Consider the following 226,849-nt stretch of genomic DNA (forward strand, 5'->3'; position numbering starts at 1 on the left):
GCCGGACGTGAAGGCCGCCCGGGAAGCGTGGTTTGAGAGCCAGCCCGATCTCGACCCGGACCGGCTGGTGTTCCTCGACGAGACGTGGACCGCCACCAACATGGCCCGCACCCGCGGGCGCTGTCCCCGCGGCCAGCGGCTGCGCTCCCCCGTCCCGCACGGTCATTGGAAGACCACGACCCTGGTGGCGGGCCTGCGCCTGTCCGGGATCGCCGCGCCGTTCGTGCTCGACGGGCCGATCAACCGCGACGCCTTCCAAGTCTACGTCGATCAGGTCCTGGTGCCCGAACTCGCACCCGGGGACATCGTGATCATGGACAATCTCGGCAGCCACAAAGGCCCGGCCGTGCGCGCGGCGATCGAGGCGGCAGGCGCGCGGCTCCTGTTCCTTCCGCCCTACTCGCCGGACTTCAATCCGATCGAGATGGCGTTCTCGAAGTTGAAGGCGGGGCTGCGCAAGGCCGCCGAGCGCACGCGCGAAGGGCTCTGGACTACAATCGGGCGGCTCGTCGATGCCGTCACGCCCGACGAGGCTGCAAACTTCTTCGTCGCGGCAGGATACGACCCCGATTAAACCGAAACTGCTCTAGAGCCGTTCCCGAACGGGGCAGGTGCGGACGGGGACGCTCGCCTAGCCGCCGCTGTTCGTTACGCGGGTCCGTTGCCTCTGTGGCGGAGGCCACACGTCTCTGCGGCCCGACCGGGGAACCCGGTCATCCGGACCGTCGCGACACCTCCGGGGTCGGCACCGGCGACGGCCGGGCATCCCGGGCAGTCAAGTCCGGATCGGCGAGGGACTTGTCTCGGATTGGCCGGTGGTTGCGCCGGTCGGCGGATCGCCGGACGGGTCGGCGATCAGCGGTACGGCGGCGCCGAAGCCGAGAGCCGCCTCGACGAGGATATCGTCGAGCGCGTCCGCGACCCACACGGCGCCGTCGAGGACGGATGTCAGGATTCGAGTCATCTGCACCTCCCTCCCGCATCCCGGGTCGCCGCCGCCGGACGGCGGCGACCCGGGATGCGGTCTTCAACCGGTTCGCACCCGCCGTCTCAGACGAAGTGCATCGGGAGGGCACGGTCCAGGATCTCGACGTAGGTCCCGGCGAGAACCGCGACGGTGGCGGCGGCGACGGCCGTGGCGAGGGCGAAGCGGGCAACGAGGGTCATGGAAGTCTCCATCAGGTCCGCGACTGTGTTCGCGGTGTAACCCTGATGTAAGCTCAAGCTTTCCCCGCCGAGGTGCTGCGGCACACCCCGGCGATGAACTGGCCGGAGCGGCCTATATCGCCGGGCTCCTCAGTCGGCGCGTCAGGCGGCGCGCACGGTCGCGAGGAACCGACCGACCTCGGCGGACAGGTGCTCGGACTGGCGTGACAGCTCCGAGGCCGCGCCGAGAACCTGGCTCGCCGCCGCGCCGGTCTCCTCCGCGGCGCCGGCCACGCCGGCGATGTTGCTGGTCACCTCGCCGGTGCCCTGCGCGGCCTGGGTGACGTTGCGGACGATCTCCTGCGTCGCCGCGCCCTGCTCCTCGACGGCGGCCGCGATCGAGGTGGCGACGCTGTTGATCTCGCGGATGCGCCCGGTGATCGTCCCGATGGCGGAGACCGCCTGACCGGTCACGCCCTGGATCCGGCCGATCTGACTGGAGATCTCCCCGGTCGCGCGGGCGGTCTGTTCCGCCAGCGCCTTCACCTCGGAGGCGACGACCGCGAAGCCGCGGCCCGCCGCGCCCGCGCGGGCGGCCTCGATCGTGGCGTTCAGCGCCAGGAGGTTGGTCTGACCGGCGATCGAGGAGATCAGGCCCACCACGTCGCCGATCTTGGCGACGGCGCCGCTGAGTTCCTGCACGAGGGCGCCGGTCTCGTCCGCCTCGCCGGCGGCGGAGCGGGCCAGCTCGGCCGAACCCTGGACCTGGCGCCCGATCTCCTGGACGGAGGCGCCGAGTTCCTCGGCGGCGGCCGCGACGGTGCTGACGTTCGAGGCAGCCTCCTCGGCGGCGGCCGCGACCGCCCCCGACTGCGCCGAGGTCTGGCCTGCCATGGCCGACATGGAGCCGGCGGTGGCCTGCAGCTCGGTCGCGGAGGCCGAGACCTGCCCGACGATGCCGCCGACCGCCGCCTCGAAGCTGTCGGCCATCTGGCGCATGCCGATCCGGCGCTGCTCCTCGGCGGCGAGGCGCGCCTGCGCGGTCTCGGCCTCCAGCGCCTTCATCTGGATAAGGCCCTGCTTGAACACCGCGACGGCCGACGCGATGGTGCCAATCTCGGTCTTCTCGCCCTGATGCGGGATCTCGGCCGACAGGTCGCCGGCGATCAGCGCCTGCATCGGCCGCACCACAGCGGCGATGCCGCGGGTGACGCCGAGGACGATGATCACGCCCGACAGAACGGAGACCGCCACGGCGAGAGCGATCGCGACGAGGCTCACCGTCCAGGTCTCGTTGAAGACAGCGGTGCCCTGGGCCTGCGCGGCATCGGCGCCGGCGTTGTTAATGGCGATCAGCTTCTCGAGGGCCTTGGAGGCGGCGCGGCGCGGGATGAGGCCCTTCGTCTCGTAGAGCTGATAGGCCTCGGTCTTCTTCCCGGCCCGCGACAGGTCGACGACGTCGTTGCGCACCGCCTTGAAGGTCTGAGATTCGTGGTTGAACGCGTCGAAGAGCGACCGCTCTTCGGGTGAGCTGAGCAGGCCCTTGTAGACCGCGACCCGGTCGGCCAGCTTCCTGTCGAAGCTGTCCATATCCTTCTCGATGCTGGCGAGCAGCGCCGGATCGGTCGCCTGCGTGTGCCGCAGGAGAAGGCCGCTGCTGCGGGCGGTCAGCGTGTCGATCTCGCCCAGCGCCCGGATGCTCGGCAGCCAGTTCGTATCGATCTCAACCGCCTGCTCGCGCAATTTGCGCGTACTCACGAGCCCGAGCACGCCGAGCCCGATCACGAAAACGGTCAGGACCGAGAAGGCCACGACCAGCTTTGTACGAATGGAGACACTCTGTAGCGACACGGCGGCCTCGACGGAGCCGAATAGAACAATTCTGCGGCTGCACGACGCACGATTAGCGAAATGTATTTAATATCCGCTAATCAGACCTTCCCCTGACTCGCGGGCTGTCGCTCGCCGTCTCACGGAGGGATGCCGGTTTCGCGGCTTGGATCTCCGCGGCGGCGCCCGCGCGGACGCGGGGCGGCACCCGACGGGCTCGCCCGCGCCCGAGGCGCCTGCCGGTGTGCCTATCTGGCCGCCGGTTGGGGCATCTTCACGATCTTGCCGTCGGGCAGGATGATGTCGCCCGGGCTCTGTCCGGCCGCGCAGGGACCGATGTAGGTGGCGTCGATCACCATCTGGCGTCGCACGGGCTCCTTGGCGTTCGGCATGCCGGTCAGCGTCGTATCCACCTCCATGTGGATCTTGCTGTTGAAGTCGCCGCTGATCTCGGTCGTGCCCGCGGCCGAGATCGGGCCGAGCTTGCACTCGGTCTCGCCCTTGTAGCCGGTGCTCGTCTTGACGATGGTGCGCTTCGCGCAGTTCTGGCCGCCCCCGAACGCGGCCTGCGCGATCTGATCGGTCTTCTCGTCGATGCATTGACGCGCGGTCGTGTTGCCGTCGGGCGACGTGGTCTTGCTCTCCCACAGGCCGGCCTTGCGTGCCGGCAACGTCTCGGCGGAGGCCACACTGGTCATCGCGGACAGAATCGCCGCAATCCCGATACCGACGGTACGTGCTCGCATGGATGATCCCTGGCTCTGACGCGACTCAGGCGCCGCAACGGGGCGTGGCTAACCGATGCGATACAGGCGAACAAGTCGATCCTGGACCAGCGTTCGCTCCGGAACACTGGAGGGGATCGGCACTTCGGCCGCGGATACCCGGCTTGAGCGGTCCGAATGCCGGGATGACCGAGGGGAGGTTTCGCCCGGGTTTGACCGGATGATGATCCGACTCACACCGCCCGCTTCAGGCCGACCGCACCGGCGCCGAGACGCGCCTCGATCACCTGCACGATGTACTCGGCGTCGCGGCCGACCGCGCCGAAGCGGCCCGAGCCCCACGTGTTCAGCCAGGGCAGGCCGATGAAGGAGATGCCCGCCTCGGCCGTGACGCCGCGCCTGTGCTTCGGCTGGCCGGCGCCGTTGAACACGGACGCGTCGAGCCACCGGAAATCCGGCGCGAAGCCGATGCACCAGACCACGCTGGCGATGCCGGACCCTTCGAGGGGGAGCGCGGTGACCGGCTCGCCCGGCTCCCAGACCGGCGCGTAGCGCGCCTGGACCGGCGCCGCGATGCCGGCCGCGTCGATATGGGCATCGATGGCCGCGTTGATGCCGTTGTAGGTCCGGTCGGCCTGGTCGAGCGCGGGCCGGAGGTTGTCCCGGAAGCGGAGCGCGCCCGCCGCGTAGTCCTCGAGGACGCCGTAGAGCGCCATGCCCTCCAGGGCGAAGCGGCGCAGGTCGATATCCCGGCCGCCGTCGCGACCGGTCACGTAGTGGTTGGTGTTGTCCCGGACACCGTCGCGCAGCGGGTGATCGTCGACGGTCTTCTCGTAGTAGCCCATGTCGGCGAGCCACGCGACGACGTCGCGGCCGCGGTAGAAGCGGGCGCAGCGGGGTGCGTCGCCCACGGCGAGATGTACCTGCCGTCCGGCGAGATGCAGGTCCTCGGCGATCTGCGCGCCGGACTGCCCCGAGCCGACGACCAGGACCGCGCCGTCGGGCAGCTGCGCCGGGTTCCGGTACTGATTCGAGTGGATCTGGGTGATCGCGGGCGGCAGCTTCTCGGCCATGCGCGGGACGATCGGCGTGTGGTAGCCGCCGGAGGCCACCACGATCTCGTCCGCGGTGTAGTCGCCCTCCGAGGTCCGGACCGCGAACACGCCGTCGTCGCGCCGCGCCACGCGCGTGACCGCCACGCCCTCGCGGAGCGGCGGCCTCACCTTGGCGACGAAGGCCTTCAGGTAGGCGACGATCTCGTCCTTCCTCATAAACCCGTCCGGGTCCGGCCCGTCGTAGGGGTGGCCCGGCAGGTCGCACTGCCAGTTCGGGGTGACGAGGCAGAACGTGTCCCAGCGCTGCGTCGCCCAGGTGTGCGCGGCCGTGTGCTTCTCGAAGACGAGGTGCGCGATGCCGCGCTGCTTCAGGTGGTAGCTGACCGAGAGGCCGGCCTGGCCGCCGCCGACGACGGCGACGGGAACGTGACGGGTCGTTGTCGTCATGGCTGCAACTCCGTGAAGGCTGCCGCGCCGCGGGCGCAGGCGGCGTAGGCGTCGCGGTGACGCGTCGCGCAGGCGCGCCAGGAATGGGCGGCCGCGCGCTCCAGCCCCGCCGCCCGCAGGCGGGCGCGGGTCCGCGGTTCCAGCGCCGCCGCCATGGCGGCGGCGATGCTGGCGGGGTCGGCGGGGTCGACGAACAGCGCGTCGGCCGGCGTCAGGTACTCGGTGAAGGGCGGCCGGTCGGAGACGATCGCCGGCGTTCCGCAGGCCATGGCCTCCAGCACGCAGAGGCCGAACCCCTCGGTCCAGGACGGGAAGGCCAGCAGGTCCGCGGCCCGGTAGAGCGCCGGCATGTCGGCCTGCGCGACGGGCCCCGTCTCGATGACGGCCGCGCCGCGGCCCACCTCCAGACCCGCGGCGACGAGGGCCGCGCGGCAGCGTTCGCGGTAGCCGGCGTGGTCGAGGAGCGAGGCTCCGCCCGCGACGACGAGCTGGGCATGCGGGTGGCGCGTCCGCAGGCGCGCGAACCCCGCGATGATGCCGAGGCTGTTCTTGCGCTCCTCGAGGCCGCCGACGCTGAGGACGATCGGCCCCGCGCCGAGCCCCCAGCGCGCCCGCAGAGCCGCGTCGCCCTCCGCGGCCGCGGGGCGATAGACCGACAGGTCGACCCCGTTGCCGACGATCCCGGCCTCGGCGCCGATCGCGTCCCGAATCCAGTCGGCCCACAAGCGGCTGACGCAGAGCAGCCGGCCCGCCTCGCGGATCGCGCGGTCCTGCCAGCCCGCGAGGACGGGGTCGGCGAAGCTGTCGACGTGGTGGACGGTCCGGACGAAGCCCGGGATCAGGCGCCGGTGCTTCAGGGTCGCGAGGGCGTTGCCGCCGATGCCGTCATGGGCGTGGAACACGTCGAAATCGCGGGCCGCCGGGCTCGCGAAGTGGCGCAGGTAGTCGTGGATGCGGGTTCGTACGAGGTCGGTCGTCCCGCCCGCGACCGGCTCGGCGGCGACCGCCACGGTCGCGCAGGACGCGTCTCGGAAGAACCCGCGGACGGACGGGTCGGGCGCGTGGACCACCGCCGCGTGACCGAGTTCGCACAGGGCCTCGGCGAGGGCGAGGCAGTGGGCGACGCCGCCGCGCGGGTTGGTGGAGTGGGTCAGGAGGGCGACGCGCAGCGGCTTCACGGCGTCGCCCCCAGGCCGTCCCTGCCGCAGCCGATCAGTGGGCCGGCGGCGAAGTCCCACACGATGGCCTCGGCGCCCGAGGCGTCCCGCACCCGGACGGCCCGGCCGGCGTCGAGGCTCCCGATCCGGGCCGCCGCGATGCCGCGCTCGGCGAAGCGCGCGGTGACGGCCGCCGTGCGGTCGGGGCGGACGCTGACGAGGTAGCCGAAGCTCGGGAACGCCGTCAGCCAGCGCGTGAGCGGGACGTGGTCGGGCCGCGGGATCGCGTCGAGGTCGATGACGCCGCCGACGGCGGAGCATTCGAGCAGCATCAGGGCCGTACCGACGACCCCCGCCATGCTGATGTCCTTGGCGGCGCCGGCCAGGCCGTCCTCGGCGAGGCCCGGCAGCAGGGCGAGATCGCCGCGCAGCCGCGCGCCCGGCGCGCCGGTGGAGGCGTCCCAGTAGGGGTGCGGGTCGCGGAAACGCCCGCGCAGGTCGATGGCGGCGACGAGGTCGTCGCCGGGCGAGGCGTCGAAGCTCGTCAGCAGGCGCGGTCCCGCACGGCCGAGCACCGCGACCGCGAGGTTGCCGGCGGCCGCGCGGGTGTTGGTGTGGCCGCCGACCACCGGGACGCCGTAGAGCGCGGCGGCGTCGGACAGGCCGGCCAGGATCGGGTCGGCGGTCCCGGCCTCCCGGGCCCAGAGGGCGTCGACGACGGCGAGCGGGCGCCCGCCCATGGCGGCGACGTCGCTCAGGTTGACCATGATCCCGCAATAGCCCGCGAAGTACGGATCGTCGGCCACGAAGCTGTCGAGGAAGCCCTCGATGGCCAGCAGCAGGTGCCCGTCGCCGTCGGGGATCGCCGCGCAATCGTCGCCGACCGGCACGGCCGCGTGCCGGCTCCCGAGCCCGAGCCGCCGCACCACCGCGTCGATGTCGCGCTTGTGGCCGACCCCGCGGGCCTCGCGGATCTGGCGGGCCAGCGCCCGGACGTCGATCCCGGCGGTCACGCGGCCCTGCGGAAGGTGAGGAGGCCCTGCTCGGGATCGTGCATCGGCGGGTAGGCCGCGAGGTCCGCCTCCATCAGGCGGTGGGGCCGCCCGTGCAGGTCCAGCGCGTCGAGGCTCTCCCAGTGCAGGGCCTCGAACAGCGCGACGTTGCCCTCCTGGACGTGCGCGAGGAAGCGGGTGCAGCCCCGCGCGTGGGCCGAGGACACCGCGACCCGGATCAGGCCGGTGCCGAGGGCGGCGGCGCTGCGGAACGGTTTGGCGACGGCGAGGCGCGAGCCCCACCACGTTCCCGGGCGCGCGCCGTCTTCGTGGATCCGCACGGTGCCGACGACGGCGTCCGCGTCGCCGCCGAGCGTCGAGAGGGCGCAGACCGGGATGGCGTGCGCGTCGATCGCGTCGCGATCGTCCGCACTGAAGATCCCCTGCTCCGCGCAGAAGACCTGCCGCCGCAGGGCCGCGCAGGCGCGCCGCTCCCAGGGCGCGACCGCGAACTTCACCCGGAAGTGGCTGGGCCGGTACGGCGGAACGGGGTCGAACATCAGGCCGCCTCCCCCGCGCGCTCGTAGGTGGAGAGCGCCGAGCAGGCGCCGCACCGGCCGCAGCCGGCCTTGATGTCGGTGGAGCGCAGGTTCGCCCGCCCCAGCATCTCCGCGAGCGGCTTCAGGACGGCGTGCATGAAGTCGTGCCCGGGGGCCGGATGGCTCTCCAGCGGCGTGCCGGAGATCGGCACGAAGGGCACCACGAACGGGTAGACGCCCATCCCGATCAGCCGGTCGGCCATCGCGAGGATCGCCTCCGGCGCGTCGCCGAGGCCGGCGAGGATGTAGGTGGAGACCTGGCCGCGCCCGAAGACCGGGACAGCGGCCGCGAAGGCGTCGTAGTACCGCTCCAGCGGCACGCCCGCCTTGCCGGGCATGATCCGCGCCCGCACCTCGGGCGTGACGGCCTCGAGATGCATGCCCAGCGCGTCGATGCCTGAGGCCTTCATCCGCTCGAACCAGCGGTCGTCGTCGGGCGGCTCGCACTGGGCCTGGATCGGCAGGTCGACGGCCGCCTTCACCGCGAAGGCGCTCTCGCACAGGATCGCGGCGCCGCGGTCGGTGGCGTTCGGCGTGCCGGTGGTCATGACCATGTGCTTCACGCCGTCGAGCAGCACGGCGGCGCGGGCGACCTCGGCGAGCTGCTCGGGCGTCTTGCGGGCCACCGTGCGGCCGGCCGCCAGAGACTGGCCGATCGAGCAGAACTGGCAGGTCTTCGCGCGGCTCTGGTAGCGGATGCAGGTCTGCAGCACCGTGGTGGCCAGCACGTCGCGCCCGTGCAGGACGGCGATCTTCGCGTAGGGCACGCCGTCGAAGGTGGAGAGGGCGTAGAAGCGCGGGCGGCCCGGGAAGGTGACGTGGCCGACCACGACGCCCGCGTGCTCGATCACCGCGATCCCGTCCGCGTCCGGCGGGCGCACGAGGAAGGGCGAGTCGAAGGCGGCCTCGGTGTGGACCGGCACCATCACGGTGCGGCCCGCGATGGTCATCGCCTTGTGGTCCGAGGGGCCGGCGCCGCCGCGGCGGCTCGGCGCGCCGGCGCGGCTGTCGGCGAGCCTAACGCCGCAGGATTGCAACGCGTTGATCAGGCGCTCCGTCGGCATCCCGATCAGGCCCGTCGGGGCCGGCGGGGATATGGGACGGCGCGTCGGAAGCGGGCTGCTGCTCATGGTCGGGGCTCCGGGGGGCGGTCTGCGAACGGGCCGGCCGCTGCACGAAGGCGGCCGGGCGGTCGTCGTGGAGCAGGCTGAGGAGTTCCGGCCGCGCGTAGTGGCCGACCGAGTCCATCATCCGCTTGCGCTTGGTCACCAGCGCGAGATCCATGTCGGCGATCAGGATGCCCTCGCCCGGTCCCAGGGGATCGGCGAGGTGCTTGCCCTCGGGCGACACGATGGCGGTGCAGTTCCCGCCGCGGCAGGCGCCGCGCAGGCGCTCGTCCGGGCAGACCTGCGCGACCTGCGCGTCGGTGAGCCAGCCGGTGGCGTTGACCACGAAGCAGGCCGCCTCCAGGGCGTGGTGGCGGATCGTCACCTCCATCTGGTCGGCGAAGATCTGGCCGACGAGGGAGCCCGGGAACTGCGCGGCGTGGATCTCCTCGTGGCCCACCATCAGGGCGTAGCGGGCGAGCGGGTTGTAGTGCTCCCAGCAGGCGAGCGCCCCAACGCGGCCGACCGCCGTCTCCACCACGGCGAGGCCGGCGCCGTCGCCCTGCCCCCAGATCATGCGCTCGTGGTAGGTCGGCGTGATCTTCCGGCGCTTGAGCTTCAGGGCGCCGTCCGCGTCGAAGATCAGCTGCGCGTTGTAGAGCGATCCGTGGTCGCGCTCGTTGACCCCGACCACGATCACGGCCCCGTGGCGCCGCGCGGCCGCGGAGACCGCCTGCGTCGCCGGACCCGGCACGGCGACCGCGCGCTCGTAGAGGCGCAGGTGCTCGGGCCCCTGGAGCGCGGGCGGGAGAACGAACGAGAAGTACGGATAGTAGGGCACGAAGGTCTCGGGGAAGACCATGAAGCGCGCGCCCTTGGCGGCGGCCTCGTCGACGGCGTTGAGCACGCGCTCCAGGGTGCCGTCCGGGCGGTCGAGGTCCGGCGCGATCTGGATCGCGGCAGCCCGCACGATCCGGGTCTCTGACATGGGTGGTCCTCCGGCTGAGCCAGCGGCTGCGCGCGTCGCGCGCGGCCGCCGGGGGCGTTGGCGCGGCCGTCAGACGGTCCAGGTGTCGATGATCACCGCGTTGTCGCGCTTGTGCAGGAGGATGCAGTCGAGCACGTCGAGGGGGTTGATCATACGAATACCCTCGATGAAGGCCGCCTCGCTGTGCCCGTACAGCGCCTGTGTCGAGAAGCGGCAGGCGTAGACCTTGCCGCCCTCGGCCATGAACTTCTCGAGCTGGTTGTTGAAGTTGAGATGGCCCGGGAACGCCTCGTCGCCGAGCCGGGGGAACCCGCGCTGGACCCCGAGGGTGATGCCGGGGCCGTAGAGCAGGATCGAGGTCTCGAAGCCCTTGCGCTGCAGGCGGGTGGCCTGGAGCAGGTTGACGAGGCCGATCGAGCCCTCGAACGCCACGGTGTGGAAGGTGACGAGGGCCTTCTGGCCGGGTTCGGCCTTCACGTCCTCGAAGACCTTCTCCTCGTAGTCGACCAGGACGTCGCCCTTCTTGTGCGGCTCGCGGTTCACGGCAGGCATTGCTCACGCTCCTCGATGGTCTGACCGGCGGCAGGGGGGGCTGCGCACGTTCAGACAGTCGGATGGCAAGCCATGTGCCAGATCGGAGCCGTCAGGAATGCATTCAATAACGCGCCCTGCGATGCATACAATGATACGATCAATTGAGCGAAGTCGATCCGCTCGGTTCTACTCGACGACGCACAATTCATCATCAGGATTTGCGCACGTCGTCGCCAGATGACGCGCGCTTCGGCGACGAGTATTGTACGCATTGCACGCATCGGTCGCGCCGTGATAGGCCGTCACGCGCCCGGTACGGCGCTTGCAAGCCATACAATCGATCATTGATCGGTTTTCAGGTCGCGGGTGCTGGACGGATGAAGGCTGGCGGGCGGGGAGGACGGTCGGTCGACCGGGGCGACGCGGCCGGTATCTGGACGCCGGACCTCAGGCGCTGGGGCAAGCCCCATTACCTAGCCATCGCGGACGCGCTGGCGGACGACATCCGGACCGGCCACCTGCTTCCGGGCACGCGCCTGCCGACCCAGCGCGCGCTCGCCGCCACGCTCGACCTCAACTTCACGACCGTGTCCCGCGGCTACGTCGAGGCCCACAGGCGCGGCCTGATCGAGGGCCGGGTCGGTCGGGGCACCTTCGTGGTCGACCCGGCGGACGCCGCCCGCACCGCTGGGCCAGCCCTTCCCCGGCGGCCGGGACCGGTCGACTTCACCATGAACCTGCCCCCGGAACCCGACCTGCCCGGCCTGCGGGCCCGCATGCGGTCGTCCTTCGCGGAGCTCTCGGGCGATCTCGCCGACCTCCTGCGCTACCAGGGCTTCGGCGGGACGGAGGCGGACAAGGAGGCCGCGCTGCGCTGGCTCGCGGGTCGCGGGATCGCGGCGGCGCGCGAGCGCCTGCTGATCTGCCCCGGCGCGCACAGCGCCCTGTCCAGCATCCTGGGACAGGTCGCGCAGGCGGGCGACACGATCTGCGCCGAGCGAATCACCTATCCGGGTATCCGGACCCTCGCGGCGCACCGGGGCCTGCGCCTCGTCGGCCTCCCGATGGACCGCCACGGGCTCGACCCCGACGCCTTCGCGGCCGCCTGCACGCGGGGAGCGCCGAAGGCCCTCTACCTCAATCCGCTGCTGCAGAACCCGACCACCGCGACCCTGTCCCGTGCCCGGCGCGAAGCCGTCATCGCGACGGCCCGCCGCTACGCGGTCACCATCATCGAGGACGACGCCTACGCGCGCATCTGCCCGGCACCGCCGCCGAGCTTCGCCGAACTGGCGCCCGAGATCACCTACTACGTGGCGGGCGTCGCGAAGTGCCTGGGCGCCGGCCTTCGCCTCGCCTTCCTGATTGCCCCGAACGCGCGGGCCGCCCTGCCCCTCGGCGACGCCCTGCGCGCTGCCACCGTGATGGCGTCGCCGATCTCGACCGCGCTGACGACGCGCTGGATCACGGACGGGACGGCGGACGCCATCGTGGATTTCGTCCGCGCCGAGTCGGCCGCGCGCCAGAGCCTCGCGGCCGCGCTGCTGCCCTCCGAGGCCTACGTCGCGGACCCGCACGCCTTCCATGTCTGGATCACCCTGCCGGCGGGATGGACGCGCTCGGCCTTCGCCAGCCATGGCCGCGCGGCGGGTCTCGGGGTGGTCGGCAGCGACCCCTTCTGCGTCGCGGGGACGCCGCCCGAGGCCGTCCGCCTCTGCCTCGGCGGCCCTTCGACCCGGCAGCAGATCGCCCACGGGCTGGAGAGGCTGGCCCACGCCCTGGACGGCTCGCCGGCGCTGGCCTCGACCTACATCTGACGGAGCCGGCCGCGTCCCTTCGACCGGGCGTTAGGTCGGTCGAATCGTGTCGTTGCGTGGCATCCAGCCGCATCGCGCCGCGGCGCGCCGATCCGGCGGCGAAGACCAGAAATCCTATTCTCCGTAAGCATATGAACTTCCGTGCAACCTGAGATCATGACGGCGCCGGATCTCGGTGTCGAAATCCGTACCCTCGATTGTATTTTCCACGAGCACTGAGATCGAAGATTGCGTAAAAATTTACTGCTCTGGTAGTTTTGAACTATCCCAGACCTTCTAAATCTCGAACTATTGTGCCGTTCAGATTTAAGTCATCGTTCACGATTGTGCGCAATCATTATGCGAGGCCGTCATGCCGTGACAGTAAATCAGCGGCAGATCCCAAGCAGAACCGCGTGTTTGCACTCGGGATCCCGGCAATGACAAGAAGGGATGGGATCATGCTCGGCGCCCTGCGCGGTCGTGAAGGTCTGGCGGAGAAATTCGATGCCCTCGACCGCTCACAGGCCGTCATCGAGTTCGAGCCGGACGGCACCATCATCACGGCCAACGCCAATTTCCTGACGATGATGGGCTACGCCCTGCCCGACATCCGGGGCCAGCGTCACGCCCTGTTCGTGGAGGCGGCGCATCGGGAGACACCCGCGTACCACGCCTTCTGGGACGCCCTGCGGCAGGGCACCTGCCAAGTGGCCGAGTTCAAGCGGATCGCCCAGGGCGGCCGCCACGTTTGGGTGCAGGCGAGCTACAACCCGGTGCTCGACCGCGCGGGCCGCGTCGTGAAGGTCGTCAAGTTCGCGTCCGACATCACGGCGCAGAAGCTGCTGATGCTCGACTACGCCGGTCAGATCGCGGCGCTGCACCGGTCGCAGGCGGTGATCGCCTTCGATCCGGCCGGCACGATCCTAGACGCCAACGGCAACTTCCTCGAGACGATGGGCTATCGCCTGGAGGAGATCCGGGGCCAGCACCACGGCGTGTTCGTGGACCCGGCCGAGCGGTCGTCCGCCGGCTACCGCGCGTTTTGGGAGGGCCTGGGCCGGGGCGAGTTCAAGGGCGGCGAGTTCCGCCGCATCGCCAAGGGCGGCCGCGACGTCTGGATCCAGGCGACCTACAACCCGATCCTCGATGCCAGCGGATGCGTCCTGAAGGTGGTCAAGTTCGCCGCCGACATCACCGCGCAGGTCCAGGAGCGCCACCGGCGCGTCGCGGCGCAGCGGGCGATCGGCGTCGACCTCGACGCGATCGGCACCGCCGTCGAGGGCGCCAGCCGCCGGACCGCGGAGGCCGTCGACCTCGCCGGGCGGGTTTCCGGCGACATCCAGAGCGTGGCCTCCGGCGCCGAGGAACTGTCGGCCTCGGTGGGCGAGATCAGCCAGCAGGTCAGCCACGCGGCGCGGATGGCCGGCGAGGCCGTCGAGCAGGCCCGGCACACCAGCACGATCGTCGAGGGCCTGAGCGGGCAGGCGGCGCAGATCGGCGACGTCGTGACCATGATCCAGGGCATCGCGGCCCAGACCAACCTGCTCGCGCTCAACGCCACGATCGAGGCGGCCCGGGCGGGCCTCGCCGGCAAGGGCTTCGCGGTCGTGGCCTCGGAGGTGAAGGCGCTCGCCGAGCAGACCGCCAAGGCCACGGATCAGATCCGCGACCAGATCACCACGACGCAGGCCACCACGCGCGAGGCGGTGTCGGCGATCGGCTCGATCCAGGGCACGATCCGGGCGCTCGACGAGATCTCGGCGGCGATCGCGGCGGCCGTCGAGGAGCAGTCGGCGGTGACCCAGGAGATCTCCGGCAGCATGCACACGGCCTCCCGCGGGGTCGGGACCATCGCGGGCGGCATGGCGGCGATCGCGCGGGCCAACGAGCAGGTCGACGCGGCCACCCGCCAGGTCCGGGAAGCCGCGCGCGCCGTCGGCTGAGGTCGCCCGCCCCGGTTCCGGGCGCGCACCGGCGCTCGCGGGTCGCCGCGACCGGTTTCAGACGGGCGGAATCGCCAGCCGGCCGCTTTGGCCCGGACAGGCCGCCCATGATAGCGAGGGCGCGGCTCCGATGCCGGCCCGGGTCGGCGGCGCGACGCGCGGGAAACGACCTTGGCGGCGATTTGGCTGACGGCCCTGATCCGGGCGCTGACCTCAGGGACCGTGGTGGTGCTCGCCTCCGTCCTGGCCGAATGGCTGGGACCGGTCTGGGGCGCGCTCGTCGTCAGCCTGCCGGTCTCCGCGGGGCCGGCCTACGTGTTCATGGCGATGGAGCACGACGCCGCCTTCGTGGCCGGGGCGGCCCTGAACGGCTTCGCGGCGAACGCCGCGACGGGCCTGTTCCTGATCGTCTACGCCCACCGGGCTGCCGGCCGGGACATGACCGCCACCCTCGGGCCGGCGATCCTCGCGTGGCTCGCGGCGGCCCTGCCGGTCTCGGCACTCACCTGGACGCCGACGACGGCGTTCCTGCTGAACGCCCTGGTCTACGGGGCCGGCGCGCTCTCGACCCGGCACGTCGTGCGCGCGACCCTCGTGCGGAGCACCGTCGTCGCGCGGCCGCGCCCGCTGGATCTGCTGATCCGCGCGAGCGCCGTCGCGCTGTTCGTCGCGGCCCTCCTGGCGCTGAGTACGGCGCTGGGCCCCGCCAGGACCGGGGTCATCGCCGCCTTCCCGGTCACGATGACGAGCGCCTTCGTCATCCTCCATCGCCGCATCGGCGGGGCGGCGATGGCGCGGCTGGCGAGCGTCGCGATCCGCGGGGTGTTCGGCTTCGGCCTGACCTTGCTGACACTCCACCTGATGATCCAGCCCTACGGTGCCGCGCTCGCGCTGACGGTCGCGCTCCTCGTCTCGCTGATCTACTCGGCGGGTCTCCTCGTGGTGCAGCCCCGTCCCGGTCGGCAGGAGCCCGGCATCGTCACGCGCTGAGGCGCGCCGTCCGACCGCGACCTCGTCGCCAGGGCGCAGCCAACGAAGCGCCTCAGAAGCCATCGTCCTCCCGCTGCAGGGCCCGCTTGCGCCAGGCCGTGAGCAGGCTGGCGAGCGCGTCGGGATCCAGCCCGTAGCTGTCCGGCAGACCCGCGTTGCGCCCGATCAGGTGCCGGTTCATCGCCCCGAGGCGCGTCGCGCCGGCGTTCGCGTCATCGAAGGTCACGAGGCGTTGTCCCGAACCCGGCATGGAGACCGGCTCGAACACGCTCACGTCACGCCACCGGACGTGCCGCGCGCGGCCCAGCTGCACGACGGTGAAGCCCGTCTCGTCGAGGTGCAGCGCCGAGCCGCGGATCGCCGTCAGGATGAGGAAGGGGACGCCGCCGAGGAAGAGCGCGACGCCCGGCCAGAGCAGCAGTTGCATCGCCGTGGAGGGCGCCTCGTGCAGCACCATCCAGAGCGTGACGCCGCCGAAGCCGGCGGCCATCAGGGCCAAGAACAGGAGTTTCCGCACCGAGGCGCGCAGGATCACGGGGCCGGGGAACTGCGCCGCCAGCGACCCCGCCGACCGGCTCTCGGATTCGAGCAGGTCCGGCCGCAGCTGCCACACGGCGACGGCCGCGCACACGCCGAAGAACACCGTCGTCGTGACGCCGCCATCCGCGCCGGTGGCGATCATCCCGAGGCCGGCGGCGACGAAGAGGAGGCTGATGCCGAGCAGCAGGACGTTCCGGCCACGGTCGCCGCGCGCGAGTTTCAACACGATCGCCCCGCCCTCCCGCGACGCCGATGGCCGGTGTGGCCACCCGCTTCCGAGACGCGACCATACAGGCCGCGCCGCGAGGCGGCGATCACGCGCGCCGCGCCGTGTGGCCGCTCTCGCCCAGCATCGCCAGCACCTGCGCGGCCCCCTCCTCCGGCGCGATGCGGGACGTGTCGAGGAGCGGCACCCGCAACTCCTCCGCGAGCGCCCGATAGCCGGCGATCCGGGCCTCGGTCATGTGCTCCGACGGGTTCGGGACGCCGCGCGCGACCATGCGGGCGATGGTGGTGGGACGGTCGGCCCAGCACATGACGGTGAACGGGCGCGGCTCCCAGCCCGGACGAAAGGCCGGCGAGAGGAGCTGCGAGGCGGTGAACCAGTGCCGGTCGAACACGACCGGTCCCGGCGGGGCGTTGGCGATCGCCGCCGCCACGGCCGCGTGCGCCACGTCGTCGGCCAGCACGTGCTGCCCCGTCCGGGCGAGGTGGACCAGGATGGCGCCGACCGGACCGCTGAACGGGTTGAGCACCGTGGCGCCGAGCGCCTCGGCGACGTGCCGCGCGATACTCGACTTGCCGGAGCCGTCGAGCCCGTCGACCGCGAGCGCGATCCGCGAGGCCTGGGCGGCCTTCTGCTGGGCCCGCGTCAGGTTCGAGGGGTAGATGCGGCCCTCGCGACGGCCGTGCTCGAGGTAGTGCAGCTGCCCCTGCCACGCGTGCTCGAACAGCGCCGCGAGGTCGGCGTGCAGCCGGATATAGCCGAGGGCGTCGAAATCCTCCGGCAGGGGCCCGTCCCGGCTCGCGAGGTCGGCGAGGCGCAGCGCGGTCTCGCGCGGCGGGCCGGACGGGCGCACCGCATCGGTCCGGCCCGCCCGCAGCGCGATCGCCTCCGCGACGACGGCGAGCAGACCGTCCGCGTAGGTGTCCCAGTCGAGCGCCCGGATCCGCGCCCGTCCCGCCTCGGCCCGGGACGCGGCGCCGGCCGGATCGGTCGCGATCCTGTCCACGGCCTCCGCGATGGCCGCGCCCAGCGCCGCGTCCGGACCGTCCGGCACCACCAGGGCCGTGACGCCGTCCTCGGCGAAAGCCAGCGTGCCGTGCACGGTCGAGACGAGCGGCGTGCCGCAGGCCATCGCTTCCGCAGCCGGGTTGCACCAGCCGGCATGCGCCTCCGCGCTGCAGAACGCGTCGAGCCCGTGATACCACGCGGGCAGGTCGGACTCGGGCAGCGGCCCGTGCACGACGAGGCGGCCCGACGCCACCAGATCGGCGCGCGCGCCCACCAGCCCCCAGTCCGGCCGTCCGAACCAGTGCAGGGCCCACGCGTCACCGAGCTTGTCGAGCGCCGCGAGCTGCGCGGCGGGGCGCTTGTTGGCGATGCCGCCGAGCCGGCGCCGCGCGCCGCGCGCGGGCGGCGAGACGGGCGGCGCGAACAGCCCGCTATCGACCGCACCGACGAGGCGCCGCCACGGCAGGCCGAGGGCCTGGAGGGCGGCGTCGTCCCAGTGGTCGTTGTTCGCCACGACGAGGTCGGGCGCGAGGGTCCGCGTGACGCGCGCGTAGGCGTCGCGCCGCACCGGCGCGTTGAGGAGGTGCTGGATCCGGGCGCCGAAGTTCGGGGCCCGGAGGTCCACGAATCCCTCGATCGTGGCATCCGGGAAGCCGCCGCCGGGCACCATGACGGCGTCCCAGCTCGCGCGCGCGGCGTCCTCGCGGTGCAGGACTGGCAGCCGCGTCTCGAACCCGTCCTCGCCGGTGCCCAGAGTCAGGTACGCGAACGCGTGACCGCGACGCGCGAGCACCCGCCCGACCCGCTCGAACCGGAGCAGGCCGCCCGTCAGCGCCAGGTGGTCACAGGCGACGAGCAGCCGCATCACGGGGTTCCTCTGATGAGACGCAGGAGGCGAAGGGACAGGCCGCTGCCGTCACCGGCTGAAGCGCGGCGGGCGTCGAGGGTGTCCTGGAGGTGGTCGCGCGCGCGGTGCATCTCGGCCGCGTAGGCGATCACGCGGTCGGTGCGGCGGACGCTTTCGCGCGCGGCGGCCTCGTGCGCGGCGGCGTCGGCGGCGCGCGCGGCGCGCAGGGCCGCGTTCTCCTCGAGCAGCCGCGCGATCTCCGCGGAGGCCTCCGCGAGCGCAGCGCGCGGATCCGCGTCGATCCGGGTCTCTTCGCCGACCGGCAGGCGCGTCGCCGCCGCCCAGTCCAGGCCGCGCTCCGTCACCCGGTCGCTGACGATCGTCTGGAAACGGCTTTCCCGGGCCAGCCGGTCGGCGAGCTGCGCATCGTCCAGAGCCAGCCCGAGTCGCGGCAGCAGGGCGCGCAGGGCATCCAGAAGGGTCAGCGTGGACAGCCCGCCGGGACGCCAGTCTCGCGCATCGGTCAGCGCGTTGACCAAGCCCCGCACGGCGAGGTGGCCAGCGTCCAGAGGGACCCCGAGCTCCCATTCCAGGTCTATGAACGTGCCGTCGGCGCCCGAGACGAGATTCTTCGGGATGGCGTCGAGGGCCGGTCCCGGGAGGATCGTCTGGGTCTCGAGCAACGCTCCCGCCGCGAAGCGGCGCGAGACGGCTTGAAGCCACGTTCCGGCCCAGGCGGCGACGGCGTCCGGGCACCAGCCTTCCCGCGCCAGCCGCGCCTCGAGAACTTCAGACCAGAGGGAGCCCGGCACGTAGGTCTCCGACGGCAACAGGTTCGTGACGCCTCGAACCGCGGCGGGAAGGTCGGGATACGCGCGCGCGCGGCGCACCGCGATCTGCGACCCGGCCTCCGCGAAGGTCACCAGCCGCTCGAATTCCGGCCGGCGGCGCAAACCCGCGTGGATCGCCAGCCGGTCGTCCGGCGGCAGCGGCTCCGCCGATGCCGCGATCACGAAGGCGGGCGCCAGATCGCCGATGAGCCCCTGCTCCGCCACCGTCGCCCAGGCGCGCCGCGGCGAGAACAGCGCGCCCGCGCGGGCTGCCGGATCCGGCCCGGCCGCGCCGATCGCGAGCAGTCCGGGATCGAACCCGCCCGGCCGCGCGAGGCCCCGCTCGGCGATGAAGCTCACGGGCTCCTCCCGCCCCGGGAACGGGAACCACCATTCCTGATAGGCCAGGCCGCGGGCCTGCAGGGACCGTTTCAGGCCTGCCCGCGTGGGCAGCCGGAGGCCGTCCGACCTGAGGCGTCCCTCGAGGCTCGGGAAGCCGCGCTGCCCCACCGTCTCGGAGCCCGCAGCGAGTCCGTGGAGCGAGAGGGCGTTGTCGATGACGAGGATCAGCCGCCCGCCGGGCCGCAGCCGTTCCTGGGCCCAGGCGATCGTCGCGTCGAGCGCGTCCCGGCCCCCGTCGTCGCGACACGACAGCAGCCCCGTCAGCACGACGCCATCGAAGAGGGTGGAAGCCGGCAGGTCGGCGCCATCCGCCGTGGTGACGAGGGTGGCGTCGGAAGCCCAGCGCGCGCGGCTCCCCGCGTCGGGCTTCGGGCCCAGCAGCAGGAGCGTGCCGGTCAACCACGGCAGGAAGGGGCGCAACGCCTCGGCGCAGGGCTCGCGCGGCGGGTGCGGCGCGCCTATTGCCACTTCATCCCGTGCCATACTTCCTGATTGCCAACATTAAATTGCCCGGAATTACCCAATCGCCAAGTGGTTGGGGGAAATTAATCGACGAAATGGACATGCGACAGTTGCGTGTCTACTTACAATTGGCATTAACCTGCAATTAAAACTGGCCCGTCTCGCCGAGGTCACGAGGGATGAATTTCGTCAGCGCGATCTCGTTGGCCGGGCCGCACGTCCTGGTCACGAGCACCTTCCCCGATGCGCTCAACAGGAATCCCGGGATCCGGAGCGATCTGGCAGAGGGCTTCGCCGAACTGCTCGGCGCCGAGCGCGTCAGACACACCCCTCTGGAACTGGCGGTCGCGGCGGTTCGGGCGACCCGGCCGGATGTCGTGATCGCGGTCGGAAGTCTCGTGCCTGACCTGGCGGATCTGCGCGCGCTTCGGCGGGCCGCGGACGCCGTGGGTGCCGTCCTGATCTTCTGGCTGACGGACGACCCGTACGAGTTCGACTACGCCTTCAAGGCGGAACTCTACGCCGACATCGTTGTGAGCAACGATTCCTGGGCGGCGCAGCACTACCGGCACCCCGACGTCCACCACCTGCCGCTGGCCGCGGCGCCCGACCGGCATTTCCGGCCGATCGCCCCGGTGGCGGAGCGGGAGACAGTCCTGTTCTTCTGCGGCGTCGCCTACCCGAACCGCGTCGCCCTGATGCGCCGGATCGACGATCTCCTGTGCCGGCACGTCGTGGAGATCCTGGGCGCCGAGTGGCCGGACACGCTCCAATGCGCGGTGAACCGCCGCCTCACGCCGGCGCAGATGGCCGACTACGCCGCGGCGGCGCGGCTGACGCTCAACATCGGCCGCGACCTCGACGTGGCCAATCGCCGGCTGTCGCTCCCGCAGGCGACGCCGGGACCGCGCACCTTCGAGGTCGCCCTGTCGGGCTCGGCGCAGCTGTTCTTCGTCACCGGCCTGGAAATCTGCGCGCATTTCGAGCCGGACACGGAGATCCTGCTGGTGGACGGCGCGGCCGATATCGCGCGCGCCATCGAGCGGTCGCTCGACGAGCCCGGCGCGATCGAGGCGATCGCGCGCCGGGCGCAGGCGCGGGCGCTCCGCGAGCACACCTACCGGCATCGCGCGGCGCGCCTGCTCGACCTGAGCCGCCTGACGGTCCCGGCCTGATCACGCCGCCGCTGAGACGGACGAGACCGCGCATGTCCGACCTGTCGATCCTGCTGCTCGACACCGAGCCGCAGACCCACAACCGCTACCTCGTGCTCGCCATCGCGGACGCGCTGCGCCGGCATCCCGCGGTCGGCCGGGTCCATGTCGGCGGGCACGGCGATGCCCTGGCCGCCTTCGTCGAGCAGGGTCTCGACACGCTGATCGCTTTCGGCGGCGCGCGGGCGCACGCGCCCCTGGTCGGTCGGCTCGCGGGGCTCGCTCGGACCAGCGTGCTCTGGACCACGGAGGATCCGTACGAGCGCGAAGCGAACGTGCGCGGGTCGGGGGTCTTCGATCTGGTCTTCACGAACGACCTTGCCACGGTCCCGGCCTACGGAGGCCGGGCACACCACCTCGCCCTCGGCGCCTCCTCGCTCTTCCACGATCTCCCGGTGCTCGAGGACGACGCGCGCTACCGCTACGACCTCCTCTTCATCGGAACGGCGTGGCCGAACAGGGTCGCGACCCTGAACGCGCTCTCGGCCAAGCTGCCGCGGGACGTGAAGTTCAAGCTGGCGCTGCCGTGGAACGCGCATATCGGTCCGCCGGAGCTGGAGGACGAGGCGCTCGTCACGGACTGGCGCTGCGGCAACCGCGACTTCGCCCTCCTGGCGAACCGCAGTCGCGTCGTGCTCACCCTGCCCCGGATCTTCTCGGCGGCGCGCGCCGATCAGGCGACCGGTTCGACGCCGCCGCCGCGGCTGTTCGAGACGGCGCTGGCCGGCGGCTACCAGGTCGTGGTCTCGCCCGAGCCGGAGACGGCCGCCTACTACACGCCGGGCGCCGAGATCGCGCTCTGCGACGACGAGGCCGGTGCGGTCGAGGCGATCCTGACGGCCCTGACCGAACCGGAGGCCCGCATCGCGCGCGCGCGCGCCGCGCAGGCGCGGACCCGCGCCGAGCACCTCTACGACCATCGCGTGGCGACGATCCTGGACGCGGTGATCGACCGGCGCCGGACGCAGACGCGCCGGCCCCCCCTCGAACCGTCAGCGCCCCGCACGGTCCTGATGCTCACCCACAACCGGATGGGGCATCGTCCCGGCGGCGGGGTCGAGGTCTATCAGGAACTGCTGACCGAGCTCGGCGAGCCGTACCGCGTCCTGTTCCTCTTCTCCGTCTTCGGCGACGGGCGCTGGTCGCTCCGGCTCGAGGGCCCGGGGATCGCGGAGAGCTTCGCCTGCGGTCCCGTCACGCCGCCGCTCTCGACGGACCCGTTCGTGGAGGGGATCTTCCAGAGACTGCTGTTCGAGCATCAGGTCGACCTCGTCCACATCCATCACCTGATGCACGTCCCGCTGTCGCTGCCGCTGATCGCGCGGGCCTGCGGCATACCCACCGTCTACCACCTGCACGACCATTTCCTGATCTGCGAGCGCTGGCTGCTGCTCGATCACACCGGCCGGTTCTGCGACGTCGTCAATCGCGGGGCGGACCAGTGCGACGCGTGCCTGGTCTCGGGAAACCAGTATCCGCCCGGCTCCAAGGCGCGCCGCGACGGCATGATGACCCTGGTGACCGACGCGATCGACGCCTTCGTCACGAGCACGCCCGCCACGGCGGAGTACCTCCGGCGCTACTTCCCCGGCATCCCCGCCGACCGGATCGTCGAGATCCCGATGGTGGCGCCGAACACCGCGCCGGCCGGGGCGCGGCCGGTGTCCAGGCGCAGGCGCGACGGCGATCGGCTGACCGTGGCGATCCTGGGCAATCTCGCGGCCCACAAGGGCGGCCAGCAGGCGATCAACCTGATCCGGAGCTGCGAGGCCTATCCCATCCATTTCAAGGTGATCGGCCGCATCGACGACCCGTACCGCGAGGCGGTCGCGGGCCTCGGACCGGATCAGGTCACCGTGACCGGCGCATACGAGCAGCACGCGATCGGCGGCCTGCTGGCCGGCTGCGATGTCTCGCTGCACCTCTCGACCTGGCCCGAGACGTTCGTCATCGCGCTGACGGAGGCGTGGCAGGCGGGCCTGGTCCCGATCGTCGCCGATATCGGGGCCCTGGCCGAGCGCGTCGAGGACGGGATCGACGGGTTCAAGGTCCCGCCGGACGATGCCGGCGCCGTCCGCGCGCGCCTCATCGCGCTACACTACGATCGCGCCCGCCTCGCCCGGATGCAGGCCTCCATCGGCCGGAAATCCTTCCCCGACACCGACGGCCACCTCGGGTCGGTCCGCGCCCTCTACGAGCGCCTGATCGAGGCGCGGCCGCTGCGCCACGGACGGGTTCCCAGCCACCTGCGGCACGGTTTCGACCTGCGGCTCGAGACCCTGGGATACCGGACGAACGCCGCCTCCTGGACCAGCGCGGCGATCGCGTGGGATGAGGCGGCCCGAGCGCCGGAGGCGTCGCCCACCGTGATGGCGGCGGCGCGCGCGCGCCCGGTTCCGGAGATGCCCGACGCGTTCCGGCGTCTAACGCTGAGGCCGGTCCGGCGCAGCGAGTGCGGCTGGAGCCTCGACGTGCTGCGCACGGACGAGCGCCTTAACCGGAGCCTGGATCTCTCGTCGGTCGTCGCGCGGGCTTCCGTGTTCCTGCGCGGCTGGCTGCACGTCTCGGGGCCGGCGCCGAAGGCGATCTACCTGCGGCTGACGGGTCGCACCGGGACATCGTGGGTCGCCCTGCAGAGCGATCTCCGTCCGGACGTGGCCAAGTGGTACGGTGAACCCGCCGCCGCGACGTCCGGCTTCACCGGCCAGATCGACGTCGCGGGGATGTCCTTCGGACGCTACGCGCTCGCGATCGTCCAGATCGCCGACGGTAGCCTGCGCATCCTCGAAGACGTCGCTTCGATCTTCATCGCCCCCGACACCGAGCCGCCGGCGCGCTTCGTTCCGGAGCCGCGCCATCTCGTCAGCGGGCCGCCGCACGTCCCGGATCTGCACCACAGCCTGCCGGATGCCGGCGACGCGCTCCGCGTGTCGCCGGGGCAGCTCTGGGCCGCGGAAGTCGCGTTCCCCGGGACCGCGCCCCGGCTCGGCAAGGACACGCTGGCGGTGTTTCGCGGCACCAACGGTCAGACGTGGCGGGCGCCCGTCCTCAAGATCGACGAGCGGACGGTGCGCATCACCGCCTCCGTCCCGAACATCGATCCGGGCGCCTACACGGTGTCCCTGGCCGAGCCGCACAACAGGACGTTGCGGACCCTCGCGACGCTGTTCCGCACCCAGGTGGCGCGTTCGGAGTGACGGGAATCACCGGCAAGCCCGGTCTCGATCCCCCGAGCCGACCCCGGACGTGGGCCTACCACGCCTCGACCCGTTCACCGCCGAAGATGCGCGAAGTCGGCAGCTCGAAGATGAAGTAGGGATTGAGTTGCGGCGGAGCCGCGGCCTCATCCAGGCGGGACTGCTGCTCGGGCGTCAGGACGACCTCGAGGGCGGCGATGTTCTGCGCCAGCTGCTCCGGGCGGCTCGCCCCGACCAGGACCGAGGCGACGCCGGGGCGCCGCGCGACCCAGGCCAGCGCCACCTGCGCCATCGGTCGGCCGACGTCCGCGGCGACCGCCCGCAGCACGTCCACCACCGCGAAGTTCGCCTCGGTGAACAGCATGCCGCCGAAGGGGTTGTCGCCGTTGAGCCGGCCGTCGCTGCCGCCCTCGGCCGCGTCGCCGGCCCGGTCCGGGAGCGAGCCTGCCGGACCGGCCTGAGCGAGCTTCTCGCGGCCGTACTTGCCGGTCAGCAGGCCGGCCGCCAGCGGGCTCCAGGGCACCAGCCCGAGCCCGAGGGCGCGGCCCGCGGGCAGCACATCGAGTTCCACGCCCCGGTCGAGCAGCGAGTAGGCGTATTGCAGGCCGATGGGTTCCGGGAGGCCGTGGGCACGGGCCAGCGCGGCGATCTGCGCGGCGTACCAAGCGGGCGCGTTCGAGAATCCGTAATACAGGATGTCGCCGCGCGCGACGGCGTCGGTCAGCGCCCGGAGGACTTCCTCCGGCGGCGTGGTCCGGTCCCAGACATGGGTCCAGTACAGGTCGATCCAGCCGGTCCTGAGACGGCGCAGGGAGCTCTCGAGACCGGAGCGGATGTTCCGCGCGCTGTTGCCTCCGGCGAGCGGCGTGCCCTGCGCGCGCGGGAAGCCGGACTTCGTCGCGACGACCAGGCGGTCGCGCAGACCGCGCGCCGCGATCAGGTCGCCGAGCATCGTCTCGCTCGCACCGCCCGCGTAGACGTCGGCCGTATCGAGGAAGTTGCCGCCCGCTTCGACGTAACGGTCGAAGATGGCCGCCGAGACCGTCGCGTCGCTGCCCCAGCGGGCGGCGCCGAAGGTCATGGTCCCGAGCGCAAGGGGGCTCACGGCCAGACCCGAGCGTCCCAGGGTTCGATAGTGCCTCAGATCCATCGCCGCACCTCACTGTTGAGGGCTTGGTCGTAGTCCGGCGTCGGGATCGGGATTAGCCGTGGTATTCCGCATGCACCTGTGAGCACAGTTCAGGAATGCGGCGCGGCACCCTCGAAGATCTGGCGGCTTTCGCGGCGGTGGCGCGCCATCGCAGCTTCACGCGGGCGGCCGCGGAGATGGGGCTGTCGCCCTCCGCGCTCAGCCACACGATGCGGGCTCTGGAGGCGCGTCACGGCGTGCGCCTGCTGGCCCGCACCACCCGCAGCGTCGCGCTCACTCCGGCCGGCGAGCGGCTGCTGCGGTCGGTCGGCCCCGCGCTCGAGGACGTCGCGCGCGGGCTCGACGCGCTGGCCGAGTGGCGCGGCGCGCCGTCGGGGCGGCTGCGGCTGACGACCTTCGCGTACGCCGCGCGGGCGATCCTCGAACCCAGACTGCCCAACTTCCTGATCGACCACCCGGCCGTCTCGGTGGAGGTGATCGTGGACGACCCCCTGACCGACATCGTCGCCGCCGGCTTCGACGCCGGGATCCGCTTCGGCGAGACGGTCGAGCGCGACATGGTGGCGGTCCGGGTCGGACCCGACCTGCGCACGGTGGTCGTCGCGACCCCGGACTACTTCGCCCGTCACCCGCGCCCGGAGAGCCCGGCTGACCTGGAAGCGCATTGCTGCGTGAACTACCGGCTCGTCGGCGGCGGTGGGTTGCTGCCCTGGGAGTTCGCCCGCGACGGCCGCGAGATCCGGGTGCGCGCGGCCGGCCAGCTCGTCGTGAACGATGGCCGGCTCGCGGCCGCCGCGATCCGGGCCGGTGCCGGGCTCGGCTACATGCTGGAAGACGAGGCGGCCGACGACCTAGCCGCGGGACATCTCGTCCAGGCGCTGGAGGCGTGGTGTCCGTCGTTTCCCGGCTGCCACCTCTACTACCCCGACCGGCAGGTCACGCCCGCCCTGCGCAGCCTGATCGACGCGCTGCGGTGGCGGGAGGCGCCGTCGCCTCCCTGCCCGTGAGACCGTGCCCGCGTGACAATGCCTGCGAGACCGTACCCGCGGGGCCTCCCCGCTCAGGCGCCCCGCCAGTCGCGGGCGACCTCGCCCGCGAAGTCGCGGTAGCTGCGCGGCCTGCGGCCGAGGAGCCTCGCGAAGTCCGCAACCTCGGCCTCGGTCGCGACGGCGCCATCCTCCTGGTAGCGGCGCATCATCACCCGCAGGTCATAGGCGAGCCAGGCGGGGGCGAAGCTCCGGAGCCGCTGCTCCAGCGCGTCGAGATCGTCGCCTCCGTAGCGGACCGCGCGCCCGAGGGCCTCGGACCAGATCTCCGCCAGGGCGTCGCCCGTCAGGGCGTCCGGCCCGACGACGTCGTAGGTCTCGGCCGGAAGACGGTCGGCCGCGCGCTCGCGGCGCAGCAGCGCGTTGGCCGCCGCCTCGGCGATATCGCGCACGTCGACCATCGAGACGCCGGCCTGCCCGAGGGGCACGGCATACAGGCCGGCCCCAAGAAGCGGCTCCTTCTGGGCGAGGTCGTTCTGCATGAAGTAGGAGGGCCGCAGCACCGTGGCGGGCAGGTCGAGGGCCGCGATCATCCGCTCGACGGCGTGCTTGCCGGTGAAGTGCGGGGCATCGACGAAGGCCTCGCTCTTGAAGACCGAGAGATAGACGATGCCGCGCACGCCCGCGTCGCGGGCGAGGCTGAGCGTCGTGATCGCCTGGGTCAGCTCGTCCGGCGCGTTGGCGACGAGCAGGAACAGGGTGTCGACCCCGACCAGCGCCGCGCGCATCGCGTCGATGTCGGCGGGATCGCCGCGGGCGGCCTCGACGCCGGAGGGGAATCGCGCCTTCTCGGGCGAGCGGGTCAGAGCGCGCACGGCGGCCCCCGCGGCGACGAGATGATCGATGACGGCGGAGCCGATGCGGCCCGTGGAACCGGTGACGAGGATGGTCATGGCGGATCTCCTGGATGCGGGGCGGCCCCGAGCGGGCCGCCGATGATCCGAAGATGCGCCGTTCCTTTTCTGAGCCATAGTCGGCAAGATCGGGACTGGGTGTCCCGGATCTGGAACAGCACATGGACCTCGCGGCGCTCGCCGACTTCAATCTCGTCGCCGGCCACGGCGGCTTCGGCCGCGCCGCCCGGGCGAGCGGGCGGCCGAAGGCGACGCTGTCGCGGCGCGTCGCCGAGCTCGAGGCGAGCCTCGGGACGCGGCTGATCGAGCGGGGCGAGCGCAGCCTGCGCCTGACAGAGGCGGGGGCGCTCCTCCACGCCCGGACGGGGCCGCTGCTCAGCGAGATCGCGGAGGCCGGCGCCGTCGTCGGTGGCGGCCTCGACCGACCCCGTGGGCGGCTCCGGGTGAGTGCGCCGCTGCTCCTGTCCGACACGCAGCTCGGCCGCGTCGCCGCGGACTTCGCCCGCGCCTATCCCGAGGTCGAGCTGGAGATCTCCGCCGAGGACCGGTTCGTCGACCCGATCGAGGAGGGTTTCGACGTGATCATCCGGGTCAATCCGAAGCCGGACGAGCGCCTCGTCGGGCGCTGTGTCCTGCGGGACGAGCTCTGGCTGGTGGCGCCGCCCGAGGTCCCGCGTCCCGAACAGTCGGCCGGGACCGACGCGGCGACCGTGCCGGCGGCGGTGCGCTGGACGCCGCGTCAGGACGAGACGTGGCAGGTCCATGACGGCCGGACGCGCCGGACCTACGCGCCCGTGCCGGTCCTGCGCCTGTCCTCGCTGCCGATGCTGCGCGACGCCGTGGTGGCGGGCGCCGGCGCGGCGCTGCTCCCGCGCTCGCTTGTCGGGGGCGACGTGGCGGCCGGACGCCTCGCCTGCTGGGGCTGGCTGGAGGGGCCGCCGACGGAGCTGTGGGCGCTCCACACGTCCCGGCGCTTGGTCAGTCCCAAGGTGAACGCCTTCGTCGCCCATCTGGCAGCCGCGCTGTCGACGGATCGACCCGCCCGGCGGTAGATCGAGCGTTCGAACCGAGGGGCGCCGAGCGCGGCGCGCGCGCGGGACGGTGCCCTATCCGCATTCTGCCGCACCGCCCCGACGCGGCGCCTCGGGCGAGCCCGGCGGACCCGCCATCGTCCGGCCGAGCCAGTCCACGAAGGCCGCCGCCGGCCCTGCGGGTGGCAGGGCACGCACGAGAACGAAGTACCGGAGCCCGTTCATGAGGGCCGCGTCGCAGGCGGGCACGAGGCGCCCGTCGGCGCGATAGGGCGCGACGATCAGCGATCGCCCCAGGGCGATGCCCGAGCCGCCGAGCGAGGCGCGCAGCGCCAGTTGCGCGAGGTTGAAGTAGAGATTCTGGACGCGGCCGCCCCAGGGCGCCCCATGGACGCCTATCCAGCGATCCCACTCCTCCGAGACGCTCGCGGCCGCCTCCCACGGCGTCGCGTCGTGGAGCAGCACGACGGCCCCGCCGGGATCCGCCGCATCCCGGTAGGCCGGGGCGCAGACCGGGTAGACCGGCTCGGGATGGTCGAAGACGACCGTCGCACTGGGAGGCGGCGCCGGGCCGTAGCGGATCGCGACGTCGATACCGGACTGCGCCATGCGTCCCGGATCCAGGTCGTGGGTCTCCCCGAAGACGGCGACGTCGATGTCGGGATGCGTGTCGCTGAAGGCTTTCAGCCTTGGCGCGAGCCATTCCGAGGCCAGGGAGGGGACGCAACTGATCCGCAGCGTCGCCCGGCCCTCGCGCCGTTCCCCCCGGAGCAGGGCCTCGCCCATCCCGTCGAAGCCGCTCCGCGCCGCGGCGAACAGGTGGTGACCCGCGGCAGTCAGCCGGATCTCGCGGGTGCCCCGCTCGAGCAGCGGGTAACCGAGGCGCCGCTCCAGCCGCTGGATCCGCTGCGTGACCGCGCTCTGCGTGACGGCGAGGCGGTCGCCCGCACGGGCGAAGCCGCCCGCCTCGACCAGGACGCGGAAGAAGAACAGGTCGCCGGCCAGGCGCGCGTCGAGCCTGACGGGCATGCCCGATCATAAGCGGGCCTAATAGACCGCACCAGAGAATATAATTGGCCGCATGAGCGCCGCTCGCGCAGGGTCGGCGCGGACAAACCGGGCAGGATCGGGAGCGCCATGGCAGCCGTCGACGGGATGCAGACTCAACCGCCGTGCGACCGGATCCCGGAGGCGGTCAGGCGCGCCAGCCCCACGGTCTGGATGAACCCGGCGCTGGACGCCACCGCGTCCGTCCTGCCCGGACTCGCGACCGGCCGTGCCGACGTGGACGCGGCCGTGGCGCGCTGGCAGCGGTTCGCGCCGCTCTTGGCGCGCCTCTTCCCCGAAGAGGGCGCCGGCCGGATCGACTCGCCGCTCGTCCCGCTGGAAGAGCGCCTGTCCCGTGACGTCCTGGACGGCGCCGACGGGCGCGTGCTGGTGAAGGCCGACCACGCGCTGCCGGTGACCGGCTGCATCAAGGCGCGCGGCGGCGTCTACGAGGTCCTGGCCTATGCCGAGGACCTGGCCGCGCGGGCCGGGCTGCTCACCGAGGGGCGATCCTACGCGGCCTTCGCCGACCCGGAATTCCGCGCCCTGTTCGCCCGCCACGTGATCGCGGTCGGCAGCACCGGCAATCTCGGCTTCAGCGTCGGCCTGATGGGGCGCTCGCTCGGCTTCGCGGTCGAGGTCCACATGTCCCACGACGCCAAGGCGTGGAAGAAGCAGCGCCTGCGCGAACTCGGCGCCCGCGTCGTCGAGCATCGCGGCGATTACGGGGCGGCGGTCGCGGCGGCCCGCGGCGCGTTCGCCGGCCGCGCGGACGCCCATTTCGTCGACGACGAGGATTCCGTCGACCTGTTTCTCGGCTACGCGGCCGCGGCCCTCGACCTTCAGCGCCAGCTCGCGGAGTCCGGGATCGCGGTGGGCCCGGCGCAACCCCTGTTCGTCTATCTGCCCTGCGGCGTGGGCGGCGCGCCGGGCGGCGTCGCCTTCGGCCTGAAGCTCTTGTTCGGTGACGCCGTGCACCCGGTCTTCGTCGAGCCGGTCGCGTCCCCGTGCATGCTGGTCCAGCTCGCGGCCGGTCTCGAGCGCACGGTCAGCGTCTACGATGTCGGCCTCGACAACCGCACCGCGGCGGACGGGTTGGCCTGCGCCTCCGCGTCGATGCTGGTGGCCCGGACGCTCGAGAAGCTGGTGGCCGCCGTGGTCACGGTGCCCGACGACGCGCTGTACCGCTGGCTCAGGGTGATGTGGACCGAGGCGGGCCTGCGCCTGGAGCCCTCGGCGGCGGCGGGCTTCGCGGCGGCCGGGCGCTTCGCCGCCACGCTGCCCGCGGCGGTCGGCGCCGCGGCCACCCACGTGATCTGGACGACCGGCGGCGCGCACCTCCCGGCCGAGGAATTCGAGGCGGCCCTCGCCCGCGGTTGAGGCGCGCTGGACGTCGGATCAAAAACCGAGACCGCGCGGCCGCGGCTCCTGGATCGTGCCCGATCGCCAGGCGATCCGCGGCCGATTCAAAGTGAGGGCCAGACCCGGCCGTCGCTCACTCCATCAGGTCGGTCAGGGCCCCGATCTCGTCGGCGTTCTTCCAGACCGTCTCGCAGCCGATCACCGTGTCGGTGGCGTCGATCGTAAGCGTGAACGCGGGGGGCACCCGCTCGGTCCCGACGAGCCGGAGGCGAACACCCCACCGCGACATGTCGTGCACCACGCAGGGGATGGCGGGATGGCCGGCCACCGAGATGCATCCGCTCAGGTTGACGGAGACGCGTCGGGCGTTGCGCTGGTTGTCCATAAGTACTCCGCGCTAGAGCGCCGGAGGATAAGCGGCGACCGATCAAGGGCCGGTTTACGAACTGAACTCAATTGCGCCTAAAATTCGCGTCGAGGTGGCTAATACCGAAGTCTCGACCTACCGATTGGGAAGCCACCGGGAGACGAAGGTCAGCGGACGCGACGTGCCGGCCCGGCCGTCGGCATCCGCACGCGCGTCCTCGTCCGGCAGCAGCGACCCGATCAGGCGGAGCAGCTTCTCCCGCTCCTCCCCGGTGAACAGCACGAGGAAGGAACCGAGATCCAGTTGGACCTCCGGCGCGTCATCGCCCGGGGAGTGAGAGACGTAGGGCTGTCCGGTCTGGAGGTCGCGCATCAGGGCCCAGCGGTCGCCGCCGACGCCGACATGGAATTCGCGCGCTATCCGTGGGCCCTGTTCAATCATTGCTCATCCCGCACGCCGTCAACGTGCAATTTTCAACGGGATAGAGCGCGCAAACGCCTTGCGATATAACCTGGCTCAAGAATTCACAGGTATCGTCGACTGCAGCCCCACCGGCGCGAGCCGCCGGTGACGGGATGTCGGCGCGGTCTCGGGCTGGAGGTTGGTGCACTTGCGGCGCAGGATCGCGGACGATCCGACGCCGGACTGACATGCCCCATCTCCGCGCGGCAAAGGGCGCGTTTTCGGACCGAGAAGGGCGAGCGCTCCGCTCTCGCCCGGTCGGCGCCGGCCCTAGCGATACGCGTGGGGGCGTGAGCGCTCGAAGGCGGCCGCGCAGGCCGTGTCGAAGAGCTTGCAGGGCGGCGGGGCGTCGCCCGGTTCGACGAGCATCGGCTGTCCGCGGATGTCTCCGGTGGCGTGAGCCTGCGAGTACCGTGACCGCGGGTCGAAGTAAGGATCCGAAGTGTAACTGCTCATGAAGGCGCCTCCTGCCGGCATCTCGCTCTCGGACAGCGCCACGCCGGTCTGCAGCGACAGTGAGAGCACCGAGACCAAGATCAGCAGACATCGTCTGGTCATAGGCCTGCTCCTCCTTGAGCGCACGAGATCGGCAGCGCGGAAGCCGCGCTCCGGATGTCCTGGATGTGTCCGACGAGACCGCCGCGGGCGTCAGCGGCCGGTCTCTGCGAGCAGGCCCGCCACAACGCGTGCGCGCTTCGGAACAGCCGCCCGACGGGATCACAGCGTGGCCGCGACGCACTGCCTTCAGCGACGTTGGCGGGTCAGCCCATCTCGACATTCGGAAGATGGCGCAAGCCGAGCACGCACTGCAATAAAATAGGCTTTTCAGCAGTGAAAACGAAATTGATTTGAGAAATTTTCTTTAAAATTCGATGCGCGCCCGTCCGGCCGCGGCCTGGGTCGGAGACAGTTCAAGCATCGGTTTCGCGACGCACTTTAGAGATCCGCTGCCGCTTTAAGTTTCTTAAACGCGCTTTATTTTGTCGTGCCGAATTCATTCGAAGAGTGTCTTTGCCAGGACTATAACTTCGGCGTGCCGGGCATTCGCCCTGCCTTCTCTTCGCACACGAGGCTTGATCGGCTCCCAGTTCACGCGGGCATCCCGCGGGAATGGGAGCCGGGTCACGGCGGGACACCCGACTGATCACATGGAACTCGTCCGGTTCGCTCTGAAGTTTCGCAAGAGCTTCTATGTTCTTGCCGTCCTCATGTTCCTCGCGGGGCTCGGCTCGATCACCGTCGCGCCGAAGGACGTGCTGCCCGCCGTCGATATCCCGGTGGTGGTGGTGGTGTGGACCTATAACGGTCTCGACGCGACCGACATGGTCCAGCGCATCACGAACTACAGCGAGTTCTCGCTGTCGAGCAACGTGAACAACATCCGCCGAATCGAGTCGACGTCGATCCAGGGCACGGTGACCGAGCGGATCTACTTCGATTCCGCGGTCAGCATCGATCTGGCGATGACCCAGGTCGACTCGGCGATGAACGCGATCCGCTCGCGCATGCCGCCGGGCGTGCAGCCTCCCGTCATCATGCGCTTCTCCGCCTCGTCGGTGCCCGTCATTCAGATGGCGCTGTCGTCCTCGAAGCTGCCGCTCACCAAGGTCTTCGACTACGCGCAGTACCGGACCCGTCGCCGGCTCGCCGAGGTGCCGGGCTCGACCCTGCCCTCGCCCTACGGCGGCGCGCCGCGTCAGGTCATGGTCGATCTCGACCCCGGCAAGCTGCGCGCGATCGGCATGACGCCGCTCGATGTCCTGAACGCGGTCCTCAAGCAGAACCTCGTCGTGCCCTCGGGCCTCGCGAAGATCGGGACGCAGCAATACACGGTGCGGCTGAACTCGAGCCCGCAGCTGGTCGATCAGCTCAACCGCATTCCGATCAAGGTCGAGAACAACCAGCCGGTCCTGCTGCGCGACGTCGCCCATGTCCGGGACGGCTCGCCCCCGCAGATCAACATCGTCCGCGCCGACGGCCACCACTCCGTCCTGTTGCAGGTCCTCAAGAACGGCGCGGCCTCGACCCTGGACGTCGTGAACGCCGTCAAGGCCGCCCTGCCGGACATCCACGCGGCCGCGCCGAAGGGCATGACCATCACGCCGCTGTTCGATCAGTCAGTCTTCGTCTCGGACGCCATCTCCGACGTGGTGCGCGAGGCGGTGATCGCTGCGGGGCTCACCGGTCTCGCCATCCTGCTGTTCCTCGGCTCCTGGCGCTCGACCATCGTGGTGCTGGTCTCCATCCCGCTCTGCATCCTGACCTCCCTGTCGATCCTGGTTGCTCTGGGCCAGACCGTCAACGTGATGACCCTGGGCGGCCTCGCCTTGGCCGTCGGCATCCTCGTGGACGACGCGACGGTCGCGATCGAGAACACCTACCGGATGTTCGAGGAAGGCTTCTCCTTCCGGCGCTCGGTGGTCGAGGGCGTGGCCGGCATCGCCAAGCCGGCCCTGATCTCCACGCTGGCGATCTGCTCGGCCTTCTCGGCGGTCTTCTTCCTCACGGACGCGCCCCGCTACCTCTTCGTCCCGCAGGCCGAGGCGGTGGTCTTCGCGATGCTGACCTCCTACCTCCTGTCGCGGACGCTGGTGGCGATCCTCATCGACGTCCTGGTCGCCCCGGAATACGCCCGGCATCACGGCCCGGCCGCCGAGGTCGATGGGGCGTCACCACCCCGCCGCCGCTCCGTCCTCAGCCGGATTCTCCGTGCGCCGACACGGCCCCTCGCTTGGCTGCTTCAATATCCGCTGCGCGGCGCCCTCGCCTTCCGCAACGCGTTCGAGCGCGGGTTCGCGCGCTTCCACGCGGGCTATGTCGGCCTCCTGTCCGCGGTGCTCGGGCACCCGGCCCGCGCGCTGTCCGGCGCGCTCGCCGTCGTCGCGGTGACAGCCGCGATCTTCCCCTTCGTCGGTCAGGACTACTTCCCGCAGATCGAATCCAGCCAGATGACCCTGCATATCCGCACCCGGCCGGGCGAGCGGATCGAGCAGGCGGAGAAGACCTTCGCGCAGGTCGAGGACGTCGTCCGGCAGGTCGTCCCGAAGGACGAGCTCGGGCTCATCCTGGACAATATCGGCCTCCCCGCCTCGAACTACAACTTCGCCTTCATGGATGCGTCGTTCGTCGCCTACAATGACGGGCAGATGCTCATCAACCTGAAGGGTGAGCATAAGCCGATCTCCTTCTACGAGAAGCGGCTGCGCCAGGTCCTGCACCAGGCCTTCCCCGACGACACCTTCTACTTCCAGCCGTCCGACATCATCACGCAGATCCTGAATTTCGGGACCGTCGCGCAGATCGACGTGCAGGTCTCCGGGCGGCACGATGCCGAGGACCTCGCCGTGGCGCAGGACCTCGTCCGCCGCATCGCGGCGGTCCGCGGCGCCGTCGACGTCCACCTGCACCAGATCGTCGACGCCCCGCAGATGTACGTGAACGTCGACCGCAGGCTGGCCTCCGAGATGGGCGTCAGCGAGCAGTCCATCGCGCAGAACCTGAACGTCTCGCTCTCCGGCTCCTTCCAGGTCAGCCCGAACTTCTGGGCCGATCCCAAGTCCGGCATGCCGTATCAGCTCTGGGTCCAGACGCCGGAGTGGCGCAACGCCGACATCACGCAGCTGATGAACACGCCGGTCTCGGTGCACACGGACGCGGGTGACAGGCCCGGCATCCCGATCCTGCTGTCGAACATCGCCACGATGCAGCGGCAGCCTGAGCAGACCGTGATCAACCACGTCAACCAGCAGCCGACCTTCGACATCCTCGCCAACGTCCAGAACGCGGATCTCGGCAGTGTCCGAAACGCCGTGGACCGGATCGTCGCCGAGGAGCAGGTCAAGCTCCCGGCCCCGGACAAGATCCTCGTCCGCGGCCAGATCGAGAGCATGGAGAGCGCCTTCTCGCGCATCGAGCTCGGGCTCGGGATCGCGCTGGTGGCGGTCTACCTGCTGCTCGTCCTGAACTACCAGACGTGGGTCGACCCCTTCGTGGTCATCGCCGCCCTGCCGCTGGCCTTCTGCGGCATCGTGATGAGCCTGTTCATCACCAGCACGGCGTTCTCGATCCCCGCCCTGTTCGGCGCGATCATGTCGGTCGGCGTGGCGAGCGCGAACTCGATCCTGCTCGTCACATTCGCCAAAGAGCACCGCGAGGCCACCGGCTGCTCTGCCCGCGAGGCCGCCCTGATGGCCGGCCATACCCGCCTCCGGCCGGTGCTCATGACCGCCTCCGCGATGTTCCTGGGCCTGATCCCGATGGCGATCGGGTCCGGCGAAGGCGCCGAGCAGAACGCCGCCCTTGCCCGCGCGGTGATGGGCGGGATCGGGATGGGCACCGTCTCGACCCTGCTCTTCGTCCCCCTTCTCTACACCCTGCTCCGCCGCAACCCGATCAAGCCCCTCGAGGATTATTGATGACCCGTTTCAACGACGCCCCCGGGAGCGGCGCCGAGGCTGCCGCGCGGGCGCACCAGCACGCGGTCGAGATCGACCCGCTGCGGCAGGACGGGGCCGGCGAGGCCCTCGTCCACGCGGTGCCGCCGCCGCCGCGCAAGCGCCCGTTCCTCGTGGCGTTCCTCGCGCTCGGCAGCGCCCTCGGGCTCGGCGCCTGGCACCATTGGGAAACCTACCAGGCCTCCCTGGAGACCAAGGCCGAGGCCGTGAACTTCGTTCCGACGGTCCGCACCGGGCCGGCGCAGGTGGATGACGGGCCCATGACGCTGACCCTGCCGGGCCAGACCGAGGCCTTCGACCATGCCGACATCTTCGCCCGCGCCACCGGCTACATCGCCGAGCGCCGGGTCGACATCGGGTCGCGGGTCAAGAAGGGCGACCTGCTGGTCCGGATCGCCGCGCCCGACCTCGACCAGCAGGCCCGGCAGGCCGAGGCCCAACTCGGCCAGTTCAAGGCGCAGCTCGCCGTCGCGCAGGCGGATGTGGAGCAGGCCAAGGCCAGCGTGACGCTCGCGAACGTGACCGACGCCCGCACCGCGACCCTGGCCGGACAAGGCTGGGCCTCGAAGCAGAACGCCGACCAGACCCGCGCGGGGATGCTGACCGCCACCGCGACCCTCGCCGCCGCGCAGGCGAAGGTGAAGGTCGCGGAAGCCAACATCACCGCCCAGCAGGCGACCGTCGACCGGCTCCGCACGCTGACCACCTTCGAGAACGTCGTCGCGCCGTTCGACGGCATCGTGACCGCCCGCAAGGTCGATGTCGGCGACCTCGTCCACGGCGATGCCGGCTCCGGGACGCCGCTCTTCACGGTCGACAGCACCGATGTCCTGCGCGTCGCGGTGCAGGTGCCGCAATCGGCCGCCGTGGGCATCCGCGACGGGGTGAAGGCGCGCGTCCAGGTCGCGCAGATCCCGGACCGGACCTTCGACGGCACGGTCTCGCGCAGCTCGGTGGCTCTCCAATCCTCGGTGCGGACGCTGGACACGGAGGTCGACGTCGCCAATCCCGACGGAATCCTGCGGCCGGGCCTCTACGTCGCCGTCACTTTCGCGGTGCCGCGCACGCATCCGCGGGTGATCGTGCCGTCCGAGGCGCTCATCTTCGACGCGGAGGGGACGCGCGTGGCCGTGGTCGGGGCGGACGACACCGTCCGGCTCCGGCCGATCACGATCGCGCGCGATCTCGGCACGCGCCTCGAGCTGCGCAGCGGCCTCGACAGCGGCGAGACCGTCGTCCTCAACCCGCCCGCCGGCCTTCAGGACGGCAGCCGCGTCGTCCCCCGCGGCTCCGTCGCCTCTCAGGTCCCGACAGCCAAGCTCTCCGAGCAGGCGAGCGCGGAGTGAGGCGCATGGTCCAGATCCCTCGCTCCCTTGTAAGCTTCGCCGGCGGGATGACGCAGGTCGGCCGCCGCGACCGAACCGCATTTGACTCCGGCTCCGAAGAGGATAATTCCACCTCTCCCTCCGAGCCGCAGGAGACCAGACAGGGCCGGCGAATACAAAATAAGAAGGAAAAACGAATGGCCAGCGTATTGGTAGTCGAGGACGACCGGCGGGTCGCCGCGGAGATCGGTTCGGCCCTCGCGGAATACGGATTTCAGGTCGACGAAGCCCCCAGTGGCAGCATCGGACTACGCAAGGCCCTGGACGGTAACTTTGACGTGATCGTGCTCGACCGGATGCTCCCGGAGATCGACGGCCTGTCGCTGCTGACCGAGCTGCGCGCCGCGAAGGTCTCGACGCCAGTCCTGATCCTCAGCGCCCTGTCGGCCGTCAACGAGCGTGTCGACGGGCTGCGCGCCGGCGGAGACGACTACTTGGCCAAGCCATTCGAGTTCATCGAGCTGACCGCCCGCGTCGACGCGCTGGCGCGGCGCAAGATGGCCGCGGAGGCGGTGAACGAACTCGTCGTCGGCGACCTGCGCCTCGACCTGATCGAGCGCGTCCTCCACTGCGGGAACCGGGAAATTGAGCTCCTGCCCAAGGAATTCGCGATCATCGAGTTCCTGATGCAGAACGCCGGCACGCTGGTGAGCCGGAAGATGATCTTCGAATCCGTCTGGGGCTACAGCTTCAATCACCAGTCCAGCGTCATTGACGTCCACATCGGCAAGATCCGCAAGAAGCTCGATCCCGACGGGCTGAACCCGCGGATCCACACGGTGCGCAACACGGGCTTCATCCTCCGTGCGCCTTCTTGAGGTCCGGCGCACCAGCGGATTCCGCGTCGCGTGCCTGTTCTTCGCGACCTTCGGGACCGCCTCGCTGGCGCTCTCGGGCTTCCTCTACGTCGACACGCGCAGCTACGGCCGCAAGGCCGCGTTCGAGTGGGTCGAGTGGGAATCGAAGCACCTCCTGAACCTGTCGCCGCGCGCGCTGCGCGAGCGGATCGACGCGTCCGAGGATTTCGCCGAGGGCGGCCGCCCGCTCGTCCTGTTCGGGCCCGACCACGTTCGCCGGGCCGGCGCGCCGATCGCCTTCCCCGACAGGGCGCCGATCGGGAAGCCGTTCATCCTGGCGCAGCCGCTGGATCACCGCAGCCGCACGCTCTTCAGCCAGCTCACCGAGCTTCCGAGCGGCGAGTACGTGCTGGTCAGCCGCTCGGCCCAGGATCTCCAGTCCCTCGAGAAGGCGCTGGTCGAGACCTTTGTCTGGGGCATGGCCGCCACCATCGTGATCGGCCTGATCGGTGCCGTCGTGTTCGGCGCCGGCTCGCTGCGGCAGAACGATGCGATCACCAAGGCGGTCGAGCGCATCATGCGCGGCGACCTGAGCGAGCGCCTGCCGACGCGCGGCGTCTCGGCCGACCTCGCTCACCTCACGCGCGTCGTGAACGACATGCTCGACCAGCTCGAGCGGCTGATGCTGGAGATCAAGGGCGTCAACGAGAACATCGCCCACGACCTGCGCACCCCGCTGACCCGGGTGGTCGGCACGCTGGAGCGGTCGCTGCGCAAGGCCGACAGCGTCGCGGCCTTCCGCGCCTTCAACGAGGACGTCCTGGCCGAGGTCAAGAGCATCGTCGTCCGGTTCTCGGCCCTGCTGCGCATCTCCGAGATGGAGGACCGCCTGCGCCGATCTGGCTTCACCCAGGTCGATCTCGGCCGGCTGCTCGAGGATGCGGTGGAGTACTACGAGCCCCTGGCGATCGAGCGCGACATCCGACTTCTCTGGGACCGGCCGGACGGCCCGTGCGCGATCGAGGGCGACCGCAGCCTGATCTTCGAGGCGGTGAGCAACCTGATCGACAACGCCCTGAAGTTCACGCCGGCCGGCGGGCAGGTGACGGTCGCGCTGCTCCGGAATCCGACGGGGATCCAGGTCACCGATACGGGCTGCGGCATCCCCGCGGAGGAGCTGAGCGCCGTGCGCGCCCGGTACCGCCGCGGCGCGCTGAAGACCGACAAGAGCGGGTTCGGGATCGGCCTGAGCCTGGTCGATTCCATCGCGCGGCTGCACAGCGCCACCTTCGACATCGCCTCCGACGGGAGCGGCTGCCGCGTGACCCTCAGCTGGACCCACAGCGTCGCGGGGCACCCGTCGATCGACCTCCTGCCGGCCGCATCCCTCTGACGCCGTCGTCACGCCGTCGCGCCCGGCCGGTCCCGCATCGCGGGGCGTGCCGGGCGCGGGGCCGAACCGGGTGGGCGCTCAGTAGGCGGGCTGGCCGCGGCGGCGCTCGCGGCTGTTGAGATGGCTCCACTGGCGATTGGCCGGGACGGTCTCGACCGCGCTGGGCCGCTGGATCGCGGCGCTGTAGCCGGTCGCTCCCTCCCACATGCCGCCCGCCTTGTCGTTGCCCTCGGAGGCGGACCACGCGTCGAGGCCGCTGCCGTTGGTCCGGACGATGAGGCTGGGATCGATGGTCGCGCCACCGTCCTGAGCGAGAGCAGGTCCCGCGATCAGCATCGCGCCCATCGAGCAGGCGAGGACGATGTTCTTCATGATGATCTCCCGTTACACAAACTGTCGCTCACCGGCGACGTGGTAGTAAGATGCTGCAATACCCATTTAAACTCTATATTTTATTGCGGAATAATTCTTTCGCTCTTTGGACGGGCTTCAATCTTGAAACGATTTTTGAATTTCTCGTGGAGGATGGCCTCAGGTCGGCCACATCCCGGTCACCGGGATCGGGGCTTGTGTCGCCCAGGCCTGACGGACAATCCTGCCCGGCTTGCGCCGGCAGCGAGCACGAAAAAGCCGACCGGTTGCCCGGTCGGCGAAGTCGTATGGGTCTGAAGCTCTGGGTCAGACCGGCCCTGCCCTGGTACCCGGGCCAGCCGCTCTGAAACCATAGCATCCGCTCGGTCGGCGGCGAAGCAAGCCGCTGAAGAGCTGACTTTCTTGTAGATGATTTTGCGACGATCGCAAGCAAAAGATCTTTTATTTGTCGAATATGGCCCAATTTACGAGATAACTTACTTGGCGTTCCAAATAGAGAAGCCCGGCCTTGCGGCCGGGCTCGAGACTGGACGTTGCGCCCGCGAAGGCGCGTCGGATCGGTTCAGAAATCCCGCTGCACGCGGAACCGGAATTGGGCCGCATCCTGCGAATTGACGTAGCGCAGCGCGTTCTTCGAGATGTCCGGCGTGACGCCGCTGTTGAGCGCCGTGCGGATGTACTCGCCCTCGACGCCGATATCGAGATCCTTCACGGGGGTCCAGATCAGGCTGGCGCCGGTGATCATCTGGTTGTTGCCCCGCAGGATGGGACTCGTGGCGAAGGCCAGGGCATTCGACGCACTGGCGCCGGCCGGGGCGAAGCCGAAGCCGAGGAGGCCCAGCGCGTTGCGCCCCTTGGAGCTGTAGTCGATCTGCGCGTAGCTGCCGAAGAAGGCCGAGCGCCAGGCGGGCGACCAGTAATGGAGCAGGGAGGCGACAGCGGAGAACGAGGTCGACAGTTCGAGGCGGCCGGTCGCGGGGTTGAGCACCGCGTCCGCGTAGTATTGCGCGAACGAGCCGCCGCCGACCGGCGCCGCGCCGAGGGCGTCGTACGGCGCCGTGTAGTTGGAGATGCCCGTATAGGCGATGGCACCCTGCCCGTAGGCGCCCTGGAGGTAGAGCGTGTCGCCCGTCGCGATGAACGGCAGGTTGACCTTCAGGCCGCCCTGGACCGCCCAGCCGTAGGCGTTCGAGGCGCGTCCCGTCGGCGAAATGCCCAGGCCGGTCGTGGCGGTGGTGATGCCCGCGACCGTGCTGCCGGCGTCGCCGGCATTGATCTCGTGGACGGCGGCCGAGAGCTGCGCCGAGCCCCAGGCCTGGTCGATGCGGGCCGCGCCGACGAAGTCCGGCATGCGGCTCTTCTGGGTGACGTCGACGAAGGCGACATTGCCGGGACCGACGACGATCGGCGCCAGCCAGGTCGAGGGGGTGAACGGGTTGAAGGCGTTGCTGTAGCCCGCGAAGCCGCCACCGGCCGTGAAGGCCCCGACGGCCGAGCCTGTGCCGAAGATCGGGAAGCGCCGGTAGGTCGGATCTTCCATCGAGGCGGTCAGCGTGATGCCGTTCCCGAGGATCGCCGAATAGGCGAGCAGGTTCGTGCTGAACGTATCGGAGCCGGCCGTGCCGCCGATCAGCTCGAAGTCGTGCGCGTAGAAGTCGAAGAAGGAGGACGCGCGGCCCGCGGTGAGCCCGGCGAACTGAATGAAGGCCTTATCGGCGTTGACGTAGGTCTGCGTGCGCCCGAAGGCGTCGGCGCCGAGGCCCGCGATGGCCAAGCTCTCGCGCTGCCGGGATCCCGAGGTCAGGAACGGGCCGCTGCGGTTGGCGACATCGATGCGCAGGAAGGCGCGCAGGGTTCCGTAATCGGTCTGGGTCCGCGAATCGAGGTTCAGACGCATCAGGCCGAGATAGCCGGTGAGGTCGCCGCCGCCGCCCGTGCGAACCTTGCTGGTCTGATACAGAAAGTCATACCGCGCCCGTCCGGACAGACGAATGCAGGTATCGGTCCCGGGGATGTAGAAGAAGCCGGCGCCGTAGGCGTTGCAAACGCGTACGAACTCGACCGGCGCAGCCTTAAACGTCGGGAGATCGGCAGCGTACGCACCGCCGATCGGGATCATCAGGGCCGAGGAGCCCAGTAACAGCGCCTTGATTCTGGTCATCATATCCCCGCATCCGACGCCGCGGTCGTGCCACTGCCAGCGTCAACCCAATGATCCGCGTTCACGCACGTGTACGGGTCCCGACACGGTGCGACGTCGCAGTATTTTTTGAGAATTGGCCGCTCTATCGCTCGGCAGCTTGACCGTATCTGTCAAGATTTGATTTTACAAATAAATTGCGATTGCGTTTTTCAACCGAAATTGACTTCCTGAAATTTGTTTTTGTATCTGAATTGATCACGGAAATGGGAGCGCGCGGGTGAGGCGAGCTGCGGATCGCGGCCGCGTCGGCTCAGCGAGGCTGGTTGATGGCGCGGTCCATCGCGTGGACTCCGCCGACCGAGACCTTGAGTTCTGCGCCGTGGATGTCGCTAGCAGCGATGAAGAGGCATCTGCCGCCCTATCAGGCCTGCTCCCTGAGATCCGGCGACAGATCCCGTGCCGGCGCTAGGAGACCCTGTCTTCGAGCATTCTTGACTGAGCGCTCTGTCATGACAGGTGGCTGAGGTGCCGCTCTGAGGCCGTACCCTGTCGGCCGCGTCCGCCTCTCGTCGACGCGCGACCCGAAACAGTTTGCGCCGCGGCGGGGCGGAGCCGCCTTCCCGGCTGACCGACCGAGCCGAGACCGCCGTTAAGCATATCGATCAAGAGTTATAGATTGCAAAGCTCGGCTATATCCCGCGGCCGGCATCATGATTTACAAAGTTCTAACGTAGCGCGTCCAATTTGCGGCGACGGTGCGGAGGATCGAATGTCGGAACCGCTGACCCTCGCGCCGCATCCGCCCGGCGGAGCCGAGACCGCCCCCGGGTGGCGTAGTACAGCCGCCGCGCAGGTCGACCGGCATCCCCGTTCCGATTTCGGGACCATCGTGATTCACTGGGTGGTCGCCATCGCTATGGTGGCGAGCCTGCTCACGGGCCTGCGCATCTCGGCCGACGCGCCCGTGGCGCGGACCGCCAAGTTCCTGGCGCCCCTGCTTCCGCAAGGTGAAGTCTGGACCGTCCACTTCGTGGCCGGCCTGACCCTGTTCTTCGGAGTCACCGCCTATCTGGTCTACCTCGTGCGCGGGCGTCTCACGGATCGCAACGGCCTGTCGCGGCTCCGCGCCCTCCGTGTCAGCGGGCGAAGCAAGGCCGCCCGGAAGGCACGGTGGGGCGGCATCAACGTCGCGCTGCACTGGCTGATCTACGCCGTCACGCTCGTCCTGACAGGCACCGGGGTCGCGCTCTACCTCGGCTATGGCGGCTGGGTGGTCTGGCTGCACGCCACCTGCGCGCTGGTCGCCCTGGCCTACATCGCGGTCCATACCCTCGCGCACTTCATGTACGGCGGCCTGTGGCAGCTCCTTCGGTTGTTCCGTCCGGCGGCCCTGGCGGACGATGCGGCGCGGCGGCGGCGACCGCTCCTGGCCGCCGCCATCATCGGCCTCCCCGTCGTCGGCGGCCTCGCCTTCGCGGACGTGAAGGGCCGCTCCACGCTGGTGATCGACAAGGTGTCGGCCGGGCCCGACCTGTCGAAGCTCCTCGAAGACCCGGTCTGGCGCACCGCGCGCCCGGTCTCGGTCCGGACGATGCAGGGGGCCAATTTCGGCGGGACCGGTGAGACCACCGTCGAGATCCGCGCCGTGCGCGACGCGACGAACGTGTATTTCGCCTTCCGCTGGTGGGACCCGTCGCGCTCGCTCAAGCGCGTCCCGATGATCAAGAAGGCGGACGGCTGGCACCTCCTCGACGCGGACGCGGCGCGCGCGGACGTGACCGCCTACTACGAGGACAAGCTGGCGGTGATCTTCTCGCGATCCGACGCGTTCGGCAGCGGCGGGTCGACCCATCTCGGCGCCCGGCCGCTGCCCGACGCCCCCGCCCCGCTCAATGGCCGCGGCTACCACTACACCACCGACGGCAGCTACATCGACATGTGGCAGTGGAAGGCGGCCCGCGGCGGCATGCTCGGCGTCGTCGAGGACATGCATATCGGTCCGCCCACCGACCCCACCGCCGCCGAGCGGGCCGTGAAGGGCCGCTACCAAGCCGGCTACTGGGGCGATCCCGGCACCAGCGCGTACCGCTACAACTTCAAGTTCGAGGGTCCGGGCGGCTACGCGGGGGCGGTCGAGCCGCTGCGGCTTCCCAAGGACTGGCAGGCGACGGTGGCCAGGCTCGGCACCGTGGATCTGGACTTCGATGCCAGCACGTCGCCGGGCTCGGCGTGGTGGATGGTCGAGAAGACCGAGACGGTGCCGTACTCGGCGGCCGCCGACGCGGAGATCCCGGTCGGCACCGTGATGCCGGGCGTGCTCATGACCGACGGCTATACAGGGGACCGCGCCGGGATCTCGGCGGCCGCCGACTGGGCCGACGACCACTGGACCCTCGTCGCCGCGCGCAAGATCGCGACCGGCAGCAAGTACGACGTCGATTTCCTGCCGGGAAACACCTTCTACCTGTATGTCTCGGCCTTCGATCACACGCAAACGCGGCACACGCGGCACATGCGGCCGGTCGAAGTCTTTCTGCGCTGAGCCGGGAGCGCGCCGTGGCCGAACGCGTCACCCTCGTCATCAACGGAAGGCGGGTCAGCGCCAGCGCCGGCCAGACCCTGCTCGACGCGGGTCTGGCGGCCGGCCAGGCGATCCCGCACGACTGCGCCACCGGGCAGTGCGACACCTGCCGCGTCCGGATCCATGCGGGCGCGGTCGACGATGCGGGGACGCGCATCGGCGAGACCGTGCAGGCCTGCCGGGCTCGCCTGACCACCGACGCGGTCATCGAATTCGACGAGGTTCCGGAAGCCGTCCGGCGGGCCGGCACCGTGGACCGCGTCGTCGATCTCACCGCCGAGATCGTCGAGGTGACGGTCGCGCTGCGCAAGCGGCTGACCTACCTGCCCGGCCAGTATGTCCGGGTCTCCTTCGCCGGGCTGCCCGCGCGGGACTACAGCCCGACCCTGCGCGCGGACGGCTCGGGCGAACTGAACGAATTGATCTTCCAGATCCGCCGCCAGCCCGACGGCGCGGTCTCGCCGCTGCTCGGCGGCAGGATCGGACCGGGAACCGCGGTGAAGGTCGAGGGCCCGTTCGGGACCGCCTTCCACCGGCTCGGGCGCGGCCGTCTCGTGATCGTCTCATCGGGCGTCGGCTGGGCGCCCGCCTGGGCGGTCGCCCGCGCGAGCCGGATGCGTGAGCCGGAGCGCGACCTGCTCGTCGTGGCCGGCGCGCGGCACCCGCAGAATCTCTACATGCGCCCGGCGCTCGACTGGCTGCGCGCGCGGGGGGCGACGACGGTCCTGACCTGCAGTGGCGGCAACCCGCCTCCGGATGCCCGGCCCGGGCGGCCCACGCTCCACATGCCGATGCTCACGCGCGACGACACCGTCCTCGCGGCGGGCGCCCCCGAGATGGTCGCGGCTGTCCAGTTCCTCGCCGCGGCGACCGGGGCGACCTGCTACGCCGATCCCTTCTACGCGGCCGCGCGCGGCGCCGACGGGAGGCCGCCATCCGACACGAACTTCCTGCAGCGCTTCCTCCAGCGCGTCGCGGGTCATCGGACCGCTAAAACGGAGCCTGTCGCCTAGCAGATCGTCAACCACACCTTCGGTGTACGGTATCCGGTGACCTCGGGTTAAACACTCGAGGCGCATTCTCGGGTTATGGCACTGTTATTCACGTCTCTTCGGCGCATCATCGCGGGCGGAATCATCCTCCTGGCCCTGCCGGCCGCCGCGCGCGCGGACGACCTCGCGGTCGTCGGCACGGGCGACGGGATCGAGATGCTCCAGGCCGTGGCGGCCGCCTACAATGCCGAGAGCGGCGACGCGCGCGTGTCGGTGCCGCCGAGCATCGGTTCCGGCGGCGCCGTCGCGGCCGTAGGCGGCGAGCGCCAGAGGCTCGGGCGGGTCGCGCGCCCGCTGACCGAGGCCGAGAAGGCCCAGGGACTCGTGGAGGTGCCGCTCGCCCGCATCCCCTCGGCGATCTTCGTCCATCAGGGCGTCGGCGTCACCAACCTGACCAGCGCGCAGACCGCCGCGATCTTCGCCGGCACGGTCGACAATTGGAGCGCCCTCGGCGGTCCCGATCTGAAGATCCGCGTCGTCCGGCGCGAGGACACGGACAGCACGCTCACGGTCCTGCGGGCCACCATGCCGGGCTGGCGCGACCTCGTCCTGACCAGCCGCTCGAAGACCGCGACCACGACCCAGGACGCGATCGCCACGGTGCGGGAGACGCCCGGCGCGATCGGCTTCGGACCGTACTCGCCGGCGCTCGCGGGCGATCTCGCGGTCCTGACGATCGACGGCCGGGCCCCGCGCGATCCGACCTATCCGAGCGCCGTGACCCTCGCGCTGATCTACAAGGCCGCCACGCGCGACGCCGCGGCGTCGGCGTTCCTCGCCTTCGCGACCTCCGACCGCGCGGGACAGGTCATGGCGGAGCGGGGCGGCGCCCCGCTCAGGCCGTGACGGGCACCGTCTTCTCGCGTTCCCTGCGCGCGCGCCTCGTCGGCGCCACGCTCTCGACGGCCGCGATCGCGCTGGCGGCGTTGGTTTTCCTCGTGGTTCTGCGCTCCGGCCAGACGCTCCGCGAGCAGGCGCAGGAGGTCTCGACCTGGTCCGAGGCCCAGCTCTCCGACCGCCTGCTCAGCGACGCCAAGCTCGCCGCGGCGCGGCTGCAGATGCAGCGCGAGGACGTCGAGCGGCGCTTCGCCACCATGTCCAAGCGCTGGGACGTCGCGAAGGCGGTCTTCTCCGGCAACACGGTGGCGGCCTCGGAGCTTCTGCGGCCGGCTCTCGCCCTCGCCGATCTCGACGGCGCCATCGCCTTCGACCTCAATCTCCGCGCCCTGACCGCCGACCGCGTCGAGGCGGACCTCCTCGCCGCCAACGCGGCGTTCCGGACGTCGCCCGTCGCGGCGTCCCTGCGGGCCGTGCTCGCCCGCAACGATCGGGAGCACGCGGACGGGTTCGTGCTGTCGCTGCGCTGGGACGACGCGCTCGCGCGGGCGCTCGCCGCCACCGAGAGCGGCACGGTCGCCGACATCTTCGGCGAGCCGCTGTTCGACGATTTCGGCGAGGTGATCGGCGGCCTCGTCGGGTACCGGGTCCTGCGCGCGCACGAGCCGACCCTGACGGCGTTCGCGTCCCTCAGCAACCGCGACGTCCTGATCCTCGCCGACCAGAACCTCCTCTCCTCGGCGGGCTCGGAGGTCTCCAACGCCCAGCTCGGACCCGCGTCGGGCGCTGAGCTGCACGCCGTGCTCGGCGCCGAGAAGGTCGCGCGCTGCATCCCGCAGCCGCCCGACATACGCCTCTGCGTCGCGGCGCCGCTGCGGGAGCTGCAGCAACTCACCGGCAAGGTCGTGGGCATCGGCGAGGAGAGCTCGCGCGCGCTGCTGCGGACGCTCAGCGTCGTCGCCGGTCTCACGCTGTGCCTCGTCGCCGTCGTCATGCTCTTCCTGTCGAGCCGGATCACCCGTCCCCTGGTGCGCATCACCCAGACCGTCTCCGAGGTCGCGCGCGGCAACTGGCACGTCAGCGTGCCCGATATCGACCGTGCCGACGAGGTCGGCGATATCGCGCGGGCCGTCGTCGTGCTCGAGCATTCCCTCTCGGAGCGCGATCAGCTGCGCGACGACGTGTTCCGGCAGAACACGGTCCTGACGGAGCGCGAGCGGCAGCTGCAGGAGCAGAACGAGCGCTTCGACGCCGCCCTGAACAACATGTCCCAGGGCCTGTGCATGTTCGGCGTCCACGGCCGGCTCAAGGTCTACAATTCCCAGTTCTGCCGGATCTACGGGATCGCTCCGGGCGTGCTGGATCTCGACCCGACACAGGATGAGGTTCACCGGCTCGCTGGTCTCACGGACTGGTCGGCCGCGGAGAGCGGGCCGATCCGCCGGACCCTCACCCGGACGCTGGCCGACGGCCGCTGCATCGAGATCACGGTCGAGCCGATGGCCGATGGCGGCTGGGTGGAGACCCACGAGGACGTCACCGCGAGCGTCACCGCGCAGGCGCGGATCGCGCATCTCGCGACCCACGACGCGCTGACCGGCCTCTCGAATCGAGCGCTCCTGGCCGACCGTCTGGCCGCCGCCTTCGCGGACCATGCGGTCGGCGGCCGGGCGGTGACCGTCATCTGTCTCGACCTCGACGACTTCAAGGGCATCAACGACACCCTCGGACATCCGGCCGGCGACGAGCTCCTCCGACAGGTCGGCCGCCGCCTCACCGGACTGTGCCCGTCCGGCGGCACGGTGGCGCGCCTCGGCGGCGACGAGTTCGCGATGGTCCTCTTCGAGGCAGACCTGCCGGACGGCGTCCTCGCCCTGGCGGAGCAGATCCTGATCCAGCTCAGGCGGCCATTCTTCCTCGCCGGCCAGTTCGTGTCCGTCGACGGGAGTCTCGGTATCGCCGTCTCCGGCACGGAGGATGCCGACGGCGACGATCTCCTGCGCCGCGCCGACGTCGCCCTCTACGCCGCGAAGGCCGACGGCGGTCGGCGCGTCCGCGTCTTCGAGCAGGAGATGGAGGAGCGTCAGAACCAGCGGCGCTGGCTGGAACGCGAGCTGCGGCTGGCGATCGGCACCGCGCAGATCGAGCTGCACTATCAGCCGCTGTTCGACCTGGCGACGAACGCGGTGACGAGCTTCGAGGCCCTCGCGCGGTGGCACCACCCGGAACGCGGGATGATCTCGCCCGGCGAGTTCATCCCGGTCGCCGAGGCGACGGGGCTGATCGACGCCCTCGGCGCCTACGTGCTCGAACGGGCCTGCGCCGATGCCATGACGTGGCCCGGCTCCCTGCGGGTCGCCGTCAACATCTCGCCGATCCAGTTCCGCGAAGGCAATCTCGACCGTTTCGTCGAGGAGGTCCTGCTGAAGACCGAGCTGCCGAGCCACCGTCTCGAGCTGGAGATCACCGAGTCGGTGATCCTGAGCCAGGATCAGGCGAGCTTCGAGATGCTGAGCCGCCTGCGCTCCTTAGGCGTGCGGTTCTCGATGGACGATTTCGGGACCGGTTACTCGTCTCTCTCCTCCCTGAACACCTTCCGATTCGACAAGATCAAGCTGGACCAGTCCTTCGTCCGGAACCTCCTGGAGAAGGACGAGGCGGCAGCGATCGTCCACGTCGTCGCTGAACTCGGCCGCAGCCTGAAGATCACGACGACGGCCGAGGGCGTCGAGACCCCGGAGCAGCTGGCCCGGCTGCGGGCGAGCGGGTTCTCGGAGGTCCAGGGCTACCTGCTGAGCAGGCCGATCCCGGCCGCTGGCGTAGCGGCCTTCATCAACGCGCAGGAGCATATCCACGTCGCGGCCTGACCGAGCCCCGCAAAGGCCCGTTGGGCGGCTCGGTGGCTCGCGCTCAATCGGCGACGCGCTCTACGCGGGACAGGAGGCACCCGGGCCGCGCCGTGTGGATGTTGACGAAGCGGGTGCGCGGATCGTCGAGGGCGCGGCGGAGCGGAACCTCGGCCTCGCTCTCGGGACAGACCTGCCCGAGATCGTAGAGGCAGAGATGGTCCGCGTCGTAGGCACGGACCGAGACCAGCGTGTTCGCGCGGACGATCGGCGCGAGGCCGTCGGCCGCCTCGGCGCGCTTACACTCGTCCACATGCAGGAAGATCGGACTGGGTGTCCAGTAGATCCCGCGCGGCTCGGGCAGATCGTAGGATCCGAGCAGCATGGTCTCGCCGGGCCGGCCGAGCTGCAGGCAGTGTCGGCAGGGAAAGCCGCCATCCGCCGTCGCGACGACCCGACGAACCGGGTTGTCCCGGTCGTCAAGGCCGGTGGTACGGAAGCGATCGGCGGTCTCCGTCGGGATCGGAACGCAGCGATAACGGGTCATGGTGCACCTCCGGGACGGGGCCCTAAGCTCCGTCCCGGCGCGCCGCATCCCGCTTCTTGCTGCGCAATCCGGAACGCTCCGCGGCCGCCGCGGGCGTCTCAGGCCGGGGTCGCGTCGCCGGCCGCGAGGGCGTGGCAGTACACGTCGACCGCGCCCTTGCCCTTCAGCGTCACCGGGCCGATCGGCCGGACGTCGCGCGGGTCCGGCAGGCGCGCGAAGGCCTCGCGCGACAGGTGCAGCGCGCACCCGTCGCCGAGGCCCGCGAGCCGGGCGGCGACGTTCACGGTGTCGCCCCACAGGTCGAAGGTGAACTTCGTCCGGCCGACGATGCCGCCGACGACCGGCCCGATATGGATGCCGCCGCGGATCCGCCAGCCCGGCTCGCCCTCGGCCGCGATCGCCACCATGTCGGCGGCGCAGCGGATGGCGGCGGAGACCGGGTCGTCGTGCGGCCGCAGCAGGTTGGCCGTGGCCATGAAGGCGTCGCCGATCGTCTTGATGTTCTCCAGGCCGCGCGCCTGCGCGACCACCTCGAAGGCCTCCGCGAGTCGCTGGATCTCCGCGACGACGACGTCCGGGCTCTGATCGTGGCACCACGTGGTGAAGCCGACGAGGTCGATGAACAGGACGCCGACGTCGCCGAACAGCCGCGGCTTGACCTGCCCGGTCTCCATCAGCTCCGCCACGGCCGAGACCGGCAGGATGGCGTGCAGGAGCTCGTCGGCGCGCTTGCGCTCGCGCTCGATGGTCCGCAGATGCGCGACCTCGCGGTCGTGCGCCCGCTTCCGCTCCAGGCAGGACCGGATGCGCGCCTCCAGGATCACGGGCTCGAAGGGCTTCGGCAGGTAGTCGAAGGCGCCGAGCTCGATGCACCGGACGATGCTGCCGATCTCCATGAGGGCGGAGATCATCACGACGGGCGTGTGGCGCCACGCCTCGTGGGCCTTCATCCGCTCGAGCACGGCGTAGCCGTCCAGGGCCGGCATCATCACGTCGAGGAGCACGAGGTCGAACGGCTCCTCGCTCAGCCGATCGAGGGCCGCCCGCCCGTTCGCCGCCCGCACGCTGGCGTGGCCGAGGAGCTCCAGCTCCTGCTCCAGCAGGTCGAGGTTGAAGGGCTCATCGTCGACGATCAGGATGCGGGCTGGCTCCACGGGTCCTCCCTTCCTGGCGTGAGACGGCCGCGCTCAGCCGAGCCAGTGCTGCAGCTTCGCGAAGAGCAGGTCCTCGTCGACGGGCTTGGTCATGAAGTCGTCGCAGCCGGCGGCCCGCGCGCGGTCCTCGTCGCCGGTCATCGCGTTGGCGGTGATCGCCATCACGGGGATGGCGGCGGTCGTCGCGTCGGCCTTGATGCGGCGCGTCGCCTCCCAGCCGTCGACGAGCGGCAGCGACAGGTCCATGAGGATGAGATCCGGCCGGTGCGCGATCGCCATGTCCACGCCGGCGGCCCCGTCGACGGCGATCAGGATCTCGTACTCGTCCTCGAGCAACTGGGTCAGCAGATCGCGGTTGAGCGCGACGTCCTCGACGATGAGAATCCGCTTCATGGGCCGGTCCCGGGCGTCGCGGGCCGCCAGGAACGGGTCGTGTCCGACCTCATCGGTCACCGTCGGCGGTCTCGGTCTCCAGGACCGGCAGCACGCGGCGGACCTCCCGGACCAGGGCGGCGCGATCGAGTCCGCCCTTGTCGATCAGTCCGAGCACGCGCTCGCGGAGCATGCCGCGCTCGGCGGAGTCGAGGGACGCGGCGGTCAGGACCACGACGGGGATCGACCGGGCGGAGGGATCCGCCTGCAGGGCATCCAGGAAGGCGAGGCCGTCCATCCGCGGCATGAGCAGGTCGAGGAGGATGACGCTCGGGCGGGCCTGCGCGATGCGCTCCAGTCCGGCCGCCCCGTCGGCCACCCAGTCGACGGTGCAGTTTTCCGAGTCGAGGAGCTGGCGCACGAGGTCGGGCACGTTGGGATCGTCGTCGATCACGAGGACGCGCTCGTTGTCGGGGGCGATCCGAGCAAGGGCGCCGATCAGGGCCTCCCGCTCGAACGGCTTCACGATGTAGTCGGTCGCGCCGAGCCGGAAGCCGAGCTCCTTCTGGTCGACGATGGAGATCAAGACGACCGGGATGTCCCGGGTCAGCGGATCGGTCTTCAGCGCGTGGAGGACCTGCCAGCCGTCGGTGCCGGGCATCATGATGTCGAGGGTGATGGCCCGCGGCTGCAGCTCCCGGGCCTTGACCAGCCCTTCCTGGCCGCTCGCCGCCCCGACGACCGTGTAGCCGGCATCGGCGAGGTTCTCCTTCAGCAGGTAGACGACGTTGGGATCGTCGTCGATCGCCAGCACGACCTTGGCGCCCGAGCGCGGCGCGGTGACGGCGGCGGGTGCCGGCTTCGGGGGCGGCGGCACCTCGGCGCCGCCGGCGATCCGCGGCGGGATGGTGAGCGTGAAGGTCGAGCCCTCGCCCTCGCGGCTCTCGACGCCGATCCGGCCGCCGAGCAGGCGCGCGAGCCGGTGGCTGATCGCGAGCCCGAGCCCGGTGCCGCTGTGGGACCGGGTCGCGCTGTTGTCGACCTGATGGAACTCCTCGAAGATCGCGCTCAGGGCGCCCGCCGGGATGCCGATGCCGGTATCCATCACGGCGAACTCGATGCCCTCATCGACCGAGCGGACGCGGAGCGTGACCGATCCGGCCTCGGTAAACTTGATGGCGTTGCTGAGCAGGTTGATCAGGATCTGACGTAGCTTCTCCTCGTCCGTGCGCAGCATCGGGGACGGGTCCCGGACGTCCCGGACGAGGCGCACGCCCTCGTTCTTGACGAGGGGCTCGACGGTGCGGAGGCACAGGTCGAGGACCGGCTCCAGGGCGAAGTCCGAGGGTTTCACCTCCATGCGCCCCGCCTCGACCTTGGCGAGGTCGAGGATGCTGTTGATCAGCGAGAGCAGGTGCTCGGAACTCGCCAGGATCTTCTCGAGATTCTCGAACTGCTTGACCGGCAGGACATCCTTCGCCCGCCGCATCACCAGCCGGGTGAAGCCGATGATCGCGTTGAGCGGGGTCCGCAATTCGTGGCTCATGTTGGCGAGGAAGCTGCTCTTGGCGCGGCTCGCCTCCTCGGCCGCCTCCTTCGCCTGACGCAGGCTCTCCTCGGCCTGCTTGCGCTCGATCACGCGGCCGAGCTGCGCGCCGATATTGCTCATGACCCGGAGCAACGAGGCGTCCGGCGGGGACGCGTCACGGGCGAAGAACTCCAGTACCGCGACGACGTCGCGCCCGACCGTCACCGGAAAGGCGAACCCCGCCCGGATGCCGTGCTCGACCGCCGCCGGCGCGCGCGGGTCCGCGGCCATCGACGGGTCCCCGACGCTCCATTCCGGCGCGCCCGAGACCAGAACGCGGCCGGCCAGGCCCGATCCGGCGGCCAGCGACGTGGCGGCCGTGGCAGCCTGGAATCGCGCGACATCCGCGCCGGGGTCGCAGTGCCAGATGCCGGTCGGGAGCAGCGTCCGCGTCCCGTCCCGGGCCAGGATATGGGCGTGACCGACGGGCCAGCCGGCGTGCTGCGCGACGCGCTCGAGGCAGAAGCGCAGGGCGTCCTCGACCGTCGGGGCCTCGTTGGCGGCCGCGGCGGCGGCCTGGAGCAGCTCGACGAAGGCGGTCTGCTTCTGCAGCGCCAGCTCGGCCTCCTTGCGCTCGGTGATGTCGCTCCAGGACTCGACCACCTCGACGGGCTGGCCCGTCGCGTCCCGCAGGAGGCGCTGCTCGTCCCGGACCCAGCGATAGGTGCCGTTCGCGTGCCGGAACCGGTACTCGATGACGTTGTGCCCGTCCGCGAGCAGATTCGGGAACTCGGCGAGAACGCGGTCGCGGTCGTCGGGATGGAGCCGCTCCAGCCAGAATTCCGGCCCCGACAGGTAGTCGCCCGGCTCGTAGCCGAGGAGATCGCGCACGTTCTCGCTGATGAAGGTCGGCGCGTTGCGGCCCCCCACCTCGAAGCTGCAGATCATCGACGGGGACGCGGTGAGCAGGTAGGTCAGCCGCCCCTGCGTCGCCTGGAGCACCTGCTCGGCGCGCTTGATCTCGGTCACGTCGGTGTAGACCGCGACGACGCCGCCGTCGTTGGTCTTGCGCTCGTTGACTTGGACCCAGCGGCCGTCGACGCGCTGCTGCAGAAGCGGACCGCGCGGCGCGCGGTAATGGGCGATGCGCTCGGCGACCCAGGCCTCGACGCTCATCCCGTCCGGCCGTACAACGCAGGACTCCGCGACGGCGTTGGCGATGGCTTCGAAGGTCACGCCGGGCACGATGATGGCCGACAGGCCGGGATGGAAATCCTGGAAGTGCCCGTTGCACAGGACGAGGCGATCGTCCGGGTCGAACAGCGCGAAGCCCTCCGAGCTGCTCTCGATCGCCTCGACGAGCTTCTGCTTGGCGACCCCGGCCTCATCGAGAGGCCCGGCGCTCCGGCTAGGGCCGGCGTCGGCGGCCCGACCTGTCTCGCTGGGTGATCCGGCCGGCGCGTGGGACATACCTCGAACCACTCCGACACCGACGCGCCAGTGGTGACGCCTTGCCCTGCCAAGCCTGATCTGCGCGATGCCCGCGGGCGCGCAATTCATTATTCGGCACCGTCGCATGGTCTATTTTGCGGATCAAGCTGTACGGGAATCGCTGTCCCGCCCCAGTCACGGGCTCGCCGTTCGTCGCCCGGTTCGTCGCCCGTCTGCCGGCTTCTCGCTTCCAATCCCGTCCGGAACGCATCGGTGCCATGTCTCGGCGCGGCGTGGCGGCACGCCGAGAAGGTGTATCTTCCGTGAAAACGGAGGAAACGATGGCTTACAAGATCACTTTTCGCCGCGGAAAACGCGAGAGCTTCACCAAGCTGTGGCCGTGCGACCTCGAGGCGGCGACGGCCTACGCGCTCGCGCAGCTCCCCCTGCAGCAGCGCGAGAACGGGGCGACCTCTGTCACCGTGGTCTGCGAGCGGACCGGCGAGGTCGTGTTCAACTCGACCGAGCAGCCCGAGGCCGCGACGGTCTAGGGCGTCGCCCGGCCGCGGACCGGACGCTCCCGGAGGGGCTGCGTCGTGCAACCAGATCCCCTCCGTGCGCCCGAGCCCGTCCCCGCATCGCCGGGTCGGGCCGACCCGGGATCCGGCGCCCACGTCTCACCGCCCCGCGTCCTGCACGCGCTCGATCCGCGCTTTCTCGGGCTGACGGGCGCGCTGGCCCCCCATCCTGATGACATCCCTATGCCGGACGCCCCGCGCGCGTCTTGGTCCCTCACGGCCGATGCCGACGTGGTCGCGCCATCGGGCATCAGCCCGGATGGAGCCTCCGCATGCCGATCGTCCGTTACATCCTCGCCGAGTGCAGGGCCGACCGCGTCTTCGCGCTGATGGTCGTCGCGCTCGGCGGGTGGTCCGCCGTGTCCCTCGCGCTGCTCGCGCTGAACGTCTTCGAACCCCTGCGAGTCCAGTGAGCGCCGGAGCCGCGTCGCCGTCCGGCACGGCACCCCCGGGGTTATCCATCCAGCCGCTTGCGGGCCGCTGCCGCGTCTGCGGCCTCGCCTACGGCGGCATCCTCGGCCGCGAGGCGGGGGTGATCCGGCTCGATCGCGCCCGGTGGCGCCGTCTCTGCCCGGGCGCGGCGTGGCTGACCGTGCCGGCCGCCTGCGCGGGTCTTCGGGCCAGCTTCGGCGCGGACGCCGGATCCTAACGCGGCCCTTATAAACTCCCGCCCGGTCCCCGCTCGAACCCTAACGCGGTTCCCGGCGACACTGCCGGTCGGCCAAGGCCGGCCGCGGAGCCTCCGCGGCCGGTCCGCCGAACCGGACCCGACCACCATGCTCGACATCGTCTTCCTCGCAGCGGGCCTCGCCTTCTTCGCCGCGGCGGCCGGCTACGCGGCCGCCTGCGACCGGCTCTGAGAGAGGCCGCCATGACCCTCGATCTCGCCCTCGGCGCCTGCGTGACCGCCGGCCTCCTCGTCTACCTCACCTACGCCCTCGTCCGCCCCGAGCGGTTCTGAGCGGCCCTGACGGATTCTCCCCATGACCCTCAACGGCTGGATCCAGATCGCGCTGTACGGCGCGATCGTTCTGGCGCTCGTGAAGCCCCTTGGGTCGTACATGACCCGCGTCTTCACCGGAGAGCGCACCCTCCTCTCGCCCGTTCTCGGACCGATCGAGCGCGGGCTCTACCGCGTGTCCGGCATCGATGACCGCCAGGAGCAGCACTGGCTGGCCTATACGGGCGCGGTCATCCTGTTCCACGTGCTGGGCTTCGCGGTGCTCTACGCGATCCTGCGCCTGCAGGCGGTACTGCCGCTGAACCCGGCCGATCAGAGCGCGGTGGCGCCGGATCTCGCGTTCAACACGTCGACCAGCTTCATCACCAACACCAACTGGCAGTCCTACGGCGGCGAGACCACGCTGTCGTACCTGTCCCAGATGCTGGGCCTGACGCACCAGAACTTCCTGTCGGCGGCGACCGGCATCGCGGTCGCGGTGGCGCTGATCCGCGGGTTCGCCCGCGCCTCCAGCGGCACGATCGGCTCGTTCTGGGTCGATGTGACCCGCGCGACCCTCTACGTGCTGCTGCCGATCTGCATCCCCTACACGCTGTTCCTGGTCTGGCAGGGCATGCCGCAGACGCTCAGCGCCTACGCGGACGCCACGACGCTGGAGGGCGCCAAGCAGACCATCGCGCTGGGCCCGGTCGCGAGCCAAGTGGCGATCAAGATGCTCGGCACCAACGGCGGCGGCTTCTTCAACGCCAACGCCGCGCACCCCTTCGAGAACCCCACCGCCCTGTCGAACTTCGTCCAGATGGTCTCGATCTTCGCGATCGGCGCCGCGCTGACCAACGTCTTCGGCCGCATGGTCGGTGACGAGCGTCAGGGTTGGGCGATCCTCGGCGCCATGGGAATCCTGTTCCTGGCCGGCGTCGCCGTCACCTACTGGGCCGAGGCCAACGGCAGCTCGGTGCTCAGCAGCTTCGGGCTCACCGGCGGCAACATGGAGGGCAAGGAGGTCCGCTTCGGGATCAGCGCCTCGGCGCTGTTCGCGGTGATCACCACCGCGGCCTCCTGCGGCGCGGTGAACGCGATGCACGACTCGTTCACGGCGCTCGGCGGCCTGATCCCGCTGCTCAACATGCAGCTCGGCGAGGTCATCATCGGCGGCGTCGGCGCCGGCCTCTACGGCATGCTGATCTTCGTCATCGTGGCGATCTTCGTGGCGGGCCTGATGGTCGGCCGCACCCCCGAATACCTCGGCAAGAAGATCGAGGCGAAGGAGGTGAAGATGGCCATGCTCGGCATCCTCTGCCTGCCGCTGATGATGCTGGGCTTCACCGCCCTGGCGACAGTGGTGCCGGCGGGCCTCGCCGGCCCGGCCAATGCCGGCCCGCACGGCTTCTCGGAGATCCTCTACGCCTACACGTCGGCGGCGGCCAACAACGGCTCGGCCTTCGGCGGGCTGACGGCCAACACGCTGTTCTACAACAGCACGCTCGCTGTCGGCATGCTGGTCGGCCGGTTCTTCGTGAAGATCCCGGTGCTCGCCATCGCGGGCTCGCTGGCGGCCAAGAAGACGGTCCCGGCCTCCGCGGGCACGTTCCCGACCCACGGCGGCCTGTTCGTCGGGCTGCTGGTCGGCGTCGTGCTCATCATGGGCGGCCTGACCTTCTTCCCGTCGCTCGCGCTCGGCCCGATCGTGGAGCACTTCGCGGGCGCGGCCGGCCAGACCTTCGCGACAGGGGGCTGAGATGCCGCGCGCTTTCCCCGCCCGGCGCGTCCCGCGCCACCACCTCGCGCTGCGCCGCTCTCCACTGCGGCACGACCGCGGCGGCGCTCAGCCCCTGCGGACCTCCGACCTCATCCTGGCGCTCCTCGGCGTCGTGATGCTCGGCGGCTTCGCCCTGCTGGCCGCCTACGCGCTCACCCTCGGCGCCGTGGGCTGAGCCTCCGCAACCGTGATCGCGCGCGCAGCGAAGCGCGGCCCTGGGCTGCTTCGCTGCGCTCGCAAGGACGGCAGCCTCACTTCAATCTCCCTTCCGGACATCTCCCATGTCGCGTCAGACATCATCCCTGTTCAGCGCCGCCCTGATCGGGCCGGCCCTCCTCGGCTCGGTACGAAAACTCGATCCGCGGGCCATGATCCGAAACCCGGTCATGTTCGTGGTCGAGGTCGTGGCGCTCCTCACCACCGTGCTGTTCGTCCGCGACCTCGTCACCGGCGGCAGCGACCTGCTCTTCTCGGGCCAGATCATCCTCTGGCTGTGGTTCACCCTGATCTTCGCCAACTTCGCCGAGGCCCTCGCGGAGGGTCGCGGCAAGGCCCAGGCCGACAGCCTGCGGCGCACCCGCACCGAGATGACCGCCAAGCGCCTGACCGGCCAGGGCCGGGCCTTCGAGACGGTGCCGGGCACCTCGCTCAAGGTCGGCGACGTCGTCCTGGTCGAGGCCGGAGACCTGATCCCGTCGGACGGCGAGGTGCTCGAGGGGGTCGCCTCCGTGAACGAGGCGGCGATCACGGGCGAATCCGCCCCGGTGATCCGCGAATCCGGCGGCGACCGCTCGGCGGTGACCGGCGGCACGCAGGTCCTTTCGGACGAGATCAAGGTCCGCATCACGGCCGCGGCCGGCTCGACCTTCGTCGACCGGATGATCGCGCTCGTGGAGGGCGCCTCGCGGCAGAAGACGCCGAACGAGATCGCCCTGAACATCCTGCTCGCCGGCCTCACCCTCGTGTTCGTCTTCGCGGTGGCGTCGATCCCGAGCTTCGCGAGCTACGCGGGCGGGTCGATCCCCGTGATCGTTCTGGTCGCCCTGTTCGTCACGCTGATCCCGACGACCATCGGCGCGCTGCTCTCGGCGATCGGCATCGCCGGCATGGACCGGCTGGTCCGCTTCAACGTGCTCGCCATGTCGGGCCGCGCCGTGGAGGCGGCGGGCGACGTCGACACGCTGCTCCTCGACAAGACCGGCACGATCACCCTCGGCAACCGTCAGGCGACCGAGTTCCGCCCCGTCCGCGGCGTCACAGCGCAGGATCTCGCCGACGCCGCGCAGCTCGCCTCGCTCGCCGACGAGACGCCGGAGGGCCGCTCGATCGTGGTCCTGGCCAAGGAGAAGTACGGCATCCGCGCGCGGGACATGGGTGGCCTCAACGCCACCTTCGTGCCGTTCACCGCGCAGTCGCGGATGTCGGGCGTGGACCTTCAGGGCACGTCGATCCGCAAGGGCGCGGTCGACGCCGTCATCGCCTCGGTCTCGGGCCAGCCCATCGCCTCGCGCGGCTCCAACGTCGCCCTGGCCGTCCGCCCCGAGGCCGAGACCGGCGTCGTGACCGAGATCCGCGCCATCGCGGAGGAGATCGCCAAGGCCGGCGGCACGCCGCTCGCCGTGGCCAAGGACGGCCGCCTGCTGGGCGTGGTCTACCTCAAGGACATTGTGAAGGGCGGCATCCGCGAGCGCTTCGCCGAGCTGCGCCAGATGGGCATCCGCACGGTGATGATCACCGGCGACAACCCGATGACCGCGGCGGCGATCGCCGCTGAGGCCGGCGTCGACGACTTCCTCGCCCAGGCGACGCCGGAGGACAAGCTCGCGCTGATCCGCAAGGAGCAGGCGGACGGCAAGCTCGTCGCCATGTGCGGTGACGGCACCAACGACGCCCCGGCGCTGGCCCAGGCCGATGTCGGCGTCGCCATGAACACCGGCACCGTCGCGGCCCGCGAGGCGGGCAACATGGTCGACCTCGACAGCGACCCGACCAAGCTCATCGAGATCGTCGGCATCGGCAAGCAGCTGCTGATGACCCGCGGCGCGCTGACGACCTTCTCGATCGCGAACGACGTGGCCAAGTACTTCGCCATCATCCCGGCGATGTTCCTCACGCTCTACCCGCAGCTCCAGGCGCTGAACGTCATGGGCCTCGCCTCACCGCAGAGCGCGATCCTGTCGGCGATCATCTTCAACGCCCTGATCATCGTGGCGCTGATCCCGCTGGCCCTGCGCGGCGTCACCTACCGGGCCGTCGGCGCGGCCGCGCTGCTGCGCCGGAACCTCCTGATCTACGGCCTCGGCGGCGTCCTGGTGCCCTTCGTCGGCATCAAGGCCATCGACCTCGCCGTCAGCGCCCTCCACCTCGCCTGAACCGGTCCCCCGGAGACCCGCCATGCTCAACCAGCTTCGCCCCGCCCTGGTCCTGCTCACCGCCCTGACGGCGATCACCGGCCTCGCCTACCCCCTCGCGATGACGGGCCTCGCCGGCGCCATCTTCCCCGCCAAGGCCGCCGGCAGCCTGATCGCGCGCGACGGCACGGTCGTCGGCTCCAGCCTGATCGGCCAGAACTTCACGGGTGCCGGCTACTTCCACGGCCGGCCCTCGGCGACGACGGCGCCGGACCCGTCCGACGTCTCGAAGACGGTGCCGGCGCCCTACAACGCGGCGAACTCCTCGGGCTCGAATCTCGGGCCGACCAGCGCCGCCCTGGCCGAGCGGGTGAAGGCCGATCTCGACGCGCTCAGGGCCGAGAACCCGGATGCGCCCGTTCCGGTCGACCTCGTCACGACCAGCGGCTCGGGCCTCGACCCGGAAATCTCGCCCGAGGCCGCCTACTTCCAGGTTCCCCGCGTCGCCAGGGCCCGCAAGATCCCGGCGGACAAGCTGCGCGCGCTGGTGTCGTCCCGCATCGAGGCGCGCACCCTCGGCCTCCTGGGTGAGCCGCGCGTCAACGTGCTGGCGCTGAACCTCGCGGTCGACGCTCTCGCCCGTCGCTGAGGCGCGCCCGACAGCAGGGGGGACCCCGAAGCTGCGCTGCGGATCCCGCTTCGTCTTTGCGAGCGAAGCGAAGCAATCCAGCCGCGCCACGTCCACCGGCGTCCCGCTGCTCTGGGTTGCTTCGCTCCGCTCGCAATGACGCGACGATTCCGCGCTGGCCGCGGCGTTTTGCTAAGATGGCGATCATGCCCGAGACCGGCCGCGACCCGACCCGCCCCTCCCCCGACGCCCTGCTCGAAGCGGCGCGCCGGGAGGAGCGGACGCGTGGCCGACTGAAGGTGTTCCTCGGCGCCGCACCCGGGGTCGGCAAGACCTACGAGATGCTGACCGTCGGGCGGGCGCGGCTGAAGGCAGGCCTCGACGTCGTGGTCGGCGTCGTCGAGACGCACGGCCGCGCCGAGACCGAGGCCCTGCTCGACGGGTTCGAGACGATCCCCCGCCGTTCCGTTCCGTATCACGGCACCGTCCTGCAGGAGATGGACCTCGACGCCCTGCTGGCGCGCCGGCCGGCCCTCGCCTTGGTCGACGAGCTCGCCCACACCAACGCCCCGGGCTCGCGCCACCCGAAGCGCTACCAGGATGTCGAGGAGCTGCTCGATGCCGGCATCGACGTCCTGACGACGCTCAACATCCAGCACGTCGAGAGCCTCAACGACGTGGTGGCGTCGATCACCCGCATCCGGGTGCGCGAGACGGTGCCGGACGGCGTCCTCGACCGGGCGGACGACATCGAGGTCGTGGACCTCAACCCCGACGACCTGATCCAGCGCCTGAAGGACGGCAAGGTCTACGTTCCGACGCACGCCGAGCGCGCGCTCAAGCACTACTTCTCGCGCGGCAACCTCACGGCGCTCCGCGAGCTGGCGCTCCGGCGCACCGCCGACCGGGTCGACGACGAGCTGCTCGGTCACATGCGGGCCAACGCGATCGCCGGTCCCTGGGCGGCGGGCGAGCGCGTGCTGGTCTGCGTGAACGAGGATCCCCGCTCCGCCGGCCTCGTGCGCCACGCCAAGCGTCTGGCCGACCGCCTGCACGCCCCCTGGACGGCGCTCTCCATCGAGGGCGCGCGGGCGGCGGCCCTGAGCGAGGCCGAGCGCGACCGCATCGCCGAGGCCCTGCGGCTCGCCGACCGCCTCGGCGGCGACGCCGTCACCCTGCCGGGCGGGCGCCGGATCGCCGACGACGTGCTCGACTACGCGCGCTCGGCCAACGTGAACCACATCGTCGTCGGCAAGGCGAACCGCTCGTGGCTCTTCGAGCTGGTCAACGGCTCGGTGGTGTACGACCTCGTGCGGCACAGCGGCGCCATCAGCGTGCACGTCGTCCCCGGCGAGGCCGTCCCGGACGAGAAGCCGGCGCGCCGCGCCGTGGCGGTGACCGCGCCGCGCCCGGGGCGCGACGCGCGGCCCTACGCGATCGCGCTGGCGGCGATCGCCGCGGGCCTCGGCGCGGCCATCGTCGCGGAACCCTACGCGGGCGTCGAGAACGCCGACCTGTTCCTGCTGACCGCGGTCGTGGCCGTGGCGGTGCGCTGGGGCCTCGGGCCGTCCCTCGTCTCGGTGGTGGCGGGCTCGCTCGCCTACAACTTTTTCTTCCTGCCGCCGGTCTACACGCTCACCATCGCCGATCCGACCAACGTCGCGGCCTTCCTGCTCTTCACCCTGGTGGCCGTCTTGGTCTCGAACCTCGCCTCCCGCGCGCGTCGCGTCGCGGTGGTCAGCCAGGGCCGGGCGCGGGCCACGGAACGGCTGTTCGGCTTCTCGCGGAAGCTCGCCGCCTGCGGCACCCTCGACGACGTGCTCTGGGCCACCTGCGCCCAGGTCGCCGCGATGCTGAAGGTGCGCGTCGTCCTCCTGCTGCCGGACGGCCAGGCCGTCACGGTGCGGGCGGGCTACCCGCCCGAGGACATGTTGGACGAGGCCGATCTCGCGGCCGCGCAGTGGGCCTTCGACAACGATCGGCCCGCGGGCCGGGGCGCCGACACGCTGCCGGGCGCCAAGCGCCTGTTCCTGCCGATGCGGACCGGGCGCGGGACGATCGGGGTGATCGGCCTCGATTCCGACGGCGCCGGGCCGATCCTGTCGCCGGAGGGCCGCCGCCTCCTCGACGCCCTGGCCGACATGGGCGCCCTCGCCATCGAGCGGGTCCGGCTCGTGGAGGATCTCGACCGGGCCGAGCGCGCGGCCGAGACCGACCGCCTGCGCCAGGCGCTGCTCACCTCGATCAGCCACGACCTGCGCACGCCGCTCGCCTCGGTGCTGGGCGCGGCCAGCACCCTGCGCGACCTCGAGGCGGCGCTGCCCGCGGACGCCAAGGCGGAGTTGCTGGCCACGATCATCGAGGAATCGGAGCGGCTCAACCGCTTCATCGCGAACCTCCTCGACATGACCCGGCTGGAGGCCGGCGCGGTGGCGCCGAACCTCTCCGCGCAGGACGTGGCCGAGACGGTCGACACCGCCCTGCGCCGCACCCAGAAGATCCTCGCCGAACACCGCGTCGCCGTGGAGGTCGAGGCCGACCTGCCGCCGCTGGCGCTCGACCCGGTCCTGTTCGAGCAGGTCCTGGTCAACCTCCTCGACAACGCCGCCAAGTACGCGCCCGAGGGCTCGACCGTGACGGTGCGTGCGCGCCGCGCGGGCGACCGGGTCCGCATCGCCGTGCTGGACGAGGGGGACGGCCTGCCCGAGGCGGATGTCGAGCGGGTCTTCGACAAGTTCTACCGCGTCCGGAAGGGCGACCGTGTCCGGGCCGGAACGGGGCTGGGCCTCGCCATCTCCCGGGGCTTCGTCGAGGCGATGGGCGGCACCGTCACGGCCGAGAACCGCCCCGACCGCGGCGGCGCCTGCTTCACCGTCAGCCTGCCGGTTCCGGCCCGGAGCGCGCCCAGGGACATCGCCGCATGAGCCCCACGATCCTCGTCGTCGACGACGAGCCGCCGATCCGCAAGCTCCTGCGCATGGGTTTGGCCACGCAGGGCTACGCGATCCTGGAGGCGCCCGATGCCCGGACCGCCCTGGCGCTGCTCGGCCGGGAGGGCGTCGATCTCGTGATCCTCGATCTCGGCCTGCCCGACATGCGCGGCCACGACCTGCTGCGGTCGGTTCGATCGAGCCATCCCGACCTCCCCGTCGTCGTGCTTTCGAGCCGCGACGACGAGAGCGGCAAGGTCGAGGCGCTCGATCTCGGCGCCAACGACTACGTGACCAAGCCGTTCGGCATGGCTGAGCTGCTGGCGCGCCTGCGCGCCGCCATGCGCCACCAGCTCGCCGCGCGGGGCGAGCGGCCGATCTTCCGCGTCGACACCCTGTCCGTCGACCTGGTCCGCCGGATCGTGAAGGTCGACGAGGCCGAGGTGAAGCTGACGCCGCGCGAGTACGACTTCCTGCGCGTCCTGGTCCTGCATGCCGGCAAGGTGCTGACCCACGCGCAGCTGATGCGCTCCGTGCCGTCCTCGTCCGATCCGCAATACCTGCGCGTCTACGTGCGCCAGCTCCGCCAGAAGCTGGAGGCGGATCCCGAGCGCCCGCGGATCTTGCTGACCGAGACCGGTGTAGGTTACCGCCTGCGCGCGCCCGACGACGAGCCGGCCCCGCCGCACCGCGGCGCCGGCGGCGCGACCGCCCACTGATCCCGAGGACGACCCGATGTGTCCCAGCGCCCGCGATCCCGCGCGATGAGTGTGGACCGGATCCTCGCGCCCTCCGACGCGCTCGTCGGCCTGCGCGCCGCCGGCAAGGGGGCGCTGCTCGAGGAGCTGGCGCGCCGCGCCGCCGGCGTCCTCGGCCTCGCCGCGGAGACGATCCTCCCCGCGCTGATCCGGCGCGAATCCCTGGGTTCGACCGGGGTCGGCGACGGCATCGCCCTGCCGCACGCGCGGCTCGAGGGCATCGCGCGCCCCTACGGGATCCTGGCCCGGCTCCGCGACCCGATCGATTTCGACGCGGTCGATGATCGGCCGGTGGACCTCGTCGTCCTGCTGCTGCTCCCGGCCGTCGCCGAGGGCGAGACGCTGAACGCGCTGGCCTGCGTGGCGCGGCGCCTGCGCGACCCCGGGGCCGCCGCGGCGATGCGCGCCGCGCGGGACGCGGCGGCGCTCTACGCGGCCGCGACGGGCCGGTAAGGGCGCCGCGCGGCCGTCAGTGCGCGCCGCCGGTCTCGACGAACTTGAACAGGAAGACCGCCGCGATCACCCAGACGATCGGCTTCACCTCCCGGGCGCGGCCCGCCAGCAGCTTCAGCGCCGCGTAGGTGATGAACCCGCAGGAGACGCCGGTGGCGATCGAGTAGGTGAACGGCATCAGCAGGGCCGTGACGCAGGCCGGCACGACCTCGGTGATATCGTCCCAGTCGAGCTCGACCAGCTCGCGCAGCATCAGGCAGGCGACGTAGAACAGCGCCGGCGCCGTGGCGTAGGCGGGCACCGCGCCCGCGAGCGGCGCGAAGAACAGGCAGGCGAGGAACAGCACCGCCACGGTGGCGGCCGTGAGCCCGGTGCGGCCGCCCTCCTCGACGCCGGAGGCGCTCTCCAGGTACGCCGTCGTGCTCGACGTGCCGAGGAGCGAGCCCGCGAAGACCGAGACGGAATCGGCCATCAGCGCCCGGTCGAGGCGGCGCATCTTCCCGTCGGTCAGGAGCCCGGCCCGGCTCGCCACGCCCATCAGCGTGCCCGTGGCGTCGAACAGCTCCACCAGGAACAGGACCAGGATGACGTGGAGCAGGCCCGCCGAGAGGGCACCCGGGATGTCGAGGGCGAACAGGGTCGGGGCGATCGACGGCGGCAGGGAGACGATTCCCTGGAAGGTGTTGCCCGCGAAGACGAAGCTCAGCGCCGTGACGGTGAGGATGCTCGACAGCAGCGCCGCCCGCACCTTCCGGGCGGAGAGGACGGCCACCATCAGGAAGCCCAGCACCGCCAGGATCGCCTCGGGCTTGTGCAGGTCGCCGAGGGTGACGAAGGTCGCCGGGCTCGCCGCGACGAGGCCGGCGTTCTTGAGCGCGATGATCGCCAGGAACAGGCCGATCCCGACCGTGATGGCGATCCGCATGGAGCGCGGGATCCCCTCGACGATCAGCGCGCGCAGGCCTGTCAGCGTGACGATCAGGAAGCACACGCCCGAGATGAACACCGCGCCGAGGGCGGCCTGCCAGCTGAAGCCGAGCTGCTGGACCACCACGTAGGTGAAGTAGGCGTTGAGCCCCATGCCGGGCGCGAGGGCGATCGGGTAATTGGCCCAGAGCGCCATGATCAGCGAGCCGAGCGCCGCCACGAGGCAGGTCGCCACGAAAACCGCGCCCCGCGGCATGCCGGCATCCCCCAGGATGCTCGGGTTGATGAAGACGATGTAGGCCATCGTCAGGAAGGTGGTCAGCCCCGCGAGCACCTCCGTGCGCACGCTGGTGCCGTGCTCGGCGAGGCGGAAGGTGCGTTCCAGGAGGCCGGGCCTCGCCGCCGGCACCGAGTCCCGCGGGCGGTCCATCACGCGAGCCCGGCCCGGCCGGCCGCGACGGCCCGGTAGATCCTGTCGGGCGCGAAGGGGGTCGCGGTCAGGCGAGCCCCAGTCGCGTCCCGGATGGCGTTGCCGAGCGCCGCCGCCACCGGGTTGAACGGCGACTCGCTCATCGACTTGGCGCCGAGGGGGCCGACGCTGTCGTGCGTGTCGGCGAACAGGACCTCGGTGTCGGGCACGTCGGCGCAGGCGGGGATGTGGTAGTCGCGGAACGTCTGGGTGACGAGGCTCCCGTCCGCGGCGACTTGGACGTCCTCGTAGAGCGCCGCGCCGAGCGCCTGCGCGATGCCGCCCTCGACCTGACCGCGGCACTGCATCGGATTGATCACCCGCCCGGCATCGGCGGCGTGAATGCTTCTCAGGATCCGCACCGCGCCGCTCACCGGGTCAACCGCCACCCGGAAGGCGTGGACGTTGAACGCCACCGAGCGCGGGCTGCCGTCGGCCCGGCCGGTCGCGTCCAGAGGGCCGATCGCCGCCAGCGTGACCGGTCCGGCCGGCGTCTCCACCTGCTCCCCGTCGAAGCGGCAGGATTCCGGGGTCGCGCCCGCGATCTCGGCGGCCCGCGCGCGGATCCGGAGCGCGAGCGCCTCGGCGGCGCGCAGCGTCGCCAGGCCCGCCACCACCGTGCCGGTGCTCCCGTAGGCGCCGGTGTCGTGCCCGACGATATCCGTGTCCGCGCCCGCGACGCGGACACGCTCCGGCGCGGCGCCGAGCGCCGAGGCCGCGATCTGCCGATGCACCGTGCTGGTGCCGTTGCCGAACTCGGCCGTCCCGACGCGCACGGTGAAGTGCCCGTCGGCGTCCAGGCTGACCCGCGCGTCGGCGTGGTGGCCGCGCGGCGGGATCGTGTCGATCATCGCCATCGCCATGCCGGTCCCGGCGCGCCAGCCGGGTTCCGGCTCGGGCCCCGGATCGGACCGCAGCGCCTCCTCGACCAGGGTGAGGCACTGGTCGAGCCCGTAGCTGCCGAAGATCACGTCGTGCGGTTCCAGGCTGTTCGACACCATGGCGTCGCCCGGCTTGACGGCGTTGCGCCGCCGCAGGGCGAACGGGTCCAGGCCGAGTTCGCGGGCGACCTCGTCCAGCGCGGATTCCAGCGCGAAGATCGTCTGGCTCAACCCGTAGCCGCGGAAGGCGCCCGCCGGCACCGTGTGCGTGTAGACGGCGCGGCCGCTCACCTGCTTGTTCGGGCAGACATAGGCGGCCAGCACCTCGTGGCAGGCGTGGTGGATCACGCCGCCCGCGTGGTTCCCGTAGGCGCCGGTGTCGGACAGGACGTCGAGGCTCAGCGCCGTGAGGGTGCCGTCGCGGCGGGCGCCGACTTTCACGTCCATCCGCATCGGGTGGCGCGTCGTCGTCCCGACGAACTGCTCCCGGCGGGTCAGCTCCCAGCGCACCGGCCGGCCGGTGTGCAGGACCGCCAGGGCGACGAGATCCTCGGTCAGCATCTCCTGCTTTCCGCCGAAGCCGCCCCCCACCCGCGCGCAGACGACGCGCACCGCGTCCTTCTCGAGCCCGAACAGGTCCGCCAGCGCGTCCCGGGTCAGGAACGGCACCTGGGTGCTGGTGCGCAGCGTCAGGCGGCCGTCCTCGGCGTGCCAGCCGATGCAGCCGTGGGTCTCCATGGCGGCGTGCTGGACGCGCTGCGACCGGAACGTCCCGGCGTAGACGAAATCGGCCCCGGCGAGGCCCGCCGCCACGTCGCCGACCGCGCCGTGCACCTCGCCGGCGAGATTGGGATGGCTCTCCAGGGGCGGTGCGTCCTCGCCCGGGCAATCACGGGGATCGTGGACGCGGGGTGCGTCGGAGTCGAGGGCGCGCTCCGGATCGAGGAGCGCCGGGCGCACCTCGTAGGTCACCCGCAGGGCGCGGCAGCCGGCCTCGGCGGCGGCTTCCGTCTCCGCCACCACGGCGGCGACGCGCTGCCCGACGTACCGCAGGATCGAGTCGAGGACCCGCGTGTCGGAGGCGTCGTCGCGCGGATCCTCGTGGCGGGCGGTCGAGAAGCGGCGCGTCGGCGCGTCGGCGTGGGTCAGCACGGCCACGACGCCCGGGATGGCGCGGGCGGCCGTCGCGTCGATCGCGACGATCCGGGCATGCGCGTGGGGCGAGCGCAGCACCTTGAGGTGGAGCGTGTCGCCGAGCGGCGCGTCCATCGTGAAGCGGGCGCGGCCGGACACGACCAGCGGCGCGGCCGGTGCCGCGAGGTTGCGGCCCACAGGATCGCCGCAGCCGCCGCTCTCGACCGAGCGCGCGCTGCCGGCGATGGCCTCGCGCACGGCGCGGTAGCCGGTGCAGCGGCAGAGATTGCCCTTGAGGGCGGTGCCGAGATCCTGCTTCTGGCCCTGGTCGAGGCGCGCCGCGGTCATGATCATGCCGGGCGTGCAGAAGCCGCACTGGAAGCCCTGGGCCGCCAGGAAGGCTTCCTGCATCGGGTGGAACGCCGCCGGCTCGGCCGCGTCGGCGCGGCAGGGACCGGCCAGCCCTTCGATCGTGATCACGCTCCGTCCATCGGCGCGGAAGGCCGGTACCAGGCAGCTGTGCACGGGCTCGCCGTCGAGATGGACCGTGCAGGCGCCGCAATCGCCGGCGTCGCAGCCCTTCTTCACGCCGAACCAGCCGGCCTCGCGCAAATAGGTCCGGAGGCACTGCCCGGCTCTCGGCGCGCCCTCGTGCGCGGACCCGTTGATCGTGAGCTTCATGACGCGGCTCCCGGCGACGGCGCCGCGTCGAGCGACCCGCGGATCTCCTCGGCGAAGTGCCGGGTCATGTGGCGGCGCCAGTCGGGCCGCCCGTGGACATCGTCGTGGTAGAGCGCGTCCGGGATCGCCTCGTCCAGCGCCCGCATCAGCGCGGCCGGATCCGGCAGACCGTCGAAGGCGAGGCGGAGCGGTCGTTTGACGGAGGCCGTGACCGTGAGCGCGAAGGCGCCGTCCGCGCCGCGCGTCCCGATCAGCAGCGCACCGGAGCGCCCGTTCGGGCTGAGGCTGATGCGGCGGAAGGCCGTGCGGCGCGCGAGCGCCGCGGTCGGCATCGACAGGCTCCGCAGGATCTCGCCCGGTGCCAGGGCGTTCCGCTGCGGCGCGAGGACGAAGTCGAGGATCGGGAGCTCCCGCTCGGCCGCGTCGGCGGACCAGATCGTGCAGGTCGCGTCGAGGGCCGTCGCGAGGGCGATCATCGGGCCGGCCGGGAGTGCGAGACAGACGTTGCCGCCGACCGTGGCCACGTTCCAGATCTTGAAGGAGCCGAGCAGCGCGCGGCAGCACTGGCCCACCAGCGGCGCCGCGTTCCAGCCCGGCGGCAGTTCCAGCCGGTCGAGCTGGGCGATGGTGCAGGTCGCCGCGAGGGTCAGGCCCTCCGCGTCGACCGCGTGCGGTGGCCATCCGAGCGCCGCGAGGTCGACGAGGCGCCGCATCCCGACCTGCGGCTCGGAGAACAGCCACGTCCCGCCTCCCAGACAGGCATCGCCGTCCGCCCAGGCGGGAAGCTCGGTCCGACTCCGCGGCCGGACGACGGTCTCGATCGTGTTGAGGTCCATGCCCGCTCGCCGGTCCGAGGCCGGTTCGGCCCGGCCCGACACTATGCCGGTTCTAATCGGCCCCCGGTCAAGCCGCGCCGGCAACTTCGAACCTTGGCGCCCCCACGCACGTCGGCCTAGGATGAATCAGATTTGCGTGAGATGGCCGGCGGCGGTCCGGATCGGAGATCCCCATGGCCCTGAGGGCGTCGCGGTACGGCAAGGAACGGGTTCGCGTGCTGCGCCTCGCCCGCGACGGCGATCACCACACGCCGCGCGAGCTGACGCTGTCGGTCATGTTGACCGGGCGCTTCGAGGCGGCCTGGACAGAGGGTGACAACCGCGCCTCCATCGCCACCGACAGCATCCGGAACATCGTCAACGTGACGGCGGCGCGGCATCTCGGGCTCGACGCCGAGGGGTTCGTCGCCGCGGTCGCGCGGGTGCTGCTCGAGACCTACCCGCAGGTCGAGACCGTCACGATCGACGCGGAGGAAGTTCGCTGGCTCCGCCACGCGATCGCCGACGCGCCGCACGGCCACACCTTCACGCGCGACGGGAACGGCGCCGGCTACGTGGGGCTCACCGCCGACCGGACTGGGTCGACCCTGCGCTCCGGATTGCGCGGCTACACCTTCATGAAGACCACGCAATCGGGCTGGACGGGCTTCGTGGAGGACCAGTACCGGACCCTGCCCGACACGACCGACCGCATCGCCGCGACCAGCATGGACGCGACCTGGACCTGGGCCTCGGCGCCGCACGATCACGCCGGAACCAACGCTCGCATTCTCGCGACGCTGTTGACCGTCTTCGGCACCACCTACAGCCGCGGGATCCAGGACAGCATGTACCGGATGGGCGAGGCCGCCCTGGCCGCCGTCCCGGAACTGGCCGAGATCGGCTTCGTCATGCCCAACAAGCACTACCTGCCGATCGACCTGACACCGTTCGGCCTCGACAACCCGGGCGTTGTCTTCCTGCCGACCGACGAGCCCTACGGCCGGATCGAGGCGACGATCGGCCGGACAGGCTGATCGGCCCGCGCCGCGACGCCCTTCCCAGATTCCCCACGCATCATCGCGCGCCGCGTCGATCGTGGGCTGTGGATCAGCGGTGCAATCCTACAACCGCAGGCTGGCAAGCGGCGGGCGAACGCGGGCGACGCACAACGCAAGATAGTCTCGCCCTTGATCTATGCTGTCCCATGCCTTTTCATTAAGTGGGACTGTGCATTTAGCGGCTCACCGCGAATATCTTGAGCAAAGCGAACCATTTTAACCGCCGCGCAACGGCATCCCATTATCGAAGCCCGCGCTAGAGCCGGGCATCGACAGGTTTATGGTGTCGCCCGGCGCAATAAAAATTTATCTCGATCAAGAAATTCTTGATCCGACCGGCTCGGTGCGCGCTTCGGCCGCACCCTCATCTCAGGATGCGGAGACATCGATGTTCGAGGGCGTTCTGGCTGGGAGGGATCACGCGGCCAAACTCGCGGCGTTGAGCCGGTCCCTCGCCACCATCGAGTTCGCGCTGGACGGCACGATCCTCGACGCCAATCCGAACTTCCTGGAAGCCATGGGCTACGCGCTCGAGGAGATCCGCGGCCGGCATCACAGCCTGTTCGTCCCGCCAGCCGAGCGGGAGAGCGAGGCCTATCGGGAATTCTGGGACAAGCTGCGGCGCGGCACCTTCGCCAGCGCCGAGTACAAACGGCTCGCCAAAGGCGGGCGGGAGGTCTGGATCCAGGCCTCCTACAACCCGGTGCTCGACGCGCGCGGCGGACCGGTCAAGATCGTCAAGTTCGCCACCGACATCACCGCCCCGAAGCTCCGCGCCCTCGATCTGGAAGGGCAGATCAGCGCGCTGCACCGCTCGCAGGCGGTGATCGCCTTCGCGCTCGACGGCACGATTCTCACCGCCAATGCGAACTTCCTCGACGCGGTGGGCTATCGGCTCGACGAGATCGTGGGGCGGCATCACAGCCTGTTCGTCGGCGAGGCGGAGCGCGCCAGCGAGGCTTACCGGCTGTTCTGGGCCGCCCTGGCACGCGGGGAGTATCAGTCCGGCGTGTTCAGCCGCACCGGCAAGGGCGGGCGGGAAGTCTGGATCCAGGCGACCTACAATCCGATCACGGACGCGGATGGACGGCCCGTCCGGGTCGTCAAGTTCGCCACCGACATCACCGCCCAGGTCCACGAGCGGCAGCAGCGCGCCGCCGCGCAGAGCGCCATCGGCGCCGAGCTGGACGCCATCGGCGACGCTGTGGCGGATGTGACGCGCCAGGCCGACGCGGCGGTCACGCGGGTGGACCGCGTGTCCGGCGACATCCGCTCGGTGGCCACCGGCGCGGAGCAGCTGTCGGCTTCGGTGGATGAGATCAGCCAGCAGGTGAGCCACGCCGCCGAGATGGCCGGGCAGGCCGTGGAGCAGGCACAGCGCACCGGCCGGATCGTGACCGGCCTCAGCGACCAGGCCGCGCAGATCGGCGCGGTGCTGAGCCTCATCGCCGGCATCGCCGCGCAGACCAACCTGCTCGCGCTCAACGCCACCATCGAGGCGGCCCGTGCCGGCGAGGCCGGTCGCGGCTTCGCGGTGGTGGCGTCGGAGGTGAAGACCCTGGCCGCGCAGACGGGGCGCGCGACGGAACAGATCCGCCAGCAGATCGCCTCGACGCAGGCGGCGACCCGGGAGGCCGTCGACGCCATCGACACGATCCAAAGCACGATCCGGGCCCTGGACGCGGCCTCGTCGACCATCGCGGCGGCCGTGGAGGAGCAATCCGCGGTGATGCGCGAGATGTCGGGCACCATGCAGACCGCCGCACAGGACGTCTCCGCGATCTCCGGCGGGATGACCACGATCGCGCGGGCGAGCGGCCGTGCCGACCGCGCGACGCGGCAGGTCCGGGAGACCGCGCGGACTTTCGGCTGAGGCGATCCGGGCGGTCGCCGCCGGGTCAGCCCGGATCGCCGCCTTCGTCCGCGCGCTCGTCCTCGACCAAGCGCCCGATCCGGGGAATCAGCGGGCAGGTGACCGTGCAGCGCAGGCCGTCGGGCTCGAAGGCGAGCGCGACGGTTGCCCGCAGCTCGTAGCTCAGCATCTCGGTGAGCACCTGCATGCCGAAGCCGCGCCGGCTCGGCTGCGCGACGCCCGCACCCCCCGATTCTTTCCAGACGAGCGTCAGGTCGCCCGGCGGGCTCGCCCCGGCGCCGGCGACGACCCAGGTGACGTCAACGCCGCCCTTCGAGAGACCGAAGGCGCCGTGCTCGATCGCGTTGCTGCAGAGTTCGTGGACCGCGAGGGCCATCAGCTGCGCGGCCTTCGGCCGGAGGCGCACGGTCGGCCCCGCCAGCGTCGCCTGTTCGCCTTCGCGGATCAGGTGGATCATCAGCTCGTCGGAGATGAGCGTGTGCAGGCTCACCTCGCCGAACGTGTCGGCCGCGACCCGCACGCGCGCGATGGCGTCCAGCCGACCTTCGAGATGCGTCGCGTAGCCGTCGACGGTCTCGGCGGTCTCGGCCGAGAGACGCAGGACCGCCCGCAGCATCGCCAACGTGTCGCGCAAGCCGTGACGCAGACCATCCGGTGTCCCGGACTCGTCCAGGAGGCGGCGAAGACGGGCGTTGTCCGCTTCGAGGTGCGCGACGCGCGCGGCCATTGCTTGGGGCTCTGCCATGTTCGCTCTCTCAGCGCCGAAAGCCGGGAGGTTCCGTTCAGCTCACATAACGTATCGCGGACCTGCGCCAGCATCACAGACCGGAGATTTTCGCTGAACCGGGCGGGAAGTGCCGGCTCGTGCCCGTCTGACCTGAACACGCCCCGCCGCGGAGCGATCATCGAGCTCCGAGATGCTGTCAGCCAATACCGGCGATCATTCGTCCAGGTTTCAGGCTGCGTTCTGACCAGAGGCCGATCTTCGACGAAGCACCTCCGAGCCGCACGCGAAGCTTCGGCCTTGATCACCCCGAGCGACAATCCGGCCGCGTCGACGTTCGCGATCATCCCGAGCCGGCCGAATGCCGGATGGCGGTTTCGGCAGGATCCGAGCGTCGTCGGGCCCGGTTCGACCTGCACCATCCGCCGGCGATCCGGAAAACGCCAGCGGTAGGGCGGCGGACGCGCCCGCCCAGGGGGCCTCGCATACGCCCCACGCCGGGCCGGAGTCCGACCCTTGTTTCGGTTCGGCTAACCATCCCTGCCCCGGTCGCCTACCCGTGGCCGCACTTCGTTGTGTGGGAGACGGATGCGTGGCGGGACAAAGCTTGCGGAAGGCAGGACGGCTGAAGCGGCTCTGGCCCGGGCGCGCGGCTGCCCTTCCGCCGGCACCGCGTTCGCCGGGACTGGCCGACCTGCCTGAACCGCCGCCGCCGCGCGGTCTCACGGCCTCCGAGCTGATCGCCATGGCGCGCCAAGCCCGGGCCATGTCCGATCAGAGGGATCCGGCAAAAACCACGAGCGTTTCCTGAGGTCCGCCGCACGCTGTCGGGAGGTCGTCATGGGGCTGGTCGCCTTCATCGTCTTCGTCTGTCCCTGGATGGGCATCGCCGGCCTGCTGTGGATGCGGGCACAGCAGGCCAAGCCGCTCTGATCGAGCCTCCGTCGCCGCGTCGCCCGGCGATCGTCTCGGCTGCGATATGCCCTCCGAGCAGCCCGCCCGGAGGCACGCCATGGCCCGCGCGTCGGCCTGTATCGAGCCGGTCCTGAAGCTCACTGACGAGCGCGGCCGCGAGACTCTCCGGCAGCGACAGAATCGGACGCCTAGCAGCTTCCCCTACAATAATGCATCGCCCTCTCGCTCGCCATTCCGATATTTGTCTTATATAGTTTGATTGTGTAAATTATAAGTCTGCCGATATAAGCCTATGATCCAGCTTAACCGAGGGTCGAAGCGAAATTTCAAAAATTTTGACGCATTTGTTGGCCCACTGAAGGCAATTGATTTTTCCCGGTAGGTAAAATAGATGCACCATGGTGATCCTTCCTAGGGTCAGGATTGTGGTGCCATTCATTATTCGAACAACCCATCGCTGCACCCTGCGTTTCAGAACGATCCTGATCGTCTTCGCAGGATCGATGACCTCGCTCACATTTGTAATTGTCTACGTCCTGCTATTGCAGGTCGGAGCGATCGACGCTGCCAGCCGCACTCTGGCTCAGGAGATCGGGGCTGCCCGGGCTCTCGGCACCATGAAGCAGCGGACACAGGAGCTCGGTGTGTCGGAACGTCTCGCGCGCGCCGTATCGACCGAGGCCGACCCTCGAGAGGACATCGACCGGACAATTGAGCCGCACGAGGCATTCCTGAAGGCCTGGACCGCCTATGTGTCGACGATCAGGACGGCGGACGAGCGGGAGCGCGCTCGAGGTCTGTGGGACGCGTGGCAGCATTTCCTCGCCGTGGAGGCGGAAGCGGCCGCCCTCGACAGGGCTGGGGAACGTGATCTCGCCGACAGGGTGCGGGCGACGGCGCTTCAGGCCGACGCGGCAGCCGTCGCACGGGATGTCGACGCGCTGCTGACCGACCGCGACGCCGCGGTCGCCGAGCAACTCGGAGCTGTCGACGCCGCCGGCTCGACCTTGCGCCCGAGCCTCGTGGCCGGCTTGTCCGCCGCTGCGCTGGCTGCCCTGGTCCTGGTGCAGGCCATCCTGCGCGGCGTCGCGCAGCCGATGACAGCGCTCGCCTGCGCCATGCAGCGACTGGCCGACCACGATCTCACCGTCGCGGTCCCGGCGGCAGCGGTCTGCACCGAACTCGGCGTCATGGCGGCCGCGACGAGAGCTGTTCAGGAAACGCTGCGGCAGGCCGTGTTGCGGGACGCGGAGGCCGATCGGTCGCGCGCTCAGAGCGAGCAGCGCCGCGCCGTGATCGAGTACGCGACCGAGCGGGTCGAGACCATGATCGGCGGCATGGTCGAGGCAGTGTCTTCGACCGCCGCGGCACTGCGCGTCACCGCCGACGACGTGGGCCAAGCGATCCGCGATGGGGCGGTTCGAACGACCACGTTAGGCGCCGCGCTCGCGCAGACGCGATCGAAGGTCCGGCAGATCACCGTCTCTGCCGACACGTTCGGCGCGGCGGTCGAAGAGGTTGGGGCGCAGGCCGAGGCCACCGCGGCCCTGGCCGGAAGCGCCGCGGCGGACGCGGCCCGGACGACCACCCGCGTTCAGGCGCTGAGCAGCGCCGTCGACCGGATCGGCGACGCGGTCCGCCTCATCGCCAAGATCGCCGCACAGACGAACCTGCTGGCCCTCAACGCCACGATCGAGGCCGCCCGGGCCGGCGACGCGGGCCGCGGCTTCGCGGTGGTCGCCTCCGAAGTGAAGGCCCTGGCCGCGCAGACCAGGGAGGCCACCGAGATCATCGGCCAGCACGTCTCCGAGATCCGAGGCTCGACCGACGCGGCGGTGTCGGCGATCGCGGGCATCACGGCGCGGGTCGAGGACATGAGCCGCGCGGCGAACGTTATCGTCGAGTCCGTGGAGCGGCCGGGTGCGACCGCGCGGGAGATCGTGACGGCCATCGCGGAGGCGACCGACGGCACCGAGGAGTTCGACGCGGAGGGCGCGGGCGTCACCGAGATCCCCGAGGCGGCCGAGCCGACGACGGCCGTGTTGACCGCGGCCGACGGCCTGACCCAGGACGCCGCCCGTCTCGGCGAGGCGCTCGCTGGCCTCCTGGAGAGCCTCCGTGCGGCGTGAGGCGGGCCCGCTGAGAGCGGGACGGAACTGGCCGCATGAACTGGATTGAGTGGGCACGCGGCCGCTCGATCGGCGGGTCGCTCCGGAGGGGATCCCTCGTCCTCGCTCTCGCGGCTTGGGCGCTGCCGGCCTCGGCCACCACCATCGCGTTCCTGACACCGGTAGGCGTCGCCCGGCGCCTGCACGACGGCCTCGACGAGCAGGCACGCGCGCGGGGCGTCGCGACTCGCTTCGCCTACGCGCCCGACGGTGCGGGCGACGAGCAGATCGCGCAGGCGCGGCGGCTGATCGCCGAGAGAGCCGACGCTCTCGTGGTCGTGCCGGTCGACTCCGCGGCGCGCGAGGAGATCACCCGGCTGGCCCTGGAAGCCGACGTACCACTCGTCCTCATCGGCCACGGCGCACGGACCGACTGGTTCGCCGGACGCGTCACCCAGGTCATGCCGAGCGATCTCGTTGCCGGGCGGCTGCAGATGCGCAAGCTCGCCCAGATGTCGGGTGGGGCCGGACGCGTCGCGATCCTCGCGGGCAGCGCCACCGATCCCGTCTCGGCGCTCCGCAGCAGGGGTGCCAGGGAGGTGCTGGCGGAGAGCCCGCGCCTCCGCCTCGTCGCGGAGGCCGCGACGGATGCGAGTCGCGCGACGGCGCGGGCCACCGTCGCCGGGTGGCTCGCCCGAGGCATCGGCATCGACGCGATCGCCGCGACCAGCGACGAGATGGCGCTCGGCGCCGCCGAGGCGGTCGAGGCTGCCAGGATTCCGGCGGGCCGGATCCGCATCGGCGGGTTGGATGCCACCGCCGAGGGCATGCAGGCGATGCAGGACCTGCGCCTCGCCGTGACGATCTTCCAGGACGCGGGCGTCCAGGGCCGGCGCGCGGTCGACGACGCCCTGGCGCTGATCCGACGCGAGCTGGTTCCGCCCAGCGACTGGGTCCCGTCCGAGCTGATCACGGACCGCATGTCGACCACGCACTTCTCGCGCTAGACCGCGCCGGCGGGCAAACGCCAGTCGTCCCGGCGCCGGTTCGGCCCGTCAGTGCGCCATGAGGCAGCAGAGGGTGCTCGCCTGCAGGATGTCGCGGGTGGCGCGGGCGAGGGCCTTGATCCAGCGCAATCGCGCCGACGCCCTCAGATTCACGGCACCGGCCTTGAGCTGAATCAACGCGTCGCGATCCGTGCCACGGCAGAGCTGCCGCGTTCGTCCCCTGGAGACCGCGATGTCCGCCCTCGAACTGCCGAGTGCAGTCAATCTCGCGCGAGCCCAATTCGCGCTCACCGTCGTCTGGCACTTCCTGTTCCCGGCCTTCACCATCGGGCTCGCGAGCTACCTCGCCGTGCTCGAAGGCTTCTGGCTGCGCACCGGGAAGGCCGTCTATCTGGACACCTACCGCTACTGGCTCCGCATCTTCGCGGTTGCCTTCGCGATGGGCGTCGTGTCCGGCCTGGTCATGAGCTACCAGTTCGGCACGAACTGGTCGGTCTTCGCCGACCGGACGGCGCCGGTGCTCGGGCCGCTTCTCGGCTACGAGGTGCTCACGGCCTTCTTCCTGGAGGCGGGCTTCCTCGGCGTCATGCTGTTCGGCCTGGAGCGGGTCGGCAAGGGGCTCCACTTCCTGGCGACCTGCCTCGTCGCCGTCGGCACCCTGACCTCCGCGTTCTGGATCCTCTCGGCCAATTCCTGGATGCAGACACCCACCGGCCACGTCGTCGCGCCGGACGGCCGCTTCAACCCGGCCGACTGGTGGGCGATCGTCTTCAACCCGTCCTTCCCCTACCGCTTCGCCCACACGGTCACCGGCGCCTACCTCACCACCGCGATGATCGTCGGCGCCGTGGGCGCGTGGCACCTGCTGCGGGACCGGGCCAATCCCCGGGCCCGGCTGATGTTCTCGATGGCCATGTGGATGGCCGCCGCTGTGGCTCCGACCCAGCTGGTGATCGGCGACCTGCACGGCGGCAATTCCTACGCGCACCAGCCCGCCAAGGTCGCCGCCATGGAGGGTCATTTCCAGACGGAGCGCCGGGCCCCCGCGATCCTGTTCGGGTGGCCGGACGCGGAGGCGGGCGCGGTGCGGGGCCGGATCGAGATTCCCGGCCTCGCCAGCCTCTACCTGACCCACGATCTCGACGGTGAGGTCCGCGGGCTCAACGACATGCCGCGCGACCTCTGGCCGACCAACCTCCCCCTGGTGTTCTGGTCGTTCCGGATCATGGTCGGCCTCGGCCTGCTGATGATCGCCCTCGGTCTCGCCGCGCTCTGGCTGCGCCACCGCGGGCGGCTCTACGACACGCCCTGGCTGCACCGCTTCGCGGTCGGCATGGGGCCGTCCGGCCTGATCGCGGTCACGGCCGGCTGGACGGTGACCGAGGCGGGGCGTCAGCCCTTCACCGTCTACGGCGCGCTGCGCACCGTCGACAGCGTGTCACCGGTGGCGGCCCCGGCCGTCGCCGCCTCGCTGGCGGCCTTCGCGGCGGTCTACCTCGCGGTGTTCGGCGCGGGCATCTGGTACCTCCTGCACCTGTTCAATCAGGCGCCGCACGCCCACGAGCCCGGCCCGCCGCCCGGACAGCCGATCCGCACCGCCGGCATCACGCCCGCCCCCGCCCTCGTCGCCGGCGCTCCGACTGCCGGCCGCCCCCTCGCGCAGCCCGCGGAGTAGCCCGATGCCCCTCGATCTCACGCTCATCTGGGCGCTTCTCATCGCCACGGCGGTCTTCCTCTACGTGGTGATGGACGGCTTCGACCTCGGGGTCGGCATCCTGTTCCCGGCGGTGCGCGGCAAGGCGGACCGGGACGTCATGGTCAACACCGTGGCGCCGGTCTGGGACGGGAACGAGACCTGGCTCATCCTCGGCGGCGGCGGGCTGTTCGCGGTGTTCCCGCTGGCCTACGCCACGATCCTGCCGGCGCTCTACATGCCGCTGATCCTGATGCTCCTCGCGCTGGTCTTCCGCGGCGTCGCCTTCGAGATGCGGTTCCGCGCGGCCTCGCCCGCGAGCCAGCGGACCTGGGACCGGTCCTTCTCGTGGGGCAGCTACGTGGCGACTTTCTGCCAGGGCATCTGCCTCGGGGCCCTGGTCCAGGGCATCCGGGTCGAGGGTCGCGCCTACACGGGCGGCTGGTGGGACTGGCTGACGCCGTTCTCGGTGCTGACCGGGGCCGCCCTGGTCGCCGGCTACGGTCTGCTCGGCGCCTGCTGGCTGATCTGGAAGACGGAGGGCGAGCTCCAGCTCCGGGCCTACCGGCTCGCGCGCCGGCTCGGCCTCGTCACGCTGGCGGCCATCGTGGTCGTCTCGGCGGCGATGCCGATCCTCAGCGACGCGTTCCGCGCGCGGTGGTTGTCCTGGCCGAATCTCGCCCTGGCCGCGCCGGTGCCGGCGCTCGTCGCGCTGCTGGCGTGGCGCTTCTTCGTCGCGCTCGATCGGCGGGCCGAAGTGAAGCCGTTCCTCTGCGCCCTGGGCCTGTTCCTCATGTCGTATGTCGGGCTCGGCATCAGCCTGTGGCCGATGATCGTCCCGCCGGTGGTCACGATCTGGGACGCGGCGACCCACCCGAGCAGCCAGGCGTTCCTTCTGGCCGGCGCGGTGATCCTGGTCCCGATGATCCTGGCCTACACCGGCTACGTCTACTGGCTGTTCCGCGGCAAGGTCGCGGCGGGCGCGCCGGGCTATCACTGAGACCCGCGGCCCGTCGAATGGGGACGCAGGGATCGGCGCGCCGCGCCGGTCCCTGCCCTCGCGCGCTCGGCCTCACGGGCCGGCACGGGCGCCCTTAACGAAACGCGCGACGTCGTCCGCGACCGAGTACCGGAGACTGAACGGGAAGCTCATCGCGTGGACGATCTGCCCGTGCCCGAGACCCGGGTAGATCTTAATCGTCTCCCTGCCGTCGAAGCCGCGCAGCGCCCGGTCGAGCGACAGGGTTCCGGCGGGGTTGACGTCGAGATCCGCCGCGCCGGTGGCCAGCAGCATCGCCGGATGGGGATCGGCGGCGTGGTTGATCGGCTGCAGGGCCGGATCGCTGCCCGCGAACACCTGGCGATCCAGCGGATCGGTCAGCGCCGAAGTCGCGTAGGGTCCGGCCAGCCCGACGATCCCGGCGAGCTTGGCGGGACTGGAGCCGGCCCGCTGGAGCCAAGTCGCGTCGAGGCCCAGCATCGCGGCGGCCCAGGCCCCCGAGGAATGCCCCACGACGGTGACGCGGGCGGGATCGCCGCCGTACTCGGCCGCGTGCGCGAGGGTCCAGGCGACGGCGGCGGCGTTGTCCGCGAGGATGTCCTGGAGGCTCGCCGCCGGCACGTGGCGGTACTCGGGGATGACCGCGACGACGCCCCGCCGCGCGAAGGCCGCGCCCACGTAGGCAACCTCGTCCTTCGATCCGGTCCGCCACCCGCCGCCGTACAGGAACACGGCGACCGGACGCGGCTTCCCGGCGGCTGGCCGGTAGATGTCGGCGCGGTGCGCGCTCCCGTCGGCATAGGGGACGCCCTTGTCCACGTGGACTTCGAGCGGCGCCAGCGCGTTCAGGACCGCGAGGGTCAGGCCGACGATCGTGTCACCCAGGTAGCTCAGCATGGATCAGGCCTCCGCGAGAATCGGAGATCGGGCGCGTCACGGAACGACTCCGTCGGCGGCGACCCTAGGTGAGCTCGACGACGCCGAGGCGGTCCGTGACCGGGACCGGCACCCGCCTGTCCGCGGGAAGCTCCACCACGCTCACGGCGCCGTCGTCGTCGAAGCGATGGAGGCGCACCCGCCGGGGCTGCCGTGACAGCCGGAGCTCGGCGGTCTGCGCCGGCAAGTCCGGCCGGGGTGCCCGGCTACGCCGGTCCCAGCCGTCGAGGCCGAGCCAGATCGGGACGAGCGTCGCCCCGTCCCGCCGCGCGAACCGTGCGGTGATGAGATCGGGAACGGGGCTGCCGAGCGTGACGTCGCGATCGGCCGGAACGGCGGCGATCTCCCCGGCGGGGGCGCCGAACAGCCGGACGAGGTTGCGCACCGCCGCGAAGGCGGGTGTGGGGCGACCGTCGTGGGCGAGAAGGCCGAAGCGGCTCTCGGGATCGGCGTCGCCGCGGTCGAAGCTGGAGATCAGCTCGTACAGGTAGGTCCGCCGCACGCTCTGGAGGTAGCTCCAGAGCAGCATCCGCGGGAGGTAGCGGGCGCGCAGTCCCGGCGAGATCGGCAGGTGGGCGCTGCCGGTGGCGAGCGCCGTGTGGTAGCCGTTCTCGGTCGCGATCACGGGCGCGTCGCCGAAGACCGGGCGCGCGGCCGCGACGAAGCGCGCGAGGCTGCCGCCGCCGTCGGTTTCCGGGTGCTCGGCCCCGGGATAGGCGTGGATGTTGGCGAGGTCGACGACCGCCGCGAGGTTCTGCGCCGCCGCGACGTTACCCTGGATGTAGCTCGGTCCGGCCACACGCACGGCCTCGGCCCGCGTGTCCGCCCGCACCGCGCGGAACAGGGCCGCCTGATGATCGGCCGAGAGCCGCGCGAGGCCCGGCCGCGCCGCGACCGGCGGCTCGTTGCCGCCCTCCGCCACGATGAGCCCGTCGCCGGCCCAGCCGGCGATCTCGGCGAAGCGCTCCGGCGGCACCCGCGGCCCCGGCGTGAGCCCGTCGTAGAAGATCAGGCTGAAACGGTAGCCCCGGTCGGCCAGATCGGCGATGCGCTCGAACTGCCCGGCCGGCTCGTCGCCGACGAGCACGATGTCGTCGCGCAGGTGCCGGATCCCGAGTTCGTCGAGCGCCTGGGCGCAGGCGGCGAAGCGGTCGACGTAGGGGGTGCCGCGATGGCCGAGATGCACGTTGACGCCGATCGAGTCGATCAGCGCCTCGCAGCGGTGCAGCGGCTCGGCCGCGGCGGCCCGCCCGGCCGCGAAGACGCCCGCCGCCAGGGCGAGGGCCGACCGGCGCGTGAGACGGGTCACGTCCGGCCCGCCAGGGTGAGACCGCTTCCCGGCGCGGCGGCCTTCGCCGCGACGGTGCGCGTCGCGTGGGCGCGGCGGACGGCGCGCAGGAGGTCCTGCAGCGCCTCCGCGACCCGGGCCTGGGCCTGGCGGGAACCGAAATTGTGGTCCACGCCCGGTACCACCGTCACGGGCGCTCCGACACGGCGGTCGGCCGGTCCGGGCGAGCGTCCCAGATGGCGGCGGACGGCCGCGAGGCCCGGATCGCCCGCGCTGAAGAGCAGGCGGATCTCCGCGCCCCGCCGACGGAGGGCCGCGACCCGCCGGGCGGGCGAGCCCCCGAGCGGACCGGGGCGGAGAGCCCGGCGCAGGCGGCGGATCCCGGCCTCGATGCCGCGCCGGGCGAGGACCGAGGCGATGGCGGCGATCCGGATCTCGCCGCGGATCAGCCGGCGCCAGGTCGCGCCCCGCTTGAGCAGGGCCGCGTAGGTGGACGCGCTTCCGAAGGTCTGCCGGATGACCTGTTCGAGGTCCTGATCCGGGTCCCAGTCGAAGCAGTAGAGGTTGAGCAGGAGCGCGCCGTCGATCCGGCGGTCCCGGCAGAGCGCGTGGAAGGCCGCGTAGGCGCCGCTGCACCCGCCCACCAGCAGGATCGGGCCGCCCGCGCCGGCGATCAGGTCGACCGCCGCCGCGACGTCGGCGAAGCCGTCCCCGGCGAAGAGGGGCTTGCGGCCGTCCGGCCGCTCGTCGCTGTCGCCGATGCCGCGCAGGTCGAACCGGACCGACGCGATCCCCTCCGCGGCGAGGCGCCGGGCGAGATCCGTGGTCTGGCGCCCCCATCCGGAATGCACGCTCATGCCCGTCGAGACGAACAGGATCGTCGGCGCCGCGCTTTCCGCCCGGTCGGGCCGGCAGCGGATGCCGATCAGGCCGCGCCCGAAGCGGACCGGCGCCTCCGCCCAGCCCGGTCCGGTCAGCCCGTTCCGGCGCCCGTCGATGGCGATGCCGCCGGGTCGCGGCCCGGCGGCCGCCATCCCGTCGGTCGCGAAGCCGATGACGCGGGCGAAATCCGCGGTCGGGACATCCGAGAAGATCGGATCGGCGACGAGCGCCGCGAGACCCGGGAACGCTCCCGTCGCCACGTCGCAGCCGAGAGCGCCGAGGTTCGCGGCCAGCGCCTTGGTCTCGGGTGCGAGGAGCAACGCGTGGCGGGCCGGCGCCCGCGCGAGCCGCGCGAGGTTCAGGTCGGCGAGATCGGTGAGGAACGCCGCCTCCATCCGGAAGCCGCCCACGGTGAGGCTGTCCGGCTCCTGCGCCGGGGCGGACCCGTCCGGCAGGCGGCCGATCGTCTGCGCCCGCAGCCGCATCTCGCGCAGATACGCGCGCCCGGTCGTGACCGGCGCCAGCAGGACGAGGCGGTCGACGGCCTCCGCCTCGCCGGCCAGAGCCGCGAAGGTCGCGCCGAGCCGCAGGCCGACGACGACGATCTCCGCGACGCCGGTCGTCGCGCGCAGGTACGCGATGGCCCCACGCACCGCAGCGACGCAGCCAGCGACCCGCGCCTCGTCCAGATCGGCCGAGTCGCCCTCGCCCGGATAGTCGAAGCGCAGCGTCGGGCAGCCCGCCGCGGCGAGGCCCTCGGCCAGGGAGCGCCAGGGCCGATGCGCGGCCATCTGCTCGAAGCCGTAGGCCCCACAGAGGACGACGCCCCGCGTCCCGGCCGCCGGATGAAGCCACCCGAACAGCCCGTCGAAGGTCACCGGCACCGACACCGCGGCCTCGGACCCGACTTCACCCGTCATGACCGAATTCCACGATCTCGTCGCTGTTGATGGCCCGCACGCGCCCGCGCGGGAGCCGGGCGGCCTCCGCGAAGGAGATGATCCGGCTCGACCTCGGGGCGAGGTGGAAGCCGCTGTCGGCCGGCCGTGCCCCCGGGGCCAGCACCTGGACGCCGCGGGCGAAGCGCTCGGTGCTGATCCGCAGACCCGGCCCCGCCTCGGTCGCGACAGCTTCGGCCCGGAGGCCGACGGTCGACCGGTCGAGCGGCCCCGCGCTCAGGACGTGGAAGCTGTCGGCGATCACGCGCCCGTCGGCGTCGGTCAGCCGCGCGTGCGCGAGATCGTGGATCCGGGGCCCGAAGCGGTAGCTGTCGGTGGCGTCGAAGAAGCGCCCGAGAAGGGTCGCGGAGGTGAACGTGAGCGCCGCCCGCGGGCCAACCACGAGATCGCGCTCGGCGCGCGCCGCGACGCGGCCCGCCACATCGCAGAAGATCAGGGACAGCGTCAGCGCCCGGGCCGTCGCCGTCTCGTTGAGGACGTGGACATGGAGGCCGTCGAGGCCCTCATCGGTCAGGAGGACTTGGACCGGGCGGAAGGCGCGCCTCAGCGCGTACCAGGCCGATTTCGGGCGCTGCGTCCAGTCGATCACGCCCCAGCCGGCTCCGGGCGCGAGGTCGCGCATCATCAGGACGAGGCCGCCGGCCGTCGGCGAGCGCGGCCGGCGCCACTCGGAGAAAGTCGCCTCCATGACCTCGGCCACCGCGGCGCGGCCGAGCTCGAGGTAGCGGTCCGGGTCCTCGGCGCGCAGGGACGCCGGATCGACGCCGTAGAGCGCGCCGACGTAGTGGTCGCGCACCGTCTCGAAGTCCCAATCGGTGCCGCGGTCCTGCGGGATGCCGGCCTGCCAGAGCGGGTCGGCCGGTCCGGTCGGGCCCAGCGTGCCGGGTTCGGGCGGGTTGGCGAAGGCGAGGCACTCGCTGGCGAACCCGACCTCGGCCCGGCGGGCATCTTCCAGGGGCCGTCGATAGGCGCCGACGCCGAAATAGTGCGTGCAACCCCCGCGCGGCGAGAACGGCAGGTCGCCGCCGGAGGGCGAGTTCGGCACGACGACGAGATCGGGCCGCCGCGCTGCCACCCGCTCCGCCAGCGTCTCCGCGCAGTAGGCGTCGGCCCAGACGGCGCGCGGCGCCCCGAGCATCGCCGCCTGCTGCCAGACCTCGCTGCCGCCGCAGACCACGCAGAGCGACGGCGCGGTCTGCGTGCGGTCGAGGAATCCGGTCAACTCGCGGTCGAGCGCGGCCGCGAAGGCCGGTTCGACGTGCGGGTAGTCGAAGTTGGCGAGCATCAGGTCCTGCCAGACCAGGATGCCGAGCTCGTCGCAGAGATCGTAGAAGTCCGGGGCCGGATAGAGCGTCGTCCCGGGCACGCGCAGCATGTTCATGCCGGCCTCGCGCGCCAGCTCGAGCGAGGCGCGGGTGCCGTCCGAGCCCAGCCCGACGAGGTCCGGCGGCGTCCAGACGGCGCCTCGGCAGAAGAGCGGCACGCCGTTCACGGCCAGCGCGAGCCCCTCCGCGAACGGTCGCGTGAGCGACAGGGTCCGGAAGCCGACGCGGCCCAGGTCGATTTGCGCCCCGTCGACGCGGACTTCGACCGGGTGGAGGTTCGGTGCGCCGTGGGTATGCGGCCACCAGGGCGCGATGCCGGGCAGCGCCAGCGCGCCCGCGAACAGGCCCGGCTCGACCTCCGCGAGCGGGGCTTCGCCGCCGCCGCATCGGAGGAGGACGATGCCGACCGGACCGTCGACCCGCAGGCGCACGGCCACCCGGCCGACGTCGCCGTCGAGGGTCGTACGCACATCCGCGGCGCTCGCGCGGGGGCGGACCGGCTCGACGGTTATCGGGCGGTAGGGCCCGACGAGGTCGATCTCGGGACACCAGCCCGGCATGAAGCCGAGGACGCTGGTGCGCACATGGCGCAGCGACCCGGGCGTGATCATCCGCGGCCGCCAGCGCCCGCGCTTGGCCGGGCGGTCGAGTTCCGCGCGGAGCGCGCGGAAGCACAGCGCGAGGTCGGAGGCGCCGCCGAGGTCCACGTCGACGACGTGCTCCTCGAACATTGCGCGGGCGCACAGGACTGGGACACCGTCGAGCCAGACCTCGGCGAGGGTGGCGAGGCCCCTGAAACGCAGCCGGGCCGGGCCAGAACCGGAGATGCGTGTCCGATACCAGACGTCGCGGTCGTGGATCGGCTCCGGCGCCGCCTCGCTCCAGCGTCCGGCGGCTCGAAGGGCGTCGGCGGCGGTGCCCGGAACCTCGGCAGCGATCCAGCCGGTGACCTCATCAAGATTGCCGGGACCCGCGCAGGCGCCCGCCGGCGTCGCGGCGAGTCGCCAGGGTCCGAACCGGACCTCCGGCGCGCGGTCGTCGACGCTGCGGATGCGGGCCACGACGCCTCTCAGCGGTCCAGCGCGCGGTCGAGATCCGCGAAGACGCGGTCGTAGGTCGCCGCGAGGCGGTCGAGGCGCGGCGCCAGGCCCTCGGCCGAGCGGCGATGGAACGCGCGGGCGAGCTGGAACTGGAAGGCCTTGGCCTCGCGGCTCAGGTCCGCGGCGGCCGCGGCGGCTGGCCCGAATCCGTCGGCCTCCCGGTCCTCGAGCCACGTGAGATGGCTGGCGAGCATCTCGAAGTTGCCGCCAAGCTGGCGCGTCGTGTTGAAGGCATAGGCGTGGAACACGCTGAGCGGCCGGACGACCAGCTCCGCGGCCGTCGCCGCGAGGGTGTCGCGGAACGCCAGGACGGGGTTGCGCCGGGGCGCCCGGGCGCGATGCCGGACGAGCAGTTCGCGCGCGACCGCCGGCAGATCCGCCGCGCCGAGCGACGGTGCGACGGTCTTCACGAACTCGGCGTAGGGCGGCAGCGTCGCCGGCCCAAAGATCCCGGCGTAATCCTTCCCGGCGAGGCGGAAGCGACCCGCATTGTGCAGGTAATCGAGCTCCTGCGCGGCCGGATCGAGGGCCAAGATCCCGATCGTGGTCTTGCCGTGCTCGCGTCCGTAGGTGGTCCCCTGGGTGTCCGGCAGGTAGATCGCGTCGACCTCGACCAGCACCGGCCGGCCGGCCGCGGCCTGGATCACGGCGTGGTTCTCGAGGCCGCCGTAGACCGCGAGTTCCAGCACCTCCAGACCGTAGAGGCGCTCGATATCACCGGTCGGCGGTTTGAAGAAGGTGAACTGGTCGCCCTCGAAATCCTGCCGCAGGGTGAAGCCCAGCATCGCCTCCGGCACGAGGCCGCGTCCGTGCAGGAGCTCGATCCAGAGGTCGACGTAGCAGTTCGTCTCCGGCCAGTCGCGGCCGGAATCGTGGAGCGGGTGCGGGACGTAGGGTCCCGCGGCTCTGAGACCCTCCGGCAGGCGCAGCGCGGCGGTCACCGCCTCAGCCCCACAGCTCGGCGCGCACGGCGGCCGGCCACGCGGCGAGATCGAGCCCGTGGTGGCGCAGGAGCGCCAGCGTGATCCGCTCCAGGCCGAAACCGACGCAGGCCGTGTGGGCGACCTCGCCGTCGGCCTGGCGCAGCTCCCAGGTGCTGCCGAAATGGTCCTGGTGATAGTTGAAGCTGAGGCAGGCCGTCGGCTTGTCGACGCTGTTGACCGGGACGTTCAGCTCGAACTTCAGTCCCTGCGCCCGCTGGTTGTTGGCGAGCATCCGGCCGGCGCGGCCGAAGAACGGGTCGTTGGCCGCGTCGATCGCGAGCGGGAGACCGAGGGCGCGGATCATGGCCGTGCCGCGCTCGAGCCAGGCTTCGCGGAAGGCCAGGACCTGCTCGGGGCTGCCCATGCGCACGTATTCGCGCATCCGGAACAGCTGCATCCGGGTCGGCTCGAGCGAGGGCTCGCGCCGGAAGCAGTAGGATTGCAGGTCGAACAGGCGGCCTTCGGCCGGCAGCGCGCCCCGCGCGGCGGCGACCGGGTAGACCGGGTAGCAGGCCGCGGGCGTCAGCACGATGTCGGTGGCCTCCTGCTGCCCGGTCCAGTCGGTCCCGGCTTCGAGGCAGGCGAGGATCTCGGCGTGGCCGCGCGCGTCGCCGCAGAAGCTGTGTACGGTGCCGGCGAGGTTCGGGAAGCCCTTCAGGTAGCCGCTGCGCTCGAAGGCCGGGCGGCTCATGGCCGGCGGGAAGCGCAGCACTTCGGCCTCCTCGGCGGCTCCGAGTCGCGTGATCATCCGGTCGAGGGCGTCGACGACGCTCTCGAATCCGCCGCTGCGGCCGTAGAGGCCGTCGACGCCGGTTCGGACGAGCAGGCCGTGGTCGAACAGGCGGTCGAGGAAGGTGGGACCGCCGGCCGGCTCGTCCTCGAGCACGACGTCGCCGGGGGGAGAGGAGATCGATTCCATCACGCGCTCATGAGCTGGCCGCTGCCCTTCTGCACGAGCAGGAGCTTGGCGGTGTTGGCGAGGATGCGGTCATTGCCGATCATCAGCGGCGCGGAGAGGACGTCGCGCAGCGGCCGGCCCAGGCTGAAGGGCGTGTCGTTGCGGTAGCCGGCGAGGCCGACGATCGCGAGCGCCCGCCGGACGATGTCGACCGCCATGTCGGAGACGGTGATCTTCAGGTTGTTGAGCATCACGCAGAAGCCGACGGAGCCGATCGTGTCGGCGTCGCCGTGCGCGTCCTCGAAGCGGCGCAGGGCCGACACGATGGTGCCGCGCATGGCCTGATGCGCGCTGGAGACCTCACCGAGGCGCGTCGCGGTCGGCGGCACCTGCCCGGGCCGGCGCCGCGCCTCGGCCTGCACGAAGGCGCGGGCGCGGTCGACCGCGTAGGTCGCGATCCCGTACCAGACGCTGCTCCACAGGAGGTGCGATGAGGCCAGCATCGACTGGGCGGCGATCTCCGCGAACGGCTTCGGGAGGATCTGCTCGACCGGGACATTCCGCGCCTCCAGGCGGAAGCCGTCGCTGCAGGTCCCGCGCATCCCGAGCGTGTCCCAGTCGCCCGTTCGCGCGAGGGAGATCTGGTCGGCCATCAGCGCGACGAGGACCTGATCGGACGTCGCGGCGTCCGGATGGCGCCGGGCTGTGGCGAGAATCAGGTCGGCGTGGGCGCCGTAGGAGATCACCGACGCGTCCTTGCCGAGGGCGAAGACCTCGCCGGTCGTCTCCACGGCGCAGAGGCTGTTGCGCAGGTCCCCGCCGATGCCCGCCTCCGTGGTCGAGGAGGCGACCAGCAGCTGCTCGCGCGCGATGCGCTCCATCAGGCGCCCGTGCCACGGGCTGTCGATGCCGTGGGTCACGAGGCTGGAGACCTTGATGTGGTGCATCGCGAAGACCATCGCGGCCGCGCTGCAGGCCTGCCCGAGCGTGCTGCACAGCTCGGCGATCTGCGTCAGCCCCGCCCCCTCCCCGCCGAACTGGCCCGGGATCTGGAGGCCGAGCAGCCGCTCGGACCTCATCGCGGCCACGGCCTCCTCGGGAAAGCGGCCTTCGCGGTCGACGGCGTCGGCGTGGTGCGCCGCCACCGCCGCGGCCCGCTCGGCGCGCGCGGCGAGCGTGCTCATGCGGCTTCCTGCTGGATGAGGGTGGAGACGGCCTCGCGGATCGCGCGGATCGACGAGAACGACTTGCGGTTCAGGAGCTCGTCGGGGAACTCGATGCTGAAGCGCTCCTCGAGGCCCAGCATCAGCTGGACGGAACCGAACGAGTCCAGCCCGAGATCGAACAGGCTGTCATCCTCGGAGAGCTGGTCGGCCTTCCCGGCGAAGGCTTCGTTCGCCCCGAGAATCTCACGGATGTCTTGAGCGATGTTCAAGGCGGAACTCCTTATTCCAGTTATCACGACGCTATTGAACGGATCGGCTCGGCGTCAAATTATCTATTGATTAATAGTAAATAGCGGTCCGTAGAGGGCGACACAGGGTTGCGCGCCGTGCAAACAGGAACCGGATGTGGCCGGCGGCTTACATTCGGCGGCGCGACCTTTACGATCACTTTCCAGCTCTTGCTTTCGTGATCGTCCGTCCAGAGATTTCGCGGATTTAGCAACTCATGCGTGTAAATGCCCCGCCTGATCTTAAATTCGAGACCCGGGCCATTTAGGACGTTTCCGGACTCGTCGTGACGCGGCGGGGCCATCTCGGCCATAAGGGCGCGACGTCGCCCTTCCCGGGCGGGCCCAGCGATCAGCCGGCGCGCGATGATCTACAACCTCCAAATCCTGCGCGCCGTCGCCTCGTACCTCGTCTTCCTCACGCATTTCGGCCTCTACATCGGCCCCGTGCTGCCGAGACCGGATCTGCTCGCCTTCGGCGCGAGCGGGGTCGACGTGTTCTTCGTGCTCTCCGGGTTCATCATGTTCGTGAGCACGAGCGGGCGCCGCGAGAGCCCGGGCGAGTTCCTGCTCCGCCGCGCGTCGCGCGTTGTCCCGGTCTACTGGCTCGTCACGCTCGCCCTGGCGCTCATCGCGCTGACGGGCCTGAAGCCCATCGGGATCGTGGAGATCCGGCCAGATTACGTCGTCCAGTCCCTGCTGTTCCTGCCGTTCTCCCGCGGCGGCTTCGTCGAGCCGCTCAACTCCGTGGGCTGGACACTCAATTACGAGATGTTCTTCTACGTGGTCTTCGCGGCGCTGCTCATGGTGCCGAGACCCGCCTTCCGGGCGTTCGGTGCGGCCGCGATCTTCCCGGCGCTGATCCTGCTCGGATTGCTGCCCGCGTCGAATCTCTACTGGGCGTACTACACGAAGCCGATCCTGATCGAGTTCGCCGCCGGCATCGGGCTGGGATACGCCTACCTGCGGCTCCGGGCGCCGGCCGCGGGCTTCCCGGTCCGGCGCGTGGCGTGCGCGGCCGTCGCGGCCGCTCTTGTGCTCATCCTCGGCGGCCAGATCGTGGCCGACGCGCTCGGCGTCAGCCCCGAGCTGTCCGGCTTCGCGCGCCCGCTGATCTGGGGGTCAGCGGCCGTCCTGATCGTCGGTGCGATGCTGCTGCTGGAGCGGGGCGGCATCGCCCTGAAGTCGCGCTGGCTGCTGTCGCAGGGCAATGCCAGCTATTCCTTCTACCTGGTCCACAACCTGCTGCTGCACAGCGCCGCCAAGATCGCGGCGCTCGTCGTCGCGCCCGGCTTCGCGCGCGCCGCCCTGATCTTCGCGATCGCGTTCCCGGCGGCGGTCGCCGCCGGCGAGTTGCTGTTCCGGTATGTCGAGACGCCGGTGATCGCGGCCCTGCGGCGCCGGCTCGACCGGCGGCCCTCGCCCGATCCCCTGCCCGTTCCGGCCGCTTCGTAGGCCGCGCAGCCGGGCCCCCGCCGCCGGTGTGCCGACCCGGCGCAGCGGGCACCCACGGGGAGTCATGCCGAAGATTGCAGGTCTGAGAACACCCTTCGCTTAACGTTAATTATTGGCAAAAATTAAGTTTACACGCCGCGTCTCTCGTCTAAACAGGCGCTATTTTCGACTGTTGCTGCGGCGGTGACCCCTTTTTTACAGATCACGCTGCTATTACCCTCTCGTGTGTGCCTTGGCCCGCTGTCACCGGCGGGACCGGCAGGACGTAATGCATGGTCCAGCGTCCGGCGCACCGACGAGGAAGCTGTGATGCGTGTCGCGATCGTTCACGACTGGTTGTACATCGTCGGTGGCGCCGAGCGTGTCCTCGAGCAGCTGCTGCGGATCTATCCGGACGCGGATGTCTTCGCGCTCTTCGACTTCCTGCCTGAAGCAGACCGGGCGCGGCTGGGCTACACCCAGGCGCATACGAGCTTCATCCAGCGCATGCCCTTCGCGCGGACGCGGCACCGCAACTACCTGCCGCTGATGCCGCTCGCGATCGAGCAGTTCGACCTGTCGGCCTACGATCTCGTCATCTCGAGCAGCTACGCGGTGGCGAAGGGCGTCCTCACCGGGCCCGACCAGCTCCACGTCTCCTACATCCACTCGCCCATGCGCTACGCCTGGGACATGCAGCACACCTACCTGCGGGAGAGCGGCTGCGACGCGGGCATGAAGAGCGTGCTCGCCCGGCTGATCCTGCACCGGATGCGCGTCTGGGATTTTCGCACGGCGGCCGGTCCCAACGCGATCGTGGCCAACTCCGCTTTCGTCGCCCGCCGCATCCACAAGGTCTACGGCCGCACCGCCGAGGTCATCCACCCGCCGATCACGCTGCCGATCCAGCAGTATGACGGGCCGCGCGGCAACCACTTCCTCGTGGCCAGCCGGCTCGTGCCGTACAAGAACGTCGAGGCGGTGATCCGCGCGTTCGCGCTGCTCCCCGACCTCGAACTCGTGGTGGCGGGCACCGGGCCCGATGCCGCGCGGCTGCGCGAGATCGCGGGGCCGAACGTGTCGTTCTCCGGCTTCGTGCCCGACGCGGAGCTGCGCCACCTCATGGCCACGGCCCGCGCCTTCATCTTCGCGGCCGAGGAGGATTTCGGGATCATCGTGGTCGAGGCCACGTCGGAGGGCACGCCGGTCCTCGCGTTGGGCCGCGGGGGCGCCCGCGAGACGGTCCAGACCCGCGGCCCGCAGCGCACCGGGATGTTCTTCGACACGCCCGAGCCCGTGGCGATCGCCGAGTGCGTCCAGCGCTTCCTGCTGCAGGAGAGCCACTTCACCCGCGAGGCCTGCTGGGCGCAGGCCGAGCTGTTCTCGGCCGAGCTGTTCCGCAGCCGGTTCTCGACCTTCGTCGACGACCAGATGGCGATGCACCGGGCCGCCTGCGAGACGCGCCCGCGGATCCTGCCGCGCCTCGAAGCCGTCGGCTGAGGACGCGCCGCATGTCCTTCCTGACTGTCGATCTGGCCGACCGGACGCCGGTTCGCGCCCTCGCCCAGGAGCCGGCGCGCGGCGGTCCGCTGGCCGCGGCCCTCGCCCGGATCTGGCATCGCCGCTACCTGTTCGCGGCGGTGTTCGCCACCGTCCTCGGCCTCGCCGTGACCGCCCTGCTGATGATCCAGCGGCAATACGTGGCGAGCGGCTCGGTCATCGTGGCCGAGGCGGAACCGGGCGCCAATAACGCCTCGATGGCCTGGATCCAGAAGATCGGCGACCCGGCCGACATCGAGAGCCAGATCCTGGTGATCCGCTCGCCGCGGCTCCTGCGCCTCGCGATCGACGACAACCTGGTCGCCGCGGTGCTGGCCGAGTGCCGCTACGCGGCCACAGGGGGGCATCCCGACCGGATCAGCGAGAAGAAGGACGCCGCCTGCACGAAGCTCACGACCGACCGCAACGCGCTCGTCGACTACCTGCAGAAGCGCTACACGGTCCTGAGCTCCGGTCGCTCGCGCATCATCACCATCGGCTACAAGTCGCCGCTGCCCGAGACGGCGCAGACGATGGCCAACGGCCTGATCAACGCCTTCTTGGATGACCAGCGCGAGGCGCAGGCCTCGAGCCGCAAGGCGGCGGCCGACTGGCTGCACACCGAGATCAGCCAGCTGGACGCCTCGATCCGGGCCGACGAGACCCGCATCCAGACCTTCCGGCGCCGCAAGGGCCTGCTGAAGGGCTCGCTCGCCCCGATCAGCGCGGAGCGGCTCACCAGCATCAGCCAGCAGCTCGCCGCGGCCGAGACCGCCAAGGCGGACGCGGCCGCGCGGCTCTCCGAGATCGAGGCCAAGGGTGCCCGCGGCGCCGACAGCGCCCCGGCCGTCCTGGCAAGCCCGACCATCGTCTCGCTGAAGCAGCAGCTCAGCGGCGTCAGCGCGCAGCTCGCCAACCAGAGCACCCTGCTGGGCGCGAACCACCCGGTGATCCGGGCGCTCGAGACCGAGCAGGCGAGCCTGCGCGCTCGGATCGAGCAGGAGATCGGCAACGTCGCCAAGGGCCTGCGCAAGTCCTACGAGGCTTCGAACGCCCTGGCCAAGTCGCTGCGCGCCCAGCTCGAGACGGCGAAGACCGACGCCGCCGCCGCCATGGACGACGAGGCGTCGATCGAGGGCATGGTGCGCAACGCCGAGATCAAGCGCACCCGCTACGCCGATCTGGTCAAGCGGGCGGGCGAGCTGGAGACCGAGCGGCGCATACTCACCGGCAGCACGCGGCTCGTCAGCCTCGCCGAGCTGCCGCAGGAGCCGTTCTCGCCCAAGGCCGTGCCGTTCCTGGCGGGCGGCATCGTGCTGGCGGGCGTGCTCGCGGCCGCCGCCGCGCTGCTGCGCGACTACACCGACCGGCGCGTGCGCACCTCGGCGCAGCTCATGGCCGGCACCGGCGCCCCGGTCTTCGCGCAGCTGCCGAGCCTGGAGCCCGCCGGCCTCGTCGGCCGCTTCTCCGAGCGGCAGCGCGAGCTCGACCTCGCGGAGGCCCTGGCGCGGGCGCGGGTCGACCCGGTGATGCAGAACGTCCTGCGCAACCTGCACGCCCATCTCGTGCTGGCGGGCGCCTGCAAGTCCCGCGTCATCCTGGTGACTTCGGCGAAGCCGCGGGAGGGCAAGTCGTTCACGGCCTTCGCGCTGGCCGGCATCGGCGCCGCGAGCGGCCGCCGGGTGCTGGTGGTCGAGTGCGACCTGCGGCGGCCGAACTTCGAGGCCTCCCTAGGACTCGGCCGCGGCCCCGGCCTCGGCGGCGTGCTCCGCGGCGAGATCGACCCGGCCGACGTGGTGGTCCAGGCCGGACGCTTCGACGTCATCCCCGCGGGAACGCCGACGGCCGACTCGACCGAGCTCCTGATGGGCGACCGGATGGCCGACTTCCTCAAGTGGAGCCGCCGCTACGACCTCGTCCTCTTGGACACCCCGCCGACCAGCCTCCTGATGGATGCGGCGATGCTGGCCCGCCACGTCGACGGCGTGCTCTGCTGCGCCCGCTACGGGCGCTCGCAGCTCTCCGATACGGTCGAGACCGTGGCGAACCTGCGCCGCGCCGGCGGACACGTCCTCGGGATCGCCATGACGATGGTCCGCCCGGGCATCCAGTCGACCTACGACGTGATGCCGCTGCCCGATCCCCGCACGGCCGCGAGCGCGCGATGACCGAAGTGCTCCCCGCCGACGCGCTCGCGAAGCGCGGCCTCCTGGACCGGGCGCAGGCCGCGCGGTCCGTCGTCGCCGCGCGGCCGCGGGTCCTGTTCGTAAGCCATACCGGAACGATGTCCGGTGCCGAGCTGGTGCTCCGCGACGCAGTCCGGCCTTGGGCGGGCTCCAGCGCCTTCCTGTTCGAGGACGGCGCGCTGACCGCGGCCCTCCGCGACGCGGGTCTGGAGATCCGTCTCGCGCGTCGCCAGTCCGCCCTGGCGGGCCTCCGGCGGGACGTGTCACCGCTGAGCGCGCTCCCGGTCCTGGGCCAGCTCGGCGCCCTGGCGCTGGAGATCGCCCGATCGGCCCGGTCCTGCGACGTGGTCTACGCCAACTCGCAGAAGGCCTTCCTGCTCTCGTCTCTGGCCGCGCGCGCCGCCGGGCGCCCCCTGATCTGGCACCTCCACGACATCCTCGACGGGGCGCATTTCGGCCGGGCGCAGCGCATCCTGCAGATCCGGCTCGCCAATCTCTGCGCCGCCCGGGTGATCGTTCCCTCCGAGGCCGCCGCGCGGGCCTTCGTCCAGGCCGGCGGGCGCCGGTCGCTGATCCGCGTCGTGCCGAACGGCCTCGACGTCGATCCGGCACCCTGCTCCGCCGCCGTTCTGCGCGCGGAACTCGGCCTGCCGGACGGCCCCCTCGTCGGCGTCTTCAGCCGCCTCGCGCCCTGGAAGGGGCAGGACGTTCTGATCGAGGCGCTGGCGACCCTGTCCGGCCTCCGCTGCGTCGTGGTCGGGGCGCCGCTATTCGGCGAGGATGCCTACGCGGCGCACCTGCGCGACCTCGCGGCGCGGCGCGGCCTCTCGGACCGGGTGCTGTTCCTCGGACAGCGCGACGACGTCCCCCGGCTGATGCAGGCGGTCGACGCGGTCGTGCACCCCTCGGTCGATCCCGAACCGTTCGGCCGCACCCTGGTCGAGGCGATGCTGGTCGGCGTGCCGGTGATCGCCACCGACGCCGGCGCGTCCACTGAGATCCTCGACGGCGGCGCGGCCGGGACGCTGGTGCCGCCGCGTCGGTCGGATCGCCTCGCGGCGGCCCTGTCGGCGCTGTTCGCCGATCCCGACGCCTTCAGGGCGCGCGCCGCGCTCGCGCGCGAGCGGGCGCTGTCCCGCTACGGCGCGGAGAGCATGCAGCGCGATCTCGCCGACATCATCCTCCAGGTCGCCGGCCGGGCCTGACGGGCCGGCGATCCCCCTTCCCGTTCGGAGCCGCCAGACCCGCCATGCCGCGCGTCCTCGTCAACATGCCGAGCCAGCATGCCGGTCGGCCGTCGGGCGTCGCGCTCGTCGCCTTCCGGGTGATCGCCGGCCTGGTCGCGCGCGGCACCTTCGCGGTGGTGCTCCGCTCCCCGTGGCGCCGCGACCAGCTGCCGGCGTCGATCCGCGACCGCGTCGAGGTCGTGACGGTGCCGCGGCCGCGGATCATGCTGCTCGACGTCCTGCGCCAGTGCCTCGCCGTCCCGCGGCTGTGCCGCGCCCGCGCCATCGACGTCGTGCTGAACATCGACCCGTACGGGGCGGCCTTCGGCGGCCGCGTCCGCGTCAGCGTGGTGCACGACCTGTATTTCCGCACGCTGCCCGAGCGCGTCCGCTCCCGCGAGGCCCTGACCACCGACCCGATCTTCCGCCTGGTCCTCGGCAACAGCGCCCGGGTAATCGCCGTCTCGGACGCGACACGGCGCGATCTGGAGTACCATTACCCGCGGCTCCGCGGCCGGACGCGCACCGTGCCGTCCGCGGCCATGCTGGACCCATCAGTGGCTTGTTCCGTCGCCGAAGTCCCGGCGGGGCCGTACGTGCTGGCCGTCGGCAACGCCCTCTACAACAAGAACTTCGCGACCCTTGCGCGCGCCGTGGTCGCGCTCGGGAGGCCGGGGATCGGGATCGTCCACGTCGGCGAGGATTCCGACGAGGCCGTCGCCGCCGCAATCGGCGACGCGCCGATCCCCCTGACCCGCCTGTCGGGCATCGGCGACGACAGGCTGGCGGCCCTCTATCGCGGCGCGCTGTGCCTGTGCGTCCCGTCCTTCGCCGAGGGATTCTGCCTGCCCGTTCTGGAGGCGCAGGCCCTTGACTGTCCCGTGATCTGCTCGGACCGCTCCGCGACGCCCGAGATCGCGGGAGCCGGCGCCCTCACCTTCGATCCCGCCGACGCGGCGGCGCTGACCGAGTGCCTGCGCCGCCTGCTGGACGAGCCCAATCTCAGGGACACGCTGATCGCCCGCGGCCGCGACAATGTCCGGCGCTACGACTGGGCCGAGACCGCCCGCCGCTACGAGACACTGCTGCTCGACGCGCTTCAAGACGGCGCGGCGGCGCGTTCCGCCCGGGAGGTGCCGCATGCGCATCCTGCACCTTAGCTCCCTCTACGCACCCGAGCAGGTCGGCGGCGCCGAACTGATGGTCGAGACGCTCGCCCGGACCCAGGCGGATCTCGGCCACAGCGTCGCCGTTGCCTGCGCGGCGCGGACCGAGGGCGGACCGGTCCTGCAGGACGGCGTCACGGTTTACCGGATCGGCTACGGGACGCCGTTCCACATCCTCGATTGGCCGCAGCGCGGGCGGGTCGAGCGCCTCCGCTACAAGGTCGCGGCGCAGTGGAACCGCCACGCCGTCGACCGGATGGAGCGGGCGGTCCGGGACTACGCCCCCGACCTCGTGAACACGCATTCCATCTCCGAGCTACCGCCGGCGCTCTGGCCGATGCTCCGGCGGCTCCGGGTGCCGGTCGTGCACACGCTGCACGACTTCACCAGCCTCTGCACCAACGGCGCGATGGTGCGCCACGGGCGTCCCTGCGCCCGGCAGCATCTCAAGTGCCGCCTCTACGCCGCGCCGCACCGGCGCTGCCAGCGCGCCGTGACGGCAGTCGCCGCCGTGGGCTCGGACATCCTCGACCGCCACCTCGCCGCCGGCCTCTTCGCTCATGTGCCGCCGTCGCTGCGCCGGGTGATCTGGAACCCCATCCCGCCCGGCTCGCCGGTGACGCGGGCGAAGCGGGCGCCCGGCGCGCCGGTCCGGTTCGGCTATCTGGGCCGGATCGAGGGCGCAAAGGGCCTCGACGTCCTCCTCGAGGCCTGCCGGCGCCTGCCGGAAACCGGCTGGCACCTCGCCGTCGCGGGCCGTGCCGTGGACGGGCTGGACCGCTACCGTGCCCTGGCCGAGGGCCTGCCCGTCACCTTCCCGGGCTACGCGGAGCGCGACGCCTTCCTCGACGATCTCGACTGCCTCGTGGTCCCGCCGATCTGGCCCGAGCCCTTCGGCCGGACGGTGGCAGAGGCCTACGGGCGCGGCGTCCCGGTGATCGGCACCGCGACCGGCGGCATCGGCGAGCAGGTCGGGTCCGGCCCCTGGCTGGTCCCGCCCGGCGACGCGCCGGCGCTCGCCGCCGCGATGGCCCGGATCATCGCGGAGCCGGCCCGTCTCGCCGAGGGGCTCGCCCGCGCCGCACGCATCCGCGCCGGCACCGATCCGGTCGCTGTGGCGACCGCCTATCTCGATCTCTACGCCGCGACCCGCGACGCGGCCTCCATCGAACCGCTTCCCGAGCCTTCCGCCCGCGCGGAGCGCCCGCACCTCAGCGAGTGCCGTTCATGATGACCCCCACCCTGTCGTCGAGCTACGCCCGGGTCCTCTCGGAGGAACCCCGCGCCCAGGACCGGGACCGCCCGAGGGATCAGGCGGCCGCGCGCGCGGTGACCGGCCCCCTGCGGATCCTGCATCTCAGCGCCCTCTACCCGCCCTACATCGTGGGCGGCGCCGAGCGCTCGGTGGAGCACCTCGCCGAGGAACTCGTCGCGGCCGGCCACACGGTGGCGGCGGCCTGCATCGCCCGGGAGCCCGAGCCCAAGAGCGTGCGGGGCGGCGTCACCGTCTACCGCATGGCCCACCACAACGATTTCTGGCTCGAGGACTGGCCCCAGGCGAGCCGCTTCGGCCGCGCCTGGGCGAAGCTCAAGCAGCAGTGGAATTTCGCCGTCGCGGCCGAGTTCGGCCGCGTCCTCGACGATTTCCGGCCCGACATCGTGAACACGCACTCGCTGCTCGACGTCTCGACTCTCGTCTGGCGCGAGGCGGCCAAGCGCGGGATCCCGATCGTCCACACGGTCTGCGAGTACGACCTGATCTGCGGCAACGCCGCGATGTTCAGGGACGGCAAGCCGTGCGACCGCTGGCACCTGGGCTGCAAGGTGGTCAACGCCGCCAAGCAGATCACGAACCGGTCGGTGGACGCGGTCGTCAGCGTCGGGACCGAGATCCTCAAGACCCATGTCGGCCACGGGTTGTTCGCGCATCTCGCGCCCGAGCGGCGCCGGGTGATCTTCTATTCCTGCACCGTCCCAGAGGGCGACCCGGAGGCCAGGCGCCGGATCGACCGGACCGGCCAGCCGATGACCTTCGGCTATCTCGGCCGGATCAACAACGAGAAGGGGGTCGGCACGATGATCGACGCCTTCCGGCGGATCGGTCCCGGCGATTGGCGCTGCCTCGTCGCCGGCCACGCGATGGACGACTCGATCGAGCGGTTCAAGGCGCAGGCCGAGGGCCTGCCCATCGACTTCGTCGGCTGGGCGAAACCCGCCGAGTTCCTCAGCGCGATCGACGTGCTCATCGTCCCGTCGTTCTGGGCCGAGCCGTCGCCGCGGACGATCTACGAGGCCTACACGATGGGCGTTCCGGTGATCGGGGCGGGCTCGGGCGGCATCCCCGAGCTGATCGGCGAGGACAATGCCGACTGGCTGTTCACGCCGGGCGACGACGCCGACCTCGCCGCACGGCTGCGGACCGTGATCGCCCGCGGCCGCGGTGACCTGCCGGACGAGCGCGCCTTCCAGCACGTCATCCGCGAATCGACCTCGGAGCGCGTCGCCGAGAAGTACCTCGATCTCTACGCCGAACTCGTTGCCGAGCGTCGGGCGAGCCGCCCGTGAGCGCCGCCGCGCCGGTCCTGTCGGAGGCGGCCGCCGCCGAGGAGGAGCCGGGGCTCGCCTCCGGCGCCGCGGTGACGCGGCGCTCGTTCGACGCCGCGCGCTGGGTGGCGGTGGCCTCGGTCGGCAACGTGGTCCTCAGCTTCGGGGTGTTCCTCGTGCTCGCCCGCCTCATCGGGCCCGCCGAGTTCGGGATGGTGGCGATCGCCGCGGTCTTCATCGACATCCTGCAGATCGTCGCGCGCTGCGGCCTGCCCGACGCGGTGGTCCAGCGCGCCGACCTCGACGAGGACTTCGCCGCCACCGCCTTCTGGGTGATGCTCGCCACGGGTGTCCTGTGCGCCGTGGGCCTCGTGGCCCTGGCCGGCCCGATCGCCTGGATCTTCGACCTGCCAGCGCTGCGGCCGGTCCTGTGCGCGCTCTCCGCCTGTTTCGTCATCACCGCAGCGGGTGCGATCCACGAAGCGCGGCTCCAGCGGAGCTTCGGGTTCCGCAAGCTCGCCCTGCGGGCGCTCGGCGCCAACGTGCTCGGCGGCGCCGCGGCCCTCGTGCTGGCCCTCGACGGCTACGGCGTCTGGAGCCTGGTGGTGCAGCGGCTCGTCGCCGCGACCGCGACCACGCTCCTGACCTGGGCGGCGGCCCGCTGGATTCCGCCGCTGCGGCTGCATCTCGCCTCCGTGCGCGAGCAGATCGCGTTCGGCTCGCGGCTGTTCTGCACCTATCTGCTGCTCGTCGCCTCGATCCGGAGCCAGGAAGTCATCGCGGCCTACTTCCTGTCCGCCACCGATGTCGGCTACCTGCGCCTCGCGTGGCGCTGCATCGACCTCGTGAGCCAGGTCGCGGTCATCCCGCTGACCACGGTCGGGCTGACCACCTACGCGCGCCTCCAGGACCGTCCGGGCGAGCTGGCCGCGGCCTTCCACGGATTCACCGAGGCCTCGGCCTTCCTGGCCGTGCCCGCCTTCTTCGGCATGGCGGCCGTCGCCCCGACCCTCATCCCGTTCCTGTTCGGCGACCAGTGGCACGACGCGGCGCCGGTGCTGCGGACGCTCGCGCTCCTCGCCCCGGAATTCGTCGCCACCTCGATGCTGTGGATGATCTTCACGGCCCTGGGCCGCAACGGCACGGCCCTGCGGCTCGCCGGCGCGCAGTTCGGCCTCGGCGCCGCGGCGGCCCTCGTCACCGCGCCCTTCGGCCTCGCCGCACTGGTCGCCGGGCACGTGGTGCGGGCCTACCTGTTCACGCCCGCGATCGTCGCCAGCGTCGGGCGCGTCGTCCCGGTCACGAACGGGCGGCTCGTGCGGCTCCTCGCGCCGATCACGCTCTGCGCCGGCGCGATGGCCGGGCTGGTGCTGCTCGTCCAGGGGCCGATCCACGCCGCCCTCGGGGACCGGGTCGGCCTGTTCGCGGCGGTCGGAATCGGGATCGCGGCCTATCTGGGCCTCGCCTGGATCTTCATGCGCGGCACGCTCCGCACGGCCGTCGGCCTGGTCCTGAGACGCCCCGCCTGATCTGCACCCTCCGCCAACCTTTGTGGGCGACACTGCCCGCTAGAGGCCGCGGCCGGCGGAGCGTTCATCGGCGGCCGATGCGCGGGGACGGTGCAGGGTGATGGCGGGACAGGCGTTGCCGATCGAGACGCGTGCGCCGGCCGCGTCCCTCCTCGCGGACCGCGTCGCCGTGTTCCTGCTCGGCGCCGCCCTGAACTTCAACGTCCTGACCTCGACCTTCGGGCTGCCGTTCCAGCGCCTGTCCGACCTGCTGCCGTTCCTGCTCATCCCCTGGCTCGGGTTGCGCCGCGCCGTCGTCGCGGAGGCACTGCGGCAGGCCGCGCCCCTCGCCGGCATCCTGGCGCTGATCGCGGCCTCGTTGGTGCTGAAGGCCCACAAGCAGGCGGGCGACGTCTACCTGACCCTCGTCCTGCTGCTCTACGTGGTCCAGGCGTTCATCCTGCTGGTGATGTTCCGCGACCGGCGCGTCGAGGACGCATTCTGCGTCGGCCTGCTCGCCGGAATGCTCGCCTCCCTCGCGGTCCTGCTGCTCGCCGCCTCCGGCATGCCGCTCGACCGGTTCGGACTCGCCGTTCCCACGGACGGGCTCGACGAGGAGCTGAAGCTGTTCGTGCAGGACAAGCAGGGCGGCCTCTGGGCCTCCGGCAACGAGACCGGCCACGTCTTCGCCCTGGCCGGGGCCGCGGCCCTGCTGCTCAGCCTGCGCTATCGCCTGAAGATCGTCTATCTCGCCTACTTCGCGGCCCTCCTGGCGAGCTTCCCGTTCACCAACAACCGCGCCGGCCTGTTCATGCCGATCCTGTTCCTCGGCCTGCTGATGCGGCGGAACCTCAAGGCGCCCGCGGTGCTGGCCGCGCTCGGCGTCCTGGGCGTCCTGCTCGTGGCCTGGGCGGTGACGGGGGAGATCCCGCTGCCGGGGACGCTGTCCCAGGCGATCGAGCGGCGCTTCGCCGAGGACCACAACGTCACGGGCAATTTCGACGAGCGGTTCCTGTCCGGCGTGACCGCGCTCCAGCTGGTCCTCGAGTACCCGTTCGGCGTCGGCGAGGTCGCCCGCCGGGAGGAGCTGCAGGCCCTGACCGGGCTCGTGACACCACACAACGGCTTCGTGTCGCTGGCACTCCAGAGCGGCATCGCCGCGGCGCTGCTGCTCGTCGCCGGCCTCGGGCGGATCCTGCTGGCGCCCGCCGCCTTCGGGCCGTTCCTGACCTACAGCGCGGTGTTCCTGATCCCGTCGCTCATGTTCGAGGAACTGTCGGTCAACCAGTACTTCCTCTTCTTCATGGGCTTCGTCCTGGCATCCCTCGCGCTGCCACCGGACCGCGCCCAATCGACCCCGGATTAGGGACCGCGCCGCCACGGATCGCGGCGCGGCCCGCGGGCTCAGCGCATGACGAAGGGGTTCTCCGGGGCGTCGCGGCTCGTGGAGATCCAGACGCTCTTGGTCTCCAGGTACTCGCGGATCGACTCGATGCCGCTCTCGCGGCCGATGCCCGAGCGCTTCATGCCGCCGAACGGCATCATGTAGCTCACCGCCCGGTAAGTGTTCACCCAGACGGTGCCGGCCCGCAGACCCTTCGACATGCGCATCGCGCGGCCGATATCCTGGGTCCAGACACCCGCCGCGAGCCCGTAGATCACGTCGTTGCCGACCCTCAGCGCCTCGGCCTCGTCCTCGAAGCCGATGATCGACAGCACCGGGCCGAACACCTCCTCCTGGGCGATGCGCATGTCGTTGGTGACGCCCGTGAAGATCGTCGGCTCGACGAACTGGCCGCCGAGCACGCCGGGTCCGGAGGCGGGGTTGCCGCCGAAGACGCAGCGCGCGCCCTCGCTCTTGGCGAGCGCGATGTAGTCGAGCACCTTCGTGTACTGGGGCGGCGTCGTGATCGGCCCGATATTGGTGTCGGCCTGCATCGGGTCGCCGAGCTTGGCGGTGCGGGCCAGCTCGATCAGGCGCTCGGTGAATTCCTGGCGGATGCTGTTCTGCACCAGCAGGCGCGAGCCGGCGATGCAGGTCTGCCCGGTGGCCGCGAAGATGCCCGAGATCGCCCCCGCGGCGGCGGCCTTCAGGTCGGCATCGGCGAAGACGATGTTGGGCGATTTCCCGCCTAGCTCCAGGGAGACGCGCTTGATCTGCCGGGCGGCGGCCTCGTAGACTTTCGCGCCGGTGACGTCCGAGCCCGTGAAGGTGATCTTGGCGACGTCGGGATGCTCGACGATGGCGGTGCCGGCCTCGCCGCCGTAGCCGGTGACGACGTTGAACATGCCGTCGGGCAGCCCGGCCTCCTTGGTCAGGCGGGCGAATTCCAGCGTGCTCGCGGAGGCGAACTCGGACGGCTTCACCACGACCGCGCAGCCCGCCGCGAGCGCGGGCGCGCATTTCCAGGCGACGAACAGGAGCGGCGAGTTCCACGCCGTCAGCGCCCCGACCACGCCTACGGGCTCGTGCCGGGTGAACGCGAAGGTCTCGGGCTTGTCGATCGGCACCTGCGCGCCCTCGACCTTGTCGGCGAGCCCCGCGTAGTACCACCACCATTCCGGCTGGTAGCGGGTCTGGCCGTACATCTCGGCGAAGAGCTTGCCGTTGTCGCGGACCTCGATCTCGGCCAGCGCCTTGGCCTCGCGCTCGACGAGATCGCCGATCCGGCGCAGGACCTTGCCGCGGGCCGAGGCCGTCATGATCGCCCAGGGTCCGTCCCACATGGCGCGCTTGGCCGCGGCTACCGCCCGGTCGACGTCGGCGCGCCCAGCGCGCGGGATCCGCGCCCAGGGCTCGCCGCGATAGGGGTCGATGGACTCGAACCACGAGCCCTCGACCGGATCGACGGACTGGCCGTCGATGTAGAGCTGGTAGGTCTTCACGGCGCGCCTCTCCGTCCGGGGATGCGCGCCATATGGATCCGGAGCCCGCTCGCGGCGAGCCCGACGGCTCAGGCGTTGGCGCTGAGGCGCTTGATGTCGGCGTCGACCATCTCGGTGATCAGCGCCTCGAGGCTGGTCTCGGCCTCCCAGCCGAACGTCGCCTTGGCCTTGGCGGGGTTGCCCAGCAGCACCTCGACCTCCGCCGGCCGGAACAGCGCCGGGTCGACGATCAGGTGGTCGTCCACCTTCAGGCCGACATGCTTGAACGCGATCTCGCACATGTCCCGCACGGTCGTGGTCCGGCCGGTGGCGATCACGTAATCGTCCGGGCGGTCCTGCTGCAGCATCAGCCACATCGCCTGCACGTAGTCCCGGGCGTGGCCCCAGTCGCGCTTGGCGTCGATGTTGCCCAACCGCAGCTCCTTCTGCTTCCCGAGCTTGATCCGCGCCACCGCGTCGGTGACCTTGCGGGTGACGAACTCGACGCCGCGCAGCGGGCTCTCGTGGTTGAACAGGATGCCGTTCGACGCGTGCAGCCCGAAGCTCTCGCGGTAGTTGATGGTCATCCAGTGCGCGTACAGCTTGGCCACGCCGTAGGGCGAACGCGGGTAGAACGGCGTCGACTCGCTCTGCTTGGCCTCCTGGATCAGGCCGAACATCTCCGAGGTCGAGGCCTGGTAGTAGCGCGCCTGGGGCGCCGCCGAGCGCAGGCATTCCAGCATGTGCACCGCGCCGAGGCCGGTCACCTGCCCGGTGAGCAGCGGCTGCTGCCAGGACGAGGTCACGAACGACTGGGCGGCGAGGTTGTAGATCTCGTCGGGCTTCGTGGCCTGGACGATGCGCAGCAGGGCGGACTGGTCGAGCAGGTTGCCGTCGACCAGCTCGACGTCGTCGGTGATGCCGAGCCACTTCAACCGGTGGTCGAAGACTCCGGCGTGGCTGGAGCGCCGCACGATGCCGGTGACGGCGTAGCCCTTCTGCAGGAGCAGCTGCGCCAGATACGCGCCGTCCTGGCCCGTCACACCCGTGATCAGCGCTCGCTTGGCCGTCATGAACCCGTCCCGTCCCGAAGATGCCCGGCTGCTACGACCGCAACGGGCCGCGCGTCAAGGCGATGTGTCGACATCAGTATTGCGCCAAGCAAGCGGAGCCGGAGCGGCACATCGCCAGACTAGCGTCGCAACTCGACAGCCATCTGCAATGGTCATGCGACCCCAGTGCGGCACGGCTAAGGTCGCGCGAGCCAGTCCGCCACGCCGTCGAGCGAGCGGAATTCCTCGACGGCGTGGACGCGCGCCGCCGGGAGGGCGGCCCGGGCCATGGTGGCGAGGGCGTGGCCCGGCCCGAGCTCGAGGACGCGGTCCGCGCCGTACTCGCGGCACGCCTCCAGGCAGGCGGCCCAGTCGATCGTGCGCGAGATCTGGAGGGCCAGCTTCCCGCGACCCTCGGCATCCCGAAACACCGTGCTCCCGTCCAGCCCGCTGAGCAGCCGGGGCGCTCCGGGCGGCGGGCGGCGCGGCGGCACCGCGGCGAGCGCGTCCCGGAATGCGACCGTCGCGGCGTCGAGCAGGGGCGTGTGCGACGGCGTGTGAACGGGCAGGACCACGGCGCGCTGCGCGCCCGCGCCGGTCGCCTCCCGGCACAGCACCTCCAGCGCCGCGCGCGGACCGCCGACGACGCCGCTGTCGGCCGCGTTGCGGATGGCGAGGTGACAGCCGTGGCGCGCCGCGAGATCCGCGAGCCTGTCGAGGCTCAGGCCGCGGACGCCCGCCAGCCCGAACCCCGCGCCGGAGGCGGCATCCATGGCCTCCGCGCGCCGCGCGGCCAGGGCGAGGACGTCCGCAGGATCGAGGCGTCCGGCCACGCCCCAGGCGGCGAGATCGCCGATGCTGTACCCGGCCACGATCGACCGGTCCGGCATCGCCCCGACCAGGGCCCGCCACGCCGCCAGGGCGGCGACGCAGCACAGGATCTGGCCGGTCCGATTGGCGGTCAGGGTGTCGCCGCCGGCGCGCGCCAGGTCGCGCGGGTCGGCGCCGTCGAGGAGCGGTCTGGCGGCCGCGAACACGTCCTGGGCGGCTGGATGATCGGCCGTCAGGTCGAACATCGCCGGGTGCTGGCCGCCCTGGCCGGAGAGGAGGATCGCGAGGGTCATGCCGGGGGCGCGCCCCTCAGGCCCGCGACCGGCCGCAGGACCAGCCGGTCCAGGCTCTTGGCGAGCACCGAGCCGTCCTCCGGCGCGTCGCGCAGCTCGCGCCAGTGCAGGTCGGCGCCGTCCGGCAACTGGATCTCGCCGTCGATGCCCATCGGCGCCGTCTCCGCCGCGGCGGCGATGCCGTCGAGAAGGTTGACCGGCACCGGTGGTGGGCACGGCCAGAGCAGGTCGAGATCGGAGCTGGCGCTCAGGTAGGTTAGGCCGGTGACCGCCTGCCAGAGCAGGCTGCCGAAGGGGCGCGGCACGAGGCCGTGCCGCCGGCCGAGCGCCGTCAGGGCGTCGAGGCTCGGGCCCCAGGCCGCCGGCGCGCGAGTGGCGGCCTGGGCGAGGGTCACCACCGGTGCGGGCGCCAGCGCCGATGCCGGCAGCGCTAGCCCGATCCGCCGCTTGCCGTCCGCGGGCGGCAGCGGCAGGCCGAGCGGCACCGCGTCGCCGGTCTCTCCGGGGACGCGGCGGCGGACGATCAGCGGCCGGCCCGCAGCGGCCCAGCCGTCGAGATGGGGGACGGCGCCGAGGTCGGGCCGGTCCGCGCGCCACGCCGCCCAGGCCGCCGGATCGACCCGGACGAGGTCGTGGCGTCGGAACGGCTCAGCCAAGACGGGCTTGGTCGGCCACGGCCGCCGCGACGGTGCGGGCGACCGGGCGACCGCCTCGCTCGGCGCCCAGCCGGTCGCGGATATCCTCCGCCGGCAGGGTATCGATCACCGCGCGGATCTGGCCCTCCAGGGACAGGTCCGGGTTTAGAACCACGTGGACGGCGCCGGTCGCCACCATGTTGTCGAGGCCGGGCGCGAAGACGGGCGTCGACTTCGCCATGTCCTTCAGCGTGTCGAGCGGCAGCTTGGTCACCCGGGCGACGGACGGCAGGTCCATCACGCTCGGGTTCGCCCCGGGCAGGGCCGCGAGGACCCGCGTCGCGAGGGCCGTGGCGATGAAGGCGCCGGCGGCCGAGTGGCCATAGATCAACCCGATCGTCGGATGGCCCGCCCGGTCCGCGAGGAGCAGCGCCTTGGCGAGATGCGCGAGGCACTCGTTGAGACCCAGCAACTCGTCGCGGCGGCTCATGCGCTGGCTGTCGGAATCCACCGCCACGAGGATCGGCGCGCGGTCGCCAACCCGGACGGCGTCGAGCACGGCGCGCGACAGGACCAGCGCCCCGTCGACGCCCAGGGGCGTGTCGCCGTCGACGCCGACCACGTGCATCCGGCCGTCCGCGAAGGGGCCGGTCCCGGTCACGAGGCCGTCGCGCACCGCCACCGCGTGTCCTCGCGGGAACAGGGAGGCGAGGATCTCAGCGAGCGTCATGGTCGGCCTCCGGGCTCCGGGCCACGGTCTCGTCGAAGGCGGGCGTGTCCATCGCCGGCACCGCGTCGGGATCGTTCACGCCGAGGCGCGCCCAGACCTCGGTGGCGTCGCGGCAATCGCCGAATCGCTCGATCCGGGCCTTCAGGCGCGCCTGCTCGGCGTCCAGGGTCGCCAGATCGAAGGCCGGCGCTCGGCCGACGAGGTCGCGGGCGGCCGCGCGGAAGGCCGCGACCGTGTCGGCGCAGAAGGCGTCGGCGCCCCCGATCAGACGACGGTGCTTGCCACCCATGGTCCGCCAGACCAGAGCGCGGTCGCGGGAATCGAACTCCTCGGCGCCCTTGTTGGTCTCGATCACCTCGGGGCCGGAGACCGAGATGCGCCCGCTCTCCGACACGGCGAGCCGCGAGCAGGTGCCGGCGATGAGGCCGCCGCCGCCGTAGCAGCCGGCCCGCCCGCCGATCAGCCCGACGACCGGGATGCCGGCCGCGCGGACGTCGACGATGGCCCGCATGGTCTCGGCGATGGCCGTCTCGCCGGCATTGGCCTCCTGAAGGCGGACGCCGCCGGTGTCGAACAAGATAAGGACCGCCTTCGGCTTCAGCTCCAGGGCCGCGCGGAGCAGGCCGACCAGCTTGCCGCCGTGCACCTCGCCGAAGGCGCCGCCCATGAAGCGGCCCTCCTGGGCGGCGACCAGGACCGGGTCGCCGTCGAGGCGCGCGCTCCCGACCACGATACCGTCGTCGAAGGCGCGGGGCAGGTCGAAGAGCGGCAGGTGCGGGCTCATCCGCCGCTCGGTTGGCGGCAGGAACTCGCGGAAGCTTCCCGGATCGGTGAGCGCCAGCACGCGCTGGCGGGCGGTGGCCTCGTACCAGCTCAGGGCGTCCGGATCGAAGCGCGCGGCGCGGTCGGCAGCCATGGTCAGGCCTCCATCAGCCGCGCGCCCTGGAGCAGGCGCAGCGACACGGTGTCGGGGCGAGCGCCGCCGTCGTTGATGCTGATGCGGAGGCCGCCCGGCTGCGCCCGGGCAACGAAATCGGCCACCACCGCCTCCCAGACGTCGCCGTAGCCGGCGATCGGGGTCTCGATGGCCACCTCGCAGGCATCCGGCGGCAGCACCCGCTCCAGCAGGATCTCCAGGTTGCCGGAGGCGACGACGCCGGTGATCGCACTCGGCGCCGAGCCGGCCAGCGGCTTCCTGGTGGTGTGGCGGAAGGTCAGGGATTCCATCGCCGGCTCCTCGGGTGCGGATACGTCATCGCGCGACGCTACCAGTTCCGGAAGCGGGCGGGCGGCTCGTAGAGCCCGCCGGACCAGTGCACGAGATCCTTGATCGACTTCGCGGCGAGCAGTGCGCGGTCGGCGTCGAGCGGCTCGATGCCCAGATCCTCCGGGCGTCGGATGACGCCCCGGGCGCGCAGCTCCTCGACCTTCGCCCGGTCTCGACCGCGACCGACCTCGGTGTAGCCGGCCACGCCCCGGATCGCCTGCTCGCGCTCGTCGGCGTCGCGGCAGAGCAGGAGGTTGGCGATGCCTTCCTCGGTGACGATGTGAGTGACGTCGTCCGCATAGATCATGACCGGCGCCAGCTCGAGGCCGATCTTTTTGGCCAGTTCGAGGGCGTCGAGCTTCTCCACGAAGGTCGGCACCAGCTTGTCGCCGAAGGTCTCGACGAGCTGCACGACGAGCTTGCGCCCGCGCATCAGTGCCGGATCGCCGACGATCTGGCCCTCGCGGCCGGCCTTCATCCAGGCGTCGGAGGGGTGGCGTCGTCCGTGCGGGTCCGACCCCATGTTGGGCGCCCCGCCGAAGCCCGCCACCCGCGACTGGGTGATGGTCGAGGAATGGCCCATCAGGTCGATCTGCAGGGTCGCGCCGATGAACATGTCGCAGGCGTAGAGGCCGGCGGTCTGGCAGAAGGCCCGGTTCGAGCGCAGGCTCCCGTCGGCGCCGGTGAAGAAGACGTCCGGCCGCTCGCGGATGTAGCGGTCCATCCCGACCTCGGAGCCGAAGCAGTGAACCTGCTTGACCCATCCGGACTCGATCGCCGGGATCAGGGTCGGGTGCGGATTCAGCGCCCAGTGCGTGGCGATCTTGCCCTTGAGGCCGAGCTTCTCGCCGTAGGTCGGCAGCAGCAGCTCGATCGCGGCCGTGCCGAACCCGATGCCGTGGTTGAGCCGCTTGATGCCGTACTCCGCGTAGATGCCCTTGATCGCCATCATGGCGATCAGGATCTGCGTCTCGGTCATCGCCGCCGGGTCGCGGGTGAAGAGCGGCTCCACGTAGAAGGGCCTGTCGGCCTCGACCACGAAGTCGATCCGGTCGCCCGGGATGTCGACTCGCGGGACCGCGTCGACGATCTCGTTGACCTGCGCGACCACGACGCCGTTCTTGAAGGCGGTCGCCTCCACGACGGTCGGCGTGTCCTCGGTGTTCGGCCCCGTATACAGGTTGCCGTTCCGGTCGGCCGAGACGCCGGCGATCAGCGCCACGTTGGGCGTCAGGTCGACGAAGTAGCGGGCGAACAGCTCCAGGTAGGTGTGCACCGCCCCGAGCTCGATCTGGCCGCCGTAGAGCATCTTGGCGATGCGGGCGCCCTGCGGGCCCGAATACGAGTAGTCGAGCCGCTTCGCGATCCCGGTCTCGAACACGTCGAGGTGCTCGGGCAGCACGATTCCCGACTGGACCATGTGCAGGTCGTGGACCTTCCCGGGATCGCAGGCGCTCAGGCCGCGGGCGAGGCAGTCGGCCTGCTTCTGGTTGTCGCCCTCGAGGCAGACACGGTCGCCGGGCCGCAGGATGGCCTCCAGGAGGTCGACCACGGCTCCGGCCGGCACGACCTTGCCGTCCGCATGGGCGCGCCCCGCCGCGATCCGCGCGTCGCGCGCCTGCCTCTCACCGCGCCACTCGCCCATCCGCGTGCTCCCCCCGGTGTACCGAACGTCATATAGCGGGCGCTCTGGTATTCTCAAACCCTTCTCTATCACAGTTTCGTATACGGGATTGCGCACCTGTCAATATCTTGCATACTTTCACCAACGGCCCCCGAGGCCGATCCGGGAGGGCAACGCGCTATGTCGCACGCGTCCATACGGCCGTCGGATGCGGCCGGAAGAGCCGCTTCCTGGAAGGGGCAACGCCGATGATCGTCCTCGGTGTCGCCCTGCTCGCCGCCTGCACGCTGGTCGGCGTGTATCTCGGCGATCTCCTCGGCCTGGCCCTCGGCGTGAAGGCCAATGTCGGCGGCGTCGGCATCGCCATGATCCTGCTCATCGCCGCGCGCCTGTGGCTGTCCCGCCGGGGCCGCCTGACGAAGGGCGTTCAGTTCGGCGTCGAGTTCTGGGCGGGGATGTACATCCCGATCGTGGTCGCCATGGCGGCCCAGCAGAACGTCGTCGCCGCCGTGAGCGGCGGCCCGATCGTGCTGATCGCCGCGACCGGCTCCCTGGTCCTGTGCTTCGGCGCGGTCGCCCTGCTGAGCCGGATCGGCCGGCGCGATCCCGGCGGCGGCCCCGTCGAGCACGGCGGATCCGTGATCGACGGCGACGCCGACCCCATCGCCAGGAAGGGATGATCGCCATGGGACCCGACATCTGGCACGGCATCGAGCACGTCTTCGTCGAGCAGAGCCTCGTGGCCGCCTTCGCGGTGGTCGGCGCGCTGATCCTGGTCTCGAACTTCGCCGCCAAGCACCTGACCAACGGCCGGGTCCACGGCTCCGCGATCGCGATCGTGCTCGGTCTGGTGCTCGCCTATGTCGGCGGGCTCTACACGGGCGGGAAGAAGGGCCTCGCCGACATCCCGGCGCTCGCCGGGATCGGCCTCATGGGCGGGGCGATGCTGCGCGACTTCGCCATCGTCGCCACCGCCTTCGAGGTGGACGTGATCGAGGCGCGGCGCGCGGGCCTGCTGGGTGTCCTGGCGCTGGCGCTGGGCACGATCCTGCCGTTCATCGTCGGCACCCTGACCGCCGTGGCTTTCGGCTATCACGACGCGGTCTCGATCACGACGATCGGCGCCGGGGCGATCACCTACATCGTCGGGCCCGTCACCGGCGCGGCGATCGGCGCGGATTCCACCGTGATGGCGCTGTCCATCGCCACCGGAGTGACCAAGGCGGTGATGGTGATGGTCGGAACGCCCCTGGTCGCCCGGCTGATCGGCCTCGACAACCCGCGCTCGGCCATGGCGTATGGCGGCCTGATGGGTACGGTCAGCGGAGTCGCCGGGGGCCTCGCGGCGACGGATCCGAAGCTCGTCCCCTACGGCGCACTGACGGCGACGTTCCACACCGGCATCGGTTGCCTCGTCGGACCGTCGATCCTGTTCCTGACGGTGCGGGCCCTGGTCGGCTGACGCGTCGGCTCACCGGCTTCCCGGCCGAACAGCGGATCCGCACGCGCGGATTAGGGTATGGTCCCGCATCGTCTTCCCGAGGACGGGCAGGCGCCGCTCAGGGGACGATCGAGGAACGGCGGATGCACGGCGACTTCCAGAAGATCGACAGCGGGCTGCTCTCGGACCGGATCCGCGACGCGCTCACCGACGCCATCGCGTCGGGGACGATCGCGGCCGGTACGGCCCTCGACGAGCAGAACCTCGCCGATCGCTACGGCGCATCGCGCACGCCCGTCCGTGAGGCGCTGCGCCAGCTCGCGGCCTCGGGCCTCGTGGAGATCCGGCCCCGGCGGGGCGTGGTGGTGGCGCGCCTGACGCCGCAGCGGATCGCCGACATGTTCGAGACGACCGCCGAGATCGAGGCGATGTGCGCCCGGCTGGCCACCTACCGGATGACGCCCCTCGAGCGCGGGGAGCTGATGGAGCTCCACGAGGAATCCGCCAAGGCGGTCGAGGCGGGCGACGTCGACGCCTACGACCGATTCAACCGCGCCTTCCACGAGGCACTCTACACGGCGACGCACAACGGCTTCATGGCCGAGCAGGCCCTGGCGATCCGCGAGCGGCTGGCCGCGTTCCGGCGCACGCAGCTCCGCCACGCCGACCGGATCCGCCGCTCGCGGGAGGAGCACGGCGAGATCCTGTCGGCCATCGCAGAGGGGGACGGCGAGACGGCCGCCCGTCGCATGCGCGCCCACATGCTCAGGGCCGCGGCGGCGCTGGGGCGCTACATCGCCGAGACGGAGTGACGGGCCGGCGCGGGTTCAGAGCCGCGCGACGGCGTCGCGCACCGTGGACCGGTAGGGCGTCGTCGGCCTGCCGATCAGCGCGCTCAGCTGACGCGTGTCGTCGTTGAGGGCGCCGCGGGCCGCGGCCGCGTCCGAGTCGGCGAGCAGCGCCGCGAAGTCCGCCGGCATCCCGGCGCCGACCAGCGCCGCGCGGTATTCGGCCTGCGGCAGATCGCGGTACGTGACCGGCTTGCCGGCGGCCGCAGCGATCGCCGCGGCGAACTCGGTCAGCGTGTAGGCCTCGTCGCCCGCCAGCTCGTAGACGCGGCCGCCCTGCCCGTCGCCGGTGAGAACCGCCGCCGCCGCCGCGGCGTAATCCGCCCGCGCCGCCGAAGCGATCCGCGCGTCGCCCGCGCAGCCGAGGACGGCCCCATGGGCGAGCGCCGGCGCGATGCCGGCGGCGTAGTTCTCCGTGTACCAGCCGTTGCGCAACACCACGAACGGCACGCCGGAGGCTTCGAGCAGATGCTCGGTCCGACGATGCTCCTCGGCCAGGGCGAGGGCCGACGTGTCGGCGCGCAAAACACTCGTGTAAGCGATCAGGCCGGCACCGACCCGCTTGGCGCTGTCGATGACGTTGCGATGCTGCGCCACGCGCCGGCCGATCTCGCTGGACGAGATCAGCAGGAGACGCTGGATGCCCTCGAGCGCCGCGTCCAGGCTCGTCGGGTCCGCGTAGTCGGCCCGTCGGACCGCGACGCCGAGGCTTCGCAGGCTCCGTGCAGCCTCGCCCTCGGTGTCGCGCGCGCCGGCCATCACCGCGCTGGCCGGTACGCGATGCAGAAGCGCCGCGACGACTTGGCGGCCGAGTTGGCCCGTGGCGCCGGTCACGAAGTAGGTCGGCTGACTGGTCGAGCTCAAGCTGGCTCCTCATGGTTCAATATCGGAGCAAGGTCACTAGATGAGACCGTCAGCGCGGTGAAGGAGGCAGGATTTTGGGACCAGGTTACTCGAAGGAAACCGCGGTGCCGCTCGCCCGCGCCGAGCTGGCGGCCAAGTACGCGGCCTGGCAGGCCGGCACCCTCGATCCGGCGGCGTGCCCGGTGCGGGACGTGCTGGATCGGGTCGGCGACAAGTGGTCGATGCTGCTCCTCATCGCCCTGGCCGACGGGCCGCACCGGTTCAGCGCCCTCCTCCGGACGCTGCCCGACATCTCGAAGCGGATGCTGACGCAGACGCTCCGGGACCTGGAGCGGGACGGTTTCGTCGCGCGGACGGTGTTCCCGACGAAGCCGCCCAGCGTCGAGTACCGGCTCACGGATCTCGGGGCCGCCTTGCTCGAGCCGCTGGCGCGCCTCGTGCAATGGGCGGAGGAGCGTCACGGCGCGATCCGGGCGGCGCGGACCCGGTTCGACGCAGCGCCCCTCTAGGAGCGTCGCGCGCGGCCTGCCACGGCTTCTTGGGGACGTCGGACCTCGCGCTGTCCGCCCGCGCGAAGAGGGTCAGGCCCGCGGCGCCGATCCGCCGAGGGCGTCGGCGAGCCGCCCGATATGCTCGGCCGCCCGGCCGATCCCGAACGCCGCCCGCTCGGCATCGTCGACCCGCCCACGCTCGGCGGTCTCGGCGGCAGCGCGCAGCTCCGCGACGCTGCTCTCCAGCGACGCGATCCGCGACCGCAGCTCCGCGAGTTCGTCGGCGATGGTCAGCGCCGCCATGACCTGCAGGCGCATGTCGCCGATCTCGCCGAAGCTCTTGCGCATCTCGCCGATGCGCCCGTCGAGGAGGGCAGCGAGACCGGTGAGATGCGCCTCCTCACCCTCGCCGCAGGCCATGCGGTAGCTGCGGCCGTCGATGGTCACGTTGATCTGCGGCAAGGATCGCTCCGGTGGTCGCTCCGACAGGCTTGAGCGGTGGCGTCAGGCGCGTCCGAGCACATCCTGAACGGTCTCGATGGCCCGGTCGAGCCGGTGGCCGACCTCCCCGGTCGTCGCCGAGACCGTGGCGAGGCGGGCGCTCGCCGCGTCCAGGGCGGCGGCGAGCCGGGCCCGGTCCTCGTCCATCAGGGCGAGTTCCGCGTCCCGGTCGTCGGGCTGCGCGTCGGTCTCGAGGTGATGCTGGACGACGGCGTCGAGGCGGTTGATCGCCGCTTCGAGCCGGTTGAGGGCGTCGTCGATGGAACGGGTCTCGGTCTCGTCGGCCATGGTTCTTCGTCTATCCCGACGCGAAGCTTTCCGTCGAATGCAGGCGAAATTCCAGCGCGAAAACGCGTTCGATCCCCGATCCGGTCGCTGATCGAATGGATCGTCGCGATCCCTGTTTATTGGTCGGTGGATCGAAGGTCTTTGTCACAGCCACGCGTTTGACAGGTCGAGGCTCCATGCTAGACAGCCGCGCGATCCCGAGAGGGACCGCGCGAGACATGCCGGAGGGCCGGTCCGCGACAGTTCCGAGGCCTCAGCCAGCACCGTCCGAATTGACGGTCACGGGCGTGGAAGCCCGGCCTCTCCCGGTCCGGTTCATCGCAGGTTCAAACCCGCCCGCCCAGATCCCGCCCGGCCCGGCCCGGACGGTATGGCGGGCCGCCGAGACCGCTCCGCGGACCGCCCCCCTGAGGTCCGGCGCGGCGAGCCGCATCAGGAAGGAGTCACGCCGTGACGAAGGTTGCCATCAACGGGTTCGGGCGCATCGGCCGCAACGTCCTGCGCGCGATCGCGGAAGCCGGCCGCAGCGACATCGAGGTCGTGGCGATCAACGATCTCGGCCCGGTGGAGACCAACGCCCACCTGCTCCGCTACGATTCCGTGCACGGCCGCTTCCCCGGCGAGGTCGCGGTCGACGGCGAGTTCCTCGTGGTCAACGGCAAGCGCATCAAGGTCACGGCCGTGCGCAACCCGGCCGAGCTGCCGCACCGCGACCTCGGCGTCGACATCGCCCTGGAATGCACCGGCATCTTCACCTCGAAGGACAAGGCGAAGGCCCATCTCGACGCCGGCGCCAAGCGCGTTCTCGTCTCGGCCCCGGCCGACGGCGCCGACCTGACGGTGGTCTACGGCGTCAATCACGACAAGCTCACGGGCGAGCACCACGTGGTGTCGAACGCCTCCTGCACCACGAACTGCCTCGCCCCGGTGGCGAAGGTGCTGGACGAGGCCGTCGGCATCGAGCGCGGCTTCATGACCACGATCCACTCCTACACCAACGACCAGCCCTCGCTGGACCAGATGCACAAGGATCTGTACCGGGCCCGCGCCGCGGCGCTCTCGATGATCCCGACCTCGACCGGCGCGGCCAAGGCCGTCGGCCTCGTGCTCCCGGAGCTCAAGGGCAAGCTCGACGGCACCGCGATCCGCGTGCCGACCCCGAACGTCTCGGCGGTCGACCTCGTGTTCACGGCCAAGCGCGCGACCACGGTCCAGGAGATCAACGACGCCATCAAGGCGGCCGCCTCCGGCCCACTCAAGGGCGTCCTCGGCGTCACCGACCGGCCGAACGTCTCGATCGACTTCAACCACGATCCGCACTCGTCGACCTTCCACCTCGACCAGACCAAGGTCATGGACGGCGTGCTGGTGCGCATCCTGACCTGGTACGACAACGAGTGGGGCTTCTCGAACCGCATGGCCGACACGGCCGTGGCGATGGCCAAGCTCATCTGAGCCGGACTTCAGCGGTCGCCGCCTCCCTTGAGGCCGGCGGCCGCACCTCTCTTCGGACGGCCTTTCTTCGAACCAGGGACTCTCCAGGGATGACCGACGCTTCGCAGGGCACGTCGAGCGGGCCGGCTGCCGTGCCGCCCGCCCCCAGGCCGGCTCCGCCGCCGCCCACCACCCAGACCGCACCACCTCCCGTGGCGACCGCCGCGCCCGCCGCCTCCGCGCTCCCGTCCCACGCGCTCCCGGCCAACCAGCTCTTCGATCAGCTCGCGCGCATCGAGGACAAGTGCTCGCGCATCGAGGACAAGTACGCCCGCTCCGAGGCGCTGCTGTCCCGCGTCGAGGACAAGGTCGAGAACGCGGCGAACCGGATGAACGAGTCCGCCCGCCAGTCCGACCTCGCCGCGCTCCGCACGGAGATGCGCGGCCTCGCCGAGCGCACCCGGCGCCTGCCCGGGACCGGCGCCCTCGTCCTCACCGCCGTGATCACCGCCATCCTGACCGTGGTCCTGATGGTCGCCGTCCAGCGGCTCAACCTCGACCGCCTGCTGCCGCAGCGGGCCACCATCGGCACCACCGCGCAGTAACCGCCCCGCCCCGAACAGGACCGCACCAGACCGCATGAGCGCCTTCCGCACCCTCGACGATGCCGGCTCCCTCAAGGGCAAGCGGGTCCTCATGCGCGTCGACCTGAACGTGCCCATGGAGAACGGGCGGGTGACCGACGCGACCCGCATCGAGCGTGTCGCGCCGACGATCCGCGAGGTCGCCGAGCAGGGTGCCAAGGTGATCCTGCTCGCCCATTTCGGCCGCCCGAAGGGCAAGCGCGAGCCGAAGGATTCGCTGGAGCCGGTGGTCCCCGCCCTCGGCGCGGCCCTCGGGCGCAGCGTCGCGTTCGCGGCGGACTGCGTCGGCGACGCGGCCGCGCAGGCGGTGGCGGCCCTGAAGGACGGCGATGTCCTCCTGCTCGAGAACACCCGCTACCACGCGGGCGAGGAGAAGAACGACGCGGCCTTCGCGGACGCCCTGGCGGCGAACGGCGACGTCTACGTCAACGAGGCCTTCTCGGCGGCTCACCGCGCGCACGCCTCCACCGAGGGTCTGGCGCACCGGCTGCCGGCCTACGCGGGCCGCGAGATGCAGGCCGAACTCGACGCGCTGACCAAGGGCCTGGAATCGCCCCAGCGCCCGGTGATCGCGCTGGTCGGCGGTGCCAAGGTCTCCTCAAAGATCGACCTCCTCGAGAACCTCGTCGCCAAGGTCGACATGCTGGTGATCGGCGGCGGCATGGCCAACACCTTCCTGCACGCGCAGGGCAAGGCGGTGGGCAAGTCCCTCTGCGAGAAGGATCTCGCAGAGACCGCCACGCGCATCCTGGCGGCGGCCGAGAAGGCCGGCTGCCGGATCATCCTGCCGGTCGATGCCGTCGCCGCGACCGAATTCAAGGCGCAGGCCCCGCACGAGACCGTGCCGGTCGATGCCGTGCCGGACGCGAGCATGATCCTCGACGCCGGTCCGCGCTCGGTCGCCGAGATCAACGCCGCCATCGACGGGGCAAAGACCCTGGTGTGGAACGGCCCGCTGGGCGCCTTCGAGCTCGCCCCGTTCGACGCCGCGACCGTGGCCGCCGCCAAGCACGCGGCGTCCCGGACCGAGGCCGGCCAGCTCGTCTCGGTGGCGGGCGGCGGCGACACGGTGGCCGCACTCAACCACGCCGGCGTGGCGCAGGACTTCACCTACGTCTCGACCGCCGGCGGTGCCTTCCTCGAGTGGCTGGAAGGCAAGGCCCTCCCGGGCGTCGAGGCGCTGCGGGCGAAGGGCTGAGACGGCCGCCTTGCTCTCCTCCCCCTTCGACCGAGCCCTATCTACGGTACCGGCCTCCATCGGCTGGGGGGCCGAGTCGATCGGTGACGACGTGGCGAACGCGACCTTCGAGATCCTGAAGGGCATCCGGGCGCGTGGCGATGCCGGCTATGGCGGGCGGCTTCGACGCGCGTGTCAGCGCGATCGCGGAGGCCGTCGTAGCCCTGGAGAACCGGTCCGGGTGCCGATCATCCGCCGAAAGAATGCCCTGCGCCGCGTCGGAGATTGACCGAAAGCAAGGCACTCGGCAGAGCGACACGATACAGCTCAGCTGAGGGCCTGACGGCAACTCCAGCGATCGGGCGGACGACGAAACGGGAAACGGGAAGACACGCACGATGGCACGCATCACCCTCCGGCAGCTCCTCGATCACGCCGCTGAGTACGAGTACGGCGTGCCCGCCTTCAACCTGAACAACATGGAGCAGGGGCTCGCCATCATGGCGGCCGCCGACGCCACCGACTCGCCGGTGATCCTCCAGGCGAGCCGCGGCGCCCGCGCGTACGCCAACGACGTCGTGCTCGCGAAGCTGATCGACGGCCTCGTCGAGATCTACCCGCACATCCCGGTCTGCATGCATCTCGACCACGGCAACAACGAAGCCACCTGCGCCACCGCCATTCAGTACGGCTTCACCTCGGTGATGATGGACGGCTCGCTGAAGGCCGACGGCAAGACCCCGGCCGATTACAACTACAACGTCGAGATCACCCGCAACGTCACCAAGATGGCCCATTGGGCCGGCGTCTCGGTCGAGGGCGAGCTGGGCGTGCTCGGCTCGCTGGAGAGCGGCCAGGGCGAGGCCGAGGACGGCCACGGCGCCGAGGGCACCCTCAGCCACGACCAGCTCCTGACCGACCCGGACGAGGCGGTGAAGTTCGTCGAGGCGACCAAGGTGGACGCGCTGGCGGTCGCCATGGGCACGAGCCACGGCGCCTACAAGTTCACCCGCAAGCCCGACGGCGAGGTGCTGGCGATGAACGTGATCGAGGAGATTCACCGCCGCCTGCCGACGACCCACCTCGTCATGCACGGTTCCTCCTCGGTGCCGCAGGACCTACAGGACATCATCAACCAGTACGGCGGCCAGATGAAGCCGACCTGGGGCGTCCCGGTCGAGGAGATCCAGCGCGGCATCAAGCACGGTGTGCGCAAGATCAACATCGACACCGATAACCGCATGGCGATGACCGGCCAGATCCGGAAGGTGCTCACCGAGAACCCCTCCGAGTTCGATCCGCGCAAGTACCTGAAGCCCGCCATGGAGGCGATGACGAAGCTCTGCAAGCAGCGCTTCGAGGAGTTCAACACCGCCGGGAAAGGCTCGAAGCTCCGCCCGATCTCCGTCGCCGAGATGGCCAAGCGCTACGCCAGCGGCGCCCTCGACCCGAAGATCGGCCCGCAGTAGGGCGCGGATTGTCGGCCGCGATGAGCAACAGCGCCCGCCTCGCCCTGCTCGGACCGCACGGTCTCGACGCGGAGGGCATCGCGGACTTCGTGACGGTCCTGAAGGCCGCCTGCGAAGCCGGCGATGTCGCCGCCGTGATCCTGCGGCTCGCCGCCACCGACGAGCGCGGGCTGACGGCCCGCGTCAAGTCGGTCGCCCCGATTGTGCAGGAGCGCGGCGCGGCGCTGGTCGTCGCCTGCCCGGGCTTCGCCGGTGACCTCGCCACGGTGGCGATCCGCGGCGGGGCCGACGGCATCCACGTTGACAAGCCGCGCGACTTGAAGGACCTGCGCGGCCGGCTCCGGGACGGCCGCATTCTCGGCGCGGGCGGCCTCGAGACCAAGCACGGCGCGATGGAGGCCGGCGAGGCCGGCATCGACTACCTGATGTTCGGCGGCCTCTACCCGGACGGCGTCGCGCCCGAGGCGGAGACGGTCCGGGCCCGCGCCGCGTGGTGGGCCGAGATCTTCGAGACGCCCTGCATCGCGGTGGCCGCCGCCGCCGACGAGATCGCGCCGCTCGCCGCGACGGGTGCGGAGTTCGTCGGCCTGGAGAGCGGCCTATGGCTGCAGGATTCGGGCGCGGTCGAGCGGGCCCAGCGCGCCGTCCGGGAGATCGAGGCGTGAGGGGCCGCGACGTTCGCTTGGCGGCTGCTCTCGCCGGGGCCGCGCTGCTGGCGGCGCCGGCCTGGGCGGCCTCGGGGCCGGCCGATCCGGCCCGGACCGCGGCGCCCGGCTCGCTCGGACCCGCGGCGCAGACCGGCAAGGCGTCGATGCCGGAGCTGCCGAGCCCCTACACGCCGAACTACGCGCGGGGCGCCGTGCCGCCGCCGGGGAGCCAGCCGCCGGATTTCGCCTACGGCGCCTACCAGAAGGGCCAGTACGTCACCGCCTTCCGCGAGGCGACGAAGCGCATCGAGGCGAATCCCAAGGACGCCGCCGCCATGACGCTGCTCGGGGAGCTGTACAATCAGGGCCTCGGTGTGAAGCAGGATCCGGTGAAGGCGGCCGACTGGTATCGCCTGGCCGCGGCGCAGAACGACGCCTCCGCCATGGCGTCCCTCGGGTTGATGGCCCTCGACGGCCGCGGCATGCCGAAGGACCCGAAGGGCGGGCGGCGCTGGCTCGAGCAGGCGACGGCCCAAGGTTCGCCGACCGCGGCCTACAATCTCGGCCTGATCCTGATCGGCACCGGCGCGACCGCCGACGAGGCGGCAGCGGCGGCGCAGTTCCGCAAGGCGGCCGACGCCGAGATCGGCCCGGCCCAGCACGACCTCGGCGTGCTCTACCTGCAGGGCCGCGGCGTGCCCAAGGACCCGTCGAAGGCCGCGGAGCTGTTCCGGCGCGGCGCCGACAACGGCGATCTCGCCAGCGAGGTCGAGTACGCGATCCTGCTGTTCAACGGCACCGGCGTCACCAAGGACGAGCGGGCGGCCGCACGGTACTTCCTGCACGCGGCCTCGCGCGGCAACGCCATCGCGCAGAACCGCGTCGCGCGGCTCTACGCCGTGGGTCGCGGCGTCGCCAAGAATCCCGTGGAGGCGGCCGCCTGGAACCTAGCGGCGGCCGGACAGGGCCTGTCCGACGCGTGGCTGGATCAGACCCTCTCCGGTCTCTCGGCCGACGAGCGCACCCGGGCGGAGCGTCTCGCCAACGAGCGGATCGAGCAGCGCTGAGCCGCTAGACCTCGGCCTTCGACCAGTCGACGCCGGCCTCGAGGTGCGGCAGCAGGACGACGCTCTCCTGCTCGTTCGGGTCCGTCCGAGCGATCACCGCGGTGACGGGCTCCGTCTGGCTGCGGTTATAGGGCAGGTGCGGCACGTCGGCGGCGATGTAGACGAACTCGCCGGCGCCCGCGATCGCGTGGTTCTCCAGTCGCTCGCCCCAGAAGCAGCCGGACACGCCCGACAGCACGTAGATCGCCGTCTCGTGGGATTCGTGCTTGTGGGCGTGGGCCCGCTCCCCGGGCGGGATCTCCAGGAGCTGCATGTGCAGCGCCTTCGAATCCACGGACTCGGCCGAGACGGCCGGTCGGTAGATGTGCCCCTGCTTGCCGCGGAACGGCGCACTCTCGTGCACCACCCGGAACCCCTGCTTCTCCGTGCCGGACGCGGAACTCATGGACCTTCCTCCACTCTGAAGGCGGGATCGACGGGGATCTGCATGCCGTTGACCAGCGCGTTCGTCTGGTTGGCCATCCCGACGACCGCCAGGAACTCGCCGTGCTGGGCCTCCGTCAAGCCCTTGGCCCGCGCCGCCGCGGTGTGGGAATGGATGCAATAGGGGCAGCCATTCGCGATCGAGACCGCGATGTAGACCAGTTCCTTGGTCAGCGGATCGAGGGTACCCGGGCCCATGACGATCTTGAGCGTCGACTAGGTCCGCTCCAGCAGTGCCGGATCGTTGGCGAGGCCCCGCCAGAAGTTGTTGACGAAGTCGGATCCGCGGGTGGCCCGGATGTCGGCGAAGACCGCGCGGACGCGCGGGTCGGCCTCGGCCTCGGAATCGGACCAGAGTTTCACGGTCGCCATCGCAGTCCCTTCCTCGAAGCTCGCGCCGTCAGAGCCTGCACGCCTCCTCGAGCGCCCGGTTCTCCGCTTCGGAGAACAGGCGCGAGCGGATGTGGAAGCGCTTCTCCCGCCCGTTCTCCAGCGAGAACATGCCACCGCGGCCCGGCACCACGTCGAGGATCAGGTGCGTGTGCTTCCAGACCTCGAACTGCGACCGGCTGATGTAGAAGTCCGCGCCGCCGACGGTGCCGAGATGGACGTCGCCGTCGCTCACCAGGAAATCGCCGACGGGATAGCACATGGGAGACGAGCCGTCGCAGCAGCCACCCGACTGGTGGAACATGACCGGACCGTACTCGCCCCGCAGCTCGTCGATCAGCGCGAGGGCCGCCGGGGTTGCGGTGACCCGCAGCGGCGTCCCGTCGGCGCCGGCCTGCTCGGCGACATTGGCGTCCACACTCTGCTCCGAACTCATGCGATCCTCCCGGTCGATGCCTGAATATGCGTGCGCGCCGGCCGGTTTCCACTGCTGCGCCCTCCGGAGCGCGGAGTGCATGGTCACCGGGTCCGGGATCGAAAAAGCCCCGGCCTTGCGGCCGGGGCTGAAGTTGTCTCGGGGGTTGACCCGGGAAGAAACTCAGAAGAACCCGAGCTTCTTGGCCGAGTAGCTGACCAGCATGTTCTTGGTCTGCTGGTAGTGATCGAGCATCATCTTGTGGGTCTCGCGGCCGATGCCGGACTGCTTGTAGCCGCCGAAGGCCGCGTGGGCCGGGTAGGCGTGGTAGCAGTTCGTCCAGACGCGGCCGGCCTGGATCGCCCGGCCGAAGCGGTAGGCGCGGGTCCCGTCGCGGGTCCAGACGCCGGCGCCGAGGCCGTAGAGCGTGTCGTTGGCGATGGAGAGCGCCTCGGCATCGTCCTTGAAGGTCGTGACCGACAGGACCGGCCCGAAGATCTCCTCCTGGAAGATGCGCATCTTGTTGTGGCCGCGGAACACGGTCGGCTTCACGTAGAACCCCTCGGCGAACTCGCCGTCCTTGACGTTCCGCTCGCCGCCCGTGAGCAGCTGCGCGCCCTCCTGCCGGCCGATGTCGATGTAGGAGAGGATCTTCTCCATCTGCTCGCCCGAGGCCTGGGCGCCGATCATCGTGGCCGGATCCAGCGGCGAGCCCTGCGTGATCGCCTCGACGCGCTTCACCGCGCGCTCCATGAACCGGTCGTAGATCGACTCGTGCACGAGCGCGCGGCTCGGGCAGGTGCAGACCTCGCCCTGGTTGAGGGCGAACATCGTGAAGCCCTCGAGGGCCTTGTCGAGGAAGTCGTCGTCCTCGTTCGCCACGTCGGCGAAGAAGATGTTCGGCGACTTGCCGCCGAGCTCCAGCGTCACCGGGATCAGGTTCTGCGACGCGTACTGCATGATGAGGCGGCCGGTGGTCGTCTCACCCGTGAAGGCGATCTTGGCGATCCGCGGCGAGGAGGCCAGCGGCTTGCCGGCCTCGAGGCCGAAGCCGTTGACGATGTTCAGCACGCCCGGGGGCAGCAGGTCGCCGACGATCTCGGCCAGCACCAGCACCGAGGCGGGGGTCTGCTCGGCGGGCTTCAGGACCACGCAGTTGCCGGCGGCGAGGGCCGGGGCGAGCTTCCACACCGCCATCAGGATCGGGAAGTTCCACGGGATGATCTGACCGACGACGCCCAGCGGCTCGTGAAAGTGGTAGGCGACCGTGTCGTGGTCGATCTCGGAGATCGAGCCTTCCTGCGCCCGCACGCAGCCGGCGAAGTAGCGGAAATGGTCGATCGCCAGCGGGATGTCCGCGTGGGTCGTCTCGCGGATCGGCTTGCCGTTGTCCCAGGTCTCCGCCAGGGCGAGCAGATCGAGGTTCTCCTCCATCCGGTCGGCCATCTTGAGGAGGATGCGGGCGCGCTCGGCCGGCGCCGTCTGGCCCCAGGCCTCCCGGGCGGCGTGGGCGGCGTCGAGGGCCTTCTCGACGTCCTGGGCGTCGGAGCGAGCGACCTCGCACACCACCTTACCGGTGATCGGCGAGGTGTTCTCGAAGTAGCGACCGGCCGCGGGGGCGACCCACTGCCCGCCGATGAAGTTGTCGTAGCGGGCCGAGAAGGGCGACTTGACCTTCGAGTCGCCGAGGAATTCCGGCTTGTTCATCGCTGTGTTCCCTCCGTGGGCCCCGGCCTCGCGAACCGCGGCTCTTGGGCTTAAGCTGGCGCTCGGGCGACCGAATCTGGGGGCCGCATCCGCTTCCGCTCTGTTCGCAGCCAATGGCTTTTGGCCTGCCGAATCAAGGTGGACTTTTGGCCAGTGCGCGAGTGCGCCGATCCTACGCGCTTCCCGGCATCACCGCGAGCGGGCAAAAGTGCCTCGTCTCCGGCACCGTCCGGCCGGCCGCCGGGCGACGATCGGCCGGACCCGGCGACCGGCCGAATCGATGATGTGCCGAATCGGCGCGCCGTTCCTCAGCCGAGCAGGGCCAGCGGAACGGACGCCGCAGCGAGCGGGAGCGCCGCCAGGGCCGCGTTCCGCAGCCACGTGGGCCGGTACGCGACGATCGCCACCACGGCGAGGGCGGAGCCCGTCAGCGATCCGACCCACTGCACCGGGCCGAAATTCCAGCCCCCCGCCGCGACGGCCGCCGCGAACGAGAGGCCGAGCCCGCACCAGCCCGCCATCCGCAGGCTGCCGACCCGCGCCTTCGGCACGCCGACGCGGTAGGCGGCCCGATGGTGCCGGTCGAGGCTGAGGGCCAGGGCCGCGAAGCCCGAGAAGCTCAGGAGCAGGCTGAGGATCAGCGCGGCGGCTGTCATGCTTCGACCGTCCGGGACAGGGTTACCTTGGCCGGACGGGCCGCGGCCACGCCCCGCCGCGTGGCCAGCCGGGCCGCGAGGCCGAGCGCGAGGCCGACGGCCGCCATGGCGGCGTCGAAGGCGAGGAAGCGCTGCTGGCCGATGAGGATCACGTCCACCAGCGGGATCGCCAGGAAGGCGCAGGCCGGCACCGCCAGGGCGAGCGACCACGCGCGCCGTCGCGGGTACAGGGACGCCGCGAGCGCGGCCACGAGCCAGGCGGCGAAGAAGGCGCGCACCTCCCAGTCCGCCCGGGCCCCGAGCCCGTCGGGCAGCAACCGGTTCGCCAGGAAATACGCGGCGAGGCCCACCGGCAGACCCGCGATGGTGCCGAGGTTGAGGAACCGCACGAGACGCAGGCCGAAACCCTCGGGATCCGCGCCCTTCGGCGCCCGGGCCACGGTCCAGAGCACGAGGCCGCTGGCGACCGTGGCGGCACCCATCACGCCGCAGAGGAAGAACAGGAGGCGCAGGGGGGCGGCGGCGAAATGCGCCTCGTGCAGCCCCACCATCACGGCCCCGGTCCGGGTCGCCGCGCCAGCCTCGCCGACCCGGGCGATCTCCCAACCGGTATCGGCCGCGTAGGCGATCTGCGGGTGCAGGTGCGCGAGCCCGTGCGGCTCCTCGAAATACGCTGTCACGGTGGCGCCGGCGTCGCCCGGCCGCGTTACCAGCACCACCTCGGGCACCTCGCCCCCGGCGGCCGTCGCGCGGGCGACGATCTCGCCGAGCGGCAGCGGCGTGCCGGGGCGCCCGACCGGGGCCGCGCCCGGGATCGCCAGGCCGGCCTCGGCGTAGTAGCGCAGCACGTCGTCGCCGTAGACGGCCTTCATGCCCCAGGGCATCAGCATCGCCGACAGGGTGACGAGGCCCGTGTAGACGATCATCAGGTGGAACGGCAGCGCCAGGACGCCGACCACGTTGTGGGCGTCGAGCCAGCCGCGCTGCGCCGAGCGGTCGCGCCGGAAGGTGAAGAAGTCGGCGAAGATGCGCCGGTGCGTCACGATCCCGGAGATCAGCGCGATCAGCAGGACCATGGCGCAGGCCGAGACGATCCAGCGACCCCAGATCGGCGGCAGGCTCAGCTCGAAGTGGAATCGGTAGAGGAAGTCGCCGCCGCGCGTGTCGCGGATGCGCGCGGGCTCGCCCGTGGCGGGATCGAGGAGCGCGTGGTGGAACGGGCCACCCGGACGCGGCCACCAGTAGACCTCGACGGCCGGGGTCTCGGCATTCGGCAACTTGACCGACCATCCGGCCGCGTCCGGCATGGTCCGGCGCAGGAACGCCCCGGCCCGCGTCGCCGCTGCGGCGGGATCCGGTGCGGTCGCGGACAGTTCGGGCCGCATCCAGTGCGAGATGTCGGTGCGGTAATAGCTGGCGGTGCCGGTGACGAAGATCGCGAACAGCACCCAGCCGACCACGAGGCCGGACCACGTGTGCAGCCACGCCATCGCCTGGCGGACACTCCGCGCCCGGCTCACGCGGCCGCCCCGTGCGCGAAGGCGCCGGCGAGCCACAGGGCACCGGTCAGCAGGAGCGCCGTCAGGCCCAGGACGACGGCCGCCCGGCCGAGCGTGCGGGCCGCGAACACCCAGATCGCCGCCCCCGCCATGATCGCGAAGCTCGCCAGCGTCCCGGCCGAGACCGCCTCGGCCCGCGGGAAGGGAAGAACCAGGGCCAGCAGCGCGCTCGACAGGGCGGCGACCGCGTAACCGCCGAGGATCGCGAGCAGTACCCGGCCGGCGACCGCCGCGCGGTCGGCCAGCGTCGGCATGGCGCGGGCGCTCATGGCGCCATCCCTCGTTCCCGTGAGCCCATGGCGCGACGTACCAGCGGTCCGGGCCGCCGCGCAACGCCTATGTTCCGGAACGATTCCAGTGTGAAAAGAGGCGTTTAGGACGCCGGAAAGCGGCGCGTCCCGAGGTCGGATCCGACGCTCGCAGCCCAGCGCTACGGGCCGGCGGCTCCCGACGCACCGTCGCGGCTCGGCCTGCGGATCGCCACGGCCGCATTCCGCGCGCTCGGCGGCAGATCGGCCCCGGGATCGGGTTTGCTGAACGCCGCGGCCGATCCGGGTGCCGGGCCGACCGCGCGGCCGTCGCGCGCGTGTCCCCAGCCGTAGCCGGCGTTGATCCCCGCGTAGAAGCCCGTGAAGTCCTCCGCTCGCGCAGTTCCCGCGAGCAGCACCAGGGCCGTGGACAGCACAAGGCGGCGCATCGATCGTCCCCGAACGAGAAAGGCGGCGGCCCCGCTCGGAGCCGCCGCCTCATGATCTTCGCGGAACGCGGCGGCAAAGAGACCGCCGCGAATTCCTCAATCTTCGACGTTGATGCTCTGGGCCTCACGACCCTTCTGGCCCTCGACCACGCCGAGCGTGACCTGCTGGCCCTCGGCGAGCGAATCGAGACCGGCGCGGGACAGCGCGGAGCGGTGCACGAACACGTCCTTGCCGCCGTCGTTGACCGAGACGAAGCCGAAGCCCTTGGCGGGATCGTACCACTTCACGGTGCCGCTCATCTCGACCGACGGGCCGCTGGCGAAACGGCCACCGCCGCCACCACCGCCGCCGCCGTAGCCGCCGCCACCGCCGCCGCCGTAACCACCGCGATCGCGGTCGCCGTAGCCGCCGCCGGCCCCGGCGCCGAAGCCGCCGGTGCGCGGACGGAACTCACGCCGGGGCGCGGGCGCCTCGGCCGTGGAGGTGTCGACGCTGGTGACGCTCGTGACCTGCGGGCCCTTCTGACCCTGGGCCGTCGTGACCGTCAGCCGGGTGCCCGGCATCAGATCGTCGTGGCCGGCCGCCTCGACAGCGCGGATGTGGAGGAAGGCATCGCCCGAACCGTCGCCGAGTTCGACGAAGCCGAAGCCCTTCTCCTTGTTGAACCACTTGACCGTCGCATCGCGCTCCGGTCCGGACGCGACGGGAGCCGCGCCACGCGACGGGCCGCGATCGAAACCGCCCCCGCCGAAACCACCGCCGCCACCGCCGAAACCGCCGCCGCCGTATCCGCCGCTGGGGGGAGCCTGATCAGGCCATCTCGGCTCGCCACTCTCGTCGAAGCCGCGCTTCTGCGGCCCTCTGAAATCACGACCACGTCCCATAGAAAGCTCGCAAAAACCGTCCGCCGCCCTTGTCTCGAATACCGCGTGCGCGCCATCCCAGACAGCCCACGCCCCGCACTATCATTACCCCAGGTCGCGGTAACCAAGAATAACGCCCCAGTCCTGACGCAATCGGGCCTTGACCGCAAGGACCTTCTTGGCTCAGAGGCGCCCGTTTCGTTACTTTCTTGCGGCAAACAACGGAGTCCGCCCCCGCTCCCGGGCCGGCCCTTTCTCATTCGAGGGAAGGCGTTAGCGAAACGCAAAGGCTGTCCGGCTAGACTCGGCCCCGCGCCCCGCAGAACCGGCCGGCCATGATCGCGACACCGACTTTCCCCGATCTCTCCGCTCTTGTGGTCGACGAGAGTCTCTACATCCGCCGAATCGTGCGCGACATGCTGATGCGCGTGGGCATCAAGCGTGTGCTGGAGGCGCCGGACGGGGCCGAGGCGCTGGGCGTGCTCGCCGAGAGCAAGCCCGACATCAGCATCATCGACTGGGACCTGTCGATCCTGTCGGGCGAGGAGTTCATCCGGCTCGCGCGGACCCCGACCACCTCCCCCTGCCCCACGATCCCGATCATCCTGATGCTGGCCCAGCCCCGCCGGAACGTGGTCGACCGGGCGGTAGCGCTCGGCGTCAACGAGATCATCGCCAAGCCGTTCTCGCCCAAGACCCTGTGGTCGCGGCTGGACGAGGTGATCAACCGGCCCCGCCCCTACTCGCAGGTGAAGAGCCTCCTGCGGCCGATCCCGCGCCGGGCCAGCGCGATGAAGGCCGTCGCCTGAGCGCGACCGCGATGGGGCGTTGCAGTTCCCCGCCGAGCCTGTAGGGTCGCAGTTCAACAGAGTCCGAGCGCGCTGCTCAGGGCCGACCCGAAGGATCGACGGCCGCGCCGATGAGGGACGAGACCGCCGCGGCCGCGCCGTCCCGAATCCAGACCGGCGCGGTGCCGCTCCAGACGCAAGCCCCCGTGCCGGGCCGCGAGCGCCGCCGCGCCGCCTACGCGGCGCTCGACCTCGGCACCAACAATTGCCGCCTGCTGGTCGCGGAGCCGACCTTCAGCGGCTTCCGCGTGATCGACGCGTTCTCGCGGATCGTGCGCCTCGGCGAGGGCCTCGGCACGTCCGACCGCCTGAGCGAGGCGGCGATCGAGCGGACCGTGGAGGCCCTGCGGATCTGCCGGGCCAAGATGCAGGCCCGCGGGGTGCAGCGGGCCAAGATCATCGCCACGGAGGCCTGCCGCCTCGCGGTGAACGGCGCCGCCTTCGTGGAGCGCGTCCGCCGCGGCGTCGGCCTCGACCTCGAGATCGTCGACCGGCAGACGGAGGCGTATCTCGCGGTCACCGGCTGCGCGGCGCTCGCGGACCCGCTGGCCGAATCGGTCATCATCTTCGACATCGGCGGCGGCTCGACCGAGATCGCGTGGCTGGACGGGGCGGCCGCCAACCCGTCGACCGACCCGACGCTGCGGATCCGGGCCTGGGATTCGCTGCCGGTCGGCGTGGTCACGCTCGCCGAGCGCCACGGCGGCGCCGAGGTCACCCGGCGCATGTTCGAGGGCATGGTCGAGGAGGTGGCCGAGAAGCTCTCGGCATTCGCGCTCCGCGCCGCGCCCGCGGCGACGGCGCCGCATTTTCACCTGCTCGGCACCTCCGGGACCGTGACGACCATCGCGGCGATGCATCTGCGGCTCGCCCGCTACGAGCGGCGGCGCGTGGACGGATTGTGGATGAGCGACGACGCGGTCTCGACCGCGATCGACGACCTGCTCGACACGCGCCTGGAGCAGCGCGCCGACAACCCCTGCATCGGCCGCGACCGCGCCGATCTCGTGCTCGCGGGCTGCGCGATCCTCGAGGCGATTCGCAGGGCGTTCCCCTCGGAGCGCCTGCGCATCGCCGATCGCGGCCTGCGCGAAGGATTGCTGATGAACATGATGCGCGAGGACGGGGTCTGGAACCGGAAGGCGGTCCGATGAGGGCGGCGCGATGAGCGACCGGCGCGGCGGCGCGAGTTCCGGCGGCGGTGTCCGAGGCGAACTGAAGCAGCGGGTGAAGACCGGCCGCGGACGGACCCTGTCCCAGAAGCGCTGGCTCGAGCGCCAGCTCAACGATCCCTACGTGGCCCGCGCCAAGCGCGAGGGCTACCGGTCGCGGGCGGCCTACAAGCTCCTGGAGATCGACGAGCGCTACAAGCTCCTGCGGCCCGGCCAGAAGATCGTGGACCTCGGCGCCGCGCCGGGGGGCTGGTCGCAGGTGGCCGCGCGGGTGGTCGGGCCGACGGGCCGCGTCGTGGGCATCGATCTCCTGGAGATCGAGCCGATGGCCGGGGTCGAGTTCATCACCCTGGACTTCCTCGATCCCGAGGCGCCTGACCGGCTGACCGGCATGCTCGGCGGCCCCGCCGACCTCGTCATGTCCGACATGGCCGCCAACGCCACCGGCCACAAGAAGACCGACCACCTGCGGATCATCGGCCTCGCCGAGACGGCGGCGGAGTTCGCCCGCGAGATCCTGGGCCCCGGGGGCGCCTACCTCGCCAAGGTGCTCCAGGGCGGCACCGAGGGCGCGCTGCTCACCGACCTGAAGCGCGACTTCGCCACGGTCCGGCACGTCAAGCCCGCCGCGAGCCGGGCCGATTCGAGCGAGCTCTACGTCCTGGCGACCGGCTACCGGGGCGCGCCGGGCCGGGCGGCGTCCGCCGACGAGGGCTGAGCCGCCCGGCGATGCTCCTCGCCTGGACCCTGTCCGTCCTCAACCCGGCGCCGCTTCCCCTGCGCCGGCTCGGCTATGTCCGCCAGAGCGGCCTGCTCCACGCCCGCTCGCGCCGCTGCCGGGCGGCCTGGGCGCCGCACCTCGCGCGGGCCCGGTCCGTGATCGCGGCGGCGGCCGAAGCGACCCGGCAGCGCCGGCACGCGGTGGTGCTGGGCTCGGGCCTGCTCGACGACGTGCCGCTCGACGCCCTCGCCCGCCTGTTCGACCGGGTCAGCCTCGTGGACGCCGTCCATCCCTGGCCAGCGCGCCTCGCCGCCCGCCGCGTCCCGAACGTCGCGCTGGCGACCGCGGAGATCAGCGCCGGTCTCGCGGGGGCCTGGGCCGACCTCTGCGCGGACGCCGACCTGATCGTCTCGGCGAATCTGCTGTCGCAGATCCCGCTCCTCCCGATCGAGGCCCACGAGACCCGGGGCCGCGAGGCCCCCCCGCGACTCGGCGCGCACCTCGTCGAGACCCACCTGGCGGCGCTCGACGCGCTCGCCGGGCGCGTCGAGCGCGTCTGCCTGATCACCGACACGGTGCAGCGCGAGGAGGACCGGGCGGGCCGGACCGTCAACAGCGCCGACCTGCTGTTCGGGATCACGCTGCCGCCCGCGCCGGAAGCCTGGGACTGGGAGATCGCGCCGTTCGGCGAGATCGGCCGGCGTCGCCGCCTGATCCACCGCATGCACGCCTACCCGGACTGGAAGGCCGCGCGGCGGTCTGCGCGCTGAGCCGCAAATGAAGAAGGCCGCCCCGGTTCCCCGGAACGGCCTCGCTTCGACGTCATCCGCGATGTCGGATCACTCGGTCGGCACGTCCGCCGCCGGCGTGGTGGCGCCGCCCTCGTCAGCGGCGCTCTCGAAGCGCGGGCGCCGACGGCGGCGGGGCTTGGCGGCCGGAGCCTCGTCGGCCGCCGCCTCGGGCTCGGGAGCGCTCGACGGCTCGACCGCGGGCGCGGGGCGCGCGGGCGCCATCAGGAAAGCCGGCAGGCCCGTGGGCTCCTCGGCCTCCGCGGCGGGCGCGGCCTCGCGGCGGCGCTCGCGGCGCGGTGCGGCCTCGGCGCGGGGCGCCCGCTCCGGGCGAGCCTCGGGACGGGCCTCGGCGCGCGGGGCATCGCCGCGCCCGTTCTCGTAGCGGCCCTGGTCGCCGCGATTGTCCTGACGGTTGTCCGGACGCGCGTCCTGGCGGCCATCCTGCCGATTGTCCGGACGGTCCTGGCGATCCGGCCGGCCCTCGTGCCGCTCCTGGCGGTAGTCCGGACGGCCGTAATCCTGGCGGTCCTGACGATCCTGCCGGTTCTCTTGGCGATAATCCTGCCGCTGGTAGTCCTGGCGCTGATAATCCTGACGCGGCTGGTCCTGGCGCCGGTAGTCCTGACGGCCGTTGTTGTCGAACCGGCGCTGGTCGCGGTTCTGAAACCGGTCGCGGCCCTGGCGGCCGTCCTGATTCCCCTCCGGACGGCTCTCGTAGGGCTGCGGCTGCTGGCCGGGATCGTTGTCGTCGTAGCCGTTATAGGCGTGACCGTTCTGCGACCCGCCATTGCCCTGGGCGTCGTCGTCGCCCTCGTCCATGTCGTCGTCGTAGGGACGACTGGCATAGCCACCGGTGTTAGCCGGTCGATTCTGGTCCTGCGCACCGGAGACAATACGGAAGTAGTGCTCGCCGTGCTGAAAGTAGTTTTCGGCGGCGACCGGATCGCCGGCGGCAAGGGCATCCCGCGCGAGTTGCGCGTACTTGTCGGCGATGTGCTGCGCGGTGCCGCGGATTTTGACGTCGGGACCGTTGGATTCGTAGGAGCGCGTCAGCGGATTCGGACCCTTCGGCCGGTTCCGGCCGCGCATCCGTCGATTCTGGTTTGGTCTCATCGGTCTGTTATGACCCTCGTTCACGCAAACGACTGTCTACGGAGGCGCCCGGGCGGATCTCGTGGCGCGAACCGGCCAAGCGCATCCGGCGGCGCCGCGCGTGGGACCGCTCTTCGGTCCGCGCGTCTGCCTGACCACCCTTCGAACCGGGCGCCCGGTGAAGGCCGCCGATCCTCAGTCGATTGTCAGGTTCGAATGTGTCGTCCCGCCGCGCTGGCACCGGCGCGTTCTGGTTCGACGGGTTAGGGGGATCAGCGAACCAATCGGCGACCCATGGTCACCACCGACCTTACAGCCGTCCGTCTTAACGGACGGTTCGCGATCTTCAAGCCGACTCTAGCGTTCCCCGGTTGATGCAACAAGCAATTTTTCGGTGCCGGGATGGTCGACCCAGACTTAGGCATCCCTGTGGCCGGATAAAAGACCCTCCGGCCGGTCGAAACACAGGACTCGGTCATGACCGGCAAGATCGCGGGTCAGCCCGCGCTCGCGATAGCCGGCGGCGCGCGCGAGCTCCGTGACGGCCGCCGCCTGATCGTAGCCGATCTCGAGCACGAGCAGGCCGCCCGGGGCGAGACGCGCGCCCGCGCCGTCCAGGATCCGCCGGTAGGCGTCGAGTCCGTCGGTGCCGCCGTCGAGGGCGGCCTCCGGGTCGTGGCCGCGGACCTCGCGCGCCAGGGACGCGATCACGGCGCGGGCGATGTAGGGCGGATTCGAGACCACGAGGTCGAAGCGGCCGCGCAGGGCGTCGCACCAGTCGCCGGCGACGAAGCGCGCCCGGTCGTCGACGGCGTTCAAGACGGCGTTGTCCCGGGCGACGTGCAGGGCGCCCTCGGAGCGGTCGAGCCCGACGCCGGTGGCCCGCGGCCGCTCGGACAGGAGGGCCGTCAGGATGCAGCCCGTCCCGGTCCCGAGGTCCAGGCAGCGGAGCGGCGCGGCGCGCTCGGGCCGCGCCGCCAGCGCGACCTCGACCAGGATCTCCGTGTCCGGGCGCGGCACGAGCGTGTCGGGGCCCAGCCGGAACGGCAGGCCCCAGAACTCCCAGGCGCCGAGGATGCGGGCGACCGGCTCGCCGGCGAGCCGCCGGGCCAGCGCCGCCGCGAGGGCGGCCGCACCCGCCGCGCCGACGCGGCGATCTCCCTCGATCAGCAGGTCGCGGGTCTCCAGGCCGAGGAGGCCGAGCAGCAGGAACCGGGCGTCGCCCGCCGCCTCGGCGACGCCACCGGCGTGCAGGCGCGCCGTCAGCGCGCGCAGCGCCTCGCGGCGGGTCATGTCCTGCATCACGTCCGGCGTCACGGCGCGGATCAGGCCATGCCCTCGGCGGCCAGCAATTCCGCCTGGTGCTCGGTGATGAGGGCGTCCACCACCTCGTCGAGGGCGGTCCCGGCCATCACCTCCTCGAGCTTGTAGAGGGTCAGGTTGATCCGGTGGTCGGTCACGCGGCCCTGCGGGAAGTTGTAGGTCCGGATCCGCTCGCTGCGGTCGCCGGAGCCGACCTGCGCCTTGCGGTCGGCCGCCCGGGCCGAATCCTTGGCGCTGCGCTCGGCGTCGTAGAGCCGCGCCCGCAGGAGCGCCATGGCACGGGCCCGGTTCTTGTGCTGCGACCGCTCCTCCTGGACGAAGACCACGATGCCGGTCGGGAGGTGCGTGATCCGGATCGCCGATTCCGTCTTGTTGACGTGCTGGCCGCCCGCGCCCTGGGCCCGCATCGTGTCGATCTTCAGGTCCGCGTCGTTGACGTGGATGTCGACCTCCTCGGCCTCCGGGAGCACCGCGACGGTGGCGGCGGAGGTGTGGATCCGGCCCTGCGTCTCGGTATCGGGCACACGCTGGACGCGGTGGGCGCCGCTCTCGAACTTGAGCCGGGCGAACACGCCCCGGCCCTTCACCTCGGCCACGACCTCGCGGAAGCCGCCGACCGTGCCCTCGCTCTCGGAGATCACCTCGACCCGCCATCCTTTCGACTCGGCGTACTTCGCGTACATCCGGAACAGGTCGCCGGCGAACAGCGCGGCCTCGTCGCCGCCGGTCCCGGCGCGGACCTCCAGGATCGCGCTCTTCTCGTCGGCGGCATCCTTGGGCAGGAGCAGCAGCTGGAGGTCCCGGTGGGCGGCCTCGAGCGCCTCCTGCGCCTCCGGCTTCTCCTCGGCGGCGAGGGCCCGCATCTCCGGATCCGTGCCGGGCTCGTCGATCAGGGCCTCGACGCCCGCGAGGTTCTCCAGGGCGGCGCGGTAGGCGCGGATCGCCGCCACGACCGGGTCGAGGTCGGACAGCTCGCGGGAGAGCTGGACCACCGTCTCGGGATCGATCTCGCCGGAGGCGAGCTGCGCGGTGACGATGTCGTGCCGCGCCAGGATGGCGTCGAGGCGCTCGGTGGGAAAGGGGATCATCGCCCGTGTTTCTGCAGGTCTGCGCGTGCGGTTCCGGGCCGGGCGCGCGTCTCGTCCTGCGGGACGGAGCTGCGTGGCTTGGAGGGTGTAGGACCCGGCAGGACGTCCCCCAAATCCACGCCTCGTCCGTCCGAGAGCGGAAGCCGCGGCGCGTCGACCGAAATCGTCGTGGCGTTGCCGTACAACCCCGGCCGAATGTTCGGCAAGGGTCGCGTTCGCGCTTAGATAGGGATGCCGTGCGCGTGCGCGAAGGCCGTCAGCGCCGGGCGCAGGGAATCGCCGTCGTGCATCCGCGCCATCTCGGCGTCGATCAGCGCGGCGATCGCGGCCGCGTCAAGGCTCAGCACCATCGCCTTGACCGGGCCGATGGCGGCGGGCGACATCGACAGCTGTCGGTAGCCGAGGCCGATCAGCGCCATGGCGTCGAGGGGCCGGCCGCCGATCTCGCCGCACACCGTCACCGGGCAGGAGGCCGCGTTGGCCCGCTCGGCGATCAGGCGGAACGCGCGCAGCGCCGCGACGCTCAGCGGATCGAACCGGTCGGCGACCCGCCGGTTCTCGCGGTCCACCGCGAACAGGAACTGCATCAGGTCGTTCGAGCCGACCGAGAGGAAGTCGGCCTCCTTGGCGATCTCGTCGATCTGGAACAGGAGCGACGGCACCTCGATCATCGCGCCGAGGCGGCAATCGGTCGGGAGCCGGTAGCCGTGGCGCTTGAGGTAGGCCTTCTCGCGCTCGACGATGCCGCGGGCGCGCACGAACTCGTCCACCGTGGCGACCATCGGGAACATGATCTTGAGCGGGTCGCCGTCGGCGGCCTTCAGGAGGGCGCGCAGCTGCATGCGCAGCAGCGCCGGCCGGTCGAGGCCGATGCGGATCGCCCGCCAGCCCAGCGCCGGGTTCTCCTCCTCGAGCTTGGCCATGTAGGGCAGGATCTTGTCGCCGCCGATGTCGAGGGTGCGGACCGTGACGGACTTGCCGGCCGAGGCCGCGAAGACCTTGCGGTACAGCTCCTCCTGCTCGGCCGCCGACGGCATGCGCTGCGCCACCATGAACTGCAGTTCGGTGCGGAACAGGCCGACGCCCTCGGCCCCCGTCTCCTGCAGGTGGCTGAAGTCCACCAGCAGGCCGGCGTTGAGGTGCAGGCCGACGCGCACGCCGTCGCGGGTCTGGGCCGGGACGTCGCGCAGCGCCCTGTACTGCTCCTGCCGGCGGGCGCGCAGGCGCACCATTTCGGCGTAGGCGGCCTCGACCTCGGGACCGGGCCGGACATGGATCTCGCCGGCCACGCCGTCGACGATGATCGCGTCGCCGGCGTCGCACAGGGCGGTGGCGTTCTCGACCTCGCCCACAGCCGGGATGCCGAGCGCCCGGGCGACGATGGCGACGTGGCTGGTCGGACCGCCCTCTTCCAGGACGATTCCGCGCAGGGTCGAGGCCTCGTAGTCCAGGAGCGCCGCCGGCCCCATGGTGCGCGCCACCAGGATGGCGTTCTCGGGCAGCACGAGGGCGCCGGCCGCCTCGGGGCCGATGAGCGTGCGCAGGACGCGGTTGGCGAGGTCGTCGAGATCGTGCAGCCGCTCGCGCAGGTACGGATCCGATTGCCGCATCATCCGGGCGCGGTTGTCCGACTGGACCCGCTCGACCGCGGCCTCCGCGGTCAGGCCCGAGCCCACGGCCTCGCGCATCCGGCGGAGCCAGCCCTTGTCGTGGGCGAACATCCGGACGGTCTCGAGCACTTCGCGGGACTCCGCCGTGCCGATCCGGTCGCCGCGCTCCACCAGGGCGTCGATCGCCGAGCGGACCTCCTCGATCGCCGCGTCGAGGCGCGCGACCTCGCGCTCGACGTTCTCGGCGATCAGCGTCTTCACGACGACGCGGGGCTCGTGCAGCACCACGTAACCGAGGCCGATGCCGTCCGCGAGGGCGATGCCCCGGGCCAGGACCGGGCGGCGGGCCGCGGTGCCGGCGTCCGGCGCGAGCCCCTCCAGCTCGCCCGACGCGATCATCTCCGAGAGCACCATGGCGGTGGTCTGGAGCGCCTCGATCTCCTCCTCGGAGTAGACGCGGTAAGTCTTGTTCTGGACCGTCAGGACGCCGAGCGTGTTGCCGGCGCGCAGGAGCGGGACGCCCAGGAAGGCGTGGTAGGCCTCCTCGCCCGTCTCAGGCCGGTACGAGAAGGCCGGGTGGTTCTGGGCGTCCGAGAGCGAGAGCGGCTCCGCCGTGCGCGCGATGAGGCCGACGAGGCCCTCGTCGGTGCGCATGCGGGTCTGGTGCACCGCCTCGCGGTTCAGACCTTCCGTGGCGAACAGCTCGAGGGTGTTGTCGTCGCGCAGCACGTAGACCGAGCAGACCTCGGCCACCACGTTGGCGGCGATCAGGACGACGATGCGGTCGAGGCGCGCCTGGGGGCTGACCGGCTCCGCCATCGCTTCGCGGAGGCGGCGCAGCAGCAGGCGCGGGCCTCCGGGCGCAGCGGGCATCGGTTCGTCGTTCCAGCGTCGGTGAGCGGCCTTGGCGTCGACCACCCTGCAACCTTGGCGCCAGACCCGGGACGGCCGGCGCCGGATGGACCGGGTCGCTGGTCCCAGAGGCGTTCTGGGATCGGCGGATCGGCCCGTGACTGTTCAGTTCACACCACGCGCCCCGCTCGAACCCGCGTCCCAGGCTCAGGCCTGATCCAGGCCGTATAGCGAGTGAAGCGTGCGCACGGCAAGCTCCGTATAGGCGGCGTCGATCAGCACGGAGAACTTGATCTCCGAGGTGGTGATCGCGCGGATGTTGATGCCCTTCTCGGCGAGCGCCCGGAACGCCTTGGCGGCGACGCCCGCGTGGCTGCGCATCCCGACGCCGATCGCCGAGACCTTCACCACGTCGGTGGCGCCCTCGATCTGCGCGTAGCCGATCTGCGCGCGGGCCTCGTCGAGGATCTTGCGGGCCCGCTCGTACTCGGCGGACGGCACCGTGAAGGTCATGTCGGTGGTCGACTGGTCGCCCGACACGGTCTGGATGATCATGTCCACGTTGATGTTGGCATCCGCCAGCGGTCCGAAGATCGCGGCGGCGACGCCCGGGCTGTCCTTGACCTTGCGCAGGGTGATCTGCGCCTCGTCCCGGGAGAAGGCGATCCCGGTGATGATCTGCTGTTCCACGATGTCGTCCTCGTCGCAGATGAGGGTGCCCGGGCGCGCGGCGTCCGGCGGATCGAAGGAGGACCGGACCGTGGTCGGCACCCGGTGGACCATGGCGAGCTCCACCGAGCGGACCTGCAGCACCTTGGCGCCCAGCGAGGCCATCTCCAGCATCTCCTCGAAGGTGACCCGCTCCATGCGACGGGCCTTCGGGACGATGCGCGGATCGGTGGTGTAGACGCCGTCGACGTCCGTGTAGATGTCGCAGCGCTCGGCCCCGATCGCGGCCGCCACGGCCACCGCGGAGGTGTCGGAGCCGCCGCGGCCCAGCGTCGTCACCCGGCCGGTCTCGTCGTGGACGCCCTGGAAGCCGGCGATGACCGCGACCTCGCCCTTGGCGAAGCCCGCCTCGAGATTCTTCGGGTCGATGTCGGCGATGCGGGCCGAGCCGTGCGCGTCCGACGTCACGACCGGGACCTGCCAGCCCTGCCAGGAGCGGGCCTTGAGCCCGTCCTTCTGCAGGGCGATCGCCAGGAGGCCGGCGGTGACGAGCTCGCCGGACGCCACGACGGCGTCGTACTCGCGCGGATCGTAGATCGGGTTCGCGTCCTTGACCCAGTCGACCAGTTCGTTGGTCTTGCCCGACATGGCGGACACGATGACGGCGACGTCGTAGCCGGCCGCCACCTCGCGGGCGACGTGGCGCGCCACGTTGCGGATGCGGTCGACGTTGGCGACGGAGGTGCCGCCGAATTTCATCACCAGACGGGGCATGGTCTCTCGGTCGCGGGTTCCCGGTGGCGATTGGACGGGCCGCTGCAGCCCCGTCCGGACGGTGCCCGGCGGGTACAAGCGGCCCGGAGGAGTGTCAACAACCGGCCAAGCATGGCGCCCGCGCGCCGCGGCGACTTCCGGGCGATCGCCGTGCTAGAGCGCGGGCACGAAGCAGGCACGACGCCGCGCGCTGGATCCCACCCGCCGGCATGAGGACGGAACACGCATGGACAGGTCAGCCACGGACCGGGTCACGGAAGGGTTCGTCGACCGCGGCGAGGTCGCGCGCTTCGACGCGCTCGCCGCCACGTGGTGGGACGAGACCGGCCCGATGCGCGTCCTGCACCGGTTCAATCCGGTGCGGCTCACCTACATCCGCGACGCCCTCTGCCGCAGGTTCGGCCGCGACCCGAAGGCGCCCTTCCCCCTCGACGGGCTGACGATCTGCGACGTCGGCTGCGGCGGCGGCGTGCTCTCGGAGCCGCTAGCCCGGCTCGGCGCCCGGGTGACCGGCCTCGACCCGGCCGAGCAGAACGTCGCGGTGGCCCGGGCCCACGCCGAGTCGGCCGGGGTGCCGGTGGATTACCGCGGACAGACCATCGAGGCGGTGGTCGCCGGCGGCGAGAGCTTCGACGCGGTGCTGATCATGGAGGTCGTCGAGCACGTCTCCGACATGCCGGCCTTCGTGCGGACCGCCTGCGCGGCGGTGAAGCCCGGCGGAATGCTGTTCGGGGCCACCCTCAACCGCACGCTGCGCTCCTTCGCGCTCGCCATCGTCGGGGCCGAGTACGTGCTCGGCTGGCTGCCGCGCGGCACGCACGACTGGGAGAAGTTCGTGACGCCGGACGAGCTCGCCCGCGCGATCCGGGCCGGCGGCCTCGACGTCACCGACACGGTCGGCGTCGTCTACAACCCGCTGACGGACGGGTGGCGCACCAGCCGCGACAAGGCGGTGAACTACATGGTCGCGGCCGAGCGGTCGGCGTGAACGGGCCGCCTCCTCCGCCGTTGCCATCGCGGCGGAGGAGGCGGCGATGCTCGAGAAGATTCCCGGTGTGCTCGGCGAGGCGCTGTCGGGGCTGAAGGCGGGCCTGGAGAAGACGACGTCCCGCGCGGACTTCCCCGACGTGCCCGAGACCGTGACGCTGTCGAGCCCGGCCTTCGCCGACGGGGCGGACCTGCCCGCGCGCTTCACGGCCGACGGCGCGGGCGTGTCGCCGCCCCTCGCCTGGAGCGGGCTGCCGGCGGGTACCGCCGCCCTCGTCCTCCTCGTGGAGGATGCGGGCAGCCCGACGCCCCGGCCGCTGGTCCATCTCATCGCCTGGTCGGTCCCGCCGGAGCCCGCCGGTCTGCCGGAGGGCGCGCTGCCGGGGCCCGGCCACGCGGGCACCTTGGAGGCCGTGGGCCGGAACAGCTTCCTGCGCGCGGAGTGGCTGCCGCCGGACCCGCCCACCGGCCACGGGCCTCACCCGTACCTCTTCCAGATCTACGCGCTGCGTCAGCCCCTCGCCCTCGCCGAGGCGCCGGGTCGCGGCGCGCTGATCGAGGCCATGCGCGGTCAGGTCCTCGCGAAGGGGATATTGACCGGCGTTTACCATCGTCCCTGATCCGACCGATACCGGTGCGATACAGCTCAGCCCTGCAGAACTCGCGCGTTGTGCCGCATTCGTGATCTCAGTATTGTGTCGACCAACGAAGCGGTCTGGGCAGACCGCCTGAAAATGGCTGGAGATCGAGCCTGTGGGCGTCGGCGTGCGCACGAAGCGGCGGGGCGGCAGCAGTGTGGCGCGCGCGCTCGCTGTGTCGGATGTCGGGACTTGGACCTGGCACATCGCCGACGATGTTCTGCGGTGCGACCCCGTCGCCGCGACGATGCTGGGCCTGCCCAGGACGAGAAGCGGCAGCGGCACGACCTTCGGAAGCTTCCTGGACCGCATCCACCCGGAGGATCAGCGTCGGATCGCGTCGACCCTCGATGACCTCCGCCGGCAGGGCGGCCTGTACATCGCGCAGTACCGGACCGTCCCGGAGCCGGGCGAGGTCCGGTGGATCCTCGCGCGCGGCCGCTTCATCCTCGACGCGCAGGGCGGCGTCAGCGAGGCCCACGGGATCGTCATCGACGTGACCGAGTGCGGCCGCGACGGCTTCCTCGACGAATCCGCCTTCTGCGCGACCGACGTGGCGGCCGGCGGCATCGACCGGGTCGCCGAGATGGCCCTGGCCCTCTACAACGCCGCCGAGGACGGCCTGCCCCAGCCGGGGTTCGAGCGCCTGAAGCCGCTGCTCGACGTGCTGCTGCACGAGATCGGCCGGCAGCTCGTGCTGGCACCGGCGGTGCCGGATCTCGACAGGGTTCACTGAGCCGCCCCCCCTCCGCTCGATGCCCGGCGCGCCTTGCCTTCCGGGGGCGAATCCTGATATGGCCGCGCCATCCCGCGATGCGTGAGCCGTGATCGCCGGACGCGACCCCGCGTCCAGCCTCGTGACCACGTTCCCGACACCCTACACAACGGACGGCCCTCCGGGCTCGAGAGACCCATGAAGATCCGCAACTCCCTCAAGTCCCTGCGTGGCCGCCACCGCGACAACCAGCTCGTGCGCCGCAAGGGCCGGGTCTACGTGATCAACAAGACCCAGAAGCGCTTCAAGGCCCGCCAGGGCTGAGGCCGCTCCGCCCGGTCAGGCCGGGTCGGACGACGATCGACGTTGGGACGGCCGTACCCGAAGGGGCGCGGCCGTTTCCGCATGCGCGCGGCACCGCGGCACGTTGACGGATCCCGGGCCGGCGCACAGTCTGGCCGCATGACGCCGACCCGCCTCCTCGCCGCCCTGGTCTGCCTGTCGGCCCTCGCCCTGGACATCCCGGCGGCGCGGGCGGCCCCGGAGGCCGGGCGTTCCGGCCGCGCCGCGCCCGAGGGGAAGCCGGCGCCCAAGCCGCCGAGCCTGGACGACCTGTTCGCCCGCCTGCGCGCCAGCGAGGACCCGGCCGAGGCCAAGGGCATCGCCCGGCTGATCGAGCGGCGCATGGCTGGGTCGGGCAGCCCGACCGCCGACCTCCTCACTGATCGCGCCCGTCAGGCGGTCACCGCACACGACTTCCCCCTGGCGGCCGAGCTGATGGACCGCGTCACCGCCCTCGAGCCGAACTGGTCGGAGGGCTGGAACCGGCGCGCGACGGTGTTCTGGCTCCTGTCCGACAAGGACGACGCCCTGGCGGACCTGCAGCGGGCCCTGGTGCTGGAGCCGCGCCACTTCGAGGCCTGGGCCGCGATGGGCCGGATCTACGAATCGCTCGACGACAAGGCGCGGGCGCTCGCCGCCTTCCGGCGGGCGCGGGCGCTCTACCCGCAGATGGAGAAGATCGGCGAGGCGATCAACCGCCTCACTCCGGAGGTCGACGGCCGCGACCTGTGAGCCGGGTGACCGCCGTCCTCCTCACCCTCCTGGCCCTGCCCCTCGCCCTCGCCGGGCTCGTCCTCGCGGCCGGCGCGCTGGCGACGCTAATCATCACCCTGCGGGTCGGCGCAGCCAACCCGCCGGCCGGCCCGTTCGTGGCGGTGACCGGCGGCCGCCTCGCGACCCTGCAGGACGGCCCGGCCGACGGGCCGCCCGTCGTGCTCCTGCACGGCGCTTCGGCCAACGCGTCGGATCCGATGGAGGGGATCGGCCGCCGGCTCGCGGCGCGGGGTTTCCGGGTCATCGCGTTCGACCGGCCGGGCTTCGGCTGGAGCGACCGGATCGGCGGCGGCGACGCCGCGCCCCCGGCCGCGCAGGCCGCCCTGATCGCCGAGGCGCTGGAGCGGATGGGTGTCGGCCCGGCGCTCGTCTTCGGCCATTCCTGGGCCGGCGCCCTCGCCCTGGCCCTCGTCCTGGACCACCCGGACAGGGTCTCTGCCCTCGCCCTCGCGGCGCCGGTGGCGATGCCCATGCCGGACCGGATGCCCGATCTGCCCTGGTACTGGCGGCTCGCCGTGACCCCGCCGGTGGCGTGGCTGCTCAGCCGGACGGTCGGGCCGCCCATCGCGCGACACTTCCTGCCCGAGGCGGCGCGCCGGGTCTTCCAGCCGCAACCGCCGCGGACGGATTACCCGGACTTGGCGCGGTCGGACCTGGTCCTGCGGCCCGGAACGCTCCTCGCCAACGTCCAGGACCTGCTCGGCTTGCCGCGCGCCCTGGCGGCACAGAGCCCACGCTACGGCGCGATCCGCGTGCCCACCCTGGTAATCTCCGGTGAGGCGGACCCGATCGTCCGCGCCGACACGCAGGCGGTGCCGCTGGCCCGCGCGATCCCCGGCGCGCGGCTGGTACTGCTGCCGGGCATCGGCCACATGCTCCAGTACGTCGCCGCCGATCGGGTCGCCGAGGAGGTCGCCCGGCTGGCCGGCGCGACGGGCGCGGCCGGTCCGGAGCCGGCCGTCGCGCACTGACGCGCCGGCCGGTCCCGCTCTCCTAGCCGGGTGCCGTCAGGCCTTCTCGGCGTGCTCGCGGGTGATGAAGGTCAGCCGCACGAGGTTGGTGGCGCCCGGCGTGCCGAACGGCAGGCCGGCCACGACGATCACCCGGTCCCCCACGGCAGCGAACTTCTCGCGCACCGCGAACTTGGCGGCGCGGAACGACATGTCGTCCACGTCGCTCGCGTCCTTGGTGACGATCGGGTGCGTGCCCCAGGCCAGGGCGAGGCGGCGGGCGGTCTCGCGCCGCGGCGTCAGCGCGATCACGGTGGCGTTCGGGCGCTCGCGCGACAGGCGCAGGGCCGTCGAGCCGGAATTGGTCCAGGCCATGATCGCGTCGAGGCTCAGCGCGTCGACCATCTGGTGCGCCGCCGCCGCGATGGCGTCGGCGGCCGTCTCGTCGGGGGTCGCGCTCTGCGCCCGGATGATCGACCAGTAGATCGCGTCCCGCTCCACCTGCTCGGCGATGCGGTTCATGGTCTCCACCGCCCCGATCGGGTGGGCGCCCGAGGCGCTCTCCGCGGAGAGCATCACGGCGTCCGCCCCTTCGTAGACCGCCGTGGCGACGTCGGAGACCTCGGCCCGGGTCGGCACCGGCGCGGTGATCATGGATTCGAGCATCTGGGTGGCGACGACCACCGGCTTGCCGTAGCGCCGGGCGCCGCGGGTGATGCGCTTCTGCACGCCCGGCACCTGCTCCAGGGGCATCTCCACGCCGAGGTCACCGCGGGCGACCATCAGCCCGTCGGAGATCTCGATGATCTCGTCGAGGCGCGCCAGCGCCTGCGGCTTCTCGATCTTGGCCATCACCAGGGCGCGGCCGGCGCAGACCTTCTTCACCTCGGCCACGTCCTCGGGCCGCTGGACGAACGAGACGGCGATCCAGTCGGCGCCGGCGTTCAGGCCGGCATCGAGGTCGGCCCGGTCCTTGTCGGTCATCGCCGGCACCGGGATCACGGTGTGCGGCAGGGACACGCCCTTCCGGTTCGAGATCCGGCCGCCGACCTCGACGCGGGTCACGGCCCGGTTGTGCGCCGTCTCGAGCACGGTCAGCCGCAGCTTGCCGTCGTCGACCAGGATGGCGTGGCCCGGCTCCAGCGCCTCGAGGATCTCCGGATGCGGCAGGTGGCAGCGCGCGGCGTCGCCGGGGGTCGGGTCGCCGTCGAGCACGAAGGTGGCACCGGCCTCGATCATCGCGGCGCCCTCCGCGAAGGTGCCGAGCCGCAGCTTGGGTCCCTGCAGGTCGACCAGGATGCCGATCGGCCGCTTGGCCTCGCGCTCGATGGTGCGGATCGCCTCCACCTTTTCGGGCAGCTTCTCGCGCGGCAGGTGGCTCATGTTGAGCCGGAATACGTCGACGCCCGCGCGGAACAGCCGCTCGATCATCTCCGGCGAATCGGAGGCCGGACCGAGGGTGGCGACGATCTTCGTGCGGCGTGACCGTTTCAAGCGTATTTCCTCCGTGTTCTCGTTGCCGCGCGGCGTCGAGCGCCGGCGGTTGAAAGATCTGGCTCAGGGAGCGCAGATCGGCTGTGAGCATCTCGGGCCGGACAGCGTCAAGACCGCAGTCTCGGCCGCCGCCTTCACATTACGGTTTCGCCGGCGCGTCCGGCCGGTTCGGATCCGTGAGCTGGATGGTCCAGCTCTTCTGCTCGCCGGTGTCGACTTCGAAGAAGCCGTTGCGGTCGTAGCCGCGGGCGAGACAATCCTCGATGCCGCGAATCGTGAACTCCGAATCGCGGGTGCACATCAGCGAACGGCCGCTCCACTCGCCGCCGCGCGTGTAGTCGACCGCGAAGACGTAGTAGAACCGCGCGGCCAGCGCGCCCTTGAGCAGCGTCTCGCAGGCCTTCGGCGCCAGATCCCACCAGCCCTCCGTCACCCAGCCCTGGGGATCGCGGTAGCCCAGCGAGATCCCGACCTTGCTGGCGGTCTGGTTGCACAGGCGCAGGTCCGCCTTGGCGGGGCTCGCGCCGAGGAGCGCGAGGCCGAGGACCGTGACTGCCGGGAGGAGCTGAGCCGCCGAGACGCGAGAGCTAATTGACGAGGATGATGCGGCAGTCGTTGACATTGGTACAGGTCGGACCGGGGTTCACGAGGTCGCCGAGGGCCGCGAAGAAGGCGGTGGAGTCGTTCTGCTCCAGCATCGCGGCCGGGTCGAGGCCGGCGGCCCGGGCCCGTTCGAGGGTCGTGGGGTCGACGAGGCCGCCCGCCGGGTCGGTGGCGAGCCCCCGCCCGCCGTCGGTCCCGTCGGTGTCGGCGCTGATGCCGAAGATGCCGGGCTCGCCGTCGAGCGCGACCGCCAGCGCCAGGGCGTATTCCTGGTTCGGGCCGCCATGGCCCTCGCCGCGGATGGTGACGGTGAGTTCGCCGCCGGAGATCAGCGCGACGCGCTTGCCGGCCGCCTTGTGGCGCTTGGCCTCGGCCGCGTGCTCAGCCGCGACCTCGCGGGCCTCGCCCTCCAGGTCGGCGCCCAGCAGGATCGGCTCGTAGCCGGCCGCGCGGGCCGCCTCGGCGGCGGCGTTCAGGGCGTCGATCGGCCGGGCGATGATGCGGTACTCGGCGCGGGCGAAGGCGGGATCGCCGGCCTTCGGCGTCTCGTTGTTGGGGTCGTTCAGGAGGCGCACCGCCTCCTCGGGCAGCGGGATGCCGCGCTTCTCGCAGATGGCCCGGGCATCGGCCAGGGTCGACGGATCGGGCACGGTCGGCCCGGAGGCGATCACCGCCGGATCGTCGAACGGCACGTCGGAGATCGCCAGCGTCAGGATTCGCCGGGCATTGCGGGCCGCGAGGGCCAGGCGGCCGCCCTTGATCCGCGAGATGTGCTTGCGCACCGTGTTGATCTCGCCGATCGGCGCGCCGGACCGGAGCATCGCCCGGGTGATCGCCTGCTTCTCGATCAGCGTGAGGTCGCCGGCGGGGGCGATCCAGTTGGCCGAGCCGCCGCCCGAGAGCAGCACCAGGACCTCGTCGTCGGGCCCGGCCTCGGTGGCGAGCCGCAGCGCTTCGCGGGTTGCCGAGATGCCGGCCTCATCGGGGACCGGGTGGCCCGCCTCGACCATGTGGATGCCCGGCGCCTCCTGCCCGTAGCCGTGCCGCGCCACCGCGAGGCCGACGATCCGGTCGTCACCCAGCCCGTGCTTCTGCCGGTAGAAGCGGCTCGCCACGGCGCTCATGCTGCCCGCGGCCTTGCCGGCGGCGAGGATGATCAGGCGGCCCGGGCTCGGCTCCGGCAGGTGCGGCGGCAGGCAGAGATCCGGATGGGCGGCGCGGATCGCGGCCGTGAGGATCGAATCGAGGAGCGCGCGCTGGTCCCGGGTGGCCGCGTCGGTGACGGGCGGAACGGTGTCGGTCATGGCGTCAAACGGGCTCCTCTCTCCATTGTGTCGCGCGATCCCCGCCCGTTTCTTCCCTGGGCGGCGGGCCCGTTTCTTGCCGTGAGCGCACGATCCTTGATAGGTGATCTGCCCGAGCGGCCGCGCGACGGCAAGCGCCATCGGTGCCCTCGCACAGATCTGAAGACCTCTCTGAAGACCTCGGAGCCCCGTGACCCGTCCGGAGACAGAATCGGCCGTAACGCCCGCGCATCCCTGCGAGATCATTCCCGGCGACCCCGCCTGCGGCCTCGTCATCGCCTGCGACCACGCCTCGAACTTCGTGCCGCCGGACATCGCGCTCGGCGTGCCCGCGTCGGAATACGCCCGGCACATCGCCTACGACATCGGCGCGGCGGCGGTGACGCGGAGCCTCGCGGCGCAGCTCGGCGCCCCGGCGATCCTGACGAACTTCTCCCGCCTCATCATCGACCCGAATCGCGGGCGCGCCGATCCGACCCTGGTGATGCGCCTGTCCGACGGCGCCGTCGTGCCGGGCAATGCCCGGATCGACGAGGCCGGGAAGCAGGCCCGGATCGCGCGGTTCTACGCGCCGTTCGACGCGGCCATCGACGACGCGATCGCCACCGCCCAGGCTGCGGGCCGGCCGCCCGTGCTCCTGACCATGCACAGCTTCACGCCCTACTGGCGCGGGATCGCGCGGCCCTGGCAGGTCGGGATCCTGTACGACCGGGACGACCGCTTCGCCCGCCCGCTGATCCGCGCGCTGGAGGCCGATCCGGCCGGGCTCACCGTCGGCGACAACGCGCCCTACGGCGGCGGCCTGCCGGGCGACACGATCGACCGCCACGCCACCGCGCGCGGCCTCGCGAACGCCCTGGTGGAGATCCGCCAGGACCTGATCGCCGGCGCGGACGGCCAGGCGGAGTGGGCGGCGCGCTTCGCCCGCGTGCTGCGCCCGCTGCTCGCGGCTTGATCTCCGCCGGGCCGGCCCCGAAATCGGGTGTGGCCCGCCCGACCCGAAGAGAGTTGCGACCGATGAGCGAGATCGATCCCAGGACCCAGACGGAACTCGAGGCCGCGGTCTTCCGCCGCCTCGTCGCGCATCTGCGCAACCGGACGGATGTGCAGAACATCGACCTGATGAACCTGGCGGGCTTCTGCCGGAACTGCCTGTCGAACTGGCTGAAGGACGCCGCCGACGAGACGGGCGTCGCGCTGACCAAGGACGAGAGCCGCGAGGCGGTCTACGGGATGCCCTACGCCGAGTGGAAGGCGCGCTTCCAGACGGAGGCGAGTGCGGAGCAGCAGGCGGGCTTCTCGGCCGCGCAGGCCAAGGACCATTGATCAGGGACCATTGATGCGGCGGCCGGACGGCGGCGAATCGGCTAAGCTTCCGGTAAGGCGGGCCCGTTAACCACGGGTCCAGGGCGCAACCGCGCCGTGCATTCGGGAGAGCCCCATGAACGCCCATTCGATGCCCACCGCCGCGCAGCGGCCCGGCGGCGACGTCTCGTCGGCCGAGGGCGTGGCCGCGGACGAGCTGAAGCAGTTCATCGAGCGCCTGGAGCGTCTCGAGGAGGAGAAGGCCGGCATCATGGGCGACATCAAGGAGGTGTTCGCCGAACTGAAGGGCCGGGGCTTCGACGCGAAGGCCGTCCGGACGATCCTGCGCATCCGCAAGCAGGACCACAGCGAGCGCCAGGAGCAGGAGGCGATCCTCGAGCTCTACATGCAAGCCCTCGGCATGGCGTAGCCGGAACGGGCGGCGAGAAGTCCGCCCGGTCCGCGCCTGCCGCATCCGACGGAGCCGCACAGCGGTGTTCGACGAGGCGACGGTCGGTAACAGCGATCGGGCGTCGGTGAACCGTCCCCCGGCCCGCTTCGGGCCGTCGATGACCGGAATGGTCGCGGCGCTCAACGAGCGGCCGCGAAGCCTCTCGGCTATGAACAGCCGGCCCGCGCACGCAGTGCGGACACGTCGCGGACGGAAGGTCCGCACCACCGATCCGCGTCACGATCCCGAGCCGTGACGGATCCTCGGGACCGTGTCCCGAGGATCCGTCGGACAGAGCCCCCTCCCCCAGCGGGAGAGGAAACAGTCTCAGGCGGCGCGCTTGGCGCGGTTCAGCAGCTTACGATTGACGAGCACCTCGGCGATCTGGATCGCGTTGAGGGCCGCGCCCTTGCGCAGGTTGTCCGAGACGCACCAGAAGTTCAGGCCGTTCTCCACCGTCGCGTCCTCGCGGATGCGCGAGATGTAGGTCGCGTCCTCGCCGGCCGCCTCGTGGGGGGTCATGTAGCCGCCGTTCTCGCGCTTATCGATCACCAGCACGCCGGGGGCGGCGCGCAGGATCTCGGTCGCCTTCTCGGCGGTGAGCGGCTGCTCGAACTCGACGTTCACCGATTCCGCGTGACCGATGAAGACCGGCACGCGGACGGCGGTCGCCGTCAGCTTGATCTTCGGGTCGAGCATCTTCTTGGTCTCGGCGACCATCTTCCACTCTTCCTTCGTGTAGCCATCCTCCATGAACACGTCGATGTGGGGGATGACGTTGAAGGCGATGCGCTTCGTGAACTTGCCGCCCTGCTTGATCTCGCCGGCGGTGAACACGGCGCGGGTCTGGTTGAACAGCTCGTCCATCGCCTCCTTGCCGGCGCCGGAGACCGACTGGTAGGTCGACACGACGACGCGCTTGATCGTGGCCGCCTCGTGGAGGGGCTTCAGCGCGACGACCAGCTGGGCGGTCGAGCAGTTCGGGTTGGCGATGATGTTGCGCTTGGTGAAGCCCACCACCGCGTCGGCGTTCACCTCGGGCACGATCAGCGGCACGTCGGCGTCGTAGCGGAACGCCGACGAGTTATCGATGACCACGCAGCCCTGCTGGCCGATGCGGGGCGACCACTCCTTCGACGCCTCGCCGCCGGCCGACATCAGGCAGATGTCGGTGTCGGAGAAGTCGTACGTGTCCAGCGTTTTGACCTTGAGCGTCTTGTCGCCGTAGGAGACTTCCTGACCCTGGCTGCGGCGCGAGGCCAGCGCCACGACCTCGTCGGCGGGGAAAGCCCGCTCGGCCAGGATATCGAGCATCTCGCGGCCCACGTTGCCCGTGGCGCCGACGACGGCGACCTTGTAACCCATCTCTCGTCTCCGCGCGGAAAACCCCGACCGATCCGGGTGCCGCGCCTGTGCCAGTACAATCGGCCGAAGGATCGTTCGTGCCGGACGCGCCCGCCAAACGGGCGCGGCCGCAGACCCCGTCCTCCGCGGAGGTGGGGGCGACGGCCGGGTCGAGCAAGGCGCGCAAGGGCGCGTGCTGTCAAGGCCGCCGACGGCGCAACACTCGATTCACCCTGCCTCCGGAAACCCGGTGACGGTCTCGGGCCGGCAGAGGGAATTCAATCCTTCGGCGCGACGCTGGCGTCCACCCCGCGGCCTCCCGCCGCCACGGAGCACGACCCTGACCGGAACAGCGCCCCTCGTCGATCGGATCGGGCTCGGCGTGCCGGGCGGCCGGGCCGCGCGCGCGCCGGACGCCCCGGTCTCCCCGGGATCTCTCGGCCTGCGCATCGCCCTCGCCGCGGCGGCGATTGCCGTCCTGTGGGCCCTCCCCCGCTGGCCCGGCGAGAACCCGACCTCCGCGCCCGCGCCGCCGCCGGCCGCGGAGACCGCCTTCGTCCCGTCGGTCCAGGCCTCGCCGGCACCGCCCGCGGCCTCGGTCGCCCAGTTCGGGCTCGCGGAACCCGGGCTCGATCCGGTGCGCGTGTCCGCCCGCGTCGATCCGCGGACCGGGCTGCGCGAGGACACCCTCATCCGGGGCGACGTCGCGGCGATCGAGGCGCCGGTCCTGCGGGTCCAGCTCACCCGCGGGCCCCGCTCGGGCGCACCGCCGACGCTCTTCGTCCTCATGGCCCGGCGCGCCGCGAACGGTCCGGCCCTCGACCGGCCGGCCCTGGCGGTGGCCCGGACCGGCGCCCGCGATCAGATCCGCACGAAGTTCGGTGCGGTCGAGACCCTGGAGCTGACCTTCGCGGGCCCCGCGCAGCGGACCTGCACCGGCTTCGTCACGCGCGACACGGCTTTCCAGCTCGACGGATGGCTCTGCGCGCCCCTCGCGCGCCCGCCGGAGCCGCAGGCCCTCGGCTGCATGCTCGACGCGCTGAGCCTCGTCGACCTCGCCGATGCCGCCACGACGGCGGCCTTCTCGGTCGCGCCCGATCCGGCGGGCGCGTGCCCGGCATCGGCCGCGACAGAGCCTCCCGGGAGGGTCGGATCGTTAATCCGGCGGCCGCAAAATAAAAAATGAGGCCGGAGTGTGGCAAAACGCACAAGCTCAGCCATAAGGGCGGAACAACAGCCTCGCCCAAGCGTCTTATCGTCAAAGGCGGCGAACTGTTAAGCTTCGGTCGCCATACTGATGGCACTCAAGGACAAGGTTGGCCATGCGCTCGCTCAAGATCGCCCTTCTCGGCGTCGTCGCCGCCACCGGCCTCGGCGCCCTGGCCTCCGCGCCCGCCCAGGCTCAGGATGGCTACGTCCCCGGCCCGATCTACCGGGTCAGCCGGCCGCTCCCGATCCGAGTGCGCCCGCGCAGCTGGCTCGATGCCGGTAACGTGCCGCTGACCTCGAACGTTCCGGGCGCCGGCGGCTCGCGCAACCCGGCCCTGAACCCCTACCTGATCGCGGCGTCCAACCAGCTGACCCCGCCCTACGGCCCGACGGACCGCTTCGGCCGCGGCATCCTGCCGGATCCGATCACCAACGGGCCGTTCATCGGCGCCCGTTCCTCGGCGATCCGCAACGTCGACCTCTCCTTCGTCGACCGGCTGGACCCGACCTCGCCGCTCTACGGCCGCCCCTACTGAGCGGCCCGGCAAGGCAGCATCACGTTCACGAAGCGCGGGTCCTCGGGCCCGCGTTTTTCGTTGGCGGGCATGCCCGGCCACGCCTTCACCGGGGCCGGATATCCTGTATGCCAAGTGCCGCGGGAGCGCGTGGGCTGCCGAGACCGGGAACTGAGCGATGAAGCCGTTCGACTGGGTGACCGGGTATCCGTCGCTGCGGATGCCGATGTTCGGGCGCAACTGCGTGGCGACCTCGCACGCGCTGGCGGCGCAGGCCGGCATCCAGATGCTCCAGGCCGGCGGCAACGCGGTCGATGCCGCGATCGCCACGGCGGCCGCTAAGACCGTCACCGAGCCGTGCAGCAACGGTCTCGGCTCCGACGCCTTCTGCATCCTGTGGGACGGGAAGGCGCTGCACGGCCTCAACGCTTCCGGCGGGGCGCCGGCCGCCTGGAGCCGGGACTACTTCCTGAAGAAGTACGGCGCCGGCGAGCGGCCGCCGATGCGCGGCTGGGACTCGGTCACCGTGCCGGGCGCGGTCGCCGCCTGGGCGGCGCTGAGCGAGCGCTTCGGCCGCCTCCCCTTCGCCGACCTGATGCAGCCCGCGATCCGCATCGCCGAGCGGGGCTACCTCGCGCCGGTGGTGGTCCAGCAGAAATGGGCGGCCGCGGCCCGGATCGAGGCGATCACCCGCCAGCCGGGCTTCTCGGAGTTCTTCCTGCCGCGGGGCCGGGCGCCGGATGTCGGCGAGCTGGTGACCTTCCCGGGTGCCGAGAAGACCCTTCGGCTGATCGGCGAGACCAAGGGCGAGGCCTTCTACCGGGGCGAGATCGCCGAGGCGATCGCCGCGCACGCGCGGGCCAACGGCGGCGCGATGACCGCCGCCGACCTCGCGGCGTTCCGCCCCGAATGGGTCACGCCGACCGCGAAGGACTATCACGGCTACACGCTGCACGAGATCCCGCCGAACGGCCAGGGTATCGCGGCGCAGATCGCGCTGGGCCTCCTCGAGCAGTTCGACCTCGGCGGCCTGCCGGTCGATGGGCCGGAGTCGCAGCACCTGCAGATCGAGGCGATGAAGCTCGCCTTCAGCGACACCTACCGGTACGTCGCCGACCCCCGCGGGATGGAGGTGACGCCGGAGGCCATGCTCGACCCAGCCTACCTCGCGGAGCGCGCCAAGCTGATCGACCGGAATCGCGCCCAGGTCTTCGGGCCGGGCAAGCCGCCCGCGGGCGGCACGATCTACCTCACCGCGGCCGACGAGTCCGGCATGATGGTGAGCTTCATCCAGTCGAACTTCATGGGCTTCGGCTCCGGCGTGGTCGTCCCGGGCTGGGGCATCTCCCTGCAGAATCGCGGCTACGGCTTCGTGCTCGTTCCGGAGAGCCCCAACGTGGTGGCGCCCGGCAAGCGCCCGTTCCACACCATCATCCCGGGCTTCCTCACGAAGGACGGAGCCCCGGTGATGAGCTTCGGCGTGATGGGCGGCAACATGCAGCCGCAGGGGCACGTCCAGACCCTGGTGCGGATGATCGACCACGGCCAGAACCCGCAGGCGGCCTGCGACGCGCCGCGGTGGCGGGTGAACGAGGGCCTCGACATCAACGTCGAGGCGGCGATGCCGGGCGCGACCCTGGAGCGCCTGAAGGCCCTCGGCCACGAACTCGAGGTGATCGAGGACAGCTACCAGGATTTCGGCGCTGGCCAGTTCATCTGGCGGATGGGCGATCCGGCCGTCGAGGGCTACGTGGCCGCGAGCGACCCGCGCCGCGACGGGCAGGCCGTGGTCTGGTGACGCGCTACTTGACCTGCACGCTGTCCACCACCTGGCGGAACTTGGCGAGGACGCCGTCGCGCTGATCCTGCCGCACGACGCCGAGGGCGCGGACGTAGCCGTCCGGTGCGAACCGGATGGTCTGCATGACCACGACGGGCTGGTTGGTCGGCTGATCGAGGGCGCGGGCCACGATCTCGTGCCAGTCGACGCCGTTCGAGCGGTAGCTCTGCGCCCGCTCGATGACGAAGTCCTTGAGGGTCTGATTGGACGCCAGGGCGGCGCGGGCGAAGCCGTCCCGCTGCTCGGCCCCGGGCGGCTGCTGCACGGCCTGCGCGAGGACGAGGATCGGCTGTTCCAGATTCTGCATCTGGTCCTTCGGGCCGCTGGTGAGGAGGACCGAGTTGCCGGCCATCACCCGCACGGGCCGGAAGCCCGCCATGTCGGCGATGCGGAAGGGCAGCGCGTCGACCTGCTGGGTCAGCGACAGGGCCGGCCGGAGGGTGACGCCGGTCACCATCTTGCGCATCGAGGCCTCGGTCTCGGCGTCGGGCAGCGCCTGGGCGATGATCAGCCCGGTCACGGTCGGTGTGCCAACCACGAGGATCCACTTCCGGATAGCCGGCGCGGACGAGCCGGGATCGGCGGGCTGCTCACCGGTGTAGAGCATGCCCTCGTTGTCGCCGATCTTGACCTCCTCGCGCTTCTCGACCGCGAAGCCTTGGCTCAGCAGGTTGGCGTCGGTGAAGCCGCTGACGAGCTCCGCGAAGGCGTTCGCGGGCAATTCGACGACCGACACGGTCGCGCCACCCTCTTTCCGCTCGAAGCCCGAGAAGCGCCGCGACAGCGACATGTCGGCGGGCGGGTCGAAGCCGAAGCGCGAGCCCGCGGGATAGACGGGATCGCCGGCCCGGGCGGCCGAGCCGAGGCTGGCCGCCAGCGCGGCTGCGCATAGAACCCGTCCGAGACGCAGCGTCAGGTTGCGCATCCGCATCGAAAACCGGTTCTCCTGGTGGACCCAACTTTGGGTTAGTCCGCACCCGATGGGTCTGCCGGGCGACCTGTTCTGTCAAGCCGGCAACGCGGCGCGCCTGCGTTCACGATGAAGGGAAAGCGCGAGCGCGGCGGCGGCGCCGATCCCGACGCCGTAGGCGAGGAGATTCCACGGCGAGAAGATGGAGCCGAGGAGGAGCTGACCCGGCAGGGTCGTCCGGAAGGCGTCGAAGGCCGGCGTGTGGACGAGCCGGCTGCTCTCGATGAGCGCGGCGGCCGCGAAGGCGGCGATCAGGCAGGTGCGCAGGCCCCAGCTGCCGGGTCGCAGGGCCGCGACCAGAAGGAACAGCATCGCCCCCCACAGGATCCCGCCGCCGTAATGGTGGATCGCGAGCGGCAGGCCCCAGTGCGGCACGCGCAGCAGCAGGCCGAGGGCGATCACCGCGGCCGCGAGGCCGAGATGGGTCGCGCGGGCCATCGGCAGCTCCCGACGCGCGGGCGCGGCCAGCACGGCCGGCCAGGTCGCGATGCCGTTCACCCGCGCGACCAGCGTGTAGGACACGATCATCAGCAGGAACCAGGACGAGAGCTTGGCCACCGGGACGATGGACCAGTGCTGCCGCTGGTTCGGGTAGAGCCACGTGCCGGACAGTGTGCCGAGATTCTCGGCGAACCAGATGAACAGCGCGACGAGCAGCAGGCCGAGCAGGAGCGGCATGGTGCGGTGCTCCCGCCAGACCTTGAAGTACACGGTCGCGGGGGCGAAGGCCGCGACCGCGACCGCGATGAGTCCGACACGCAGGTCGATGCCGCGATGATCGATGAGGAAATTGACGTAGATCGCCACCGACAGGACCGCGAGCAGGCGCAGGCTCGGGTGCCGCGTGAACCGGAAATCGAACAGGCGCCAGACGCGGGCGAGATAGCTGCCGACCGCCGCGTACATGAAGCCCGTGAACAGCGGGACGCCGCCGAGCCGGAACAGGTTCGCCTCCGGGTAGACCCAGCTGCCGATCGCGGTCTTGTGGATCTCCATGGCCGTGCCGATGACGTGGAAGACCAGGATCACCCGGGCCTCCGACCACGTCTCCATCCGCAGCCGCAGCATCGCGACCTGGAGCACGAGGGCGGCGAGGAACAGCGCGTCGTACCGGGCGACGGGCGCGTGGGCCGGCCAGACGAGGCGCGTGCCGAGCATGAGCGCCAGGAGCAGGCCGCCGAACAGGCAGGCCCAGCCCTGCTTGAGCCCGAACCGGACGAACTCGTAGAGCCCGGCCGTGACGCGCCCGCGCGCCAGGACCGCCTCCTGGAGGCGGGCCTCGGCCGCGACGAAGCCGGCGAGCGCCGGCCACTGCGCTGCCGCGCTGACGCGCCCGCCGGGGATCGCCGGCGGCATCGCGGTCGGCACCGGCTCCGGATCTCGCTCGCGCGTCATGGCGTGTCGCGCATCATGGCGTGGCCGGCACCGTGACGCGTCGCAGGGTGAGATTGCAGCGGCCGCCCGGCGGCAGGAACCCGGGCCCGTCCGCCGCTTCCAGCAGGTCGCCGTCCGGGTAGAGCCGGTCGATGCCGTGGAAGACGAGCCGCGCGGCGCCACCCATCACCAGTGCGTCGCCGGCCTGCAGCCGGACCGAGCGGGTCGGGTCCGACCGGCTCAGGCCGCCGTAGCGGAACAGGGCCGCCGCGCCGAGGGACAGCGACACGACCGGCGCGGCGAGATCCGCCTCGTCGCGGTCCTGGTGGAGGCCCATGCGGGTCCCCGGCGCGTAGATGTTGACGAGGCAGGCTTCCGGCGGAGCCGGATAGGCCGCCAGCGTCTCCCAGGCCGCGCGGGCGGTCGGCGGCAGGGCCGGCCAGGGTCGACCGGTCTCGGGATGGTGCGGCTGGTAGCGGTAGCCCACGACGTCGGAGACCCAGCCGAGGGGTCCGGCATTCGACATCCGCACCGAGAACGGCTTGCCGGTGCGGGGCATGCGCGGCGTCACGGGCGGCGCCTCGGCGAGAACCGCGGCGATCTCCGCGGCGAGCCGCGCGCGGGCCGCCGCGTCGAGGAAGCCCGGATGGTGGATCAGGCCCGGTCCGAGTTCCGTCGCCACTCAGCGGTCCGCGTCGACGACCTGCTCCAGCACGGTCTTGGAGGCGACCGTGGTGTCGGCGTTCAGGCGGTAGACCAGCGGCACGCCGGTCCGGATCTGGAGATCGGGCACCTGCGCCTCGGTCAATCCGTCGAGGACCATCACCAGGGCGCGGAGCGAGTTCCCGTGGGCCGCCACCAGGACCCGCTGGCCGGCCATCACGCGCGGCAGGATCGTCGCGACGTAGCAGGGCAGAACCCGCGCGGCCGTGTCCTTCAGGCTCTCGCCGCCGGGCGGCCGCACGTCGTAGCCCCGGCGCCAGGCGTGGACCTGCGCGTCGCCCCAGCGGGCGCGGGCCTCGTCCTTGTTGAGGCCGGAGAGGTCGCCGTAATCGCGCTCGTTGAGGGCGCGCTCGCGCAGGACCGGGATCTCGGACAGGCCCATCTCCTCGAGGATCAGCGCACAGGTGCGCTGCGCGCGGACCAACTCGGAGGTGAAGGCCACGTCGAACCCGTAGCCGTCCCTCTTGAGGCCGCGCCCGGCGGCCCGGGCCTCGGCGACGCCGCGTTCGGTGAGGTCCGGGTCGCGCCAGCCGGTGAACAGGTTCTTCAGGTTCCACTCGCTCTGGCCGTGCCGGACGAGGATGAGGAGCCGCTCCATCGCCGTCGCGCCGCCGGTCACAGGCCGAGCACGTCGGTCATGGTGTAGAGCCCCGGCGGCTTGGGATGCGCCCAGAGCGCGGCCTTGACGGCGCCCGTGGCGAACAGGCCCCGGTCGGCGGCGTGGTGGCTGATCGTCAGGCTCTCGCCGGTTCCGGCGAAGATCACGCTGTGGTCGCCGACGACGCTGCCGCCCCGCAGGGTGGCGAAGCCGATATCGCCCGGCCGGCGGGCGCCGGTATGCCCGTCCCGGGTCGAGACCCGAACCGCCTTCAGGTCGACGCCGCGGCCCTCCGCGGCGGCCTCGCCGAGCATCAGCGCGGTGCCGGAGGGGGCGTCCACCTTCATGCGGTGGTGCATCTCGGCGATCTCGATGTCGAACTCGTCGCCCAGGGCCTTGGCGACCCGCCGGACCAGCGCGGCCATCAGGTTGATGCCGAGCGACATGTTGCCCGACTGCACGATGCGGGCGTGGTACGAGGCCGCCTTCAGCTTGACGAAATCGTCCTCCGAGAGGCCGGTCGTGCCGACGACGTGGACGATGCGCGCCTGGGCGGCGAGCTCGGCGAAGGCGACCGTGGCGGCCGGCGCGGTGAAGTCGAGGACGCCGTCGGCGCCCGCGAAGGCCGTGAGGGCGTCGTCGGTGACGGGAACGTCGAGGGGTGGCAGCCCGGCGAGGACGCCGGCGTCCTCGCCGAGCGCCGGCGAGCCGTCGCGCTCGATCGCCGCTGAGAGCGTGCAGCCCTCGGCCTGCGCCACCGCGCGGATCAGCATCCGCCCCATGCGCCCGTCGGCGCCGACCACCACGAGCCGCATCCCGTTCCCCAGCTTGCCGTCTCAGGCGGGCAGGAACGCGGCCGCGCCGGCCCCACCCCTGCCCGCATCACTGTCCGGGTCCCCGCTCCGCCGCGCGGGCGGCGGGAGCCCGGGCGCTGTCACTCCTTCTCGGGGGCGATCTGCTCGAGGCCGCCGATATGCTTCTGCGCGTAGAGCGGCAGGCCGATCTGCTTGATCAGCTCGAGCTGGGTCTCGAGGAAGTCGATGTGACCCTCCTCGTCCTCGGCCAGATCCTCGAAGAGGCGCTTGGACACGCGGTCGTTGATCGAATCGCAGTACTTCGCGGCCTCGAGGTAGAGGCTGCGGGCCTCGTTCTCGGCGGCGAGATCGGATTCCAGGATCTCCTGAACGTTCTGGCCGATCCGCAGCGGGTCGAGCTCCTGCAGATTCGGGAACCCGTCGAGGAACAGGATCCGGTCGATGAACCGGTCGGCGTGGTTCATCTCCTCGATCGATTCCTTGCGCCAGAACTTCGCCAGCTCGACGTAGCCCCAGTCATTGAGCATGCGGAAATGCAGCCAGTACTGGCTGACGGCCGTCAGCTCGCTGCGCAGGCCGCGATTCAGATACTCGATGACCTTGGTGTCGCCCTTCATGCCCCCGTACTCCTTACCGTGCTCTCAGGCGGGGGGTAGAAGCATCAGGCCGCGACTCCCTCATCCGCAGTTTGGAATTTCACCAAACTACAGGCGCTCGCGCAAGCCGTCGTGCAAGCATGGCTGCTCTCCGCCGCCGCGGCCTCGCCCAGCGCGGTCTGCATGATCGCGCGGATCGTGCGGGCGCAGCGCCCGCATTTCGGGCTGCAGCCGAGGCAGGCGTAGACCTGCGCGGGCGTGCGCGGGCAGCCGGGTCCGGGGGCGAGGCAGCCGCGCACGGCGCCGTCCGATAAGACGTTACAAGAACAGACGATCATGCGCGCCGCAAATCCCGTCATCCCCGTGCCCGCCGCGGTCGTCGACGACCGTCCGGGGCACCCGCGCCAGTTTAGAAGAATTGAAAAGTAGCTTGCTTTTCAATACCTTATTGGCGCGGGTCGACATGGCACCGCCGCCCGCGCGGGTCAAGGGCGTGCGATCTAAGTGCGCCCCAACTGTCAGGTCGGGCCGTCAGCGGGCGAGTTCGCGCAGGCCGAGCCGGATGAGCACCTTGGCCTCGGCGCCCTCCCCCGCACCCTTGAGCGCGGCCGCGATGGCGGCGGCGGCCTGGACCTGCGGGTAGCCGAGATTGACCAGTGCCGAGACGGCGTCCGCCACCGGCTGCGGGGCGGCGCCCTCCTCGACGGCGCCCGCAAGGGCGACCAGCGCGGGATCGACAGGCGCGAAGGCCGGGGCCTTGTCCTTGAGCTCGGCGGCGAGCCTGGCGGCGAGGCGCGGCCCGACGCCCGGGGCCCGGCTGATCGAGCCCTTGTCGCCGGTGGCGATGGCGCTCGCCAGCGCCTCGGGCTCCAGCACCGACAGAACGCCGAGCGCCACCCGCGCGCCGACGCCCTGGACGGTCTGGAGCAGGCGGAACCACTCGCGCTCGGCGTCCGAGCGGAAGCCGTAGAGGCGGATCATGTCCTCGCGGACGTGGGTCTCGATCGACAGCGCCGCGGGCTCGCCGACCTTGGGCATGCGCTGCAGGGTCCGCGCCGAGCAGTGAACGATGTAGCCGACCCCCGACACGTCGAGGATCACGAAATCCTCGCCGAACGAGTCCACGACGCCCTTGAGCTTGCCGATCATGCCACGCCTGCCGCTACCTCGGCTTGCCTACAGAACCGCGGCGGCCTTCGCCAGACGTGCTTGAGCGCGCAGGGAGATCATGAAATCACGGGCCCGCGCCGGCCGAGCTTGGCCGGTCACGGGGGGATGACATGCGCGCGCCACTTCTTGTCCTGATCGGCCTGCTCTGCGCCGGCCCGGCCCGGGCGGCGGACAACCCGGCAGCCCCGCCCGCACCGGTCGCGCCGAGCGCGGATCCGACGCAGGTCCGGCCCGGCAGCTACGTCCTCGATCCGGATCACGGCAAGGTCACGTGGTCGGTCTCGCATCTCGGCTACTCGACCTATTACGGCCAGTTCACCGGCCTGAGCGGCACGCTCCAGCTCGACCCGAAGGCGCCCGAGAAGAGCCGCCTCGAGGTGACTGTGCCGCTCGGCGGCGTCATCACCGGCAGCACCCGGCTGAACGAGCACTTCGCGGCCCCGGATTTCTTCGACACGGCCAAGTTCCCGAGCGCCACCTTCACCGCCACCAAGGTCGAGCCCACCAGCCCGACCACCGCGCGGATCACCGGCGACCTCAACCTGCGTGGGACGGTCCGGCCGTTCGCGATCGACGCCACCTTCAACCAGGCCGGCATCCACCCTGTGGACCAGCGCTACACCGTGGGCTTCGACGGGCGCGCGGTCGTCAAGCGCTCGGATTTCGGCATCAACGCCTACCTGCCGCAGCTCGGCGACGAGGTGAGCCTGCGCATCGAGGGCGAGTTCAAGGCCGCGCCCTGACGGCCGGTCTGTCTGCCGACCGCGGGCCGACGCGGCGGGTGACGCCCCGTCGCCGGACGTGTAGTCAGCCGCCGTCGCGGCGCCGCGGCGAGGGGCGCGCCCAAGGGAACGCGCGTCTCCCGGTCGGCGCCCGGCATCGTCGCGAAGGTGCGGGTGCGCCACCGCGCCGATCGATGCTTACCCTGGAGGTCTCAGCCGTGCGGCGTGTCGGTGTCCCCACCCTTGCCCTGACGCTAGCCCTGACGCTGAATCTCGCGGGGACGGCCGCCGCGCAGGCGCCCGCCGCGCCGGCCAATCCGGCCGCGCCGGCCTCGGCCCTCGACAATTACGCCTCGGCGGCGGCCACGACCATCATCGCCGAGCAGGCCTGCCCGGGCGTGCAGGTCCGGGCCGGCCAGCTGACGACGCTCCGCCTCGCGGCACGCGTCAATGCCGGGCAGGAGGCGATCCTGGAGGAGAAGCTGCGCACCCGCGCCACGCAGGTGCGCCAGCAGCTCGCCGCCGACGGCCGGGAGACGTGGTGCGCGCAGGCCCTCGCCGCCTTCGGCCCGGCGGGCAGCGTCGCGAAGGGCATCCTGGCGACCGGCGCGCCGATCCGGTGACACCGCCCGGCAGGCCGCCGCGGATTGACACGGCGCCGCCGCGCCCGTACTGACCCCGCATGGCGCGCGGCCTCAGCTGGGGTCCGCGCGTTTCGCGTTGTCCGGGCCGAACGCCCGTTCAATGACTTCAAACAAGAAGCCGGTCCAGGGGCAGCCGCCCCGGAGGCCGTTCGAGAACACGAGAGAACGATGTTCGCAGTCATCAAGACGGGCGGTAAGCAGTACCGCGTCGCCGCCAACGACACCATCACCATCGCCTCCCTGGCGGGCGAGGCCGGCGAGGCCGTGACCTTCGGCGAGGTCCTCCTGTTCGCCGACGGCGCGGGCGCGACCCAGGTCGGCGCCCCGACCCTGTCGGGCATCAGCGTCACGGGCGAGATCGTGCGCCACGGCCGCGACAAGAAGGTCATCGCCTTCAAGAAGCGCCGCCGGCAGAACTCCCGCCGCAAGCGCGGCCATCGCCAGGACCACACGGTCGTGCGCATCACCGGCATTTCGGCCTGACGCACGCCAGACGCTGGGCGCGTACGGTCCTGAGGGACCGATCCGCGACCGCATCCACGCCACTCAGAATTCGGAGCTCATCCCATGGCACACAAGAAGGCTGGCGGCTCGTCCCGCAACGGTCGCGATTCGGAAGGCCGGCGCCTCGGCGTCAAGAAGTTCGGCTCGGAGGCCGTCATTCCGGGCAACATCATCGTGCGTCAGCGCGGCACCAAATGGCATCCCGGCGCCAATGTCGGCATGGGTAAGGACCACACGATCTTCGCGCTGGTACCGGGCCATGTCCGCTTCGAGACGCGCCGCGGGCGCGCCTTCGTAGGTGTTACCCCGCTGGCCGAGGCCGCGGAATAAGAGGCGGGCGCCCTGAGTGGCGAAGCTGGCGTCCCGCCCGGTGTCCCACACCGGACCGGAGACGTCGTTGCCGAGCCCCTGACGGGCCAGGTCGGACGGAACACCGGGGAGGATGGGACGCCATCCTCCCCTTCGTCGTCTTGAGGCGGTGCCCCGGAGCCGGGAGCGCCGCCCTGCGAGGGCACGATGTTCCCCGATCTGACCCGTGATGACGTTTTCCGGATCGAGACGCGGCGGCTGTGGCTGCGCTGGCCGACCGCCAAGGACAGGGACGCGATCCTGAAGCTGGCCGGCGACCCGTCGGTCGCCGCGATGCTGGCGCGGGTGCCGCACCCGCTCCCGGCCCCGGAGGTGGACGCGTTCCTGCTGCAGGCGCGCTCGCGGAACGCCGCCGGTTCGGCGCTCACGCTCGCCCTCGCGCCGCGGGCGGCGCCGGGCAGCCTCATCGGCGTCGTCAGCATCGAGGGGCGGAGCGACGGACCGCCGGAACTCGGCTACTGGCTCGGGCAGCCCTACTGGGGCAGCGGCCTGATGGCCGAGGCCGTGACGGCCCTGTGCCACGCGTTCTTCGCCTATACGGGCGGGACGGAACTCGCCGCCTCGGCCCGCACGGTCAACCCGGCGTCCCGGCGCGTGCTGGAGACCTGCGGCTTCGCGCAGGCCGGCAGCGCGATCCGGCCCTTTCCGGCGCGCGGCGCGGACCTTCCGGTCGATCTCTTCAGCCTCGACCGGCAGCGCTGGCAGACTCCGCCGTCCGAGCCGGCGATGACGCGGGCCGCCTGAGGCGGCCCCGCGGCGCCGGACTGGCCGGCGGCCGCCGACAGGGTGATGGTGCGGGTCGCGAATCCGCGCCCGACAAAGGATTCAGGTCGTGAAGTTCCTCGACGAAGCCAAGGTCTATGTCCGCTCCGGTGATGGCGGTCCCGGCTGCGTCTCGTTCCGGCGCGAGAAGTTCATCGAGTTCGGTGGACCGAACGGCGGTGACGGCGGCCGCGGCGGCGATGTCTGGGTGGAGTGCGTCGAGGGTCTCAACACCCTGATCGACTACCGCTACCAGCAGCACTTCAAGGCCAAGAAGGGCGAGCACGGCATGGGCTCGAACTGCCACGGCGCCAACGGCGCCGACACGGTCCTGAAGGTCCCGGCCGGCACGCAGATCTTCTCCGAGGACGGCGAGACGCTGCTCGCCGACCTGACCGAGGTCGGCCAGAAGATCCGCCTCGCCAAGGGCGGCAACGGCGGCTTCGGCAACGCCTACTTCACGACCTCCACGAACCGGGCCCCGAAACACGCTAATCCCGGCCTGGAAGGCCAGGAGATGTGGATCTGGCTGCGGCTCAAGCTGATCGCCGATGCCGGACTCGTCGGGCTCCCGAATGCCGGCAAGTCGACCTTCCTGGCGAGCGTCACCGCGGCGAAGCCGAAGATCGCCGACTACCCGTTCACGACACTGCATCCCGGCCTCGGCGTGGTTCGCTCGGACGGGCGCGAGTTCGTGCTCGCCGACATCCCGGGCCTGATCGAGGGCGCCCACGAGGGCGTCGGCCTCGGCGACAGGTTCCTCGCCCATGTCGAGCGCTGCCGGGTGCTGCTGCACCTCGTGGACGGCACGAGCGAGCATGCGGGCAAGACCTACAAGCTGGTTCGCGGCGAGATCGAGGCCTACGGCAACGGCCTCGCGGAGAAGCCCGAAGTCGTGGCGCTCTCGAAGACCGACGCGCTCGACGCCGACACGCTCAAGAGCCAGGTGGCCAAGCTGAAGCGCGCCGCCGGCCGCGCGCCGCTGGTCCTGTCCTCGGCGAGTCGGAAGGGCGTTCCCGAGGCGCTACGCGCGCTTCAGGCCGAGATCGATGCCAGCGCCGAAGCCGAGCGGAAGCCGGCGGCCGCCTGGCAGCCGTAGCCCTCGACCGACTGTTCAAAGGGCGGGTCTTGGTTCACACCCGCCCCGAACGCGCCGTCCCGCAAGAATCATGATCCCTGCCCTCGAAGAATTCCGCCGCGTGGTCATCAAGGTCGGCTCGGCCCTGCTGGTCGACCGCAATGCCGGCCGCCTCCGCCACGCCTGGCTCGCCGCGCTGGCCGAGGACATCGCGGAGCTGCACGGGCGCGGCGTCGACGTCCTGGTCGTGTCCTCGGGCAGCATCGCCCTCGGCCGGACGGTGCTGGGCCTGCCGCCCGGCGTCCTGCGCCTGGAGGAGAGCCAGGGCGCGGCCTCGGTCGGACAGATCACCCTCGCGCGCCACTGGGCCGAGGCGCTGGGCCATCACGGCATCGTCGCCGGCCAGATCCTCGTGACGCCGCAGGACACCGAGGAGCGCCGCCGCTACCTCAACGCCCGTGCCACCGTGCTGAAACTCCTGGAGATGCGCGCGGTGCCGGTCGTGAACGAGAACGACACGGTGGCGACCTCGGAGATCCGCTACGGCGACAACGACCGGCTCGCCGCCCGGGTCGCCACCATGATCGACGCCGACGTGCTGGTGCTGTTCTCGGACATCGACGGCCTCTACACGGCGCCGCCCCAGAGCGATCCTGAGGCGCGCCACCTCGCCGTGGTCGATCGGATCACTCCCGAGATCGAGGCGATGGCCGGCGGCCCGGCCTCCGAGCTGTCGCGGGGCGGCATGCGCACCAAGGTCGAGGCCGCCAAGATCGCGGCCTCGGGCGGCACGCACCTGGTCATCGCGGACGGGCGCGGGAAGAACCCGCTGAAGGCCGTGCGGGACGGGGCGCGCTGCACGTGGTTCCTCTCGGGGTCCACGCCCACGGCCGCCCGGAAGACCTGGATCGCCGGCTCGCTGGAGCCGCGCGGCACCCTGACGATCGACGCGGGCGCCGAGCAGGCGCTCCGGAGCGGGGCCAGCCTGCTTCCCGTGGGCGTGCGCGCGATCGAGGGCAGCTTCTCCCGCGGCGATGCCGTGATGATCCGCGATCCGGAGGGCCGGATCCTCGGCCGCGGTCTCGTGGCCTATGACAGCGCCGAGGCCGCGCTGATCATCGGTCATCCGAGCGCGCGCATTCCGGAACTGCTCAATTATCCCGGTCGCGCCTGGATGGTGCACCGCGATGACTTGGCACTATTCTAGAAATCGTCGACACAAGCTAATCTATTTACAATTTTTGTCTCGATGATCGCCACCGTTCCCGGCCCGGCACTCTTGTCGAGACGGCGTTCGATGTGCAAATACGGCGCTCTCCCCCGTCCGGGCCGCGCGCGCGGCCGTCGACAACCGAGGACGCCAGCGTGCCCGTCCTGAACCTGAGATCGGACTTCGCCGAGGCCGACGCCCTTCCGGAGCAGATGGCGGCGATCGGCCGCCGCGCGCGGGCGGCGGCGCGGCGCATGGCGCTGGCCTCGGCGCGGACGAAGGACGTCGCGCTCAAGCTGATCGCCGAGCGGATCCGCGCGAGCCGCGACGAGATCCTGGGCGAGAACGCCCGGGACGTGGCCGCCGCCCGGAGCGCTGGCCAGACCGCCGCGCTGATCGACCGTCTCACGCTCGACCCCGGGCGCCTCGCGGCCATCGCGGACGCGGTCGAGAAGGTCGGGTCGCTCGCCGACCCGGTCGGGCGCCAGCTCGCCGCGATCGAGCGGCCGAACGGCCTCCTGATCGAGCGCATCGCGGTGCCGCTCGGCGTCGTCGGCGTCATCTTCGAGGCGCGCCCCAACGTGACGGCGGATGCCGGCGCGCTCTGCCTCAAGGCCGGCAACGCCGCGATCCTCCGGGCCGGCTCGGACAGCCATCGCAGTGCGATGGCGATCGCGAAGGCCATGAGCCGCGGGCTCGCCGATGCGGGCCTGCCGGAGGACGCGATCCAGCTCGTGCCGACCCGCGACCGCGCCGCGGTCGGGCTGATGCTCGCGGGCCTCGACGGCTGCGTCGACGTGATCGTCCCGCGCGGCGGCCGCGGCCTCGTGGAGCGCGTCCAGGCCGAGGCGCGCGTGCCGGTCTTCGCCCATCTCGACGGTATCAACCACGTCTACGTCGCCGCGGCGGCGGACCTCGACATGGCCCGCAGCGTGCTGCTCAACAGCAAGATGCGTCGCACCAGCGTCTGCGGCGCAGCCGAGACCCTGCTGGTCGACCGCGCCTGCGCGGCGACGCATCTCGCGCCGCTGGTCCAGGCCCTGCTCGACGCCGGCTGCGCCGTCCGGGGCGATGCCGCGACGCGCGCGGTCGATCCCCGTGTGACGGACGCTTCCGAGCAGGACTGGCACACCGAGTACCTCGACGCGATCATCGCGGTGCGGGTGGTGGACGGGATCGAGGCCGCCATCGAGCACATCGAGACCTACGGCTCGCATCACACCGACGCGATCATCACCGAGAACGACGCCGAGGCGACCCGTTTCCTGGCCGAGGTCGACTCGGCGATCGTCACCCACAACGCCTCCACGCAGTTCGCCGACGGCGGCGAGTTCGGCTTCGGGGCCGAGATCGGCATCGCCACGGGGCGGATGCACGCGCGCGGGCCGGTGGGCGTCGAGCAGCTGACCACGTTCAAGTACCGGGTCCACGGCAGCGGCCAGATCCGCCCGTGACGCGCACTGACGGTTCGGCGTGCGGCTGACCCTGCCGCCGAGCGCTCCCGGCATGCGGATCGGCCTCTACGGCGGATCCTTCAATCCCGCCCATCTGGGCCACCGGCACGTGACGCTCGCGGCCCTGCGTCGGCTCGGGCTCGACCGGGTCTGGTGGCTGGTGAGCCCGGGGAACCCGCTCAAGAGCCGGAGTGCTCTCCCCTCCGTCGCGGCGCGGTGCGATCAGGCGCGCCAGATCGCCCGGCACCCGCGGATCGCCGTGACCGGGATCGAGGCTGCGCTCGGCGTCCGCTTCACGGTGCAGACGCTGCGCTTCCTCACGCGCCGGTGCCCGGGCGTTCACTTCGTCTGGGTCATGGGAGCCGATTCCCTCGGGACCTTCCATCGCTGGAAGGGCTTCGCCGAGATCGCCCGCCTCGTGCCGATCGCCGTCATCGACCGGCCCGGCTTCACCATGACGCCGCTGAGTGCCCGCGCGGCCCGACGCCTGGCCGGTGCCCGGGTCCCCGAGGCGGCGGCGTCGACGCTCGCGCTGCGGTCGCCGCCGGCCTGGATGTTCCTGCACGGGCCGCGCTCGACCCTGTCGTCCACGCAGATCCGCGCGCGCACGGGTCGGGGGACGGCGCCGCCGAAGCCTGCGCGGTTGCAATCGCGGCCCGATACCGCCAATTTCACCTGATCCCGCAAGGCCCGACGTCGCCGTGCGGCAGAACGAGGAACCAGGACTCTGCCCGAAACCAGTCACACGGAGACGATCCGCACCCCCGTCCAAGCCCCGGTCGAAGCCGGTCAGGCGCGCTCGGACGACCTGAAGGCGCTCGCCCTCGAATGCCTCGACGACATGAAGGCCGAGGAGACGATCGCGATCGATCTGGCCGGCAAGACCTCGCTCGCCGACACGATGATCATCACGTCGGGTCGCTCGCAGCGTCACGTCGGCTCGATCGCCGACAAGATCATCCAGGAAATGAAGAATCGTGGCTACGGGAACGCCCGGGTCGAGGGCATGCCGGCCTGCGACTGGGTGCTGATCGACGCCGGCGACGTGCTGGTGCACATCTTCCGCCCCGAGGTCCGCGGCTTCTACAATCTCGAGAAGATGTGGGGCGCCGACCGCCCCGTCGGGATCGCGGCCGGCTAGGCCGGATCCGAATCCGTGCGCCTGGTCCTGGCCGCGGTCGGACGGCTGAAGGCCGGGCCGGAGCGCGAACTCGCGTCACGATATCGCGACCGCGCCGCGCAACTCGGACGCGGCCTCGGCTTCCCGTCCTGCGACAGCGTCGAGATCCCGGAATCCCGCGCCCGCCGCGCCCCGGACCGGTGCGTCGAGGAGGCGGCGGCGCTCGCGACCCATCTGCCCGCGGGCGGTGTCCTCGTCGCCTACGACGAGCGCGGTCGGGCCGATCTCGCCAGCGAGGCCATGGCCGAGCGCGTCGCCGCTTGGCGCGACGCGGCCCGGCCGGCCCTGGTCGTGGTGATCGGCGGCCCGGACGGGCTGGACGCCTCAATTCGGACGCGCGCGGAGCTGATCCTGTCGTTCGGGGCCGCCACCCTGCCCCACGGACTCGTTCGCGTGCTCGCCCTCGAACAACTCTATCGCAGCCTCACCATCCTGGCCGGTCACCCGTACCATCGCGGTGAGGCGGGCTGAGCGGCCGTGAGGATGTCCGAGCCCGAGTCGAAGCCTGGGTCGCGGCGCGCGCGCGCGGCACTCGCCCTGCTGGCCGCGCTGTCGATCACTGTCGCCGCGCGCGCCGAGACCCCGAAGCCCACGGATCCCGAGGCGATCCAGCGGGCCAACGAGGAGCGGGAGCGCCGGGCCGAGAACCTGAAGCGCGTGCAGGACGCCCTCGCCGCCAGCGCCGGACAGCGCGCGCAGTTCGAATCCGAGATCGCGGCGATCGGGTCCGACCGCGCGAAGCTCGACACCGCCCTCCTCGACGCGAATCGACAGGCGCAGGCGACGGAAGACCGCCTCAGCCGCCTGGAGGAGCGCCTGAAGGCGATGAGCGAGAGCGAGGCCGCGATCCGGCACTCGCTGCAGGGTCGGCGCGGCATCGTCGCCGAGATCCTGGCGGCGCTCCAGCGGATGGGCCGCCGCCCGCCGCCGGCGGTGCTGGTGAGCCCCGAGGACGTGCTGGCCGCGATCCGGACCTCGATGCTGCTCGGTGCCGTGGTGCCGGAACTGCGCGGCGAGGTGGACACGCTCGCGGCCGATCTCGCGGAAATGATCAGGCTGCGCGGTTTGATCGCGCAGGACAAGGAAGGCCTCTCGAACGACCTCGCCGGCTGGGCGCGCGAGCAGCAGCGCCTGCAGGCCCTGGTCGCCGCCCGGCGCGCGCGGCAGGCGGAGGTGGAGAGCGGCCTCACGGCCGAGCGGCGCCGCGCCACCGAGCTCGGCGCGCAGGCCAAGAACCTGAAGGACCTGCTCGACCGCACAGAGGCGGAGGTCGCCGCGGCGAAGCGCTCCGCCGAGGAGGCCAAGGCTGCCGCGGAGCGCGAGGTGCGCATCACGCAGGAGCGGTTCGCCGCGGCCGGCTTCCGCGATCCGGCGCGGCTCGCGCCCAAAGTGCATTTCGCCGAGGCGCGGGGCGAAGTGCCGCGGCCGGTGAGCGGACGCGTCGCACGCGGCTTCAATCAGCCCGACGGCAACGGCGGGACGACCCGCGGCGTGTCGTTCACGACCCGCCCGAAGGCGTCGGTCTCGTCCCCGGCCGACGGGTGGGTGCAGTTCGCCGGGCCGTTTCGGTCCTATGGCCAACTCTTGATCATCAACGCGGGCGACGGCTACTATCTTCTGCTCGCGGGAATGGACCAGATCAGCGTCGAGGTCGGTCAGTTCGTGCTCGCGGGCGAACCGGTCGGCAGCATGGGCGACAGGGGTGGGGGTCCCGGCGGGTCCGAGGGTGATCCCACGCTCTACGTCGAGTTCAAGAAGGACGGCGGCTCCATCGATCCGGAGCCGTGGTGGGCGAAGAGCCCGAATAATACGGTACTTGGCGAGAAGGTTCGCGGCTGATGCGCAAGACTTCCCTGATCATGCTCGGCGCCTTCCTCGGTGCCGGAACGTCCATGGTGGCGACCCAGACCGACTTCTTGTCGGGTCCGCGGGCCGTGGCCGCCTCGGCCGAGACCTACCGCCAGCTCAGCCTGTTCGGCGACGTCTTCGAGAAGGTCCGCACCGACTACGTCGAGAAGCCGGACGAGTCGAAGATGATCGAGGCGGCCGTCAACGGCATGCTGACGTCGCTCGACCCGCACTCGAGCTACATGGACGCCAAGGCGTTCCGCGACATGCAGACCACCACCCGCGGCGAGTTCGGCGGCCTCGGCATCGAGGTCACGATGGAGGACGGCTTGATCAAGGTCGTCACGCCGATCGACGACACCCCGGCGGCGAAGGCGGGCCTGCTCGCGAACGACATCATCACGCAGATCGATGACGACCAGGTCCAGGGCCTCACCCTGAACCAGGCGGTCGACAAGATGCGCGGCCCGGTCAACTCGAGCGTCAAGCTCAAGATCAGCCGCAAGGAGTCGAAGGACCCGATCGACGTCACGCTCACCCGCGACGTGATCAAGATCAAGCCGGTGCGCTCGAAGATCGAGGGTGGCGACGTCGCCTACATCCGCCTGACCCAGTTCAACGAGCAGACCTTCGACGGGATGCGGGCCGCCATCGACAAGCTCACGGGCGAGATCGGTGCCGACAAGATCAAGGGCTACATCGTCGACCTGCGCAACAACCCGGGCGGGCTGCTCGATCAGGCCGTGATGGTCTCCGACGCCTTCCTCGATCGCGGCGAGATCGTCTCCACCCGCGGCCGCAACCCGGACGAGACGCAGCGGTTCTCGGCCAAGGCCGGCGATCTGACCAAGGGCAAGCCCATCGTGGTGCTGGTCAACGGCGGTTCCGCCTCGGCCTCCGAGATCGTGGCCGGCGCCCTTCAGGATCACAAGCGCGCGACCATCATGGGCACGCGCTCCTTCGGCAAGGGCTCGGTCCAGTCGATCATCCCCCTCGGCGGCTCGGGCGCCCTCCGGCTCACCACGGCGCGCTACTACACGCCGTCGGGCCGCTCGATCCAGGCCAAGGGCATCGAGCCGGACGTCGAGGTCACGCAGGACGTGCCGGACGAGCTCAAGGGCAAGGACGAGACCAAGGGTGAGGCCGGGCTGAAGGGCCACCTGAAGCAGAAGGACACCGACGAGCGCGGCGGATCCTCCGCCTACGTCCCGCCGGATCCGGCCAAGGACAAGCAGCTGATCTCGGCCGTCGACTTCCTCCACGGCATCCAGAAGGGCGCCGCCAACGGCACGCCCGCGCAGCAGCAGAAGCCGAGCCTGCCGAACTGATCGCGCGGTAACCCCGCGCCGCTCTGACCCGATCCCGTCCGGCCTCCCGCCGGGCGGGATTTCCCGTTCTGGGACCGGGCGTTAGCGGAACGTTAACCATACCCGGCCGCAATGGATGCGAGGGTTGGGACCGCGCCGACCGGCGCAAGAACCGCGATCCCGTATCGAGAGCCGCTTGACCGAGTCCACCGACGATATCCTCACGCGCCCCCTCGGGGTGCCGGAGGCGGCGCCGGAGCAGCCCGCAGGCCGGATCGGACGGCTGATCGCGGCTGCCCGCAGGCCCCAGGTCGCGGCCGCGGCGCTCGCGGCCGGCTTCGCGGTGGCGGCCGGCCTGGTGCTCGCGCTGGGCGACCCCCAGGGCGGTGAACCCCGGGTCCAGGTGGCGATCGCGACGCGCGAACCCGCGCCCCATCCGGCCGCACAGGCCCCCGTCGCCCAGCAGCCCCAGGTCATCACGACGGCGCCGGGAACGGCGCCCCTCCAGCGCAGCGCCGAGGAGGTCGAGACCGCGTCCGGCGTGACGGTCGTGCGCCCGGCCGGCAGCGGGCCGAGCGAGGCGGTGGTGATCCGCGTGCCGCCGCCGAGCGCCCCCCGTCTCGCCCAGGCCCCCGACCCGCGGATCAGCGAGGCGGGCCGCCACGGTCTCATGCCGAAGCTCGGCGAGGGCCGCATCCGCGCCCTCGACGTCTACGCCCGGACCGAGGAGGCCGGCAGCGGGCCGCGCATCGCGATCGTGGTGACCGGTCTCGGCGTCGGTCAGGCCGCGACCGCGGGCGCCACCGCGCGCCTGCCCGCCGCCGTGAGCCTCGCCTTCCTGCCCTACGGGGGCGAGGCCGAGCGCGCCGCGGCGCGCGCGCGGGACGCCGGCCACGAGATCTTCCTGCAACTCCCGATGGAACCCTTCGACTATCCCGACAGCGATCCGGGTCCGCAGACGCTGCTGTCCGCGCTGCGGGGACCGGAGAACGCGGACCGCCTCGCCTGGGCGATGAGCCGCTTCCCGGGCTACGTCGGCGCGGTGAACTTCATGGGCTCCAAGCTGATGGCCGACGCGGCTTTCGAGCCGGTCCTGCGCGAAATCGGTGCCCGCGGTCTCGGGTTCCTCGATGACGGCACGGCTCCGAAACCCGCGGCGGCGCCCGCCAACAAGGGCAAGACGCCGGTGGCCCGTGCCGAGATCGTCCTCGACGCCACGCCGCGCGCCGACGCGATCGACGCCGCGCTCGCCCAGGCCGAAGCCCGGGCCCGCGCCAACGGCTTCGCCCTGGTCTCGGCGACCGGGACGCCGCTGAGCATCGATCGGATCGCCCGCTGGGCGAAGGAGATCGACTCGCGCGGGCTGCGCCTCGTGCCGGCGAGCGTGGCGCTGCGGGGCGCCCGCGACAAGCGGGTCTCGACTGCCGATTGAGCGTGTCCGTGTCCAAAGTCAGCGCAAGTAGATCCGGCGCCTTCCGGGCCGGTGAAGACTTGGTCGACGTTGCCGCCTCGCCTCCCCCTGACCTATGGTCGCCGCGATGGTAACGGATTCCGACCCGGGCATCGCCCTGCCCTACCGCCCCTGCGTGGGCATCGCCCTGATCGCGCCGTCCGGCGGCGTCTTCGTCGGGCGCCGCAGAAAGGATGCCGGTCCCGAGCACGTCGACGGTCCGCACATGTGGCAGATGCCGCAGGGCGGCATCGATCCCGGCGAGGACGCGGAGGCCGCCGCCCGCCGCGAGCTCTACGAGGAAACCAACGTTCCGCCTGAGGCCGTGAAGCTCCTGGCCGAGATTCCGGACTGGCTCCCCTACGATCTGCCGCCGGCGGTGATGAAGCAGGCTTGGAAGGGCCGCTACCGCGGACAGACGCAGAAATGGTTCGCCTACGGCTTCGTCGGCAGCGAGGATCTGATCGACGTGCTCCGGCCCGGCGGCGGCGCCCACAAGGCGGAGTTCGACGCCTGGCGGTGGGCGCGATTTTCCGAGCTTCCGGACCTGATCGTTCCCTTCAAGCGGCCGGTCTACGAGCGCGTCGTCGCCGCCTTCGCCGGCCTCGATCGATGGGCGGCGCGGTCATGACCGCGCGGACGGGGCGCTGAGGCCGTGCGCTGGCTCGCGGTCCCGGTCGCCCTCGCCCTGGCGTGGCTCGCCTTCACGATGAGCCCGCTCTGGTCGCTCTACGACCTGGCGCAGGCGGTGCGCCGGCACGATGCCGCCTATGTCGAGAGCCACGTGAACTTCCGGACGCTGCGCCTGTCGCTCGTCCGGCAGATAACCGCCGCGATGCGCGCGGCGTCCGAGACCGATCCCGACCTCGAGCCCCGCGACCGCCAGCGTCTCAACGACGCCGCCTACGGCCTCGCCCTGGCGCTCGCCGAGACGATGGTGACGCCGGAGACGGTGATGGACCTGCTGGCCAATGGCTGGCCCGACAAGCTCGACCTCGAGCGCCCGGCCGGCACACGGCCGGAGGGCCTGGTCATCCGCGGCCTCGGGCGGCTAATGCCGTACTACGCGGCCCTGGAGATGCGCGGCTTCCGCGCGGTCGTGATCCCGATCCCGCCGGAAGGGTCGCGCGCCGAGCGCACGCGGATCCGGCTGCGGCTGCGCGGCCTGAGCTGGCGCCTGGTGGATATCGAGATGGCGGAGATGCTGCGCGCGCAGATCGCCGCCAAGCTCAGCCGCGCCCTGGCACGCGCCAAGATCGGGGCCAGTGCCGGCGAGGAGCGCTGAGAGGGCGCGGCAGCCTGGACGGCGAGGCGCTATTTCGCCTTCGGCTCGCCCGGCGCGTTCTTGGGCTCGCGCGCCGCGGCCTTGGGCTCGCGCGCCTCGATCAGGTCCTCGGCCTTCTCCTCGTCGGTGTCGCCGCTCTGCTCGATAGTCTTGCCCGGATTAGCGAGCAGGGAGCGCACGATCCCCAGCAGAACCTCGCACTCGCCGGGGAACTTGTAGCTCTCGAGGACGATCGCGGCGTCGCGCAGAGTCCGCAGATCGCGCACCAGCTGGGCGTTGGCGTCCTCGCGCAGCTCGCTTTTCTTGGCGATAGCCTCCTCGATCTGCGCGCCCTTCACGTCGCAGGCGGCCCGGGCCGGCGATGCGACGACCGCGGCGGCGAGTGCGAGACCGAGTGCGGGAAGAGAGCGCCACATGGCGGGTATCCTCGAAGATCCAGTTCAGAGGGTGTGCAGGGGCGCGGCGCGCAGGACATCCTGCGTCAGCGCCACGAGTTGGCTCGGACGGTAGGGCTTCGGCACGAAGACCGAGCCCGGAACGGCCTCGCAGCCCGCCAGGGAAGCCCGGCCCCCGGAGGTGTAGACGACCGGGAGGTCGGGCGAGAGCCGGCGGGCGCACCGGGCGAGCGACAGGCCGTCCGTGTTGCGGGCCAGATCGATATCGGTGAAGAGCAGGTCGACGCTCTCCCGGGCCAGGATCGCCTCGGCTTCCCAGGCATCCGCGGCGGTGAGCACCCGGTACCCCTCTTCGAGGAGCGCCTCGGCGGCCAGCTCGCACACGGTCGGCTCATCCTCGACGACCAGGATCGTGGCGGCGCCCCGGTCCGGGACGGGTAGGGTCGGGCAGACGAACGCGGCGGCGAACGGAACCATGACGCAACTCCCACTCACCCGGCGGGGGCACGGTGTTCCCGAGCCGGATCGCTGGGGCAACGACCCCTTCCGACGCGGCGTTCACCGTGTTTGCATCGAATTGCTCGGGTTTGGTGAGCGGCGCGTTAACCGCGGCCCGTCACCCCTGAACGAAGGCATCCGAATGGTTAACAGAGCGTTACCGATCTGCGACCGCGGGGCCGAACCGTGAACCGCCCGGCTCAGTTGGGCGTCGGCCTGCTCCTCACCGGTATGGCCGGCTACGTCGACGCCCTCGGCTTCGTACGGCTCGGCGGCCTCTACACATCCTTCATGAGCGGCAACACCACGCAGCTCGCCGTTCTCGGCGCCCAGGTCGAGCTGCACCACATGATCCTCCCGGCGATCCTGATCCTGGCGTTCCTGACGGGATCGGTCCTCGGGAGCGGGCTGGCGATCCTGGTGCCGCCGCGCTGGACGACGCCGGCGGTCCTCGCCTACGAGTCGCTCCTGATCCTCGCCGGTCTGGGGCTCGGACTCCAGTCGCCCGAGCTCGGCGTCGCGGCCTTCTTCGTCGCCTTGGCGATGGGATCCCAGAACGCGGTCCTGGCGCAGGTGAAAGGCTTCCGGGCCGGCACCACCTTCGTCACCGGCGCGCTGTTCAGCCTCGGCCAGAAGATCGCGCAGGCCCTGACCCGCACCGGAGATCCGCTAGGCTGGCTCGGCGACGCCTCCGTCTGGATCTCGCTACTGTTCGGCGCCTACCTGGGCGCGCGGGCCTATCAGCAATTCGGTCTCTACGCGCTGATCGCCCCGGCGGCGATCTCGGGTGGCCTGGCGTTGATTACCGCCTTCCTGGTCTTGCGCACCGCGCCGCCGGCCGCAAATGTCCCCCCGACATGAGCAGCCCCGTCAGCAACCCGTCCCTCACCAGTCACGTCGCCACGCTGGAGCCCGGCGAGCACGTGCTCGCCGCGCATTTCCTGAAGGACGTGCCGGCCCTGGCGCTCAGCGACGGCACGGTCGCGCTGGTGCGGGAGGACGGGATCGCCCGCGTCGCCGCCCATCCCGACAGCGGGATCCTCGTCGCGGCCGGCGGAGTCGACCGGCTGCTCACCGGGGGCGACGACGGCCGCGTGGTGGCGATTCGCGCCGACGGCGCGACGGAGCAGCTCGGCCTCGCCAAGGGCGGCGCCTGGATCGACGCGCTCGCCGCCCATCCCGACGGTGCGGTGGCGTGGTCGGCCGGCCGGACCGTCGTGGCCCGCGACGCGAAGGGCCGCGAGAAGACCTTCGAGGCGCCGTCCTCCGCCCGCGGCCTCGTCTTCGCGCCCAAGGGCTACCGGCTCGGCGTCGCCCACTACAACGGCGTGAGCCTCTGGTACCCCAATCTGGAGACGCCCGCAGAGGTCATCACCTGGAAGGGCTCGCATATCGACGTCACGTGGTCGCCGGACGGGCGCTTCGTAGTGTCGACCATGCAGGAGAACAGCCTGCACGGCTGGCGCCTCCAGCCGGACCGCGGGCACATGCGGATGTCGGGCTATCCCGGCAAGGTCCGCTCGATGTCGTGGTCGTTCGACGGGAACTGGCTCGCCACCAGCGGGGCCGAGGCGGCGATCGTGTGGCCCTTCGACTCCAAGGAAGGTCCGACCGGCAAGGCCCCGCGGGAATGCGGCGTCCGCCCGGCCCGTGTCTCCCGCGTGGCGTTCCACCCGAAGGCGCCGGTCCTGGCCATGGGCTACGAGGACGGCTGCATCCTGCTCGTCCGCTTCACCGACGCGGCCGAGTTGCTGGTGCGACCGGCCGTCCAGGGGAGCGGCGTCACGGCGCTCGGCTGGGACGCGCGCGGCGGCCGCCTGCTGTTCGGCTGCGCCGACGGCAAGGCCGGCCTCCTCACGCTGCCGGGCTGAGACGCCGGGTCAGGGGTCGTCGCACCCGCGGCTGGAACCACCGCCCCGCGCATGCTCTTTGTCGGGGGTCGATTCCCCGCCGGAGGCCAGGCATGTTTCGCGTGTTCCGCACCTTCGGCCTCGCCCTCGGCCTGCTCGGAGGCTTGGTCGCCGCGCAGGCCCCAGAATTCGCGCAGCAATACGCGCAGCGCCTCGGGGGCGCCGCGGACGAGCTCCGTCGGCAGGTGGCGGTCCTCGAATCCGACGCGCAGGCGTCCGGGACGACGCGCGAGGGCGCCGTCGACCGGCTGCGCGCCAACCCGGACCAGCTCGTCGCCCGCCGCGGCGAGGCCGCGCGGGCCGACATCGCCCGTCTCGCCCGCCTGAGCGCCCAGCAGCAGGCCCTGAGTGCGGCGACGAGCCCACTCGGACGTGTGGTGGCGATGCTCCGCGACCCTGACGTGCCGGTGGCCGAGGCCGCCTATCACGACTTCAGCCCGGCCGTGCCCACGAACGCCGACGGCTTGGCCGCGGGTCTGATCGGGTTCTTCGTCGCGTGGGGCGGCTGGCGCGTCGCCTCGGATGTCGGCCGGCGGGCCGCACGCCGGCGCCCGCGGGAGACCGCGACCGTCGCCTGAGCGCCGTTCGCGCGGGCCAGACTGTGGCGCAACGTCTACAGCAGCTTGCGCGAGCCTTGCGTATCGAGCAGGGATCCGGCCGTCCCGGTCCGGGAGAAGGCGCAAGATGCCGCGCGCGTCGAACTCCACCACCATCGATCCGGCGCTCGACGCCGCCGCGCTGCTGCGGCGTATCGGCTTCTTCGGCCTCTTCGTGGTTCTCCCCGTCCTCGCACAGGTCGCCCGCCGCGCCTCGGTGATCCTCGCGCCGATCGCCGTGATCCTCCTGATCATCGCCAGCGTCATCGACCGGCGCCAGCGTCCGGTCCGACCGGCGACCTATCGCCTCCTGACGGCTCCGGCCTTCCTGGCGGGCATGCTGGTCGTGCTGTGGTCGGCGCTCTCGCTGACCTGGACGCCCTTCCTCGGGCCGGCGCTAGAGCGGCTGGCCAATCTCGGCGCAACCATCGGCCTCGCCCTCCTGGGCTACCTCGCCCTCCCCGACAGGATGCGCTCGGCCAACCTCTACCTCCTGCCGCTCGGTGTCGTGGCAGGCGCGATCGTGGCGATCATGCTCGGGCTGTTCGGCGCCCACATCGCGCCGCCCGGCGTCGAGGATGACGGGGCCCTCGATCGCGGCCTCGTCCTGCTCATCCTGCTGCTCTGGCCGGCCCTCGCGTGGCTGCGGTCCCGCCGCCGCGACCGGGAGGCGCTGGGCCTCGCGCTGCTCGTCGCCCTGGCGCTCACGGTCCAGCCAGACGGGACGCAGATCGCCGCCCTGTCGGTCGGTGCCGTCGCCTTCGCGGTGACGAGCTACCGGCCGAGGCTCGGGGTGACGCTCACCGCTCTCCTCTCGGCCGCCCTGCTGGCGGCGGCGCCGTTGCTCCCCTTCCTGGCGCGGCCGGTTGGCGCCGCTCTCTTCGGGCCGGTCGCACCCGCGGTGCTGTCGCTGAAGAGCTGGCAGAAGGTCGTCACCTCCGATCCGGTGCGGCTGATCACCGGGCACGGCTTCGAGACGGCCCTGCGCGGACGCCTGGTCGGCCTCCTGCCGGCCAACGCACCGACCACGGCGCTCTTCGAGTTCTGGTACGAGCTCGGCATCGTCGGCGCCCTCGCCGCCGCCTTCGCCCTCTACGCCTCGATCCGGCGGGCCGGCCGGGACGGCCCGGCCCTCGTTCCCGGCGCGATGGGCTGCTTCGCCGCCGCCTTCACGGTGGCCTGCCTGAGCGTCGGGCTGACTGCCGTCTGGTGGCTCACGACGATCGCCATCGCGATCGTGGTCTTCGTCGCGGTGGAGCGCGGCCAGTTCCGGACCAGCCGGCCGAAGGTCGCCAAGCTGCATCGCATGCAGACGCGGGGGGAGTGAGCGGTCAGGCGCGCAGGAAACCGTGCAGGCGGATCCAGGCCAGGAAAAGGCCCGGCCAGGCCGCCACGGGTGTCCCGGGCGCGCCGAGCCCGAAGCCGTGGCCGCCGCGCTCGAACAGGTGCAGCTCGGCCGGCACCCGCGCCTTGCGCAGCGCCGAGAACATCAGCAGCGGGTGGTCGGCCACGGCGACGGGGTCGTCGATCGCCTGGACCAAAAAGGTCGGCGGCGTCTCCGGCCCGACCTGCAGATCCACCGAGTAGGTCTTCATCTCGTCGGGGGTGACCTCGTCGCCGACCAGGATGCGGCGGGTCGCGGTCCGGTCGAACGGCTTGCGCATGGTGATGACGGGGTAGATCAGACCGGCCAGCACCGGCCGGGTCGGCTGGGCGTCGGCGGTGTCGACGCCCGCGTACAGGTCCCGGGCGCTCCCGACGGCGGTCTCGCCCATCAGGTGGCCGCCCGCCGAGAAGCCGAGGACGCCGACCCGCGCGGGATCGATGCCGAACTCAGCGCCGCGCGCCCGGACCAGCCGGAGGGCGCGCTGCGCGTCCTGCCGCGGCGCGTCCGGCCCCGAGCCCCAGCCCTCCGCGGGCAGGCGGTAGACGAGGAGGAAGACCGTGATGCCGGCGGCGTTCAGGACGCGGCCGACCGGGACGCCCTCGTTACCGAGGGCGATGAACTCGTAGCCGCCGCCCGCCGCAACGATCATCGCGGCGCCGTTCGGGTTGGCCGGACGCATGACCAGCAGACAGGGCCGCGCGACCCGGGTGACGTCGCCGAAGGTCCCCTCGACGTAGCGGTAGCCGTCCGGGTTCGGCCCGTCACCGCCGCCCGGCGGCGCGCCGGGCCACAGCTCGATCACCTGCAGATCCGCGCCGGGCAGCGAGCGCGGCAGAGCCCGGATCGACTCGTGCGGCGCGGGCTGCGGTGCCGTCTCCGCCGGCCCTTCCGCCCGGGCGTTGCGCAGCCCGAGGACGCTTCCGAGACCGGCGAGCAGGAGACGGCGGTCGAGGCGCAAAGGCATCTCCCGGGTGAGGCCGCGCGCGGGACCGCCCCCCGGCGAGCCCGGCTCCCGCGGGAGCGCGGGGGCAACGCCCAAGGACGCGAGGCGGGTTCCGTCGCGGCGGCGCGCCTCAGCTCTTTCGCGCGATGACGGCGACGTAGAAGCCGTCGGTCCCAGTCCGCAGCGGGCTCATCTGGATCCCGTGGGCCGTCTTCCGCACGGCTGACCGGAGCGAATCCGGCCCTGTTGCCAGCACCTCGTCCGCGGGGACGACGTCGAAGCGGCCGCGCCAGCCCGACAGGAGGCCGGAGACGGCGGCGTCGTTCTCCGCCGAGAGCAGCGAGCAGGTGATGTAGACGATCCGGCCGCCGGGCCTGACGAGCCGCGCCGCCCGATCGAGCACCTGGGCCTGTTCGGCGGTCCGCAGCGCGAGACTTCCGGGCCGCAGCCGCCATTTGGCATCCGGATTCCGGCGCCACGTGCCGGACCCGGTGCAGGGCGCGTCGACCACCACCCGGTCGACCTTGCCGTCGAGATCCTCCAAGACGTCGGCGCGCGCCTTGCCGCTGCGCGGGGTTCGCACCTCGGCCAGCGCACCGGACCGGCGCAGGCGCTCGTGGATCGGCGCGAGCCGGCGCGGATCGCCGTCGGTGGCGATCAGGCGGGCGCCGTTGCCCGTCTCCGCCGCGAGGGTCAGGGTCTTGCCGCCGCCGCCCGCACAGAGGTCGACGATGGTCTCGCCGGCGCGCGGCGCGGCGAGGAGCGCGGCGAGCTGCGAGCCCTCATCCTGGATCTCGTACCAGCCCTCCAGGAACTCGGCCTCGACGTGGAGCGCCGGACCGCGCCCGTCGGCGCCGATCGGGACGCGCAGGCCCGCCGGCGCGTGCGGTGTCGGCGCGGCGTCGTAGGCCGCGAGCGCCGGCAGGATCGCGTCGCGGTCGCCGCGCAGGGCGTTCACGCGGATATCGAGGGGCGCGCGCCGCGCCAGCGCCTTCAGCTCCGGAACGAGGTCGTCGCCGAGCGTGGCCGCGAGGTCCGGGAGCACGAAGGCCGGCGCGTCGCCCGCCACCTCCGGCGGCGCATCCTGCAGCGTCCCGCCGTCGAGGCGCGCGCGCTCGTCGTCGCTGAGCGGGGCCGGCGCGAAGCGCTCGCCGGTGAACAGGGCCGCGACCGAAGCCGCCGCGAGCCCCTGCTGCAGGCGCAGTGTGCCGATGAGGACGGCGCGCGGCGTGTCCGCGCCCATGATCCAGGCCGCCGACGCCCGCCGCCGCAGGGCGTCGTAGACGAGGCTGGCGATGCCCGCGCGGTCGCCCGAGCCGGCGAAGCGGTGGGCGAGACCCCAGTCCTTGAGGGCGTCGGCGGCCGGCCGACGCCGCTCGGCGATATCGGTGAGGACTTCGATGGCGGCGGAGCAGCGAGCGGCGGGGGTCAGAGTTCGGATCCTTCGGAATGCCTCAGCGACGCTATGAACGACGCCGTGAACGATGACGCGAAACGGCCACGCTTGGCCCACGATGCCGCCACGTTACGGCCGAGCTTCCTGCACCTTCGCGGCGCAGACCGTGCTGCGGTCGGTCCGCCGTGCGGGCCGCCGCGTGTCGTATGGCATCCGCCCGCCCCGGACCAGACCGGTCCGTCGCCGGGCGCATCCCGGGAGTACCTCAGCCCATGACGTCCACCGTTCGCGTCACCCTCGCGGCCCTGGTCACCGCCTCGCTCGCCGCCTGCGCGAGCGCGCCCGCCGCCCAGCCGGAGCTGACGCCGGTGCCGCGTCCGCGGGTCGATGCCAAGACGCAGCTCGAATACGGCAACCCGCCCCCGCCGCCGCCCGGCCGCTACTGAAGCGTCCGCGCGGGGGGCGGCTCAGGCCGCCTCCCGCGCCCGGCGGGCCTCGTAGGCCTTGAGGCCGGTATAGACCGCGGCCAGGAGCGGGAACGGCACCTCCGGCGCCAGCCGCTGGCCGCGGGCGATCAGGTCGCCGATCACGTGGTCCGCCTCGATCCGCCCCTTGTTCTCGATGTCGCGCAGCATCGAGGCCGTGAAGGTGGACCCGGCCGCCGTCAGCTGCGCCCGCGCCCGCTCGGCCACGACGGCGCGCGGCTCGTAGCCGCTGGCCGCGGCGACGCTCGTGCATTCGGCGTGCAGCGCAGAGATCAGCGCGGTGCCCTCGGGCGCCGCCACGATGTCGCCGACCGCGGCGCGCATCAGCGTGGTCGCCCCGGCGAGCGTCGCCAGGAACACCCACTTCTCCCACATCTCCTGCAGGATCACGTCGCTCAGGCGCGGCTGAAACTTGAGGCCGCGCATCAGGGCGTCGACCGCCTCGATCCGCGCCGAGCGCGACCCGTCGCGCTCGCCGTAGGTGATGCTGCACAGCTCGCTCATGTGGCGGATCGCGCCGTCCGGCGCGAGCGTCGCGGCGATCGCGCAGGAGCCGCCGAGCACGCGCCCGGCGCCGAACCGGGCGTCGAGCACGTCGAGATGCGACATGCCGTTGAGCACGGGCAGGATCGCGGTGTCAGGGCCCACGGCCGGCGCGAGGTCCGCGACGGCGCTGTCGAGGTCGTAGGCCTTGCACGACAGCAGGATCAGGTCGAACTGCCCGGCCCCGGCCAGCTTATCGGCCGTGACGGTGGGCGGAGCGGGCAGGTGCAGGTCGCCGAGCGGCGAGCGGACGTTCAGGCCGTCCGCCGCCAGCTTCGCCGCCCGCGCCGGCCGAACCAGGAAGGTCACGTCGGCGCCCGCCTCGGCGAGGCGCGCCCCGAAATAGCCGCCGGTCGCGCCGGCCCCGACGATCAGCGTGCGCATCGATGCCTCAGGTCCGCGACGGGTAGTTCGGGCTCTCGCGGGTGATCGTCACGTCGTGGACGTGGCTCTCGCGCAGGCCGGCATTGGTGATGCGGATGAACTGCGCCCGCTCCTGGAACTCGGGGATCGTGGCGCCGCCGACGTAGCCCATGGCGGCGCGCAGGCCGCCGGCGAGCTGGTGCAGGACGTTGCCGACTGGGCCCTTGTAGGGGACCTGCCCCTCGATGCCCTCCGGCACGAGCTTGTGCGTGTCGTTCACCTCGGCCTGGAAGTAGCGGTCGGCCGAGCCGCGGGCCATGGCGCCCACCGAGCCCATGCCGCGGTACGACTTGTAGGAGCGGCCCTGGTAGAGGAACACCTCGCCGGGCGCCTCGTCGGTGCCGGCGAGCAGCGAGCCGAGCATCGCCACGGAGGCGCCGGCCGCGATCGCCTTGGCGAGGTCGCCCGAATACTTGATGCCGCCGTCGGCGATGACCGGGACGTCGGCCTCGCCGGCCGCCTCGACCGCCTCCATCAGCGCGGTGAGCTGCGGCACGCCCACGCCCGCCACGATGCGGGTCGTGCAGATCGAGCCCGGGCCGATGCCGACCTTGATGGCGTCGGCGCCGGCATCGATCAGCGCCTTGGCGCCGTCCCGCGTCGCGACGTTGCCGGCGATGACCTGAACGGCGTTCGAGAGCTGCTTCACCCGGGCGACGGCATCGAGCACCTTGATCGAGTGGCCGTGGGCGGTGTCGACCACGATCACGTCGCAGCCGGCGTCGATCAGGCGCTCGGCCCGCTCGAAGCCGCTGTCGCCCGTCGTCGTGGCGGCGGCGACGCGCAGCCGACCCTGCTCGTCCTTGACGGCGTTCGGATAGGCGACGCGCTTCTCGATATCTTTGACGGTGATCAGGCCGATGCAGCGGTAATGGTCGTCGACGACCAGCAGCTTCTCGATCCGGAACTGGTGGAGCAGCCGCTTGGCCTCGTCCTGGGTCACGCCCTCGCGGACCGTGATCAGGCGGTCGCGGGTCATCAGCTCGGCGACCGGCTGGTTGGAGTTCGTCGCGAAGCGGACGTCGCGGTTGGTCAGGATGCCGACGAGCTTGCCCCGCGAGCCGTTGGGGCCGCGCTCGACCACCGGGATGCCGGAGATCCGGTTGAGCTTCATCACCTCGAAGGCGTCGGCGAGCGTCTCGTCGGGGTGGATGGTGATGGGGTTCATAACCATGCCGGACTCGTACTTCTTGACGAGGCGGACCTGCTCGGCCTGCTCCGGCGGCTCGAGGTTGCGGTGGATGACGCCCATGCCGCCGTTGGCCGCCATGGCGATCGCCATCGGCGCCTCGGTGACCGTGTCCATCGCCGAGGCGAGGATCGGCAGGTTCAGCGGAATCGTGCGGGTCAGCCGCGAGGCGACGCTGACTTCGGTCGGCATCACCGAGGAGGCGGCGGGCCGCAGGAGCACGTCGTCGAAGGTCAGCCCCTCGATGATCGATGCGGTTTCTACTCGGGCCATGTGCCAACTTTCCTCGGACGGCAGCGCGCGTGGAGGCCGCGCTGCGGGATCGGGTTGGCAAGTGCCAGTATCACGGGCTCCGCGAAGGCGCCAATGCGCGGTTGATGCGTCGCAGCGCGAAAACGCGCATGGCTCGAGGCTTATCCACGCCCGCTCGACGGGCGCGTCAGTGCCATGAACGGACGTCTGCGGTCAGACGCGGAGTTGGCGCGGGCGCTTCAGCGCATCGCCGGCGTGGCCGGGCCCTTGTCGGTGTATTCGGGCGGCAGGCCGATATAGTCGCCGAGCATGCCGTCGATGCCCGGCGCGCGGCCGAAGGCCTCGCAGTCCGGGTCGAGGGGCGCCTCGCCCAGGGTGGTGATGCGGATCCGGTCCCAGGTCGGGATCGTGTTGGGGGCGGTGAACGGGTCATCGCCGGTCGCCAGCATGTAGCCGAAATCCTGGCCGAACTCGCCTGCGAGGTCGTAGGCGTCGCTGGCGCGGGAGAAGCGCGGCTGGCTGGTGAACGAGTTGGCCGCTCCGCCCCAGACCATGGCGGCCCGCTGCTCGCGGCGCCGGTCCAGAGCCTCGGCCTCGACCGTCAGGCTCCCGAGCCCGATCGGCACGCGCGGGATCGGCACGCGCCCGACACCCTCGGCGAAGCTCAGGCCGAGCTGCGAGGCGACCGTCACGCCCGCCGAGCCCGCGATGGTCGCGCCCGCACCGAGAAGGTCCGTCGGATCGACGCGGGTGACCTGCGCCCGCACGGTCAGGTCGGCGTCACGGCTGGTGACGATGTCGTACTTCAGCGACAGGTCGTAGCACAGCGCCCGGTCGGCGGCGTTGGCGATGAGCCGCCGCTCGGCGGCCGTCAGCGGGGCGGCGCCGGACACGTCGGCGTGGAACGCCGTCGGGATGATGCGGACGGTGCGGGCCTTCGCCAGGGCCGGCCGGTCGACGTAGATCCGCGAGGCCGAGGCGACCTGATCGCTGGACTTGAGCCGGTCGTAGCGGGTCAGCGAGCCGCGATCGTTGAGCAGGACAGTGCCGCAGGCGGCGACCATCGAGAGAAGGGCGACGCCGGCGGCGATCCGCGCCACGGAGCGGACCTTGCTGGGGCTGGGCTGCATCGAAATCCTCGCGCGCCGGCCCCGGGCCGGCTGGAGCGGCCTCACGGACGCGTGATGGAAACTTAGCCATTGGCGCACCCGCAAAAAAGGTGGCTCCGCGCCGCGGCTCAACCTCTGTTGCACGATGGATACATTCGCGAAACACGAGGGTGCGAGGTGGCCGCGCTGCCGTGCAACCGCGGCGGCGCGACATGCGTCTGCTGTGTGATGCCCGCGACCACCCAAAGACCGCTCTGGATCGTCCCCCTGACGGTCGCCACCGCGCTGTTCATGGAGAACACCGATTCCACGGTGATCGCCACGGCGCTCCCCAGCATCGCCGCGAGCCTCCACGAGGACCCGATCGCCCTCAAGCTCGCGCTGACCTCCTACCTGGTCAGCCTCGCGATCTTCATCCCGGTGAGCGGCTGGATGGCCGACCGGTACGGGTCGCGGACGGTGTTCCGCGCGGCCCTCGTGGTGTTCATGGCCGGCTCGCTCGCCTGCGCGGCCGCGAACGGCCTCGCGTGGTTCGTCGCCGCGCGTTTCCTCCAGGGCATGGGGGGCGCCATGATGGTGCCGGTCGGGCGCCTCGTGGTGCTGCGCAGCGTGCCGAAATCGCAGCTCGTGACGGCCCTCGCCTACCTGACCTTCCCGGCGCTGGTCGGCCCGGTGCTCGGTCCGCCAGTCGGCGGCCTGATCACCACGTGGTTCGACTGGCGCTGGATCTTCTTCATCAACCTGCCGATCGGCTGCGCCGGGATCGTGCTGGCGAGCCTGTACTTCGAGGACGTGCGGGAGCCGGAGCGGCCGCCCCTCGACCTGCTCGGCTTCGCGCTGCTCGGGACCGGCCTCGCCGCCCTGATGCTCGGCCTCGCCTCCCTCGGCCGCCACCTGCTGCCGGCGGAAGTCTCCTGGGGCTGCCTCGCCGCGGGCGCGGTGCTCCTGCCGCTCTACTGGGCACATGCCCGGCGGGTGCCCTACCCGATCGTCCGCCTCGACCTGATGCGGCGGCCGACCTTCCGGGTCGCGGTGCTCGGCGGCAGCCTGTTCCGGATCGGCACCGGGGCGATCCCGTTCCTGCTGCCGCTGATGCTGCAGGTCGGCTTCGGGCTCGACGCCCTGCAGTCGGGCCTGATCACCTTCGCGGCGGCGGCCGGGGCGATGTTCGTGAAGACCCTGGGCCCGCGGATCCTGCGCCGCACCGGCTTCCGCGCCCTGATGGTCTGGAACGCGCTGCTGGCCTCGGCCTTCCTGGCGGTCAACGGGTTCTACACCGCGCAGACGCCCCACTGGATCATGGTGATCCTGCTGTTCGTCGGCGGCTGCTCGCGCTCGATCCAGTTCACCTGCGTCAACGCCATCGCGTACGCCGACCTCGAATCGAAGGAGATGAGCGCGGCCACGAGCTTCGCCAGCGTCTGCCAGCAGCTGTCGCTCAGCCTCGGCGTCACGCTGGGCGCGCTGGCGCTCGAGGGGAATGCCGGGTTTCACGGCCGAACGGAGATCCAGGCCTCGGATTTCGGGCCGGCCTTCTTCGCCGTCGCCGTGATCTCGGCGGCCTCGGCACTGGCCTTCCGCAACCTGTCGCCGGATGCCGGCGCGGAGATCTCCGGGCGGAAGATGACTGCCGCGCCGCCCGCCCCGACGACCGAGATGAGGCCGCGGCACGGCTGATCAGGCCGCGGCGCGGGCCGGCGGCCGGCCGGCAGCGCGCTTGCCGGCGTTCCGCGGCGCGCTGCCCTTGCCGGAAGCCTTCGCGGAGGCGGGCTTCGCGCTGGGCGCCGCCGCGCGAGTTCCGGCGCGCCAGCCCTGCCAGCTGAGCGCGCCCGAACCGCTTAGGGCGTACATGAGGAACCCGCCGGCGAGGCCGAGATCGGCCAGCATCAGCGTGCGCTCGGCGACCGCGGCGGGTCCCACATAGTACCAGAACGGGTGGAGCACGAAGGCCGTCACGGCGGCGAAGAGCGCGAGCGCCAGCCCGGTGAGCCCCGGCAGGACGCCGAGGATCAGGGCGAGCGGTCCGAACACCTGCACCACCACGGCGGCGGTGGCGACGCCGTTGGGAAACGGCATCCCGGCCCCCGCGAGCGTCAGCGCGAACCCCGACACGTTGAGCGCCCGAGCGATCCCGGTCGGCAGGAGCGCGGCGGCCAGCAGCAGGCGCGCGACGAGGAGGGTTCCGTCCTGGGCGCGGGCGAGCATCGGCGTGTCCGGTCGGGTGGATCAGGACGGCAGTGTTGCAACTTTCCGCTGAAGACCCCGTTAAGGACGCCACCTCAACCGCCGACGCCGCCGCGGAACAGCCGGCCACGCTCGGTCCAGGCGACGACGAGGAGCGCCAGGGCGCCGAGACTCGCGTAGCCGATCGCCACCGGGAGCACCGTGCCGTCGAAGGACTGACCGATCAGGAAGCCGCAGAACGCGCCCAGGATCGTCGTGTAGAAGCCGAGGAACGACGAGGCCGTGCCGGCGATGGCCCCGAGGGGCTCCAGCGCGAGGGCGTTGAAGTTCGGCATCGCGAAGCTGATCAGGAACTGGTTCACCGCGAGGATCGACAGGAACACGGCCAGCGGCGGGTGGCCGTGATAGGCCAGCCCGACGCCGACCTGCGCGAGGCCGACGAGCGTGAAGGCGATGACGCCGCTGTGCGACATCGCCCGCATCCCGAGCCGCCGGACCACGCGGGCGTTGATCAGCGTCGCCGCCCCCATGGCGCCGGCCACGAGCCCGAAGGCCAGCGGGAAGAGCGGGCCGAGGTGGTACAGGCCGGTATCGAAGACCTGCTGGGCCGAGCCGACGTAGCCCATGATGCAGCCGGTCATCAGCCCGAGCGCGGTGGCATAACCGACGGCGACGCGGGTCTTCAGCGTCAGGCGGATCGCCTCCCAGGTCGCGGCCGGCGAGAGCGGCCGGCGATATTCCGGGTGCAGCGTCTCGGGCATCCGCAGGGAGAACCAGATCGTCAGCCAGAAGGCGAGGACCAGCATCGAGACGAAGACGTAGACCCAGGAGCCCAGCGCCAGCATCATGCCGCCGATCGCCGGCGCGATCATCGGGACGATCAGGAACACCATCATGGTGAGCGACATGACGCTCGCCATCTCGCGGCCCGCGAACCGGTCGCGCACGATCGCCACCGACAGCACCCGCCCGCCGGCGGCGCCGATGCCCTGGATGATCCGGGCGGCGAGCAGCCAGCCGAAGCTCGGCGCCACCATGGCGAGGAAGCAGCCGATCACGTAGACGGCGAGGCTCGCCAGCAGCACCGGCCGTCGCCCGAGGGCGTCGGAGACCGGCCCGTAGACGATCTGCGCGAAGCCGAAGCCGATCATGTAGACGTAGACGAGGAGCTGCAGCCGGTTGGGATCGGCCACCGCGAACCGCGCCTCGATGGCCGGGAAGGCGGGCAGCAGGTTGTCGATGGAGATCGCCGTCACCGCCATCATCAGGGCGATGATGGCGACGAACTCGGCGAAGCCCGGCCCCGACCAGGGCCGCGGGGCGCGGACGTCCTGGACCGGCGGCACGGGCCGAATCGCAATGGTCACGGCGGGCTCTCGGGGTGCGCGGGAACGGGCCGATCAGGGCTCGTCCTTCACGGCACAGTTCTGACAACCCTGCCCGCGCCGCGCAGTTCAGACCGGCAGCGGGCGCAGGGCCGGCGCGTCGGGCTTGCGGCCCACGAAGGCGGCCATCAGGGCGGCGACGAGGCAGAGCAGGCCGGCCGCCACGAAGGCGCCGAGATAGGTGCCGCTCTCGGTCCGGACCATGCCGGCGAGCCACGCCGCGGACGCCGCGCCGATCTGGTGCGCGGCCGCGATCCAGCCGAACATCAGCGCGGCGTTCTCCTCCCCGAACGATTTGCCCGCGAGCTGAACGGTGGGCGGCACGGTGGCGATCCAGTCGAGCCCGTAGAAGACCGCGAACAGCGACAGGCCGTAGAAGCTGTAGTCGAACGAGTAGGGCAGGAAGATCAGCGAGAGGCCGCGCAGGCCGTAGTACCACGCCAGCAGCTTGCGCGAATCGAACCGGTCGGTGAGCCAGCCCGAGGCCGTGGTGCCGATCAGGTCGCAGATCCCCATGAGCGCCAGCAGGCCGGCGGCCGTGACCTCGGCGATGCCGTGATCGATGCAGGCCGGGATCAGGTGGGTGCCGATCAGGCCGTTGGTCGAGGCGCCGCAGATGAAGAACGTGCCGGCGAGCAGCCAGAAATCCCGGGAGCGCAGGCCGATGCGCAGGCCCCTGAGCGCCCGCACGGCCGGGTTCTCGGTCAGCACCGGCGTCGGCGTCACCGCGTCCTCGCCGTAGCGGGGCAGGCCGAGATCCGCCGGCCGGTCGCGCAGGAGCAGGGCCGCCAGCGGGATCAGCGCCAGGGTCGCAGCGGCGACGACCAGGGAGACGGAGCGCCAGCCCTGCCCCACCGCGATCGAGGCCAGCATCGGCAGGAAGACGAGCTGGCCCGTGGCGCTGCTCGCGGTCAGCAGGCCGAGCACGAGGCCCCGGCGCTTGGCGAACCAGCGCCCGGCCACGGTGGCGCCCAGCACGTTGGCCACCATGCCGGATCCGGATCCGACGACGAGGCCCCAGAGCACGACCATCTGCCAGGGCGCGGTCATCAGGCTCGTGGCGGCGGTGCCGATCGCCAGGATCAGGAGTGCGCCGCAGACCGAGCGCCGCAGGCCGAACCGCTCGATGATCGCCACCGCGAAGGGGCCGATCATCCCGTACAGGAAGATGTTGAGCGCGATGCCGACGCCGATCGTGGCCGCGGTCCAGCCGAATTCCCGCTCCCAGGGGACGATCAACACGCTCGGCGTGGCGCGGACACCGGCCCCGACGAGCAGGACCAGGAAGGTCACCGCGACGACGATCCAGGCGTAGTGCAGGCGCGACCCGGGGCGCGTCTCTGTCAGGGCGGTCATGGACGGGCTCCGGAAGCGGGGCGGATCGGTCAGGCGGCGGAGATCAGGGACTCCGCCAGGGCGGAGACGGTCGCGGGATCGACCCGGGCGTTGATACGGCTCTGCGCCTCGCGCCAGTAGGGCGTCGCGGCCGCGAGGGCCTCGCGGCCCGACGCGGTCAGGGACACGCGGCGCTCGCGCGGATCCGACGTGCCGGGCGTGACCGAGACGAAGCCGCGGCGCTTGAGCGGGTCGAGATTGCGGCCCATCGTGGTCCGCTCCAGCGCTGCCTCGGCGGCGAGGCGGGAGACCGGGACCGGTCCGAGCCGGTCCAGCAGCCGCAGGATCGCGAACTGGGTCACGCGGAGCCCGGTCGGCTTCAGGGCGGCGTCGTAGATCGCCGTCAGCGCCCGCGTGGCGCGACGCAGGGCGGAGCAGGTGCACGGCTCGGGTGACGGGGCGCTCATGGTATGGGTGTATATGCACGCATCGGGCGTTCGGCAAGGCGAAGCTGACGGTTCGCAGCGATCGACACCCGTTGGCCCGGAAACGGGCGGGCGCTGTCATCGACACGGCCGGTCACGCTGCTATCGCTTGGGCGAGTGACCCGGTTCGGGAGAAGCGCGATGACACTCGAGACCGCGACGGCGTTGTCCTCCTCGGAGCAGAAGACGGCCCGCACCGGGCTGATAGAGGCGGCCGCCGACATCGTCACCGAGCAGGGCGGACCCGGCGGCTTCGTCCGCGACCTGTTCGGCCGCGTGACGCCGGAGGATCTCGCTCCCTACGATCCCTCTGTCCTGGCGGATCTCGCCGCCCGCGCCCGCGCCTTCCTGTCCGAGCCGCGGAGGCCGGGCGACCCGGCGCGGCTGCGCCTGAGCGACAGCCAGCTGGTGCGCGACGGCCGTGCGCGCGAGACGACGGTCCTGGAGGTGATCAACGACAACCGTCCGTTCCTGCTGGACTCGACCCTGGCCGAACTGACCGAGCAGGGCCTCGCCCCGCAGCTCGTGGCGCACCCGATCCTCGGGGTGGAGCGGGACGGCGCGGGCGGGCTCATCCGGGTGGTCGGGGAGACGACCGCGGACGCGCAGGGCAGTCTCGCGCGCGAGAGCTTCATCCACATCCACCTCGACCCCGTGGCGGCCGAGACCGGCGAGCGGCTCCTGAACGCGCTCGCGACGGTCTACCGGGATGTCGCCCTGGCGAGCGACGACCACGACGCCATGCTGGCGCGCCTCACCGACCTCGCCGCCGATCTCGGGCGCGGGCCGACCCCGATGCCGGGACCGGAGACCGAGGAGGCGCGCGCCTTCCTCGAATGGCTGACCGACGGCCAGTTCCTCATCCTCGGCCTGCAGGAGCACGGCATCGCCGGCGACGCTCACCCGCTGGTCGAGGGGTCGAGCCTCGGCGTGCTCCGCGATCCCGGCGCGACGCCCCTGCGCCGTGGCCGGACGCCGGTGGACTACACGCCGGAGATCCTCGCCTTCCTGGAAGAGCCGCAGCCGCTGATCATCACCAAGGCCAGCGTGAAGTCCCGAGTCCACCGCTCGGCCTACCTGGACTATATCGGCGTCAAGCTGTTCTCCGGCCTCGGCAAGCTGTCGGGCGAGGTGCGGATCGTCGGCCTGTTCACCGCCTCGGCCTACACGAGCCCGGCCCGCGAGGTTCCGGTCCTACGCCGGAAGGTCGAGGCCGTCGTCCAGCGCGCCGGCCTCGACCCGACGAGCCATGCCGGCCGCAGCCTCCTCGCCGTGCTGGAGAGCTACCCGCGGGACGAACTCTTCCAGATCGACGGCGAGCGGCTCTACCGGTTCACCCTGGCCATCGCCGCCCTGGCCGACCGCCCGCGGGTCCGCGTGCTGTCCCGGCCCGACCGGTTCGGCCGCTTCGTGTCGCTGCTCGTCTACGTCCCGAAGGACCGCTACGATTCCGCGATCCGGGGACGGATCGGCAGCTACCTCGCCGAGACCTACGGCGGGCGGCTCAGCGCGTCCTACCCCGACTACCCGGAAGGCTCGCTCGCCCGGATCCACTACATCATCGGCCTGCCCGATCAGGGCAGCCCCGAGCACGATCCCGCCTCCCTGGAGGCCGGGATCGTCGCCCTGGTCCGGACCTGGGGCGACGCGCTGCGGGCGGCGCTGGCCGAATCCCAGGGGGGCGACCGCGCGCGGCAACTCGCCGCCCGCTACGGCGACGCGTTCTCGGCCGCCTATCGGGACAATTTCCAGCCTGAGGTCGCCGTCGCCGACGTGACGATCCTCGACAGCCTCGGCGAGACTCAGCCGCGGGCCGTCCATCTCGATCGGCGGCCCAGCGACCCCGAGGCGCAGGTCCGCCTGAAGGCGTTCTCGCGCGGCACGGCGATCGCGCTGTCCGACCGGGTCCCGGCGCTCGAGAATCTCGGCTTCCGCGTCATCAACGAGCGCACGTACCAGATCGCGCCGGCCGGGACGGACGAGGCCGCGCGGGTCTGGCTGCACGACATGCTGATCGAGCGGGCCACCGGCGCCCCGATCGACCTCGCGGCGCTGGAACGCCCGCTGGAGGCCGCGATGCTCGCCATCGCGGACGGCATCGCCGAGTCCGACGGGTACAACCGGCTCGTCCTTGAGGCAGCCCTCCCCTGGCGGGAGGCGGCCCTGCTGCGGGCCCTGGGCCGCTACCTGCGCCAGCTGCGTATCCGCTACGGGCAGGACTACCTCGCGGGCACGCTGAGCCGCCACGCCGGGATCGCGCGCGCGATCGTGGCGCTGTTCCGCGCCCGGTTCGACCCGGCGCTCACCGGTGACCGGACCGCGCAGGAGGCCGAGGTACGCGCCGAGATCGAGACGGCGCTCGCCGAGGTCACGAGCCTCGACGACGACCGGATCCTCCGCCGGTTCGTCAACCTCGTCGAGGCGGCGGTGCGGACGAACTTCTACCAGACAGGCGCCGACGGGCAGCCGCGAGAGACGATCAGCTTCAAGTTCGCCTGCGCCAAGGTGACGGCGATGCCGCTGCCGCGGCCGTTCTTCGAGATCTTCGTCTACTCGCCCCGCGTCGAAGGCGTGCACCTCCGCTTCGGCTACGTGGCCCGCGGCGGCCTGCGCTGGTCCGACCGGCCGGAGGATTTCCGCACCGAGATCCTCGGCCTCGTGAAGGCCCAGCAGGTGAAGAACGCCGTGATCGTGCCGGTGGGCGCCAAGGGCGGCTTCTTTCCGAAGCGGCTGCCGCCGGCCTCCGACCGCGCCGCCTGGATGCAGGAGGGGACCGAGAGCTACCGGATCTTCATCCGCACGCTGCTCGAACTGACCGACAACATCGTCGACAACGCCATCGTGCCGCCGCCCGACACGGTGCGGCACGATCCCGACGACGCCTACCTGGTGGTCGCCGCCGACAAGGGCACCGCCACCTTCTCGGACATCGCCAACGCCCTCTCGCTGGAGAAGGGCCACTGGCTCGGCGACGCCTTCGCGTCCGGCGGCAGCCAGGGCTACGACCACAAGGGCATGGGCATCACCGCCCGCGGCGCCTGGGAGGCGGTGCGCCGGCATTTCCGCGAGATCGACGTGGACGTGCAGACCGACCCAATCACCACGGTCGGCGTCGGCGACATGTCGGGCGACGTCTTCGGCAACGGCATGCTCCTCTCCGAGAGCATCCGCCTGATCGCGGCCTTCGACCACCGCGACATCTTCCTCGACCCGAACCCGGACGCCGCGGCGAGCTTCGCCGAGCGGCGGCGCCTGTTCGATCTGGGGCGGTCCTCCTGGGCGGATTACGACAAGAGCCAGATCTCGGAGGGCGGCGGCGTGTTCCCGCGCAGCCTGAAGACCGTGCCGCTCTCGGAGGCGATCCGGTCGGCGCTGGGCTTCGACCGGTCCGAGGCGACGCCCACCGAGCTGATGCAGGCGATCCTGAAGGCGCCGGCCGACCTGCTCTGGTTCGGCGGCATCGGCACCTATGTCCGGGCCACCACCGAGACCGACGAAGATGCCGGCGACCGCGCGAACGACGCCCTGCGCATCACTGGGCCGGAGCTGCGCGCGAAGGTCGTCGGCGAGGGCGCCAATCTCGGCCTGACGCAGCGCGGGCGCATCGAGGCGGCGCGCGCGGGCGTCCGCCTCAACACCGACGCGATCGACAACTCGGCCGGCGTGAACACGTCGGATGTCGAGGTGAACATCAAGATCGCGCTGATGACGCCGGAGCGGGACGGCAGGCTCAGCTACGAGGCGCGCAACACCCTGCTCGCCGACATGACCGACGAGGTCGGGCGCCTCGTGCTGCGCAACAACGAGTTGCAGACGCTCGCCCTGTCCCTTGCCCAGCGCGGGGGGCTGGGGGAGACCGGTTTCGCCATGCGGACGATGCAGGCACTGGAGGCGGAGGGCCGGCTCGACCGGGCGGTGGAGTTCCTGCCGGACGACGGCACGCTCGCCGAGCGCATGCGGCGGAACGAGGGGCTGACCCGCCCGGAATACGCCGTGCTGCTCGCCTACGCGAAGCTGTCGCTGCACGACGCGATCCTCGAGAGCGCCGTGCCGAACGACCCGTACTTCGACCGGGAGCTGCAGCGCTACTTCCCGAAGGCCCTGCGCGAACGCTTCCCCGACGCCGTCAAGGGACACCGCCTGCGCCGCGAGATCATCGCCACGGCGCTCGCCAACATCATCGTCAATCGCGGCGGCCCGTCGCTGGTGACGCGCCTCGTCGACGGCACCGGCGCGGACGCCGCGACCATCGCCAAGGCCTACGCGGTGACCCGCGACGCCTTCGGCCTGATGGAGCTGAACCTCGCCATCGACGGCCTCGCCGGTCGGGTTCCCGGCCAGGGCCAGCTCGACCTCTACGCCGAGGTGCAGGATCTGCTGACGAACCGGATCGTCTGGTTCATCCGCAACCTCGACCTGGGCGGCGGCCTCGCCCCGGTGGTCGCCCGCTACCGGGACGGCATCGCCGCCGTGGAGGCCGCCCTACCCAACGTGCTCGGCGACGAGGCGCTGGCGACGATCGGCGCCCGCGCGGCGGAGCTGACCGGGCACGGCATGGCCCCGGCCCAGGCGCGGCGCCTGGCCTCGCTCAGCGCGCTGGTCTCCGCCCCCGACATCGTCCGGGTCGCGGAGGCCAGCGGCCGGCCGGTCGAGGAGGTCGCGGCCACGCATTTCGCCCTGGAGCACGCCTTCCGCCTGGACGACCTCGCCGCCGCGGCGCGGACCGTCCCGGTGGCCGACACGTTCGACCGCGTGGCCCTGGAGCGCGCGGGCGCCGGCATTGCTGCCGCGCACCGCAAGTTGACGGCCGAGGTCGTGGCGGATCTCGGCGCCGGGCCGGAGGCGGTGGAGGCCTGGATCCGGGCGCGCGGCACCTCGCTCGCCCGGATCCGCGAGGCCGTGGACGCGATCAGCGCCTCCGGCCTCACGGTCTCCAAGGCGACGGTGGCGGCGAGCCTGCTCGGCGACCTCGTCCGGGCCGACTGATCGATCAGGCCCCGGGCGCGGATGCCGGTATGACGCTCCGGCGTCCGCGGCCGACCGCGGTGAGCACCAGTCCGAGCCCGGCGAGCGACACCGCGGCGGCGATCAGCGGGAGCTGGCCGTAGCCGGCCCCGAGGGTCAGCGCCGTGCCCCCGATCCAGGCGCCGGTGGCGTTGCCGAGGTTGAACGCGCCCTGGTTCAGCGTGGAGGCAAGGTTCGGCGCGTCGCTCGCCGCCTCCACGACCCAGATCTGGAGGGGCGAGACCAGGGCGAAGACCAGGCCCGACCAGAGCACCACGACCGCCACCGTGAGCGCCGGATGGTGCGCGACCGCGGCGAGCACCAGCAGGGCCGCCACGATGCCCAGGAAGCTGCCGACGATGGTGGCCATCGGGCCCCGGTCGGCCAGATGCCCACCGAGGAGATTGCCGACGGTCAGGCCCGTGCCGGCGGCGAACAGCACGCCGGTCACGCCCTGCGGCGTGAAGCCGGTCACGCCGGTCAGGAACGGCGTGATGTAGGTGAACACCGTGAAGAAGCTCACCGAGGACAGCGTCGAGATCAGCATCGGCCGCAGCACCGGCCAGCGCCCGAGCGCGCGAAACTCGCTGACGAGCCGGCCGCGGGTCCCGGGAAGCCCGTCCGGCACGCAGAGCTGGATCGCGAGCCCGGCCGCGAGCCCAATCACGACCACCGCCCAGAAGGTCGAGCGCCAGCCCGCCTCCTGCCCGAGGGCGGTGCCCAGCGGCACGCCGAGCACGTTGGCGAGGGTGAGGCCCGCGAACATCAGCGAGACCGCCTGCGTGCGCTTCTCCCGCGGCACGAGATCCCGCGCCACAACGGCGCCGATGCCGAAGAACGCGCCGTGCGCGAAGGCCGTCAGGATCCGCGCGGCCATGAGCAGGGCGTAGCTCGGCGCCAGCGCGCAACCGAGATTGCCGGCCAGGAACACCGCCATCAGCGCCAGCAGCGCGGTCTTGCGCGGCAGGCCCGCGGTCGCGATCGCCACGATCGGCGCGCCCACGACCACGCCCATGGCGTAGCCCGAGACGAGGTAGCCGGCCTGGGGAATGGTGACGCCGAAGCTCTGCGCCACCTCCGGGAGCAGGCCCATGATGACGAATTCGGTCGTGCCGATCCCGAACGAGGCGACGGCGAGGGCGAGGATCGGCAGGGGCGGCACGGGGACGTCCTTCGGCGCGGGCTGAGCTCGATGGTGCAGAGCAGCATCGCAGCGCGTTCGCCGATGGATAGCGTCGGAGGCGCGGCGCACAGTTGCGCGGCGCGCAAGGGCCGCGTCGCGGATACGACGCGGCTTAGCCCCGGCTCGGACCTCTCACTCAGCCGGTACCTTCTTCCGTCTCCGCGCCTTCGCAGTCGGCGCAGGTGGCGCCTCGATGGCGGCCGCGGCCCCTCCGCGGGTCTTCCGGCGCTGCTGTCCGAGCCCGAGGGCGCGTGCCAGCTCAGATCGCTGCGCCGAATAGCTCGCCGCGGTCATCGGATAGTCCCGGGGCAGGCCCCACTTCTCCCGGTAGGCTTCGGGCGTCAGGCCGCGCAGCGTCAGGTGACGCCGGAGCGTCTTGTACGGCTTCCCGTCCTCGAAGCTGACGATGTGATCATTCGTGACCGATTTGCGGATCTGCGACGGACTGAGCTTCTCGACGCTCGAGTTCGCGGCGCGACCTTGAGTTGTCAAACTGTTCAGCGCCGCGTGGATACCGCCGATCAATCCGGGAAGTTCGGAGACCGGAACGGAGTTGTTCGACACGTAAGCGGCGACGATATCGACCGCGAGCCCGATCGCCGGGCTGAGCTCACTGCCTGCGTTCTCACTCACGGCAAACCTCAAGAGTTACAATCATTCAGGCCGATCAATTCCTCTCGGAGTCGATCGAAGTCTGAACCTATGTAGCATAGTGCACGAATTAGCTCAAACGTATTCGTGATCGACAGGTGAGATCGGATCGATGGGCCGCAAACCTTCCGCCCCACCGCCGTTGACGGGGCATTAACCACGTCGCCGCTAGGGTTCGTTAACCATACCGGCACTGTTCCGGGGTGGTGTGACCTGCAATCTCCGCGCTCTGGTGCCGGGGACTTTGGCGGAGACCGGGATCAGGTGCGGACGGCGGCTGACCGGTGGGAACGGCGGAGGATGCGGCTCGCCGCCGCGGCGCTCGGCGTCACGCTCGCGGCACCGGCGGCAGCCCAGCGGTTCGACGCGACCAGCCCGGTTACCGGCCAGCCCGACAATCCCGGCATCGGCCAGGACACGGGCCCGAATGGCCTGCCCACACTCAAGCGCACGATCCCGGACGGCCTGAGCCGCGACCAGAATCGCGGGGCGCTCGGCGGCGACGCGGCGGGCGGCGAGCAGACCGGCGGTGACAGCCTTCGGTCGCCGCTCTCGCCCCCCGCGCAGACGCAGATCCCGGGTCAGCCCGGCGTGTCCCAGCTCAGCACCCGCGTCACCACAGGGGGACGGCGCACCGGCGGATCTTCGACGGCACCGGCCAATCTCGCGCCGTCGACTCTCCTGCGCACGCGCGCCGCTCCGCCGCGGCGGATCGGCTCGGCGACGCGGCGGGTCACTCAGGACGTCACGCAGATCCCGCCGCCGGCGCTGCGGCTGACGCCGGTGGTCCAGCAGGCGGTCGTCGGGGTCCCGAACCCGCAGGTCGTGACGCCGATCCGGCCGATCCTCCCGTTCCAGTCGATCGCGCCGGCCCTCGGCCTCCTGACCCCGGGCTTCATCCTCGGCACCGACCTAGCGCGCGCGATCCCCACCGATCCGGCCTACGCGCCGATCGGCTATCAGGTCGGCACCTTCACGGTCCTGCCCACCTTCGCCCAGAGCGTCGGCTACGATTCGAACCCGGACCAGACCACCCGCCAGATCGCCAAGGGCTCGGTCGCGCTGCGCACCGACGCCACGGTCGACTTCCGGAGCAACTGGTCCTCCAGCTCGCTGCAGGGCTCGCTCCGGGGCTCGTACCTCGAGACCCCGCAGAACGAGGCCGCGAGCCGCCCCGCGGCAGACGGCGTGGTCCGGCTGCGCATCGACGCCAACCGGGACCTGCGCATCGACGCGGAGGGGCGGTTCCTGGTGGACACGCAGCGCACGTCGAGCGCCAACCTCCAGGCTGCCACCGCCACGACACGGCCGCTCCTGGCCGTCTACGGCGGTTCGCTCGGGGCGACGGAGACGTTCAACCGCCTGTCGGTCACCCTGCGCGGGTCCGTCGACCGCTCCGAGTTCGACAATGCGCGTTTGGCGGACGGGACGATCGTCAATCAGTCCGACCGCAACCTGAACCAGTACAGCCTGCAGCTGCGCACGGCCTACGAGATCAACCCGGATTTCAGCCCGTTCATCGACCTGCTCGGCGACACGCGCGTCTACGACCGCCGCTTCGACGCGACGGGCGTCCGGCGCGACTCGGACGGCATCGCGGTCGCCTTCGGGACGAGCATCGGCCTCGCGCGCTCGGTGACGGGCGAGATCTCCGCCGGCATCCAGCATCGGACCTACGTCGATCCGAGCCTGCGCGACATCAACGCGCCGTTGCTCAACGCGGCCCTGGTCTGGGCGGCGAGTCCGCTCACGACCGTCCGTCTCACCGCCGCGACCGGCGTCACCGAGACGACGATCCCGGGCTCCAGCGGCGTGCTCACCGAGGTCGCGACGCTCGAGGTGCAGCACGACCTGCTGCGCAACCTCTCGATCGTCCTCGGCGGATCGTATCTCCGGAACGACTACCAGAGCAGCAGCATCCGTGAGAACGGGTTCTCGGCGACCGCGCGGCTCGACTACCACTTCACCCGCTGGCTGACCCTGCGCGGCACGTACATCTATCAGAAGTTCGACAGCACGGTCGCCGGGTCCAGCTTCCGGGAGAACACCTTCCTGCTCGGCCTGCGCGTGAATCCCTGAGGCGGCCTCAGAACCGCTCCGTCCAGGGACGCAGTTCCAGTTCGGAGGTCCAGGCGCTCCGATCCTGGCGCAGGAGGTCGCGATAGGCCCTGGCGATGGCGTCGGGATCGAGATGGCTGTCGGGGGCCTCCGGCGGCTCGCCGCCGCGGGCCGGATTGCGGATGGCGCCGTCGATCACGATGTGCGCGACGTGGATCCCGTGGGGCTGCAATTCCCGGGCGAGGCTCTGACCCAGTCCTCGCAGCGCGAACTTCCCCATCGCGAACGGGGCCGATCCCGCGAAGCCCTTCACGCTCGCCGAGGCGCCGGTGAGCAGGATCGCGCCGTGGCGATGCGGCAGCATGCGGCGCGCCGCGGCCTGCGCCACGAGGAAACCACCGTACGCGGACACCATCAGCGCCTGGGCGACCGCGTCCGGGTCGAGATCGGCGACCGGGCCGCGGAGACGACCGCTCGCGTTGTAGACGACGACGTCCGGCGGACCGCTGAGCGCCGGCTCCAGGCGGGCGAACAGCGCTTCGACCTCAGCGGGCTGGCTGGCGTCGCAGGCATGGACAGCCGCGCCCGTCTCCGCCGCCAGTGCGGCGAGCTTGTCGACGTTCCGGGCGGCGAGGCCGATCGTCATGCCGTCGGCGGCGAGCAGGCGCGCGAGCGATGCGCTGAGGCCGGCGCCCGCCCCGACGATCAGGGCTCTGGAATAGGTCGGGATCATCCTCTCCTCCTCTGCTGACCCGCCCAGGGCCGATGGGAACCTGTACGCCCGCCCCGCGTCAGTCGCGGCGCTGCGCGAAGAACGCCCGGAGCAGATCGGCCGCCTCGCGCTCGCGGAACCCGCCGTAGACCTCCGGCACGTGGTGGCAGGTCGGCTGATCGAAGACGCGCGGCCCGTGCTCGACCCCACCCCCCTTCGGATCGGCCGCGCCGTAGTAGAGTCGCCGGATGCGCGCGAAGGATATCGCGCCCGCGCACATCGGGCACGGCTCCAGGGTGACGTAGAGATCGCAGCCGACGAGGCGCTCGGTGCCGAGGGCCGCGCAGGCCGCGCGGATCGCCAGGATCTCGGCGTGCGCCGTCGGGTCGTGCAATTCGCGCGGCCGATTATGCGCCACCGCCAGGATGACCCCGTCCCGGACCACCGCGGCGCCGACCGGGACCTCCCCGGCAGCGGCCGCGGCGCGGGCGGCCGCGAAAGCGTGATCGAGCGCGGTCAGCGGTCCGGACGTTTCCGCCCGTGCCGGATGGATCGGATCGGCAGCCAAGCTGTTCTCATCCCACTGACGCGACGGGCCCGGGGCGGCGGGCTGGCCTGACCCAAGTCAATGTTAAGGCCTGGAACATTCCGCCGACCGTGACCGTTTCAGGAACCAGTGCGGCGCCGCCGCAGATCGAACAAGAGGACAACGCCATGAGCAGCACCACCGACAAGATCAAGGGCGTCGCCAACGAGGCCGTCGGCAAGGCCAAGCAGGGCATCGGCGACGTGACCGGTAACGACAAGCTCAAGGCCGAAGGTGCCGCCCAGGAACTCAAGGGCAAGGCCCAGGGCACCGTCGGCGACGCCAAGAGCGCGGTGAAGTCCGCCACCGACAAGCTCTGATCGTCGAGCGCGACCGGAACGGAACCCGCCTCGGGCGGGTTCCAGAACTGAACCGACCCGAAGAACGCGAGGATGCCATGATCGGCTGGGCTGTCACGTTTCTCGTCGTCGCTCTCGTGGCGGCGCTCCTCGGTTTCGGCGGCATAGCCGGCACGGCGATGGAGGCGGCCAAGATCGTCTTCTTCGTGGCGATCGCGCTGTTCCTGATCTCCGCCGTGTTCGGCGTGATGCGCGGGCGCTCGCCGAGACTCTGACGAATGCGGGTCTTCGACCCGCCATCCAAGTCTTCGAGGCGGTCTCGACGGGCCGCCTCTTCGCGTTGAGGCGACTCGCACCGGTGCACAACCCGTCTCGCCTGTCGGAACCGGCTCTGATAAGCGGCAGGCATGAGCGACTTGCCGAACGACGATAAGCCGGAGGGGACCGCCCGTCCGGCCCCCGAGTCAGCGCGCACCGAGAGTTGGGCACCGCCCACCGATGCGGGCCGTGCCGATGCCGACACCGAGCGGCCTGCCAGTTCTGCCGCGAAGAAGACGGCGCGGAAGGCCAAGCCGCAGCCCGCCCCGCAGGCGGAGCCTCTGCCAGAGCCGCAGCCGGAGCCAGGCCCCGAAGCGTCCGCGGACGCCGAAGCCCTGATCGAGACGCCGCCCGGCGAGCGCATCGCGAAGGCGATGGCACGGGCCGGCGTCGCCTCGCGGCGCGACGCCGAGACGATGATCCTGGCCGGACGCGTCAGCGTCAACGGCGAGACGCTGACATCCCCGGCCCGCAATGTCACCGAGAACGACCGGATCCTGATCGACGGCGAGCCGATGCCGTCGCGGGAGCGCAGCCGCCTGTGGATCTTCCACAAGCCGCGGGGCGTGGTGACGACCGCCCGGGACCCGGAGGGCCGCCAGACGGTGTTCGACGTGCTCCCGGAGGATCTGCCCCGGGTCGTGGCGGTCGGACGGCTCGACATCAACACCGAGGGGTTGCTGCTGCTCACCAATGACGGCGGGCTCGCCAAGGTGATCGCGCATCCCGACACGGGCTGGCTGCGCCGCTACCGAGTCCGCGCCCACGGCGACACCGATCAGGCGCAGCTCGACCGGCTGTCCAAGGGCGTCACCATCGACGGGATGGAGTACGGCCCCGTCGAGGCGACCCTCGACCGCGTGCAGGGCGATAACGTCTGGCTGACGCTCGGCCTGCGCGAGGGCAAGAACCGAGAGGTCAAGCGCATCCTCGAGCATCTCGGACTGTCGGTGAACCGGCTGATCCGGCTCTCCTTCGGGCCCTTCCAGCTCGGCGACCTGGAGGTCGGCCTGGTCGAGGAGGTGCGGACCCGCGTCCTCAAGGATCAGCTCGGCAAGAGCCTCGCCGAGCAGGCCGGCGTGGATTTCGACAGTCCGGTCCGCGAGCCGATCTCGCCGTTCGGTGGCACCCGCCCGGCGGATCGGGACGCCCAATCGGCGCAGCCGGCATCTTCCCGGCGCAATGCCGCGCGTCCCGCGCCGGCGCCGCGCGTCTCGACCGGGGGCACCGGTCCCGGACCGCGCAACTCCGCGTGGCGCGACGAGAACGCGGCCAAGCCGCGGGGGACGCGCATTCCCCGGCGCGGCGCGGATCCCCGGGCCGCGCAGGCGGCCGCGGCAGAACGCGGCCGCGAGCGCGTCGGCTCGATCCGAGCCGGCGACCGCCGGGTCGTCGTCGAGCGCCTGTCCGCAACGCCGGCGGAGCCCGAGCCCGTCGCCAAGCCGAAGCGCCGCTTCGCCGACCGGGGGATGCCGGAGCGGCAGGAGCGCCCCGCCGGTCGGCGCGATGAGCGCCGCGGCGATGAGCGCCCGCGCCGCGAGAGCGCGCGGAGCGAGGCTCCGCGGGACGAGCGGCGATTCGACGAGCGCGGCGGCAAGCCCGGGGGCCGGCGCGACCGACCGTTCGACGCCGGGCCGGCGGAGGGCGCGTCGCGGAAGCCAGGCGGCTTCCGCGGCCAGAAGCCCGCTGCCGCCGGGGGCAAGCCCGCGTTCGGTGGCCCGAAGACCGGGGGTGCGCGTCCCGGCGGAAGCCGCCCCGGTGGCAAGCCCGGCGGTTTCGCCGGCAAGGGGACTGGCCAGGGTCGGCGCAACGGACCAGCGGGCGGGTCGGACACGGGCGGTCGTCCTGGTGCTCGTCCCGGTGCGCCGCGCGGGGGCGCCAAGCCCGGCGGCGGCCGGCCGCCGCGCGGGACGCGGTGAGGATCGTCGGCGGCGCGTGGCGCGGCCGCAGGCTCGCCACGCCGCGCACCGACGCCATTCGGCCGACATCGGACCGCCTGCGGGAATCGTTGTTCAACGTGCTCGCCCACGCCTACGACGACGCCGTCGCCGGCGTCCGGGTCCTCGACCTGTTCGCCGGTACGGGTGCCCTCGGCTTCGAGGCGCTCTCGCGGGGCGCCGCCTACGCCCTCCTCGTCGACGAGGGCGCCGAGGCGCGCGCGGTGATCCGCGAGAACATCGAGGCCCTGGGTGCCGAAGGCGTGACGCGCCTGTTTCGGCGGGACGCGACCCGTCTCGGCCCGGCCTCCACGTCGGGCACCTTCTCGCTGGTCTTCTGCGATCCGCCCTACGGCCGTGATCTCGCGCCGCGCGCCCTGAAAAGCGCCGCCGAGGGCGCCTGGCTGGCGCCCGGGGCTCTCATCGTCGTCGAGGAGGTCGAGGCCGCGCAGGTCGTGTGGCCGGCCGGCTTCGCGGAACTGGAGCGGCGCGTCTACGGGGATACGGCCGTGGCGATCGCCCGATTCGCCGCCTGAATCGTGCTTAGTCCCGATCGCGCGAAGCCGGATCCGTAGCGCCGACTTGAGACCCGAAATGGATCGCCAGCCAGACGGTGGGTGAGTCGGTCCACTCCACCCGGTGCCGACGATGCGGCGCGATCAGCACGGCGTCACCCGCGACGAGGCGACGGGCCCCGGCCTCGTCGGCGAACCGAAGGTCGGCCGCGCCCGTCAGGATGGCGACCCACTCGGTATCCGGCTGGTCGTAGTAGAATCCCGGCGGGCTCGCCTGACCGGTCGAGACGATGCGCTCCACCCGCAGGCCCGGCTCGGAGACCAGGACCGACACGATCTCGTCGTCCGCCCGGAGCGGCAGGTCGGCGAGCAGGTGGGTCACGCGCGTCGGGAGAGAGTCCATGATCCCGCCTGCAGGGACCGCACGGCGCCGGATTGGCGCCGGGCAAGGCCCGGATGTCAGGAGTTGCGCAGAGCGCCGCCCGCCTGCGGTGCCGCGCCGTCCGACGTCTTGGTCTGACCGATCCGCGCCGCGGATTTGACGAGGGAGAGCACGTCGCGGCGCATCTGATCGTCAGCGATCTGATTGTAGGCCCGGAGCAGTTCGACGGCGCCGGCGACGCGCAGCAGCGCGGGACCGCTATCCGTCGTCGCCTCGGGCTCGGGCTCGAAGAAGCTCGAGACCGGAACGCCGAGCCGCTCGGCGATCGCCTGCAGGCGGCCGGCACCGACACGGTTCTTGCCGGTCTCGTACTTCTGGACCTGCTGGAAGCTGACGCCCAGCGCGCTGGCCAGCGCGGACTGGCTCAGTCCATTCGCCGCCCGAAGGAACGCGATGCGGCTGCCGACCCCGTGATCGATGGCTGTGGTCTGCTTCGGCTTGGGGGTTGGGTTCGCCATAGTGGGTAGTCCGGATGTTCTTGCTGTCTGCAGGCTTGCTCGCCCGGATCCAGGGCGCCAATCACAACCGACAGGTGCAACATTGCGCGGCCAAGATCCAGACCTGACATCTGTTAGTGCCACAGGTCAGCCGCGCGTGCAACGAATGGTTACGCTCTCGAAATCTTAGGTCCGGAAGACCGCAATTTGGGCCCTCCAGTGCCCGCCGCGAGAACAACTCAAATACCGGGCCCGATCAAATATAAGTGAGCGAGTTCAGCTAAAAATTCACTCTCGAACACTGCCGGGCGATATCGGGTTGCCTGCGCCGCGTTGGGCCCGGCGGGCCGATCCCAGTGAAATCCGTACGACAGCAAACGGTCGACTCAGGGCTCGGTGGCGCGCGCCGGCGACGGAATCACGCCGCCGGGCCGAGCCAATCGAGGACGATTCGCAACTGGTCGTCGTCGAGCAACGCGGGCGCGTGGCCGCAATCGGGAATCTCGACGCGGCGCGTCGGCGGTCCCCGGCGCGTCATCTCGTCGGCCGTCGAGGCGAGGAGGAGTTCCGAGTGCTCGCCGCGGAGCAGCAGGACCGGACAGGTGATCGCGTCCCAGTCGCGCCACATGCTCACGCTGTAGACGCGGCCCGGTCGGAAGGCGTCTCCGATGCCGGGATCGTAGTGGGGCCGCCAGCCGCCGTTGGGCTCCTGGAAGAAGCTGTGCTTGGCGATGTGGCGCCACTGCTCGTCGGTGAGCGGCCCGAACGCGCCCAGCACCGTGCGCAGACGCGATTCGCCCGAGGCGAGGTTATGGTGCAGCCGGGGCGCGTCCCGCAGGCGCGACCCGATCTCGCGGATGGGCGCCCAGGGCAGGAACGGGCCGATATCGTTGATCACCATCCGGCGGATCGGGGTGCGGGCGGCCGCGGCCAGGACCATGCCGGTCAGGCCGCCGAGAGACGTGCCCACCCAGTCGATCTTCCCGGGGACCCGGAGATGGGCGATGAGCGCGGCCATGTCGGCGGCGTATTGCGGCAGGCCGTAGAGTTCCGGGTCCTTCAGCCATCCGCTGAGGCCGCGCCCGGGCAGGTCCGGGCAGATCACCCGGTACCCGAGCTTCGCGAGGCGATAGCCGAGGGCGTCGAAATCGCGGCCCTGGCGGCTGAGACCGTGGACGCAGACGACGACGTGCGGGCTGTCCGGGTCACCCCATTCCACGTAGGCGATGCGGTGGAAGTCGTGGGGCGCGTAGGCCTGGAAATGGCCGGTCCGGAACGGCACGTCGGCGCGGCTCAGGTCGTCGAGCCGCGGCGTCGCCTCAGGTCCGGGAACGGGCGCCGCGGTGCCGGCCGTCACGGGGTCTCCGTGCGCGCGGCGGCCTCGCGGGCGAGACGGCCGGTCGTCTGATGGAGGTCGACCATCTGGTCGGTCAGCCGGCGCGCCTGCTCCTGCAGGAACGCGATGTTCAGCGCCGCGACCTCGCGGGCATCTGCCGCCTTGGCGACGCGGTCCGCGAAGTCGAGGCTCGCGCGGACATTGGTGTCGGAGGCCACGAGGATCCGGTGGCCGATCTCGCGCATCGCCGCCATGGCGTGGACGGCGTTGTCCTCGAACGCGTTGTAGAGCCGGGCGCCGGCGGCGTCCCACTGCTCGCGCACCCGGCGGGCGCCGGCCACGTTGCTGTCGGTGAGTTGGTGCGCGGTCTCGCGGCTGGAGCCCATCACCGCGCGCCAGCCCTCGAAGCTCTGCGCCATCGAGGCCTCGAAGGCGTTCAGCGCCATCTCGCCCGCCTCGGCGAAGCGCTCGTACGCCTCGCGCGCCCGGGCGACGCTGCCCTCCACCGCGGCGCGGCCGGTCTCCCCGGAGATCGCCGGCAGGTTGTCGTTCCCCACAATCGTCTCCCGCAGATGGGCCGGTCGCACGCGGTCCCGACGGCGCGTCGCTGGAATACGGGCATCCGCCAGGGGCGATCTCCCGTCAACAGGGCCCTGTAACAGAATCCGCGCGCGGCCCACATTGTCACGGTGGCCGCGATTGACAGGCACGACGGCGGCGAAATCTTCGTCGCGCGGAGCGCACGCCACGCCCGCCGCCCGATCAGAAGGCTGCACGATGACGGACACCCGTCCGACCCAGACCGAGGTCCGCGAGACGGGCTCTCATCCGTTCGAGGCCGGGCTCGCGCGCCGGCCGGCCAACTACGTCCCGCTGACCCCCGCCAGCCTGCTGGCGCGGGCCGCCGCCGCGGCGGGCGGGCGGATCGCCGTAATCGACGGCCACCGCCGGCTCACCTACGCGGACCTCTACGCGCGTTGCCGGCGCCTCGCCGCGGGCCTCGCGGCCCGGGGGGTCGGGCCACTCGACACCGTGGCGATCCTGGCGCCGAACGTCCCGGAGATGATCGAGGCGCACTTCGCCGTGCCGATGCTCGGCGCGGTGCTGAACCCGCTGAATACGCGCCTCGACGCGGCGACGATCGCGTTCTCGCTGCGGCACGGGGGCGCCCGGGCGCTCCTCGTCGAGGCCGAGTACGCCGCGCTGGCCGCGCGGGCGCTCGCGGAACTCGCCGAGCCGGTCCTCGTCGTGGTGATCGGCGCGACCGGGATCGACGGGGCCCTGCCCTACGAGGATCTGCTGGCCGAGGGCGATCCGGACTACGCCTGGCACGGCCCGGAGGACGAGTGGCAGTCGCTCTGCCTGCTCTACACGTCGGGGACGACCGGCGATCCCAAAGGCGCCGTCTACAGCCATCGCGGCGGCTATCTCCAGGCGCTCGGCAACGCCGTCACGTTCGGCCTGACCGGCGAGAGCGTGTATCTTTGGACGCTGCCGATGTTCCACTGCAGCGGTTGGTCCTACCCATGGGCGAGTGTCGCCGCCTGCGCCACGCAGGTCTGCCTGCGCAAGGTCGAGCCAGCGGCGATCTTCAGGCTGATCGCCGAGCACGGGGTGACGCATCTGTGCGGCGCCCCGATCGTCCTCTCGATGATCGCGCACGCGCCGGCGCAGGACCGTGTGCCGTTCCCCCAGCGCGTGCGCTGCGCGGTCGGCGGCGCGGCGCCGTCCTCGACGATCATCCGCACCATGGAGGAGCTCGGCTTCCAGGTGACGCATCTCTACGGCGCCACCGAGAGCTACGGCCCCGCGACGGTCTGTCTGGCGCAGCCGGACTGGACCGATCTCCCCGACACCGAGCGACACGCCCGCATGGCCCGCCAGGGCGTGCCGCTGGCCACGCTCGAGGCGGTGAGCGTCGCCGACGTCGCGAGCGACGCGCCGGTGCCGCGGGACGGCACGACGGTCGGCGAGATCCGCCTGCGCGGAAACACGGTGATGAAGGGCTACCTCGGCAACCCGGGCGCGACCGAGGAGGCCCTCGCCGGCGGCTGGTACCGGACCGGCGACCTCGCGGTCTGGCATCCCGACGGGTCGGTGGAGATCAAGGACCGGGCGAAGGACATCATCATCTCGGGCGGCGAGAACATCTCCAGCCTGGAGGTGGAGGAGGTGCTGATGCGCCATCCCGCCGTGATGCTGGCGGCCGTCGTGGCGCGGCCGGATCCGACCTGGGGCGAGAGCCCCTGCGCGTTCCTGGAGGTGAAGCCCGGCGCAGCGGTGCCGAGCGACCAGGAGTTGATCGCGTTCTGTCGCGAGCACATGGCGCGGTTCAAGGTGCCGAAGACGGTGGTGTTCGGGCCGCTGCCGAAGACCTCGACCGGCAAGATTCAGAAATTCGTCCTGCGCGAGCAGGCGCGGACCCTCTGACCCGCGCCGGTCCCGTGACGGGAGCCGTTTCGGGCGACCACTACAGGCCGGAGACGAGGTGGCCGCCGTCGACCGCCAGGACGCTGCCGGTCATGTAGGCGCCGGCCTCCGAGGCCAGGAGCAGGAGCGGCCCGTCGAGTTCGGCGGCCTCGCCCAGCCGGCGCTGCGGAATGCGCCTGATCAGCGCCCGGCCGGCATCGGACTCGAAGAAGGCGTCGTTGAGCTCGGTCTTGATGTAGCCCGGCGCGAGGGCGTTCACCCGGATCCCGTAGCGGGCCCACTCGAGCGCGAGGCTCTTGGTGAGCTGGACAACCGCCGCCTTCGAGGTGGCGTAGGGCGCGAGCCCGCCGGTGACCCGCAGCCCGAGGATCGACGCGATGTTGACGATGCTGCCGCCCGCCCCGTGCCGGACCATGCGCCGGCCGGTGGCCTGGGCGACCTGCCAGACGCCTTTGAGATTCGTGTCGAGCACCGCGTCCCAGTCGGATTCCGCGAGGTCGAGGGCCGGCTTCGTCGCCGTCACGCCGGCATTGTTCACCAGCACCGCCACCGGTCCGAAGCGCTCTTCGGCGGCGTCGAGCGCCCGCTCAACGCTCGCGGCGTCGGTGACGTCCATCACGACGGCGTGGGCCTCACCGCCCGCCGCCGCGACGCGATCGACGGTCTCGGCGAGGGCGTTGGCCCGGCGGGCGCCGAGCGACAGGCGCGCGCCTGCGCGGGCCAGGGTCCCGGCGAAATGGCGGCCGAGGCCGCTGGAGGCCCCGGTGACGAGAACGTGGCGGCCAGCGAGGTCGAACGGATTCGCCATCTCAGCGGGCCGCGGCGACGCTCGGCAGGGCGACCCGGAACGCGCCGGTGATGACGAAATCGGTCATGGCTCTGCGCTTCCCCTGCACGCGCCGCCAGTCTTCAGGCCGCGGCGCCGGACCCTGTTGTGGACCGGCTCCGCCGGGTCCGCCAGCCGGCACGGAGCCCCTGCCCGCTCATCGGCGGCCGAACAGCCGCTCGATGTCAGCGAGCTTCAGTTCGATCGAGGTCGGGCGACCGTGGTTGCACTGTCCGGAATTGGGCGTCGCCTCCATCTCGCGCAGCAGGGCGTTCATCTCCTCCGGCCGCAGGCGACGCCCAGCGCGGATCGAGCCGTGGCAGCTCATGCGCGACAGGATCGCGTCGAGACGTCGCCCGAGCGGGCCGCCCTCCGTCGCCGGGACGCCGCCCTCCTCGTCGCCGCTGGCCTCCAGGGCGTCGAGGATGTCGGTGACGAGGTTGCGCGTCGAGGCTCCGATCAGCGCCGCCGGCACCTCCCGCACGAGCACCGCTCCGGGCCCGAAGGCCTCGATGGTGAGGCCCAGCCGGTCGAGATCGGGAGCGGCCGCGACGAGCCGGTCGGCCTCCTCGGGGCTCATCTCGACCACGTCCGGGATCAGGAGGCCCTGCCGGGCGATGCCGCCTGCCTCCCGCTCGGCCTTCATCCGCTCGTAGACGAGGCGCTCGTGGGCGGCGTGCTGGTCGACGATCACGAGGCCGTCGCGGGTCTGGGCGAGGATGTAGGTCTCGTGGATCTGCGCGCGGGCGGCCCCCAGCGGATGATCGAGCGCCTCCACAGCGTCGGCGGCAACGCGGGTGTCGGCCTGGGGCGGGGCCGCCACGGCTTCGGGCTCGGGCCCGGCCCAGACGGCCTGAGCGGCCTCGCCGAAGCCGGGCGGCTCGACCTGCGCCGGCTGCGGCGCCGGCCTCCACGCCGCCGAGGAACGGTAGCCGGGCGGCGCTGCCACCGAGGGTGCACCGCTCGGGAACGGGCCCGGCCGCGTCGGCCGGAACAGGCTCGGCGCGGTGGCGCCGCTGTGGGTGGCGAGCGGCGCCCCGGCCGGGCGCAGGGCGTCGAGGGTCCGCGCGGCGCCGGTGGTGGCCGAGCGGGCGCCGCCGCGGCGCAGGGCGTCGTGGATCGCGCTCACGATCAGCGCCCGCACGAGGCCCGGCTCGCGGAAGCGCACCTCGGTCTTGGCCGGGTGGACGTTCACGTCGACGAGGCCGGGGTCGCACGCGACGGCGAGGCCGAGAACCGGGTGCCGGTCGGAGGCCAGCGTGTCGGCGTAGGCGCCGCGGATCGCCCCGAGCAGGAGCCGGTCGCGCACGGGGCGGCCGTTGACCGCGAGGTGGATATGGGTCGCCGCACCGCGATGGTAGGTCGGCAGGCCGACATGGCCCGTCACCGCGAAGCCCTCCCGGGCCAGGGAAACCGGCAGGGCGTTGGCGAGGAAGTCCTGTCCCAGCACCGCCGCGAGCCGGCGCAGCTCCGCCTCGGCCCCGGTCTCGGCCGGCAGGACCAGGGGCTGGCCGGAATCGGCCCGCAGGGTGAAGCGGATGCCCGGCTGCGTCGCGGCGAGGCGGCGCAGCGTCTCGGCGATGGCGGCGTTCTCGGCCCGGTCCGATTTCAGGAACTTGAGCCGCGCCGGCGTGGCGGCGAAGAGCTCGGTCACCTCGATCCGGGTGCCGCGCTGGGCCGGGGCCGGACGGACCTGCCCCTTCATCCCCGCGTCGACGGTGAGGCTCGCCCCCGCCTCGGCCTCCGGCGTGCGGGTGACGATGGCGAGCCGCGACACCGCGCCGATCGACGGCAGGGCCTCGCCGCGGAATCCCAGGGTGTCGATCGCCGTGAGGTCGCCGCCCGGGAGCTTGGAGGTGGCGTGCCGTTCGACCGCGAGGTCGAGATCGTCCGGCGTCATGCCGCGGCCGTCGTCGACGACCCGGATCAACCGGCGCCCCCCGGCCTCGACGGTGACCTCGATCGCCCGGGCCCCGGCATCGATCGCGTTCTCGACCAGCTCCTTAACGGCCGAGGCCGGGCGCTCGACCACTTCGCCCGCGGCGATGCGATCGACGAGGACGGGGTCGAGGCGGCGGACGGACGGCGCGGACAGGGAGGACATCGGCGCGTAGGATAGTCCCTGCGCGGCGGCGATCCAATTGGCCGGTCGTGCCGACCCGTCAGGCGCGGCGCTTCGACCCGCCCAGGGAGATGCGGCCGGCGCCCCCGCGCGGTCCGTGGCTCGCCGCCGCCACGGGACGGCGGGACAGGTCGTAGAGGACGTTCCCGACGAGGCCCGCGGTCCGCCGGAGGGTCGGGCCCTCGCAGGTCGCCGCGACGCGGACGCCGATCGCGTGGGTGTGACTGCGGCCGTAGAGCCAGACGGCGAGCCGGGCGCGCGTCGCCTCCGGGATCCCGTCGAGCAGAAGCGCGGCCCCGTCCGGGTCGGCCTTGATCAGGCGGCCGACCACGTCCGGTGCGACCGGGCAGTCGAGGGCCGGGTCGTCGATGCTGAGCGTTCGGTCCTGGGTCATGGTGGCCCTGACAGCGTGGAGCCGTCAGCGTGGGCAGTCTTGGTTAACGAAAGCTCACCACAAGTCGCAGCCCCGATCCGCCATTGCAGGTCGCGACGGGGGCGTTGCCGCGATGCAACCGCCACCCGCCCCGGATCCCGCGTCCTAGAGCGGCCGTCGGATCAGCCGGGCGATCAGGCCGACGATGCCCTCGCGGAACAGCAGCACGCAGAGCACGAAGACGCAGCCCTGGATGATCGTCACCCAGGCACCGAACTGCGCCAGATAGGTCTCCATCGTGACGATCACCAGCGCGCCGACGATCGGCCCGAACACCGTCCCCATGCCGCCGACGAGCGTCATCAGCACCACTTCGCCGGACATCGACCAGTGCACGTCGGTGAGCGAGGCGAGCTGGAAGACGATCGCCTTGGTGGAGCCCGCGAGCCCGGCGAGCGTCGCCGAGAGCACGAACACCGCGAGCTTGTACTGGCTGGCGCGGTAGCCGAGCGAGATCGCCCTCGGCTCGTTGTCGCGGATTGCCTTCAGCACCTGCCCGAAGGGCGAGTGGATGATCCGGTAGATCAGCAGCATCCCGGCCATGAACACGACGGCCACGACGGCGTACATCACCCGGTCGTCGGCGAGGCTGATCGCGCCGAACAGGTTGCCGCGCGGCACCGCCTGGATGCCGTCCTCGCCGCCGGTGAACTTCGCCTGCAGGGAGAAGAAGAACACCATCTGGGCGAGCGCCAGGGTGATCATCGAGAAGTAGATGCCCTGCCGGCGGATCGCCAGGGCGCCGAAGACCAGACCCAGCAGGGCGGCCGTGACCGTGCCGGCGAGGATCGCGAGCTCGGGCGTGAAACCCAGGCTCTTGGCCGTGTACGCGCAGAGGTAGCTCGCCATGCCGAAATAGGCGGCGTGGCCGAAGGAGAGCAGGCCGCCGTAGCCGAGCAGGAGGTTGAAGGCGAGCGCGAACAGCGCGAAGCACAGCACCTTCATCAGGTAGACGGGGTACAGGACGAGCGGTGCCACGACGAGCAGCACCGCGATGCCCACGAAGATGAGGCGGTGGAGCGCCTTGTCGTCCCGACTCGTCGGCACGGCGGCGGCGATCGGGGCGGCGTCGAGGGCGGCGGTGTCGGCCATGGGGGTGCCTCAGATCGCGATCAGGCCGTGCGCCCGAACAGGCCGGCGGGTTTGACGAGCAGCACCAGCACCATGATCACGAAGATCACGGTGGCGGACGCCTCCGGATAGAACACCTTGGTCAGTCCCTCGACGAGGCCCAGGGCGAAGCCCGTGATTACCGAGCCGATGATCGAGCCCATGCCGCCGATCACCACCACAGCGAAGACCACGATGATGATGTCGGCGCCCATGTTGGGATTGACCGAGTAGATCGGCGCAGCGAGCACCCCGGCGAAACCCGCGAGCGCGACGCCGAACCCGTAGGTCAGCGTCAGGAACAGCGGCACGTTGACCCCGAACGCCTGGACCAGGGTCGGGTTCTCGGTTGCGGCGCGCAGATAGGCGCCGAGCTTGGTCTTCTCGATCACGAGCCACGTCGCGATGCAGACGGTCAGCGAGGCGACCACCACCCAGGCGCGGTAGTTCGGCAGGAACATGAAGGGCAGGCGCTGGCCGCCGGACAGCTCGGCCGGGATCGCGTAGGGCAGACCCGACACGCCGTACTGGTTGCGGAACAGGCCCTGGATGATCAGCGCGAGACCGAAGGTCAGCAGCAGGCCGTAGAGGTGGTCGAGCTTGTGGAGCCGGGCGATGAGCACCCGCTCCAGCACGATGCCGAAGGCGCCCACCACGAGCGGTGCGAGCCCCAGCGCCCACCAGTAGCCGAGACCGACATAGGTGAGCAGCATCCAGGCCACGAACGCGCCCATCATGTAGAGCGCGCCGTGGGCGAAGTTGATGATGTTCAGGAGCCCGAAGATGATCGCGAGCCCGAGCGACAGGATCGCGTAGAACGAGCCGTTGATCAGGCCGAGCAGGAGCTGACCGAACAGGGCCTGCGTCGGCACACCGAAGATCGTGGTCATGGCCGGTCTCCGCGCCCCGAACCCACCGTCAGCCCTTCACCAGGGGGCAGTTGCCCTCGTTGAGCGGCCGGAAGACCTGGTCGCCGGGAATCGTCTCGAGCTTCTTGTAGAGGTCCCACTCGCCCTTCGACTCGGCGGGCTTCTTGACCTCGAACAGGTACATGTCGTGGATCTTGCGGCCGTCCGCGCGGATCACGCCCTTGCCGAACAGCGGGTCGTCCGTCGGCATCGCCTTCATCTTGGCGACCGTGGCGGCGCCGTCGGCGGTCGACTTCGTCTCGGCCACAGCCTTCAGGTAGTGGAGCACGTCCGAGTAGACGCCCGCATGGTTCGCGGTCGGCTTCGAGCCGTTCTTCATCTGCTTGGCGAACCGGTCCGAGAAGGCGCGGGTCTGGTCGTTCAGGTCCCAGTAGAACGGCTCGGTGAGCACCAGCCCCTGCGCCACCTTGGTGCCCAGCGAGTGCACGTCCGAGGAGAAGACCAGGAGGCCGGCGAGCGCCTGGCCGCCCTCGGTGATGCCGAATTCACCCGCCTGCTTGATCGCGTTGATCGTGTCGGTGCCGGCATTGGCCAGCCCGATCACCTTGGCGCCCGAGCCCTGCGCCTGCAGCAGGAAGGACGAGAAGTCCGAGGTCGGGAACGGCGTCTTCACCGAGCCGACGACCTTGCCGCCGTTCTTGGTGATGACCGTGCTGGTGTCGCGCTGGAGGGTCTGGCCGAACACGTAGTCGGCGGTGAGGAAGAACCACGTGTTGCCGCCGCGCTTGACCATCGCGCCGCCGGTGCCGTTGGCGAGCGCCACCGTGTCGTAGACCCAGTGGATGGTGTTCGGCGTGCATTGCGGGCCGGTGAGGTCGGCGGTGCCGGCGCCGGTATCGATGAAAACCTTGTTCTTCTCCTTGGTGACCTGGCTGATCGCCAGCGCCACCGAGGACGTCACGCCGTCCGTGATCATGTCAACGGCGTCGCGGTCGTACCATTGCCGGGCGATGGCCGCGCCGACATCCGGCTTGTTCTGGTGGTCGGCCGAGACGATCTCGACCTTCAGCCCGTGCTGCTCGGGCTTGAAATCCTCGACCGCGAGCTTCGCGGCCACGACCGAGCCCTCGCCACTGATGTCCGAGTAGGCGCCCGAGCGGTCGCCCAGGATGCCGATCTTCACGTTCGTCTGCGCGGCTGCGGTGCCCATCATCAGGGCGCCGGCGAGGGCGGCGAGGGTCACGGGCCGGGCGATGCGTCCGAGCATTTTCGTTTCCATCCTCCAGCGGCGCGGCGGATCTCCGCCGGCCGAATATCGAGTCGCCGTTTTCTGGCGCTTCTACGGTTTTCGCGTGCGAGATTCAGACGCCGAGATAGGCGTGCAGCTTGTCGATATTGGCGTCAAGCTCGGCATTGGGGATCATGTCGACCACCCGCCCCTGCTCGATCACGAAGTGCCGGTCCGCCAAAGTCTGGGCGAAGCGGAAATTCTGCTCCACCAGGACGATGGTGTAGCCCTGAGTCTTCAATTGCTGGATCGTCCGGCCGATCTGCTGGACGATGACCGGCGCGAGACCTTCCGTGGGCTCGTCGAGCAGGATCAGCTTGGCGCCGGTGCGCAGGATGCGCCCGATCGCCAGCATCTGCTGCTCGCCGCCCGAGAGCTTGGTGCCCTGGCTGCCGGCGCGTTCCTTGAGGTTCGGGAACAGCGTGTGGATGTCTGCCACTGACATGCCGCCGGGCTTCACCCGCGGCGGCAGCATCAGGTTCTCGTGGACCGTCAGGCTCGCGAAGATGCCGCGCTCCTCCGGCACGTAGCCGATCCCGAGCCGGGCGATGTTCCGCGACGCCATCCGGACCGTCTCGACGCCGTCGTAGACGATCGAGCCCGAGCGCTTGCCGAGGATCCCGATGATCGCCCGGAGGGTCGTGGTCTTGCCCGCGCCGTTGCGGCCGAGCAGCGTGATCACCTCGCCCGCGCGCACGTCGATGTCGATGCCGTGGAGGACGTGGCTCTCGCCGTACCAGCCCTCGAGGCCGCGGACGGTCAGCAGCGCGTCGGTCGCGGCCGCCGGAGGTGTCTTCAGAGCCGCCTCAGGCATGTCCCGCCCCGATATACGCTTCGACCACGCGCGGATCCTTCGAGACCGTGGCGTAGTCGCCCTCGGCCAGCACCTGCCCGCGGGCCAGCACGGTGATCCGGTCCGACAGGGAGGCGACCACGGAGAGGTTGTGCTCCACCATCAGGATGGTGCGGTCCTTCGAGACCCGGCGGATGAGTTGCGCCGTGCGCTCGACGTCCTCGTGACCCATGCCGGCCATCGGCTCGTCGAGGAGCAGCATCTCCGGATCGAGGGCGAGGGTCGTGGCGATCTCGAGCGCGCGCTTGCGCCCGTAGGACAACTCGACCGCGAGCACGTCGGCGAAGTCGGAGAGGCCCACCGCCTCGACGAGGGCGAGCGCCTCGCCGTTCAGCGCGCGCAGGACCCGCTCGGGCCGCCAGAAGTCGAAGGAATCGCCGCGCCGGCGCCGCTGGAGGGCGATGCGGACATTCTCCATCACCGTGAGGTGCGGGAACACGGCCGAGATCTGGAACGAGCGTACGAGCCCGAGGCGGGCGACGTCCGCCGCCTTCAGGCCGGTGATGTCGCGGTCCTTGTAGCGGATCGTTCCCGCGGTCGGGATCAGGAACTTCGTCAGGAGGTTGAAGCAGGTGGTCTTGCCGGCTCCGTTCGGCCCGATGAGGGCGTGGATGGTGCCGCGCTCGACCTGCAACGCCACGCCGTTGACGGCCCGGAATCCGCGGAATTCCATCGTCAGGCCATCGGTCGCCAGGATTACATCCCGTGCCAAGCGTGTCCCTCCCGGGTTCGATTTCTTGCCGCCATATCGCCGATCCCAAGCCGCGCAGTCCATCGCAAACGCTCGTGGCGGCGCGACAATCCCCCGGGAGTGATATCAGTGGCCCTCCGTGTCACGACGGCCGCCGGACTGAACTTGACCGCGCCGCGCGCCGCACTTAACTCAGACAATTCGTCGAGTGGCTTTTCTGAGAGGTTTCGGCATGGGCGATCGCCCGGCCTACATCGCCGTCGACTGGGGCACGACGAACCGGCGGGCCTTCGCCGTCTCGGAAGCGGGCGTCATTCTCGACAGCCTGCACGACGAGCGTGGCGTCCTCGCCCTGTCGCCCGACGCCTATCCGGCGGAGATCGCGGCCCTGCGCGCGCGACTGGGCGCTGACCTCATCGTCGCCGTCGGCATGATCGGCTCCAACCGGGGCTGGCAGGCGGCGCCCTACGTGGCCGCGCCGGCCACCCTCACCGCCCTGGCCGAAGCCTGCCTCGAGCCCGCCCCGGGCGTCCGGATCGTCCCCGGCGTCGCTCTGCGGGGCGGTGGTCGCCCCGACGTGATGCGGGGCGAGGAGATCCAAGTCTTCGGGGCGATCGGAGCGGGCGTGGTGCCGGCGACGGCCCTGTTCTGCCAGCCCGGTACGCACAACAAGTGGATCGAGACCTTCGACGGGGCCATCACGGACTTCACCACCGTGATGACCGGGGAATTCTTCGCCCTCCTGCGGGCACACGGGATCCTGGCCGGGACGCTCGACGGCGCGATCGGGGATGGGGCCCCCTTCCGCGCGGGTGTCCGGCGCGGCCTCGCGTCCCGCAACCTCGCCGCCACCCTGTTCGAGGTTCGCTCCGGCCTCCTGCTCGACCGGCTCGCCCCGGAGGACGCGGCGGCCCATGCCAGCGGGATCCTGATCGGCGCCGATATCGGCACCCGGGACGACCTCCGGCGGCGCCCGGTCCATCTCCTCGGCGGCGGCCGCCTCGGGGCACTCTACGCCGCCGCCATCACCGAAGCGGGCGGGGATCCGGTGATCGTGCCGGACGGTTCAACCACGGCCGGTATCCACGCCATCTGGAGTCTGCGGGCATGACCATCCTCGACCGGTTCGAGGCGGCCTTCGCGGCCTGCCCCCTCGTCGCCATCCTGCGGGGGCTCACGCCGGACGAGGCACTCGCCGTGGGGGAGGCGCTGGTCGGAGCCGGGTTCACCCTCGTCGAGGTGCCCCTCAACTCGCCGGACCCGCTCCGGAGCATCGCGACGCTCGCCGAGCGCCTCGCCGGGCGGGCGCTGGTCGGGGCCGGCACGGTCCTGACGCCGACTCAGGTCGGCGAGGTCGCCGCTGCTGGCGGAACCCTCGTGGTATCGCCAAACGGCGATCCGGTCGTCATCGGCGCCACCGTCGCGGCGGGCCTTGTCTCCCTTCCGGGCTATCAGACGCCCACGGAGGCTTTCGCGTGCCTGGCGGCGGGAGCAACTGCGCTGAAGCTGTTCCCGGCGGATGTCGCGACGCCCCTGGCGCTCCGGGCGCATCGCGCGGTCCTTCCGCCGGACACGCGGGTTCTGGCCGTCGGCGGAGTCTTGCCCGAGACCATCGCGGGCTGGCGGCAGGCGGGCGCCGATGGATTCGGTCTCGGGTCCAATCTTTACCGGCCCGGGAAGGCGGCGGCCGACGTCGCCCGCGACGCCGCGGCCTACGTGGCGGCGTTCGAGCGCTCGGCCTGAAGACACCGACGGCGGGCCGTCCGGTCGGGCCGAGCAGACACGGCAGAGCGTGTCAGCCGCGCCCTCTGACCTTCGCGCGATGCGCGCCTCCGCAGGCGGCCTGACCGCGCCTTTGCGACCGGTTCACAGCGCGATCGCCGCCGCGTCGTCGCGGTCGGCCACTTCACCGGCGAGGCCCGACCGCGGGTCGCAGGCTGGCGGGGTGTCGCGCTATCGGCGGTTCGCGATCTCGCGGGCCGGCCGGTCGGATCGGTCGACCACCGTCCGGCACGCGCCGCTCAGCGACACCCGCTTCTCGCGGAGGCAGAGTGTGATCGCCCCCGCGTTCGGGATCTGGGCAGCGCACAGGCGCATCACGTCCGGCGTGCAGGCGGCCCGGTCCGCGCCGGTCTCCGCGAGCGCGGGCGCCGTGCCGACCAGGACCGCGAGGAGGGCGAAAGTGGCGGACTTCATCAAGGATGTCTCCTGAGCGGATCGGGGCCGCGAGCGGCCAAGCCTCGGCGTCCGGCGAGAACGCCGAGGCCGGAAAAGATATCCCGTCGTGCTTGTTTCAATCTGACGCAGGTTCGCGGCCGCGGAGCGAAAGGCCGCTGACGTCACGGACGTATCGCCGGTGCGATCGCACCGGTCGTCGCAGGCTCGACCAGAGCCGCGCCGACGACCGGTTGTGATCTCTGGCGATCGAGCTTGTCCGCCGAGACGAGGGCGGCGGCGATCAGGGCCGACACCGCCAGCGTCGCCTTCACCACGTCCCAGACCCGCGCGAGCATGGTCGATCTCCAACGGCGTCATCGAGTGCGAGCAGCGGATCCGCCTCATCAATCCGCCTGCCCCGCATCCTCGACCGGAGCCCTTCCCAAAACCTTTCCCGTGAACCCGAGGACTGCATATCGACCGTCGCGTGATGCAATCCGGTCTCACCCCGAGAACTCGCGCAGATTTCCCGCGCAGCATCTCACGCGAGCGTCGATCCCGCGGCCGCCTCGGCGGCCAGCGCCTCGAAGACCAGGGCGTGACGGCGCGCCAGGGCCTCGACATCGTGCGTGTACCCGCCGCCAATCACCGCGGCGAGCGCGATCCCACGGGCGCGGGCCTGCGCCACGACGTAGCGATCGCGGGCGAGCAGTCCGTCATCGGTGAGGCAGAGACGGCCGAGACGGTCGTCCCGATGGGGATCGACGCCCGCGTTATAGAAGACGAGATCCGGCGCGAACGCGTCGAGGAGCGGCGGCAGGCGGGCGCGCAGGACATCGAGATAGGCGGCGTCGTCGAGCCGGTCGGGCAGGCCGATGTCGAGGTCGCCGGCGATCTTCTGGGCCGGGTAGTTGTTCTCGCAATGGATCGAGAGCGTGAACAGGTCGGGACTGAGGGCGAGGCAGTCCGCGGTCCCGTCGCCCTGATGCACGTCGAGGTCGACCACGAGGACGCGCCGGACCAGACCTTCGGCCTGGAGGGTGCGGGCCGCCACCGCGACATCGTTCAGCACGCAGAAACCGGCGCCCTGCCGGCGCCGCGCGTGGTGGCTGCCGCCGGCGGCGCTGCCCGCGAGGCCTTCCGCGAGGGCGAGGCGGCCGGCCAAGAGGGTGCCGCCCACCGAGGCGCGGGAGCGGCGGACAAGGGCGGCGTCGACCGGCAAGCCGATCGCCCGCTCGATGCCCCGGCCGACATCGCAGGCGAGCACCGCGTCCACGTAGGCCGGATCGTGGGCGCGTAGCAGGATCTCGGCACTGGCGGGCTCCGGCGTGACGAAGCCTAGGGGCGCCAGACCCTTGGCGACCAAGGTCTCGGCGAGCAGGCCGTACTTGCGCATCGGGAACCGGTGGCCTGACGGGAGCGGCGCCTCGTAGGCCGGATGGAAGGCAATCGGCGGGATCACGCGGGCCGGCCCAGATCAGCCAGGAGGCACCGGGCCAGTGCCTGACCGCTGTCGTAGGCCGCCTCGATCCGGGCGCCGAGGCACCAATCCCCGCCTGCCCCGAGACGCAGGTCCGGATCGTACAGGCAGGGTTGCTCCAGGGCGGTCTCGACCTGGGCGTAGCGCCAGCGATGTGCCTCCGCGTGGGACGGCCGGAGCGTGGCGCCGAGGACGTCCTCGGCCGCTCCGAGAAGCGCGGCAATGACCGCCTCGCGCGGGGCCTCGAGATGTCCGCGGGACCAGGCGGGCGTCGCGTGCACCGTGAGCCGCGAGCCGGCAGGCCTCCCGGGCTTCGCGGAATCGTGCGCGATCAGGCCGATCGGATCGGTCCGAGGCTGGACGAGGACATCCCGCGGTCGCGTCTCCGTCGTCACCATGAGCGACCAGCACGGCGCATAGGTGGCGCGCCGGACACCGGGCAACGCGACGCCCGATGCCTCGAGCAGCGTCGTGACCTGAGGGGCCGGGAAGGTGATCGCGACGGCGTCGAACGGGCCGTGCACGGTGCCGGCCGCGTCCTCGAGGTGCCAGCGAGCTCCCTGCCGTCGAAGCCGCACGACGGTCGTCGCGCTCGATACCGGAAGGTCCGAGAGCAGGGCGCGGACGGGCTCCGTCATGCCCGGCACGCCGACATGGCGGTCGGAGCCGGCCCAGGGCGCGACGATGCCCAGCCGCGTCCACCGGCCGAGCTCGGCCGCGAAGGCGGGCCCGCGCGCGCGCATGAATTGCGCGCCGTGGTCGAACTGCATCTCACCGACCCGCCGGGTCGCCATGCGTCCCCCGACCCCGCGCCCCTTGTCGAAGACCCGGACGCGGAGGCCCGCCTCGGCCAGCCGGCGCGCGGCGGCCGCGCCTGCCATGCCGGCTCCGAGGACCGCGACAATTCCGTGCTCGTTCACGCCCCTGCCCCGTCTGAACGACCGGCCCCGCCGCCGCGTGAGGGCGAAGATAGGGGCCGAGCCACGCGGCGTCAGAGCGACGGAATCGCGCTCGTCATGGACGGGACCTGTGTTCGCGGCGCGGATACGGTCCGGCTGTCCGGCGAAGTCCCGCGGCGATGGGTGGCGCCGTGGTGCGGGTAGAGGGAATCGAACCCCCACGCCTTGCGGCTGGCGATTTTGAGTCGCCCGCGTCTACCAATTCCGCCATACCCGCGTGCCAGCGCTCTTCGCATAGGTCGGCGGCTCCGGCCAAGTGTTGTTTTGCGTCGGTCGGCGATCTGGCCAAGGCGGGGCGCCTATGCTCAAAGGGCGGCCGATCTCATAATCCGGGACCTTGAATGCTCCGCCGGCTCTACGCGTGGATCCTGGCCCTCAGTGACCGGCCATCCGCGCCCTACGCGCTCGGTGCTGTGGCCTTCGCCGAAAGCTCCTTCTTTCCGGTTCCACCGGACGTGATGCTCGTCCCGATGGCGGTCGCCCGGCCGGATCGGGTCTGGTTCTACGCCGCGATCACGACGGTCGCCTCGGTCCTCGGCGGTCTGGTCGGCTACGCCATCGGAGCCCTGCTGTTCGACTCCGTCGGTGAGTGGCTCATCCGCCTCTACGGCTTGCAGAACTCGGCCGCCACCTTCCAGGACTCCTACGCGCGCTACGGCCACTGGGTGATCCTGCTGAAGGGGCTCACGCCGATCCCCTACAAGCTCGTGACGATCACGTCGGGTTTCGCGCATTACAGCCTGTTCTGGTTCACGATCCTGTCGATCGTGACCCGCGGAGCCCGCTTCTTCATTCTCGCCGGATTGCTCGGCCGCTACGGTGTCCAGATTCGCGGCGTGCTCGACCGGCACCTGAACGCGGTCGCGGCGATCTCCGTCGCCGTCATCGTCCTCGGCTTCCTGCTCTTCAAGGTGATCCTGTAGCGATGAACACGGCGGCTGCCCTGCGCCTCAAGACCGCTGGCCTCTGGCTCGCGATCGCCTCCGCCCTCACCGTCGGGGCCGCGCTAGTCCTCCAGTACGGATACGGCTACGCGCCGTGCAAGCTCTGCCTGACCGAGCGGCTGCCCTACTACGCCGCCGTGCCGCTGGGCCTGCTGGCCCTGTTCCTGCCGGAGCGCTTGGCGCGGATCGCCCTCGGGCTCGCGGCCCTCGGCCTGCTCTACGGGGCCGGGATCGGGGTCTACCACGCCGGCGCGGAATGGGGCTTCTGGCCGGGACCCGCCGATTGCGGCGGCGGCACCGGCGCCAATCCGGGCCAGGTCGGCGACTTCCTCAACAGCCTGCAGACCACGAAGGTGGTCGACTGCTCGGTGGCCGCGCTCCGGGTGCTGGGCGTGTCGCTCGCCGGCTGGAGCGCCGCGATCTCGGCCGTGCTGGCCTCCTTCGCGGGGACCGCCGCGCTGCGTCCCTGACGCGCGCGGACCGGCGAGGCCGATCAGTTCCGGTCGTCGGGCAGGATCGGAATCGCCGCCACCTCGATGCCCTCGTCGATCAGGGCCCGCGCCTCCGCGGGGCTCGCCTCACCGTAGATCGAACGCCCTTCCGCCTCGCCGTAGTGGATCTTGCGCGCCTCCTCGGGGAAGCGCGCCCCGACATGCTCGGCATTCGCCACGACGTGCTCCCGGAGCGCGCGCAGCATCGCCCGCATCTGACGTTCCGGCTCGGCGATCATGGTCACCGGCGCCTCCGCCTTCGGGATCGGCGGCGGCGCGCGCTCCCGATCCGTGCGGGCGACGCTTGGCACCATCAGTGCCTTGCTGACCTTGGCGCTGTCGCAGACCGGGCACGTCACGAGGCCGCGCGTGACCTGCGTGTCGTAGGAATCGGAGGACGGGAACCAGCTCTCGAAGCCGTGCCCGGCATCGCAGACGAGACTGTACCGGATCATTCTGTTGCTTGCTGTGGTGACTACTGCGCGGCGCGAGTCCGCGGACCGACGCGCTCGACGGTGAAGGGCCGGCCGTGCTGCAGCGAGGGAATGCGGGCCCGGGCCTCCGCGACCTGCGCGAGGTCGATCTCCGCCAGGATGATCCCCGGCTCGTCCCCGCCGGCATCGGCCAGGACCCGGCCCCAGGGATCGACGATCAGCGAGTGGCCGTAGGTCTCGCGCCCGTCCTCGTGCCGACCGCCCTGCGCCGCCGAGATCACGAAGGCGCCGGTCTCGATGGCCCGGGCCCGTTGCAGGACGTGCCAGTGGGCCTCGCCGGTCTGCCGGGTGAAGCAGGCGGGGGCCGTCAGCACGTCCGCGCCCGCCTCGGCGAGGGCGCGGTACAGCGAGGGGAAGCGGATGTCGTAGCAGATCGTCAGGCCGAGCGTGGCCCACGGCGTCTCGGCCAGCACCGCGCGGGCGCCACCGGAATAGGTCGCGGATTCCCGCCAGCGCTCGCCGCTCGGCAGGTCGACGTCGAAGAGATGCAGCTTGTCGTAGGAGGCCAGGATCTCCCCGTCGGCGCCGATCAGGTAGGCGCGGTTGGCGATCTTGTCGCCGGCGCTGACCGCGATCGAGCCGATCTGGACGACCGTTCCGGTCTGACGCGCGGCCTCGCGGAGCGCCGCCAGGGTCGGGTCCTGCTCCTCGGTGGTGACGTGGGCGAACAGACGCTCGCGGCTCCGCTCCACCAGGGACGTCATCTCGGGAGTCTGCACGTAGGCCGCGCCCCGCGCCGACGCCTCGCGCACGCCCGCCACGGCCGCGTCGCGATTGGCGGCAGGGTCGCGCCCCGACCGCATCTGCACGCAGGCAGCCGTGAAGCGGCGCTCAGGCATCGGCCGTGTCCTTGAGCAGCGGGTCGAGCTTGCCGGCGCGATCGAGGGCGTACAGGTCGTCGCAGCCGCCGACATGCGTGGCGCCCACGAAGATCTGGGGAACGCTGGTGCGGCCGCCGGCGCGCTCGACCATGGTGGACCGGGCGCCCTGCACGCGCTCGACGTCGATCTCCTGGAAGGCGACGCCCTTCTCCTTCAGCAGGCTCTTGGCCGCCGAGCAGTAAGGACACCAAGCCGTGGTGTAGATTGTGACCGGCTGCATCGCGATCGTCGTCCCGCGCGTGAACTCGGGACATATAGGAGCGCGGGGCGCGCCTTGCCTATGCCCGTGTGGTCACAGGGCAACGCGCGCGCGCCGTCGACGAAGCACCGGCAGGATCAGGCGGCCAGGAGCTTCTCGACCTCGTTGACGAGGTCGCGGAGGTGGAAGGGCTTCGACAGGACCTTGGCGTCCTTCGGGGCCTTCGAATCCGGGTTGAGGGCGACCGCCGCGAAGCCGGTGATGAACATCACCTTGATGTCGGGATCGAGCTCGGTGGCGCGGCGGGCCAGCTCGATGCCGTCCATCTCGGGCATCACGATGTCGGTCAGCAGCAGCTCGAACGGCTCCTCGCGCAGCCGGTTGTAGGCGGAGAGGCCGTTGTCGAAGGACAGGACATCGTAGCCCGCGTTCTGCAGCGCCTTGGCCAGAAACCGGCGCATGTCGTTGTCGTCTTCCGCCAGCAGGATTTTCATCGGCCGGATCCGAGCCTTCGAGTCGAGAAGTTGATCCCATAAAGGGAGGCGATGGTAAACAAGGTGTTAGGATGGAGCGCGCAGCCGCCGCCGCGTGTCTCCCGGGCGACTGCGTCGGCCGCCGGTGCGGAGTGGACAGGCGATCGATCGCACACCACAGTGAGCGCCTGCCGTCCTCGTTCAACCGCCGGGGTGTCCACCAGCCGATGACTGCAACCGAACCGGTACAGCCAGACGCCTTCGGATTTGCCCCGGCCTTCGTGGTCGACGAGCCCGCGGCGCACACCCTGCCTTTCGTCTTCAATACCGGTCATTCCGGGGCCGTCTACCCCCCCGACTTCATCGCGGCCTCGCGGCTCGACGCGCTGACCCTGCGCCGCTCCGAGGATGCCCACGTCGACCGCCTGTTCGGATCGGTCGTCGGACTGGGCGCGCCGCTCCTGCGGGCCAACTTCCCCCGCGCCTTCCTCGACGTGAACCGGGAGCCCTACGAACTCGACCCGCGCATGTTCGAGGGGCGCCTGCCGCCCTTCGCCAACACCCGGTCGATGCGCGTCGCGGGCGGTCTCGGGACCGTGCCCCGGGTCGTCGCCGACGGCCAGGAGATCTACGCCCGGCGCCTGCCGGTCGCCGAGGCGACCGCCCGGATCGAGAGCCTGTACAAGCCGTATCATCGCGCGCTGCGCGGACTGGTCCAGCGCACGGCGCGCACCCACGGCCACTGCATGCTCGTCGATTGCCACTCGATGCCGTCCTCGAGCCTCGGCCGCGATCCGGACATGAAAGCCGACGTGGTGCTGGGCGACCGCTACGGCACGGCGTGCGCACCCGTCCTGATCGACGGATTCGAGGCCGCGTTCCGGGCCCGGGGTTTCCGCGTGGTCCGCAACAAGCCCTACGCCGGCGGCTTCATCACGGAGCATTACGGCGAGCCGAACCTCGACCGCCACGCGCTCCAGATCGAGCTGAACCGGGGTCTCTACATGAACGAGGCCAGCCTCGCGATGACGGCGGGCTTCCCGGCACTGGTCGAGGCGCTGCGCGGCGTCGTCGCCGATGTCGCCAAGGACCTCGACGATCTCGTCCCCCGCCGGATGGCCGCGGAATAGGGGCGCTGTCCCGACCGTTCACGAAGAAGAGCGGCGGTATACCGGAAAGAAAAAAGGCCACTCCCGAAGGAGCGGCCCGAAGTCTAGGGAGGAAACGCCCAAGAAGGGCAGCGAGACCGCGACGCCATCGCGATCTCGCAACGCACAAACTAAAGTGCGCCGCACAAGAAGCAAGCGCAATTCGCCCGCCGCGGCCGCTCTGCGCGCATACCTGAAGCGCGTTCTCTGGCCGCCGCGCGTCGCCGCGTGCAAGCGTAGCTCGGACGAGAGCGAGAACCGATGCGGTCACACGTGTCGCCTAGCGGGGCGCGGTGATCGGATCCGCGCCCGCAGCGCCGTTCAGCCCTGGCTCTTGAGCAGCTTCTCGATCTCGGCCCGCAGGGGTCCTGCGAGATCGTTCCGCTCAAGGGCGTAGGCGAGATTCGCCGTGAGGAAGCCGAGCTTCGAGCCGGTATCGTAGGTCCGGCCCTCGTAGCGCATGCCGTAGAACGCCTGCTTCTCCATCAGGTCGATCATGGCGTCCGTGAGCTGGATCTCGCCGCCCGCGCCCTTCTTGCCGTGCTCGAGGATCCCGAAGATCTCGGGCTGGAGGATGTAGCGCCCGGAGATGATGAAGTTCGACGGCGCCGTGCCCTGCTTGGGCTTCTCGACCATCCCGGTGATCTGGAAGGACTGGCCGTAGGTCTCGCCCACGCTGACGATGCCGTACTGGTGCGTCTCCTCGGGCGCCACCTCCTCGACGGCGATGATGTTGCCGCCGTGGCGATCGTAGGCGGCCAGCATCTGCTGCATACAGCCGCGGCTCAGCATGTCGGGGAGCAGCACCGCGAAGGGCTCGTCGCCGACGATCTCGCGGGCGCACCACACCGCGTGGCCGAGGCCGAGTGGCGCCTGCTGGCGGGTAAAGCTGGTCTGGCCGGCCTTCGGCAGGTCCTTCTTCAGCTCTTCATAGGCGGCCGTCTTCCCGCGCTCCTGAAGGGTGTGGTCGAGCTCGAACGCGATGTCGAAATGGTCCTCGATCACCGCTTTGCCGCGGCCGGTGACGAAGATGAAGTGCTCGATCCCGGCCGCGCGCGCCTCGTCGACGACGTGCTGCACCACTGGCCGGTCGACGACCGTGAGCATCTCCTTCGGGACCGCCTTCGTGGCGGGCAGGAAGCGCGTGCCGAGGCCCGCGACGGGGAGGACGGCCTTGCGGATCGGTTTCATCGAGCGGTAACCCCGGAACTGGATGGA

At 71.5% G+C, this 226,849-nt stretch carries 213 protein-coding genes, 1 tRNA gene and 2 pseudogenes; 103 read left to right on the forward strand and 113 right to left on the reverse strand.

Annotation, left to right across the window (positions count from 1 at the left end; genetic code table 11):
• Positions 1-574: IS630 family transposase (locus tag C4T42_RS02550; RefSeq protein WP_107491587.1), on the forward strand; the 574-nt coding region annotated here is incomplete at its 5' end.
• Between the two features lie 201 nt (positions 575-775).
• On the opposite strand, the gene C4T42_RS02555 is transcribed toward C4T42_RS02550, so the two are convergent.
• The 10 genes from C4T42_RS02555 to C4T42_RS02605 all read right to left on the reverse strand — a co-directional run bounded on the left by C4T42_RS02555 (position 776) and on the right by C4T42_RS02605 (position 10,597).
• Positions 776-964, reverse strand: coding sequence for a hypothetical protein (locus C4T42_RS02555; protein WP_020091625.1), 189 nt, complete (start codon positions 962-964; stop codon positions 776-778).
• Between the two features lie 344 nt (positions 965-1,308).
• Positions 1,309-2,997, reverse strand: coding sequence for an MCP four helix bundle domain-containing protein (locus C4T42_RS02565; protein ID WP_026604698.1), 1,689 nt, complete (start codon positions 2,995-2,997; stop codon positions 1,309-1,311).
• Between the two features lie 227 nt (positions 2,998-3,224).
• On the reverse strand, positions 3,225-3,722 hold the full coding sequence (locus C4T42_RS02570; protein ID WP_026604697.1) for a DUF3617 family protein: 498 nt from the start codon (positions 3,720-3,722) through the stop codon (positions 3,225-3,227).
• A gap of 212 nt (positions 3,723-3,934) precedes the next feature.
• The gene (locus C4T42_RS02575) at positions 3,935-5,203 is read right to left on the reverse strand and encodes an MSMEG_0569 family flavin-dependent oxidoreductase (protein ID WP_020091621.1); all 1,269 of its coding nucleotides are present in this window, start codon (positions 5,201-5,203) and stop codon (positions 3,935-3,937) included.
• Positions 5,200-6,381, reverse strand: coding sequence for an MSMEG_0565 family glycosyltransferase (locus C4T42_RS02580; protein ID WP_020091620.1), 1,182 nt, complete (start codon positions 6,379-6,381; stop codon positions 5,200-5,202). The genes C4T42_RS02575 and C4T42_RS02580 overlap by 4 nt, the downstream gene beginning before the upstream one ends.
• On the reverse strand, positions 6,378-7,373 hold the full coding sequence (locus C4T42_RS02585) for a sll0787 family AIR synthase-like protein (RefSeq protein WP_020091619.1): 996 nt from the start codon (positions 7,371-7,373) through the stop codon (positions 6,378-6,380). Before C4T42_RS02585 ends, C4T42_RS02580 begins: the two co-directional genes overlap by 4 nt.
• Positions 7,370-7,915 (reverse strand): MSMEG_0567/Sll0786 family nitrogen starvation N-acetyltransferase, encoded by a 546-nt coding sequence (locus C4T42_RS02590; RefSeq protein WP_026604696.1) that lies wholly within the window; start codon positions 7,913-7,915, stop codon positions 7,370-7,372. The genes C4T42_RS02585 and C4T42_RS02590 overlap by 4 nt, the downstream gene beginning before the upstream one ends.
• The gene (locus C4T42_RS02595; protein WP_020091617.1) at positions 7,912-9,015 is read right to left on the reverse strand and encodes an MSMEG_0568 family radical SAM protein; all 1,104 of its coding nucleotides are present in this window, start codon (positions 9,013-9,015) and stop codon (positions 7,912-7,914) included. The genes C4T42_RS02590 and C4T42_RS02595 overlap by 4 nt, the downstream gene beginning before the upstream one ends.
• Positions 8,969-10,045: a Nit6803 family nitrilase gene (locus C4T42_RS02600; RefSeq protein ID WP_020091616.1), complete on the reverse strand. Its 1,077-nt coding sequence runs from the start codon at positions 10,043-10,045 to the stop codon at positions 8,969-8,971. The genes C4T42_RS02595 and C4T42_RS02600 overlap by 47 nt, the downstream gene beginning before the upstream one ends.
• Positions 10,046-10,114: 69 nt before the next feature.
• Positions 10,115-10,597, reverse strand: a complete 483-nt coding sequence (locus C4T42_RS02605) for an MSMEG_0572/Sll0783 family nitrogen starvation response protein (protein WP_020091615.1) — start codon at positions 10,595-10,597, stop codon at positions 10,115-10,117.
• Positions 10,598-10,956: 359 nt separating this feature from the next.
• On the opposite strand from C4T42_RS02605, the gene C4T42_RS02610 reads away from it, so the two are divergent.
• From C4T42_RS02610 to C4T42_RS02620, 3 genes are all read left to right on the forward strand, one after another.
• Positions 10,957-12,396 carry a PLP-dependent aminotransferase family protein gene (locus C4T42_RS02610; protein ID WP_020091614.1) on the forward strand — a complete coding sequence of 480 codons (1,440 nt, stop codon included), beginning with the start codon at positions 10,957-10,959 and terminating at the stop codon, positions 12,394-12,396.
• A 440-nt stretch (positions 12,397-12,836) separates the two neighbouring features.
• Positions 12,837-14,321, forward strand: a complete 1,485-nt coding sequence (locus C4T42_RS02615) for a PAS domain-containing methyl-accepting chemotaxis protein (protein ID WP_020091613.1) — start codon at positions 12,837-12,839, stop codon at positions 14,319-14,321.
• A 171-nt stretch (positions 14,322-14,492) separates the two neighbouring features.
• On the forward strand, positions 14,493-15,311 hold the full coding sequence (locus tag C4T42_RS02620) for a hypothetical protein (RefSeq protein WP_020091612.1): 819 nt from the start codon (positions 14,493-14,495) through the stop codon (positions 15,309-15,311).
• A gap of 52 nt (positions 15,312-15,363) precedes the next feature.
• On the opposite strand, the gene C4T42_RS02625 is transcribed toward C4T42_RS02620, so the two are convergent.
• The 3 genes from C4T42_RS02625 to C4T42_RS02635 form a co-directional block, all read right to left on the reverse strand.
• Positions 15,364-16,077 carry a hypothetical protein gene (locus C4T42_RS02625; RefSeq protein WP_234081050.1) on the reverse strand — a complete coding sequence of 238 codons (714 nt, stop codon included), beginning with the start codon at positions 16,075-16,077 and terminating at the stop codon, positions 15,364-15,366.
• An 88-nt stretch (positions 16,078-16,165) separates the two neighbouring features.
• Complete coding sequence (locus tag C4T42_RS02630; RefSeq protein WP_026604695.1) at positions 16,166-17,950, reverse strand: glycosyltransferase; 1,785 nt, start codon at positions 17,948-17,950, stop codon at positions 16,166-16,168.
• A complete protein-coding gene (locus C4T42_RS02635) occupies positions 17,950-19,632 on the reverse strand; it encodes a hypothetical protein (RefSeq protein WP_244603158.1) in 1,683 nt (560 codons plus the stop codon). Before C4T42_RS02635 ends, C4T42_RS02630 begins: the two co-directional genes overlap by 1 nt.
• 173 nt (positions 19,633-19,805) lie before the next feature.
• Between C4T42_RS02635 and C4T42_RS02640 the strand changes: the two genes are divergently transcribed.
• Together C4T42_RS02640 and C4T42_RS02645 are read left to right on the forward strand one after the other, a co-directional pair.
• Positions 19,806-20,801, forward strand: coding sequence for a glycosyltransferase (locus C4T42_RS02640; RefSeq protein ID WP_020091609.1), 996 nt, complete (start codon positions 19,806-19,808; stop codon positions 20,799-20,801).
• Positions 20,802-20,833: 32 nt separating this feature from the next.
• Positions 20,834-24,037, forward strand: a complete 3,204-nt coding sequence (locus C4T42_RS02645; RefSeq protein ID WP_020091608.1) for a glycosyltransferase — start codon at positions 20,834-20,836, stop codon at positions 24,035-24,037.
• Positions 24,038-24,092: 55 nt separating this feature from the next.
• On the opposite strand, the gene C4T42_RS02650 is transcribed toward C4T42_RS02645, so the two are convergent.
• Positions 24,093-25,142, reverse strand: coding sequence for an aldo/keto reductase (locus C4T42_RS02650; RefSeq protein WP_244540679.1), 1,050 nt, complete (start codon positions 25,140-25,142; stop codon positions 24,093-24,095).
• 140 nt (positions 25,143-25,282) lie between these two features.
• On the opposite strand from C4T42_RS02650, the gene C4T42_RS02655 reads away from it, so the two are divergent.
• Positions 25,283-26,194, forward strand: a complete 912-nt coding sequence (locus C4T42_RS02655) for a LysR family transcriptional regulator (protein WP_020091606.1) — start codon at positions 25,283-25,285, stop codon at positions 26,192-26,194.
• Between the two features lie 53 nt (positions 26,195-26,247).
• On the opposite strand, the gene C4T42_RS02660 is transcribed toward C4T42_RS02655, so the two are convergent.
• Positions 26,248-27,126 (reverse strand): NmrA family NAD(P)-binding protein, encoded by an 879-nt coding sequence (locus C4T42_RS02660; RefSeq protein ID WP_020091605.1) that lies wholly within the window; start codon positions 27,124-27,126, stop codon positions 26,248-26,250.
• 122 nt (positions 27,127-27,248) lie between these two features.
• Between C4T42_RS02660 and C4T42_RS02665 the strand changes: the two genes are divergently transcribed.
• Complete coding sequence (locus tag C4T42_RS02665) at positions 27,249-28,139, forward strand: LysR family transcriptional regulator (protein WP_020091604.1); 891 nt, start codon at positions 27,249-27,251, stop codon at positions 28,137-28,139.
• Between the two features lie 54 nt (positions 28,140-28,193).
• On the opposite strand, the gene C4T42_RS02670 is transcribed toward C4T42_RS02665, so the two are convergent.
• Positions 28,194-29,147, reverse strand: a complete 954-nt coding sequence (locus tag C4T42_RS02670; RefSeq protein ID WP_020091603.1) for a LysR substrate-binding domain-containing protein — start codon at positions 29,145-29,147, stop codon at positions 28,194-28,196.
• A 108-nt stretch (positions 29,148-29,255) separates the two neighbouring features.
• Between C4T42_RS02670 and C4T42_RS02675 the strand changes: the two genes are divergently transcribed.
• On the forward strand, positions 29,256-30,545 hold the full coding sequence (locus tag C4T42_RS02675) for a D-serine ammonia-lyase (protein WP_020091602.1): 1,290 nt from the start codon (positions 29,256-29,258) through the stop codon (positions 30,543-30,545).
• Between the two features lie 115 nt (positions 30,546-30,660).
• Here C4T42_RS02675 and C4T42_RS02680 read toward each other — a convergent pair whose 3' ends face one another.
• From C4T42_RS02680 to C4T42_RS02690, 3 genes are all read right to left on the reverse strand, one after another.
• Positions 30,661-30,912, reverse strand: coding sequence for a PilZ domain-containing protein (locus tag C4T42_RS02680; protein WP_020091601.1), 252 nt, complete (start codon positions 30,910-30,912; stop codon positions 30,661-30,663).
• A 117-nt stretch (positions 30,913-31,029) separates the two neighbouring features.
• Positions 31,030-31,335 carry a hypothetical protein gene (locus tag C4T42_RS02685; protein WP_020091600.1) on the reverse strand — a complete coding sequence of 102 codons (306 nt, stop codon included), beginning with the start codon at positions 31,333-31,335 and terminating at the stop codon, positions 31,030-31,032.
• A gap of 291 nt (positions 31,336-31,626) precedes the next feature.
• Positions 31,627-31,914 carry a hypothetical protein gene (locus C4T42_RS02690; RefSeq protein ID WP_020091599.1) on the reverse strand — a complete coding sequence of 96 codons (288 nt, stop codon included), beginning with the start codon at positions 31,912-31,914 and terminating at the stop codon, positions 31,627-31,629.
• Positions 31,915-32,504: 590 nt separating this feature from the next.
• On the opposite strand from C4T42_RS02690, the gene C4T42_RS02695 reads away from it, so the two are divergent.
• The 4 genes from C4T42_RS02695 to C4T42_RS02710 are packed head-to-tail and all read left to right on the forward strand — an operon-like array spanning position 32,505 to position 39,385.
• Positions 32,505-35,771, forward strand: a complete 3,267-nt coding sequence (locus C4T42_RS02695; protein WP_020091598.1) for an efflux RND transporter permease subunit — start codon at positions 32,505-32,507, stop codon at positions 35,769-35,771.
• Positions 35,771-37,156, forward strand: a complete 1,386-nt coding sequence (locus C4T42_RS02700) for an efflux RND transporter periplasmic adaptor subunit (protein ID WP_103984707.1) — start codon at positions 35,771-35,773, stop codon at positions 37,154-37,156. The genes C4T42_RS02695 and C4T42_RS02700 overlap by 1 nt, the downstream gene beginning before the upstream one ends.
• Positions 37,157-37,161: 5 nt before the next feature.
• Positions 37,162-38,013, forward strand: a complete 852-nt coding sequence (locus C4T42_RS02705) for a response regulator transcription factor (RefSeq protein WP_307188506.1) — start codon at positions 37,162-37,164, stop codon at positions 38,011-38,013.
• Entirely contained in the window at positions 38,000-39,385 is a 1,386-nt protein-coding gene (locus tag C4T42_RS02710; RefSeq protein WP_020091595.1) for an ATP-binding protein, read from the forward strand. Before C4T42_RS02705 ends, C4T42_RS02710 begins: the two co-directional genes overlap by 14 nt.
• 78 nt (positions 39,386-39,463) lie before the next feature.
• Here C4T42_RS02710 and C4T42_RS02715 read toward each other — a convergent pair whose 3' ends face one another.
• Together C4T42_RS02715 and C4T42_RS02720 are read right to left on the reverse strand one after the other, a co-directional pair.
• Entirely contained in the window at positions 39,464-39,757 is a 294-nt protein-coding gene (locus tag C4T42_RS02715; protein WP_020091594.1) for a hypothetical protein, read from the reverse strand.
• Positions 39,758-40,319: 562 nt separating this feature from the next.
• A complete protein-coding gene (locus tag C4T42_RS02720; RefSeq protein ID WP_020091593.1) occupies positions 40,320-41,921 on the reverse strand; it encodes a porin in 1,602 nt (533 codons plus the stop codon).
• A gap of 748 nt (positions 41,922-42,669) precedes the next feature.
• On the opposite strand from C4T42_RS02720, the gene C4T42_RS02725 reads away from it, so the two are divergent.
• The 4 genes from C4T42_RS02725 (at position 42,670) to C4T42_RS02740 (ending at position 49,237) form a co-directional block, all read left to right on the forward strand.
• Entirely contained in the window at positions 42,670-44,442 is a 1,773-nt protein-coding gene (locus C4T42_RS02725) for an ethylbenzene dehydrogenase-related protein (RefSeq protein ID WP_103984708.1), read from the forward strand.
• Positions 44,443-44,456: 14 nt separating this feature from the next.
• Positions 44,457-45,494, forward strand: coding sequence for a 2Fe-2S iron-sulfur cluster-binding protein (locus C4T42_RS02730; protein ID WP_020091591.1), 1,038 nt, complete (start codon positions 44,457-44,459; stop codon positions 45,492-45,494).
• Positions 45,495-45,569: 75 nt separating this feature from the next.
• On the forward strand, positions 45,570-46,379 hold the full coding sequence (locus C4T42_RS02735; protein WP_020091590.1) for a substrate-binding domain-containing protein: 810 nt from the start codon (positions 45,570-45,572) through the stop codon (positions 46,377-46,379).
• Complete coding sequence (locus tag C4T42_RS02740) at positions 46,376-49,237, forward strand: EAL domain-containing protein (protein ID WP_020091589.1); 2,862 nt, start codon at positions 46,376-46,378, stop codon at positions 49,235-49,237. Before C4T42_RS02735 ends, C4T42_RS02740 begins: the two co-directional genes overlap by 4 nt.
• A 43-nt stretch (positions 49,238-49,280) precedes the next feature.
• Here the strand turns inward: C4T42_RS02740 and C4T42_RS02745 are convergent, their stop codons facing one another.
• The 4 genes from C4T42_RS02745 to C4T42_RS02760 all read right to left on the reverse strand — a co-directional run bounded on the left by C4T42_RS02745 (position 49,281) and on the right by C4T42_RS02760 (position 54,287).
• A complete protein-coding gene (locus tag C4T42_RS02745; RefSeq protein WP_103984709.1) occupies positions 49,281-49,763 on the reverse strand; it encodes a DUF1203 domain-containing protein in 483 nt (160 codons plus the stop codon).
• 98 nt (positions 49,764-49,861) lie between these two features.
• On the reverse strand, positions 49,862-50,917 hold the full coding sequence (locus C4T42_RS02750; RefSeq protein ID WP_020091587.1) for an adenylate/guanylate cyclase domain-containing protein: 1,056 nt from the start codon (positions 50,915-50,917) through the stop codon (positions 49,862-49,864).
• A gap of 33 nt (positions 50,918-50,950) precedes the next feature.
• A complete protein-coding gene (locus tag C4T42_RS02755; protein WP_026604690.1) occupies positions 50,951-51,310 on the reverse strand; it encodes a response regulator in 360 nt (119 codons plus the stop codon).
• A gap of 49 nt (positions 51,311-51,359) precedes the next feature.
• Entirely contained in the window at positions 51,360-54,287 is a 2,928-nt protein-coding gene (locus C4T42_RS02760) for a response regulator (RefSeq protein ID WP_042672789.1), read from the reverse strand.
• A 302-nt stretch (positions 54,288-54,589) separates the two neighbouring features.
• Between C4T42_RS02760 and C4T42_RS02765 the strand changes: the two genes are divergently transcribed.
• The 10 genes from C4T42_RS02765 (at position 54,590) to C4T42_RS02810 (ending at position 64,666) form a co-directional block, all read left to right on the forward strand.
• Positions 54,590-54,799: a hypothetical protein gene (locus tag C4T42_RS02765; RefSeq protein ID WP_020091585.1), complete on the forward strand. Its 210-nt coding sequence runs from the start codon at positions 54,590-54,592 to the stop codon at positions 54,797-54,799.
• 299 nt (positions 54,800-55,098) lie between these two features.
• On the forward strand, positions 55,099-55,239 hold the full coding sequence (locus C4T42_RS31845) for a hypothetical protein (RefSeq protein WP_020091584.1): 141 nt from the start codon (positions 55,099-55,101) through the stop codon (positions 55,237-55,239).
• A gap of 458 nt (positions 55,240-55,697) precedes the next feature.
• On the forward strand, positions 55,698-55,787 hold the full coding sequence (locus C4T42_RS02775) for a K(+)-transporting ATPase subunit F (protein WP_020091582.1): 90 nt from the start codon (positions 55,698-55,700) through the stop codon (positions 55,785-55,787).
• A gap of 22 nt (positions 55,788-55,809) precedes the next feature.
• Positions 55,810-57,525, forward strand: coding sequence for a potassium-transporting ATPase subunit KdpA (gene kdpA, locus C4T42_RS02780; RefSeq protein WP_020091581.1), 1,716 nt, complete (start codon positions 55,810-55,812; stop codon positions 57,523-57,525).
• A 1-nt stretch (position 57,526) separates the two neighbouring features.
• On the forward strand, positions 57,527-57,721 hold the full coding sequence (locus C4T42_RS02785; RefSeq protein ID WP_103984710.1) for a hypothetical protein: 195 nt from the start codon (positions 57,527-57,529) through the stop codon (positions 57,719-57,721).
• Positions 57,722-57,827: 106 nt separating this feature from the next.
• A complete protein-coding gene (kdpB, locus tag C4T42_RS02790) occupies positions 57,828-59,918 on the forward strand; it encodes a potassium-transporting ATPase subunit KdpB (RefSeq protein ID WP_042672788.1) in 2,091 nt (696 codons plus the stop codon).
• Positions 59,919-59,940: 22 nt separating this feature from the next.
• Positions 59,941-60,546 carry a K(+)-transporting ATPase subunit C gene (locus tag C4T42_RS02795; RefSeq protein WP_042672786.1) on the forward strand — a complete coding sequence of 202 codons (606 nt, stop codon included), beginning with the start codon at positions 59,941-59,943 and terminating at the stop codon, positions 60,544-60,546.
• Between the two features lie 185 nt (positions 60,547-60,731).
• On the forward strand, positions 60,732-63,449 hold the full coding sequence (locus C4T42_RS02800; protein ID WP_091924775.1) for a sensor histidine kinase KdpD: 2,718 nt from the start codon (positions 60,732-60,734) through the stop codon (positions 63,447-63,449).
• The gene (locus C4T42_RS02805) at positions 63,446-64,174 is read left to right on the forward strand and encodes a response regulator transcription factor (RefSeq protein WP_091924434.1); all 729 of its coding nucleotides are present in this window, start codon (positions 63,446-63,448) and stop codon (positions 64,172-64,174) included. The genes C4T42_RS02800 and C4T42_RS02805 overlap by 4 nt, the downstream gene beginning before the upstream one ends.
• Positions 64,175-64,219: 45 nt before the next feature.
• Positions 64,220-64,666 carry a PTS sugar transporter subunit IIA gene (locus C4T42_RS02810; RefSeq protein WP_020091575.1) on the forward strand — a complete coding sequence of 149 codons (447 nt, stop codon included), beginning with the start codon at positions 64,220-64,222 and terminating at the stop codon, positions 64,664-64,666.
• Positions 64,667-64,682: 16 nt separating this feature from the next.
• Here C4T42_RS02810 and C4T42_RS02815 read toward each other — a convergent pair whose 3' ends face one another.
• From C4T42_RS02815 to C4T42_RS02825, 3 genes are read right to left on the reverse strand one after another with little or no spacing between them, the layout of a single operon-like run.
• Positions 64,683-66,023 carry an NCS2 family permease gene (locus C4T42_RS02815; RefSeq protein WP_091924430.1) on the reverse strand — a complete coding sequence of 447 codons (1,341 nt, stop codon included), beginning with the start codon at positions 66,021-66,023 and terminating at the stop codon, positions 64,683-64,685.
• On the reverse strand, positions 66,023-68,758 hold the full coding sequence (locus tag C4T42_RS02820; protein ID WP_042672793.1) for a molybdopterin cofactor-binding domain-containing protein: 2,736 nt from the start codon (positions 68,756-68,758) through the stop codon (positions 66,023-66,025). Before C4T42_RS02820 ends, C4T42_RS02815 begins: the two co-directional genes overlap by 1 nt.
• Complete coding sequence (locus C4T42_RS02825) at positions 68,755-69,594, reverse strand: FAD binding domain-containing protein (protein ID WP_091924426.1); 840 nt, start codon at positions 69,592-69,594, stop codon at positions 68,755-68,757. Before C4T42_RS02825 ends, C4T42_RS02820 begins: the two co-directional genes overlap by 4 nt.
• A gap of 173 nt (positions 69,595-69,767) precedes the next feature.
• On the opposite strand from C4T42_RS02825, the gene pucL reads away from it, so the two are divergent.
• A complete protein-coding gene (gene pucL, locus C4T42_RS02830) occupies positions 69,768-70,610 on the forward strand; it encodes a factor-independent urate hydroxylase (RefSeq protein WP_042672796.1) in 843 nt (280 codons plus the stop codon).
• 412 nt (positions 70,611-71,022) lie between these two features.
• The gene (locus C4T42_RS02835) at positions 71,023-72,507 is read left to right on the forward strand and encodes a PAS domain-containing methyl-accepting chemotaxis protein (RefSeq protein WP_026604687.1); all 1,485 of its coding nucleotides are present in this window, start codon (positions 71,023-71,025) and stop codon (positions 72,505-72,507) included.
• 25 nt (positions 72,508-72,532) lie between these two features.
• Here the strand turns inward: C4T42_RS02835 and C4T42_RS02840 are convergent, their stop codons facing one another.
• Entirely contained in the window at positions 72,533-73,252 is a 720-nt protein-coding gene (locus tag C4T42_RS02840; RefSeq protein ID WP_026604686.1) for an HWE histidine kinase domain-containing protein, read from the reverse strand.
• A 1,292-nt stretch (positions 73,253-74,544) separates the two neighbouring features.
• Here C4T42_RS02840 and C4T42_RS02845 point away from each other — a divergent pair.
• Both C4T42_RS02845 and C4T42_RS02850 read left to right on the forward strand, forming a co-directional pair.
• Positions 74,545-76,275 carry a methyl-accepting chemotaxis protein gene (locus C4T42_RS02845; RefSeq protein WP_244603159.1) on the forward strand — a complete coding sequence of 577 codons (1,731 nt, stop codon included), beginning with the start codon at positions 74,545-74,547 and terminating at the stop codon, positions 76,273-76,275.
• 35 nt (positions 76,276-76,310) lie between these two features.
• On the forward strand, positions 76,311-77,261 hold the full coding sequence (locus C4T42_RS02850; protein WP_042672214.1) for a substrate-binding domain-containing protein: 951 nt from the start codon (positions 76,311-76,313) through the stop codon (positions 77,259-77,261).
• Positions 77,262-77,309: 48 nt separating this feature from the next.
• Here C4T42_RS02850 and C4T42_RS32690 read toward each other — a convergent pair whose 3' ends face one another.
• On the reverse strand, positions 77,310-77,438 hold the full coding sequence (locus tag C4T42_RS32690; protein ID WP_020091564.1) for a hypothetical protein: 129 nt from the start codon (positions 77,436-77,438) through the stop codon (positions 77,310-77,312).
• A 55-nt stretch (positions 77,439-77,493) separates the two neighbouring features.
• Here C4T42_RS32690 and C4T42_RS02855 point away from each other — a divergent pair, with 55 nt between their 5' ends.
• Positions 77,494-78,936 (forward strand): cytochrome ubiquinol oxidase subunit I, encoded by a 1,443-nt coding sequence (locus C4T42_RS02855; RefSeq protein WP_042672215.1) that lies wholly within the window; start codon positions 77,494-77,496, stop codon positions 78,934-78,936.
• 4 nt (positions 78,937-78,940) lie between these two features.
• Positions 78,941-79,954, forward strand: a complete 1,014-nt coding sequence (gene cydB / locus C4T42_RS02860; RefSeq protein WP_020091562.1) for a cytochrome d ubiquinol oxidase subunit II — start codon at positions 78,941-78,943, stop codon at positions 79,952-79,954.
• A 72-nt stretch (positions 79,955-80,026) separates the two neighbouring features.
• Here cydB and C4T42_RS02865 read toward each other — a convergent pair whose 3' ends face one another.
• The 8 genes from C4T42_RS02865 to C4T42_RS02900 all read right to left on the reverse strand — a co-directional run bounded on the left by C4T42_RS02865 (position 80,027) and on the right by C4T42_RS02900 (position 89,754).
• Positions 80,027-80,851, reverse strand: a complete 825-nt coding sequence (locus tag C4T42_RS02865; protein WP_020091561.1) for an alpha/beta hydrolase — start codon at positions 80,849-80,851, stop codon at positions 80,027-80,029.
• A 64-nt stretch (positions 80,852-80,915) separates the two neighbouring features.
• Complete coding sequence (locus C4T42_RS02870) at positions 80,916-82,199, reverse strand: hypothetical protein (RefSeq protein ID WP_020091560.1); 1,284 nt, start codon at positions 82,197-82,199, stop codon at positions 80,916-80,918.
• Positions 82,196-83,980, reverse strand: coding sequence for an alpha/beta fold hydrolase (locus tag C4T42_RS02875; protein WP_020091559.1), 1,785 nt, complete (start codon positions 83,978-83,980; stop codon positions 82,196-82,198). The genes C4T42_RS02870 and C4T42_RS02875 overlap by 4 nt, the downstream gene beginning before the upstream one ends.
• Positions 83,970-86,405, reverse strand: a complete 2,436-nt coding sequence (locus tag C4T42_RS02880; RefSeq protein WP_020091558.1) for a hypothetical protein — start codon at positions 86,403-86,405, stop codon at positions 83,970-83,972. The genes C4T42_RS02875 and C4T42_RS02880 overlap by 11 nt, the downstream gene beginning before the upstream one ends.
• A gap of 8 nt (positions 86,406-86,413) precedes the next feature.
• Entirely contained in the window at positions 86,414-87,385 is a 972-nt protein-coding gene (locus tag C4T42_RS02885; RefSeq protein ID WP_020091557.1) for a DUF1839 family protein, read from the reverse strand.
• A 4-nt stretch (positions 87,386-87,389) separates the two neighbouring features.
• Positions 87,390-88,346: an amino acid--[acyl-carrier-protein] ligase gene (locus C4T42_RS02890; protein ID WP_020091556.1), complete on the reverse strand. Its 957-nt coding sequence runs from the start codon at positions 88,344-88,346 to the stop codon at positions 87,390-87,392.
• The gene (locus C4T42_RS02895) at positions 88,346-89,509 is read right to left on the reverse strand and encodes an acyl-CoA dehydrogenase family protein (protein WP_020091555.1); all 1,164 of its coding nucleotides are present in this window, start codon (positions 89,507-89,509) and stop codon (positions 88,346-88,348) included. The genes C4T42_RS02890 and C4T42_RS02895 overlap by 1 nt, the downstream gene beginning before the upstream one ends.
• Entirely contained in the window at positions 89,506-89,754 is a 249-nt protein-coding gene (locus C4T42_RS02900) for an acyl carrier protein (RefSeq protein WP_170855117.1), read from the reverse strand. The genes C4T42_RS02895 and C4T42_RS02900 overlap by 4 nt, the downstream gene beginning before the upstream one ends.
• A 390-nt stretch (positions 89,755-90,144) precedes the next feature.
• On the opposite strand from C4T42_RS02900, the gene C4T42_RS02905 reads away from it, so the two are divergent.
• From C4T42_RS02905 to C4T42_RS02945, 9 genes are all read left to right on the forward strand, one after another.
• The gene (locus tag C4T42_RS02905) at positions 90,145-91,233 is read left to right on the forward strand and encodes an acyltransferase (protein WP_103984712.1); all 1,089 of its coding nucleotides are present in this window, start codon (positions 90,145-90,147) and stop codon (positions 91,231-91,233) included.
• A gap of 309 nt (positions 91,234-91,542) precedes the next feature.
• Positions 91,543-92,712, forward strand: coding sequence for a glycosyltransferase (locus tag C4T42_RS02910; protein ID WP_020091552.1), 1,170 nt, complete (start codon positions 91,543-91,545; stop codon positions 92,710-92,712).
• Between the two features lie 11 nt (positions 92,713-92,723).
• Entirely contained in the window at positions 92,724-94,919 is a 2,196-nt protein-coding gene (locus C4T42_RS02915; RefSeq protein WP_020091551.1) for a polysaccharide biosynthesis tyrosine autokinase, read from the forward strand.
• Positions 94,916-96,142, forward strand: coding sequence for a glycosyltransferase (locus C4T42_RS02920; protein ID WP_020091550.1), 1,227 nt, complete (start codon positions 94,916-94,918; stop codon positions 96,140-96,142). Before C4T42_RS02915 ends, C4T42_RS02920 begins: the two co-directional genes overlap by 4 nt.
• A gap of 44 nt (positions 96,143-96,186) precedes the next feature.
• A complete protein-coding gene (locus C4T42_RS02925) occupies positions 96,187-97,323 on the forward strand; it encodes a glycosyltransferase family 1 protein (protein ID WP_020091549.1) in 1,137 nt (378 codons plus the stop codon).
• Positions 97,304-98,560 carry a glycosyltransferase family 4 protein gene (locus C4T42_RS02930; RefSeq protein ID WP_020091548.1) on the forward strand — a complete coding sequence of 419 codons (1,257 nt, stop codon included), beginning with the start codon at positions 97,304-97,306 and terminating at the stop codon, positions 98,558-98,560. The genes C4T42_RS02925 and C4T42_RS02930 overlap by 20 nt, the downstream gene beginning before the upstream one ends.
• A gap of 110 nt (positions 98,561-98,670) precedes the next feature.
• Positions 98,671-99,894 carry a glycosyltransferase family 4 protein gene (locus C4T42_RS02935; protein ID WP_026604684.1) on the forward strand — a complete coding sequence of 408 codons (1,224 nt, stop codon included), beginning with the start codon at positions 98,671-98,673 and terminating at the stop codon, positions 99,892-99,894.
• The gene (locus tag C4T42_RS02940; protein ID WP_020091546.1) at positions 99,891-101,402 is read left to right on the forward strand and encodes a lipopolysaccharide biosynthesis protein; all 1,512 of its coding nucleotides are present in this window, start codon (positions 99,891-99,893) and stop codon (positions 101,400-101,402) included. Before C4T42_RS02935 ends, C4T42_RS02940 begins: the two co-directional genes overlap by 4 nt.
• 115 nt (positions 101,403-101,517) lie before the next feature.
• The gene (locus C4T42_RS02945; RefSeq protein ID WP_234081058.1) at positions 101,518-102,747 is read left to right on the forward strand and encodes an O-antigen ligase family protein; all 1,230 of its coding nucleotides are present in this window, start codon (positions 101,518-101,520) and stop codon (positions 102,745-102,747) included.
• Positions 102,748-102,785: 38 nt separating this feature from the next.
• Here the strand turns inward: C4T42_RS02945 and C4T42_RS02950 are convergent, their stop codons facing one another.
• From C4T42_RS02950 to mdcA, 8 genes are all read right to left on the reverse strand, one after another.
• Complete coding sequence (locus C4T42_RS02950; RefSeq protein ID WP_020091544.1) at positions 102,786-104,267, reverse strand: aldehyde dehydrogenase; 1,482 nt, start codon at positions 104,265-104,267, stop codon at positions 102,786-102,788.
• Between the two features lie 68 nt (positions 104,268-104,335).
• The gene (gene gmd / locus C4T42_RS02955) at positions 104,336-105,319 is read right to left on the reverse strand and encodes a GDP-mannose 4,6-dehydratase (RefSeq protein ID WP_020091543.1); all 984 of its coding nucleotides are present in this window, start codon (positions 105,317-105,319) and stop codon (positions 104,336-104,338) included.
• 176 nt (positions 105,320-105,495) lie between these two features.
• On the reverse strand, positions 105,496-106,422 hold the full coding sequence (locus tag C4T42_RS02960) for an acyltransferase domain-containing protein (RefSeq protein WP_020091542.1): 927 nt from the start codon (positions 106,420-106,422) through the stop codon (positions 105,496-105,498).
• Positions 106,419-107,078, reverse strand: a complete 660-nt coding sequence (gene mdcG / locus C4T42_RS02965; protein WP_020091541.1) for a malonate decarboxylase holo-[acyl-carrier-protein] synthase — start codon at positions 107,076-107,078, stop codon at positions 106,419-106,421. Before mdcG ends, C4T42_RS02960 begins: the two co-directional genes overlap by 4 nt.
• Complete coding sequence (gene mdcE, locus C4T42_RS02970; protein ID WP_020091540.1) at positions 107,071-107,787, reverse strand: biotin-independent malonate decarboxylase subunit gamma; 717 nt, start codon at positions 107,785-107,787, stop codon at positions 107,071-107,073. The genes mdcG and mdcE overlap by 8 nt, the downstream gene beginning before the upstream one ends.
• A complete protein-coding gene (locus C4T42_RS02975; protein WP_020091539.1) occupies positions 107,774-108,703 on the reverse strand; it encodes a biotin-independent malonate decarboxylase subunit beta in 930 nt (309 codons plus the stop codon). Before C4T42_RS02975 ends, mdcE begins: the two co-directional genes overlap by 14 nt.
• Positions 108,704-108,705: 2 nt before the next feature.
• A complete protein-coding gene (gene mdcC, locus C4T42_RS02980; RefSeq protein ID WP_042671880.1) occupies positions 108,706-109,014 on the reverse strand; it encodes a malonate decarboxylase acyl carrier protein in 309 nt (102 codons plus the stop codon).
• 38 nt (positions 109,015-109,052) lie between these two features.
• Entirely contained in the window at positions 109,053-110,699 is a 1,647-nt protein-coding gene (gene mdcA / locus C4T42_RS02985) for a malonate decarboxylase subunit alpha (protein WP_020091537.1), read from the reverse strand.
• A 227-nt stretch (positions 110,700-110,926) separates the two neighbouring features.
• On the opposite strand from mdcA, the gene madL reads away from it, so the two are divergent.
• The 3 genes from madL (at position 110,927) to C4T42_RS03000 (ending at position 112,931) form a co-directional block, all read left to right on the forward strand.
• Positions 110,927-111,358 (forward strand): malonate transporter subunit MadL, encoded by a 432-nt coding sequence (gene madL / locus C4T42_RS02990; RefSeq protein WP_042671878.1) that lies wholly within the window; start codon positions 110,927-110,929, stop codon positions 111,356-111,358.
• 17 nt (positions 111,359-111,375) lie between these two features.
• Positions 111,376-112,140 carry a malonate transporter subunit MadM gene (gene madM, locus C4T42_RS02995; protein WP_026604683.1) on the forward strand — a complete coding sequence of 255 codons (765 nt, stop codon included), beginning with the start codon at positions 111,376-111,378 and terminating at the stop codon, positions 112,138-112,140.
• 122 nt (positions 112,141-112,262) lie between these two features.
• Positions 112,263-112,931 (forward strand): GntR family transcriptional regulator, encoded by a 669-nt coding sequence (locus C4T42_RS03000; protein ID WP_020091534.1) that lies wholly within the window; start codon positions 112,263-112,265, stop codon positions 112,929-112,931.
• A gap of 15 nt (positions 112,932-112,946) precedes the next feature.
• Here the strand turns inward: C4T42_RS03000 and C4T42_RS03005 are convergent, their stop codons facing one another.
• Positions 112,947-113,831, reverse strand: coding sequence for an NmrA family NAD(P)-binding protein (locus tag C4T42_RS03005; protein ID WP_020091533.1), 885 nt, complete (start codon positions 113,829-113,831; stop codon positions 112,947-112,949).
• Between the two features lie 74 nt (positions 113,832-113,905).
• Between C4T42_RS03005 and C4T42_RS03010 the strand changes: the two genes are divergently transcribed.
• On the forward strand, positions 113,906-114,340 hold the full coding sequence (locus C4T42_RS03010; protein ID WP_026604682.1) for a helix-turn-helix domain-containing protein: 435 nt from the start codon (positions 113,906-113,908) through the stop codon (positions 114,338-114,340).
• 72 nt (positions 114,341-114,412) lie between these two features.
• Here C4T42_RS03010 and C4T42_RS03015 read toward each other — a convergent pair whose 3' ends face one another.
• Together C4T42_RS03015 and C4T42_RS03020 are read right to left on the reverse strand one after the other, a co-directional pair.
• Positions 114,413-114,784 (reverse strand): cell division protein ZapA, encoded by a 372-nt coding sequence (locus C4T42_RS03015; protein WP_020091531.1) that lies wholly within the window; start codon positions 114,782-114,784, stop codon positions 114,413-114,415.
• Between the two features lie 42 nt (positions 114,785-114,826).
• A complete protein-coding gene (locus C4T42_RS03020) occupies positions 114,827-115,111 on the reverse strand; it encodes a DUF4164 family protein (protein ID WP_020091530.1) in 285 nt (94 codons plus the stop codon).
• A gap of 450 nt (positions 115,112-115,561) precedes the next feature.
• Between C4T42_RS03020 and gap the strand changes: the two genes are divergently transcribed.
• The 6 genes from gap (at position 115,562) to C4T42_RS03050 (ending at position 121,549) form a co-directional block, all read left to right on the forward strand.
• Positions 115,562-116,566 carry a type I glyceraldehyde-3-phosphate dehydrogenase gene (gap, locus tag C4T42_RS03025; RefSeq protein ID WP_012317185.1) on the forward strand — a complete coding sequence of 335 codons (1,005 nt, stop codon included), beginning with the start codon at positions 115,562-115,564 and terminating at the stop codon, positions 116,564-116,566.
• A gap of 89 nt (positions 116,567-116,655) precedes the next feature.
• Positions 116,656-117,150: a hypothetical protein gene (locus tag C4T42_RS03030; RefSeq protein ID WP_026604681.1), complete on the forward strand. Its 495-nt coding sequence runs from the start codon at positions 116,656-116,658 to the stop codon at positions 117,148-117,150.
• Between the two features lie 34 nt (positions 117,151-117,184).
• The gene (locus tag C4T42_RS03035; protein WP_020091528.1) at positions 117,185-118,387 is read left to right on the forward strand and encodes a phosphoglycerate kinase; all 1,203 of its coding nucleotides are present in this window, start codon (positions 117,185-117,187) and stop codon (positions 118,385-118,387) included.
• Positions 118,388-118,764: 377 nt separating this feature from the next.
• Entirely contained in the window at positions 118,765-119,835 is a 1,071-nt protein-coding gene (gene fba / locus C4T42_RS03040; RefSeq protein WP_020091526.1) for a class II fructose-bisphosphate aldolase, read from the forward strand.
• A 20-nt stretch (positions 119,836-119,855) separates the two neighbouring features.
• Positions 119,856-120,500 (forward strand): thiamine phosphate synthase, encoded by a 645-nt coding sequence (locus tag C4T42_RS03045; RefSeq protein WP_020091525.1) that lies wholly within the window; start codon positions 119,856-119,858, stop codon positions 120,498-120,500.
• The gene (locus tag C4T42_RS03050) at positions 120,497-121,549 is read left to right on the forward strand and encodes a tetratricopeptide repeat protein (RefSeq protein ID WP_026604680.1); all 1,053 of its coding nucleotides are present in this window, start codon (positions 120,497-120,499) and stop codon (positions 121,547-121,549) included. The genes C4T42_RS03045 and C4T42_RS03050 overlap by 4 nt, the downstream gene beginning before the upstream one ends.
• A gap of 4 nt (positions 121,550-121,553) precedes the next feature.
• Here C4T42_RS03050 and C4T42_RS03055 read toward each other — a convergent pair whose 3' ends face one another.
• The 9 genes and pseudogenes from C4T42_RS03055 to C4T42_RS32695 all read right to left on the reverse strand — a co-directional run bounded on the left by C4T42_RS03055 (position 121,554) and on the right by C4T42_RS32695 (position 128,341).
• On the reverse strand, positions 121,554-121,994 hold the full coding sequence (locus tag C4T42_RS03055; protein ID WP_020091523.1) for a cupin domain-containing protein: 441 nt from the start codon (positions 121,992-121,994) through the stop codon (positions 121,554-121,556).
• Positions 121,991-122,404 (reverse strand): annotated as a pseudogene (locus C4T42_RS03060) (carboxymuconolactone decarboxylase family protein). Before C4T42_RS03060 ends, C4T42_RS03055 begins: the two are co-directional and overlap by 4 nt.
• Positions 122,405-122,432: 28 nt before the next feature.
• A complete protein-coding gene (locus C4T42_RS03065; protein WP_026604679.1) occupies positions 122,433-122,858 on the reverse strand; it encodes a DUF779 domain-containing protein in 426 nt (141 codons plus the stop codon).
• A gap of 162 nt (positions 122,859-123,020) precedes the next feature.
• Complete coding sequence (gene adh, locus C4T42_RS03070; RefSeq protein ID WP_020091519.1) at positions 123,021-124,544, reverse strand: aldehyde dehydrogenase; 1,524 nt, start codon at positions 124,542-124,544, stop codon at positions 123,021-123,023.
• Positions 124,545-124,852: 308 nt separating this feature from the next.
• Positions 124,853-125,200: a DUF3325 domain-containing protein gene (locus C4T42_RS03075; RefSeq protein WP_020091518.1), complete on the reverse strand. Its 348-nt coding sequence runs from the start codon at positions 125,198-125,200 to the stop codon at positions 124,853-124,855.
• Positions 125,197-126,690, reverse strand: a complete 1,494-nt coding sequence (locus C4T42_RS03080) for a PepSY-associated TM helix domain-containing protein (RefSeq protein ID WP_020091517.1) — start codon at positions 126,688-126,690, stop codon at positions 125,197-125,199. The genes C4T42_RS03075 and C4T42_RS03080 overlap by 4 nt, the downstream gene beginning before the upstream one ends.
• A 26-nt stretch (positions 126,691-126,716) precedes the next feature.
• Complete coding sequence (locus C4T42_RS03085; RefSeq protein WP_020091516.1) at positions 126,717-127,028, reverse strand: hypothetical protein; 312 nt, start codon at positions 127,026-127,028, stop codon at positions 126,717-126,719.
• Positions 127,029-127,189: 161 nt separating this feature from the next.
• On the reverse strand, positions 127,190-127,456 hold the full coding sequence (locus C4T42_RS03090) for a hypothetical protein (protein WP_020091515.1): 267 nt from the start codon (positions 127,454-127,456) through the stop codon (positions 127,190-127,192).
• A 96-nt stretch (positions 127,457-127,552) separates the two neighbouring features.
• Complete coding sequence (locus C4T42_RS32695; protein WP_020091514.1) at positions 127,553-128,341, reverse strand: cold shock domain-containing protein; 789 nt, start codon at positions 128,339-128,341, stop codon at positions 127,553-127,555.
• A gap of 314 nt (positions 128,342-128,655) precedes the next feature.
• On the opposite strand from C4T42_RS32695, the gene C4T42_RS03100 reads away from it, so the two are divergent.
• From C4T42_RS03100 to C4T42_RS03115, 4 genes are all read left to right on the forward strand, one after another.
• Complete coding sequence (locus C4T42_RS03100) at positions 128,656-129,129, forward strand: response regulator (RefSeq protein WP_012317168.1); 474 nt, start codon at positions 128,656-128,658, stop codon at positions 129,127-129,129.
• 110 nt (positions 129,130-129,239) lie between these two features.
• Entirely contained in the window at positions 129,240-130,322 is a 1,083-nt protein-coding gene (locus C4T42_RS03105) for a Ppx/GppA phosphatase family protein (RefSeq protein WP_020091512.1), read from the forward strand.
• Between the two features lie 10 nt (positions 130,323-130,332).
• Positions 130,333-131,058 carry an RlmE family RNA methyltransferase gene (locus C4T42_RS03110; RefSeq protein ID WP_020091511.1) on the forward strand — a complete coding sequence of 242 codons (726 nt, stop codon included), beginning with the start codon at positions 130,333-130,335 and terminating at the stop codon, positions 131,056-131,058.
• Positions 131,059-131,069: 11 nt separating this feature from the next.
• The gene (locus C4T42_RS03115) at positions 131,070-131,831 is read left to right on the forward strand and encodes a hypothetical protein (protein WP_042671979.1); all 762 of its coding nucleotides are present in this window, start codon (positions 131,070-131,072) and stop codon (positions 131,829-131,831) included.
• 69 nt (positions 131,832-131,900) lie between these two features.
• Here C4T42_RS03115 and C4T42_RS03120 read toward each other — a convergent pair whose 3' ends face one another.
• From C4T42_RS03120 to C4T42_RS03140, 5 genes are all read right to left on the reverse strand, one after another.
• The gene (locus tag C4T42_RS03120; protein ID WP_091924413.1) at positions 131,901-132,941 is read right to left on the reverse strand and encodes a DUF4167 domain-containing protein; all 1,041 of its coding nucleotides are present in this window, start codon (positions 132,939-132,941) and stop codon (positions 131,901-131,903) included.
• A 420-nt stretch (positions 132,942-133,361) separates the two neighbouring features.
• Positions 133,362-134,261 carry a peptide chain release factor N(5)-glutamine methyltransferase gene (gene prmC, locus C4T42_RS03125; protein ID WP_042671976.1) on the reverse strand — a complete coding sequence of 300 codons (900 nt, stop codon included), beginning with the start codon at positions 134,259-134,261 and terminating at the stop codon, positions 133,362-133,364.
• A gap of 8 nt (positions 134,262-134,269) precedes the next feature.
• Positions 134,270-135,355, reverse strand: a complete 1,086-nt coding sequence (gene prfA, locus C4T42_RS03130; RefSeq protein ID WP_056521837.1) for a peptide chain release factor 1 — start codon at positions 135,353-135,355, stop codon at positions 134,270-134,272.
• Positions 135,356-135,576: 221 nt separating this feature from the next.
• Positions 135,577-137,838, reverse strand: coding sequence for a phosphoenolpyruvate--protein phosphotransferase (gene ptsP, locus C4T42_RS03135; protein ID WP_020091506.1), 2,262 nt, complete (start codon positions 137,836-137,838; stop codon positions 135,577-135,579).
• Between the two features lie 186 nt (positions 137,839-138,024).
• Complete coding sequence (locus tag C4T42_RS03140) at positions 138,025-139,260, reverse strand: aspartate kinase (RefSeq protein ID WP_091924411.1); 1,236 nt, start codon at positions 139,258-139,260, stop codon at positions 138,025-138,027.
• A gap of 226 nt (positions 139,261-139,486) precedes the next feature.
• On the opposite strand from C4T42_RS03140, the gene ubiG reads away from it, so the two are divergent.
• From ubiG to C4T42_RS03170, 6 genes are all read left to right on the forward strand, one after another.
• Complete coding sequence (gene ubiG, locus C4T42_RS03145; protein WP_042675225.1) at positions 139,487-140,248, forward strand: bifunctional 2-polyprenyl-6-hydroxyphenol methylase/3-demethylubiquinol 3-O-methyltransferase UbiG; 762 nt, start codon at positions 139,487-139,489, stop codon at positions 140,246-140,248.
• Between the two features lie 46 nt (positions 140,249-140,294).
• Positions 140,295-140,867 (forward strand): YbhB/YbcL family Raf kinase inhibitor-like protein, encoded by a 573-nt coding sequence (locus C4T42_RS03150; protein WP_042675224.1) that lies wholly within the window; start codon positions 140,295-140,297, stop codon positions 140,865-140,867.
• A gap of 175 nt (positions 140,868-141,042) precedes the next feature.
• Positions 141,043-141,621 (forward strand): PAS domain-containing protein, encoded by a 579-nt coding sequence (locus tag C4T42_RS03155; RefSeq protein WP_244540678.1) that lies wholly within the window; start codon positions 141,043-141,045, stop codon positions 141,619-141,621.
• Between the two features lie 177 nt (positions 141,622-141,798).
• Positions 141,799-141,924, forward strand: a complete 126-nt coding sequence (gene ykgO / locus C4T42_RS03160; protein ID WP_003601867.1) for a type B 50S ribosomal protein L36 — start codon at positions 141,799-141,801, stop codon at positions 141,922-141,924.
• A 138-nt stretch (positions 141,925-142,062) separates the two neighbouring features.
• On the forward strand, positions 142,063-142,674 hold the full coding sequence (locus C4T42_RS03165; protein ID WP_103984713.1) for a tetratricopeptide repeat protein: 612 nt from the start codon (positions 142,063-142,065) through the stop codon (positions 142,672-142,674).
• Positions 142,671-143,687, forward strand: a complete 1,017-nt coding sequence (locus C4T42_RS03170) for an alpha/beta hydrolase (RefSeq protein WP_042675219.1) — start codon at positions 142,671-142,673, stop codon at positions 143,685-143,687. Before C4T42_RS03165 ends, C4T42_RS03170 begins: the two co-directional genes overlap by 4 nt.
• Before the next feature lie 36 nt (positions 143,688-143,723).
• On the opposite strand, the gene pyk is transcribed toward C4T42_RS03170, so the two are convergent.
• The 3 genes from pyk to C4T42_RS03185 all read right to left on the reverse strand — a co-directional run bounded on the left by pyk (position 143,724) and on the right by C4T42_RS03185 (position 147,067).
• Entirely contained in the window at positions 143,724-145,160 is a 1,437-nt protein-coding gene (pyk, locus tag C4T42_RS03175; protein WP_056521857.1) for a pyruvate kinase, read from the reverse strand.
• A 139-nt stretch (positions 145,161-145,299) separates the two neighbouring features.
• Positions 145,300-145,782, reverse strand: a complete 483-nt coding sequence (locus tag C4T42_RS03180; RefSeq protein ID WP_170868104.1) for a DUF1036 domain-containing protein — start codon at positions 145,780-145,782, stop codon at positions 145,300-145,302.
• Positions 145,748-147,067 carry a glycerate kinase gene (locus tag C4T42_RS03185; protein ID WP_042675212.1) on the reverse strand — a complete coding sequence of 440 codons (1,320 nt, stop codon included), beginning with the start codon at positions 147,065-147,067 and terminating at the stop codon, positions 145,748-145,750. The genes C4T42_RS03180 and C4T42_RS03185 overlap by 35 nt, the downstream gene beginning before the upstream one ends.
• A 190-nt stretch (positions 147,068-147,257) precedes the next feature.
• Here C4T42_RS03185 and C4T42_RS03190 point away from each other — a divergent pair, with 190 nt between their 5' ends.
• The 4 genes from C4T42_RS03190 (at position 147,258) to C4T42_RS03205 (ending at position 149,079) form a co-directional block, all read left to right on the forward strand.
• On the forward strand, positions 147,258-148,022 hold the full coding sequence (locus tag C4T42_RS03190; protein ID WP_042675211.1) for an N-formylglutamate amidohydrolase: 765 nt from the start codon (positions 147,258-147,260) through the stop codon (positions 148,020-148,022).
• 62 nt (positions 148,023-148,084) lie between these two features.
• Positions 148,085-148,393 carry a DUF1244 domain-containing protein gene (locus tag C4T42_RS03195; protein WP_020091496.1) on the forward strand — a complete coding sequence of 103 codons (309 nt, stop codon included), beginning with the start codon at positions 148,085-148,087 and terminating at the stop codon, positions 148,391-148,393.
• Between the two features lie 130 nt (positions 148,394-148,523).
• A complete protein-coding gene (locus C4T42_RS03200) occupies positions 148,524-148,802 on the forward strand; it encodes a DUF2312 domain-containing protein (RefSeq protein ID WP_026604676.1) in 279 nt (92 codons plus the stop codon).
• 64 nt (positions 148,803-148,866) lie between these two features.
• On the forward strand, positions 148,867-149,079 hold the full coding sequence (locus C4T42_RS03205) for a hypothetical protein (RefSeq protein WP_042675209.1): 213 nt from the start codon (positions 148,867-148,869) through the stop codon (positions 149,077-149,079).
• Between the two features lie 71 nt (positions 149,080-149,150).
• Here the strand turns inward: C4T42_RS03205 and C4T42_RS03210 are convergent, their stop codons facing one another.
• Positions 149,151-150,188: an aspartate-semialdehyde dehydrogenase gene (locus C4T42_RS03210; protein WP_020091495.1), complete on the reverse strand. Its 1,038-nt coding sequence runs from the start codon at positions 150,186-150,188 to the stop codon at positions 149,151-149,153.
• A gap of 361 nt (positions 150,189-150,549) precedes the next feature.
• Between C4T42_RS03210 and C4T42_RS03215 the strand changes: the two genes are divergently transcribed.
• The 3 genes from C4T42_RS03215 to C4T42_RS03225 all read left to right on the forward strand — a co-directional run bounded on the left by C4T42_RS03215 (position 150,550) and on the right by C4T42_RS03225 (position 153,689).
• Positions 150,550-151,353: a hypothetical protein gene (locus tag C4T42_RS03215; RefSeq protein ID WP_103984714.1), complete on the forward strand. Its 804-nt coding sequence runs from the start codon at positions 150,550-150,552 to the stop codon at positions 151,351-151,353.
• 136 nt (positions 151,354-151,489) lie between these two features.
• Entirely contained in the window at positions 151,490-151,912 is a 423-nt protein-coding gene (locus tag C4T42_RS03220; protein WP_020091493.1) for a hypothetical protein, read from the forward strand.
• Between the two features lie 157 nt (positions 151,913-152,069).
• Positions 152,070-153,689 (forward strand): gamma-glutamyltransferase family protein, encoded by a 1,620-nt coding sequence (locus C4T42_RS03225; RefSeq protein ID WP_020091492.1) that lies wholly within the window; start codon positions 152,070-152,072, stop codon positions 153,687-153,689.
• 4 nt (positions 153,690-153,693) lie between these two features.
• Here the strand turns inward: C4T42_RS03225 and C4T42_RS03230 are convergent, their stop codons facing one another.
• From C4T42_RS03230 to ruvA, 9 genes and pseudogenes are all read right to left on the reverse strand, one after another.
• Positions 153,694-154,662 carry a hypothetical protein gene (locus tag C4T42_RS03230; RefSeq protein ID WP_020091491.1) on the reverse strand — a complete coding sequence of 323 codons (969 nt, stop codon included), beginning with the start codon at positions 154,660-154,662 and terminating at the stop codon, positions 153,694-153,696.
• 75 nt (positions 154,663-154,737) lie between these two features.
• Positions 154,738-155,139, reverse strand: a complete 402-nt coding sequence (locus C4T42_RS32280) for a DUF2809 domain-containing protein (protein ID WP_042675207.1) — start codon at positions 155,137-155,139, stop codon at positions 154,738-154,740.
• 54 nt (positions 155,140-155,193) lie between these two features.
• Positions 155,194-156,057: pseudogene (locus C4T42_RS32285) on the reverse strand (DUF817 domain-containing protein); the annotation flags it as partial.
• 52 nt (positions 156,058-156,109) lie between these two features.
• On the reverse strand, positions 156,110-156,757 hold the full coding sequence (locus C4T42_RS03240) for an alpha-ketoglutarate-dependent dioxygenase AlkB (protein ID WP_020091489.1): 648 nt from the start codon (positions 156,755-156,757) through the stop codon (positions 156,110-156,112).
• Positions 156,758-157,396, reverse strand: a complete 639-nt coding sequence (locus C4T42_RS03245) for a 2,3-bisphosphoglycerate-dependent phosphoglycerate mutase (protein WP_026604675.1) — start codon at positions 157,394-157,396, stop codon at positions 156,758-156,760.
• 17 nt (positions 157,397-157,413) lie between these two features.
• A complete protein-coding gene (gene dapB, locus C4T42_RS03250; protein WP_020091487.1) occupies positions 157,414-158,211 on the reverse strand; it encodes a 4-hydroxy-tetrahydrodipicolinate reductase in 798 nt (265 codons plus the stop codon).
• Positions 158,212-158,330: 119 nt separating this feature from the next.
• Positions 158,331-158,828: a bacterioferritin gene (bfr, locus tag C4T42_RS03255; protein WP_012317139.1), complete on the reverse strand. Its 498-nt coding sequence runs from the start codon at positions 158,826-158,828 to the stop codon at positions 158,331-158,333.
• 44 nt (positions 158,829-158,872) lie between these two features.
• Positions 158,873-159,145 (reverse strand): (2Fe-2S)-binding protein, encoded by a 273-nt coding sequence (locus C4T42_RS32290; RefSeq protein WP_083916283.1) that lies wholly within the window; start codon positions 159,143-159,145, stop codon positions 158,873-158,875.
• Positions 159,146-159,338: 193 nt separating this feature from the next.
• On the reverse strand, positions 159,339-159,956 hold the full coding sequence (gene ruvA / locus C4T42_RS03265) for a Holliday junction branch migration protein RuvA (protein WP_020091486.1): 618 nt from the start codon (positions 159,954-159,956) through the stop codon (positions 159,339-159,341).
• 131 nt (positions 159,957-160,087) lie between these two features.
• Between ruvA and C4T42_RS03270 the strand changes: the two genes are divergently transcribed.
• The 16 genes from C4T42_RS03270 to C4T42_RS03345 all read left to right on the forward strand — a co-directional run bounded on the left by C4T42_RS03270 (position 160,088) and on the right by C4T42_RS03345 (position 173,790).
• The gene (locus C4T42_RS03270; RefSeq protein ID WP_020091485.1) at positions 160,088-160,720 is read left to right on the forward strand and encodes a YceI family protein; all 633 of its coding nucleotides are present in this window, start codon (positions 160,088-160,090) and stop codon (positions 160,718-160,720) included.
• Between the two features lie 197 nt (positions 160,721-160,917).
• The gene (locus C4T42_RS03275) at positions 160,918-161,322 is read left to right on the forward strand and encodes a hypothetical protein (protein ID WP_234081062.1); all 405 of its coding nucleotides are present in this window, start codon (positions 160,918-160,920) and stop codon (positions 161,320-161,322) included.
• 189 nt (positions 161,323-161,511) lie between these two features.
• Positions 161,512-161,826, forward strand: a complete 315-nt coding sequence (gene rplU / locus C4T42_RS03280; protein ID WP_010683509.1) for a 50S ribosomal protein L21 — start codon at positions 161,512-161,514, stop codon at positions 161,824-161,826.
• 84 nt (positions 161,827-161,910) lie between these two features.
• Positions 161,911-162,177: a 50S ribosomal protein L27 gene (rpmA, locus tag C4T42_RS03285; protein ID WP_012317134.1), complete on the forward strand. Its 267-nt coding sequence runs from the start codon at positions 161,911-161,913 to the stop codon at positions 162,175-162,177.
• Between the two features lie 186 nt (positions 162,178-162,363).
• Positions 162,364-162,960, forward strand: coding sequence for a GNAT family N-acetyltransferase (locus C4T42_RS03290; protein ID WP_020091483.1), 597 nt, complete (start codon positions 162,364-162,366; stop codon positions 162,958-162,960).
• Positions 162,961-163,048: 88 nt separating this feature from the next.
• Positions 163,049-164,077, forward strand: a complete 1,029-nt coding sequence (gene obgE, locus C4T42_RS03295) for a GTPase ObgE (RefSeq protein WP_020091482.1) — start codon at positions 163,049-163,051, stop codon at positions 164,075-164,077.
• 70 nt (positions 164,078-164,147) lie between these two features.
• Positions 164,148-165,263: a glutamate 5-kinase gene (proB, locus tag C4T42_RS03300; RefSeq protein ID WP_020091481.1), complete on the forward strand. Its 1,116-nt coding sequence runs from the start codon at positions 164,148-164,150 to the stop codon at positions 165,261-165,263.
• A 158-nt stretch (positions 165,264-165,421) separates the two neighbouring features.
• Complete coding sequence (locus C4T42_RS03305; protein ID WP_020091480.1) at positions 165,422-166,720, forward strand: glutamate-5-semialdehyde dehydrogenase; 1,299 nt, start codon at positions 165,422-165,424, stop codon at positions 166,718-166,720.
• Between the two features lie 19 nt (positions 166,721-166,739).
• On the forward strand, positions 166,740-167,399 hold the full coding sequence (locus tag C4T42_RS03310) for a nicotinate-nucleotide adenylyltransferase (RefSeq protein ID WP_026604674.1): 660 nt from the start codon (positions 166,740-166,742) through the stop codon (positions 167,397-167,399).
• A 75-nt stretch (positions 167,400-167,474) separates the two neighbouring features.
• Positions 167,475-167,861, forward strand: a complete 387-nt coding sequence (gene rsfS / locus C4T42_RS03315) for a ribosome silencing factor (protein WP_081636441.1) — start codon at positions 167,475-167,477, stop codon at positions 167,859-167,861.
• 15 nt (positions 167,862-167,876) lie between these two features.
• On the forward strand, positions 167,877-168,371 hold the full coding sequence (gene rlmH / locus C4T42_RS03320; protein WP_020091477.1) for a 23S rRNA (pseudouridine(1915)-N(3))-methyltransferase RlmH: 495 nt from the start codon (positions 167,877-167,879) through the stop codon (positions 168,369-168,371).
• Between the two features lie 12 nt (positions 168,372-168,383).
• Positions 168,384-169,739 carry a peptidoglycan DD-metalloendopeptidase family protein gene (locus C4T42_RS03325; protein WP_020091476.1) on the forward strand — a complete coding sequence of 452 codons (1,356 nt, stop codon included), beginning with the start codon at positions 168,384-168,386 and terminating at the stop codon, positions 169,737-169,739.
• On the forward strand, positions 169,739-171,076 hold the full coding sequence (locus tag C4T42_RS03330) for a S41 family peptidase (RefSeq protein WP_020091475.1): 1,338 nt from the start codon (positions 169,739-169,741) through the stop codon (positions 171,074-171,076). The genes C4T42_RS03325 and C4T42_RS03330 overlap by 1 nt, the downstream gene beginning before the upstream one ends.
• Before the next feature lie 175 nt (positions 171,077-171,251).
• On the forward strand, positions 171,252-172,487 hold the full coding sequence (locus C4T42_RS03335; protein ID WP_020091474.1) for a divergent polysaccharide deacetylase family protein: 1,236 nt from the start codon (positions 171,252-171,254) through the stop codon (positions 172,485-172,487).
• A 94-nt stretch (positions 172,488-172,581) separates the two neighbouring features.
• Positions 172,582-173,136: an RNA pyrophosphohydrolase gene (locus tag C4T42_RS03340; RefSeq protein ID WP_020091473.1), complete on the forward strand. Its 555-nt coding sequence runs from the start codon at positions 172,582-172,584 to the stop codon at positions 173,134-173,136.
• A 24-nt stretch (positions 173,137-173,160) separates the two neighbouring features.
• Positions 173,161-173,790 (forward strand): DUF2939 domain-containing protein, encoded by a 630-nt coding sequence (locus C4T42_RS03345; RefSeq protein ID WP_020091472.1) that lies wholly within the window; start codon positions 173,161-173,163, stop codon positions 173,788-173,790.
• A gap of 29 nt (positions 173,791-173,819) precedes the next feature.
• Here the strand turns inward: C4T42_RS03345 and C4T42_RS03350 are convergent, their stop codons facing one another.
• Complete coding sequence (locus tag C4T42_RS03350; RefSeq protein ID WP_020091471.1) at positions 173,820-174,206, reverse strand: hypothetical protein; 387 nt, start codon at positions 174,204-174,206, stop codon at positions 173,820-173,822.
• Positions 174,207-174,230: 24 nt separating this feature from the next.
• Entirely contained in the window at positions 174,231-174,662 is a 432-nt protein-coding gene (locus C4T42_RS03355) for a response regulator (RefSeq protein WP_020091470.1), read from the reverse strand.
• A gap of 207 nt (positions 174,663-174,869) precedes the next feature.
• Here C4T42_RS03355 and C4T42_RS03360 point away from each other — a divergent pair, with 207 nt between their 5' ends.
• The 4 genes from C4T42_RS03360 to C4T42_RS03375 all read left to right on the forward strand — a co-directional run bounded on the left by C4T42_RS03360 (position 174,870) and on the right by C4T42_RS03375 (position 178,516).
• Positions 174,870-175,544 (forward strand): YoaK family protein, encoded by a 675-nt coding sequence (locus tag C4T42_RS03360; protein ID WP_042669541.1) that lies wholly within the window; start codon positions 174,870-174,872, stop codon positions 175,542-175,544.
• A complete protein-coding gene (locus C4T42_RS03365; protein ID WP_020091468.1) occupies positions 175,541-176,554 on the forward strand; it encodes a hypothetical protein in 1,014 nt (337 codons plus the stop codon). The genes C4T42_RS03360 and C4T42_RS03365 overlap by 4 nt, the downstream gene beginning before the upstream one ends.
• A gap of 92 nt (positions 176,555-176,646) precedes the next feature.
• Positions 176,647-177,171, forward strand: a complete 525-nt coding sequence (locus C4T42_RS03370; protein WP_020091467.1) for a DUF2937 family protein — start codon at positions 176,647-176,649, stop codon at positions 177,169-177,171.
• A 106-nt stretch (positions 177,172-177,277) separates the two neighbouring features.
• A complete protein-coding gene (locus tag C4T42_RS03375; protein ID WP_091924401.1) occupies positions 177,278-178,516 on the forward strand; it encodes a peptide ABC transporter permease in 1,239 nt (412 codons plus the stop codon).
• A 4-nt stretch (positions 178,517-178,520) separates the two neighbouring features.
• Here the strand turns inward: C4T42_RS03375 and C4T42_RS03380 are convergent, their stop codons facing one another.
• Positions 178,521-179,534: an alpha/beta hydrolase gene (locus C4T42_RS03380; protein WP_020091465.1), complete on the reverse strand. Its 1,014-nt coding sequence runs from the start codon at positions 179,532-179,534 to the stop codon at positions 178,521-178,523.
• A gap of 115 nt (positions 179,535-179,649) precedes the next feature.
• On the reverse strand, positions 179,650-180,951 hold the full coding sequence (locus C4T42_RS03385) for an RsmB/NOP family class I SAM-dependent RNA methyltransferase (RefSeq protein ID WP_026604672.1): 1,302 nt from the start codon (positions 180,949-180,951) through the stop codon (positions 179,650-179,652).
• A gap of 236 nt (positions 180,952-181,187) precedes the next feature.
• On the opposite strand from C4T42_RS03385, the gene C4T42_RS31850 reads away from it, so the two are divergent.
• Complete coding sequence (locus C4T42_RS31850; protein WP_020091463.1) at positions 181,188-181,361, forward strand: hypothetical protein; 174 nt, start codon at positions 181,188-181,190, stop codon at positions 181,359-181,361.
• Positions 181,362-181,382: 21 nt separating this feature from the next.
• Here the strand turns inward: C4T42_RS31850 and panE are convergent, their stop codons facing one another.
• The 3 genes from panE to C4T42_RS03400 form a co-directional block, all read right to left on the reverse strand.
• Entirely contained in the window at positions 181,383-182,327 is a 945-nt protein-coding gene (gene panE, locus C4T42_RS03390; RefSeq protein ID WP_020091462.1) for a 2-dehydropantoate 2-reductase, read from the reverse strand.
• A gap of 7 nt (positions 182,328-182,334) precedes the next feature.
• A complete protein-coding gene (gene guaB, locus C4T42_RS03395) occupies positions 182,335-183,828 on the reverse strand; it encodes an IMP dehydrogenase (protein WP_020091461.1) in 1,494 nt (497 codons plus the stop codon).
• A gap of 218 nt (positions 183,829-184,046) precedes the next feature.
• Complete coding sequence (locus tag C4T42_RS03400) at positions 184,047-184,937, reverse strand: DUF3313 domain-containing protein (protein WP_020091460.1); 891 nt, start codon at positions 184,935-184,937, stop codon at positions 184,047-184,049.
• A 207-nt stretch (positions 184,938-185,144) separates the two neighbouring features.
• Here C4T42_RS03400 and C4T42_RS03405 point away from each other — a divergent pair, with 207 nt between their 5' ends.
• Positions 185,145-186,593 (forward strand): MFS transporter, encoded by a 1,449-nt coding sequence (locus tag C4T42_RS03405; protein WP_020091459.1) that lies wholly within the window; start codon positions 185,145-185,147, stop codon positions 186,591-186,593.
• Here the strand turns inward: C4T42_RS03405 and C4T42_RS03410 are convergent, their stop codons facing one another.
• The 4 genes from C4T42_RS03410 to C4T42_RS03425 all read right to left on the reverse strand — a co-directional run bounded on the left by C4T42_RS03410 (position 186,594) and on the right by C4T42_RS03425 (position 190,287).
• On the reverse strand, positions 186,594-187,121 hold the full coding sequence (locus tag C4T42_RS03410; protein ID WP_042672167.1) for a DoxX family protein: 528 nt from the start codon (positions 187,119-187,121) through the stop codon (positions 186,594-186,596). It lies immediately after the preceding gene.
• A 74-nt stretch (positions 187,122-187,195) separates the two neighbouring features.
• Positions 187,196-188,362: a multidrug effflux MFS transporter gene (locus tag C4T42_RS03415; RefSeq protein ID WP_042672169.1), complete on the reverse strand. Its 1,167-nt coding sequence runs from the start codon at positions 188,360-188,362 to the stop codon at positions 187,196-187,198.
• A 192-nt stretch (positions 188,363-188,554) separates the two neighbouring features.
• Positions 188,555-189,841 carry an MFS transporter gene (locus tag C4T42_RS03420; RefSeq protein WP_020091456.1) on the reverse strand — a complete coding sequence of 429 codons (1,287 nt, stop codon included), beginning with the start codon at positions 189,839-189,841 and terminating at the stop codon, positions 188,555-188,557.
• A gap of 29 nt (positions 189,842-189,870) precedes the next feature.
• Positions 189,871-190,287, reverse strand: coding sequence for a MarR family winged helix-turn-helix transcriptional regulator (locus tag C4T42_RS03425; protein WP_020091455.1), 417 nt, complete (start codon positions 190,285-190,287; stop codon positions 189,871-189,873).
• Between the two features lie 159 nt (positions 190,288-190,446).
• Here C4T42_RS03425 and C4T42_RS03430 point away from each other — a divergent pair, with 159 nt between their 5' ends.
• Positions 190,447-195,291 (forward strand): NAD-glutamate dehydrogenase, encoded by a 4,845-nt coding sequence (locus C4T42_RS03430; RefSeq protein WP_020091454.1) that lies wholly within the window; start codon positions 190,447-190,449, stop codon positions 195,289-195,291.
• Between the two features lie 4 nt (positions 195,292-195,295).
• Here C4T42_RS03430 and C4T42_RS03435 read toward each other — a convergent pair whose 3' ends face one another.
• Positions 195,296-196,471: an MFS transporter gene (locus tag C4T42_RS03435; protein ID WP_020091453.1), complete on the reverse strand. Its 1,176-nt coding sequence runs from the start codon at positions 196,469-196,471 to the stop codon at positions 195,296-195,298.
• A 153-nt stretch (positions 196,472-196,624) separates the two neighbouring features.
• Positions 196,625-197,125, reverse strand: a complete 501-nt coding sequence (locus tag C4T42_RS03440; RefSeq protein WP_020091452.1) for a MucR family transcriptional regulator — start codon at positions 197,123-197,125, stop codon at positions 196,625-196,627.
• A 318-nt stretch (positions 197,126-197,443) separates the two neighbouring features.
• Between C4T42_RS03440 and C4T42_RS03445 the strand changes: the two genes are divergently transcribed.
• Positions 197,444-199,222, forward strand: a complete 1,779-nt coding sequence (locus C4T42_RS03445) for an outer membrane beta-barrel protein (RefSeq protein WP_020091451.1) — start codon at positions 197,444-197,446, stop codon at positions 199,220-199,222.
• 7 nt (positions 199,223-199,229) lie between these two features.
• Here C4T42_RS03445 and C4T42_RS03450 read toward each other — a convergent pair whose 3' ends face one another.
• Together C4T42_RS03450 and C4T42_RS03455 are read right to left on the reverse strand one after the other, a co-directional pair.
• Positions 199,230-199,934 (reverse strand): SDR family NAD(P)-dependent oxidoreductase, encoded by a 705-nt coding sequence (locus tag C4T42_RS03450; RefSeq protein WP_103984715.1) that lies wholly within the window; start codon positions 199,932-199,934, stop codon positions 199,230-199,232.
• A 58-nt stretch (positions 199,935-199,992) separates the two neighbouring features.
• On the reverse strand, positions 199,993-200,481 hold the full coding sequence (locus tag C4T42_RS03455) for a nucleoside deaminase (protein ID WP_020091449.1): 489 nt from the start codon (positions 200,479-200,481) through the stop codon (positions 199,993-199,995).
• Between the two features lie 146 nt (positions 200,482-200,627).
• Here C4T42_RS03455 and C4T42_RS03460 point away from each other — a divergent pair, with 146 nt between their 5' ends.
• From C4T42_RS03460 to rsmD, 4 genes are all read left to right on the forward strand, one after another.
• On the forward strand, positions 200,628-200,819 hold the full coding sequence (locus C4T42_RS03460) for a CsbD family protein (RefSeq protein ID WP_020091448.1): 192 nt from the start codon (positions 200,628-200,630) through the stop codon (positions 200,817-200,819).
• 77 nt (positions 200,820-200,896) lie between these two features.
• The gene (locus C4T42_RS03465) at positions 200,897-201,073 is read left to right on the forward strand and encodes a DUF1328 domain-containing protein (RefSeq protein WP_012317097.1); all 177 of its coding nucleotides are present in this window, start codon (positions 200,897-200,899) and stop codon (positions 201,071-201,073) included.
• A gap of 132 nt (positions 201,074-201,205) precedes the next feature.
• Positions 201,206-203,035, forward strand: coding sequence for a pseudouridine synthase (locus C4T42_RS03470; RefSeq protein ID WP_020091447.1), 1,830 nt, complete (start codon positions 201,206-201,208; stop codon positions 203,033-203,035).
• A complete protein-coding gene (gene rsmD / locus C4T42_RS03475; RefSeq protein WP_020091446.1) occupies positions 203,032-203,589 on the forward strand; it encodes a 16S rRNA (guanine(966)-N(2))-methyltransferase RsmD in 558 nt (185 codons plus the stop codon). The genes C4T42_RS03470 and rsmD overlap by 4 nt, the downstream gene beginning before the upstream one ends.
• A gap of 7 nt (positions 203,590-203,596) precedes the next feature.
• Here rsmD and C4T42_RS03480 read toward each other — a convergent pair whose 3' ends face one another.
• From C4T42_RS03480 to C4T42_RS03495, 4 genes are all read right to left on the reverse strand, one after another.
• Positions 203,597-203,971 carry a cupin gene (locus C4T42_RS03480; protein ID WP_020091445.1) on the reverse strand — a complete coding sequence of 125 codons (375 nt, stop codon included), beginning with the start codon at positions 203,969-203,971 and terminating at the stop codon, positions 203,597-203,599.
• Positions 203,972-204,027: 56 nt separating this feature from the next.
• A complete protein-coding gene (locus C4T42_RS03485; RefSeq protein ID WP_020091444.1) occupies positions 204,028-204,468 on the reverse strand; it encodes a helix-turn-helix transcriptional regulator in 441 nt (146 codons plus the stop codon).
• Between the two features lie 397 nt (positions 204,469-204,865).
• Positions 204,866-205,804: an alpha/beta hydrolase gene (locus tag C4T42_RS03490; RefSeq protein ID WP_020091443.1), complete on the reverse strand. Its 939-nt coding sequence runs from the start codon at positions 205,802-205,804 to the stop codon at positions 204,866-204,868.
• Positions 205,801-206,340: a phasin family protein gene (locus C4T42_RS03495; protein ID WP_020091442.1), complete on the reverse strand. Its 540-nt coding sequence runs from the start codon at positions 206,338-206,340 to the stop codon at positions 205,801-205,803. The genes C4T42_RS03490 and C4T42_RS03495 overlap by 4 nt, the downstream gene beginning before the upstream one ends.
• 220 nt (positions 206,341-206,560) lie before the next feature.
• Between C4T42_RS03495 and C4T42_RS03500 the strand changes: the two genes are divergently transcribed.
• Positions 206,561-208,213 carry an AMP-binding protein gene (locus tag C4T42_RS03500; RefSeq protein ID WP_020091441.1) on the forward strand — a complete coding sequence of 551 codons (1,653 nt, stop codon included), beginning with the start codon at positions 206,561-206,563 and terminating at the stop codon, positions 208,211-208,213.
• A gap of 40 nt (positions 208,214-208,253) precedes the next feature.
• Here the strand turns inward: C4T42_RS03500 and C4T42_RS03505 are convergent, their stop codons facing one another.
• From C4T42_RS03505 to C4T42_RS03540, 8 genes are all read right to left on the reverse strand, one after another.
• Positions 208,254-209,021 carry a glucose 1-dehydrogenase gene (locus C4T42_RS03505; protein WP_020091440.1) on the reverse strand — a complete coding sequence of 256 codons (768 nt, stop codon included), beginning with the start codon at positions 209,019-209,021 and terminating at the stop codon, positions 208,254-208,256.
• A gap of 175 nt (positions 209,022-209,196) precedes the next feature.
• Positions 209,197-211,143, reverse strand: coding sequence for a DNA mismatch repair endonuclease MutL (gene mutL / locus C4T42_RS03510; RefSeq protein WP_020091439.1), 1,947 nt, complete (start codon positions 211,141-211,143; stop codon positions 209,197-209,199).
• 58 nt (positions 211,144-211,201) lie between these two features.
• On the reverse strand, positions 211,202-211,555 hold the full coding sequence (locus C4T42_RS03515) for a hypothetical protein (protein WP_020091438.1): 354 nt from the start codon (positions 211,553-211,555) through the stop codon (positions 211,202-211,204).
• A gap of 144 nt (positions 211,556-211,699) precedes the next feature.
• Positions 211,700-212,686, reverse strand: coding sequence for a branched-chain amino acid ABC transporter permease (locus C4T42_RS03520; protein ID WP_020091437.1), 987 nt, complete (start codon positions 212,684-212,686; stop codon positions 211,700-211,702).
• 20 nt (positions 212,687-212,706) lie between these two features.
• Positions 212,707-213,594, reverse strand: a complete 888-nt coding sequence (locus C4T42_RS03525) for a branched-chain amino acid ABC transporter permease (RefSeq protein ID WP_020091436.1) — start codon at positions 213,592-213,594, stop codon at positions 212,707-212,709.
• Positions 213,595-213,622: 28 nt separating this feature from the next.
• Complete coding sequence (locus C4T42_RS03530; protein WP_020091435.1) at positions 213,623-214,840, reverse strand: ABC transporter substrate-binding protein; 1,218 nt, start codon at positions 214,838-214,840, stop codon at positions 213,623-213,625.
• Between the two features lie 94 nt (positions 214,841-214,934).
• A complete protein-coding gene (locus tag C4T42_RS03535) occupies positions 214,935-215,675 on the reverse strand; it encodes an ABC transporter ATP-binding protein (protein WP_042674624.1) in 741 nt (246 codons plus the stop codon).
• Positions 215,668-216,426, reverse strand: coding sequence for an ABC transporter ATP-binding protein (locus C4T42_RS03540; RefSeq protein WP_026604669.1), 759 nt, complete (start codon positions 216,424-216,426; stop codon positions 215,668-215,670). Before C4T42_RS03540 ends, C4T42_RS03535 begins: the two co-directional genes overlap by 8 nt.
• A 211-nt stretch (positions 216,427-216,637) precedes the next feature.
• Here C4T42_RS03540 and C4T42_RS03545 point away from each other — a divergent pair, with 211 nt between their 5' ends.
• Positions 216,638-217,516, forward strand: a complete 879-nt coding sequence (locus tag C4T42_RS03545) for a 2-dehydro-3-deoxygalactonokinase (RefSeq protein ID WP_020091432.1) — start codon at positions 216,638-216,640, stop codon at positions 217,514-217,516.
• A complete protein-coding gene (locus C4T42_RS03550; RefSeq protein ID WP_020091431.1) occupies positions 217,513-218,148 on the forward strand; it encodes a 2-dehydro-3-deoxy-6-phosphogalactonate aldolase in 636 nt (211 codons plus the stop codon). Before C4T42_RS03545 ends, C4T42_RS03550 begins: the two co-directional genes overlap by 4 nt.
• Positions 218,149-218,358: 210 nt before the next feature.
• Here the strand turns inward: C4T42_RS03550 and C4T42_RS03555 are convergent, their stop codons facing one another.
• The 5 genes from C4T42_RS03555 to C4T42_RS03570 all read right to left on the reverse strand — a co-directional run bounded on the left by C4T42_RS03555 (position 218,359) and on the right by C4T42_RS03570 (position 221,218).
• Entirely contained in the window at positions 218,359-218,601 is a 243-nt protein-coding gene (locus C4T42_RS03555; protein ID WP_020091430.1) for a hypothetical protein, read from the reverse strand.
• A gap of 143 nt (positions 218,602-218,744) precedes the next feature.
• Positions 218,745-218,918 (reverse strand): hypothetical protein, encoded by a 174-nt coding sequence (locus C4T42_RS31855; RefSeq protein ID WP_020091429.1) that lies wholly within the window; start codon positions 218,916-218,918, stop codon positions 218,745-218,747.
• Between the two features lie 185 nt (positions 218,919-219,103).
• Entirely contained in the window at positions 219,104-220,021 is a 918-nt protein-coding gene (locus C4T42_RS03560) for a histone deacetylase (protein WP_026604668.1), read from the reverse strand.
• A complete protein-coding gene (locus C4T42_RS03565) occupies positions 220,021-220,962 on the reverse strand; it encodes an NAD(P)-binding protein (RefSeq protein WP_103984716.1) in 942 nt (313 codons plus the stop codon). Before C4T42_RS03565 ends, C4T42_RS03560 begins: the two co-directional genes overlap by 1 nt.
• Positions 220,963-221,133: 171 nt before the next feature.
• A tRNA-Leu gene (locus tag C4T42_RS03570) sits at positions 221,134-221,218 on the reverse strand.
• Between the two features lie 124 nt (positions 221,219-221,342).
• On the opposite strand from C4T42_RS03570, the gene C4T42_RS03575 reads away from it, so the two are divergent.
• Together C4T42_RS03575 and C4T42_RS03580 are read left to right on the forward strand one after the other, a co-directional pair.
• Complete coding sequence (locus C4T42_RS03575; RefSeq protein WP_020091426.1) at positions 221,343-221,924, forward strand: YqaA family protein; 582 nt, start codon at positions 221,343-221,345, stop codon at positions 221,922-221,924.
• A 2-nt stretch (positions 221,925-221,926) separates the two neighbouring features.
• Complete coding sequence (locus C4T42_RS03580; protein WP_020091425.1) at positions 221,927-222,415, forward strand: disulfide bond formation protein B; 489 nt, start codon at positions 221,927-221,929, stop codon at positions 222,413-222,415.
• Between the two features lie 23 nt (positions 222,416-222,438).
• Here C4T42_RS03580 and C4T42_RS03585 read toward each other — a convergent pair whose 3' ends face one another.
• The 4 genes from C4T42_RS03585 to C4T42_RS03600 form a co-directional block, all read right to left on the reverse strand.
• Positions 222,439-222,891, reverse strand: coding sequence for a DUF1178 family protein (locus tag C4T42_RS03585; RefSeq protein ID WP_020091424.1), 453 nt, complete (start codon positions 222,889-222,891; stop codon positions 222,439-222,441).
• Positions 222,892-222,911: 20 nt separating this feature from the next.
• The gene (locus tag C4T42_RS03590; protein WP_103984717.1) at positions 222,912-223,769 is read right to left on the reverse strand and encodes a carbon-nitrogen hydrolase family protein; all 858 of its coding nucleotides are present in this window, start codon (positions 223,767-223,769) and stop codon (positions 222,912-222,914) included.
• A complete protein-coding gene (grxC, locus tag C4T42_RS03595) occupies positions 223,762-224,031 on the reverse strand; it encodes a glutaredoxin 3 (RefSeq protein WP_020091422.1) in 270 nt (89 codons plus the stop codon). Before grxC ends, C4T42_RS03590 begins: the two co-directional genes overlap by 8 nt.
• A 116-nt stretch (positions 224,032-224,147) precedes the next feature.
• The gene (locus tag C4T42_RS03600; protein ID WP_003603128.1) at positions 224,148-224,504 is read right to left on the reverse strand and encodes a response regulator; all 357 of its coding nucleotides are present in this window, start codon (positions 224,502-224,504) and stop codon (positions 224,148-224,150) included.
• Positions 224,505-224,710: 206 nt separating this feature from the next.
• Between C4T42_RS03600 and C4T42_RS03605 the strand changes: the two genes are divergently transcribed.
• A complete protein-coding gene (locus C4T42_RS03605; RefSeq protein ID WP_026604666.1) occupies positions 224,711-225,613 on the forward strand; it encodes an N-formylglutamate amidohydrolase in 903 nt (300 codons plus the stop codon).
• A 339-nt stretch (positions 225,614-225,952) separates the two neighbouring features.
• Here C4T42_RS03605 and galU read toward each other — a convergent pair whose 3' ends face one another.
• Positions 225,953-226,822 carry a UTP--glucose-1-phosphate uridylyltransferase GalU gene (galU, locus tag C4T42_RS03610; protein ID WP_020091420.1) on the reverse strand — a complete coding sequence of 290 codons (870 nt, stop codon included), beginning with the start codon at positions 226,820-226,822 and terminating at the stop codon, positions 225,953-225,955.
• Between the last annotated feature and the right edge of the window lie 27 nt (positions 226,823-226,849).

Origin of the sequence: Methylobacterium sp. 190mf, from assembly GCF_900107945.1 — a bacterium.
Lineage (GTDB): Bacteria > Pseudomonadota > Alphaproteobacteria > Rhizobiales > Beijerinckiaceae > Methylobacterium.

Bases quoted from the DNA above. Each gene is read 5' to 3' on its own strand.
- C4T42_RS03330 (WP_020091475.1), top strand. From the start codon at position 169,739: ATGCGCAAGACTTCCCTGATCATGCTCGGCGCCTTCCTCGGTGCCGGA.
- C4T42_RS03580 (WP_020091425.1), top strand. From the start codon at position 221,927: ATGAACACGGCGGCTGCCCTGCGCCTCAAGACCGCTGGCCTCTGGCTC.
- C4T42_RS02655 (WP_020091606.1), top strand. From the start codon at position 25,283: ATGCGGCGCGGCACCCTCGAAGATCTGGCGGCTTTCGCGGCGGTGGCG.
- C4T42_RS03290 (WP_020091483.1), top strand. From the start codon at position 162,364: ATGTTCCCCGATCTGACCCGTGATGACGTTTTCCGGATCGAGACGCGG.
- C4T42_RS03085 (WP_020091516.1), bottom strand. From the start codon at position 127,028: ATGAGCGCCCGCGCCATGCCGACGCTGGCCGACCGCGCGGCGGTCGCC.
- mdcC (WP_042671880.1), bottom strand. From the start codon at position 109,014: ATGGAATCCCTGACCTTCCGCCACACCACCAGGAAGCCGCTGGCCGGC.
- C4T42_RS02915 (WP_020091551.1), top strand. From the start codon at position 92,724: ATGTCCTTCCTGACTGTCGATCTGGCCGACCGGACGCCGGTTCGCGCC.
- C4T42_RS02600 (WP_020091616.1), bottom strand. From the start codon at position 10,045: ATGTCAGAGACCCGGATCGTGCGGGCTGCCGCGATCCAGATCGCGCCG.
- mdcA (WP_020091537.1), bottom strand. From the start codon at position 110,699: ATGGGCGAGTGGCGCGGTGAGAGGCAGGCGCGCGACGCGCGGATCGCG.
- C4T42_RS02700 (WP_103984707.1), top strand. From the start codon at position 35,771: ATGACCCGTTTCAACGACGCCCCCGGGAGCGGCGCCGAGGCTGCCGCG.
- fba (WP_020091526.1), top strand. From the start codon at position 118,765: ATGGCACGCATCACCCTCCGGCAGCTCCTCGATCACGCCGCTGAGTAC.
- C4T42_RS02975 (WP_020091539.1), bottom strand. From the start codon at position 108,703: ATGGCTGCCGACCGCGCCGCGCGCTTCGATCCGGACGCCCTGAGCTGG.
- C4T42_RS03195 (WP_020091496.1), top strand. From the start codon at position 148,085: ATGAGCGAGATCGATCCCAGGACCCAGACGGAACTCGAGGCCGCGGTC.
- C4T42_RS02960 (WP_020091542.1), bottom strand. From the start codon at position 106,422: ATGACCCTCGCGATCCTCCTCTCCGGCCAGGGCGGCCAGCACCCGGCG.
- C4T42_RS03020 (WP_020091530.1), bottom strand. From the start codon at position 115,111: ATGGCCGACGAGACCGAGACCCGTTCCATCGACGACGCCCTCAACCGG.
- C4T42_RS03500 (WP_020091441.1), top strand. From the start codon at position 206,561: ATGACGGACACCCGTCCGACCCAGACCGAGGTCCGCGAGACGGGCTCT.
- C4T42_RS03420 (WP_020091456.1), bottom strand. From the start codon at position 189,841: ATGACCGCCCTGACAGAGACGCGCCCCGGGTCGCGCCTGCACTACGCC.
- C4T42_RS02795 (WP_042672786.1), top strand. From the start codon at position 59,941: ATGCTCAACCAGCTTCGCCCCGCCCTGGTCCTGCTCACCGCCCTGACG.
- cydB (WP_020091562.1), top strand. From the start codon at position 78,941: ATGCCCCTCGATCTCACGCTCATCTGGGCGCTTCTCATCGCCACGGCG.
- C4T42_RS03270 (WP_020091485.1), top strand. From the start codon at position 160,088: ATGCGCGCGCCACTTCTTGTCCTGATCGGCCTGCTCTGCGCCGGCCCG.
- C4T42_RS03365 (WP_020091468.1), top strand. From the start codon at position 175,541: ATGAGCAGCCCCGTCAGCAACCCGTCCCTCACCAGTCACGTCGCCACG.
- C4T42_RS03430 (WP_020091454.1), top strand. From the start codon at position 190,447: ATGACACTCGAGACCGCGACGGCGTTGTCCTCCTCGGAGCAGAAGACG.
- C4T42_RS03030 (WP_026604681.1), top strand. From the start codon at position 116,656: ATGACCGACGCTTCGCAGGGCACGTCGAGCGGGCCGGCTGCCGTGCCG.
- C4T42_RS02845 (WP_244603159.1), top strand. From the start codon at position 74,545: ATGGTGATCCTTCCTAGGGTCAGGATTGTGGTGCCATTCATTATTCGA.
- C4T42_RS02800 (WP_091924775.1), top strand. From the start codon at position 60,732: ATGCCCGAGACCGGCCGCGACCCGACCCGCCCCTCCCCCGACGCCCTG.
- C4T42_RS02785 (WP_103984710.1), top strand. From the start codon at position 57,527: ATGCCGCGCGCTTTCCCCGCCCGGCGCGTCCCGCGCCACCACCTCGCG.
- C4T42_RS03035 (WP_020091528.1), top strand. From the start codon at position 117,185: ATGAGCGCCTTCCGCACCCTCGACGATGCCGGCTCCCTCAAGGGCAAG.
- C4T42_RS02555 (WP_020091625.1), bottom strand. From the start codon at position 964: ATGACTCGAATCCTGACATCCGTCCTCGACGGCGCCGTGTGGGTCGCG.
- C4T42_RS02840 (WP_026604686.1), bottom strand. From the start codon at position 73,252: ATGGCAGAGCCCCAAGCAATGGCCGCGCGCGTCGCGCACCTCGAAGCG.
- C4T42_RS03230 (WP_020091491.1), bottom strand. From the start codon at position 154,662: ATGCGGATGCGCAACCTGACGCTGCGTCTCGGACGGGTTCTATGCGCA.
- C4T42_RS02905 (WP_103984712.1), top strand. From the start codon at position 90,145: ATGATCTACAACCTCCAAATCCTGCGCGCCGTCGCCTCGTACCTCGTC.
- C4T42_RS02855 (WP_042672215.1), top strand. From the start codon at position 77,494: ATGTCCGCCCTCGAACTGCCGAGTGCAGTCAATCTCGCGCGAGCCCAA.
- C4T42_RS03605 (WP_026604666.1), top strand. From the start codon at position 224,711: ATGACTGCAACCGAACCGGTACAGCCAGACGCCTTCGGATTTGCCCCG.
- C4T42_RS02575 (WP_020091621.1), bottom strand. From the start codon at position 5,203: ATGACGACAACGACCCGTCACGTTCCCGTCGCCGTCGTCGGCGGCGGC.
- C4T42_RS02695 (WP_020091598.1), top strand. From the start codon at position 32,505: ATGGAACTCGTCCGGTTCGCTCTGAAGTTTCGCAAGAGCTTCTATGTT.
- C4T42_RS03400 (WP_020091460.1), bottom strand. From the start codon at position 184,937: ATGCAGCCCAGCCCCAGCAAGGTCCGCTCCGTGGCGCGGATCGCCGCC.
- C4T42_RS02570 (WP_026604697.1), bottom strand. From the start codon at position 3,722: ATGCGAGCACGTACCGTCGGTATCGGGATTGCGGCGATTCTGTCCGCG.
- mutL (WP_020091439.1), bottom strand. From the start codon at position 211,143: ATGTCCTCCCTGTCCGCGCCGTCCGTCCGCCGCCTCGACCCCGTCCTC.
- C4T42_RS02610 (WP_020091614.1), top strand. From the start codon at position 10,957: ATGAAGGCTGGCGGGCGGGGAGGACGGTCGGTCGACCGGGGCGACGCG.
- C4T42_RS03470 (WP_020091447.1), top strand. From the start codon at position 201,206: ATGAGCGACTTGCCGAACGACGATAAGCCGGAGGGGACCGCCCGTCCG.
- C4T42_RS03375 (WP_091924401.1), top strand. From the start codon at position 177,278: ATGCCGCGCGCGTCGAACTCCACCACCATCGATCCGGCGCTCGACGCC.
- C4T42_RS02925 (WP_020091549.1), top strand. From the start codon at position 96,187: ATGCCGCGCGTCCTCGTCAACATGCCGAGCCAGCATGCCGGTCGGCCG.
- C4T42_RS03505 (WP_020091440.1), bottom strand. From the start codon at position 209,021: ATGGCGAATCCGTTCGACCTCGCTGGCCGCCACGTTCTCGTCACCGGG.
- C4T42_RS03445 (WP_020091451.1), top strand. From the start codon at position 197,444: ATGCGGCTCGCCGCCGCGGCGCTCGGCGTCACGCTCGCGGCACCGGCG.
- C4T42_RS03080 (WP_020091517.1), bottom strand. From the start codon at position 126,690: ATGGCGTGGCTGCACACGTGGTCCGGCCTCGTGGTCGGCTGGGTGCTG.
- gmd (WP_020091543.1), bottom strand. From the start codon at position 105,319: ATGACGGCCAAGCGAGCGCTGATCACGGGTGTGACGGGCCAGGACGGC.
- C4T42_RS03340 (WP_020091473.1), top strand. From the start codon at position 172,582: ATGGTCGCCGCGATGGTAACGGATTCCGACCCGGGCATCGCCCTGCCC.
- C4T42_RS31850 (WP_020091463.1), top strand. From the start codon at position 181,188: ATGACGTCCACCGTTCGCGTCACCCTCGCGGCCCTGGTCACCGCCTCG.
- C4T42_RS32280 (WP_042675207.1), bottom strand. From the start codon at position 155,139: ATGGCCCGCGCGACCCATCTCGGCCTCGCGGCCGCGGTGATCGCCCTC.
- C4T42_RS32290 (WP_083916283.1), bottom strand. From the start codon at position 159,145: ATGATCGTCTGTTCTTGTAACGTCTTATCGGACGGCGCCGTGCGCGGC.
- C4T42_RS03550 (WP_020091431.1), top strand. From the start codon at position 217,513: ATGACCATCCTCGACCGGTTCGAGGCGGCCTTCGCGGCCTGCCCCCTC.
- C4T42_RS31855 (WP_020091429.1), bottom strand. From the start codon at position 218,918: ATGCTCGCGCGGGTCTGGGACGTGGTGAAGGCGACGCTGGCGGTGTCG.
- C4T42_RS03525 (WP_020091436.1), bottom strand. From the start codon at position 213,594: ATGACCACGATCTTCGGTGTGCCGACGCAGGCCCTGTTCGGTCAGCTC.
- C4T42_RS02660 (WP_020091605.1), bottom strand. From the start codon at position 27,126: ATGACCATCCTCGTCACCGGTTCCACGGGCCGCATCGGCTCCGCCGTC.
- C4T42_RS03465 (WP_012317097.1), top strand. From the start codon at position 200,897: ATGATCGGCTGGGCTGTCACGTTTCTCGTCGTCGCTCTCGTGGCGGCG.
- C4T42_RS02630 (WP_026604695.1), bottom strand. From the start codon at position 17,950: ATGCGGCTGCTCGTCGCCTGTGACCACCTGGCGCTGACGGGCGGCCTG.
- C4T42_RS03450 (WP_103984715.1), bottom strand. From the start codon at position 199,934: ATGATCCCGACCTATTCCAGAGCCCTGATCGTCGGGGCGGGCGCCGGC.
- C4T42_RS31845 (WP_020091584.1), top strand. From the start codon at position 55,099: ATGCCGATCGTCCGTTACATCCTCGCCGAGTGCAGGGCCGACCGCGTC.
- C4T42_RS03325 (WP_020091476.1), top strand. From the start codon at position 168,384: ATGTCCGAGCCCGAGTCGAAGCCTGGGTCGCGGCGCGCGCGCGCGGCA.
- C4T42_RS03185 (WP_042675212.1), bottom strand. From the start codon at position 147,067: ATGACCGACACCGTTCCGCCCGTCACCGACGCGGCCACCCGGGACCAG.
- C4T42_RS03520 (WP_020091437.1), bottom strand. From the start codon at position 212,686: ATGGCCGACACCGCCGCCCTCGACGCCGCCCCGATCGCCGCCGCCGTG.
- C4T42_RS02850 (WP_042672214.1), top strand. From the start codon at position 76,311: ATGAACTGGATTGAGTGGGCACGCGGCCGCTCGATCGGCGGGTCGCTC.
- C4T42_RS02890 (WP_020091556.1), bottom strand. From the start codon at position 88,346: ATGGAATCGATCTCCTCTCCCCCCGGCGACGTCGTGCTCGAGGACGAG.
- C4T42_RS02835 (WP_026604687.1), top strand. From the start codon at position 71,023: ATGTTCGAGGGCGTTCTGGCTGGGAGGGATCACGCGGCCAAACTCGCG.
- dapB (WP_020091487.1), bottom strand. From the start codon at position 158,211: ATGCGGCTCGTGGTGGTCGGCGCCGACGGGCGCATGGGGCGGATGCTG.
- C4T42_RS02680 (WP_020091601.1), bottom strand. From the start codon at position 30,912: ATGGACAACCAGCGCAACGCCCGACGCGTCTCCGTCAACCTGAGCGGA.
- C4T42_RS02725 (WP_103984708.1), top strand. From the start codon at position 42,670: ATGTCGGAACCGCTGACCCTCGCGCCGCATCCGCCCGGCGGAGCCGAG.
- C4T42_RS02825 (WP_091924426.1), bottom strand. From the start codon at position 69,594: ATGGACCTCAACACGATCGAGACCGTCGTCCGGCCGCGGAGTCGGACC.
- C4T42_RS02745 (WP_103984709.1), bottom strand. From the start codon at position 49,763: ATGACCCGTTATCGCTGCGTTCCGATCCCGACGGAGACCGCCGATCGC.
- guaB (WP_020091461.1), bottom strand. From the start codon at position 183,828: ATGGCCCGAGTAGAAACCGCATCGATCATCGAGGGGCTGACCTTCGAC.
- C4T42_RS03105 (WP_020091512.1), top strand. From the start codon at position 129,240: ATGAGGGACGAGACCGCCGCGGCCGCGCCGTCCCGAATCCAGACCGGC.
- C4T42_RS02765 (WP_020091585.1), top strand. From the start codon at position 54,590: ATGGCTTACAAGATCACTTTTCGCCGCGGAAAACGCGAGAGCTTCACC.
- C4T42_RS03200 (WP_026604676.1), top strand. From the start codon at position 148,524: ATGCCCACCGCCGCGCAGCGGCCCGGCGGCGACGTCTCGTCGGCCGAG.
- C4T42_RS02605 (WP_020091615.1), bottom strand. From the start codon at position 10,597: ATGCCTGCCGTGAACCGCGAGCCGCACAAGAAGGGCGACGTCCTGGTC.
- C4T42_RS03370 (WP_020091467.1), top strand. From the start codon at position 176,647: ATGTTTCGCGTGTTCCGCACCTTCGGCCTCGCCCTCGGCCTGCTCGGA.
- ruvA (WP_020091486.1), bottom strand. From the start codon at position 159,956: ATGATCGGCAAGCTCAAGGGCGTCGTGGACTCGTTCGGCGAGGATTTC.
- mdcE (WP_020091540.1), bottom strand. From the start codon at position 107,787: ATGACGCTCGCTGAGATCCTCGCCTCCCTGTTCCCGCGAGGACACGCG.
- C4T42_RS02645 (WP_020091608.1), top strand. From the start codon at position 20,834: ATGTCCGACCTGTCGATCCTGCTGCTCGACACCGAGCCGCAGACCCAC.
- C4T42_RS02895 (WP_020091555.1), bottom strand. From the start codon at position 89,509: ATGAGCACGCTCGCCGCGCGCGCCGAGCGGGCCGCGGCGGTGGCGGCG.
- C4T42_RS03350 (WP_020091471.1), bottom strand. From the start codon at position 174,206: ATGTGGCGCTCTCTTCCCGCACTCGGTCTCGCACTCGCCGCCGCGGTC.
- C4T42_RS03535 (WP_042674624.1), bottom strand. From the start codon at position 215,675: ATGCCTGAGGCGGCTCTGAAGACACCTCCGGCGGCCGCGACCGACGCG.
- C4T42_RS03585 (WP_020091424.1), bottom strand. From the start codon at position 222,891: ATGATCCGGTACAGTCTCGTCTGCGATGCCGGGCACGGCTTCGAGAGC.
- proB (WP_020091481.1), top strand. From the start codon at position 164,148: ATGATCCCTGCCCTCGAAGAATTCCGCCGCGTGGTCATCAAGGTCGGC.
- C4T42_RS02760 (WP_042672789.1), bottom strand. From the start codon at position 54,287: ATGTCCCACGCGCCGGCCGGATCACCCAGCGAGACAGGTCGGGCCGCC.
- C4T42_RS02755 (WP_026604690.1), bottom strand. From the start codon at position 51,310: ATGAAGCGGATTCTCATCGTCGAGGACGTCGCGCTCAACCGCGATCTG.
- grxC (WP_020091422.1), bottom strand. From the start codon at position 224,031: ATGCAGCCGGTCACAATCTACACCACGGCTTGGTGTCCTTACTGCTCG.
- C4T42_RS03090 (WP_020091515.1), bottom strand. From the start codon at position 127,456: ATGCGCCGCCTTGTGCTGTCCACGGCCCTGGTGCTGCTCGCGGGAACT.
- C4T42_RS03225 (WP_020091492.1), top strand. From the start codon at position 152,070: ATGAAGCCGTTCGACTGGGTGACCGGGTATCCGTCGCTGCGGATGCCG.
- C4T42_RS02805 (WP_091924434.1), top strand. From the start codon at position 63,446: ATGAGCCCCACGATCCTCGTCGTCGACGACGAGCCGCCGATCCGCAAG.
- pucL (WP_042672796.1), top strand. From the start codon at position 69,768: ATGGCCCTGAGGGCGTCGCGGTACGGCAAGGAACGGGTTCGCGTGCTG.
- C4T42_RS03555 (WP_020091430.1), bottom strand. From the start codon at position 218,601: ATGAAGTCCGCCACTTTCGCCCTCCTCGCGGTCCTGGTCGGCACGGCG.
- C4T42_RS32695 (WP_020091514.1), bottom strand. From the start codon at position 128,341: ATGGGACGTGGTCGTGATTTCAGAGGGCCGCAGAAGCGCGGCTTCGAC.
- C4T42_RS03220 (WP_020091493.1), top strand. From the start codon at position 151,490: ATGCGCTCGCTCAAGATCGCCCTTCTCGGCGTCGTCGCCGCCACCGGC.
- C4T42_RS02920 (WP_020091550.1), top strand. From the start codon at position 94,916: ATGACCGAAGTGCTCCCCGCCGACGCGCTCGCGAAGCGCGGCCTCCTG.
- ptsP (WP_020091506.1), bottom strand. From the start codon at position 137,838: ATGCCCGCTGCGCCCGGAGGCCCGCGCCTGCTGCTGCGCCGCCTCCGC.
- C4T42_RS03120 (WP_091924413.1), bottom strand. From the start codon at position 132,941: ATGCGCGGCCGGAACCGGCCGAAGGGTCCGAATCCGCTGACGCGCTCC.
- C4T42_RS03480 (WP_020091445.1), bottom strand. From the start codon at position 203,971: ATGGACTCTCTCCCGACGCGCGTGACCCACCTGCTCGCCGACCTGCCG.
- C4T42_RS02685 (WP_020091600.1), bottom strand. From the start codon at position 31,335: ATGATTGAACAGGGCCCACGGATAGCGCGCGAATTCCATGTCGGCGTC.
- C4T42_RS02810 (WP_020091575.1), top strand. From the start codon at position 64,220: ATGAGTGTGGACCGGATCCTCGCGCCCTCCGACGCGCTCGTCGGCCTG.
- C4T42_RS03600 (WP_003603128.1), bottom strand. From the start codon at position 224,504: ATGAAAATCCTGCTGGCGGAAGACGACAACGACATGCGCCGGTTTCTG.
- C4T42_RS03110 (WP_020091511.1), top strand. From the start codon at position 130,333: ATGAGCGACCGGCGCGGCGGCGCGAGTTCCGGCGGCGGTGTCCGAGGC.
- rplU (WP_010683509.1), top strand. From the start codon at position 161,512: ATGTTCGCAGTCATCAAGACGGGCGGTAAGCAGTACCGCGTCGCCGCC.
- C4T42_RS03405 (WP_020091459.1), top strand. From the start codon at position 185,145: ATGCCCGCGACCACCCAAAGACCGCTCTGGATCGTCCCCCTGACGGTC.
- C4T42_RS03100 (WP_012317168.1), top strand. From the start codon at position 128,656: ATGATCGCGACACCGACTTTCCCCGATCTCTCCGCTCTTGTGGTCGAC.
- C4T42_RS03485 (WP_020091444.1), bottom strand. From the start codon at position 204,468: ATGGCGAACCCAACCCCCAAGCCGAAGCAGACCACAGCCATCGATCAC.
- C4T42_RS02715 (WP_020091594.1), bottom strand. From the start codon at position 39,757: ATGAAGAACATCGTCCTCGCCTGCTCGATGGGCGCGATGCTGATCGCG.
- C4T42_RS03150 (WP_042675224.1), top strand. From the start codon at position 140,295: ATGCTCGAGAAGATTCCCGGTGTGCTCGGCGAGGCGCTGTCGGGGCTG.
- C4T42_RS03355 (WP_020091470.1), bottom strand. From the start codon at position 174,662: ATGGTTCCGTTCGCCGCCGCGTTCGTCTGCCCGACCCTACCCGTCCCG.
- kdpB (WP_042672788.1), top strand. From the start codon at position 57,828: ATGTCGCGTCAGACATCATCCCTGTTCAGCGCCGCCCTGATCGGGCCG.
- C4T42_RS03530 (WP_020091435.1), bottom strand. From the start codon at position 214,840: ATGCTCGGACGCATCGCCCGGCCCGTGACCCTCGCCGCCCTCGCCGGC.
- ykgO (WP_003601867.1), top strand. From the start codon at position 141,799: ATGAAGATCCGCAACTCCCTCAAGTCCCTGCGTGGCCGCCACCGCGAC.
- C4T42_RS03410 (WP_042672167.1), bottom strand. From the start codon at position 187,121: ATGCTCGCCCGCGCCCAGGACGGAACCCTCCTCGTCGCGCGCCTGCTG.
- C4T42_RS03425 (WP_020091455.1), bottom strand. From the start codon at position 190,287: ATGAGCGCCCCGTCACCCGAGCCGTGCACCTGCTCCGCCCTGCGTCGC.
- C4T42_RS03460 (WP_020091448.1), top strand. From the start codon at position 200,628: ATGAGCAGCACCACCGACAAGATCAAGGGCGTCGCCAACGAGGCCGTC.
- kdpA (WP_020091581.1), top strand. From the start codon at position 55,810: ATGACCCTCAACGGCTGGATCCAGATCGCGCTGTACGGCGCGATCGTT.
- C4T42_RS03590 (WP_103984717.1), bottom strand. From the start codon at position 223,769: ATGCCTGAGCGCCGCTTCACGGCTGCCTGCGTGCAGATGCGGTCGGGG.
- C4T42_RS03075 (WP_020091518.1), bottom strand. From the start codon at position 125,200: ATGACAGCCGCCGCGCTGATCCTCAGCCTGCTCCTGAGCTTCTCGGGC.
- panE (WP_020091462.1), bottom strand. From the start codon at position 182,327: ATGCGCACGCTGATCGTCGGGGCCGGCGCGACCGGCGGCTATTTCGGG.
- galU (WP_020091420.1), bottom strand. From the start codon at position 226,822: ATGAAACCGATCCGCAAGGCCGTCCTCCCCGTCGCGGGCCTCGGCACG.
- C4T42_RS02720 (WP_020091593.1), bottom strand. From the start codon at position 41,921: ATGATGACCAGAATCAAGGCGCTGTTACTGGGCTCCTCGGCCCTGATG.
- rpmA (WP_012317134.1), top strand. From the start codon at position 161,911: ATGGCACACAAGAAGGCTGGCGGCTCGTCCCGCAACGGTCGCGATTCG.
- ubiG (WP_042675225.1), top strand. From the start codon at position 139,487: ATGGACAGGTCAGCCACGGACCGGGTCACGGAAGGGTTCGTCGACCGC.
- C4T42_RS02665 (WP_020091604.1), top strand. From the start codon at position 27,249: ATGGACCTCGCGGCGCTCGCCGACTTCAATCTCGTCGCCGGCCACGGC.
- C4T42_RS02640 (WP_020091609.1), top strand. From the start codon at position 19,806: ATGAATTTCGTCAGCGCGATCTCGTTGGCCGGGCCGCACGTCCTGGTC.
- C4T42_RS02875 (WP_020091559.1), bottom strand. From the start codon at position 83,980: ATGACGGGTGAAGTCGGGTCCGAGGCCGCGGTGTCGGTGCCGGTGACC.
- bfr (WP_012317139.1), bottom strand. From the start codon at position 158,828: ATGAAGGGCGACACCAAGGTCATCGAGTATCTGAATCGCGGCCTGCGC.
- C4T42_RS03140 (WP_091924411.1), bottom strand. From the start codon at position 139,260: ATGCCCCGTCTGGTGATGAAATTCGGCGGCACCTCCGTCGCCAACGTC.
- madL (WP_042671878.1), top strand. From the start codon at position 110,927: ATGATCGTCCTCGGTGTCGCCCTGCTCGCCGCCTGCACGCTGGTCGGC.
- C4T42_RS03065 (WP_026604679.1), bottom strand. From the start codon at position 122,858: ATGAGTTCGGAGCAGAGTGTGGACGCCAATGTCGCCGAGCAGGCCGGC.
- C4T42_RS03245 (WP_026604675.1), bottom strand. From the start codon at position 157,396: ATGGAGCGGCTCCTCATCCTCGTCCGGCACGGCCAGAGCGAGTGGAAC.
- C4T42_RS02815 (WP_091924430.1), bottom strand. From the start codon at position 66,023: ATGGACCGCCCGCGGGACTCGGTGCCGGCGGCGAGGCCCGGCCTCCTG.
- C4T42_RS03210 (WP_020091495.1), bottom strand. From the start codon at position 150,188: ATGGGTTACAAGGTCGCCGTCGTCGGCGCCACGGGCAACGTGGGCCGC.
- C4T42_RS03180 (WP_170868104.1), bottom strand. From the start codon at position 145,782: ATGTCAACGACTGCCGCATCATCCTCGTCAATTAGCTCTCGCGTCTCG.
- C4T42_RS02930 (WP_020091548.1), top strand. From the start codon at position 97,304: ATGCGCATCCTGCACCTTAGCTCCCTCTACGCACCCGAGCAGGTCGGC.
- C4T42_RS02670 (WP_020091603.1), bottom strand. From the start codon at position 29,147: ATGCCCGTCAGGCTCGACGCGCGCCTGGCCGGCGACCTGTTCTTCTTC.
- C4T42_RS02690 (WP_020091599.1), bottom strand. From the start codon at position 31,914: ATGACCAGACGATGTCTGCTGATCTTGGTCTCGGTGCTCTCACTGTCG.
- adh (WP_020091519.1), bottom strand. From the start codon at position 124,544: ATGAACAAGCCGGAATTCCTCGGCGACTCGAAGGTCAAGTCGCCCTTC.
- C4T42_RS03515 (WP_020091438.1), bottom strand. From the start codon at position 211,555: ATGACCCAGGACCGAACGCTCAGCATCGACGACCCGGCCCTCGACTGC.
- C4T42_RS03000 (WP_020091534.1), top strand. From the start codon at position 112,263: ATGCACGGCGACTTCCAGAAGATCGACAGCGGGCTGCTCTCGGACCGG.
- C4T42_RS03545 (WP_020091432.1), top strand. From the start codon at position 216,638: ATGGGCGATCGCCCGGCCTACATCGCCGTCGACTGGGGCACGACGAAC.
- C4T42_RS03045 (WP_020091525.1), top strand. From the start codon at position 119,856: ATGAGCAACAGCGCCCGCCTCGCCCTGCTCGGACCGCACGGTCTCGAC.
- C4T42_RS02865 (WP_020091561.1), bottom strand. From the start codon at position 80,851: ATGCTGAGCTACCTGGGTGACACGATCGTCGGCCTGACCCTCGCGGTC.
- C4T42_RS02910 (WP_020091552.1), top strand. From the start codon at position 91,543: ATGCGTGTCGCGATCGTTCACGACTGGTTGTACATCGTCGGTGGCGCC.
- C4T42_RS02820 (WP_042672793.1), bottom strand. From the start codon at position 68,758: ATGAAGCTCACGATCAACGGGTCCGCGCACGAGGGCGCGCCGAGAGCC.
- C4T42_RS02705 (WP_307188506.1), top strand. From the start codon at position 37,162: ATGGTCCAGATCCCTCGCTCCCTTGTAAGCTTCGCCGGCGGGATGACG.
- C4T42_RS03165 (WP_103984713.1), top strand. From the start codon at position 142,063: ATGACGCCGACCCGCCTCCTCGCCGCCCTGGTCTGCCTGTCGGCCCTC.
- C4T42_RS02735 (WP_020091590.1), top strand. From the start codon at position 45,570: ATGGCACTGTTATTCACGTCTCTTCGGCGCATCATCGCGGGCGGAATC.
- C4T42_RS02615 (WP_020091613.1), top strand. From the start codon at position 12,837: ATGCTCGGCGCCCTGCGCGGTCGTGAAGGTCTGGCGGAGAAATTCGAT.
- C4T42_RS03115 (WP_042671979.1), top strand. From the start codon at position 131,070: ATGCTCCTCGCCTGGACCCTGTCCGTCCTCAACCCGGCGCCGCTTCCC.
- C4T42_RS02675 (WP_020091602.1), top strand. From the start codon at position 29,256: ATGGCAGCCGTCGACGGGATGCAGACTCAACCGCCGTGCGACCGGATC.
- C4T42_RS03575 (WP_020091426.1), top strand. From the start codon at position 221,343: ATGCTCCGCCGGCTCTACGCGTGGATCCTGGCCCTCAGTGACCGGCCA.
- prfA (WP_056521837.1), bottom strand. From the start codon at position 135,355: ATGATCCCCTTTCCCACCGAGCGCCTCGACGCCATCCTGGCGCGGCAC.
- C4T42_RS02595 (WP_020091617.1), bottom strand. From the start codon at position 9,015: ATGCCGACGGAGCGCCTGATCAACGCGTTGCAATCCTGCGGCGTTAGG.
- C4T42_RS03055 (WP_020091523.1), bottom strand. From the start codon at position 121,994: ATGAGTTCCGCGTCCGGCACGGAGAAGCAGGGGTTCCGGGTGGTGCAC.
- C4T42_RS02775 (WP_020091582.1), top strand. From the start codon at position 55,698: ATGACCCTCGATCTCGCCCTCGGCGCCTGCGTGACCGCCGGCCTCCTC.
- C4T42_RS03415 (WP_042672169.1), bottom strand. From the start codon at position 188,362: ATGGCGGTGACGGCGATCTCCATCGACAACCTGCTGCCCGCCTTCCCG.